A 227,672-nucleotide genomic window follows, 5' to 3' on the forward strand; every position below is an offset into this window, starting at 1 on the left:
GCCGTCCCCGGCGGCAACCCGGCCGTGCCAGATGCGGCGAGTCCCGTGCGCAGCCTGGCCCTGCTGTTCCAGCTCCCCAATGGCGAGCAATGGCGTACCGGCATGAACAGCTCGCCCATCGTCGTGTCCAACACGCCGCAGGGCTTCTTCGACAACGTGGTCGCATCGCGCCCCGACCCCGCCACCGGCAGGCCGGACCCGGCGCGCCTGAAGGCCTATTTCGACGCGCATCCGGAATCGGCGCCGTTCCGTGCCTGGCTCAAGGACTTCCGGGCGACGTCCTCGTTCGCCAGCACGCGCTTCTACAGCATCAATGCGTTCCGGCTCGTCGACGCCGCCGGCGGCATCCACCTGGCACGCTGGTCCGTGGTACCGGAAACGCCGGCCGCCCCGCTCGACAAGGCCCTGGCCACCGCGCCGAACGTGCTGCAGGACGACCTGGTGCAACGCCTGCAGCAGGGACCGCTGCGCTGGCACCTGGCCATCCAGCTGGCCCAGCCCGGCGACCCGGGCAACGACGCCACGCGCGCCTGGCCGGACGACCGCCGCGTGGTCGATGCCGGCGTGCTGACGCTGGAGCGCGCGATCGCGCAGGACGACGGCCCCTGCCGCGACGTCAACTTCGATCCGACGATCCTGCCGAAAGGCATCCAGGTATCGGACGACCCGCTGCTGGCCGCCCGCTCCGGCGCCTATTCGCGCTCGTACAACCTGCGCACGGGCGAACAGGCTGCCCGCATCACCCACGGAGGTGCCCAATGACCCCGCAACGCTTCTCGCTGGCCTCGCGCCTGCTGCACTGGACCATGGCGCCGCTGCTGCTGGCCATGCTCCTGATCGGCACCGGCATGGTCGCCACCGTGTCGCCCTGGCGCCTGTCGCTCTTGAACCTGCACAAGCCGCTGGGCCTGGCGCTGCTGGTGCTGGCCGTGCTGCGCCTGCTGCTGCGCCTGGCCGGCAAGACGCCGCCGCTGCCGTCCACGCTCCCGCTGCCGATGCGCCTGGCCGCCCATGCATCGCACTGGCTGCTGTACGGCTGCATGCTGGCGATGCCCCTGATCGGCTGGGCGATGCTGTCCGCCGGCGGCCTGCCCCTTCCCCTGCACCTGCCGCCGCTGCTGGCACCTGGCGTGGTGCGCTATGCACAGCTGCGCTCGCTCCACACGGTGCTGGGCGAGCTGTTCTACCTGACCGTGCTCGCGCACATCATGGCGGGGCTGCTGCATGCGTTGCTGCTCAGGGATGGGGTGTTCGGGGCGATTTCGCTGGGGCGCAAACATTAAACGCCGTCGTCCCTGCGAAGGCAGGGACCCAAGTTTTGCGAGGCACCGGCATCGCGAAAATTAGGCCCCTGCCTTCGCAGGGGCGACGGCTCAACATATGTCGGCGTAAAGATCGCGCCACTCGTGATTCATCACCTGGATCAGGTTGACCTTCCAGGCACGCTTCCAACCCTTAATCTGCTTTTCGCGGCGAATGGCTTCGTAAATATCGGTGTGCACTTCGTACCACACCAGCCGCGCGACATCGTATTGTTTCGTGAAGCCGGCAACGGCGCCTTTGCGGTGCTCCCATACACGCCTGACAAGATCTGCCGTAACGCCCACGTAAAGAGTGCCGTAAGGGGCGCTGGCCAACATGTAGACGTAGCTGGATTTTTCCATGGTCGTTTATCTGTGGACGATACATGGTTACCTTGAATCGCTGCCTCATCCGCGCAGCTGGTCAATGGTATTCATCGAACTATCAGGCTCAGCATGGGTCCCTGCCTTCGCAGGGAGTCGTTTCCGGCAATGCCGGGAACGACGGTAGTGGCTGCAGGGATGACGCGGTTTAGTTTGCCAGTGCATCCGTCGGCATGGTGTACAATCCCCCGTTGATTTTTTTCCACCTCGTTCCGACATGTCCACCCCCAACCCATCCGCCGTCAAGGCCTGGCTGCTCGATCTGCAAGCGCGCATCGTCGCGGCGCTGGAAGAGGTCGATGGCAAGCCGTTCCTGCGCGACAGCTGGGAGCGCGAAGAAGGCGGTGGGGGCGTCTCGCGCCTGATCGAGGGAGGCAATGTGTTCGAGCGCGGCGGCTGCAATTTCTCGCACGTGCAGGGCAAGAGCCTGCCGCCGTCGGCGATGGCCGCGCGGCCGGAGCTCGCGGGACGCGCCTGGGAAGCGATGGGCGTGTCGCTGGTGCTGCATCCGCGTAACCCGTATGCGCCCACCGTGCACATGAACGTGCGCTTCTTCGAAGCCACGGCCGAGGGCAAGGAACCCGTGTGGTGGTTCGGCGGCGGCATGGACCTGACGCCCTACTACGGCAACGTCGACGACGCCGTGCACTTCCACCGCACCTGCCGCGACGCGCTGGCGCCGTCCGGCGCCGACCTGCATCCGCGCTTCAAGAAGTGGTGCGACGAGTACTTCTACCTGAAGCACCGCAAGGAAGCGCGCGGCGTCGGCGGCATCTTCTTCGACGATTTCAACGAGCTCGGTTTCGACGCGTCGTACGCGCTGGTGCAGCGCGTCGGCAACGGTTTCCTCGATGCCTACCTGCCCATCGTCAAGGCGCGCAAGGACCAGCCCTACGGCGAACGCGAACGCGATTTCCAGGCCTACCGGCGCGGCCGCTACGTCGAGTTCAACCTCGTCTGGGACCGCGGCACGCTGTTCGGCCTGCAGTCGGGCGGACGGACCGAGGCGATCCTGATGTCGATGCCGCCGGTCGTTACCTGGCGCTACGACTGGCACCCGGAAGCCGGCAGCGCCGAGGAAGCGCTGTACCGCGACTTCCTCCCCCACCGGGATTGGCTGGCCCCGTGACCCGCTGTGTCGCCTTGCTGGGAGGCAGTTTCGACCCGGTGCACCACGGCCACGTCGCGCTGGCCGAACTGTTCGCACGCCTGCTGAACCCGGACGAGCTGCGCCTGCTCCCCGCCGGCCAGCCATGGCAGAAATCGAACGGCCTGCAGGCCGGCGATGCCGACCGGATCCGGATGCTGGAGCTGGCCTTCGCCGGCAGCAGCGCCCCCGTGACGATCGATACCCGCGAGATCACGCGCCAAAGTCCGACCTACACGGTCGACACGCTGCGCGAGCTGCGCGCAGAACTGGGCCCCGAGGCAGCGATCGTGTTCCTGATGGGCGCCGACCAGCTGCAGAAGCTCGATACCTGGCGCGACTGGGAAAGCCTGTTCGCGCTGGCCAGCTTCGGCGTCGCCGCCCGCCCCGGCTACCGGCTCGACGATGCGGCGCTGCCCTTGGCGGTGGCGCGCGAAGTGGCGGCGCGGCGCGTGGAACCCGGCGCGCTCTGCGCCAGCGCGGCCGGCAAGGTCTGCATCGCGCATACGCTGGCGGTCGACATCTCGGCCACGCAGGTGCGCGCGGCATTGAAACAAGGCGGGGAATCCGGGACCGATCCGGACGCGAGCGCACAGGCCCAGGTCGGCGCGCTGCTCTCCCCGCAAGTGCTAGACTATATTCAACAACATAATTTATACAAGAGCTAATGGATATCAAGAAACTGCAAACGCTCGTCGTCGACGCCCTCGAAGACGTCAAGGGCCAGGACATCGTCCTGTTCGACACGACCGGACTGACCAGCCTGTTCGACCGCATCGCGGTCGTCTCGGGTACGTCGAACCGCCAGACCAAGGCGCTGGCCGCCTCGGTGCGCGACAAGGTCAAGGCAGCAGGCGGCGACGTGGTCGGCCTGGAAGGCGAAGACACGGGCGAGTGGGTGCTGGTCGACCTGGGCGACATGATCGTCCACATCATGCAGCCGGCCATCCGCCAGTATTACCGCCTGGAAGAGATCTGGGGCGAGAAGCCCGTCAAGCTGGGCGCCGCCAAGCGCAAGTCGACGGCCGAAGGCATCGAGGCCGATGCGCCGAAGACCAAGTCGAAGCACCTGGCCGCCAACCAGGACCAGCCGGAAGCCAAGCCGGTGCGCGAGCGCAAGCCCGCCGCCAAGAAGGCTGCAGGCGCCACCGCCACCGCCGCCGCCAAGAAGCCGGCCGCCAAGATCCCGACCGGCGCCAAGGTGAAGGTCGCGCTGCCGAAGACGGCCGTGGCCTCGGCCGCCGCCGCCAAGGCCGCCAAGGCAGCCGCTCCGAAGCGCGCGAAAGCCGCGCCGGCCGAAGCCGCCGCCACACCGGTCAAGAAAGTCATCCGCCGCATCAAGAAGACCGAAGAGTAATCCTCGATGCAGTTGATGATCGTCGCGGTCGGCCACAAGATGCCGGCCTGGATCGAGACCGGCTTCGCGGAGTACGCCAAGCGCATGCCCCCCGAGCTGCGCATCGTGCTCAAGGAAGTCAAGCCGGTCGAGCGCTCCGGCAGCAAGACGGCGGCGACCGCGATGGCGCTCGAGCGCGAGCGCATCGAAGCCGTGCTGCCCAAGGGCGTGCGCATCGTCGCCCTGGACGAGCGCGGCAAGGACCTCACCAGCGTCGGCCTGTCCCAGCAGCTGGAAAGCTGGCAGCAGGACGGCCGCGATGTCGCCTTCCTGATCGGCGGCGCCGACGGCCTCGATCCCGAGCTGAAGGCGCGGGCCGACGGCCTGATCCGTATTTCCAGCATGACGCTGCCACACGGCATCGTGCGCGTGATGCTGGCGGAACAGCTGTATCGTGCCTGGTCGATCACCCAGAACCACCCCTATCACCGCGTTTGAACCTGCCCCGTCCATGCCTTCGCTGAAAACGCCCGACCAGAAGATCTATCTCGCCTCCAAGAGCCCGCGCCGGCGCGAACTGCTGCGCCAGGTCGGCATCGATTTCGAGCTGCTCAGCCTGCGCTCCGACCTGGGCCGCAGCCTGGACGTCAGCGAGGACGTGCTGCCCGGCGAAGCGCCGCTGCCCTACGTGGAACGGGTCGCGCTGGCCAAGGGCGCGGCGGCCTGGAACGTGCTGCACCAGCGGCGCATGCAGATCCGTCCGGTGCTGTCGGCGGACACCACCGTCACCATCGACGGCGAGATCCTCGGCAAGCCGGCCGACGTGCGCGAAGCCGTGGCCATGCTGGAGCGGCTCTCGGGCCGCACGCACCAGGTGCTGACGTCGATCGCCGTGCATGCGCACAACATGGTCGAGCAGGTCACGCAGGTATCGCACGTGCGCTTCGCCACGCTGTCGCCGCAGGCCATCCGCGCCTATTGCGCCACCGCGGAACCCTACGACAAGGCGGGCGCCTACGGCATCCAGGGCCTGGCCGCGCTGTTCATCGAGCACATCGACGGCAGCCATTCGGGCATCATGGGCTTGCCGGTGTTCGAGACGGCGCAATTGCTGCAGAAGGCGGGCGTCAATCCGTTGTAATGCACCCATGAAACCGTCGTCCCCGCGCAGGCGGGGATCCAATTTGTACGCGTTGCCGCAACGCTCACGCAATTGGGTCCCTGCCTGCGCAGGGACGACGAATCTGGCGCCAACGGCCCTCTCCCCCACCGTGTATGATGTCGTCCTGAACAATAACGCACGGCCCGCCCCCAATGACTGAAGACATCCTGATCAATATCACCCCCCAGGAAACGCGCGTCGCGCTGGTGGTGCAGGGTGCCGTGCAGGAATTGCATATCGAGCGCACGCTCACCCGGGGGTTGGCCGGCAATGTCTATCTCGGCAAGGTCGTGCGGGTGCTGCCGGGCATGCAGTCGGCGTTCATCGACATCGGCCTGGAACGCGCCGCCTTCCTCCACGTGGCCGACATCTGGGAAGCGCGGCCGCACGACGGCGCCAACGCGCCGCCGACCCCGATCGAGAAGCTGCTGTTCGACGGCCAGGTGCTGACCGTGCAGGTGATCAAGGACCCGATCGGCACCAAGGGCGCGCGCCTGTCGACCCAGATCTCCATCGCCGGGCGCATGCTGGTGTACCTGCCGCAAGATAAGCACATCGGCATCTCGCAGAAGATCGAGAAGGAATCCGAGCGCGAGGCCCTGCGCGCGCGCATGCAGGGCCTGCTGCCGCCGGACGAGAAAGGCGGCTACATCGTGCGCACCCAGGCCGAGGACGCGTCCGACGCCGACCTGGCCGCCGACGTCGACTACCTGCGCAAGACCTGGGGCGCGATCACCAAGGGCGCGCGCACCCTCCCGGCCACCAGCCTGCTGTACCAGGACCTGAGCCTGGCCCAGCGCGTGCTGCGCGACTTCGTGCACGACGAGACGGCGGCGATCCTGGTCGATTCGCGCGAGAACTACCTGAAGCTGGTCGAGTTCGCGCAGGTCTATACGCCGAGCGTGCTGTCGCGCCTGCAGCACTACACGGGAGAACGCCCGCTGTTCGACCTGTACGGCGTCGAGGAGGAAATCCTGCGCGCGCTGGGGCGCCGCGTCGACCTCAAGTCGGGCGGCTACCTGATCGTCGACCAGACCGAGGCGATGACCACGATCGACGTCAATACCGGCGGCTTCGTCGGCGGACGCAATTTCGCCGACACGATCTTCAAGACCAACCTGGAAGCCGCGCACGCCATCGCGCGCCAGCTGCGCCTGCGCAACCTGGGCGGCATCATCATCCTCGACTTCATCGACATGGAGAACAACGAGCACCGCAATGCCGTGCTGGCGGAGCTCAAGAAGACCCTGTCACGCGACCGCACCAAGGTGTCGGTGAGCGGCTTCTCGGCCCTGGGCCTGGTCGAGATGACGAGGAAGCGCACGCGCGAATCGCTGGCGCATATCCTGTGCGAGCCCTGCCCTGCCTGCGCTGGCCGCGGACAGGTGAAGACCTCGCGCACGATCTGCTACGAAATCCTGCGCGAGCTGCTGCGCGAAGCCAAGCAGTTCAACCCGCGCGAATTCCGCATCCTGGCGTCCCAGGAAGTGGTCGACATGTTCCTGGAAGAAGAGTCGCAGCACCTGGCCATGCTGGGTGATTTCATCGGCAAAAAGATCTCGCTGCAGGTGGAAAAAGGCTACCATCAGGAGCAGTACGATGTCATTTTGATGTGAAATTTTGTCGGTAAACTGTATGAGGCGCGACAAACACTTGCCAAGCAGTTCAATGCTTGTTGCAGCCAATGGACAAAGCGTCCGAAAATAGCGCTGGCGGACACGCCACTCCCCGGTTTAGACTACAATTCGTGACAATTTGCTGAATTAGAGAGTTGGCGGTAACGCGTTTCAAAGCGACCGTTGCGGGATGCGGCCAGCCGACCGGTAGGGAACCTTGATCAACCGTGGAGAGACGTCATTGTTTGGCGAACAACGGAATGTCGCGGTTCCCGTTTGGTGCTGCCGGCAGCTGATGCGCCGCGGCTCCCCTGAATGGACCACTGGCGGCGTCATCACACAGGCAGGCGACCCGTAAGAGACAATGAACGTACCTCTCATTCCTTCCGAACTGCTGCAGAAGTCGGACAAAATCCTGTTCATCGCCCACCTGGCGCTGGGCGACTACACGTACCTGCAGAATTGCTTCCAGGCGTTCGCGCAAGCGTATCCGCACCTGAAGCTGCACCTGTGGGTCGACGAAGTGCGCCGCACCGGCGACGCCTCGCAGTGGCCGCACCTGAAAAAGAACGTCCTGTACGACTGGCTGGCGGCCTGCGATTTCATCGACAAGGTCTACGACCGCAACTATTCGCCCGAGCTGTTCCAGGACTCCATCAAGGAAGCGCAGCAGGAACGCTACCCGATCGTCGTCTCGCTCGGCACGCTGCGCCCGCACTTCTACGCCAACCTGGCGCGCGAGATCAGCCCGGACGGCTTCGTCGTCGGCCTGAAGAAGCCGCTGGGCCTGCTCGACCTGCCGCACTGGTTCGCCTACCACAAGCTGGACGCCAGCCTGAACCCGGACGTGGCCGACCGCAACAGCGCACCGCACATCAGCGACGTGCATGCCGAATGGTTCCGCCAGCTGGCCAACGTCGACATCCCGCCGGCCGCGCGCATTCCCTTCGTGCATATTCCGCAGCAATTCGTCGACGGCGCCCGCGCCCGCCTGCACGACTGGGGTTTCGATCACCGCCAGGGCAAGCTCGTTTTCATCAACCCGTTCGCCAAGACCCGCAAGCGCTGCTGGCCCGTCGAGCGCGTCGCCGAACTGATCACGACCATGCGTGCCCAGCCGGAATGGCGCGACGCCTGCTTCATCGTCAACGCGGTGCCGCAGGAAGTCGAACGCGTCAAGACGATGCTGGCCGAGCGCAAGCTGGACCGCACCGAACTGTTCAGCGCCAACGAGAATTTCTTCCAGCTGCCCGCCATGTTGGCGCAGTGCGACCTGATCGTCTCCGTCGAGACGGCCGTGATGCACCTGGCCAATGCCGTGGGCGTGCCGGTCGTCGCACTGATGCGCCAGAAGACGCCGGAATGGGCGCCCGTCGACAAGGCCAACTCCACCGTCATCACGGCGGACCAGCGGCGCGACTGGGTCAAGGCGATTCCGGTGCAGGCCGTCATGCACGCGCTGGCGTAAGTTTAAAAAAATTGGGCCCCTGCCTGCGCAGGGGCGACGTTCGAGATGCGTCGCCCCTGCGAAGGCGTGATAGTGCCCCCGGCACTATCACGCCAATTTCGTCACCCCATCTCCAGCCTCCCTTCCCGCAGCTCCATCAGCTGCACCCCTTCCTGCCCCACCAGGTTCCGGTCGTGCGATGCGATGAGCACGCTGCCCCCGGCATCGATGAGCGCGGCGATCGACCCGAACAAGCACTTGCGCGCCACCTCGTCCAGGTCAGCCGTGGGCTCGTCCAGCAGCATCAGTTTCGGTTTCAGCACCTTGGCCCGCGCCAGCGCCACGCGCCGCTGCTCGCCGCGCGACAGCCGGGCCGGATCGATGCCGCGCAGGTGGGCGACGTTGGCCCAGGCCATGGCTTCCTCGACCTGGGCCGCGATCTCCGCCGGCGCCACGCCGCGTACCGACAGGCCGTAGCCGATGTTGTGGGCCACGCTGGTGGAAAACAGCACCGGATGCTGGTGCACGTAGACGATGCCGGTGCGCATGGCGCGCGGATACGGATGCGGAATCACGTCCAGGCCCTCGAAGCGCAGGCTGTCGATCTCGGCCCGTTCCAGGCCGCCCAGCACGCGCAGCAGCGTGCTCTTGCCGGCGCCGTTCATGCCGGTCAGCAGGTAGGCGCCGTGCGTGGCGATCTCGATCCGGTCGATGTCCAGCAGCAGGCGCTCGTCCGGATGCGCGCCAAGCCGCTTGCGCAGGCCGCGCACGCCCAGCAGCGCCTTGCGGCGCTCGTCGCCGGTGCGCACGTCCACGCTCGCCAGCATGCTCTGGATCGATATGCTCTGGATCATGCCGGCTGCCTCCTCAACACGCGCGGGGCGCCCTGCAGCCACGCCAGCACGCCCGTGAGCGGCAGCGCGAACGCCAGCAGCACGATGCCCAGCGCGATGGCCTGGCCGACGTCGCCGCGGCCCGCCTCCAGCGCCAGCGCCGTGCCCAGGCTGCGCGTGTGTCCCGCGATGTTCCCGCCCAGGACCAGCGCGCCGCCGATCTCCGCGATCGCCCTTCCGAAGCCCAGCAGGATGGCCGCCATCACCCCGAAGCGCGCCTCGTGAAGCACGCGCAGCATCACCTGGCTGCGCGTGCCGCCCAGCGCCAGTGCCGTCTCGGCATACAGCGGGTCGACGGCCTGCACGGCCGCCAGCGTGTAGGCGAACAGCACGGGAAACGTGACGACGAACACGCCCAGCACCATGCCCGGCTCGGCGAACAGCCAGCGCAGGTCGCCCAGCGGCCCGGCGGGCGCCAGCAGCAGGTAGAGCAGCAGGCCGACGAGCAGCGTCGGCACGGCCAGCATCGCCTGCGCCAGCCAGGCGATGGCGCGGCGCCAGCGGAAGGGGTGCAGCGCGGCCTGGTAGCCGAGCAGCAGCGCCGGCGGCGCCGCCAGCAGCAGGCCCGCCAGGCTCGTCGCCAGCGACACCCAGACCAGGTGCCACAGCGCCGCATCGCCCGTGAGCAGCAGGCCGAAGGCGCGCAGGGTGGCGTCGAGGGCGCCCATCACGCGGCGCGCGCGGCGTCCACGTGGCCATCCAGTTCATGGCCGAAGTGGGCGAGCACGGAATCGATGGCGCGGGCGGCGGCCGGGCTGGCGTCGCGCAGGCCGTGCGCCAGTGCTTCCAGGCGCGCGGCGCTGCCCGGCATGGGGCAGTCCAGCAGCGCCAAGGCTGCGTCGATGGCGTCATGGACCGCGCTGCCGGCCTGCGCGCGGCAATGCGCCAGCACGGCGCAGGCGGCGTCACAGGCGCGTTCGCCTTCGGCCAGCACGACCACGGTGCCGGGGTGGACGTCGACGTCATGGCGCCCCAGCGTGTCGGCATCGAGGGGGATGTCGGCCATGGCGGCAGGCAGGATCGCGCCCGCGGCGCCGCCCGGCAGGCAGGCGTACAGCGCGGCGCCCTCGCGCATGCCGCCGCAGTATTCGTCGACCAGCTCGCGCGCCGTGGTGCCGGCCGGTACCAGTTTCACACCGGGCACGCGCACGGCCCCGGATACGGCAAAGGAGCGCAGGCCGCGCTTGCCGTGCCGGCCCTGGCTCGTGAACCAGTCGGCGCCGCGCTCGAGGATGTCGCGCACCCAGTGCAGGCTTTCGGCGTCCTGTTCCAGCGTGATGGCGGCATCCGGCGGCGCCGCGCCGATCCGGATGTGTACGAAGCCGGCTTCCGGCAGGTCGGCGTGCAGGAAAGCCAGCTCTTCCCGCAGCATGGCATGCAGACCGGGCTCGCCGTCGGGCAGGCGCAGCTGCACGTGCTCGATGTCGGCGGCCCAGGCGGCGAGCAGCGCGCCTTCCAGCACCCGGTGCGGGTCCCTTCCCAGGTAGTGGCGGTCGCGCAAGGCCCAGGGTCCGCCGCCGTCGACGTCCACCAGCAGCGCGCGCGGGCCGGGCGCCGTGCGCACCTGGCGCCAGCGCCGGCCGGCGGGGATGGTGCCGCCGCCGGCATCGGGAATGCGCAGGCCGGCGGCCATCATCGTCACGATCGCGCTTTCCGGATGCAGCCGCCCGCCCAGGCAGGCCTGCAGCAGGCGGTAGCCGCCGGCGGCGCGGTAGGCCGCATGGTCCACGTAGCCGGAATCCGTTGCCTTGTCCTCGATCGCTCCCATGCCTGCCCCCTCGTCCGTTCTCGTCCGCCCCTGTCGCTGCCATGTCCGCGAGGGGTTCTTGTCGGCAGGATCATAAACCGCCGGGCCGATGGGGGGCGCATGACAGGGATGCCCGGCCCGGTTATCATCGCCGGCTCTCCGGCCCGGCCGGACCCCAGCAAGGAAGCGCATGAACCAGGAATTCGACGTGGCGCAGCTGCTGGCCGGCCTGCCGGCACGCATCGACGCCATCCCCCGCAACGCCGCCGCGCGTACGCCCGACGCCCCGGCGCTGGCCGAAGCCGGCCGCACCATCGGCTACCGCACGCTGGTCGACGCCATCGACCGCCATGCGGCGCTGCTGCGCGACCTTGGCGTGCGGCGCGGCGACCGGGTGCTGCTGGCCAGCGAGAACTGCGCCGCGCAGGTGGCGCTGGTCTTCGCGGCATCGACCGTGGGCGCCTGGATCGTCAACGTCAATCCGCGCCTGACCGCGCCCGAGCTGGACGGCATCGCGCTGCACAGCGGCGCGCGCGTGGCGCTGTACACGGCGGGCGTGTCGGCGGAGGCGGCGGCCCATGCGGCGCGCGCGGGAGCGCATGCCTGCCCCGGCTTCGACGGCCTGATGGCGGGGTCGCGCAACGAGGAGTGCACACCGGAAGCGGACGGTGACGAAGCGGTGGCGGCCCTCGTCTACACGACGGGCACCACGGGCCAGCCGAAGGGCGTGATGCTGAGCCACCGCAGCCTGCTGTACGTGGCCGCCGTTTCCAGCCGCCTGCGCGGCCTGGTGCCGCAGGACCGCGCCTGGGGCGTGCTGCCCATCTCGCACGTGTACGGCCTGACCTCGGTGATGCTGGGCACCCTGAGCGCGGGCGCCTGCCTGCAGCTGGCGCCGCGCTTCGCGCCGCAGGAGATGCTGGCCGCCATCCGTGACGAGGGCCTCACCATCGTGCAGGGCGTGCCGGCCATGTATGCGCGCCTGCTGGCGCTGCCCGAAGTCGCCGGCACGCGCCCGCCTTTACACCTGCCGTCGCGGCTGCGCTTCGCCTATGCCGGCGGCTCGCCGCTCGACCCGCAGCTCAAGGAACGCGTCGAGGCGCTGCTCGGCATGCCCCTGCACAACGGCTACGGCCTCACGGAAGCCGCGCCGACGGTCAGCCAGACCCGCCTGGACGCGCCCCGTGCCGACACGTCCGTCGGCCTGCCGATCCCCGGCGTCGAGGTGCGCCTGGTCGACGGCGCAGGCCGTGACCTGGCCGACGGCACGCCGGGCGAGCTATGGGTGCGCGGCCCCAACCTGATGCGCGGCTACTACCGCGAACCGCAGCTGACTGCCGCCGCGCTGCGTCCCGGCGGCTGGTTGAACACGGGCGACATGGCCACCCGCGCGGCGGACGGCGCGCTGTCCATCGTCGGGCGCAGCAAGGAATTGATCATCCGCTCCGGCTTCAACGTGTTCCCGCTGGAGGTCGAGACGGCGCTCAACAGCCACCCGGGCGTCACGCAGTCGGCGGTGGTGGGCCGGCCGTGCGCGGACGGCAACGAGGAAGTGGTGGCGTTCGTGCAGCCGGCACCGGGCGTGGCTCCGTCGTCCGAGGAACTGGCCGGGTGGGCAGCCGCGCGCCTGGCGCCGTACAAGCGGCCGGCGCGAATCGTGGCGCTGGCGGCGCTGCCGGCGGCGCCGAGCGGGAAGGTGCTCAAGCACGTGCTGGCGAAGATGGCGCTGGAATTGCCGTAACGGGTATGCAATGGTGGGCACGGGGTGCCCACCCTACGGCGACGGTGATTGATGCAAGTTACCGTCGCCCCTGCGCAGGCAGGGGCCTAATTTGACGTCGGTAGCGCCATGAGAAATTGGGCCCCTGCCTTCGCAGGGGCGACGGGGTTTTTCAGCTGCCGTTTTACGCTAACCCGCTGCATTTTTCCGCTACCTGCGCCGCTTCTTCCAGTTGTAATCCGGCCCCGTCACGTCCACCCCCGGATGCCCCACCACGTCCGGATGCTCCGAACACATCGTCACGAAGCGCACGCCCTCCCCTTCGCGCTGGCGGCGCCGCAAGTCCTCCATGAAGCGCATCGCATCGACCATCGCGTCGGTCCCGAAAGCCTGCGCATGCGGCGTGCTGCCGGCGGCATCGGCGATCGTCCAGTAAACCATGTACATCGTTTCTCCTTTCGCGCCCTGGCGCTCCTGCGGCAGCATGGGCGGGCGCCGCATGCCCTGTCAAGGAACGCATCCAAAGGCCAGTGTCATAGATAAATTGACTATGGACGTAGGACTACTCCGAAATCTCCCCTATATGTGGGCCACCCCACACAAGGAGGTGGATCGCTTGTCTAGGCTTAGGCCTTGGATCAAATACGCAGGAAACGCTCATGAACCTCAACAGTCATATTCAGCCAGCAACTTCTCCGCTCCAGCTCTGGGGCGGCCTCGAATGCACCGTCAACCGCGTACGCGACGAATACTTTTCCCAGATGGACCGCAACGGCCATGCAGAACGCCTGCAGGACCTGGAGCGCTTTGCCTCGCTCGGCATCAAGGCCATCCGCTACCCCGTGCTGTGGGAACGCACGGCGCCGGACGGCATCGAATCGGCCGACTGGTCGTGGTCCGACGAACGCCTGCCCGTGCTGCAGCAACTGGGCGTCTCGCCCATCGTCGGCCTGATCCACCACGGCAGCGGTCCGCGCCATACGAGCCTGATGGCGCCCGATTTCGCCGACAAGCTTGCCGAATACGCGGGCGCCGTGGCGCGCCGTTATCCGTGGGTCGAGTACTGGACCCCCGTCAACGAACCCTGCACGACCGCGCGCTTCTCCGGCCTGAACGGCGTCTGGTACCCGCACGGCAGCAGCGAGGCGGAATTCATCCGCGCGCTGATCAACCAGTGCCGCGCCGTGGTGCTGTCGATGCAGGCGATCCGCGCCGTCAACCCGGACGCCAAGCTGGTGCAGACCGACGACCTGTCGCGCACCTACGGCACGGCCGAGATGAGCGAGTTCGTCAACTTCTTCAACGAGCGCCGCTGGCTCGGCTGGGACCTGTTGTGCGGCAAGGTCGACGAAGGCCACGCGCTGTGGACCTACCTGCTCGAGAACGACGCGACGCCCGAAGAGCTGCTCTGGTTCAAGGACAATATGTGCCCGCCGGACGTCATCGGCGTCAACTACTACGCGACCAGCGAACGCTGGCTCGACCATCGCGCGGAACGCTATCCGGAAAGCCGCCGCACCGTGTACCGCGGCGTCCCGCACGCCGACATCGAATGCCCGCGCGTGCTGGCCACGCCGACGCCGGGCGTGGGCCCGCTGCTGCAGGAGACCTGGGACCGCTACGGCCTGCCGATCGCCATCACCGAGGCCCACATCGACGCCAAGCGCGAAGACCAGCTGCGCTGGCTCGTCGAGATGTGGAACGCGGCCAAGAAGGTGCAACAGGGCGGCGCCGACATCCGCGCCGTCACCGTGTGGGCGCTGCTCGGCTCCTACGACTGGAACTGCCTCGTCACCGAATGCCGCGGCTACTACGAGTCCGGCCCCTATGACGTGCGCGGTCCGCAGCCGCGCCCGACCGCCGTCGCCACGCTGATGCGCGAACTGGCCAGCGGCCGTCCCCTGTCGGCGCCCGTGCTGCAGGGCCAGGGCTGGTGGCGCCGGCCGGGCCGCTTCCTGGCCAAGCCGGTCGCCACCCGCACGGCGGTGGCCGACATCGCCGAACGCGGCGCCTTCCGCTCCACCTTCCCGCAGCCGATCCTCATCATCGGCGCCACCGGCACGCTGGGCCGCGCCTTCGCGCGCATCTGCGCCGAGCGCAACCTGGCCTGCCACGTGCTGACGCGCCAGGAGATGGACATTACCGACCCGGCCTCGGTCGAGGCGGCGATCGTGCGCTTCAAGCCCTGGGCGATCATCAACGCCGGCGGCTACGTGCGCGTCGACGATGCCGAGGAAGACGTCGAACGCTGCATGCGCGAGAACGCGCACGGCCCCACCGTGCTGGCGCTGGCCGCGATTCGCCACGCGCTGCGCTTCGCCACGTTCTCCAGCGACCTGGTGTTCGACGGCACCCTGGGCCGCCCCTACGTCGAGTCCGACCGGGTCGCGCCGCTGAACGTCTACGGCCGCAGCAAGGCCGACGCCGAACGGCGCGTGCTCGATTCCGACCCGCAGGCCCTCGTCATCCGCACCAGCGCCTTCTTCGGCCCGTGGGACGAGCACAACTTCGTCACGCAAGCCATCGATGCCCTGGCCAACGGCCGCGAGTTCGCCGCCGCCGGCGACATGATGGTCACGCCGACCTACGTGCCGGACCTCGTCAACACCACGCTGGACCTGCTGATCGACCGCGAATGCGGCATCTGGCACCTGAGCAACGGCGCAGCGATGAGCTGGGCCGACCTGGCACGCCGCGCCGCGGAGGCCGCCGGCGTCGATGCGGGCAAGCTGCGCGAGATCTCCGCCGCCGACATGGGGCTGCGCGCGCCGCGCCCGGCCGCAAGCGCCCTGAGCAGCGAGCGCGGCATGCTGCTGCCGGCGTTCGACGACGCGCTGGCGCGTTACCTGGTCGACCGCGAAGCCGTGCAGGCCAAGGTCGACAGCGGTACCGTGGGATTTGCGCAGAGCAAGGAAGCGTAAGCGGGCGGCCGGGGTGCGACGCCCCGGCCCTTGTTGTTTCTGAACATTACAGTTTATCCATGGTATTTACTGCAAGCATTTTGCTTTGATACACTGCGTTACATGACGTTACTTTGCGTCACTTAACGTGTATCGAGGTCCACATGCCTGTCGTCTTGCGCCGCCTGCCTGCCGATCTTGCGCCGGAGCGGCGCGCATGAAGCTGTACAGTCCCGAACGCGGCCTGGCCGAACGCCTGGTCGCCACCGCCCTCCCTTCCGTGACCCTCGCCTGCGCCGTGCCGCCGCACCTGGCCGGCATGCGCCGCTGGCGCGAACTGGGCAAGATCCGCCTGCGCGCCCTGCAGCAGCGGCGCGTGGCCCGCGGCTGGCTGACGCTGCTGAATTCGCACCCCGCGTTTTCGGACTACGTGCGCCAGTGTCCGCGCTTCCTGTACAAGGCCTTCCGGCCCTACTCCACCCACGCCATCACGCCGGAGCAGCGCCTGGAGGCGATCCGCGCCCATTACCTGTTCATGTTCCGCCGCGGCCTGGGCGAGACGGTGGCGCGCGCCAGCCGCGGCCCCGTCGTGCTGGCCGAGGCGGCCGGCAGGAGCGGCCTGTCCTACCAGGTCCAGCTGCGCACGATCGACCGCTTCGACCGCGAGGGCGAACTGGTGCTGCAGCTGGCCCAGGACGACAAGATCGTCTACACGGTGGCGTTCACGGTGGCCCCGCGCGACGGCCGCCCGGCGCTGTCCATCGGCTGCGTCCAGGGCGGCAAGACGGAAGATGCGCGCGAGGCGATCCGCCTGGCCACGCGCGAGCTGCACGGCATCCGCCCGAAACAGCTGATGGTGACGCTGGCGCGCCAGCTGGGCCACGAATACGGCTGCGAGCGCATGCTGCTGGTCTCGAACCGCAACCGCGTGATCTACAAGGCGATCCGGCACGGGCGCGTGCTGGCCGACTATGACCAGTTGTGGGAAGAACTGGGCGCCGTGGCGCGCGCGGACGGCGACTACGAACTGGATTGCGGGCCCCTGGAGGCGCCGGACCTGGAGGCGATTCCCTCGAAGAAGCGCTCGGAGGCGAGGAAACGGCATGCGCTGGTGAGCGCGCTGGCGGAGGGGGTGTGCGTGACGTTGAGGGCGCGGCAAATGCAGTAACGGGGTCGGCATTCACCACCTGCACATGAACGTCGCCCCTGCGAAGGCAGGGGCCTGATTTCTCCACGCGTTGCCGGCACGCGTGCAACATTGGGTCCCTGCCTTCGCAGGGACGACGATGCTTGCTGTTCCTTGCTCTTCTTCTCATGTGCGCCCCCCCCGGGCGCACATCGCTCATCCGCCCAGGATCGGCGCCAGCTCGCGCCACACCCGGTCGACACTCATCTTGTTCATGCAATCGTGGTGCCCCAGCGGGCACTCGCGCTTGCGGCATGGCGAGCATTCCAGGCGCAGCGACACGGTGCGCGACAGGTCGGACAGCGGCGGCGCGTAGTCCGGGTCGGTGGAGCCGTACAGGGCCACCACCGGGCGGTTCAGCGCCGAGGCGATGTGCAGCAGGCCCGAGTCGTTCGAGACCACGGCGCCGGCCTGGGCGATCAGGGCGATGGCGTCGTCCAGCGAGGTCTGGCCGGCCAGGTTGACGACGGCCGGCGCGGCCTGGCCGGCGCATTCCTGCACCTGGTCGCAGGTTTCGCGGTCGTTCGGGGAACCGAGCAGCGCGATCTGCACGCCCGGCACCTTGTGCGCGACGCGCTCGGCCAGCGCGCCGTAGTGGGCCGGCGGCCAGCGCTTGGCGATGCCGAACTCCGCGCCGGGCGCGAACACCACCAGCGGACGGTCGAGGTCCAGGCCCAGGCGCGCGCGCACGTCGTTCGATTCTTCCCCGCCCACGATCAGGATCGGCCGCACCGGGCGCGGCGACGGCAGCTCCGGCTCGCGCGCCAGCGCCGAGTAGAACGGCACCATCGAGCGGCGCGGGACGTCGTCGTGGTGCATCACGTTGACCATCCCGTAGCGCATCTCTCCCTTGTAGCCGACGCGGCGCGGGATCCTCGCGAGCCAGGGGATCAGCGCGTACTTGAGGGTATTCGGCAGCACGTAGGCGTCGCTGTAGTTGCGCTCCTTGAGCAGGCGCGCGTACTTGAAGCGCTCGCCCAGCTGCAGCGCGCGGTGGCGGAACGGCGTCACCAGGATGTCGTCCGCTTCCTGGATGCGGCGCCACACGGGCACCACCTGCGGCGGCGCCAGCACGTCGATGGGGCGCTCCGGATGCTGCTGCTTGAGCATGCGCAGCAGCGGCTGGGCCATGACGGCATCGCCGATCCAGTTCGGCGAGATGACGAGGGTGCGCGGCCCGTTCTTCATGTCGTTCCCGTTCATGACGCTTCCGCCATGTTGGTGAACTGCAGGCGATACAGGTTGGCGTACATGCCGCCCAGCGCCAGCAGCTCGTCGTGCGTGCCCTGCTCGACGATGCGGCCGTGTTCCATCACGACGATGCGGTCGGCGCGCTCGATCGTCGACAGGCGGTGCGCGATCACGAAGGTCGTGCGGCCGGCCATCAGGGTGTCGAGGGCGGCCTGCACGGCGCGTTCGGATTCGTTGTCGAGGGCCGACGTGGCTTCGTCCAGGATCAGGATCGGCGCATCCTTGTAGATCGCGCGCGCGATCGCCACGCGCTGGCGCTGGCCGCCCGACAGGCGCATGCCGTTCTCGCCGATCATCGTGTCGACGCCTTCCGGCAGGCGCTCGACCACGTCCGCCAGGTGGGCGGCGCGGATCGCGGCCATCAGGCGCGCTTCGTCCACGTGCTCCACGCCGTAGGCGATGTTGGCGCGCAGCGTGTCGTCGAACAGCACCACGTTCTGGCTCACCAGCGCCAGCTGCTCGCGCAGCGACGCCATCCGGATGTCCTGGTAGGGAATGCCGTCCAGCAGGATGCGGCCGGCGTCCGGTTCGTAGAAGCGCGTCACCAGGTTCACGAAGGTCGACTTGCCGCCGCCCGACATGCCGACCAGGGCGACCGTCTGGCCGGCGCGCACGTCGAGCGACACGCCGTCCAGCGCGTTGGCATGCGCGTTCGGGTAGCGGAACACGACGTTCTCGAAGCGCACGTTGCCCAGCGCGCGTCCCAGCGTGCGCGTGCCTGGATCGTGCTCGACGGGCGCGTCGATCATCTCGAACACGGTCTCGGCGGCGGCGATGCCGCGCTGCATGGGGCCGTTGACCTCGGCCAGCGCCTTCAGGGGCGTGAGCAGCATCAGCATCAGGGTGACGAAGTTGGTGAATTCGCCCACGGTCATGTCGGCCTGCAGCGCCAGCACGACGACGAGGGACAGCGCCAGCGAGGTGGCGATCTGGGTGACGGGCGTGGTGGCGGCGAAGGCCACCGTCATGCGCTGCGAAAAGCCGCGCAGCGCCTCGCTGCGCAGGTAGAAGCGGCGGCTTTCGTACTGCTCGCCCGAGAACACGCGGATCACCTGGTGGCCGCGCGCGGCCTCCTCGACCACTTGCGTCATCTCGGCCGTCACGCGCTGGTTCTCGCGGTTCAGGTGGCGCAGGCGCTTGCTGGTGGTGCGCACGATGACGGCCGTCAGCGGCACGACGACGATGGCGACCAGCGTCAGCTTCCAGTTCAGGTACAGCAGCGAGGCGAGCAGGCCGATGACGACGAGCACGTCGCGGACGAAGGAAATGAACACGGAATTGATCATGTCGACGACCTGGCGCACGTCGCCGACCACCGTATTGATCACCTTGCCGGTCGATTCTTCATGGAACCGCGCGACGGGCAGGCGCAGCAGGCGCGCGAAGGCCATCGCGCGCAAATCGTTCAGGACACGGCTGAGCACCCAGTTGTTGTAGTAGGCGGTGGCAAAGGTGCCGATGCCGCGCAGGACGAAGATGGACACCAGCACGCCCGGGATCCACCACAGCGAGAACTCGACCTTGTCGTTGAAGCCCTTGTCCATCAGCAATTCCAAGGCCTTGCCGAGCAGCGGCTGGGTGGCGGCCGTCAGCGCCATCGCCAGCAGCGACAGGAAGGCGCGCCCGCGATAGGGCTTGAGGATCGCCCACAGGCGCTTGATGATGATACGGTTATCCAATTTTATCTTTCGCATTCAGGCAGAAGCCCATCAGCATGAATACCATGAGCGCATAGAACAGGCTGCCTTTCATCGACCAGAAGATCACTTCGGTCAATCCGAATCCAATATAGCCAAGCACGACGAACGTCCCGGCCAGCGCCGCGGCGAACTGCGGCGCCTGCGCATCGCGGCCGAGGCGGCGCATGAAAAACGCCAATGGTGCCACCAGGATGCTGGCCCAGAGCACGAACCCGACCACGCCCCCCGTCGTCAGCGCTTGCAACCCGTCATTATGCAGGTGCGGCAGCTCCAGTACCAAGGGATCGAGGCGTCCTTGTTGTGCAAATTCGGCAAGACGTGTCCTTGCAGCATCGAAATCGCGTCCCAGCAGCGGTTTTTCCTCGATCAGCATCGCCGCGCCCTTCCACAGCTCGAGGCGGGTGCCGACGTTCGTCCACACGCTGCCGCCCTCGTACCAGGTCTCGGCGTCGCGCACGCCTTCGGCGAAACGCGCCTGCACACCCAGTGCCGGCACGAACCATGACGTACCTAACAGCAACACTCCGGCGGCCAGCAAGCCGCTCAGCGCGCGGCTGTCGATGGTGCGCACGCGCGGCGCCAGCACCAGGGCGACCAGCGCCAGCGACACCCAGCCGCCCCGGGTGCCCGTCAGGACCGAGGCCGCCAGCCCGGCCAGCACGCCAGCCCCGCACAGCAGCGTGTCGCGCCGCGAGGCGCGCAGGTCGATCGCGCCGGCCAGCGACAGCAAGCCCAGCAGGAGGGCCAGGTCGCCGAAGGTGATCGCATTGATCAAGCCACCCGGGCGATCGATGTGCAGCGCCAGGCGCTGCCAGCCGATGAAGGCCAGCGACGCCACCGCGCCCGCGCTCGCGCCCCACCAGAGGGCGCGCCGCGGCGCGTTCGACACCAGCACCGCAAGCAGCGCGGTGAGCGCCAGGAACATGCGGGCCGGCTTTTCCACCGATCCCATCGAGGCCCCGCGCACGAGCGCACAACCCAGCACGAACGTGAAATACAGCAGGAACGCCAGTACCACCCACCGTACTTGGGGCCAATGGCTGCGCAACGCATCCCGGCTGGGTTTGAACCAAATCAAAGCGCTGATCAGGAACAGAAAACTGACAAGACTGACGCCGAACAGCGTGACGAGGCTCAAAAAGGGTAAAAAGAAAGCCAGGGCGCCGATCCAGTTCCGGGCCGGCGCCCACGTATTCGTCGAATTACTGTTCATTGATGTTCTTGTGGGATACTCATGCCCCTGAATACAGCAGTGTACATCGGACCTTATGCGGCACGCACAGACAATCTCGGTCGTGATCACCACCTATAACCGGCCAGACGCGCTGGAGGCGGTGGTTCGGGCATGTTTCATGCAGAACGACAAGAATTTCGAAATCATTATCGCTGATGACGGCTCGACTGCCAACACGCGAGCCTGCATCGAGCGCCTGGCGCAAGGCAGCCCCGTACCTGTTCACCATGTCTGGCAGCCCGACCAGGGCTTTCGCGCCGCCATGGCGCGCAATCGGGGCACGCTGGCCGCCACCGGCGACTACATCGTCTTCCTGGACGGCGACTGCATCCCGCAGCGCGACTTCATCGCACGGCACCGGGCGCTGTCCGAACCGGGCTGCCTCGTGTCCGGCAGCCGCATCCTGCTGGACGAGGCGCTGACCCGGCGCGTGCTCGACGAGGGCGTCGACGTCGCCGTGGCCCCGCTGGCCACGCGCATCGGCTGGCGCCTGCGCGGTCACATGAACAAGGTGCTGCAGCTGGCCGTGCGCTGGCCGGACCTGGGCCGCACGACGAAGAAATTCAGCTGGCGCCGCATCAAGAGCTGCAACCTGGGCGTCTGGAAGAGCGACCTCGAGCGCGTCAACGGCTTCGACGAGAGTTTCACGGGATGGGGACACGAGGATTCCGACCTGGTCGTGCGCCTGTTCCACAGCGGCGTCCTGCGCAAGGATGGCGCATTCGCCACCGAGGTCTTCCACCTGTGGCACCGGGAAGCGCAGCGGGACCAGGAATCGAGCAACCGGCGCACGGTGCTGGAGCGGGCGGCGGCCAAGGTGACGCAGGCGACCGTGGGGTTGCGGGAACATGCGGACGAAGCCGCATGATTTGCACTGACCCGGCACCAAACCAACGTCATCCCTGCGAAGGCAGGGATCCAATGTTGCATGCGTTGCGGCTGCGCGTGAAAATTGGGCCCCTGCCTTCGCAGGGGCGACGGTAATTTTTTGGGGCGACGGTATTAGCGCCGCGTCCTAGTACTCGACCGCCACCTCTTTCGCCCCCAGCTGCAACTCCAGCGCATGCTTGAGTTCATCCGACGGCGCCACCCGCCAGTCGTCGCCCAGCTGCAGCGTGCACGGAATGCCCTGCGGCGTCACGCGCAGGCTCACCGGGAGGCCGTCGGTCTGGCGGTACGGTTGCAGGATCTCCGCCAGCTTGCTAGGTGAGGCCGTGCAGGCCAGGTCCATCTCCAGCTTGTGGCCGTACTGGATGCGGGCCGCGGCGATGTCGAAGGCCTTTTCGGCCGTGATGCGCAGGCCGCCGTTGAAGCGGTCTTCCGACACCTTGCCCACCACCAGCAGGAACTCGTCCTCGCGGAAGATGTTCTTGTTCTGCTCCATCAGCTCGTTGTAGATCGTGACCTCGACCACGCCCGACTTGTCGTCGAGCTGGACGATCAGGATCTTGCCGCGTTGCGTCAGCTGGGTGCGCACGCCGGTGATGACGCCGCACAGCATGCGCGGGTCGCGCGACGGCTCCAGGTCCGAGAGCTTGGTCTTGGCGAAGCGCCGCACCTCCTTGGCGTAGGAGTCGAACATGTGGCCGGACAGGTAGTAGCCCAGCGCGGTCTTTTCCTCGGACAGCTTCTGGCGGTCCGTCCACGGCGTGGCCTTCACGTACTCCGGCGGGGCCACCAGGTCGCTGTCGTCGCCGCCGAACAGGCTGACCTGGTTGGCGGATGCTGCGGCCTGGTCGGCCACTTCGATGGCGAACGAGACGGAGGCCAGCAGCACCGCGCGGTCCACACCGAAGCAATCCATGGCGCCGGCGCGGATCAGCGATTCGACGGTGCGGCGGTTGATCTGCTTGCGGTCGACGCGCTTGCAGAAGTCGAACAGGTCCTTGAACTTGCCGCCGCTTTCGCGCGCCGCGATGATCGCCTCGATCGCGCCCTGCCCCGCGCCCTTCACGCCGCCCAGGCCGTAGCGGATGTTCGACACCTGCTTGCCGGTGACGGAACGCGGCTGGCCTTCCGGCGTGAAGCGGAACTGCGATTCGTTCACGTCCGGCGGCAGGATCGTCAGCTTGCAGACGTCGATCGAATCCTCGACAAGGATCTTGATCTTCTCCGTGTCTTCCATGGCCAGCGACATGTTGGCTGCCATGAACGCGGCCGTGTGGTGGACCTTCAGGTAGGCCGTGTGGTACGACAGCAGCGCGTAGGCGGCCGCGTGCGACTTGTTGAAGCCGTAGCCCGCGAACTTCTCCATCAAGTCGAAGATCTCGTCGGCCTTCTCGGTCGACAGGCCGTCCTTGGCGGCGCCGGCGCGGAAGATCTCGCGGTGCTCGGCCATTTCCTCGGCCTTCTTCTTGCCCATCGCGCGGCGCAGCATGTCCGCGCCACCCAGCGAGTAGCCGCCAACGATCTGCGCCATCTGCATCACCTGCTCCTGGTAGACCATGATGCCGTAGGTCTCGGACAGGATCGACTCGGTGCGCGGGTCCGGGTAGTCGAACTTCTCGCCGTGCTTGCGCTTGCAGAAGTCCGGGATCAGGTCCATCGGGCCCGGACGGTACAGCGCCACCAGCGCGATGATGTCCTCGAAGCGGTCCGGCCGCGCATCCTTCAGCATGCCCTGCATGCCGCGCGATTCGAGCTGGAACACGGCGACGGTCTTCGCCTCGGTGAGCAGCTTGTACGACGGCCGGTCGGTCAGCGCCACCTTGGCCAGGTCGAATTCCGCATCCTGCGGATCGAGCGCGCGGATGTAGTTGACGGCGCGGTCCAGGATGGTCAGCGTGGTCAGGCCCAGGAAGTCGAACTTCACCAGGCCGGCCGCCTCCACGTCGTCCTTGTCGTACTGCGAGACCACGCCGGCATCGCCGCCCTGCGTGTACAGCGGGCAGAAGTCGGTCAGCTTGCCGGGGGCGATCAGCACGCCGCCGGCGTGCATGCCGATGTTGCGGGTGATGCCTTCGACCTGCTGCGCCAGGTCGAGCAGCTGCTTGACCTCTTCCTCGTTTTCCAGGCGCTCCTTGAGCAGCGGCTCCTCCTCGATCGCCTCCGCGATCGACACCGGCTTGCCCGGCTTGAACGGGATCAGCTTCGACACGCCGTCGCAGAAGGTATAGCCGAAGTCGAGCACGCGGCCCACGTCGCGGATGGCGCCCTTGGCCGCCATCGTACCGAAGGTGGCGATCTGCGAGACCGCGTCGCGGCCGTACAGGTCCTTCACGTGCTGGATGACGAGTTCGCGCTTTTCCTGGCAGAAGTCGATGTCGAAGTCGGGCATCGAGACGCGTTCCGGGTTCAGGAAGCGCTCGAACAGCAGGTTGTACTTCAGCGGATCCAGGTCCGTGATCTTGAGCGCGTACGCGACCAGCGAGCCCGCGCCGGAGCCGCGGCCCGGGCCGATCGGCACGCCGTTGTTCTTGCCCCACTGGATGAACTCCGCCACGATCAAGAAGTAGCCCGGGAACTTCATCTTGATGATGGTCTCGTTCTCGAACTGCAGGCGCGCCTCGTAGCGCGGCCGCTCCTTCTCGCGCTGCTCCGGGTCCGGATATAGCTGGACGAGGCGCTCTTCCAGGCCCTTCTTCGTTTCGGCGACGAGGAACTCGTCGATGGTCATGCCCGGGGTCGGGAAGTTCGGCAGCTGCGGCTTGCCCAGCGTGAGCGTGACGTTGCAGCGCTTGGCGATTTCCACGGAATTCGCCAGCGCGCCCGGCAAGTCCTTGAACAGCTCGGCCATCTCGGCCTGCGACTTGAAGCACATGCCCTCGTTGAAGCGGCGCACGCGCTTGGCGTTGGCCAGCATCTCGCCTTCCGCGATACACACGCGCGCCTCGTGGGCGATGAATTCGTCGCGGCTGATGAACTGGACCGGGTGCGTGGCGACTACCGGCAGCCCCAGGCGGCCCGCCAGCGCTACCGAATGGCGCACCTGCTGCTCCTGGTTCGGCTGGCCGGCGCGCTGGATCTCGACATAGAAATGGCCCGGGAAGATCTGCGCCCAGCGGCGCGCGCAGGCCTCGGCCTTGGCGATGTCGCCGTTGTCGATGGCCTGGCCGATGTCGCCGAACTGGGCGCCGGACAGCACGATAAGTCCGTTCGCCTGCGGCACCTCCGGCTCGAGCGTGGACACCGAGGTCGCCAGCGCCTCCAGCCACTCGACGCGGATCTCGGCCCGGCCCTTGTACTGGTTCGTCAGCCATGCCTTCGACAGCAGCTCGCACAGCTGCAGGTAGCCGGTGCGGTTCTTGCACAGGATGAGCAGGCGGAACGGCTTGTCGCGGTTGTCGTCGTTGGTGATCCAGGCATCGACCCCGACGATCGGCTTGACCCCCTTCCCGCGCGCCGCTTTATAAAAGCGGACCAGGGCGAACGCATTGGCCAGGTCGGTGACCGCCACGGCCGGCTGCTCGTCCTTGACGGCGGCCTTGACCAGGTCGTCGATGCGGACCAGGCCGTCGACGATCGAGTATTCGGTGTGGATGCGGAGGTGGGTAAACGTCGGGGAAGTCATCCGGCCATTTTACCGCGACCGGCGCGGAGACGGGTTTGCCGGTTTGCTTTTTGGAATGAACAGCGTGGCGGTTTCGCCAACAGTAAAGACTTGACTTGCGGCCGAAGCGCCGCCCCGGCGGCGCCTTCGTCGTCCCTGCAGCGCCTTCGTCGTCCCTGCGCAACCTTCGTCGTCCCTGCGCAGGCAGGGACGGCAAGTACGATCAGGCCTGCTTGCGGCGGCGCAGGAAGCCCATGCCGGCAGCAGCCAGGCCGAACAGCGACAGCGTCGCCGGCTCCGGCACTTCCGATACGGCCAGGCCAGTGACGGTGACGACCTGCTTGTTGTCTTCCAGGTTGGCGGTACGGATGCCCGCGCTGGCGAACGAGGCGATGCCGGTATCGCCGGTGATGTGCAGATCGGCGCCGTTCAGCGACACCATTTCGGCATCGGTCGGGTTCACCCACAGGTCGAAGGCATTGTAGTTCGTGCTGTCGCCCGTCTTGTACAGGTAGCCGAACAGGTGGTAGTCGGTGCCGATCTTGATGTCGGTACCGGCCACGTAGCGGCTGTCCTTGCCGTTGGTACCTTTCATGCGCAGGAAGATGTCGTTGGTGCAGCCGGCGGTATCGCCCCCGCAGTTGGCTTTCAGGCCGATGTTCGGGCCGTCGCTGTTACCGAAATAAACGGCCATGAAATCGTTGTTCTGCAGTTCCTTGGAGACCGAGAAGGTGAAGTCGACGAGCAGGCCGCCCGATTGCTTCGAGCCCAGCGGGAGCGTCACGGCGGTGTTGGAATTCGTCGACAACGTATAGGACGGCGCCCCGCTGGCAAGCAGGATGCCGGCATTGGCGCTACCGGCTGCAGCGAACAGGATCGTGGCGAAAAGTGCAGAAAGTTTGATCATTATCAATCCCTAGTTTAGATGTTGTGACCAACTTTCAGCAAAATATGTGCCAATACGATAATAAACTTATATTTCAACTACTTAAGTTGTTTTATTGAAAATCCCCGTTGCATACTGTAAATTTTTTCGACAAGGCATCATGTAATGCGGTACGGCGGGCGCCACAGCTCACGATGGCACCTCCCTGCCTTATAATAGCCGGCTGTCTTTCCGCCTTCCGAACCGATCACCATGACCACGCACGTCAACATTGCCGCCTACAAATTCATCACCCTCGACAACCTCGAAGAGATGCGCCCGCAATACCAGGCGCTGTGCAACGAGCTCGATCTCAAGGGCACCGTGCTGCTGACGCCGGAAGGCATCAATATGTTCGTCTCCGGTCCGCGCGAGCAGATCGACCAGTACCTGGCCTGGGTACGCAGCGACCCGCGCCTGGCCGACCTGGAGTGGAAGGAAAGCCTGTCGACCGAGCAGTCGCACCGCCGCATGCTGGTCCGCATCAAGAAGGAAATCATCACGATGCGCATGCCGTTGATCAAGCCGGAGCTGGGCCGCGCCCCGTCGGTGGCCCCCAAGACCCTGAAGCGCTGGCTCGACCAGGGCCACGACGACGATGGCGTCCCCGTCGTCATGATGGAAACCCGCAACGCGTTCGAAGTCGACGTCGGCACCTTCAACAACACGCTCGACTACCGCATCGACAAGTTCAGCGAATTCCCGGACGTCGTCGCCGCGCACAAGGACGAATTGCAGGGCAAGACCGTGGTGACCTTCTGCACCGGCGGTATCCGCTGCGAAAAGGCGGCCATCCACATGCAGAACATCGGCTACGACCGCGTCTACCAGCTCGACGGCGGCATCCTGAAGTACTTCGAGGAAGTCGGCGGCGACCACTATACGGGCGACTGCTTCGTGTTCGACTACCGTACCGCGCTGAACCCGAAACTGGAGCCGACCGAGACCGTGCAGTGCTTCGCCTGCCGCGCCGTGGTGACGCCGCGCCAGCAGCTGGCGCCGGAGTACGTGGTCGGCAAATCGTGTCCGCATTGCGCCGGTGACCAGGCCAAGGGGACCGAGGCCAGCGGAACCGAAGCCGAGGGTGCGGCGGCGCACTGAGCCACCTCTCGTACGGCACAAACAAAAAGCAAAAAGCACCGCAAGGGCCGTCGCCCCGCGGTGCTTTTTGTTTACCCATTCGTACCGATGCCGTGGTGCGGTGACGTCATCCGTGCTGGTGCAAGGCAAGGCTAGTGCACCGTGTCACGCGCCGTCGTGTGGACCGGCCTGTCGGTCCCGTACTTCCTCCGCATTTGCAGAAACGGCTCTTCGATGGTGCGATAGCTCAAGGTCGCCAGCAGCCAGGTCAGACCGTACGCGACGATTCCCATGATCGCCGCATCCACCCAGCCGTTGCCGACGGGGGAAACGCGGCCCACGTACTTGGCCAGCAGGTGCAGCAAGGCCATGTGCAGAAGATAGAAGGAAAAGCTGACCTTGCCGCCATGGCACAGCACGCGCTCGAGCACGGCTGGCAGGCGCGGTTCGAAAGAGACCCATGCGACGATGAAAGCGGCCCAGCCGGCGCTCTCGGCCATCGACCAGAAGATCCAGAAACCGGACTTCGGCGTGGCGCCGAACGGCGCGAAGCGATGCAGTGCCGCGGTGTCGCACACGACGACCGCGGCAGCGGCCAGCAGCAGCCAGGGCGCCCAGGCATGCAGCCGGGCGCGGTGCTGCCGGTACACCATGGCGGCCAGCATACCGATGAGGAACTGGTCGAAGCGGCCCACGAAGGTGGAAAAATACATCAGCGTGCTGTTGTCGTTGACCGTGTAGGCGCTGAGCTTGAAGAATCCCATCAGCACCAGCAGGCCGAGGAGGTAACGGGGACCTTGCTCCATCGCGAAGCGCGCCAGGAAGGGAAACACCAGGTAGAACAGGAATTCCAGCGAGATCGTCCACGCCGCGCCCGTGACCGGCGTACCCGACGTCGGCGCATGGCCGAGATTCGTCGCGGCGAGATACAGGATGTCCTGCGGCTGGAAATTGTCGCGCCCGATCGAGGTGGCGACGAGGAAGATGGTGAGAAACAGCGGAGCGATCCGCAAGATGCGGTTGCGCACGAAGTCGCGGTACACGATGCTTCCCTGGTGCAATGCGATTTGCATGAACAGGAAGCCGGATAGCGTGAAGAACAAGCCGACTCCGGTATGCCCTTCGGTGATGAGTCCCGCCCATGGCGTCGCCAGTGCGGGACCACCAAGGCCGCGGTATTCCAGCTGGAAGTGAAACAGGAACACGATGGTGGCAGCCAGCCAGCGCAGCTGGTCGATGCGCGGGTTGTACTGTAGATTAAGCGATTGCATAGGGCTACCGTGCTTGCGTTAAGACAAGCATTGTAGTCCGATCTGTTCGCATGCCGCGTCCCGATGGCCGAACTGGCAGGTCGCGGGAGCGGGCGTGCCGTCAACGGCAAGCCCGCTCCGCGGCCGGGACCGCGATTTCCTCAGCCGTGCACGGTCGGCAGATTGAAGTCGGCCACGCCGACGACCTGCGCGGTGTCGGAGGCCGACATATTGCCCATGATCTTGGCGATCTGCATGTCGATATTGCCCGGATCCATTCCTGCCGCCGCCGTCATGATGTCGTGCACGGAGGCGATGTAGTCGATCGCGATCTTGTTGGCGGCCGTGCCGGAGTAGGCCGCCTTTTCTGCAGGCGTATCCACGCGGTCCGTAAAGGCGCCTGCGACCGCCACTTTCGCCTGGTAGGCGAACTTGTCGGAATCCTGGGCGCCGCCGGCGATCTGGGTCACGACGTTGTCGATCGTGATCGCCTTCTGGTTGAGCAGATTGGCCCAGTACTGCACGCCTGCCGTTTCCGCCGCGCGGCCGAACAGGTGCTCGTACACGGCACTGACGACCGCGTTATTGTCCATGCCCGCGTAGGTGTCGCGATATTCCTGCGACGCCGCAAAGCTGGCCGAGATTTTCTGGTAGCCGCTCGGATCGGTCGCCAGGACGTTGGCCCAGTAATCCAGGCCGGCCACGTCCGCGGGTCGGCTGAAGTAAGCCACATACAATTTCTGCACTTCGTTATCGTAGTCAGTCGCCATGTTCGCCTCCTTAAAGTGAATGTAAAAAATATACCGCATTCACTTTTTTAGAGGCGCACTCAACCGTGCATCAGCGCTCTTAAGTTATTGAAAGAAAAGATTTTTTTCTGGAAATGCGCTGAAAGCAAGGATGTGTTAGACAGATAACCCGACGCCGGATGAAACGCTTGCGATAAATAAAAAAAACCCACTGCATGGGCAGTGGGTTGGCGTCGGAAAAAGCTTATCAACGGAAGAACGCCGAGATCTCGCGCACGCTGGACGCATCCAGCGTCCCCGCCGCGGCGCGCAGGCGCAGCAGGCCGATCAGGTAGGAGTAGCGGGCTTGCGCCAGGTCGCGCTGGCTCGTATACAGCTGCTGCTGGGCATTCAGCAAGTCCAGGTTGATGCGCACGCCGCCCTTGATGCTCTGTTCCGTCGCCTTCATCAGCAGCGTGCCCGATTCGACCGCCTTTTCCAGGGCGCCGATCTTGTTCACGCTCGACAGCACGATACTGTGCGCCTTGCGCAATTCGACCATCACCCGGCTGGTGCGCGCATCGAGGTCGGACTGCGCGCGCCCGTAGGCATCGGCTGCCTGGCGCGTCGTTGCGCTGATGGCGCCGCCCTGGTAGATCGGAACGTTCACCTGCACGCCGATGGCGCGGTTGGTCGAGCTCTGGGTATAGGTATTGATCGATTCCGCATCGCCCTTGCTGTAGGCGGCGATCAGGTCGACGCGCGGGTAATGGCCGGCATTCTGCTTGCTGATCTCCAGGCGCGCGCTTTCCACCGCAAGGCGGCCCGCAGCCAGTTCCTTGTTGTTCTCGCGGGCCGTCTTTTCCCAGTCCTCGAAGCTGCCCGGCGGCAGGGTCGTCGGACGGAAGCCGTCGGCCAGCGTGTCCAGGTTGCCGGGATCCATGCCGATGATGCCGGCCAGCGTCTCGCGCGCGGCGACGACGTTGTCCTGCGCCTCGGTCAGCTGGGCTTCGGCCAAGTCGAGCCGGGCCTGCGTTTCCAGCATGTCGGTCCGGGTGCCCTCACCCTTCTCGAACAGGCGCTGGTTCACGTGCATCATCTCGACATACATGTCGCGCGACACCTTCGACAACGCCACCTGGTCTTCCGCGAACAGCACGTCCATGTAGGCGCTGGCCAGGCGCACGGCGAGCTCGTCGCCGCTGGCCGCGTAGGCCGCTTCGCCCTGCTTGGCTTGGACCTTGCCCTGGCGGTAACGCGCGATGCCGTCCAGGTTCAGGATCGGCTGGCGTACCTGGATGGCCGACGAACGGCTGAGGTACTTCGGGTTGTCCAGCACATGACCCTTCGCTCCCGTGTAGGGGTTGACCGTCTGGAACGTATCGGTGTCAGCCACGTTACGCTGCAGCGAATAGCTGGCTCCGACGCTCGGCAGCAGGTAGGAACGGCCGATGATGCGGTTTTCCTGCGCCGACTCCTTATCGTAATAGCTCATGCGGTAGGTCGGGTCGTTCTTCAGCGCCGCCTCATAAGCCTGCTGCAGGCTGACCGCGCCCGCCTGGCCCGCGGCCATCAGGGCCGCCATGCCGGCGGCGAGCGCCAGCGTACCGCGGCGCAGCGCGCCGCGCTTGTTCGTCTTCGTCACGCTCACTCCTCCGACAACGACGACTTGGCGCGGTCGAAGACCGGCTTGAGCAGGTAGTTCATCAGCGTGCGCTCGCCCGTCTTCACGAACAGCTCAACGGGCATGCCGGGACGCACGTCCAGCTTGTGCTGGGCGAGCAGCTTCTGGCCTTCCGGCGTCACCCGCACGCGCACCTTGTAGTACGGCGCGCCGGTGCGTTCGTCGATGCTGCGGTCGGCCGCCACCTGCTCGACTTCGCCCGGGATGTGCGGCGTCTTGTTGGCGTTGAAGGCCGAGAAGATCAGTTCCGTCTTCAGGCCCGGATGCACGCGGTCGATCAGGTTGACGGCCAGGTTGCCCTCGACCACCAGCGGGTCGTCGGTCGGCACGATTTCCATCATCTTGAAGCCTGGCTGCACGACGCCGCCCTGGGTGAACACGGCGAGGGACGTCACGGTACCGGCCACCGGCGACTTGACCTCGACGTTGTCGACCTCGAACTTCTGGCCTTCCATGCGCGCGCCCATGGCTTCGGCCTCGCGCTCTGTATCGGACAGCTGCGTACGCACTTCCTTCTGGTAGTCCTGGACGCGCTGCGACTTGCGCAGGTTCAACTCCAGCACCTGGCGGCGCGCGCGGGCGATATTGCCGATGTCTTCTGATACGGCACCGCTCAGCTGGGCGTAGGTGCGCTCCAGGTCGAGCAGGCGGTTGCGGGCGACGTAGCCTTCCTTGGCCAGGTCGCGCATGCCGTCCAGCTGCTCCTTCAGGAAGCCCATCTGCGTCTTCTTGCTGTCGCGCGATTCTTCCAGGCCGCGGATCTGCTCCTTGAGGCCGGCGATGTTCTCGTCCACGCTGCCCAGTTCGTTCTGCAGCGACATCTGGCGCGAGGACAGCAGCTGGGTCTGCAGCGACATCATGTCCATGATGCGCGGATCGTTGCGGCGCTGTTCCAGGTCGGCCGGGAACTTGATGGTCTTGAGGCCGTCGCGCTCGGCGGTCAAGCGCGCCTGGGTGGCGCGCGCGGTCAGGTATTGCGCTTCGCTGGTCTCGTAGGCCGACTTGGCCAGAATGCCGTTCATGCGCACCAGCACCTGCCCTTCCTTGACCACGTCGCCATCCTTGACCAGGATCTCCTTCACGGTACCGCCGGTCATGTGCTGGATCGCCTTGCGGTTCGATTCCTTGGCCACGGTACCCGACAGCGGCACGCCCTTGTCCAGCGGTGCGAACAGGGCCCACAGCAGGAAGCCGCCGAACCCGATCAGCACGATCAGCCAGCCGATGCGGCTGAACGAGCGCGCGTCCGTATTCACTTCCAGCGGCGTCACATCGTGCGAGATGACTTGCGCCACATCGTTCTTCAACAATTTCATCTATTTACCTTCGTTGGTATCGTTCGTTGCTCAGGCCGTGGCCGGAGCGCCGCCCTGGGCGCCGGCCGCCGCGGCCTGCTGTGCCGCCTGCTGCGCGGCGACCTGCGCCTGCTGGGCGGCCTGGGCCTTCTGGGTTGCATCGTTGATCGCGGCCACCACGTCCTTGGTCGGGCCGAACGCCTGGACCGTGCCGTCGTTCATCAGCAGCAGCTTGGTCGTCACGCTGATGGCGCTGGGGCGGTGGGTGATCAGGACGATGGTCTTGCCGCGCTGGCGCAGGTCCATCACGGCCTGCACCAGGGCTTGCTCGCCGACTTCGTCCAGGTTCGAGTTCGGCTCGTCCAGCACGATCAGCGCCGGGTCGCCGTACATGGCGCGGGCCAGGCCCAGGCGCTGCTTCTGGCCGCCGGACAGGCCCGCGCCACCCTCGCCCAGCGGGGTGTCGTAGCCTTGCGGGAAGCGCAGGATCATGTCGTGCACGCCGGCGCGCTTGGCCGCCTGCACCACTTTTTCCGCGTCGATCTCGCCGAAGCGGGCGATGTTCTCGGAGATGGTGCCGCTGAACAGTTCGATGTCCTGCGGCAGGTAGCCCAGGTGCGGACCCAGCTCGGCCTTGTTCCAGGAGAAGATGTCGGCGCCGTCCAGGCGCACCTTGCCGCCCATGGCCGGCCACACGCCGACCAGCAGGCGCGCCAGGGTCGACTTGCCGGAACCGCTCGCGCCGATGATGCCCAGCACATCGCCCGGCTGGATCGCGAACGACACGCCCTTGACGATCGGGTTGCCGACACCCGGGGGCGCAGCGAGCACGTTTTCCACGCTCAGCTGGCCGCGCGGCGCCGGCAGCGGCATGCCCGCCGCACGCGCCGGATTCTTCTCCAGCAGCAGGCTCAGGCGGTCGAACGCGCTGCGCGTGCTGCTCCAGCTCTTCCATACGGCGATCAATTGTTGCACGGGGGCCAGCGTGCGGCCCAGCAGGATCGACGCGGCGATCATCATGCCGGCCGTGATCTTGTTGTCGAGCACCAGCAGCGCGCCCAGGCCCAGCACGCCGGACGACAGCGACATCTGGAAGAACTTGGTCACGCCAGTGATGGTGCCGGACTTCTGGCTCGCCTGGGCCTGCAGGCTCAGGAAGCGGCCGTGGGTCTTGAACCAGCGCGCCATCAGGTTGGGCAGCATGCCCATCGATTCGATCACTTCGGCATTGCGCAGGTTGTTGGTTGCCATCGTGCTCGACGTGATGGCCATGGTGTTGGCTTCCTTCAGCGGCGCATAGGTGACGCGCTCGTTGACGACGGCCAGGATGCCGAGAATAACCACGCCGCACAGCGCGAACAGGCCCAGCCACGGCTCGAAGAAGAAGATGACGATCAGGTAGATGGGAAACCACGGCGCGTCGAAGAAGGCGAACAGCGCATTGCCGGTCAGGAACTGGCGCAGCGTCGTCAGGTCGTTCAGCGCCTGGCCGGCGTTCGAGCCGCCCAGCTTGAGGTTCTGGTCGAAGGCGGCCGTGTACAGGCGGCGGTTGAGTTTCATGTCGAACTGCGCGCCGACACGCACCAGCACGAAGGAGCGGATCAGCTCCAGCGCGCCCGAGAACAGGTAAGCGCCCAGCATCATCACGGTCAGCATCAGCAGCGTGATCTCGTTGCGGCTCGACAGGACGCGGTCGTAAACCTGCAGCATGTACAGCGACGGCACCAGCGCCAGCAGGTTGACGATCGCGCTAAAGGCAGCGACGGTATAGAACGTCCCTTTGAAACTGAGGAGGATGCGGCCGATCTCGGTCTGGGGATTCAGAAATTTTTTCATGTGTCTCTGTAGAAGGTCAAAAGCAGCGACTAAATGTGTGACCGTAGAGAAATCGCTTGCGCGCACATTATCTATGAAAATGGCGAAAATTTGTGATGTACATCACAAATTTTTGAAGTGAGGATGAGCAAGGGTCGCGTTCTTGCGACAACGTGCAGGACTGATAATGAAAAACCCCGCCTCCTTGCGGAGGCGGGGTTGTCAGTCAGTAGACCTGAGAATCAGGCCTGGAACTGATATTAGGCAGTTGCGGTGCCCGAAGTGATGATGCCGCTAGCGTCCATCTTGATGGTCGAAGCATCGACACCGGTCAGGGTGATGGTGACGATTTCGCCGGTGCCGCCAACAACGCTCGAGCTGTAAGCGTGGTTTTCGACTTGCAGGATGGTGTTGCCGTTGCTGCTGCTGACGAACACTTCCAGCGCTGCGTTGTTACCGGTCACGCCGGTCGCGCCGATGGCACCCTTGACCAGGGTATAACCCGAACCCACGAACACCGAGTCGGTACCTTGCAGGCCGAATGCACCGATCGATGCAGTTGCCTGGCTGGGGTTGACGACATAGATGTCCGAAGCGGCGGTAGCGAAGTTGGACGTGTGAGTCGCGTCCAGATTCGTCACCACGTAGCCCTTGTCGGTCAGGACCTTGGTGTAAGCAGCAGCAGTTGCCTGCAGGCCAGCCAGGGTGTCAGCGTTGGCGCTTGCAGATTGCAGGGCAGCGACGTCTTTTGCCAGGGTCGAGATTGCCTTGGTAGCGTTGTCCACGGCGGCGGTATCAGCGGTCAGCTTCGCGGTCAGCGGGTTGTAGGTAGCACCCGATGCAGCTTTCTCTGCATTGACGAGAGCCGTCAGATCCTTGAACGCGGTCTGGTCAGTAGCTGCGCCGGTCACAGCCAGTGCAGTGTTGATCTGAGCCACGGTCGGGGTCGTGCCAGCAGCGATCTTGGTGCTGTCGGTCAGCGTGGTGTTGATGACGGTAACGATCTTGCTGATCAGGTCAGCTTCGGTAAACGAGCCGTTGTAAGCCTTGGTGGTTGCACCGGTGACGGCGATCTTCACATCGGTGGTCGTACCGTTGTTGGTGACGGTTGCCGGGGCCAGGTCCAGCAGGTTCACTGCCAGCTGCGCGTCGGTGACGTTGTTACCGGCTTTGACAACTGCAGCCTGTGCGTTGACTTCGGCGTTGTACGAAGCGATCAGTTCGGTCAGGCCGGTGAAATCCGACGCCTTCAGCGCCGAGTTCACGGTCGCGGTGCCGTCAGTGCCGATGGTTGCCAGGGTAACCGTGGTGGTCGTACCGTTGACGGTCTGGTCGAACTGCAGCATAGCCGGTTTCGCCGGGGTGACCGGGGTGGTGGTGTTGTCAGCCGGGACAGCGGCGACGAACTTCACCGTGGTACCCGAATTGCTGATACCGAACGAAACTTCCTTAGCGCTGATGTCAGCACGGGTGGTGACTTCAGCAGCGACAGCGGCTTTCTGAACATTCAGGGTAGCAGCCAGGGTCGATGCAGCGTCGCCCAGGCCAGTGACCTTGGCGATGGCAGCGTTGTCAGCGGTCACGGTAGCTTGTGCCGAATTCAGAGCAGCCGAGTTGATTGCTTGTTGTGCGCTCACCAGAGCGTCACGCACGCTTTGCGTGGTGGTGTCAGCGGTGAACAGGGCGCCCGAGGTGCCGGCTGCACCGCCAGCCAGGTCGCCAGCGACCTTGGTCAGCGCAGTAGCCTTGGCAGCGGTGATGTCCGCAGCGACCGTGGTGGTAGCCGGGTTGCTGTCGACGTCCACACCCTGCACGAAGGTGGTAATAGCCTTGTTGGCGGTGTTCAGCTGGGCCAGGGCACCAGCGACGGAGAAGGCGGTACCAGCGCTGACGGCCGAAGCGACGGTGGTGTTCAGTGCGGTCGGGCCGGTCGCAGCCTGCAGCGACAGGTTGTCGGTCACGCCAGCCAGGAAGGCCTTGGCGATCTTGTTGGCGGCGTCGCCGGTGTAGCCAGCTTTTTCTGCGTCGGTGTCGACAGCAGCGGTGAAGGCGGTAGCAGCGGTCACCTTGTTGTTGTACGCGGTCAGGTCGGTGCCTTGTGCGCCACCAGCGATGTTGGTCACGACTGCGTCGATGGTCGTGGTCTTGGCATCCAGCAGGTCAGCCCAGTATTTCAGGCCGGCTGCGTCCGGAGCGTGGCCGAACAGGTTCTGGTACACGGCGGTGACGATCTGGGTGTTCGTCATGTTGGCGTAAGCAGCCTTGTATTCGGCCGAAGCAGCGAAGGAAGCCGAAACTGCAGCGGTGCTGCCTTTTGCGCCTTCGACGACGGTTTCCCAGTAAGCCAGACCTGCCGGGTCAGCAGGACGGTTGAAGTACGCCACGTACAGTTTCTGGATGTCGTTGTAGTAAGTCGTTGCCATTATTGCTCCAATGTAGATCGATCGATCAGTGAGTTATATCAAACTGCAGATTGACAATGTGTCCTGCCGTCCAACGTTCCGCATCATGACAGAGGTCCAATCATGAAAGATGTGACCACGATCACAATTACAGAAGATTCTTGTCTGACATTTGTAAATTCCAGACAAACAAATCGGCAGACATTATCGAAGAGTATTACTGAACACGCAAGAAGCATGTTTCAGAGCAGCAATGACTGCTAAAAGAATTCTTTCAATACTATCCAATAGTCACAATAAGCTTAGCAACTTATTGTAAGCGTTATCAGAAAAATAATGTATCGATAAGATTTCAAAATAATCTTTCAATACCATCCAGGACATACACAAAGAAAAACCCCGGACTCGCCGGGGCTTTCGTTGTCAACGAGTCTGCCTACCTGGCATTTTGTTGCCAATAGGTAACTCCATTAGCACTGCGTTTGTCATCCAGGCGTGTATCGAATATATACGCAGCCGACCCACCATTCTGTTTGCTCAACAGCCCCTGCAGGTTCATCACTCCCGTCTGCCCATTGGGCAAATCACCGTTAAGCTGACCATCCAACCCGACAGTACCGGTGCCGCTCAACTTGAACGACTCGGTACCGCTGGTGAGATTGATGCCAGTGGCAAAACTCTTGTTGCCGAAGTCTACTGTCAACGTGCCGTTACTCAATGTCGCCGGCGTCTCGATGCGGAATGAAGGCGAGTAATCGGTATAAATGAACGCTTCGCCGCCCTTGAGCTGGAAGCCGATGTTGCCATTGTTTGGCGCGACAAAGCTGTCTGTGCCCAAGGTGCGGAACAGCGCGTAGTTGCCGTTAATGACCAGCAGTTGATTGTTCTCCTTGGTCTGGCTCAGGTTTAAATCCGGCGGCAAACCAGCCACGACCTGCCAGCGCCCCCAGACGATACCGCGATCCGGCAGAACCAGACTGGCGTCAAGCGGTGGCACGGGTATAGGCGTGACAACCGGTGGTATCACCGGGGGTGTCACCGGCGGCACCACTGGAGGCTCCGGCTTTACTGGCGGCGGCAAAGGCTTGTCGACCACCTTGACCAGGTCAACCGTCTTCTGCGCATCCAGGTTCGGCTGCGTCGTCGTTCCAGTGCTCGCACTCGCGCCCCCCGCATGCGCCAGCGGCTCATCCGCCCGCGGCGGCGACACCTGATCCGGCGACAGCGGACTTCCCTGCAGCAACTGCGGCACCGTCTGGCCCCGCTGCACCTGTAACAGCAGGCCGCGCTGGGCCGCGCTCAGCTCGCGGCTGGCGTCGCCCTCGCACGGTCCGGCGCCGCCCGGCACGCAGGCGCCGCCGAAGCCACTCATCACGATCGCGCCGGACAGCACGGCCACGCGCGACGTTTCGTTGTCGGTAAAGACCGTGAAGTCGGTCCCGCGCACACCAATTGCCGCCACGGGCGTGTTGAAACGGAAGTTCTGGCGCGCCTTTTTCACCGCATCGCCGGACTTGCTGCGCGCCACGCCGCTCAGGAGCTCGAACTTGACGTGCGTGTTGGCCGGCTTCTGCACATCCACCTGGTAGGCGGCGATGCGCGCCTGGGTGTTCGGACGCAGGATGAACAGGCCATTATCGACCGTCTTAATATAGAGGAAGCCGTCGGCGCCCGTGCTCAGCATCTGCCCTTCCTGCACAGGTGCGCCATCGACCGCGGGCTGGTCCGCCACGCTGGCCTTGCCGGCCACAAATATGATCTTGCCGGCTTCCGCCGACTGGGCCGCCTGGGCCGCGCACGCGAGTGCGATGAAGACAAGTGAACGCCACATGGTTTTTTCCTTTTCGCCGAATCTACCGCAACAGGCGAAAGCGATTCTGTGATAACCGTCACATTGTAAACGCAGCCCGGCTCGCTTGCGCACAGCAAAAAACCACAGTCATATCAATAATATAATGTCCGAGAGCAACACTACGGTTATACTTTCATCGCATTCGAGAACGAACATCCCATCCAGACAGGCGTGGCCATCCCTTCCCCCCTTCCCTCCGCCACGCCGGCCTCCCCCCGCACCTGGCAGTCCTTCCCGCGCTGGCTGATCGCGCTGGCTGCGGTCGCCCTGACCTTCTGGGCGCAGTGGGGGCCGCTGCCCGCGAATTCCTTCCTGCCCGGAGAATGGATCCGCGACGCCTTCCTGCGCCTGCGGGTCGATACGCGGGAAGAGCCGCGCGTGCTGGTGGTCGATATCGACGAAGCCAGCCTGGCCCGCATCGGCCCCTGGCCCTGGCCGCGCGAGCGGCTCGCCGACCTGGTGGAGATGCTGCTGACGCGCTACGAGGCGCGCGGCGTGGCGCTCGATATCCTGCTGCCGGAAAGCCATCAGGGCGGCGGCGATACGCGCCTGGCGTTGCTGGCGCGCCACGGTCCCGTCGTGCCGGCCCAGGCTTTCGACTTCAACCGCACGCGCGAACTGCCCGTACGCGTGGGCGCCCTGGGCGGCGCGGATCCCCGCGCGGCGGGTGGCGTGCCGGCCACCGGCTTCATCGGCAACTACCCCGCGCTGGCGGCGGCCCCGCACGTCGGCGCGATCGGTTTCATTCCCGATGCCGACGGCGCGCTGCGCCGCGTCCCCCTGCTGACCGAGTTCGAGGGCCGCCAGTATCCGGCCCTGGCACTGGCCCTGCTCGACTGCTGCTCCGGGCGGCCCGCGCCGCGCCCGGACGGCAACACCATCCGGGTCGGCTTCGACCGGGACTGGGCCGCCTACACGGTGGTCGGCGCCGCCGACATCCTCGACGGCGGCATCGATCCGGCCAGCGCCGCCGGCCGCCTGGTGGTGGTGGGCTCGTCGTCGCTGGGCATGGCCGACCGCGTGGCGACGCCGCTCGGCGCCAACCGGCCCGGGCTCGGCGTGCAGGCGAACATGCTGACCACCCTGCTGGACCGCCAGGCCGGCATGGCGCCGGCGCCGTGGCCGGGACGCCTGATCGCCTGCGCGTACGCCCTGCTGGCGACTCTCGGCGCCACCCTCGCCTTTCCGCGCCTGGCGGCAGCCGCCAGCGTCGGGCTGCTGGCCGCCAGCTCGATGCTGTGGCTGGCCATCGCCTTCGTCGCCAGCCGCCACGATCCGGATTTTTCCCCTGCCGGCCCACTGGCGAGCAACCTGTTCCTGCTGGCGGTCGCCATTCCCTACCAGTGGCAGCTGGCCCAGCGCCGTTCGCGCCACCTGCTCTCGACGTTGCGCCAATATGTTGCGCCGTCGGTGGTCGAGGAACTGCTGAGAAGCAGAACGGACGATCCCCTCAAGCCGCGCCAGCTCGACGTCACGACGCTGATCGCCGACATGGAAGGCTACACGAGCCAGGTGGAAGCGTTGCCCGTCGCCGACGCGGCGCGGCTGACGCGCGACTTCCTGGCTTGCCTGACGGGACCGGTGATCGAGACCCGCGGCACGCTCGACAAGTACACGGGCGACGGCCTGGTTGCGTTCTGGGGCGCGCCGCTGCCGATCGCCGAGCATGCGGACCTGGCGCTGGACGCCGCGCGCGAGATCGTGCGCCGCGTGGAGGCCCTGAGCGCGCGCCACCAGGCCGCCGGCCATGCGCCGCTGCGGGTGCGGATCGGCATCGAGAGCGGCGCCGCGATGGCCGGCGATTTCGGCACGTCCTTCCGCAGCATCTATACTGCGGTCGGCGACAGCGTGAATACCGCCTCGCGCCTGGAACAGGTGGCGCGCGATTTTCCCCATGACGTCATCATCGGCGCCGGCACCGTCGACCGCGCCCGGCGCCACCGCTTCCTGCTGCTGGGCGAGCGCCGGCTGCGCGGCAAGGAAAAGCCAACCATTCTCTATACCCTCGAATCCAGCATGAAGCAGGAAGGCAGTACGCATCCCGATCCACAACCGGCAGGCGCCGCCCGATGACATACGGCCTGATGACGCACCTCCCGATGATGCGCCGCCTGTTCCCGGCCACGCTGGCGCTGCTGGCCGCTCTCGCCGCGCCAGCCTGCGCGCAAGCCCAGGCTGGCGCGCCGGAAGCGCTGGAAGCCGCCCAGCAGGCGCTGTACCAGGACGCCCTGCTGGCGCTGTCCGAAGGCCGCCGCACGGACGCGTCGCGCGCGCTGCAGCGCCTGATCGAGCAGGAGCCGCGCCATGCCGGCGCCTGGCTGGACCTGGCGCTGATCCAGTGCAGCCTGGGCAACGCGGACGAAGCGGAGCGCCTGTTCGCGACGATCGAGACCCGCTTCGAGCCTTCGCGCGGCATCCTGGAGCTGATCTCGCAGACGCGCGAGGAAGGCTGCCGTCCGTGGACGCCGAGCAGCTCGCTGGCGCTGACGTTCGGCCGCGGCATCGACCACAACGTCAACCAGGGCGCCAGCACCTCCACGCTCAAGCTGGGCGACGGCTCGCTGGAACTGCCGCTGCTGGACGACTTCCTGCCCAAGCGCGACGACTACACGGTGGCCGGCGTGGAATACCTGCGCGACCTGACGCCCAACGGCACCATCGGCTTCGCCCAGCTGCAGTCGCGCCGCAACGATGCGCTGCGCAACTACGATACGGATTCGCTGTTCGGCGGCATCGAGTCGCCATGGCGCTTCGGCAAGTGGGTGCTGCGCTCGACGCTGGTGGCCGGTACCGTCACGCTGGGCGGGCATTCCTACCAGCGCCAGGCCCAGGGCCAGTTGCGCGTGACGCCGCCCTTGTCGCTGCCGAGCAACACCGTGTTCAACCTCATGGCCGGCCATACGTGGACGAATTACCGGCGCCTGGCGAACTTCGATGCCCGCACCATGGAATTGCGGCCCGAGTTGTCGTACCGGCGCAGCAGCGTGTACGCGAGCGCCAGCCTGGGCCTGCTGAACGACCATGGCGACGCCCAGCGCCCGGGTGGCAACCGCCATGGGCAGCTGCTGAATCTGCTGGTGCGCGCCGCGCTGCCGGGCGGCCTGACGGGCGAAGCGGGCTACACGCGCCAGACCTGGCGCAGCGCCCGTCCGTACGCGCCGGAACTGCTGATTCCGCAGACCCGCGACCAGGCGACGCAGGTGCTGCGGGGCACGCTGACGTATCCGATCAACAAGAACCACAGCCTGGTATTCGACGCGCGGGCGGTACGAAACCGGGAAAACATCGAGATCTTTCAGTACAATAACCGCCAGTTCCAGTTGAGCTGGCGTTGGCAACCCTGATCGATATAGATGTCCACATGACCGCTCTCAGCAAGGTCTCCCATTCCGAACCCGTGCAGGTGCCGCAGGAAGTGCAGATCCAGGTGCACCTGCGCAAGATTCCCCTGCTGGCCGATTTGTCTCCCGAGGAAATCGCGCAGATCCGGCCGGAACTGCGTTTCCGCCATTTCAACAAGCGCGACGTCGTCCTGCACAAGGGCGGCAACGGCGACGCCCTGCTGTTCCTGCTTTCCGGCCAGCTGCAGGTGGTCGACATCACGGAGGATGGGCGCGCGATCGGCCTGCGCATGCTGGAGCCGGGCGACTTCTTCGGCGAGATCGCGCTGATCAACGACTCGACCCGTTCCGCCTCGGTGGTCGCCATCAGCGACGTGCTGGTCGCCTTCCTGCCGGCGGCCACCGCGCTGCACCTGTTCTCGCACTCGCCCAGCGTGGCGCGCCAGATGCTCAAGCACCTGGCGCAGAAGATCCAGCGCGATTCGGAATTCCGTGCCGTCCTCAGCATCAACAACACGGCGCGCCGTATCTACACTTACCTGTCGCTGCTGCAAAAGAAGGCGGAGGACGGCAGCGCCCAGGCCGTCGTGGAAAACCTGCCGACCCACCAGGACATTGCCAACATGATCAATACCAGCCGCGAGACCGTCACCCGCGCGCTGCTGACGCTGGTGCAGCAAGGTATCGTGCAGAAGGAAGCGAACCGGCTCGTCATCCTCGATCCGGGTGCGTTGCAGAGGCTGGTGCAGGGCGTCTGATTCGACCGTGAAACCGTCGCCCCTGCGCAGGCAGGGGCTCAATGTCGCTGCGCCGCGGCGCACGCAAACCTGGATCCCGGCCTGCGCCGGGACGACGGTTCTCCTGCGCCGGGACGACGGTTCTTCTGCGCCGGGACGACGGTTCTCCTGCGCCGGGACGACGTGCCCGCCGCGACATGTGCGCCAAACCTCGTTACAAAGTACCAATTGTGTGGCAATACCGTAGAGTATAATTTTGCGCTCGAACGGTCTTGCCACTTTATGAAGAAACACCTCACGCACTCCTCCGTGCCCTCCGCATCATGATCGCGCCGCAGATGCTGCGCGGCCTATGGCTCTACCGCGGCTTCGTGCTGGGCAGCGTCAAACGCGAATTCCAGGCGAAATACATGAACGCGATGCTGGGCGCCCTGTGGTCCCTGCTGTCGCCGCTGGCCATGATCGTGGTCTATACCGTGATCTTCTCCGAAGTCATGCACAGCAAGCTGCCGGGCGCCGGCGCCGACGCGCGCTTCGCGTATTCGATCTACCTGTGCGCCGGCATCCTCACCTGGGGCCTGTTCGCCGAGATCGTCGCGCGCGGCCAGGCCATGTTCCTGGAGCAGGCCAACCTGATCAAGAAGATCAGTTTCCCGCGCATCTGCCTGCCCCTGATCGTGGTGCTGAACGCCCTCGTCAACTTCGGCATCATCTTCGGCCTGTTCACGGTGTTCCTCGTCGCCTCGGGCACGTTCCCCGGTCCGGTGTTCCTCGCCATCCTTCCCGTGCTGGCGATCCAGCTGCTGCTGGCGATCGGCATCGGCATGATCGCCGGGGTGCTGAACGTCTTCTTCCGCGACGTCGGCCAGTTCGTGACGATCGCCATGCAGTTCTGGTTCTGGCTGACGCCGGTCGTCTATCCGATCACGATCCTGCCGCCAGAAGTACGCGACCTGCTGCGCTGGAATCCGATGGCGCGCCTGGTCGAGGCCTACCAGCAGGTGCTCGTGAAAGGCGTTCCTCCCGACTGGGTGGCGCTGCTGCCCGTGCTGCTGCTGGCGCTGCTGCTGTGCGCGCTCGGCCTGCGCCTGTTCCGCCGCCGCGCCGGCGAGATGGTGGACGAACTCTGATGGGCCGCATCGTCGTTTCCAACCTCGGCAAGGCCTACCGCCAGTATCCGACCCGCTGGTCGCGCCTGGCGGAATGGATCCTGCCCGGCAACCGCCCCCGCCACAAGCTCAAATGGGTCCTGCGCGACATCGGCTTCTCGGTCGAGCCGGGCGAAGCCGTGGGCCTGATCGGCATCAACGGCGCCGGCAAGAGCACCCTGCTCAAGCTGATCACCGGCACCACCCAGCCGACCACCGGCGGCGTCCACATGGAAGGCCGCGTGGCCGCGCTGCTGGAGCTGGGCATGGGCTTCCACCCCGACTTCACGGGACGCCAGAACGTGTTCATGGCAGGCCAGCTGCTCGGCATGTCGGTCGACGAGATCCAGCAGCTGATGCCGGAGATCGAAGCCTTCGCCGAGATCGGCGACTACATGGACCAGCCGGTGCGCGTGTATTCGAGCGGCATGCAGATGCGGGTCGCCTTCAGCATCGCCACCGCGCGCCGTCCGGACATCCTGATCGTCGACGAAGCCCTGTCGGTGGGCGACGCCTATTTCCAGCACAAGAGCTTCGACCGCATCCGCAGCTTCCGCCGCCACGGCACGACGCTGCTGCTGGTCTCGCACGACAAGCAGGCCATCCAGACGCTGTGCGACCGCGCCCTGCTGCTCGACGGCGGCCGCCTGGCCAAGGAAGGCCCGCCCGAAGAGATCATGGACTACTACAACGCCATGATCGCCGAGCGCGAGAACGAGACCGTGCGCCTGAACGCGACGCCGGAGGGCAAGGTGCAGACCGTGTCCGGCACCGGCGAGGCGACCGTCGCCGACATCGCCCTGCTCGACCAGGACGGCCAGCGCGTCGAAGTGGTGGACGTCGGCAGCGAGGTGACCCTCGAAGTGAAGGTGGCGGCCAAGGCGCGCATCCCGCGCATGGTGCTGGGCTACATGATCAAGGACCGCCTCGGCCAGCCCATGTACGGCACCAACACGCACCTGAAGGAGCTGCCGCTGGACGACGTCGAAGCCGGCGAGGAGATCACCTACCGCTTCCGCTTCCCGATGAACCTCGGCGCCGGCACCTATTCCGTCGCCACGGCCATCGTCAGCACCGAGACCCACCTCGTCAACAACTACGAATGGCGCGACCTGGCGCTGGTGTTCACGGTGATGAACATGCGCCGGCCGCATTTCGAGGGTTCGGCCTGGCTCGACCCCGTCATCGACATCCATCGCCCATGAAATTCATTTCCTACGCCCAGAACAACGAAGACGTGCTGCTGTGGCGCGCGCTCGGCGACATCGCGCACGGCTTCTACATCGACGTCGGCGCCAACGACCCGGTCGAGCACTCGGTCACCAAGGCCTTCTACGACGCGGGCTGGCACGGCATCAACATCGAACCGCTGCCGGTGCACGTCGCCGCCTTCGTCGAGCAGCGTCCGCGCGACATCAACCTGGGCATCGCCGCCGGCAGCCAGGACGGCGAACTGACCCTGTACGACGTGCCCGCAGTGCGCGGCTGGGCGTCGCCGGAACGCGGCGTGGCCGAAGCGCACCGCGCCGACGGCTACGAAGTCGCCGAGCTCAAGGTGCCGGTCCGCACCCTTGCGACGGTGTGCGCGGAACACGTGGCCGGCGACATCCACTTCCTGAAGATCGACGTCGAAGGCTTCGAAGGCGAGGTGCTGCGCGGGATGGACTTCGCGCGCTGGCGCCCGTGGGTGCTCGTGATCGAGGCGACCGTCCCCGGCAGCCGCGAGACCAACCACGACACCTGGGAACACCTGGTCACCGGCCAGCGCTACCGCTTTGCCTGGTTCGACGGCCTGAACCGCTACTACGTGGCCGAGGAACGGCCCGAGCTGCTGGCGCGCTTCGGCATCCAGCCGAACGTGTTCGACGACTACATTCCCCACCACCTGGACAGCGCGTGGCGCCAGATCGAGGCGCTGCGCGAGAACGTGTCCCGCCTGGACGCCGTGGAGAAATACGCCGCCGCGCTGGAACGGAGTGCGGCGGAGATGGAGCGCAGCGCGGCCGAGATGGAGCGCAGCGCGCTGGCGCACCAGGCCCTGCACCGGCAGGCGGCGCAGGAAGCCGCCGTGCTGGCGCAGCAGTGCGAGCAGCTGCGCCTGGAAAACCAGAGCGTCACCGCGCAGCTGCATGCGAGCGCCGCCTGGGGCAAGGACATGGAACAGCGCCTGCTCGCCGTGCTGTCCAGCAGCTCGTGGCGCATCACCGCGCCGCTGCGCTTCATCATGCGCCGCGGCCCCGACAGCATGGCCGGCCTCGCGCGCCGCAAGGCCAGGGGCGCCGCGCGCCGCGGCCTTCGCTGGCTGACCTCGCGCGAATGGCTGCGCCGCACGCTGCTGCCGCTGATCATGCGTTCGCCCCGCCTGCAGGCCTGGACCGCCCGCACCCTCGCCGCCGCCAAGCAGGCCACCGCCGCCCACGGCATTCCGGCCAGCGCCGTGCCGCACGCACTACGCGAACTGCCGCAGTCCGCGCGCGACGCGCTCGATCAGCTGCGCCACGCCTACGCACCGCACAAAGAATGACCATGCGCCTGATTATCGACTTCCACGCGCCGCAAGCGGCGCCTTCTCACGACACGGCCACACTGCTCGGCCTGGCAAAGGCCCTGCTGCGCGCGCCCGGCGACCACGATGTCCACGTGGCCCTCAGCGGCCGCCATCCTGCCGACGTCGAGGTGCTGCGCGTCGCGCTGGACGGCCTGCTGCCGCCCGGCCGCTTCCACGTCTACGCCCAGCCAGGCGCCGGCGACGCCTTCCGCCGCCATGCCGCCGCCACGCTGCGCACCGGTTTCCTGGCCGCGCTGGCGCCGGACGCGATCCTCGGCACGTGGCAGGCCGGCGGCGACGCCCCGCCATCGGTAACGGGCGCCGCGATCATCCGCGCCGCCTCGCTGCAGGCAGCTGGCGGCGACGCCGTGACACTGTGGAGCGCGCTCGAGACATTGCGCGCGGCGGCTCCCGGTGCAACGCCCGCGCCGGCCACGAAGCCGTCGCTGGCCATGGTGTCGCCGTTGCCGCCGGAACACTCGGGCATCGCCGACTACAGCGCCGAACTGCTGCTCGAGCTGGAGCGCCACTACGACATCGACCTGGTGCTGACGCCGGGCGCGGCGCCGGAAGCATCGCTGCAGCGCTTCCCCCAGCGCGACGTCGACCACTTCATGCGCCATGGCGCGTCCTACGACCGGGTCCTGTACCACTTCGGCAATTCGAACGCGCACAAGCACATGTTCGCCATGTTGCGCCGCCATCCCGGCACCGTGGTGCTGCACGACTTCTTCCTCAGCGGCGTGCTGGACAACATGGAGCGCGACGGCGACGTGCCCGAGGCCTTCCTGCAGGCGCTGTACGCGTCGCACGGCTATACCGGCCTGCGCGACCACCGCGAACACGGCCGCAATGCCACGATCTGGCAGTACCCGTGCAACAAGGACGTGCTGGACCGCGCCGCCGGCGTCATCGTCCACAGCGATTTTTCGCGCCGCCTGGCGGAGCAGTGGTATGGCGCCGGCAGCGCCGACGGCTGGCGCACCATTCCCCTGCTGCGCGGCCAGATGGCGCCGGATGCCGATGCGGGCGCGGCCCGCGCCGCCGCCCGGGCGCGCCTGGGCATCGGGCCCGACGAATACATCGTCAGCAGCTTCGGCATGCTGGGCGCGACCAAGCTCAATCACCGCCTGCTCGATGCCTTCCTGGCTTCGCCGCTGGCCGCGGATCCGCGCTGCCGCCTGGTATTCGTCGGCGCCAACGACGCCGGTCCCTACGGCATCGAGCTGCAACGCAAGATCGCCTCCAGCGCGGCCGTCTCCCGCATCCGCATCACCGGCTTCGTCGATGCCGCCGCCTACCAGGACTGGCTGGCGGCCAGCGACTGCGCCGTGCAGCTGCGCGCCCAGACGCGCGGCGAGACCTCGGCCTCCGTGCTCGATTGCCTGATGCACGGCCTGCCCGCCATCGTGAACGCCCATGGCGCCGCCGCCGACCTGCCGCCGGACACGCTGTGGATGCTGGACGACGTCTTCGACGACGACGCCCTCGCCGCGGCCCTCGCGGCGCTGCACGCCGACCCGGCCCGCCGCGCCGCGCTTGCGGAGGCGGGCCGCGCCCACGTCGCGCGCCACCATGCGCCGGCGGCCGTCGGCGCGCTCTACGTCGAGGCGATCGAATCCTTCGCCCGCGCCAGCGCGCCGGCGCTGCGGCGCCGGCTGGTGGCGGACCTGAGCGCGTCCGGCACGCCGCGCCCGCCCGACGACGCCGCGCTGATCGAGACCGCCGCCATGATGGCCGCCAATACCCTGCCGATGGCGCCGCGCCAGCTGCTGGTCGACATCTCGGCACTGGTCCAGGCCGACTACAAGACCGGCATCCAGCGCGTGGTGCGCAGCATCGTGCAGGCGCTGATCAAGGAACCGCCGCCCGGCTACCGGATCGAACCGGTGTACAGCGAAGGCGGCAACCGCAGCTACCGCTATGCGCGCCGCTTCACGTGCGCCATGCTGGACGTGCCGCCGCTCGCGCTCGAGGATGCGCCGATCGAGGCACGCGCCGACGACGTGTTCCTGGGCCTGGACCTGGCCACCAACATGACCACGCAGAACCAGCCGCAACTGCAGGCCATGCGCGCCAGGGGTGTCAGGATCTGGTTCACGGTGTACGACCTGCTGCCGCTGCTGCGCCCCGACTGCTTCCCGTTCGGCGCGCAAAAATACTACGGCGACTTCATCGACACCATCGCCCTCGTGGCCGACGGCATCGTGACGATCTCGCGCGCCGTGGCCGACGAACTCGAGGACTGGCTGGCACAGCGTCCCAGCCGCCGCCTGGCGCCCCTCAAGCTGGCCCACTTCCACCTGGGCGCCGACATCGACGCCAGCGTGCCAAGCCGCGGCCTGCCGGACAATGCCGCGCAGGCGCTGCAGGCGCTGCAGGTGGCCCCGTCCCTGCTGATGGTCGGCACGCTCGAACCGCGCAAGGGCCAGGCCCAGGCGCTGGCCGCCTGCGAGCTGCTGTGGGCGAAGGGCGTGGCGCTCAATCTCGTCATCGTCGGCAAGAACGGCTGGCTGGTCGACGCGCTGGCGGACCGCCTGCAGTCGCATCCCCAGCGCGAACGGCAGCTGTTCTGGTTCAACGGCGTATCCGACGAGATGCTGCTGCAGCTGTACGAACACAGCTCGGCGCTGCTGGCCGCGTCCGAAGGCGAGGGCTTCGGCCTGCCGCTGATCGAGGCAGCACAGAAAGGCTTGCCGATCATCGCGCGCGGCATTCCCGTCTTCCGCGAAGTGGCCGGCGACCACGCCTTCTATTTCGACGCCGCCAACCCGGAACAACTGGCTGCCGCCATCGAAGACTGGCTGGCATTGCACGCGGCCGGCAAGGCGCCGCTATCCGCCGGCATGCCGTGGCTGACCTGGCAGCAGAGCGCGCAACAGCTGATGGATGCCGTCGTCCGCGACCGCCACCACGCCAGCATGACGGCCGACGGGATGACGCCGCAATTGCTGGTGGACGTATCCGCGCTGGTCCGCGAAGACCTCAAGACGGGCATCCAGCGCGTGGTGCGGGCCCAGCTGCTTGCGCTGCTGCACCTGCAGAACCGGCACTTGCAGGTGCTGCCGGTCTACCTGAGCGACGACGGCGGCCGCTGGCACTACCGCTATGCGCGCCGCTACCTTCACGATCTCGTCGGCACTGTCGGCGACGGCGTGCAGGACGATGAAGTCCATGTCGCCGATGGCGACGTGTTCTACAGCCCGGACGTGTTCCCCCGCGCCGTGGCCGAAGCCGCACGGACGGGCGTGTACGCGCGCTGGCGCGCCGCCGGCGTGCGCATCTGCTTCATGGTGCACGACATCCTGCCCGTGCTCCAGCCGGCGTTCTTCCCGCCCGGCGCGGAACGCGAATTCGCCGACTGGCTGCGCGCGGTCGGCGGCGCAGCCGACTGTCTCGTGTGCATCAGCGCTGCCGTGGCCGACGAGACCCGTGCCTGGCTGGGCGCCGAAAACGTCGGCAGGCTGCCGGAGTTCGCTGTGCTGCATCACGGGGCCGACATCAACGCCTCCGATCCCAGCACCGGCCTGCCGCCGGATGCCGACACGGTCCTGGCCGGCATGTCCGCCGCGCCGACCTTTACCATGGTCGGCACCATCGAGCCGCGCAAAGGCCATGCCCAGGCCCTCGATGCCTTCGAGGCACTCTGGGCGCAAGGCATCGACGCGCGGCTGGCGATCGTCGGGAGCGAGGGCTGGAAAGGCTTGCCCGACAGCAAGCGCCGCACCATTCCCGCGTTGATGGCGCGCCTGCGCAAGCATCCGGAACTGGGCCGCCGCCTGTTCGTGCTGCACGGTGCCAGCGATGAGTACCTGGATCGGATCTACGCGGCCAGCGCCTGCCTGCTGGTCGCCAGCGAGGGGGAAGGTTTCGGCCTGCCCCTGATCGAGGCCGCGCGCCACGGCGTGCCGCTGCTGGCGCGCGACTTGCCCGTGTTCCGCGAAGTCGCGGGCGACCATGCCAGCTACTTCGCCGGCGCCGATGGCGCGGCCCTGGCCGCCGCCGTCCAGGCGTGGCTGCGCGCGAACGCGGAAGGCCGGGCACCGGCCTCCACCGGCATCTCCGCGCGCACCTGGTCCGACAATGCGCGCGAATTGATGACCATCCTGTTCCCGTCCCGGTAACGCCACGGCGGCCCCATCGGGCCGTCTGGGTGCGTCCGCTAACAGTCGCCGGCCCGCGCCTGCCATACAATCGTCCGTATACACGTACGCCGGCACAGAATGGCGGCAACGGCCGGCATGCCCGTGCATGCGCCGACCGACCCGAAAGGAATGCGCGATGGTCATGGGCAGAGAAAAGGACGACGAAAACAAGGAAGACATGCAGGTCGAAGGCGGCGGCCAGAGCATGGGCGTACCGGCCGAGGGCGAGGTCGAGGGCAATGCCGCCAGTCCGATGGGCAACCCCGGCATCCGCCACTGGCAGGCCAGCTACATCGCGCGCGACGGGCTGAACGACCGCGGCAGCATCTTCTTCGCCGCCGTCGAGATGACGCGCATGCCGATGCTCGTCACCGATCCGCGCCAGCCGGACGACCCCATCGTGTTCGCCAACGGTGCCTTCCTCGACCTGACCGGCTACCGCATGGAAGACATCATGGGCGCAACTGCCGCTTCCTGCAGGGCCCCCAGACCGACCGCGCCACCGTCGCCGAGGTGCGCCAGGCGCTCAAGGAACAGCGCGCCGTCGCCGTCGACCTGCTGAACTACAAGGCCGACGGCACCCCGTTCTGGAATGCGCTCTATATCGGCCCCATCTTCGACCAGGACGGCCAGCTGCTGTACTACTTCGCCTCGCAGATGGACATCACCGAGCGCCGCCAGACCCAGGAGTCCTACCTGCAGGCGCAGAAGATGGAAGCCATCGGCCAGCTCACGGCCGGCATGGCGCACGACTTCAACAACCTGCTGCAAGTCATCAACGGCAACCTCGAGGTGGCCACGCTCAGCCTCGACGATCCGGATGCCGCCCGCGTCGCCATCGACCGGGCCCAGCGCGCCGCCATGCGTGCCGGCAAGCTCACCCAGCAGCTGCTGACCTTCGCGCGCAAGCAGCGCCTGGAGCCGAAGCACGTCAACATCAACAACCTGGTCGTCGAATTCTCCGAGATGCTGGTGCGCACGCTGGGCGAGCGCATCGACCTGCGCCTGGACCTGCGCCCCGGCCTGCCCGTCTCCAACCTCGACGCCACGCACCTCGAGATGGCGCTGCTGAACGTGCTGATCAACGCGCGCGACGCCATGCCCGACGGCGGCGAAGTGACGGTGGCGACGGCGATCGTGCGCGGCGAGGACCGGCTCAAGAAGCACGGCCTGCCGCACGGCACCTATATCGACCTGTGCATCATCGACGAGGGCAAGGGCATGACGCCCGAGGTGCTGCGCCGCGCCACCGAACCCTTCTTCACCACCAAGGGACCGGGCACGGGCCTGGGCCTGGCGATGGTGCACGGTTTCGTCCAGCAGTCGCAGGGACGCCTGGAAATCGACAGCACGCCGGGCAAGGGCACGACGGTGCGCATGCTCTTCCCCGCGGCCGACAGCGGCATCGGCCTGGGCTCGACGCAGCAGCCGGGCAACGACGCGCACGCCGGCGAACAGGACCTGGCCGGCGCCAAGCCCTGCGTGCTCGTGGTCGAGGACAACGACGACGTGCGCGAACTGGCCGAGAGCGTGCTGGCGATGTCCGGCTACGGCGTGCTGTCGGCCGCCAGCGGCGAACAGGCCCTGCACCTGCTCGAAGGCGGCGCCCGCATCGACCTGCTGTTCACCGACGTGATCATGCCCGGCGGGATGACGGGCCTGGAACTAGCCGACCAGGTCCGCACCACGCACCCGCGCCTGCCGGTGCTGGTGACGACGGGCTATATGGACGAGCTGCCGGGACGGGGGCGCGACCTGAACATCCTGGCCAAGCCGTACAAGCACGAGGACTTGCTGGCCAGGGTGGAGGCGGCGTTGGGAAGGGAAAAATAAGCTTCCGGCGGAACTGCCGCACCGCGAAACAACGTCATCCCTGCGAAGGCAGGGATCCAATGGTGCATGCGTTGACACGGCGCTGGCAGACCTTGGGTCCCTGCCTGCGCAGGGACGACGTCGGTTCAGCGCCTGCCGGCACTGCCGCGCCATCAAGCAACGTCATCCCTGCGAAGGCAGGGATCCAATGGTGCATGCGGTGCGACGGCGCCGGCAGCACTTGGGTTCCTGCCTGCGCAGGGACGACGTCGGTCAAGCGCCTCCCGGCACTGCCGCACCATCAAACAACGTCATCCCTGCGAAGGCAGGGATCCAATATTGCATGCGCTGCGACGGCGCTGGCAAAACTTGGGTCCCTGCCTTCGCAGGGACGACGTCGGTCAAGCGCCTGCCGGCCCTGCCGCGCCATCAAACAACGTCATCCCTGCGAAGGCAGGGATCCAATGGTGCATGCGTTGCGACGGCTCTGGCAGCACCTGGGTCCCTGCCTTCGCAGGGACGACGTCGGTCAAGCGCCTGCCGGCACTGCCGCGCCATCAAACAACGTCATCCCTGCGAAGTCAGGGATCCAATGGTGCATGCGCTGCGACGAAGCCCGCAGGACTTGGGTCCCTGCCTGCGCAGGGACGACGTCGGTTGGGCGCTTCTCAGCACTGCCGCGCCATCAAACAACGTCATCCCTGCGAAGGCAGGGATCCAATATTGCATGCGTTGCGACGAAGCCCGCAGGACTTGGGTCCTGCCTGTGCAGGGACGACGTCGGTGAATAAAAAAAGGCCTGTCATCGACAGGCCTTTTCATTTACTGCTTCGGCAACCCGCCCAGCAGCGCCGCCAGCTTGGGCTTGGGCTTGCTCGGCGCGGCCGGCGCGGATTCGTCGCGGCGCGGGGCGCTGGACGGCTCGTAGGGTTTCAGGAACCACGGATCGACCTTCTCGCGGCGCGGCAGCGGGCCGCTGCTGCGCGGGCGTTCGCTCCGCTCACCGCGTTCACTGCGTTCGCCGCGCTGCGTGCCATCGCTTTCGCGGCGGCCGTTGCGCGCGCCCGAGCGGTCGCCGTAGCGTTCCTCGCGGGCGGGGCGGCCCGGCACGAAGCCCGTCAGTTCACCGCGCGTGATGGTCTGCTTGATCAGCTTCTCGATGTCGGCCAGCAGGCGCTCGTCCTTGTCCGAGTAGACCGACAGCGCGTCGCCGGTGGCGCCGGCGCGGCCCGTGCGGCCGATGCGGTGCACGTAGTCCTCGGCGTTGTACGGCAGGTCGTAGTTGATCACGCACGGCAGGTCGGTGATGTCCAGGCCACGCGCGGCGACGTCGGTCGCGACCAGCACGTCGATGGTACCGTTCTTGAAGGCGTCGAGCGCGGCGATGCGCTCCTGCTGGGTCTTGTCGCCGTGGATGGCCAGCGCCTTGATGCCGGCCTGCTCCAGGGTGCGCGACAGGCGCGAGGCGCCGATCTTGGTGTTCGAGAACACCAGCACCTGCTTCAGGTCGCGCGAACGGATCAGGTGCTGGACCACTTCCGGCTTCTGCGACTCTTCCACCTTGTACAGCACCTGGGTGATCGAGGTATTGGTGGCGTTGCTGCGCGCGACTTCGATGGTCAGCGGATCGGTCAGGAAGCTCGATGCCAGCTTCTTGATCTCGGGCGAGAAGGTGGCCGAGAACATCAGGTTCTGGCGCTTCTTCGGCAGCAGGTTGATGATGCGCTGCAGGTCGGGCAGGAAGCCCATGTCGAGCATGCGGTCGGCTTCGTCCATGACCAGCATCTGCACCTGGCCCAGGCTGATGTTCTTCTGTTCGACGTGGTCGAGCAGGCGGCCCGGCGTGGCGATGACGATCTCGACGCCGCGGCGCAGGATCTCGGTCTGCGGCTTCATGTCCATGCCGCCGAAGACGACGGTGGAGCGCAGCGGGGTGTGCTGGGCGTAGGCCTTGACGTTGTCGGCGACCTGGATCGCCAGTTCGCGCGTCGGCGTCAGTACCAGGGCGCGCACCGGATGGCGCGCGGGCGACATGCTGCTGTTGGCATGGGCCAGCAGCAGCTGGATGATCGGCAGCGAGAAGCTCGCGGTCTTGCCGGTGCCGGTCTGGGCGGCACCCATGACGTCGCGGCCCTGCAGGACGATGGGGATCGCCTTGGCCTGGATCGGGGTCGGGTGGACATAGCCCTGGTCCGACAGCGCGCGCTGGATCTCAGGCGCCAGGCCGAAATCGGCAAAGCGCACGGTCGGCGCGCCGCCGTTTTCATTAGTGGTCGGTGTTTCAGACATGTTTTCTTTCGGGCGTTTTGTTCGGCGTTACTTTTGGCGACATGCGCTGTGTTCAAGCTTCGTCGAGCTCTACGCCGGGCAGCGGCCGGGCATGGCCAACGCGAAAAAACCGGGGGACGGGACGCGCCTGGGGCGCCTGGCTCGCGGCGGTTATCTGGACCGCACGGACGTAGAGATACGACAATCGCGCTCAAGGTTACCTCAAAACCACCCCTCTGTGTATGAAAACCCGAATTTTATGCCCGTTTTGCTGCCGCTTTGGCAATCCATACACCCTTCTCCCTTTACATGCTTTTACCCGGCTTTACACATCCGCCTCCTCCTGCCGCGCCGGCGTCGGCCGATAATTGATGCAATCAATCAACATCAAAGGACGCGGGATGGTTGCCAGCATCAGCAGCAATGACAGCGGCATGTCGAACTGGGCCGATTCGGTCTTTTCGAAGCTCGACACGAAGAAGCAGGGATATATCGAGAAATCGGACCTGGCGAGCGCGCTGAGCGCAGTGAGTAACGGCAGCGACGGCGGCGATGGCCAGTCGGTCGACATCGACAGCGCCTTCGGCGCGCTCGACGGTGACGACGACGGCAAGGTCACCAAAAGCGAGCTGACGGAAGCGATGACCAGGCTGTCCGACCAGCTCAACGCGCAGTTCGACGCATCGCGCGTGGCGGGCGGCATGCCGCCGCCGAGCGGCCCGCCGCCCGAAGGCGACGGCGCGGAAGGCGGCATGGCCGCGACCAGCGCCACGGCGGGCGGGATGGGCGCCATGTCCGGTGCAGCACGCGGCGCCGGCGGCCCGCCCCCGGGCGGCGGTGCGCAGGGCGCGACCGAAGAGACGAGCGGCACCAGCAGTACCTACGTGGCGGCGGCCGATACGGACGGCGACGGCACCGTCAGCGAAGAGGAACAGGCGGCGTACGACAAGAAGGTGGCCAGCGGAGAAGCAGGCACGGGCGCTGACGACGGCGGCAAGGACGCTACCGGCAAGCCGGACGGCCCGGCGCAGCGCGACCCGATCCGCGAGCTGGCGCATGCGATGGATCTGTTGAAAGCGTATGCGGACAGCGGCACATCGACGGGGTCGACGGGGTCGACGGGGTCGACGGCATCGTCGAGCGTCAGCGTGGAAGCGTAAGGCTTACCAACCGTCGCCCCTGCGAAGGCAGGGGCCCAATGGTTATTGGCATTCCGGCTGCGCCAGGAAATTGGGTCCCTGCCTGCGCAGGGACGACGGTCGTACCGGCGTATCGCGTCAGGAAGTAATCAACCCGTGCTCATCGAGCACGTCGTGCAGCAGTTCCAGCCGGATCATCGGGTTATCCAGCATCAGCATCTGCTGCTTCTGCGCATTCGGCAGCGGCAGCAATTCGCACCAGCGGTTCGACACCCAGCCGCAATCGTCCAGGCGGAACGGCGGCTGCACGGGCCAGCGGCTTTCCGGCACGTCGTGCAGCGAGGCCAGCACGCGGTCGAGCGCATCGGCCGCGCCCTTCAGGTCGGACGGGATGCGCACCGCGTGGTCGTCTTCCAGCATGGTCGCCTCGGCCATCCACAGGCCGTCGGCGCGCCGTTCGCTGTCCATGACCCTGAAGCGCGAGCCACCGCGGCAGACCACCTGCAGGAGGCCCGGCGCCGACGCCGTCGTGTCCGTGACGGTGGCCAGCGTGCCGGTGCCGGCGAATTGTTCGACGCCCTCGGGCGTGCGCACTTCCTGGCCCTGGGTCAGCAGCACCACGCCGAACGGCTCGTGCTCGGCGAGGCAGCGGCCGATCATATCGAGGTAGCGCACCTCGAAGATCTGCAGCGGCAGCACGCCGTCCGGAAACAGCACCGTACTGAGCGGAAACAGGGGAATGGAAATCGTCGCCATGGACCCATGATGACAGATTCGAAGCGCGCCGCGGTGCACGATTGCCGTGACTCAAACAGCCGTTCAGGCCTCCGGACCGTGCACCGGCAACTCGCGCACGGCCTCCTTCAGGGCGTGCAGGCGCCAGCGCAGGCGCTGCCAGCCCGGGTCGGGATGGGGCAGCACGCGCACGGTCACCGTATTGTCGGGCGCGGCGTCGCAGGCGAAGGCATAGTCGCCGGCCTCGCCGAACGGCAGCCGCACCTCGCGTCCCGGCAGCACCAGCACCTGGCCGAACACGTGCGCCGACAGGTCGCGGTTGCGCAGCAGCAGCACGTCACGGACGCCCAGCGTCAGGCGGATCTCGGCCGGCAACTGGGGCGGCCGGTCCGGCGCGATCGCCCTGCCCTTCAATATCGCGGCCCCGCGCGGAAAATCGACGGCACGCTCGCGGCTCGGATAGCGCAGCGGCCACAGCGCGGCCCACAGCAGCAGCGCCAGCAGGACGGCCGCGAGCGTCCAGCGCACGCGGCGCAGCAGGCTCACGCGGCCTCCGCGCGGCGGGCGCACAGGCAGGGGCAGAGGCGGGTTTCGGTTCGGTCGGACACGGTCGCGGGCTGGTTCGGGGGCAGGTTCGGGGGATAGCGCGGAAGAGTCTGGTATTGTAGCGAACGCGCCTGCTTTTCGTACCTATCGGCTGCCGTGCGCCCATCGGTTGCGCAGGTGCGTATGCTCTGCGCGACGGCGCCCCCTTTTACTTTGACGATACCGGATCCAACGGACGTTCCGGTCGCGACCAGCCCATGCCCCGTTTCCCCGATCCTTCGTCCCAGTCTCCGCGAAACCGCTGGCGCAACTCGGCCTCGTTGCCGCTGTTGCTGGCGGCGCTCGTGTTCCTGGCCGCGCTGGTGGTAACGCGCTGGGTCATCGGCAATGCCGAGCAGAATGCCCGCGAGGAACAGCAGGCCACGTTCAACTACCGGGTGCGCGACCTGTCGGCCGCCATCCGGCAGCGCATGGCCATCTACGAGGAAGTGCTGTACGCCACGCGCGGCTACCTGCGCGGCTCGCTCGACCTGACCCGCGCCGAATTCGCCGAGTACTACGCATCGCTGCGCCTGAACCAGCGCTTTCCCGGCATGGAGGCGCTGGGCGTCGCCACCATCGTGCCGCCCGGCGCGCTCGACGCCCACGTCGCCCGCGTGCGCGCCGAAGGCTATCCGGACTACACGCTCAAGCCGCCCGGCCGGCGCGACTTCGTCACCGCCATCACCCACATCCAGCCGTTCGAGAGCCGCAACCTGCGTGCCTTCGGCTACGACATGTTCAGCGAGCCGGTGCGGCGCGCGGCGATGGAAGCGGCGCGCGACAGCGGCTTTGCCGCCGCCACCGGCAAGGTGACGCTGGTCCAGGAAGGGCCGGGACAGGCGCCGCAATCGGGCTTCCTGATGTACGTGCCCGTGTACCGGGCCGGCCAGCGGCACGACACCATCCTCGAACGCCGCGCCGCCATCGTCGGCTGGGCCTATGCGCCGTTCCGCATGCAGGACCTGATGCGCGGCGTGGGCGGCGAGCACGCGGCCGACCTCGAGGTCGAGATCTTCGACGGCCTGGCGGCGAAGGAGCCCGCCCTGCTGTACCGCTCGCCGGGTGCGCACGTGCCGGGACGCGACGCGCTGTATGCGAGCCAGACCACCATCGACACCGCCGGCCGCCCATGGACGCTGCGCGTGCGCTCCGCTCCCGCCTACGAGGAGGCGCTCGACCGCAGCGAGGCGAGGCTGATGGCCGCCACCGGCATCGGGCTGGGCCTGATGCTGGCGCTGGTCGTGTGGCTGCTGGCCACCGAACGGCGCCGCGCGCTGCAGCTGGCCGGGCGCATGACGCTCGAGCTGCGCGAATCGCACGACCGCGTCGATGCCGAGCGCCAGCGCATCCGCCTGATCCTCCAGGACGCCTACGACGCCTTCGTCGGCATCGGCCCGGACGGCCGCATCACCGACTGGAACGTCCAGGCCTGCCGCCTGTTCGGCTGGACCGAGGACGAGGCGCTCGGACGCGACGCCTTCGAACTGCTGGCCGTGCCGCACGAGCGCGAGGAACGGCGCGCCTGCCTCGCGCATTTCGCCCGCAGCGGCGAATGCGCGATGCTGTCCGGCCCCAGCGAGATCGACATGCTGACGGTGCACGGCCAGGCGATCCCCGTCGAGATCGCGATCACGCCGCTGCCCACCCCGGGCGGCTACGGCATCACCGCCTTCGTGCGCGACATCCGCCCGCGCCGCGAGGCCGTCGAGCGCGAACGCCAGCGCAAGCTGCGCCTGGACGAGGCGCGCACGGCGCTGCAGCGCTCGCAGAAGCTGGAAGCGGTGGGCAAGCTGACCGGCGGCGTGGCGCACGACTTCAACAACATCCTGCACATCATCAGCGCCAATACCCAGCTGATGCTGCGCGGCGAGGAAGACCACCGCAAGCGCCTGCTCGGCATCATGGACGCCGTCGAACGGGGCAAGAAGCTGGCCGCCCAGCTGCTCGCCTTCGCCCGCCGCCAGCCGCTGCACCCGAGCGTCGTCAACCTGGCCCAGCTCATCGAACGCATGGACAGCCTGCTGCACCGCGCCGCCGGCGACCACGTGCAGATCCGCTTCGACATGCCGCCCGACCTGTGGAACACGCTGGTCGATCCGAACCAGCTCGAGAACGTGCTGCTGAACCTTGTGATCAATGCGCGCGACGCGATGGACGGCGAAGGCCGCGTCGCGATCGCGCTCGCCAACCTGGAGATCGGCCCGGACAGCCCGCAGGCCGAGACCGGCATCCGCCCCGGCGCCTACGTAACCGTCTCGGTGGCCGATACGGGCAACGGCATGCCGGCCGAAGTGATGGAGCGCGCCTTCGAACCCTTCTTCACCACCAAGCCCGAGGGCAAGGGCACGGGCCTGGGGCTGTCGATGGCGCACGGCTTCGTCAAGCAGAGCGGCGGCCATATCCGCCTGGCCAGCGAGCCGGGGCGCGGCACCGTCGTGACGATCTACCTGCCGCGCGCGCTGCAGGATGCGCCCGATCCCGCGTTCACGCCGGTCCCGCACTAAGAACCGATTGCAGCAGGCGCGTGCCCTAGCGTGCGCCGAGTCCTGCGGCCGTTGGGCGATGATGGGCCTCGATTCACCAAGGAGGGCCCGATTTGGCAAGCACCGAACATCTTCCCCGCCATGCCGACGCGCGCACTGCCCTGCCGCGCGCCCGCGGCTTCGACAACACCCTCGCCCTGCTGGCGGAAGGCTACTGCTTCATGAAGCGGCGCCACGCCGCGCTGCAGAGCGACGCCTTCTCCACCCGCCTGATGCTGCGCCGCGCGCTGTGCGTGCGCGGCGAGGATGCGGCGCGCATGTTCTACCAGCCCGGCCGCTTCACGCGCCGCGGCGCGCTGCCGCCCACGGTACTGACCCTGCTGCAGGACTACGGCAGCGTGGCCGTGCAGGACGGCGACATGCACCACAGGCGCAAGGCCATGCTGATGGGATTGTTCGGTCCCCTGGAGCGCCAGCGCCTGGTGGCGCTGGCCGAGGCGCAATGGCAGGAACGCTTCGCGCGATGGCAGCGCCAGCCGCGCGTGGTGGTGTTCGAGGAAGCCCAGCACGTGCTGTGCCGCGCGGCGTGCGAATGGATCGGCCTGCCGCCGCTGGACGATGCCGAGAGCGCGAAGCGGACGCGGGAACTCGCGGCGATGATCGACGCGGCCGGATCGGCTGGCCCGCGCAACTGGCGCGCGCAGCTGATGCGCAATCGCACCGAGCACTGGGCCCGGGCGCTGGTCGACGCCGTGCGCGCCGGCCGCGTGCAGCCGCCCCCACAGAGTCCGCTGTGCGTGATCGCCGGCCACCGCGATGCCGACGGCATGCTGCTGAACCGGCGCCACGCGGCCGTCGAACTGATCAACCTGTTGCGTCCCACGGTGGCGGTGGCGCGCTTCATCGCCTTTGCCGTGCTGGCGCTGCACGAGCATCCGGAAAGCCGCGCGCGCATCGCCGCCGGCGACGATGGCCACGCGGTGATGTTCACCCAGGAAGTCAGGCGCTACTACCCGTTCTTCCCCGCCGTCGCCGGCCGCGCGCTGCACGACTTCGAATGGCGCCAGATGCGCGTCGAAAAGGGAACCTGGGTGCTGCTGGACCTGTACGGCACCAACCACGATCCGGCGCTGTGGGGCGATCCGGAAAACTTCCGTCCGGGGCGCTTCGAGCGCCACGAGGAAAGCGGCTTCGCGCTGATCCCGCAGGGCGGCGGCGACCCGTATGCCGGCCACCGCTGCCCGGGAGAGTCGTCCACGATCGACCTGGTGACGTCGGCCCTGAAACTGTTCGCCGGCGCCATCGCCTACGAAGTGCCGCCGCAGGACTTGTCGGTGAGCCTGCGCAGGATGCCGACGCTGCCGGCGAGCGGGATGGTGATCGAGCGGGTGCGGGTGCGGCCGCAGGACATTGCGTAACGCAGCGACACACACGTACGCCCTACAAACGCGTCGCCCCTGCGCAGGCAGGGGCCCAATCTCGTTCGCTGCACGCAAACTTGGGCCCCTGCCTGCGCAGGGGCAACGACGCTTCCGGATGGTGGCTCGATCAGCGCACCAGGTGGCCGTTCTGCACCCGTACACGATCGCCGTTGCGGTAACGCGACTGCCCATGCTCGGTGAAGGTGCGGTAGCCGCCGCGCGCCATCTTCACGCGCACGTCCGTATAGATTTCGGCCTTCACGTTGCGCTCGATGCGGTTGCCGCCGTATGCGCCGGCGGCTGCGCCGGCAGCGGTGGCCAGGGTACGGCCGTTGCCGCTGCCGATCTGGTGGCCCAGCAGGCCGCCGACGACGGCGCCGCCCACGGCACCGATGCCGCTGCCGCGTTCCGCTTCGCGCTTGTAGGTGTTGGTCGAGACCACGGTGCCGCAGTTCTGGCACTGAGCATGCCCTTGCGGTGCTGCCTGGCTGGCGAGCGGCACGGCGCCGGACATCGCGATGGCGGCAAACAAGGTGGCACGGGCGGCGAGGCGGGTAGTGATGTTATTCATGACGTTTTCCCCTGAAGTCGTTGTGATTGGCTTGTCCACAGATTACGGCCCGCACGATTGCCTGCCAAGAGGGAAAAGGTATCAGATGCAAGCGCTTGTAACACGCCCTGCCTTGTCATCAGGGGCCGACGGCGTCGCGCCCGGCCGCGACCGTACTGGCCCGCGCGGCGTCCTGTTGCTGACAGGACCGGAACACGCGCTGCTGGGCGAACACCAGCGCCATGTAGGCGATCAGTTCGAGCCCTTCTTCCCAGTCCTGCGCATGGTGCGGGTTCGCGTGGATGCCGCAGACGGCGTGGCCTTCGGCACAGGCGGAGAGGTACGACGCGACGACCGCGAGCACCAGCGGCACGACCGCGTAGTGGCTGTTGCGCGCGAGACCGACCAGGAAGCGGCCCAGGTGATGGCGCCAGAGGGTCGACACGGACCACGCCAGCAGCGCGCAGATGACGGGCGCCACGGCCGGCTTGTACCACATCGGCTCCAGCGGCAGGCCGGCACGGACGGCGTCGGCCTGCGTGATCACGGCACCCCAGCTCAACTCGCGTGCGGCGAGGATGAGCCAGACGGGTACCGTGCTCGCGCCCAGCGCACCCAGCGGCGTGCCGCGGTGGCGCCACCAGGCAAGGAAGGCGGCCAGGGCGCCGCACAGCAGCACGGCGACCTGGGCATTTTCGATGACGCCGTTTTCCAGGCCCCAGGCCTCGGGCATGGCCAGGGCCAGGGGGTAGGAAACGAGGATGAATGCCAGCAACAGGGCATCGGCTGCGGAAAAACGCAGGGCGAGACGGGGGGAAATACGTATCGCAACACGTGAGGGCACGCGTGCTGATTGAGCGAGGCGGGACATATGTTTTTCTTGGAAAGTTGAGAAATACCGCCGGTCACGGATGCATGCGGAATAACTGACCGGTCGATCATTTATATTTCGCACTATATCAACTGCGTGCAGGTGCACGATTCAACGTGGCAAAAAGCACACATTTCATGCGTGTCATGTCATTAAAAATGCGAACACGCGATTTGTAATGAGAATCATTCTCATATAGAATCATCCTGGCCGCCATCCGGCATGCCCTTGTCTTACCACCGGAGGACCACCCATGCAGGCTACCGCCGACGACTTCGACCGACTGCTCCGCGACCACTGCACGCTGCTGCGGGAATACGCCCGCGTCCAGGCCCGCTGCACGGCGCTGCTGCAAGCGCAGGCAGGCCAGATCGCGGCGCTCGATGCCGAGGTCGTGCGGCTGCGCGCCGCGGTCGTAGCGCGCGACAGCCAATTGGCCTGGGAACGGGAAGACCGCGCGGCGCTGGAACGCGAGATGCCCGGCCTGGAAAAGCGCGCGGCGCTGGCGCGGCGGGTGCGGGCGCTGCAGGCGCGTATTGAGGAATTACTGCGCGAGGATTTACTGCGCCGGCGCGCGCGCAGACACGCCCCTGTTCCGGTACGGGATGCCGAACGCCTGGAGGAGCGCCTCAGCGGCGCCGACCTGGTGATCTGCCAGACCGGGTGCCTGAGCCATGGCGACTACTGGCGCGTGCAGGACCACTGCAAGCGCACGGGCACGGCCTGCGTGCTGGTGGAGCGGCCGGACGCGCTACGCATCGTGCGCATCCATCGCGCGCCCGGTGACGAAGGCCGGGCGCGCATCGCGGCGCTGGCCCCCGAACGCGTCGAATGATCAGTCGTCGACGGCGACGTCCACGATGAGGCGGGGATCGAGCGCCCGGATGCGCGGCTCGACGTAATAGCCGCCTGCCTCCACATAGGTCAGGCAGGCGCGCTGGCACACGCCGCATTGCTGGACCGTGCAGCGGTTGTACGGAAAATGGCGCAGCGCGATCGGCGCGTCGGGCGACCAGTAGCTGGTGCCGTCCGGGTGGTATTCGGCATAGGTCGGCTCGGCATACGGGTCGTGCACCAGGGTGCCGGCCGGACGCAGCTGCGCCTGCGGAAAGTCGGCGGGGACGCGGGTCCACTCGCGGAAGCTGTCGATGCGGCAGGCGCAGGGGCGCGCGACGGCGCTGGACGTCCGTGCCAGGGCCATGATGTCGTCGCTGCTGAGGAGGTGGTCGTGCGCCATGCGGTTTCCTTGGATGTGTCCATGAATATGTCCGAAATGCAAGCTTAGCAAATCCCGGAAGCGGGTGTTATCTTTGTCGAGGTCCGATCACCCCTCGAGGAGAACGTCATGGCAGCGAAGAAGATCCTGTTCCTGACCGGCGATTTCGCCGAAGACTACGAAACGATGGTGCCGTTCCAGGCGCTGCAGGCGGTAGGGCACACGGTGCACGCCGTCTGCCCCGGCAAGGGCAAGGGCGACAAGGTCAAGACTGCCATCCACGACTTCGAGGGCGACCAGACCTACACGGAAAAACCGGGCCACCTGTTCTCCCTGAACGCCGACTTCGCGGAGAGCCGCGCCGGCGACTACGACGCCCTCATGATCGCCGGCGGCCGCGCCCCCGAATACCTGCGCCTGGACCCGCGCGTGATCGACCTGGTGCGCGAGTTCGTGCGCCTCGACAAGCCGGTCGCGGCGGTGTGCCACGGCGCCCAGCTGCTGGCGGCGGCCGACGTCATCCGCGGTAAGCGCGTGTCGGCCTACCCCGCCTGCGCGCCCGAGGTGCGCATGGCCGGCGGCGAGTATGCCGACATCCCCGTCGACCAGGCCGTCACGGACGGCAAGCTGGTGACGGCGCCGGCGTGGCCCGCGCATCCGCAGTGGCTGGCGCAGTTCCTGAAGGTGCTGGGGACGGAGATCGTGCTGTAGGTGAGGTCGGCCCGCGCTGGCCCGATGCGGACATCTGGTGGGCACGGGGTGCCCACCCCACGTGACGCTCAGCGCGCCAGGTTCTCGTCGAGGAAGGTGTCGACGCGCTTCCAGAAATCGAGGCGGGTTTCCTCGTTGCGCCAGCCATGCCCTTCGTCCGGATAGACGACGTACTCGACCTTGCGGTTCGTGCGGCTGACGGCGTTGCGGAAGGCCGCCGCATGCACGATGGGCACGCGCACGTCCTGGCCGCCGTGGGCCATGAGCAGCGGCTGCGCGATGCGTCCCGCCTGCGCCAGCGGCGACACTTCGGCGAACGCCTCCGGGTTGCGCTCGGGGTCGCCGATCAGCGTGCGCATGTCGAAGCGGCGCGCGTCTTCCGACGCGTCGCTTTCGACGGCCGAGAACATCAGGCCGATGTCCGTCACGCCCGCCCACTCGACGCCCACGCGGAACAGTTCCGGATTGCGCACCAGGCCCATCAGCGTCGCATAGCCGCCGTAGCTGGCGCCCATGATGCCGATGCGCTTGGGATCGGCCCAGCCCTTCTTGATGGCCCAGGATGCCGTATCGGCCAGGTCGTCCTGCATGGTGCGGCCCCATTGCTGCCAGCCGGCGCGGAACAACGGGAAGCCGAAGCCCGTGCTGCCGCGCGACTCCGGCTGCAGCACGACGTAGCCGCGCGACGCCAGGAACTGCGCCTCGCCATTCCACTCCCAGGAACCGCCGCGCACGTAGGGCCCGCCGTGCACCAGCACGATGGCGGGCCGCGGCCCGTCCGCCTTCGCGGCCGGCATCGTCACGTACACGGGAATCTGCAGGCCATCGCGCGCATCGATGCGGAAGAAGTCGCGCTTGCCCATGCGCTTCGGATCGATGGCGGGATTGCTGCTGCCGAGCCCGACGAGCTTGTTGTCCGCCGGGGTGTACACGAAATAGGTCGGCGGCATGCGGTCGGACCGGGCGAGGACGACCACGGCTTGCGGAGCGCGGCAATCGATGCCGCAATCGATGCGGTTGACCGAGCCCGGCAACAGGGCATTGACCTTGTCCTGGATGCCCTTCATGGTGGGATCGAGCCACGCCGTCGAGCTGGCATCCGCCGTGAAATGCACGCCGAGGATCTTGTTGGCGCGGTAGTCCTGCTTCAGGTCGCCGTCGAAATCGAAGCCGTCGATGTCGACGAACGGCTCCTTCGCCAGCTCCCGCTTGCCCAGGTCGTAGGCGAACAGCGCGCTGCGCCCCTTGTAGCCGGCGCGCACGTACAGGGTGTTGCGGCCGTCGAACGCCAGCGGCTCGAACTGGTCGTCCTTGAAGCAGTCGCGGTTGCTGATGTCGGTCCAGGGCGCATCCGGGCCGGCGCGGTAATACGCGATGCAGCGCCCCTTGTTGTGCACCATCGCGACGCGCGCCTGGTCGGCCGCATCGAACACCCAGTCCGTCACGTTGTCCGGCTGCGGTCCGACCACCAGGTCCGTGAGTACCTGGGTGCGCGTATTGAGGCGGAACGGATGCAGCGATTGCGGGCGCCGGTCGATGTTGTTCCAGGTGAAGCGCGCGACGATGATGTCGTCCGAACCGTCGTGCGTCACGTCCAGGAAGACGTGGTCCGCCGTCAGCTTGCGGTCCTTGATGTTGCTGCCGAGGCTCTGCTGCTGATGGCGCCAGCTGCCCGCAATCAGGTGGACCATGTTGTTGCCGTCGCGGTCGACCGCGAACTGGTCGTAGTTCCCCTCGAAATCGAGCTTGGGGTTCTTCAGCGTGAACGTCAGGCGCTTGTCGTTGACCCAGGCTAGGCTGGCCAGGCGCGCCGTATCGAAGCTGGCGGCCGTCGTGACCTTCGTCAGGTCCGCCGTGTCGCGCACGGCCAGCAGCTGCGTGCCATCCTCCGCACGGTTCAGGATGGCGACGTAGCGGCCGCTGGGCGAAATCTTGACGAAGCTGACGTCGGGGTTGCGGAAGAATGCTTCCACCGGGGGATTGGCGGCGCCGGCTTCGTGTGCGGCGACGAGGAATGCGGCAGCAACGAAGAGACGCCGGAGCGACGAGCGCGAGAAGATCATGGCTGTTCGGGTATCGAGGTGACAATTTTTACATACTTGCTTTGTATAAATCTTTTGTCAACACACTCACCTTCGTTGTTGCATATTTGCACATGCTTCACCCACGGCCCCTGCCCTTCGCATCGGCCCTTTTGCGCCCACGCCGGACGGCGTTGACGATATTTAGCAGGACGACGGTCAAGCCCACCCACTTCTGGAGATGCTCGGGCAGATACGGGGCAAGGCCCGGCAGGTAGGTCGCCAGTGCCTGGGCGATGTCGCCAGTGAATGACAACAGCGCCAGCAGCATGGCGTTGCACCACACCCCGACCGAGCGCAGTACCGTAGCAGGCCGGCGTCCGCGCGCCGCCGCCCGTTCCCGGCGCCGCGCGCGCCACTCCTTCATCGGCGCCGAGTGGTACCACTGGAATCCCATCCACAGGATCGACACGACGGCCGCCAGTGGTGGCAACAGGTGGACCAGGCCACCCATCAACGCCGCGCCGGCCGCCACGACGGTCAAGCCATCGATGACGGGTTTGAATGCGTGCGCCAGGAGCACGCGGACATCGTGATCGGCAAATCCCATGATTCCTCCAGTGATAGCGATGAATACACGTCGCGTGTATGCGACGGTGCATGAAAGCGTGGTCCCGTCCAGGTTCTTGTCGTATTTTTGCGAGTAAAAACGCACGCCTCTTAGACAATATTAAACATCATGTTTATAATCGGCGTCAACAATTTGTGTAACACACCTTGTGTAGTTCAATGGACAATCGCGACATGCACGTACAAATGAAACGCCTCTACGAGGCCGCCGAAGCACTGGCCGGTCTGAAGACGCAGGCGGAGATCGCCCGCGCCTTGAACCAGTCGCAGCAAACGGTGAACAACTGGGAAGCCCGCGGCATCTCGAAGGCGGGCCTGCTGAAGGCGCAGAGCGCCATCGGCTGCTCCGCCACGTGGCTGGAAACGGGCGAGCCGCCGATGGCGCTGGCGCTGCGCCTGGCCAGCGAAGACGGCGAGACCATCGCGCCGGCCGTCGACAATCCCTTCATCGAGGACGCCCGCGGCATCCGCGTGGGCGACGAGCCGGACACCATCCCGATCCGCCGCGTCACGCTCAAGCTGCACGCCGGCGTGACGGGCTTCGAGACGGAACCGGACCTGGAAGACGGCGGCGTGCTGCACCTGCCGCGCGCCATCGTCGACGCCCATAACCTGGTGCCGCACCAGCTGCTGGCGATCCGCGTGCGCGGCCAGAGCATGGAACCGATGATGTTCGAGGACGACGTCGTCGTCGTGAACACGGCCGACAAGAAGCCCGTCAGCCGCGAGATCTATGCCGTCAACTTCAATGGCGAGGCGCTGGTGAAGCAGCTGATCAAGCGCGGCAACGACTGGTGCCTGCATTCGATCAATCCGGACTTCGGACCGGTCAACGTGCGCAGCGGCCAGTGCAGCATCGTCGGCAAGGTCGTGTACCAGCCGGGAAGGATGCTGACCGGCAGGCTTTGATGGTGCATCGTGTGCGGCACTGAACGGAGTGCCGCGGCCGGACGCTCTACCCTTCCTGCATCCGATCGCTGGAGGGCCCATGGACAAGCAACCGTTCGACATCGACATCGCACTCGAACGCATCGAGGAAGCGGTACGGCCATGGCCCAAGGCGGCCTTGTTCCAGCTGTTCGAAGAGGGTTACACCTCGACCTTCGAACAGCTCCTCGCCTGCATCATCTCCATCCGCACCTATGACGAAGTGACCTTGCCCGTGTCGCGCAAGCTGTTCGCGCGGGCGCGGACGCCGTCGTCCGTTGCGGCGCTGTCCTGGGAAGAACTGGATGGCTTGATCGGTCCGAGCACGTTTCATGAGCGCAAGGCGCACCAGATGCTGGCGATCGCGCGGCAGGTTACGCAATCGTATGGCGAGACGCTGCCGGGGGACCGCGACGTGCTGCTGTCGTTTGCCGGCGTCGGACCGAAGTGCGCGAACCTCGTGCTGGGCGTGGCGTGCGGAACGCCCGTCATCAGCGTGGACATCCACGTGCATCGGGTGACGGGACGGTGGGGGTATGTCGAGGCGTCGACGCCGGAGAAGGCGCTGGTGGCGCTGGAGGACAAGCTGCCGCGGGAGCACTGGATCGACATCAATCGCTTGCTGGTGCCATTCGGGAAGCACATCTGCACGGGGAGCAAGCCGAAGTGTTCGACGTGTCCGGTGCTGGCGATGTGCGCGCAGGTGGGGGTGACGGAGCATCGGTAGGCCATGGCCGAACCGGTGTTCAAGCGAAGTCAGCCGCCATTCGACGTGCACTGGAGGCGATGTACTAGTTGCGTTGAGACCGTCTAGTAGCATAGAGCGCGAATTCCAGCAACATCCAGAGAACCAAGCTAATGCCGATGTTCACAAAGAGCCAATTTGTCTCGATGCGCCCCTGAAACTGCTTCTTCCGTTCTTCAACATCTATCGTGATCGGCTTGAGGGGGAAACCTAATCGAAGCCGATGCCAGCGCTCTTTGAAGTAGACGTCATAGCTGCGAAGGTTCATGCCGAACATGACGTCTTCCTTTATCGTTATGAAGGTCTCGGATCTCACCGCCAAACCATTCCGTCCTACGGAAGTCCAGGAAGGGCGATAACTTTCAAACATGGTCTCGTAAGCTGGAACAAGATTCAACACCAAGAACAGCAGCATCCCCCGGTAAATTGGCGTTGAAAATATTCGCATTCTGTTTCTCACTTTACGTTTGTGCGTGCGCTTCTGGTCGAACTCGGCTATTCGACGGCGTAGCACGTTCCTGAGCTGGAGAAGTCATGGATAGTCACGCGCGGCAGCAACCGCCCTGAGCAGCCATTGCTCGCCATGCACCAGCGCCCTTACGGCAGGATGACGTCGATCTCGACCAGCGCGCTGCCTTTCGCCGCATAGCCGAGCTTGGAGGCGGCCGCGTACGACAGATCGATGATCCTGTTCGAGTGGAACGGGCCGCGGTCGTTCACGCGGACGATGAGCGTTCTACCGTTCTCGAGGTTGGTCACCCTGACATAACACGGGATCGGAAGGATCGGATGCGCGGCCGTGAGCTTCAGCACATCATAGGGTTCGCCGCTTGACGTCGGCAATCCCTGGTAACGGGTGCCGTACCAGCTTGCGACGCCACGCGCGTGATACGGCGCTAATGCCGTCATCGGCCGGTAGCTGGTTCCCATGGCAACATACGGCTTCAGGGTACCGGAAACAAACCGCTCTGCCCTGGGTACGGGCTCCGGGACGGCATCGATCTGCGCCTGCGTGACGCCTTTCGGTGGCCCGTCGTTGAGGTAATAGCCGCCACCGCCTTTCCTCGGCTTGACTGCCGGTGTCGAGCAGGCTGCCAGGGACAGCGTCAATGCGGCCACCAGCGCCGGTCTCGAACAGATAGATACCATACTTCTCATCGTTGCTTTCCACACGTTGTTCATCGCGCGCGGCGCTCAGCCGGCACATACTGCAAGGCGCAAGGCCGAGTCCGTGGATGATACATGTGGAACGGCAGAACGAAAAATCGTTCTGCAGCGCAACGTGGGGAAACCGCGGGCGAAAGTGACTTTTGACACGTCCGTAGAAAAGCATCAGGGACTCGAGCGAATTCGCTGAAGTCCCTGACTTTGCCATGGAGTTTTGGTAGGCCTCCCCGGAGTCGAACCGGGCACCAACGGATTATGAGTCCGCTGCTCTAACCAGGCATGAGCTAGAGGCCCGAAACTGGTACGTACTTCTTCAACGGGGATGGACACCAACCGCTCGCCACCCGGACCAGCCCATGTCAGTAAGACACGGTTGATCCAAGGTGGCGAGAGGATATTGTGTTAGCGCTGGTCCGTCAAGCTTCTTGGCTGCGCGACGGCTCAGCCGCCGCTGCCCTCGAGGAAGCTCTTCAGCTTGTCGGAACGCGACGGGTGGCGCAGCTTGCGCAGGGCCTTCGCTTCGATCTGGCGGATGCGCTCGCGGGTCACGTCGAACTGCTTGCCGACTTCTTCCAGCGTGTGGTCGGTCGACATCTCGATGCCGAAGCGCATGCGCAGGACTTTCGCTTCGCGCGGGGTCAGCGAATCCAGCACGTCCTTCACGACACCGCGCATCGAGGCGTGCAGCGCGGCGTCCGACGGCGCCAGCGTGTTGTTGTCCTCGATGAAGTCGCCCAGATGGGAGTCGTCGTCGTCACCGATCGGCGTTTCCATCGAGATCGGCTCTTTCGCGATCTTCATAATTTTCCGGATCTTGTCTTCCGGCATTTCCATCTTGATCGCGAGCGTTGCCGGATCCGGCTCGGCACCCGTTTCCTGCAGGATCTGGCGCGAGATCCGGTTCATCTTGTTGATCGTTTCGATCATGTGCACCGGAATACGGATCGTGCGCGCCTGGTCCGCGATCGAGCGGGTAATGGCCTGGCGGATCCACCACGTGGCGTACGTGGAGAACTTGTAGCCACGACGGTACTCGAACTTGTCCACCGCCTTCATCAGGCCGATATTGCCTTCCTGGATCAGGTCGAGGAATTGCAGGCCGCGGTTCGTGTACTTCTTCGCGATCGAGATCACCAGTCGCAAGTTTGCTTCCGTCATTTCGCGCTTGGCCTTGCGCGCCTTCATTTCACCGGCCGCCATCTGGCGGTTGATGTTGCGCAAGTCCGGCAGCGGCAGGACGACGCGCGCTTGCAGGTCGATCAGGCGTTGCTGCAGTTCCTTGATCGTCGGGATGTTGCGGCCGAGGATCGCGCTGTAGGCGTGGCCGGCGTTCACTTCGCCGTCGACCCAGTCGAGGTTCGTCTCGTTGCCCGGGAAGACCTTGATGAAGTGGGCGCGCGGCATGCCGCAGCGGTTCACGGCCACGTCCAGGATCTGCTTCTCGATGTGGCGCACTTCGTCGACCTGGCCGCGCAGCGTGTCGCACAGCTTTTCGACGACTTTCGCCGTAAAGCGGATGCCCAGCAGTTCGTTCGAGATGGCTTCCTGGGCCTTGATATAGCCTTCAGAGTTGTAGCCCTGCTTTTCGTAGGCCTTGCGCATCTTGTCGAACTGCTGTTCGATCGTGCGGAATTTATCGAGGGCCGTGTTCTTCAGCTGTTCGAGCTGTTCGGCGGAATAGCCGGCCGCACCGGAACCGGCGCTGGCTTCTTCTTCCTCTTCCTCTTCTTCCTCTTGCTCGTCGTCGTCCTCGTCGTCATCGCCGTCCGAGGCGCTCGTCGGGGCCACGGCGCTCGGCGAGGTCGCTTCGTCCTCGTCCGGGTCCACCATGCCGTCGACGATCTCGTCGATCTTGATCTCGTCCTTCTCGATGCGGTTGGAGGCGTCGATGATCTCGGCGATCGTCACCGGGCAGGCGGAGATCGCCTGGATCATGTCGCGCAGGCCGTCTTCGATGCGCTTGGCGATCTCGATCTCGCCTTCGCGGGTCAGCAGTTCGACCGAGCCCATTTCGCGCATGTACATGCGCACGGGGTCGGTGGTACGGCCGAAATCGGAGTCGACGGTCGACAGCGCCGCTTCGGCGGCCGCTTCGGCTTCGTCGTCGCTGGTGACGGTGGCGACACTATCGGACAGCAGCAGGGTCTCGGCATCGGGCGCATGCTCGTAGACGGCAATGCCCATGTCGTTGAAGGTGCCGATGATGCCTTCGATCGCTTCCGGATCGACGATATTGTCCGGCAGGTGGTCGTTGATCTCGGAATAGGTCAGGAAGCCGCGCTCCTTGCCCGACTTGATCAGGGCCTTGAGCTTCTGGCGGCGGATCTCGAGCTCTTCCTCGCTCGCTTCCGTGTCCGAGGAGAACGCATCCTTGAGCAGCGCCTTTTCCTTGGCCTTGCGGTCCTTGGCCTTGGCCTTGTCGACCGCCTTCAGCTCGGCGCGCTCGACCGCGTTCAGGGCGGCGACTTCGTCGTTCTCGGGCGTGAATTCCTTGGGCTTGCGGCCACGGCGGCCCGGTACCTTGACGGCCGGCAGCACGTAGCCCGACGTGTCGATGGCGGCGAGGGCTTCCGCATCGGTCGTCTGGTTCACTGGCGCGACACCCGCGACGCGGGCTTCCGCCTTGTCTTGTGAATTGTCCGCCTTGGCGGACATCCTGGTGGATTTGGTAGCCACTTTGGTTTCGGGTTTCTTGGTTGGCACAGGCGCTTTCGAAGTCACAACGACCACTTTATTATGGTTAAAAGATAAAGTTTTGTTACCTTACATCACGCTACAGGCACAAATCTGATGCCCCGCTAACTCACACACCCCGCCCGGTCTGAGACGAAAAATCGTTTCAAAGCTTGCAATAGTTAGCGTTTTATTATAGCACGCGCCCCTTGACTTTCCAGTTACAAACGCCTCGGTGGCGCCTTGGTCCCATCAGGAGAATTTCGCAGCGGGCTGGCTCGCCTCCTCCCTGTCCAGGAAGGCCTGCTGAGCAGTGATCTCGCGATAGCGAGCACTTACCTGATCTGAGGGCAAACCTGAGGAAATCAACTGATTGAGCTCCTGTTTCAAGAGATCGCGCTTGACTTGCCTCACAGCACTGACAAGCCAGACGCGGTCCGCGTCGCTATCTGATTCTGGCTCGGAAGCAATTTCCGAGATCAGGCGGTCGTAGTCGCCGCTCACTTCCTTCAATTGCTGGGACAACGCCGCGAACGTACCGTTCGGCCCCAAGGCCTGGGCCATGCCCACCAGCTGGCGCAGGCGCTCGGCCTGCTCCTCGCCGAAGAAGTCGAAGGCGCGCAATGCGGCGTCGTCCAGGTCCAGGGCCAGGGCGGGATGGGCGACGAGGATGCGCGACATCTGCAACTCCAGCCCCACCGGTTCCGGACGGCCCTGGCGCGGCGGCGCCTTGCGGGCCACGGCAACAGGCTTGGACAATTCGAACAACGCTTCGATCTCCGCCGGGGTTGACTGGGTCAGGTTGGCCAGCCCGCGCACGATCTGCAGGCGCAGCGCGGATGGCGCCATCGCCTGCAGCAGCGGCTTGGCATCAAATTGAACATGGGCCCGACCTTCGGGTGTATCAAGATCATGTTCGGTCGATACTTCACGCAGCAGGAATTGCGACAGCGGCATCGCCTCGTTGATTTCCTGCGCGAATGCTTCGGCGCCGAATTCGCGCACATAGCTGTCCGGATCGTGTTCTTGCGGCAAGAACAGGAACTTGATGACCTTGTCGTCGGACACTTGCGGCAGGCACGCTTCCAGCGCGCGGCGGGCGGCGCGGCGGCCGGCCTTGTCGCCGTCGAAGCTGAAGATCACGTTGTCGGTCTGGCGCAGCAGTTTCTGCACGTGGGTGCTGGTGCAGGCCGTGCCGAGCGTCGCCACGGCCTGCGGGAAACCGAGCTGGGCCAGCGCGACGACGTCCATATAGCCTTCCGTCACCAGCACGTAGCCGGCATCGCGGATCGCCTGGCGCGCCTCGAACAGGCCGTACAGTTCCAGTCCCTTCTGGAACAGCGGCGTTTCCGGCGAGTTCAGGTATTTCGGCTCGCCGCCATCCATGACGCGGCCGCCAAAGCCGATCACCTGCCCTTTCGTATTACGGATTGGGAACATGACGCGCTCGCGGAAGCGGTCGTAGCGTTTCTTGTTGTTGCCGTCCTCGTCGACCTTGTCGATGACGAGGCCGGATTCGACCAGCGCCAGCGCATCGTAGTCGCGGAACACGGACCGCAGGTTGTCCCAGCCGCCCGGCGCGTAGCCGAGGCCGAACCGTGCGGCCACCTCGCCCGTCAGGCCGCGGCCCTTCAGGTAGGCGATGGCGGCCGGCGCCTGGCGCAGCTGGGCGCGGTAGAAGTCGCAGGCCTGATTCAGCGCATCCGTCATGGCCAGCGACTGGGCCTGCTGGGCGGCGCGCTGGGCCGGCGGGATCTTGTCGTCCTGGTCGGGCACGATCATGCCGACGCTTTGCGACAAGTCCTTGACGGCATCCACGAATCCCATGCCCGAGTACTCGATCAGGAAACCGATCGCCGTGCCGTGGGCGCCGCAGCCGAAGCAGTGATAGAACTGCTTGGTCGGGCTGACGGTGAAGCTGGGGGATTTTTCGTTGTGGAAGGGGCACAGCCCCATGTAGTTGGCGCCGCCCTTTTTGAGCTGCACGTAGCGGCCGACCACATCGACGATGTCGACGCGGTTGAGCAGATCGGTAATGAAGGATTGCGGAATCACTCGAGAATCACAGTGTTTGTCTAAGGTCAGACTATACCGCAGGGCTTGCCACAGATTGATTTGCAGCAGGCAACAAGGCGTTGCCGCCCGGGCGTATCGGCGACGCATGCGCTTGTGGCGTGAATGCCGCAAGCGCACGCATCGAACAACATCAAGCGCCGGACAGCGCCTTCTTGACCTGGGCCGATACGGCCGTCATGTCGGCACGACCAGCCAGCTTCGGCTTCAGGATGCCCATCACCTTGCCCATGTCCTGCGGACCGGCGGCACCCGATGCGGCGACGGCGGCGGCGACTTCGGCCGCGACTTCCTCGTCCGACAGGCCGGCCGGCATATACGCCGACAGCACGGCCAGTTCCTTCTTTTCGATGTCGGCCAGGTCCTGGCGGCCGCCAGCTTCGAACTGGGTGATCGAATCCTTGCGCTGCTTGATCATCTTCTCGACGACGGCGGTCACCTGGGCATCGTCCAGCTCGATGCGCTCGTCCACTTCCCGGCGCTTGATCTCGGCCAGGATGAGGCGGATGGTGGCCAGGCGCTCGCTTTCCTTGGCGCGCATGGCATTCTTCATATCGTCGGTAATTTGATCTTTCAGGCTCATGGACTCTCCGTTCGATGGGATGGGCAAAAGGCAAAACCCGCTGCGGCACAACCGGAGCGGGCTTCGTCACATTCAGGCCTGATACGCCGGGACTGGCATTCACCGTCACCGGATCAGGCTACTGAACCAAATTAGTACAGCTTCTTCGGCAGTTGCTGGCTGCGGATGCGCTTGTAGTGGCGCTTCACGGCGGCGGCCAGCTTGCGCTTGCGCTCTGCGGTCGGCTTTTCGTAGAACTCGCGAGCGCGCAGTTCGGTCAGCAGGCCGGTTTTTTCGATAGTGCGCTTGAAGCGACGCATAGCGACTTCGAACGGCTCGTTTTCTTTAAGGCGGATAGTGGTCATGTAAAAATGAAACCGTTGGATTTAGGGAAGAACGAAATTCTAACAGCTTTTCAAGAGCTGTGCGAGATTTTTGTCAATGTGCTGCAATCACAACAATGGCTTACCAGGGCCATACCACGCCCTTATTCGATCGCATTACCTGCGGCAAAACCCGACGCCCAGGCCCACTGGAAGTTGTAGCCGCCCAGCCAGCCCGTGACGTCGACGGTCTCGCCGATGAAGTACAAGCCGGGCACCTTGTTCGCCATCATGCTCTGCTGCGACAGCTCCTTCGTATCGACGCCGCCCAGCGTCACCTCGGCCTTCTTATAGCCTTCGGATCCCGTTGGCACGATGGCCCAGCGGTTGATCGCATCGCCCAGCTTGCGCAATTTTGCGTCGGCCATGTCCGGCAGGCGCGCATCCGGCGCCAGGCCATTTGCCGTCAGCAAGCCCTCGGCGAGGCGCGCGGGCAGCCATTGCGACAGGATATTGCCGAGCTGCTTTTTCACCGTCGTCTTGGACGAGATCAATTCCTCCGCCACGTCCACCTCTGGCAACAGGTTCAGCACGATGGGCGTGCCCGGCTGCCAGTAGCTGGAAATCTGCAGGATCGCCGGGCCGGACAGGCCGCGGTGCGTGAACAACAGGTCTTCGCGGAAATAGCCGCGCTTGGCGTTGCGGCCCTTGCCCGAACTTGTTTCGACGTCCACTTCCAGCGCGATGCCGGCCAGCGGCACGAACGGTTGCCAGCTGGGGCCGTCGAAGGTCAGCGGCACCAGGCCGGGACGGGTCTCGATGAGGTTCAGGCCGAACTGCTTCGCGATGCGGTAGCCGAGGTCGGTGGCGCCGATCTTCGGGATCGACAGGCCGCCCGTCGCCACCACGACGTTCGTCGCAAGAATGAGTTCGCCGTCCGTCTCGATGCGGAAGCCGGCGTCGCCCTTCTCCACCCCCGCCACCTTGCACGGCATGCGCCAGTGGACGCCGCCGGCGTCGCATTCGTCCTTCAGCATGCGGATGATCTGCTCGGCCGAATCGTCGCAGAACAGCTGGCCGCGGTGTTTTTCGTGGTACGCGATGCGGTGTTTCTTGACCAGCGCGAGGAAATCCTGGGCCGTGTAGCGCGACAGCGCGCTGCGGCAGAAGTGCGGATTCTCGGACAGGTAATTCTGCGGGCCGGCGTTGATGTTCGTGAAATTGCAGCGGCCGCCGCCGGAGATGCGGATCTTCTCGGCCAGCTTGGCGGCGTGGTCGACGAGGACGACGCGCTTGCCCCGCTGGGCGGCGACAAAGGCGCACATCATGCCGGCCGCACCGGCGCCGATCACCGCCACATCGTATTGTTTTGCCATTCCGCCCCGCCCTTGCCGTGCACAAAAGGCGCTATTGTAAATGGCGGGGGTGGTCGAGGCCAGCGATGGCGGCGGATCATGGTGGGCACGTGGTGCCTACGCCGGCCGCGCCCACCATCCGCATCAACCGGCCCGCAACGCCAGCGCGACCTGCATGCACCGCGCCGCCTGGGCCGCGATGGGCGCCGGCACGGGCTGCTCGCCGCGCAAGGCGCGGGCGATCCAGTCGGCCGTGGCCGCCGCGTCGCGCCCTTCCGGCGCCGGCGCCAGCTCGTCGGCCGGGGCGTCGCGCTCGACCAGCACGGTCTGGGTGCCGGCATGGAACCAGTCGATCTGCTGGGCGCGGTTGGCATTCGCCACCGTCTCCCCTTCCGTGCCGCGCATCAGCAAGGCGTCGCCGCGCTCGGCGGGGGCCACGCCCCCGAAATAGGCGGTGAGCATGGTCAGGTATTCCGGATGGGTGTACGAGACCAGGCGCAGCGCCGGGCCCGCGAACGGCTGCAACATCTTGACGAGCGTGTGCGTGGAATTGCGCACGCCCAGGATGCGGCGCAGCGACAGCTGGTGCGCGAGCTGGGGCGCCAGCAGTTCGATCGGCATGAAGCAGGGACGGCGGGCGGCGAAGGCGTCGAGCATGTCGGCCGTCGAGCCGGTGGGGCCGATACCCATCTCGGCCAGGATCTCGCAGGTGGTGACGCGGCCGGGATCCTGGACGACGCCATGCACCAGGACGGGCACGCCTTCGCGCGCCAGCAGCATGGCCAGCAGCGGCGTCAGGTTGGCCAGCTTGCGCGAGCCGTTGTAGCTGGGGATCAGCACCGGCGCGAATTCCCCGGGCGGCAGCGGCAGCGGCGGGAACGACGTCTCGGCGGCGTCCATGAAGCCGGCGATCTCGTCCACGGACTCGCCCTTGATGCGCATCGCCAGCAGGATGCCGCCCAGTTCGAGGTCGGAGACGCGCCCGTCGAGCATGGCCTTGTACAGGTCGCGGGCGTCCTCGCGCGTCATGCTGCGCGCGCCCTTCACGCCGCGGCCGATCTCCTTGATGAAGCGGGCCGCGGGGAATGGCGCTTGGTTCGGTACGTGGTTCGGTGCTTGAGTAGGGTCCATGTATCGAAGCATACCACCGCCACGGGACGTCCGAGAATGCGACATTTTGGCCCATCCGGCTGCAATCGTGCGCGTTTCGCGCTAGACTGGCCGATCCCTCTGAATAAGTTGTCATACCATGTTGATCACGCCCGATATCGAAAACACCAACGTCACCTCGTTCGCGACCATGCCGTCGCCGGTCGAGTTGCACCAGAAGCTGCCGTTGACCGACAAGGCCTTCACCACGGTCATGAAGGGCCGCGAAACCTTGCGCAATATCCTCGACCGCAAGGACAAGCGCCTGTTCGTGGTCGTCGGCCCCTGCTCCATCCACGACCCGGTCGCGGGCCTCGACTATGCGCGCCGCCTGAAGGCGCTGCAGGCCGAAGTGGCCGACACGATGGTCCTGGTGATGCGCGTGTATTTCGAAAAGCCGCGCACCACCACCGGCTGGAAGGGCTATATCAACGACCCGTTCATGGACGATTCCTTCCGCGTCGACGTCGGCATGGAGCGCGCGCGCCAGTTCCTGCTGGACGTATGCGAACTGGGCCTGCCGACCGCCACCGAGGCGCTCGATCCCATTTCCCCCCAATACCTCGGCGACCTGATCGCCTGGACCGCCATCGGCGCCCGCACCACGGAATCGCAGACGCACCGCGAGATGTCCTCCGGCCTGTCGACGCCGGTCGGGTTCAAGAACGGCACCGACGGCGACGTCTCCATCGCCATCAATGCCGTGCTGTCCTCGTCCAGCCCGCACTCCTTCCTGGGCATCAACGAGCAGGGCAAGGTCGCCATCGTGCGCACCCGCGGCAACGCCTACGGCCACGTGGTGCTGCGCGGCGGTGGCGGCCGTCCGAACTACGATTCGGTGTCGGTGACGATCGCCGAGCAGGCCTTGAAGAAGGCCGGGCTGCCCGCCAACCTGGTGGTCGACTGCTCGCACGCCAACAGCTACAAGAAGCCGGAACTGCAGCCGCTGGTGATGTCGGACGTGATCCAGCAGATCCGCCACGGCAACGGCTCGCTGGTGGGCGTGATGATCGAATCGAACATCGTCGGCGGCAACCAGCCGATTCCCAGCGACCTGTCGCAGCTGCAGTATGGCTGCTCGGTGACGGATGGGTGCATCGGGTGGGAGGATACGGAGACGATGCTGCGCAGTGCGCATCAGGAATTGCTGCAGCGGGCATAATCACCACCACCGCGTCGTCCCTGCGCAGGCAGGGACCCAATTTGCACGCGCTGCCGAGGTGCGTACAGAACTTGGGTCCCTGCCTGCGCAGGGACGACGTTATTTAGGGCCACGTCTCGAGCGCTTGCGCGACGTCGACCACGACTTCATCCCACCCCGCGCCCGGCCGCTGCCGGAACAAGCGCATCCCTGGATACCACGGCGTATCCGCCCTCCCCGCCAGCCAGCGCCAGTCCGGCAGGTAGTCCGGCAGCAGCACCCAGCACGGCGTCCCCATCGCCCCGGCCAGGTGCGCGACGGACGTGTCGACCGTGATCACCAGGTCCAGTCCCGCCACCAGCGCGGCCGTATCCGCGAAGTCCCGGATCGCCGGCGCCAGGTCGACCGGCGCGAAGCCCTCCACGCTCTCGCCTTCCCCGGCGCCCTTCTGCAGGCTGAACCAGCGCACATCCTTGACGGCCGCGAGCGGCGCCAGCACGGACAAGGAAGGCAGCGAGCGCGCCGCATCGTTCTCGTGGCGCGGATTGCCCTTCCACGCCAGCCCGACTTTCAGCGCGCCCGGCACAGCCGCAAGCAGGGGCGCAAGCTGCGCGACACGGGCGGCGTCCGGGACGAGATAGGGCACCGCCGCCGGCACGCTGTCGACGCGGGTGCCGAACAGCAGCGGCAGGCTGAGTGGCGCCACCCAGCAATCCCAGTCGCCGGCAGCCAGAGGCCGGTCCAGGGCAATGGATTCGTCCGCGCCGCGCAAGCCGCCGAACAGGGCGACGAGCTCCGGCTGGCACAGCACGCCCACGCGCGCGGCGCCGGCCTCCTTCAGCAGCGCGGCATAGCGCCCGAACTGGATCATGTCGCCATGGCCGCCCTCGACGCCGACCAGGATGCGCCGTCCCGCCAGCGGCCCGCCCTGCCAGCGCGGCATGCCGAAGTGGCGCTGCAGCACGTCGATCCACGGGCGCGCCTCCAGGCGCCGCCAGCCCTCCTCCCAGCGGCCCTGGCGCAGCAGCAGGTAGGCGAGGTTGAAGGGGGCCTTGCGGTGATCGGGGTCGCGCGCCAGCGCAAGGCGGTAATGGTCCTCGGCCTCGCGTTCGCGGCCCGCGCACGCCAGCGTCATGCCGAGGTTCGAATGCAGGGCGGGCGCATCGTGGCCGTGCGCGATGGCGGCCGCGTAGACGTCCAGCGCGGCATCGAGGCGGCGCAGCGCCGTGAGCAGCGTACCCAGGTTCAGGCTGTTCTGCAGCTCGTGCGGGTCGAGCGCGATGGCGCGGCGGTAGGCGTCCTCGGCCTCCCGCTTGCGGCCGGCGGCGTCGAGCGCGTAGCCGAGGTTGGCCCAGGCGGCGGCAAAGCCGGGGTCGAGGTCGAGGGCGGCGCGCAGCAGCGTGGCGGCGCCGTCCACATCGCGTTCGTCGATCAGGGCGCGGGCCCGCAGGAACAGGGATTCGGTGGATGGCATGGCCAGGCGATTCTAGCCGAACAGGCTGCAACGGCCGCCGGCCTGCTTTACAATGCTGGATTGCGCGCGCCATGCGTACGCTTTTCCATTGTCTTCTTCACATTCTTCCAGCATCCCATGATTGTCCTCGGCGTCGAATCCTCCTGCGATGAAACCGGCCTTGCTCTGTACGACACGCAGCAGGGCCTGCTGTCCCACGCGCTGCACTCGCAGGTCGCGATGCACGAGGAGTACGGCGGCGTGGTGCCGGAACTGGCCTCGCGCGACCACATCCGCCGCGCGCTGCCGCTGCTGGAACAGGTGCTGGCCAAGGCCGACCTGCCGATGGAGCGCATCGACGCCATCGCCTACACCCAGGGCCCGGGCCTGGCCGGCGCGCTGCTGGTCGGCTCCTCGGTCGCCAACAGCCTGGCGCTGGCGCTGGACAAGCCGGTGCTGGGCGTGCACCACCTGGAAGGGCACCTGCTGTCGCCGCTGCTGGCCAGCGAGCGCCCGGAATTCCCCTTCATCGCCCTGCTCGTCTCGGGCGGGCACACGCAGCTGATGCGCGTCGACGGCGTGGGCCGCTACACGCTGCTGGGCGAGACGCTCGACGACGCCGCCGGCGAGGCCTTCGACAAGTCGGCCAAGCTGCTGGGCCTCGGCTATCCAGGCGGCCCGGCGATCTCGCGCCTGGCGGAATTCGGCGATCCGGACGCCTACAAGCTGCCGCGCCCGATGCTGCATTCGAAGGACTTCAATTTCAGTTTCTCGGGCCTGAAGACGGCGGTGCTGACCGTGGCGAAGAACCACGAGGCGGGCATCGCCAACATCTGCGAGCAGGACAAGGCGAACATCGCGCGCGGCTTCGTCGACGCCATCGTCGACGTGCTGACGGCGAAATGCGTGTCGGCCCTGAAGCACACGGGCCTGAAGCGCCTCGTGATCGCGGGCGGCGTGGGCGCCAACAAGCAGCTGCGCGCATCGCTGAACGCGGCGGCCGCGAAGAAGAAATTCAAGGTCTATTATCCGGAGCTGGAATTCTGCACCGACAACGGCGCGATGATCGCCTTCGCCGGCGCGCTGCGCCTCGAACGCAATCCGGACCTGGCGCAGCGCGACTACGGCTTCAACGTGCGGCCGCGCTGGCCGCTGGACGAGATCGAGCCGGCGTAATCGGCGTAAACGGCGTAATCGGTATACATGGCGGGCACGCGGTGCCCACCATGTATACCGCCTGTCACATCGTTGTCACGGCAACAAGATAAAGTGCGCCCCGTTTTCCTCATCGATCACGGGACCATCTTGAAACGCAACCACGTACTGCTCGCGGCCCTGGCCGCCGCCGGCCTGGCCGGCTGTGGCGAACCCTCCACCCCGGAAGGCGCCATCGCCGAAGGCACCACCGTCACCCTCGCCCTGCTGGAAACCACGGACATCCACTCGAACGTCCTGGGTTACAACTATTACTCGCTCGCCGACGACGCGACGCTGGGCCTGGACCGTGCCTCCACGCTGGTGCAGGGCGCGCGCGTCGAGAACCCCAACAACGTGCTGCTCGACGACGGCGACGTCATCCAGGGCACGCTGCTGGGCGACCTGCAGGCCGTGACCAGCCCCGTCAAGTGCGCGGACACGCTGGCCGTGCACAAGGCGATGAACGTGATGAAGTACGACGCCGGCGGCCTGGGCAACCACGAATTCAACTACGGCCTGCCGTTCCTGAGCCAAGTCACGAACACCGACTTCGGCATTCCCGGCGTCTCCAAGCCGGCGGGCAGTTGCGGCGCGCCGGCGTTCCCGCTGGTGCTGGCCAACGTCACGGCGGTCGCCACCGGCAAGACCTTGTACGAGCCGTACAAGATCCTCACGCGCGACTTCACCGGCACGGGCCCCGACGGCAAGCCGGTCGCCGTCAAGATCGACATCGGCGTGATGAGCTTCGTGCCGCCCCAGATACTGGACTGGGACCAGAAGAACCTGGCCGGCAAGGTCGCCGTCGGCGGCGCCGTCGAAGCGGCCAAACAGTACGTGCCGGAGATGCGCAGCAAGGGCGCGGACCTGGTGGTGGCCCTGTCGCACGGCGGCCTGGATACCAGCGCCTACAGCCCGAAGATGGAAAACCAGAGCTACCACCTGAGCACCACGGGCATCGATGCCCTGTTGATCGGCCACTCGCACCTGATCTTCCCGAAGGGGAAAGAGGCTGGCGCGGCCGCGCTGGATCCGTCGTTCGCGAACCTGCCCGCCTCCGCCAAGGTCGACGGCATCAACGGCTTCGTCAACGGCGTGCCGACGGTGATGGCGCAGAGCTGGGGACGGCGCCTGGGCATCGTCAAGATGACCCTCGCCTATACCAACGGCCAGTGGGTGGTCCAGAAGGACAAGACCACGGTCGAATCGCGCGGCTACAAGTACAAGGACGGCACCACCAGCGTGGCCGCCGACCCGGCCATCGCCGCCGCCGTGCAGGCCGAGCACCAGGCCACCATCGCCTATGCCAAGCAGCCGCTGGGCGTGTCGACCGACTTCGAGATGTCCTCGTACTTCTCGCTGGTCGGCGACGTGACGGCGATCCAGCTCGTCAACCAGGCGCAGCTCGACTACGTGAAGGCCATGATCGCGAGCAGCACCGACGCGACGCTGGCGAGCTACAGGAACATCCCCGTGATCTCGTGCAGCGCGCCGTTCAAGGCCGGCCGCAACGGCCCCTCGGACTTCACCGACGTGGCGCCCGGCGCGAGCAGCGCCAATCCGGTTGGCCTGCAGGTGCGCAACCCGGGCGACATCTACCTGTACAGCAACAACAACCTGCAGGCGGTGAAGATCAAGGGATCCGACCTGAAGGCCTGGCTCGAGACGGCCGCCGGCCAGTACGCCCAGATCGATCCGGCCCGGACCGCCGAGCAGGACCTGGTCCCGTCCTACGGCACGATCTACAACTACGACGTGTTCTACGCCGAGAACAACGCGCTGCAGTACCAGATCGACGTGACCAAGCCGGTCGGCAGCCGCATCGTCAACCTCAGCTACCAGGGCAAGCCGGTGGCGGCGGGTGACGACTTCATCGTCGCGACCAACGACTACCGCGCGGGCGGCGGCGGCAACTTCCCGGGCATCGACGGCAGCAAGACCATCATCAAGTCGCCGGACGCGAACCAGGCCGTGGTCAGCAATTACCTGCAGAAGATCGGCGCCACGAGCGGCAAGGTCTCGCTTGCCGCCAACGGCAGCGCGCGCAGCTGGAGCTTCGTGAAGACGGCCACCGCCGGTCCCGTGGTGCTGCGCTCTGCGCCGGGCCACCTGGCCCTGGCGAAGGCCAACGGCATCGCCGTGGTCACGGCCGAGGGAGGCCTGGACGCCAGCGGCTTCGCCAAGTACGCGGTCGACCTGTCCAAGTGAGGCCGCGCCATGCCTCGGTGAGCGCGCTGCTGGCCGCGCTGTTGGCCGCGCTACTGGCCGGCTGCGCTCGCGGCCCCGCCCCGGCCGAGATCGAGACCGTGTCGATGGCGGCACTGCAGCGCGGCGACGACGGGGCCGAGCGGCGCCTGTCCGCCTGGGCCAGGGAAGGCCTGCCGGTCGCCGAGCGCGAACTGGCTCTGCTGTACCGCAAGCGGGGCCAGCAGGACAGCGCGCGCGACCTGTTCGAACGGGCCGCGCGCCAAGGTGATACGGAAGCGGCCTGGGAACTTGGCGAACTGGCGCGTGAGCGCGCGCCCGGCGTGGCCGCCGCCTGGTACCGCCAGGCAGCCGAGCGGGGCCATGCGCGCGCCGCGCTGGCCCTCGCGCTGCTGCTCAAGAACGGCAACGGGGTTCGGCAGGACAAGGCGGCCGCAGCCCACTGGCTGGAAGTGGCTGCTACGGCAGGCAACGCGCATGCGATGTTTCTGTTGTCAAATGCCTATGCCGCCGGCGACGGCGTGAAGGTCGACGGAGCCCGCGCGCGCGCCTTGCTCGAGCGCGCCGCCGACCACGAATACCCGGCCGCGCTGCAGCAGCTGGCGCTGGTCATGCAGGCCGGCGATACCTGGACCGCCCGCGACCCGCACGAGGCCCAGCAGCTGTTGAAGGAAGCCGAGGAGCACCGCCGCAGCAACGCGCGGCGTTTCTGATCGCGCCCGCGGGTCCCGTTTGCCGCACCCGGAAGCGGTAGGCGGGCCCGATCCTGTTGAACTTGTTAGCTTGACATCGATCCTACCGTGTGACCGTTGTTGCCGAATAGATGGCAAACTCTGGCGGTTTTAGTTCTACGGAGGTGATACATGCGCGTGGTTAGCTGGAATATTCACTGGGGCTGTGGCAGGGACGGGCGCATCCGGATCCACGCGATCATCGATGTACTGCGCAAGCTGAATCCCGACGTCATCTGCCTGCAGGAAGTCGCCGCGAATCATCCGGAGCTGGAGGGCAGTGCCAGCGCCAGCCAGTTCAAGCAGCTGGCCGGCGCCTTCGGCGGCTATCACATGATCGACCAGGCCCCGAGCGAAATCTACCGCAACAACCTGCCCCGCCAGTTCGGCAATATCCTGCTGTCCAAGTACCGCATTACCCAGGCCCAGCGCCACATGCTGCCCTGGCCCGTCGATACCGAGAGCCCGGCCGGCATGCCGCGCGGGATGATCGAAACGGTGCTGGAAGCGCCGGGCGGCAAGATCCGCGTGCTGACCACGCACCTCGAATACTATTCGCCGCTGCAGCGGCGCGCCCAGGTGCGCCGCATCCGCGAACTGCACCAGGAGGCCTGCGCCCGCGCCGCCATCTACCAGCCGGAGCCGGCCCTCGATCCGCCGTTCCAGCTGGGCTTCCGTCCGGGCAGCGCGATCTACTGCGGCGACTTCAATTTCGCGCCGGACTCCGAGGACTACCAGGCATTGCTGGCGCCGCCGGAAGGAGGCGCCTCGCAGCTGCTCGACGCCTGGCGCCTGCGCCACGGCGACATGGCGCGCGCGCCGACGGCCGGCCTGCACGGCTTCAAGTGGCCGGACAAGCCGGATTGCTACGATTATTTCTTCGTCACGGACGACCTGGCGCCGCGCGTCACGGACATGAGCGTGCAGTCGGAGACGTCGGCCTCGGACCACCAGCCGATCGTGCTCGACCTGGCATAGCCGGCGACAGACACGTCGCCCCTGCCCAGACAGGGGCCCGATTTCCGGCGTTACGCTGCCGGTTCCTCGTCCTGTTCCAGCACTTCCTCCTGCTGGGCGATCTGGCGCAGCGCCTGCTCGAACACCTCGGGCGGCTGGCCGCCGGAGATCAGGTGGCGCTGGTTGATGACGATGGCCGGTACCGAACGGATGCCGGCGCGCTGCCAGTAGTATTCGAGCTGGCGCACCTCGTCCGCATACGCTGTCGACTCCAGCACCTGGCGCGCCGCTTCCACGTCCAGGCCGGCCTCGCCGGCGACGCGCAGCAGCACCTCGTGCGACGCGGGGCTTTCGCCCTTCGTGAAATAGGCTTCGAACAGCTTTTCCTTCAGGGTGCGCTGGTGGCCCTGCCCTTCGGCCCAGTGCAGCAGGCGGTGCGCATCGAAGGTGTTGTAGATGCGGCCGCGCTTGGCCATGTCGAAGGTGAAGCCGACCGCCTCGCCGCGCTGGCGGATCATCTCACGCGACTGCTCCTGCTGGGCCGCCGTGGAACCGTATTTCTCGGTGATGTGCTCGAAGATGTCCTGGCCTTCGGGCGCCATGCCGGGATTGAGCTCGAAGGGCTGGAAATGCATGTCGACCGTGATCTCGTCACGCACGTTCTCCAGCGCCTTGTCGAGCGACTTGAGGCCGATCGCGCACCACGGGCACGACACGTCCGACACGAAATCGATTCTCATCTGCTTGTTCACGATTCACCGCCTTCCTGTTCTGTTCTTCGATTGATGCCACTACCCGATGTTGCGGCAGACGGGCATATGGTGACACATCGAGCAGAAGCCGGCAGCGCGCCAGGCAAATTCGGCAAATCGGCTTGTCGACTACAAATTCGGGGTCAGAGCACGATTTCGCCGCAATTCGGGGTCAGAGCACTTTTTGAGTCAATAGTTAATGAGCAAAGCCTGCAGGGGCGACGCGTCGTCCGCCAGGGAATTCCCGATCCAATCCTGCTTTGCTTAATCCGAAGCTATTGATCCGAAATGTGCTCTGACCCCGAATTAGCGAAGAAATGTGCTCTGACCCCGAATTTGGGTCAGTTCTTTTTGGCCGCGTCCTTGGCCTTGCTGCCGATGCGCGATTCCTTGCCGGCGATGAGGTTGCCGATGTTGCTGGCGTGGCGGTACAGCAGCAGCAGGCTCATGACGACGACGGCGAACAGGATCGCGTCCACGCCGAACAGGAGGCCGTAGTAGAACGGCGCGAACACGGCGGCGACCAGCGCGGCCAGCGAGGAATAGCGGAAGGCGTAGGCGACGATGAGCCAGGTGGCCAGCGTCGCCAGGCCGAGCCAGGGGTTCAGGCCCAGCAGCACGCCCAGCGCCGTGGCCACGCCCTTGCCGCCGACAAAGCGGAAGAAGATCGGCCACAGGTGGCCCAGGAACACGGCGATCGCCACCAGCGCGATGCCGGTATCGCCCAGGTCGAAGCGCTGGTCGTAGTGCACGGCCAGCCACACGGCCAGCCAGCCCTTGGCGCAGTCGCCGATCAGCGTCGCGATCGCCGCCTTCTTGCTGCCCGAGCGCAGGACGTTGGTCGCGCCCGGGTTCTTCGAGCCGTAGGTGCGCGGGTCGGACAGGCCGAAGGCGCGGCTGGCCACGACGGCGAAGGAAATCGAGCCGATCAGGTAGGCAGCGATCGTGAAGATGATGGTGTACATGGGCCTCTTTCTAATATTCCATACGCGCAACGGCGCGCGAGGAATATACACCAGCCCCCGCGCTGGCGATAGTCGCCAGTTGTTTTTCAATCAACGATTGCGCACTGGACGGGGCGGGCCTGCAACACGTCGACCAGCACCTTCGGATCGATGCCGACGAGGAAACCGCGGCGGCCGCCATTGATGAGGATCCGGTCCAGCGCGAGGATGCTTTCCTCGACGTAGATCGGCATCGCCTTGCGGGTGCCGAAAGGCGAAGTGCCGCCGATCAGGTAGCCGGAATGGCGCTGCGCGACGTCGGGCTTGCACGGCTCGACCGACTTGCAGGGGATGGCGCGGGCCAGGTTCTTGGTCGATACCTTGCGGTCGCCATGCATCAGCACGATGAGCGGGCGGGCCGCCTCGTCCTGCATCACGAGCGTCTTGACGACGGCGTGCTCGTCGACACCGAGTTCGCGCGACGAGACCGCGGTGCCGCCGTGTTCTTCGTAGTCGTAGGGATGCTCCGAAAATGCGACGCCGTGCTTGCGCAGGAACTGTGTCGCCGGGGTTTCGGAGATATGCTCTTTCTTGGCCATCGTGTTACGCTGAATGCAAACGGAGGAGTTGCTTATTATGCAGCAAGAGATTCGCTTTGCCACCTTCAACGTGTGCAACCTCGCCCCGCCGGGGGTCAAGGTCTACGATAACCTGGACCCCAGCACCCCCGAGGAATACGAAGCGAAGATCGCCTGGATCGCGCACCAGGTCGACATGCTGGGTGCCGACGTGATCGGCTTCCAGGAAGTGTTTTCCCAGGCCGCGCTGGCCGAGGCGCTGTCGCGCACGCGGCGCTTCCGCGATGCCGCCCACGTCGGCTTCGACCCCGATCCCGGCGCCGACAAGCTCACGCCCAGCGTGGCCCTCGTCTCGCGCCTGCCGCTGGCCGACGCGCCCCGTCCCCTGCCCTATTTCCCGTCCGGGATCGCCATGCCGCCCGGGAACCGCGACCCCGAGCGTTTCACGCGCGCGCCCCTGCACGCGGCGATCCAGCTGGCGCCCGGCCTCGTCGCCGACGTGCTGGTCGTGCACCTCAAGTCGCGCCGCCCGGACTACCGTGCGGCCGACACGGGCGACGATCCGCAGCTGTACGCGCTGGCCTCCCTGCGCTCGCTGATCCGGCGCGGCACGGAGGCGGCCGCCCTGCGCGTGCTGATCACGGAGCTGGGCCGCGCCCACCACCGCCCGCGCATCGTGCTGGGCGACTTCAACGACGTCGCCGATGCCGTCACCACCGGCATCGTGCTGGGCATCGGCGCCCCCAGCGGGGACCGCCTGTACGACGCCGTCCAGCTGCAGCGCCGCCAGGACCGCCTGCGCCACGTGGGCTTCTCCAACGTCCACGACGGCCACCACACGACCATCGACCACATCATGGTGTCCGGGGAATTCAATCCGGCGCTGCCGGGGGCGCTGGGCGAGGTGGCGGAGGTGGTGTACCTGAACGACCACCTGGAGCTGGGCTTGCCGGAGGCGTCGGACCACGGGCAGGTGCTGGCCAGGTTGCGGCTGTTCGAGCAGGCCGGGACGCCTCCCGGGGACGGCTGAGTCACTCGCCTGTCATTTCAAGCCCATATCGTACGAACCGTCGCCCCTGCGAAGGCAGGGGCCTAATTATATGTGAGCGACTACGCGAGTGAAATTGGGTCCCTGCCTTCGCAGGGACGACGTGGTGGCTGATCATCACCCGTCCCGGCCTTTTTGCAGTTCATCGCGCCGTTTGCACCGCCCGTCGCATTCCGATGGCCGCCTGTCTTGACGTTTCTTATCATGCCGTCATGCGCCTGGAGCTCCACTCTGCCCTGCAGAACGGAGCACGCGCGCTTCCTTCGGCAGCACCGCAGTACCGCCCGCAGCCCAACCCGATTTACGAAGAACAACGCCATGAAGATCGAGTCCCTGCCCGTCTCGCCCGATGCCATCCCGACCGCCACGCGCCGCCGCCCCGCGCGCATGGTCGCGCTGGCCCTGCTCGCGCTGGCCCTCGCGGGCGCGGGCGGCTATGCCTACCTGCACCACGACGCGCCGCCGGCCGCGCCCACCGCCGCCGCCCAGAAGGACGCCGCGAAGGCGCCCGTGTTCGAGCTGGCCCCGCGCGACGTCGCGCTGGTCGCAGCGCGTCCGCTGGCCGTGACGCTGCCGCTGTCCGGGTCCCTGACGCCGCTGGCCCAGGCCACGGTGAAATCGAAGGTCTCGGGCGTGGTGCTGGCCACCACCGTGCAGGAAGGCATGCAGGTGAACACGGGCGACGTGATCGCGCGCCTGGACGATGCCGAGGCCCGTGCCCGCGTCGCCCAGCAGGAGGCGCAGCTGGCCGATGCCGACGCGCGCCTGGCGCTGGCGAAGAAGAACCAGGCCAACAGCGCGGCCCTGCTCAAGCAGAACTACATCGCCCAGCATGCCTACGACACCAGCGCCAACGCCGTCGACCTGGCCCAAGCGGCCGTGGACGCGGCGCGCGCCCAGCTGCAACTGGCCCGCATCGCCCTGGCCGACACCGTGATCCGCGCGCCGCTGGCGGGCATGGTCAGCAAGCGCCACGCCCAGGCCGGCGAAAAGCTGTCGCCCGACAGCCCCGTGTTTTCCATCGTCGACCTGAAGCACCTGACGCTGGACGCTCAGGTACCCGCCTCGGATATCCCGCGCGTCAAGGTCGGCCAGGAAGTGACGTTCCGCGTCGACGGCTTCGGCGAGCGCGCATTCGCGGGCAAGGTCGTGCGCATCAACCCCGCCACGGAGCCGGGCTCGCGCGCCATGCTCGTCTACATCGGCGTCGACAACGGGGACGGCCTGCTGCGCGCCGGCATGTTCGCCAAGGGCAGCGTAGTCACGCAGAAGACCGAGGCACGCCCCCTGCTGCCGCTCGCCGCCGTGCGCCAGGACGGGGGCCGCGACGTCGTCTACCGCGTCGACAACGGCAAGGTCGTGGCGCAGCCCGTCACGCTGGGCCTGCGCAACGCCGACGAAGGCCTGGTCGAGGCGCTCGACGGCATCGACGCCGGCGCCGCCGTGCTGGCGCTGCCGCTGGACGGCGTCAAGCCGGGCAGCCTGGTCAGGATGCCCGCCGCGGCCACCGCCGCCAACGAAGCGCCCGCGCAAAAGAAGGGCTGACCCATGTTCATGACCCGCGTCAGCATCAAGCACCCCGTGTTCGCGACCATGGTGATGGTCGGCCTGATGGTGCTGGGCCTGTTCTCCTACCGCGGCCTGGGCGTGGAGAGCATGCCGAACATCGAGATCCCGGCCGTCTTCATCGAGACCCAGTATCCGGGCGCCTCGCCCGAGCAGGTCGAGAACGACGTCACCCGCCCCCTCGAGGAAGCGGCGAACACCGTCGGCGGCATCAAGACCATCCGCAGCAGTTCCTGGGAGGGCCGCTCGGGCGTGGGCATCGAATTCCAGCTCACCACCGACATGGACCGCGCCGTGCAGGACCTGCGTGACCGCATCAGCACCGTGCGCGGCGGCTTTCCGCGCGAGGTCAAGGAGCCGCTCGTGCTGCGCGAGGAAGGCGAGAACCGGCAACCCGTGATCCTGCTGTCGCTGACCTCGCACGAACGCAGCCTGCGCGACCTGTCCATGCTGACCGACCAGGTGATCGTCAAGCGCCTGCAGTCCGTCGCCGGCGTCGGCCAGATCCGCGTCAACGGCCGCCAGAACCGGCAGGTGCTGGTCGACATCCGCCCGGACCAGCTGCGCAGCCTGAACGTCGGCATCGACGAGGTCATGAACGCGATCACGGCGACCAATGCCAACCTGCCGGCCGGCCGCATCAGCCGCGGCGAGCGCGAGAACCTCGTGCGCATCGAAGGCAAGATGAAGCAGGCGGCCGACTTCAACCGCATCATCGTCGCCAACCGCGCCAACGGTCCCGTCTACCTGCACCAGGTGGCGCAGGTCTCGGACGGCGCCGCCGAGGAGGACTCGATCTCGCGCGTCAACGGCGAGCGCGCCATCTCGCTGGAGATCGCCAAGATCCAGGACGCCAACACGGTGGAGGTGGGCAACGGCGTCAAGGCCGCCATCGAGGCGATGAAGGCCACGCTGCCGAAGGACGTGCGCTTCACCATCCTAGACGATAAGGCGAAGAACGTGCAGGGCCAGCTCGACAACGTCAAGCGCACCATCGTCGAAGGCGCCGTGCTGACCATGGTGATCGTGTTCCTGTTCCTGCACTCGTGGCGCAGTACCGTCATCACGGGCCTGACGCTGCCGATCTCCGTGCTGGCCAGCTTCATCGCCATGAAGTACTTCGGCTTCACGCTGAACTTCCTGACCTTGATGGCGCTGTCGCTGTGCATCGGCCTCCTGATCGACGACGCCATCGTCGTGCGCGAGAACATCGTGCGCCACCTGGGCATGGGCAAGAGCCACGTGCGCGCCGCGGAAGACGGCACCAACGAGATCGGCCTGGCCGTCATGGCCACCACCTTCGCCATCGTTGCCGTGTTCGTGCCGATCGCCTTCATGCAGGGCATCATCGGCCGCTTCTTCCTGCAGTTCGGGATCACGGTCGCCGTGGCCGTGATGGTGTCGCTGTTCGTCAGCTTCACGCTGGACCCCATGCTGTCCTCGGTCTGGCCGGACCCGGCCAAGGACCGCTTCAAGTATGCGCCGTGGCTGGGCCGCTTCATGGCCTGGCTGGACCGCGGCATCGACCGCGTGCACGTCTGGTACGCCAGCGGGCTGTCGTTCGCCCTCGCCTGGCGCAAGTCGACGCTGCTGGCGGCCGTGCTGCTGTTCGCCGGCAGCCTGCTGCTGGTGCCGAAGATCGGCGGCGAATTCGTGCCCCAGGTCGACGACGGCTTCATCCACCTGCGCTTCAAGACCCCCGTCGGCTCCAGCCTCGACTACTCGGACGCGAAGCTGCGCCAGATCGAGGCGGCGCTGGCCGAGTTCAAGGAAATCGAGAGCGTCTCGACCATCGTCGGCGCCTGGGAAGGCCGCAACTACTCGGAAGTGAATTTGAAGCTGACCGACGTGCACAAGACGCACCGACGCTCGCAGCAGGACATGGAAAAGGTGATCCGCGACCGCCTGCAATCGATTCCCGGCGTGACGCTCACCGTGGGCAACCGCCCCATCTTCATCGCCATCCTCGGCAACGACGACGAAAAGCTGGACGCCGTCGCCCACCGCCTGATGGACAAGATGCGCGCGATCCGCGGCGTGGCGGACATCGAGTACAGCCAGGAAGGCGCGAATCCGGCCACGATCGTCAGGATCAACCACGAGATGGCCAGCGACCTGGGCCTGTCGGTGCAGCAGATCGGCACGGCGCTGCGTCCCTTCGTCGCCGGCGACCAGACCAACCGCTGGCTGGCGCCGGACGGCCAGAACTACGAGGTCAACGTGCAGCTGCCGAAGTCGGGCCGCGAAAGGGTCGCCGACCTGGCCGACCTGTCCGTGGCGTCGAGCCGGCGCGACGCGGCCGGCAACCCGGTCATGGTGCCGCTGCGCCAGGTCGTCGACTTCGTGCCGTCGACCAGCCCGCAGGTGCTCAAGCGCCAGGCGCTGCAGCGGCGCGTCGCCATCTATGCGGGGCTGGAAGGCCGTCCGCTGGGCGACGTCATGACGGAGGTGAACAAGGCGATGAAGTCGATCGAGCTGCCGGACGGCATCCGCTTCGACGTCGGCGGCGACGCCCAGCAGATGGACGAGACCATGTCCGGCTTCATGGTCGCGCTGGCCATCGCCGTCGTCTTCATCTACCTGGTGCTGGCCTCGCAGTTCGGCAGCTTCCTGCAGCCGATCGCGATCATGGTGTCGCTGCCCCTGTCGATGATCGGCGTGCTGGTGGCCCTGTTGATCACCAAGACGACGCTGAACATCTTCTCCGTGATCGGCATCGTCATGCTGATGGGATTGGTGACGAAGAACGCGATCCTGCTGGTGGACTTCGCCAACCAGCGCCAGCGCGAAGGCAGGCCGCAGTTCGACGCGCTGATGGAAGCGGGCCAGGTGCGCCTGCGCCCGATCCTGATGACGACGCTGGCGATGATCTTCGGCATGCTGCCGATGGCGATCGGCATGGGCGAAGGCGGAGAAACGCAGGCGCCGATGGGGCGCGCCGTGATCGGCGGGGTGATCACGTCGACGCTGCTGACGCTGGTAGTGGTGCCGGTGGCCTACACTTACCTGGACAGTTTCGGCAAACGGGCGGCGCGCTGGTTCAAGCGCGGGCATGAGGAGGAAGTGGTCGATGCCGCGCCGCTGAAGGAACAAACGACGTAGCTACCGTCGCCCCTGCGCAGGCAGGGGCCCAATTGTTCGACTCGGACGCGAACTTGGGCCCCTGCCTGCGCAGGGCGACGGGGAGACGGCTCAAGCCGGATCCTGCTCCCGCTCCGCATCCTCGCCGGAATCCTCGGCAGCCGCTTCTTCCCCGCCCTCCGGCCTGCCCTGCTTGGCCTCCGCCTTGCGCTTGGCCTTTTCCTCCGCCTTGCGCTTCTTTTCCAACTCCCGCTGCCGCTTCTCGTACTGGAAATTCGTCTTGGCCATGCTTACCTCGCGTGTCTCGTTGGGAAAAATCCTACTGGGCCATTATGGACCAGGTCGGGCCGCAGGGTTTGATCGTCAGCCACGCGGATGGTGGTTGGCGTGCAGGTGCTTCAGGCGTTCGCGGGCGACGTGGGTATAGATCTGGGTCGTGGAAATGTCGGAATGTCCCAACAGCAATTGCACCACGCGCAGGTCAGCACCGTGGTTCAGCAGGTGGGTGGCGAAGGCGTGCCGCAGCGTGTGCGGCGACAGCGGCGCCGTGATGCCGGCCCGCGCCGCATGCTTCTTGATCACGACCCAGAACATCTGGCGTGTCATCGGGCCGCCGCGGCCCGTCACGAACAAGGCGTCGTCGACCTGGCCATTGAGAATCACGCCGCGCGCCTCCTTCATGTAGCGCTCCAGCCAGTGGCGCGCCTGCTCGCCGAACGGCACCAGGCGGGTCTTGCTGCCCTTGCCCGTGATGCGCAGCACGCCGTCGTTCAGGCTCAGTTCCACCAGCTTCAGGGCGACCAGTTCCGACACCCGCAGTCCGCTGGCGTACATCAGTTCCAGCATGGTGCGCTCGCGCAGGCCGAGCGGCGTCGACACGTCCGGCGCGGCCAGCAGCGCCTCGACCTGGGATTCGCTCAGCGTATGGACGAAGCGCAGCGGTTGCTTGGCCGAGGCCATCTTCAGGCACGGGTCGGCGTCGACGTGCTTGTCGCGCAGGGCCAGCTGGTAGAAACGCTTCAGCACGGACAGGCGACGGTTGGCCGTGCTGGGTTTCGATTCCGGATGGCGGTCGGCGAAATAGGCGGCGATGTCGTGCGGCTCGACGTGGTACAGGCTGGCGCGCTCGGGGCGCTTGACCTCGAGCCAGCGCGCGAACAGGCGCAAGTCGCGCCGGTACGCATCCAGCGAATTCTTCGCCAGCCCGTGTTCCAGCCAGAGCGCGTCGCAGAACGCGTCGATCAGGGGAAAATCGACTGTTGCTGCCATGGCATGTCGGTAGCGAGCGCACCTTCGTGGCGCAGCAGCCAGCGCTTGACGCCCAGGTGGAAGCCGTTCTCGTCGTCGTGGTTGGCGAAGCCGCCCAGGCCGCCGGCGGCCGTCACGCGGTGGCAGGGAATCACCAGCGGGAACCAGTTGGCGCCGCAGGCCTGGCCGATGGCGCGCGGATGCGACTCGAGCAGCTTGGCCAGCTGGCCGTAGGTGCGCACGCTGCCGCGCGGGATCGACGCGATCATGTCCCATACGCGGCGCTGGAACGCGCTGCCCAGCTCCACCAGCGCCAGGTCGAAGCGGAAGTCCGCATCGGCGAAGTAGCGCGCCAGCTGGACGGCGGTGCGTTCGGCCGCGGCGTCGACGGGCGCCTTTTCGGCATAGTGGGACGGCAGGTAGACCAGCTCGCGCAGCCGCTCTCCCTCGGTACGGATGCCCATCGCGCCGAACGGCGCCGCGACGATCGCGCTGAAGATCTCGCTGCCTTGTTGTGTGCTCATCGATGCAGTGTAAAACCCGGCGCGCATGGCCGCAAGTCCCGGCGCCCGGCGGCGGCAGGTAAAAAAAAAGCGCACCGGGTTGGGTGCGCTTTCAATTTGGTCACATTCCCGGTCGCTCGGTCATGCCGGCGGCATCTTTAGAACGTGTGTCTCCTCCAAACTTTTTTCCGGTAATTCGATTACCGCTCTTCTGTACCTCTCCCCAAATTCGTATCCGGTTCGTCTACATGCACCATCGTGGTGCTGAAGATGCTCCATCATAACGCATCCGCATAAGCACAGCGTAGTTTTTTATATACATTCACGAAATATATCTCAGCTATACATGCGCCTGAATAGGTATAAAGACGCCTGAATCTCGTGATTTATTAACTACGGGAAATACCAATGCGGACTGCGGCAACAAATTTATTCTTTGCGGAAATTTTGAAGCAATCCCGTTCCGGGATCGTCACACGCCGCGGTAGCCGGCAGGGATGGCTACCTTACCGGGCCGCTATCGTTTCTGTAATGATGTTAATCAAACGTAAGACATGATGTCGCGCGACTGCGCCGTCATGGCGTCAGCGTACCTGCGACGTGGCGCGGTTGATCGACTCGATCAGGTCGCGCCCGATGCGGTCGGCCATCTGCTGCTGCACGGGCAGCAGGGCACGCCGCCACTCGGCCTGCTGCTGGGGCGTGAGCGTATAGATGGTGGTATGGCCCGTCTTGCGGATGGCGGCCAGGGCGGCGTCGTTGTCGCGCTGGGCGATCTGCTTCTCGAAGCCGGTCGCCTCGCGCATCGCCTGCTCGAGCTGGCCGCGCACGTCGGACGGCAAGCCGTCCCAGAACTTCTTGTTGACGATGACGGCATAGCCCAGGTAGCCGTGGTTCGAGACGGTCAGGTATTTCTGCACCTCGTGCATGCGCTGCGTGTACATGTTCGAGGGCGGATTCTCCGTGCCGTCCACCAGGCCGCTCTGCAGGGCCGGATAGGCGTCCGAGAACGCCAGCGGCATCGGATAGGCGCCCAGCGCGCGCATCTGCGCGTCGAGCACCTTGGAGCCCTGGATGCGCATGCGCAGCCCGCGGAAGTCGGCCGGCGCATGCAGGGGACGGTTGGCCGACATGACCTTGAAGCCGTTGTCCCAGTAGGCCAGGCCGACGATGCCCTTCGGCTCCAGCTTCTTCAGCAGGCCCTTGCCGATGGGCCCTTCCGTGACGGCGTACAGCGCGGCCTTGGTCGGGAAGATGTACGGCAGGTCGAACGCCTCGAATTCCTTCACGCCCAGGGGGCCGAACTTGGCCAGCGAGGGTGCCAGCATCTGCACGGCGCCCAGCTGCAGCGCTTCCAGCTCCTCTTTGTCCTTGTACAGCTGGCTGTTCGGGTAGACTTCGACCCTGACCCGCCCGCGCGTCAGCTGTTCCGCCCTTTCCTTGAACCGTTCGGCGGCCTGGCCCTTGGGCGTGCCGGTGGCGACCACGTGGCTGAACTTGATGATGATGGGTTCCTGGGCCGCCGCGGCCGTCGCCGCGCTTCCCCAACCCAGGGCGAACGCCAGTACGCAGGCCGTGGCGTGGTTGCTCATATGTCGTCTCGTCTTGATTCGGTGTATGTTGTAGCGGGAAGTCTGCGGAGCTTCCCTGCTGCTCGCCATTGTGGATAACCACAGTCATCAGCTCTCCGTACGGTAACACGTCAGCCCATCAATACAGCGCATGAAGAACGCATTCTCGATTCCCCGTCCCGTCCCCGAAGGCCCCTGGCGCTGGCTGGTGCCCGTGCTGCTGGTGCTGCTGTTCCTGCTCGTGCTGATGTGGCTTCCCTGGCAGGCGCGCCAGATGGAAAGCAACGAGCGCCAGGAACAGCTGATCGCGGACACCCTGTGGGTCGAGCAGACATTGCGCTTCGAACTGGCGCGCAGCGAGGAAGCGCTGGCCACGCTGGGCAACGACCTGGCCGTCAGCAATCCGCCGCACGACGCGCTGCAGGCGCGCCTGGCGCAAATGCTCAGGACGGGCCACGAAGTGCTGCGCGTCGTCTGGTTCGACGCCGACGGCAAGGTGCGCGCGGCGCGCGGCATGGAATTGCCGGCCGCGGGCCTGACGGAATCCTCGCGCGAGGCGGGCGCCATGTCGCGCACCATGCGCACGGGCCGCTACAGCGACCCCTACGGCGCCACCGGCCTGATGCACGGCCTGGTCGACTTCCACCTGCCCCTGTACCACGGCCGCACCTATGTCGGCAGCCTGGTCGCCACCTACAACCTGCAGGTGCTGCTCGACGAGAACGTGCCCTGGTGGTTCGCCCAGGACAATGCCCTGTCCCTGCTCGACCGCGACGACCACGTGGTGGCGCGCCGCGCCGCCGGCGGTCCCGGGCGTGGCGTCTACACGCACAAGCGCGCGCTCGACCTGCCCGGCGCCTCGATCGTGCTGGCCACCGACAGCGTCAAGGGCGCGCCGCGGCTGCTGCCGAATCTGCTGGTCGGCTCGGTGATCGTGCTGGCCCTTGGCCTGGTGCTGTCGCTGGCCACGCTGTGGCGCCACATCGCGCGCACGGTGGCCGCCGAGAACGCGCTGCGCCAGCAGATGGCCTTCCGCACGGCGATGGAAAACTCGCTGCTGACGGGCCTGCGCGCACGCGACCTCGAGGGCCGCGTCACCTACGTCAACCCCGCGTTCTGCCGCATGGTCGGCCTGCCCGCCGAGGAATTGATCGGCAAGCGCCCGCCCATGCCCTACTGGGCGCCGGAAGCGATGGCCGACTACGAATACCGCTTGCGGAAGGTGCTCGAGGGCGACGCCGTGCCCCAGTTCGAGACCGTGTTCCAGCGCCCCGACGGCGAGCGCGTGCCGGTGCTGGTGTTCGAGGCGCCGCTGGTCGACAGCCACGGGCGCCACACGGGCTGGATGAGTTCCATGCTCGACATCACGGACCGCAAGCACGCCGAGGAACTGGCGCGCCAGCAGCAGGAAAAGCTGGAAGCGAGCGCGCGCCTGGCCACCATGGGCGAGATCTCGTCGATGCTGGCGCACGAACTGAACCAGCCGCTGGCCGCCATCTCCAGCTACACGGCCGGCGCCCTGAACGTGCTGGCGCGCGCCGACGAAGGCACCGGGGCGCCGCTCGACACGGGCATGCTGCGCCGCGCACTGGAACAGGCGAACACCCAGGCGCGGCGCGCCGGCCAGATCATCCGCAGCGTGCACGAATTCGTGAAGAAGCGCGAACCGCGCCGCGAGCGCGTGTCGATCCCGCAGGTGGTCGACGGCATCCGCGCCCTCGTCGAACTGCAGGCGCGGCAGAGCTACGTGACGCTGCAGTTCGCGGTGCCTTCCAGCCTGCCGCCCGTGCTGGCCGACCGCCTGCTGCTGGAACAGGTGCTGCTGAACCTCACGCGCAACGGCATCGAGGCCATGCAGGGCAGCGATCCGGAGCACCGCCTGCTGCGCATCTCGGCGGCGTCCGCCGACGGGCACGTGTCCGTGTCCGTCAGCGACCATGGCCACGGCATCGCGCCCGAAGTGGCCGAGCGCCTGTTCTCGCCGTTCTTCTCGACCAAGGCCGAGGGCATGGGCATGGGACTGTCGATCTGCCGCACGGCGATCGAATTCCATGGCGGTACGCTGACCCATGCCGACAATCCCGGCGGCGGCACCGTCTTCACCTTCACGCTGCAACAGGCCCAGGCCGAACACGCGGCGCTGGGCTAAAATACGGCCGGAAAAACCAAGGAGCCTCCGTTTATGCTGCACATCGTCGACGACGAAGACGTCATCCGCGACGCCCTCGCATGGCTTGCCCAATCGCGCGGCGTGCCGGCGCGCGGCCACGCGGGCGGCCAGGCCTTCCTCGACGCCATCGCGGCCCAGGAACAGGCGGCGGATGCCGGCGCGCCGGGTGGAGCACCGGGTGGGGCCCATGAAGGCGACTGCGTCCTGCTCGACGTCCGCATGCCCGGCATGAACGGCATCGCCGTGTTCGACCAGCTGGTCGCGCGCGGCCTGCTGGCGCGCCTGCCCGTGATCTTCCTGACCGGCCACGGCGACGTGCCGATGGCCGTCGACTCCCTCAAGCGCGGCGCCTTCGACTTCTTCGAGAAACCGTTCAACGACAACCAGCTGATGGACCGCGTCGAGGAAGCCCTCGCCGCCTCGCGCCAGGCCGCCGCCTCGGGCGCCGTGCGTGCGCGCCTGGCCACGCTGTCGGCGCGCGAGCGCGAAGTGCTCGACCTGATCCTGGCCGGCAACATGAACAAGGTCGTGGCGGACAAGCTGGGCATCAGCATGCGCACGGTCGAAGTGCACCGCGCCCACATCTTCGACAAGATGCAGGTCAAGACGGCCGTCGAGCTGGCAGGCCTGCTGAAATAAGCCCCCGTCCTGGCGGGCGCGACGGATGCATGCGTGCCCTGCCTTTTCGACGTTCGACGGTAGAATCGTCCCCATCCGCCGATGGCCGAACGGCCGCATCAAAATTTCTTTAGGGAAGCCAGATGAGCGAAAAGACGATTGCAGACAAGATGTTCCTGAGGACCGCGAAATCGATGCTGATCTTGAACGGGAGCGTCCATCCCGGCATGGTGTCCCAGATGCCCGCCCAGATCGTGAAGAACGAACAGGACAGGAACGACGTGGTGCTGATGTTCGCGCTGAACCGCAAGGAACTCGAACAATACTTCCCGACGGCCAAGGAACGCATGGGCGACAAGGGCTCGCTGTGGGTGGCCTACCTGAAGCAGACGGCCTCCAAGGCCACCGACATCAACCGCGATTCGATCCGCGCCTATGCGGAGGAAAACGGGATCACGACGGTCGCCATGATTTCCGTCGATGGGGACTGGTCGGCCCTGCGCATGAAGCGCATCGAGGTTTAACCTCCATGGCGCGCCAGCGCCCACATCACATGCTCGCGCACCAGCGCCGACGGATGATCGGCGCGGGCGCGCAGCGCGGCCACGATGGCGGCATCCCCGGGCGCGCGCTCGGCCGCATTGCCCAGGCCGACGGCCAGGTTGCGCAGCCAGCGCTCGTGGCCGATGCGGCGGATCGGGCTGCCTTCCATGCGCCGGTTGAATTCCTCTTCTTCCCAGCCGAACAATGCCACCAGGCTGGCCGCCCCCAGGCCATTGCGTTCGTCGAAGTCCGGCAGCCGTCCCCGCTGGGCGAACTTGTTCCACGGGCACGCCAGCTGGCAATCGTCGCAGCCGTAGATGCGGTTGCCCAGCAGCGGCCGGAATTCTTCCGGAATGCTGCCCTTCAGTTCGATCGTCAGGTAGGAAATGCAGCGCCGCGCATCCAGCCGGCCCGGCCCCAGGATCGCGCCCGTCGGGCAGGCTCCGATGCAGGCGCTGCACTGGCCGCAGTGGGCGCCCGTCGGCGCGTCCACCGGCAGCGGCAGGTCGACGAGGATCTCGCCGATGAAGAAGGTCGATCCCGCCTCCCGGCTGAGCAGCAGCGTGTGCTTGCCGCGCCAGCCCAGTCCCGCCTTTTCCGCCAGCGGCAATTCCATGACGGGGGCCGAATCCGTGAAGACCCGGTAGCCATAGTCGCCGACGGCGCCGCGCACGCGCTCGGCCAGTTGCTGCAGGCGGTTCCTGAGCACCTTGTGGTAGTCGCGGCCGCGCGCGTAGACGGAGACGACGGCCGCCTGCGGATCGTCCTGGCGCAGGCGTTCGCGCGCGCGCCAGTCGTCCGGCGTGGCCTGCGGCAGGTAATCCATGCGCGCGCTGATCACGCGCACCGTGCCCGGGACCAGTTCGGCCGGCCGGGCGCGCTTCATGCCGTGGCTTGCCATATAATCCATCTCGCCATGGTGGCCGGCGTCCAGCCAGGCCTGCAAGCCTTCCTCGTGGCGCGTGAGGTCGACGTCGGCGATGCGCACGTCGGCGAAGCCCAGCTCCCGGCCCCAGTCCTTGATGGAACGGGCCAGCGTGGCGAGATCGGCGGGGGACGCGAAAGCGGATGTGGAAGCGGGCGCGGACATGGCAGGAAACAAAGATCGCATCGGCGACAGCGGTGCGCAACACGACATTTTATTCGAAGCAGTCCTTCCCATGCAGCCTATCCGTGCCTTTCTTCCCGACGAATCCGCCACCCAGGCCCTGGGCGCCGCCCTCGCCAGGGCGCTGGCGCCGGGCCTCGTCATCTACCTGCACGGCGACCTGGGCGCCGGCAAGACGGCACTGACGCGCGCCCTGCTGCAGGCGGCCGGCCACCGGGGCGCCGTGAAAAGCCCGACCTATACGCTGTCCGAGCCCTACCGCGTCACGCTGGACGGCCGCCCGCTCGACGTGATCCACTACGACCTGTACCGCATGTCCAGCCCCGAGGAATTCCTCGACGCGGGCTTCCGCGAGGACTTCGACGGCCGCAACGTCTGCATCGTCGAATGGCCGAAAAAGGGCGAGCCGGTGTTGCCGCCACCCGACGTCCGGATATTGCTGGAAGTCAGCGGTCTCGGGCGTGAGGTAGAATTGCAGGCGTTGTCCGAATTAGGCCTGCTATGCCTCGAACGCCTGCACTTCCCCCCGATTCCCTGATTCCCGGTTCGCCCAAGCGCCGTACGGCGCTGAAAGCCGGCGGCACGCTGCTGCTGTCCGTGGTTGCGCCCGCATTGCTCCCGTCCTCGGCCAGCGCCGCCCAGATCATGGCCGTGCGCGTCTGGCCCGCCGACGAGTACACCCGCGTCACGCTGGAAAACGACGGCGACCTGAAGGCCAGCCACTTCATGGTGCCCGACCCGCCGCGCCTCGTCGTCGACATCGAGGGCCTGGCGCTGAACGAGACGCTGAAGAGCCTCGTTGCCAAGGTGGAATCGAACGACCCGTACATCAAGCAGGTGCGCGTGGGCCAGAACCGGCCCAACGTCGTGCGCCTCGTGTTCGACCTGAAGGAAGAGGTCAAGCCGCAGGTGTTCAACCTGGCGCCGGTGGCCGGCTACCGCCACCGCCTGATCTTCGACCTGTATCCGACCCGCCCCGTCGATTCGCTGGCGGCGATGATCGCCAAGGAAAACTGGAGCGCCACGCCCGCGCCGGCCGCCCCCGCCACGCCGGCGCCGCCGGTCCAGCCGGGCGAACCGACGGTGGGCCAGGCCGGTCCGGACGCCATCGCCAAGCTGGAAGCGGACGCCGCGCGCGCCGGCCCGACGCCGGCCGCCCCGCAGCCGACCACGCCCCAGCCGCCGGCGGCGAGCAAGCCCGCGCCCGGCCCCAAGGTCGCGCGCATGGTCACCATCGCCCTCGACCCCGGCCATGGCGGCGAGGATCCGGGCGCGACCGGCGCCACCGGCACGCACGAGAAGGACATCGTGCTGGAGATCGCCAAGCGCCTGAAGGCCAAGCTGGAAGCGCTGCCCAACACGCGCGTGATGCTCACGCGCGACGCCGACTTCTTCGTCCCCCTGGGCAAGCGCGTGGAAAAGGCGCGCAACGTGCAGGCCGACCTGTTCGTGTCGATCCACGCGGACGCCTTCGTGCAGCCGACGGCGCGCGGCTCCTCGGTGTTCGTGCTGTCGGAAAAAGGCGCGAGCTCGACCGCGGCGCGCTGGCTGGCGGACGACCAGAACAAGGCCGACCTGATCGGCGGCGTCAATCTGGGCAGCCACGACAAGCAGCTGGCCAGCGTGCTGTTCGACCTGTCGACGACGGCCCAGATCAACGACAGCATGAAGCTGGGCAAGGCCGTGCTGTCCGAGATCGGCGGCATCAACCGCCTGCACAAGGGCGCCGTCGAACAGGCCGGCTTCGCCGTGCTGAAGGCGCCGGACATCCCCTCGATCCTGGTCGAGACGGCGTTCATCTCGAACCCCGAGGAAGAAGCCAAGCTGAAGGACAGCGGCTACAAGGACCAGCTCGCCGATGCGATCACCAAGGGCATCAAGCGCTACTTCGCGTACAATCCGCCGCTGGCGAAGAGCCGCATGACTTGATGCAAGTCCGGTAGCTCCCCCATGCGCGCAGAACGAACGGCGCGTGCGGCGCTCTATCCGGCATCCTGATGAGGAGTCTTTCGTGAGCGCAACGACCATCCAATTCGGGCAACTGCCCGCCCTGCAACTGCGCGCGCCAGACGGCGCCGAAGCCACCATTACCCTGTACGGCGCCCACCTGGTGTCGTGGAAGCCGGCCGCCAGCAGCGGCGCGCCGGGGCAGGAACGCCTGTTCCTGAGCACCCTGTCGGCGCTGGACGGCCAGCGCGCCATCCGCGGCGGCGTCCCCGTGATCTTCCCCCAGTTCGCCGAACGGGGCGACGGCCCGCGCCACGGCTTCGCCCGCACCAGCACCTGGCGCGTAGTCGATAGCGGCGAGCAGGACGGCGCCGCCTTCGCCGTGCTCGCCCTGGGTCCGGCCGACCTGGCGCCGCAGATGGCGGCCGCCTGGCCCCATCCGTTCGAGCTGCAGCTGCGCGTGTCCATCCAAAAATGCGACCTGGCGCTGACGCTCGACGTGCGCAACACGGGCACGCAGCCCTTCCCCTTCGCCGCCGCGCTGCATACCTACCACCTGGTGGAAGACGTCGAGGCCGTGCGCATCGACGGCGTGCAGGGCGAGACGCTGGCCATCACGGACAAGCTGGACCAGGTGTTCGAACACATCCCCGGCCCGATCGCCTTCGACAACGGCGTCGACCAGCTGGTGCTGGAGCAGCAGGGCTTCACCGACGCCGTCGTGTGGAACCCGGGCGCCGCCGACACGGCCGCGCTGGCCGACATGGAGGACGAGGAATACCGCCGCTTCGTGTGCATCGAGCCGGCGCTGCTGGGACCGCAGGTGCTGGAGCCGGGCGGCGCCTGGCGCGGCGAGTACCGGATCCGGCCCGCGGTGGCTTGATCCGATGAAGGACACCTTCCAATAGCACGTCGTCCCTGCGCAGGCAGGGACCCAATGTTGCAAGCGTTTCGATAGCGCAGGCAGAACTTGGGTCCCCGCCTGCGCGGGGACGACGACGAATCAGTTCGACTCTTTGATCAAGCGCCCCGACGTCGGCTGCACGGGCCGCGCATTCAGGGGATACAGGCGCGCGAACAGCGCCATCTGGGCCGGCGATGCCTGGCGCGGCTGCTTGAACACGATCCACAGCACGTTTTCCGTGCACGGCGGCTCGGTCAGCGAGCCCATGTAGGTGAAGTAACCGCGCTGCTCCGGCAAGGCGTCGAGCGGATTGAGCACGACGGCCGGCGACACCACCATATTCTTTTCCAGCGGCAGGTTGTCCCACACGGTCTGGATCAGGCCATGCTGCTGGCCGCGCTCGAGCAGCACGGCGACGACCGCGATCTTGCCGTCGTAGTTCTTGTGCACCATGTGCATGACCATTTCCGTGCCCTTGCCGTTGATGCGCTCTTCCGACGGGCGGTGGAAGTGGAATTCCTGCAATTCGTAGGTCTGGTTGCCCACGGTGATGAAGTTGCCGCCGCCGACCGTCACCGAAATCGTGTGGCCGTTGTTGATCTCGTTGAACGAGGACGGGTGGTAATCGAAAGCGATCTGTTCCAGGTTGACCTTGAGGCCGTCGCGCAGGTCGATCGGCGACTGGCGGCTGCCGCGGCTGCAGGCGGCCCAGTTGTCGTTGATCTTCGACCAGTTGGCCGGGCCGAGCTCGCCCTCGTACGACCACTCGGTGCCGCGCTTGGGCGCATTGGCGGCGGCCACTGCGGCCGCGGCCGCCGCTGCTGCGGCGCGCTCCTCGCTCTTGCGGCGCGTGTCCGCGGCCTTCCTGGCACGGTCGGCCGCGGAAGCGCGCGCCACCTGGCGCTCGCGCAGCTCGGCCAGGCGCTTGGCGATCTTTTCCGACAGCGCGACTTCGGCCTCTTCCTCGCTCTGCGCGCTCGCGGCAGCAGCAGGTCCGGGGGCGGCAGCAGCAGTGGCAGCGGCGGCGGCAGGCGGCACGCCCAGCTTTTTCGGCGGCACGATATTCACCGCCGATGCGGGCTTCGCCAGGCTGGCGGACGGCGACTCGGGCTTCTTTGCCGCGGACGGCATCGATGCGGAAGCCGGCCGGGATACGGAAGCGGCCAGCTTGGCGGCGGCGTCCGTGGCGCTGGTCTCGTTCGTGCGCGCGTTCGCAGCGGTATGCGCGATGAGGCAGCAGCAAGCGAACAGGGCAATGAGGTTACGCATGGGAATCAGGTTAGTGTGAACTGTCCTCCCATTAACGGCGTGACCGGCAGTAAACTTGAGCCTGGGAACTAAAAATCGATGCTCTTAAGCAACAGGCAATAAATGAAAACGCGCCGGCAAGCGGCGCGTTCGATGAGGCGGCGATGGAGATGCCGTCAGCGGCTCAGCACGCGGCGGCCGAACTTGTACAGGCCGCCCAGCGCCAGCGGCACGACGGCAGCGCCGACGCCGACCAGCACGATCGTGGTCAGGTGGTCGCGCACGACGGGGATATTGCCGAAGAAGTAGCCGCCCGTGACGAGGCTCGCCACCCACAGCACGGCGCCCGTCACGTTGTACATCTGGAAGCGCGCATGGGTCATCTCCGAGATGCCGGCCACGAACGGCGCGAAGGTACGCACCACCGGCACGAAGCGCGCCAGGATGATGGTCTTGCCGCCGTGCTTCTCGAAGAACTCGTGGGTACGCTGCAGCGCATCCTTGTTCAGCCAGCGGTAGTCGTGGGTGAACACGCGGTGGCCGATCGCCCCGCCGATGTAGTAATTCAGGGTATTGCCCGTGACCGCCGCGATGATCAGGAGGGCCGTCAGCAAGGGATAGCTCATCTCCCCCGTCGCGCAGAAGGCGCCGGCGATGAACAGCAGGGTGTCGCCCGGGAAGAAGAACAGCACCACGAGGCCGGTCTCGCAGAACACGATCGCAAACAGCACGATATAGACGTAGACCCCGTACTGGGCGAGCAGAGCGCCCAAGGTTTTATCGACATGCAGGATCATGTCGAAAAATTGCATCAGATCCATAATTATCCTAAACGGTAGCGCAGCATGATACCACCGGTCCGCACCGGATATGGCAAAACGCGCAACGACAATGGCAGAGAATTTAAGGAGGCAGCCACTATCCGGATCGGCTATTTTCCGGATTACAATCTTCGCCACATTAACCACGATGGGTTCGCCATGGGGCGGGCCGGGGAGAACAGATGACGCCGTACCGAACGATCCACCGCATCCTGCTGCTGGGCGCCTGCGCGCTGCTGGCATCCTCGGCCGCCGCGGCCGCCACTGCGGGCAAGGAATTGCCGCCGAAGCCGAGCGTGGCCGACATCGTCAAGGCGTCCAAGCCGGCCGACTGGCGTCCACTCGACCCCGACAACACGCTGTACATGGAGATGCCCTGGGGCCGCGTGGTGATCGAGATGTCGCCCGTGTTTGCACCCAATCACGTGAAGAACATCAAGGCGCTGGTACGCAATCACTATTTCGACGGCCTGGCCATCGTGCGGGTGCAGGACAATTGGGTGGTGCAATGGGCCGATCCGAACGACGAGAACGACAAGGCCCGCCCCGTGAAAGGCGCGCAAAAGACCCTGAAAGCGGAATTTACCGTACCGCTGGCCAGCGACAAGCACTTCGTGCGCCTGCCCGACGTCGACGGCTATGCTCCCCAGGTCGGCCATTCCGACGGCTTTCCCGTCGGGCGCGACCCGAAGACGGGCGAGACCTGGATCGCGCACTGCTATGGCAGCGTGGCCGTGGCGCGCGACAACGATGCCGACAGCGGCGGCGGCACCGCCCTGTACGCCGTCATCGGCCCGGCGCGCCACCTGGACCGCAACCTGACCGTGGTCGGCCGCGTAATCTCCGGCATGCCCGAACTGGCGGCACTGCCGCGCGGCACGGCAGCAATGGGCTTCTATGACAAGCCGGAGCAGCAGGTGCCGATCAAGTCCGTGAAGGTCGCCGCCGACGTGCCCGCCTCCGAGCGCAGCAGGTTCGAAGTCATGCGCACCGAGACGGCGACCTTCCAGGCCGTGGTCGACGCCCAACGCCACCGCGGCGGCCCGTTCACCAAGTTCTCGGCCGGCCACATCGACCTGTGCGCCGTCCCGCTCCCCGTGCGCGAACAACCCTGAAATTCGGGGTCAGAGCACTTTTTCGCTGAAATTCGGGGTCAGAGCACTTTTTCAGGAAAGATCGCTGAAGCACGTTTTGACAACCGCTCCGGGCAAGCGGCCACGTTCGCACGACGATAAGGTCTCGAAACGCCCATGAGCATAATGTGCTCTGACCCCGAATTTTGTCGAAAATGTGCTCTGACCCCGAATTTGCAAAAATCAAACGGTGGCGTTGAGCCTGTGGAGCGTCAAGCTATAATGGCTTGATGAACGCCCCGGTCTCCACCCATCGCCCCATCCAGCAGCTTCCCGATCAGCTCATCTCGCAAATCGCCGCCGGCGAGGTCGTCGAGCGGCCTTCCGCGGTCGTCAAGGAGCTGCTCGAGAACGCCCTCGACGCGGGCGCGACCCAGGTCACGGTCCGCCTCGAGGAAGGCGGCGTCAAGCGCATCGCCATCACCGACAACGGCAAGGGCATCCCGCCCGAGGAATTGCCGCTGGCCCTCGCCCGCCACGCGACCTCGAAGATCGCGTCGCTGACGGAACTCGAAAACGTGAGCACGCTGGGCTTTCGCGGCGAGGCGCTGGCCTCGATCGCCTCCGTCGCCGCCGTGAAGATCACCTCGCGCACGCGCGACGCGGCCCACGCCTGGGAGATCGTCGGCTCGCACGAGGGTACCGTGACGCCCTCGTCCGGCCCGCACGGCACCACGATCGACGTGCAGGACCTGTACTTCAATACGCCCGCGCGGCGCAAGTTCCTGAAGTCGGAACAGACCGAATACGGCCACTGCGCCGAAGTCGTGCGGCGCATCGCGCTGGCGCGGCCGGACGTGTCGTTCAGCCTGACGCACAACGGCCGCACGATCGACCACTGGAACGTCAGCGAAGCGGCCAAGCGCAGCGCCCAGATTCTCGGCAACGACTTCGGCGAGGCGCGCCTGCACCTGGACGAAGCGACCGGCCCGCTGCGCCTGCACGGCTACGTCGGCCTGCCGACGGCGTCCAAGGCGCGCGCCGACAGCCAGTACTTCTACGTGAACGGCCGCTTCGTGCGCGACAAGCTGCTCGTGCACGCCGTCAAGGCGGCCTATGAAGACGTGCTGCATGGCGACCGCTTCCCGTCCTACGTGCTGGCGCTGGAGCTCGACCCGGCCATGGTCGACGTCAACGTGCACCCGTCCAAGATCGAAGTGCGCTTCCGCGACAGCCGCGCCGTGCACCAGTTCGTGTTCCACGCCGTGCAGCGCGCGCTGGCGCAGACCTCGGCCACGGCGCACGGCAACGCGCCGGCGCCCGTGAGCGCGGCCGAGATAGCGCCGTCGAGCACCTCGCTGGACCGCTTCGGCGGCCTGGGTGGCCTGGGCGGCACGAGTGGCTTCGGCGGCGGTGGCGGCGGTGGCGGTAGCGCTGGAGGCGCCAGCCCGTCCTGGCGCCGCCCGCACGAACAGACCTCGTTCGGCGCGCAACTGTCGCCGACGTTCTCGCCGTCGCCCTTCCCGCCCGGCAGCCGCTGGGATGCGCCGACCGGCGCCGGCGTCCCGCAGCGCACGGAGAGCTACGGCGCCCTGTTCGCCGATGCCAAGGGCGGCGATGGTACGGCGCCATCCCGTTCGGTGCAGGACATCGCCCTGACACCGGCCGTCGCGCCGGCCTCGGACGACGACTTCCCGCTCGGCTTCGCGCTGGCCCAGCTGCACGGCATCTATATCCTGGCGCAGAACCGCAAGGGCCTGGTGCTGGTCGACATGCACGCGGCCCACGAGCGCATCCTGTACGAGAACCTGAAGAATGCGCTCGACGCCCAGGCCGAGGGCGAGCAGATGCAGGTGCAGCAGATGCTGATCCCGGTGACTTTCTATGCCGACGCGATCGAGGTCGGCACCGCCCAGGAAGAACAGGAAACGCTGAAGGCGCTGGGCTTCGACATCGCCGCCGTCTCGCCGACCACGCTGGCGGTGCGCGCCGTGCCGACCCTGCTGAAGAACGCCGACGCCCAGACGCTGGCGCGCGACGTGCTGCGCGACGTGCGCGAATTCGGCGGCTCGCGCGTGCTGATCGAGCGCCGCAACGAACTGCTCGGCACCCTCGCCTGCCACACGGCCGTGCGCGCCAACCGCATCCTGACGACGCCCGAGATGAACGCCCTGCTGCGCCAGATGGAAGCGACGGAACGGGCCGACCAGTGCAACCACGGCCGCCCCACCTGGGTGCAGCTGGAAATCGCCGCCCTCGACAAACTGTTCCTGCGCGGCCAGTAAGACACACGATGACGATGCACGACAAACCGCTGGCCGTGGCCATCATGGGCCCCACCGCGTCCGGCAAGACGGCCGCCGCCCTGGCGATCGCTAGGGAGATCCCGGCCGAGATCATCTCCGTCGATTCCGCCCTCGTGTACCGCGAGATGGACATCGGCACCGCGAAACCCACCGCCGAGGAACTCGCCAGCGTGCCGCACCACCTGATCGACATCATCGATCCGCTGGAGAGCTATTCCGTCGCCCAGTTCCGCGAGGACGCCATCCGCCTCGTCGGCGAGATCGCCGCGCGCGGCCGGCTGCCGCTGCTGGTGGGCGGCACGATGATGTACTTCAAGGGCCTCGTCGACGGCCTGGACGACCTGCCGACCGCCGATGCCGCCGTCCGCGCCCGCATCGATGCCGACGCGGCCCGCCTGGGCTGGCCCGCCCTGCACGAACGCTTGCGCGCGCTGGACCCCGTGACGGCCGAGCGGCTGGCGCCGAACGACGCCCAGCGCATCAACCGGGCGCTGGAAATCATCGAGCTGTCGGGCAAGCCGATGTCGGAACTGCTGGCCCGGCGCGCGCCGCCGGAGCTGCCGTTCGAGCTGGTCTCGTTCGCGCTGGAACCGTCCGACCGCGCCGTGCTGCACCGGCGCATCGCGCTGCGCTTCGACCAGATGCTGGGTACGTCCGACGACACGGGCATCGTGGCCGAGACGGCCCGTCTGCGCGCACGCGGCGACCTGTCGCCGAACCTGCCGTCGATGCGCTGCGTCGGCTACCGCCAGTCGTGGGAATACCTGGACGGCACGATCGACCGCGCCGGCTTGCGCGAGACAGGCATCGTCGCCACGCGCCAGCTCGCCAAGCGCCAGCTGACCTGGCTGCGTTCGATGCCGGACCGCATCGCGCTCGACTGCCTGGACCCCGATCCGGCCCGCGCCATGCTCGACCACCTGGCGACGTTGCGCGCCCGACACGGGTAGACAGAAACATCCAGACGGGGTAGCCTTGACACTTTCGGGGGCCGACGGCATAATGCACCCCGCTTTGGTGATATAGCTCAGCTGGTTAGAGCACAGCACTCATAATGCTGGGGTCGGTGGTTCAAGTCCACCTATCACCACCAGGATTTCTAAAAAATGGCCTGGCTTTTCAGAGCTGGCCATTTTTTTTTATAAGTTGTCTGCAGATTAGCGGTGATATAGCTCAGCTGGTTAGAGCACAGCACTCATAATGCTGGGGTCGGTGGTTCAAGTCCACCTATCACCACCAACAGCGTGAAACGGCTCGCTTCGCAAGAAGCGGGCCGTTTTCATTTCAGCCCCGCCCCACCTTCTGCAAATCCTTCGGCAACTGGTACACCGGACAATAACGGTACGTCGCCCGCTCGCCCTTGATGACCTGCGTGAACGTCAGCGCATCCTGCACGACGATCTGCTGGCGCTGCGTGAAACGCGGCGCGGGACCGGCGCCGGCATCGATGCAGCTCTGGTCGACCGTGTAGGTCTTGCCGCGGCGCGCGCGCACGGTGGCCTTGCAGGCGCGGGTGTGGGCCGTGCTGATTCCCTTGCCGTCGTACTGCCGGATGGCCGCATTCGGCGGCGCGCCGCAGTCGGTGTTCCGTTCGACGAAGATGCCTGGCTTGAGCTTGTAGACGCCGCCCGGCTTGGGAGACGTGTCGACGCTGGCGTGGGCGGATGCCGCAGCGAGGACGGCGATGATGGCGATGCGAAGTTTACTCAAGATCATGACCTCATGCTTATCATATGACCCGAGTCTAGCCGATGCCGTGCCGCCGCCGCGTCCGGCTCGTTCAGGCGGGACCGACGTCCGCATCCTCTCCCAGCGCGAATTCACCGCGCTCGAAGGCGGCCAGCACGGCTTGCGCCTGGTCCAGGTAGTCGCGCGGCGCCAGGATGCGCACGCCGCCCAGCGCCGGCGCCAGCAGCAGGTCGGTCTGCATCAGGTGGGCGTCGGCCAGCACGGCCGGGATGCCGGAAGCGACCAGGCAGCCCTGCACCAGGCTGGCCTCCATGGGAATGAGGTAGCGCGCCACCTCGAACAGGTCGCGGCCAGGGATGGCTTCCAGTTCCGGTGCGCCGGCCAGTGTCGCATCGCATGCCCTCATCACGTCCTCCTCGATCGTCAAGACTTCATCTTACCCCGGCCATCTGCAGCCAGGCCGGTACCGTCGACAATAAATACAGCACCACGCCGATCATGCCGCCGACGATGGTGCCGTTGATGCGGATGTACTGCAGGTCCTTGCCGATATTGAGCTCCACCTGGTGCGACAGCGCCGCGCTGTCCCAGTGCTTGACGGTGTCGGCGATGTGGCGCGTCAGGAAGCCGGCGAATTCGGGCGCCACCCCGCGCGCCGCCAGTTCCAGGCTCTCGTTCAGCGAGGCGCGCAGCTGCGGGTCGTCGGCCAGCATGCGGCCGACCCAGGCGCCCGTGGCGACGAGGCGGCGGTGCAGCGTCGACTCTTCCTTGTCCAGGTCGGCCTTGATCCAGGCCTTCAGGTCGCCCCACAGTGCGCCGATATAGCCGTTCAGCGTCTCGTCGCCGACCAGGTAGCGCTTGATCTCTTCCCCTTTTTGCGCAAAGGCCGGGTCGGCCTGCAGGCGCGCGATGAAGTCCTCGATGAAGGCGTCGAAGCGCTGGCGCAGCGGGTGCCCGGGGTCCTCGTCGACGCGCTTGAGGATGCCGGCGGCCAGGCGCACCGTGATGTCGGCGCCCTTGCGGCCGATCAGCTCGGACGGCAGCATCTTTTCCATGAACGCGTATTCCTCGCGCAGCCAGTCGACGATGCCCTGGGCGATGACGGCCTGCGTGTCCTCGTTGTCCAGCAGGCGGGCCAGCTGGCGGATGCCTTCGTCGAGAATTTCCTGGTGGCGCCGCTCGCGCGTCAGGCTCTCGAGGATGGCGCCGGCCGTCTTCGACAGGTCGACGCCCTCGATCATGCCGTGCACGGCGCGGCGCACGAATTGCTGCACGGGGGCGTCCTCGATGAAGTCCAGCGCCCAGCTGCCCATGCGCACGAGATAGCGGCCCAGGCGCTCCGTGTTGGCGGGTGCCACCAGCCAGTCGGCCACCTTCTGCGCCGGGTCGTGGCGCCGGATCAGACCCACGATGGATTCCGTGTCGAGGAATTTTTCTTCGACGAAGGCGGCCAGGTTGTCGGCGATGCGCTCCTTGTTGGCGGGGATGATCTCCGTGTGGCGCGACACGAAGGGGATCGGGATGCGCTTGAACAGCGCCGTCACGGCGAACCAGTCGGCCAGGGCGCCCACCATCGCCGCTTCCGCGAAGGCCTTCAGCAGGCCGCTCCACCACGACACGGTGAGCACGAGCGCGACCGCGAACAGCGCCGTCGCCGCCACGAAGAATCCGAGCGCGAGGCGCTTGGCCCCGCGCAGTTCCCTTTCCTTGTCCCCCATCGCCTCCACGCAGCACTCCATTGGCAACTCATCAGGCTCCATCCTAGCCCAGCGGCCGCAAGGGAGGCGCACCGGCTTGCAGCAACTACAACAAACTGCTGCAACAAGCGTCCATCCGCATGCATTTGATAGCGATTTCACGGCAATTTTCGTTTTTTTGGCGCATTTCGGCCCATCTACCGGAATCGTCCCTTATACTGGGAAAGTTTATTGACAAGGAGACCACCGCGGATGGAACACAACATCAGTTTGATCACCACGATCGCCGCTGCCCTCGGGCTCGGGCTGATCCTCGGCATGATCGCCGTGAAGCTGCGCCTGCCGGCGCTGGTCGGCTATCTTGCCGCCGGCGTCATCATTGGCCCGGCCACGCCGGGCTTCGTGGCCGACGTGCAGCTGGCGTCCCAGCTGGCCGAGATCGGCGTGATGCTATTGATGTTCGGCGTGGGCCTGCACTTCTCGCTCGACGACCTGATGGAAGTGAAAGGCATCGCCCTGCCCGGCGCAGTCCTGCAGATCGCCGTCGCGACCCTGCTCGGCATGGGCCTGGCCCACTGGTGGGGCTGGAGCATGGGCGCGGGCCTCGTGTTCGGCCTGGCGCTGTCGGTGGCGAGCACGGTGGTGCTGCTGCGGGCGCTGGAAGACCGCGGCGAGCTCGATTCCTTCAACGGCCGCATCGCGGTCGGCTGGCTGGTGGTCGAAGACCTCGTCACCGTGCTGGTGCTGGTGCTGCTGCCGGCGCTGGCCGGCGTCCTGGGCGGCAAGGGCGAGGGCGGCGGCGGTTCGCTGTGGATGGCGCTCGGCACCACGCTGCTGCAGGTCGGCGCCTTCGTGGCGCTGATGCTGGTCGTCGGCCGCAAGGTGTTCCCGTGGTTCCTGTGGCGCGTCGCCAAGACCGGTTCGCGCGAGCTGTTCACGCTGGCCGTGATCGCGGCCGCCGTCGGCATCGCCTACGGTTCGTCGCACCTGTTCGGGGTGTCGTTCGCGCTGGGCGCCTTCTTCGCCGGCATGGTGCTGCGCGAGTCGGAACTGAGCCACCGCGCCGCCGAGGAGACGCTGCCGCTGCGCGACGCGTTCTCCGTGCTGTTCTTCGTCTCCGTGGGCATGCTGTTCGACCCGCGCGTGCTGGTCGAGAGCCCGCTGCAGGTGCTGGGCGTGCTGGCGATCATCCTGTTCGGCAAGTCGCTGGCCGCCTTCGCCCTCGTGCTGGCGCTGCGCTATCCGCTGAACACGGCGATCACCGTCTCGGCCAGCCTGGCCCAGATCGGCGAGTTCTCCTTCATCCTGGCAGCGCTGGGCATGTCGCTGGGCCTGCTGCCGGAAACGGGCCAGAACCTGATCCTCGCCGGCGCTATCATCTCGATCGCCGTCAACCCGCTGATGTTCAAGGCGGCCGGCCCGCTGCAGGACTGGCTGCGCCAGCGCTCGCCGCTGGCGCGCCAGCTGGAGCGCTCGACCGACCCGCTGGCCGAGCTGCCGATGTCGGTCGAACACGACCGCCTGACGGGCCAGGTGGTGCTGGTCGGCTACGGCCGCGTGGGGCGGCGCATTGCCGACGAGCTCACCCGCCAGGGCGTGCACTTCGTCGTGGCAGAACAGAACCGCGACATCGTGGAAGAGCTGCGCAAGCGCGACCAGCCAGCCGTCGCCGGCAACGCGGGCGAGCCGGCGGTGCTGATCCAGGCCCACATCGCGCGCGCCTCCATGCTCGTCATCGCCACCCCGGACACCTTCCACGTGCGCGCGATGGTGGAGACGGCAAAGGCGCTGAACCCGGCGATCCGCTGCGTGGTACGTACCCACAACGAGGAAGAGGCGCGCCTGCTGCGCGAAGACACCGGGGGCACCGTGTTCATCGGCGAGCATGAACTGGCCAAGAGCATGACCCGGCACGTGCTGGAAACGCTGGACAACGTCCCCGCGCCGGCGCACTGAGCCGGCCGCATCATCCCCTGCCGTCCGCATCGCCGCGGACGGCGTCCCTCCGCCTCGTCCCTCCGCAACGAGCCAGCGCGTCAATCGTACGCGCTTTCTTTTGTACAAATGTTAATCTCCGGCATCGTATCGCGCACCGCATCGCAGTGCGCGGCGTCATCCGCCATCCAGAGAATATCGATCCATGCATCCGCTTGTCGGCAAGCGCATCTCCATGCTGCGCATTATCCTGATCCTCAGCGTCGTGTTCCTGCATCTGGGCGCGCCACTGGTGCAGGAACTCGATCGCGCTGACGTACTGCAGCTGCTCCAGTTCTTCTTCCAGGACCAGCTCGGACGCATCGCCATGCCCACGCTGAGCATGATTTCCGGCTACCTGCTGTTTGCCGCCAGCCTGGACCGGACGCCGCTGACGCTGTACCGCAAGAAGGCCAGGACCCTGCTCGTGCCCTTCCTCGTCTTTAACGTCGCGTATTTCGCACTGCAGTACGCGATCGAATACGCGACCGGGTGGGCGCCGCTGTACAGCATCACGAACAAGACCGCCCCGCAACTGCTGAATCTGGCGTTCGGCTACGCCGACAACCCGCTCAACTTCGCCCTGCACTTCCTGCGCGACCTGTTCGTCCTGATCCTGCTGGCGCCGCTGTTCGGCATCCTGATCCGGCGCCTGCCCACCATCGGCCTGATGCTCGTCTTCACGGTCTTCATGAGCGACCTCGACGGCCATCTGGTCAACCGCAACACGATGGCCGTGCTGTTCTACGTCGGCGGCATGGCGGCCGTGTGGCGCTGGGACCTGCTGAAATTCGACCGCTTCGCCCCTTACTGCCTCGCGGGCCTGGTCGCCGTATGCGCGGCCATGATCCACTCGCACACCGAAAGCTATGTCTATGTCTACCTGGTGTCGCCATTCCTGGTCTGGCCGGCGGCAGCGCTGCTCGCCGGGACGCGGATCGGCGACTGGGCGCTGAGGCACAGCAAATACAGCTTCTTCCTGTTCCTGGCGCACGTTCCGCTGATCCGCGTTGCGCAACTACTGCATGGCAAGATGGCCTGGCTGCCGCAATGGGCCTACCTGGCGCTCGGGCTCGTCCTCATCCCGCTGTTCCTGTTCCGCATCTACGACGCCGCCAACCACCTCATGCCGGGCACGTTCGCCTTCCTGACCGGCGGCAGGAACAAGAAGGACGGCGCATCCGCCGCGCCGCAGCGGCTGCCGGTCGCCGACCCGCTGTCCGACGACGAGCCGACGCTGGCCGCATGAATAAAAAAACGGCGGACATCGCTGTCCGCCGTCGCAACCCGGGCTCGACGCAACCGGGAACCATCAACCAATCGTTCGACCTTAAGCTACCGCCTCCTCGGCGCACAGCGTGAGGTTCACGGCGCGCGGCGCATCCAGGCCGGCACGCAGCGCTTCCTCGTGTTCGGCCAGCAGCGCGAACACGGCATCCTTCGACAGCACGTACTGGTCCAGCAGCGTGTCCTTCAGGGCCACGATCACGGCTTCGTAGTCGCGGATCGCGTCCAGGGTGTAGCTGTACAGCTCGTCCGACTTTTCCTCGACCTGGCGCAGCGTGTGCTCGCCGCTGGCATCGTTCTGCAGCTGGCTGTAGTCGATCTTGGCGCGCGAGTACATCGACAGGCGGCCCACCATCAGGTTGAGCATCTTGGTGATCTTCTCGATGTCGTTCTGGCTGCCCACCGAGATGCCGCGCGCGCCGTAGAACAGCTCCTCCGCCGCCACGCCGCCGTACAGGCCGATCACGTCGCGCTCCAGCTCTTCCAGCGTGCGCAGCGACATGTCGTCACCCGACTGCAGCACGTAGCCCAGCGCGCCGATCTTCGACACGGCTTCCGTGCTGATCTTGAGCAGGTGCGATTTTTCCTTCACCTGCGCGAGGCTCAGGCCCTGGCGCAGGAACGGGTCGATCTGCATGAAGAAGTGGCCCAGCTCGTGCACGGCGATGCGCTCGCGCTGCTTGTGCTTCTCGGCCGTGGTGGCGCGGTCGGTCAGGCCGATGGTGGCGCGCTCGTAGGCACGGAACAGCAGATCGGTATTGATGATCGTCTTTTCCTGGATCGACAGCATCGAGGCGCGCTCGACCACCGTTTCCAGCAGTGCCGGGCTGAGGTTCTGGGTGATCTCGGCGACCTGGTCCAGGTCGAGGTCGCTCCAGTCGACGAGGCCATCCTTCTTGCGTGCCAGGAAGCTGCGCAGCAATTCGCGGCGTTCGGCCTTGTTCGGCAGGCGGAAGTTGATCTTCACCGAGAAGCGGCGCAGCATCGCTTCGTCCATCTCGGTCGAGGCATCGTCGAAGTTCGAGGCGACGACCCAGATCACGCCCTGGCCCTTGTCGCTCTTCACGCCGTCCAGCAGACCCAGCAGGGTGTTGGCGGTGTCGTCTTCCCATTTCTTTTCGCTGCGGCCGCGCGGCATGAACAGGCTCTGCGCCTCATCCAGGAAGATGATGCAGCGGCCCTTGCTCGATGCCTTGCGGTACAGCGCGTTCAGCGCCTTCGAACCGCCACCGACGTAGCCGGATTCCAGCGCCGAGCCGGACGCCTGGATCAGGGGGATGTCGAGGCGCTTGGCCAGGTAGCCGACCAGCTTGGTCTTGCCGGTACCGGCGGGGCCCGTCAGCATCACGTTGAACGGCTTGTCGATATTGTGTTCCTGGTAGAGCTCGCGGTTGCGGATCATGTCTTCCAGGTGCAGCACTTCCTGCTTGATGTCTTCCATGCCGATCAGGTCGTCCAGGCTGCCCTTGAGCTTGTCCGGCGAGATCATCTGGGCGCCCGCGCCCATGCCCGGGATGCCGAACTTGATCGCGTACAGGATCACCAGCAGCACGGTGATGTCGAGCGCGTGGCGCTTGAGGAAGTCGACGGCGTCGGTGCCGAAGTTCTCGCCCTCTTCCTCCAGCACGGCCTTGTGGCTGGCCAGGTAGTCGTCCTTGGCGATCGAGTACGGAATCGCGTTCTTGAGCAGCACTTCGCGCTCGAGCGACAGGTGGGAGGTGCTCGGCACCTTCACCACGTGCAGCTGCGGCGCGTCCTTGAACTTGTAGACGTAGCGCGGCGAATCCGACAGCGGCTTGGCGATCAACAGGTAGTCCAGGCGCTCCTTGTTGGCGGCCAGCTCCGTGATCTCGGCGATGTTCTGCGAATGGACGACCGGGGCCGTGTCCTGGGGCACGTTGGCCTTGTAGATGAACCAGCCGGTCAGCATGCCCAGCACGATGGCGGTCAAGATCCGAACGTAAACATTCTTGAAGGCAATTTGAAGTTGGGCAAATTTCGGCATATCGATACTCTGCAAAAAACGAAGGGTGTGATGCTCGTGGTCTTGCTTTGCCTTCCAGAGTGCCGGCTGGACCAGAAAGGCGGACGGTGCGGAACCGCTTGGGTATTCAAACGTGTACGTTTGATATTGTTTTGATGCCCTAAGGCAATAGGAATATGGAGACTATACCCGCAAAGAAAAGGAAGGTGTATACCGTGTGGCGAAAAAAACGTGCGGTGCAACATCCATGGTCAAGCTGCCAATGAAAACCCTTGCACTTCTAGTATTTCCGATAAGCGAGCAGCAAGAAACGATGCAAATTGTGCTTACTCATCAATCACTTGATGAAAAATTGATTAGTTTTGTTTTATTTCAAAAACATAAAAATTTCCAACGGATTATTAAGCTGTAACAACACGTAACGGACGCGATGCGGCGCGCATCTTTGCTATCCTGAATATCGGCCGACGCATTTGTAATCGATCTTCTAAGCAATTAGTTTCTTTGTTTTATCGGAATTTGATTGCAATGCATTATTCACGTGCCGAAGCCACGTCACCAGGTTCCGCCAGCTTTGTCGAAGGAATGACCGTGAAACGATATGCACTTGCTTTAACGCTCAGCTTGTTGTTCGGCGGCGCCGCCCAGGCTGCCGCCATCGACCTCGACACGACCCATGCGGGCGTTCGCGCCTACCGTGTGGCCGACCTGTCGACGGTGCACCGCACCGAGGTGGTAGCACCACCGCCATCCTCGATGTCCGAACTTCCCGAACCGGAAGTGTTTGCCATGATGCTCGTCGGCCTGATCCTGATCGGGTACCGGGCCAGCCGCGTCAGCAGCGAGAAGTTCAAATAAGGATGTGAGCAGCACCCAGCTTCCGCCGACGCACGCTTTCGCATGACGCGCAGGCAGGCCGCAAGGCCGGGTCGATGGAACGGAGAAACGACGGCGCCCCTGGCGCCGTCGTCATTTCAGGACGGGCAGCAGGCAGGATGGACGTTCAGGCGGCGGCTTCGTTGCACAGCGCGTGCAGCTTGCCGAGCGTGGCCCAGTTGCGCGAGGTGGTGGCGTCGCCCAGCTCCTTGCCCAGCGTGGCCGCGGCGGCGCTGTCGAGGATGCCGTCCGGGCACCACACGTAGATCGCCCGTTCGCCCAGCGCCACCGCGCCGGGATGCCAGTCGCGCCGGCACAGCGCCTCGATCGCCGCGTGCGCATGGTGGTGCCCCAGGATGAAGATGAGGAGGCGCGCATCGTCGCTGGCCACCTCCAGCAGCGGATTGGCGGCCACGATCGCGGCCAGCTCCTCGCTGTCCAGTACCAGGGTGCGCGCCGCCACGCCCAGCTTGAGCACGAGCGCTTCCTCGATCTCCGCCGCGACCGCTTCCTGCGGCTTCGCGGGGCCGCTGAAGACCACGTTGCCGCTGTTGAGTACGCTGCGCACCTCGGTATAGCCGAGATCGCCGATCAGCTTGCGCAAGTCGGCCATGGCCACGCGTTTCGCGCGCCCTACGTTGACGCCCCTCAATAGGGCAATGTAGCGTTTGCTGGTCATGTGGCATGGTACCGTGCCCGCACGCCGGATGGCGCACCGGGCTGCGGTGTCGTTCTTAGTGAATGAGGCCTTCCTCGCGCATTGCCTGCCGCACGGCCGGACGCTCGGCCACGCGCTGCATATAGGCCCGCAGAGGCGGCCACGGGGACAGGTCGAACTGCACGCGGCCGGCCCAGTTCAGCACCGTGAACAGGTAGGCGTCGGCCACGGAAAACTGCGTGCCGAGCAGGTAGTCGCGCCCGTCCAGCTGGCCGGCCACCCATTCCAGGCGCTGACGCAGCGCGGCGCGCGCGGCATCCTTCGCTTCCGGCGCCGCGGTCGGGCGGAACAGCGGGCTGAAGCTCTTGTGCAGTTCGGCCGAGATGAAGTTCAGCCATTCGATCAGGCGGTAGCGTTCGAGCGTGCCGTTGGCCGGGGCCAGCTGGCGGTCCGGGACCAGGTCGGCGATGAACTGGACGATGGCCGGGCCCTCGGTCAGCACGGTACCGTCCTTCAGCTCCAGCGCCGGCACATAGCCCTTCGGGTTGACCGCCAGGAAATCGGCGCCGCCGGCGGTGCGCTTGCTGCCCAGGTCGACGCGTTCCAGCGTGTAGTCGAGGCCGGCTTCGGCGAGGGCGATGTGGGAGGCAAGGGGGCAGGCGCCGGGGGAGAAATACAGTTTCATGTCGTTCCTAGGAAATTGTAGCTTGCTGTGCCGACGGCAAAGCCAGGCGAGCATACAATACAACCATCCGGCAGCGCACAGCCCTGCCAATCGATCATAGCCGAATGGTATGATCCGCCAGATTACAAAAAGGAAAGATATCGCATGACTGTTTCCGCGTCGTCCACCGATCCGTCCACCGATCCGGCCGCCGTGCAGGCACGGCTCGATCAGCTGTTCCGCCACATCGACCCCGACGCGCCCGCCGACCGCGCCAGCGCCGTCCTGCGCCGCTACGTCGAGAACTATCGCCTGCAGCGCGACGCCCAAGGCCAGGCCGATGGCAAGACGGAGACGCCGTGATGAAGCGCATCACCATGGATGAACTGGCGGGCGGTGTACAGGACCTGCCCTCGCTGCCGGCCGTCGTCATGGAACTGCTGGCCAGCATCGAGCAGGAAGACGTCGACATTTCCGTGCTGGCAAAAAAGGTCTCGTACGACCAGGCCTTGACGGCGAATACGCTGCGCCTGGCCAATTCCGCGGCCTATGGACTGCAGGTGAAGGTGACCACGATCCAGCAGGGGATCACCTATCTCGGCTTCCAGCGGATGCGCAACCTGATCACGGTGGCCGCCGTCGGCGGCAGCTTCCCGAGCGGGCGCTGCCCCGGCTTCGACGACAAGGCGTTCTGGCGCCACTCGATCGCCACCGCCGCCTGCGCGCGGGCGCTGGCGCGGCGGATGCGCTTCAACCAGGACATCGCCTTCACGGCCGGCCTGCTGCACGACATCGGCCGCCTGGTGCTGGTGACGGGCCACCCGGAAGCCTATGGCGACGTGCTGGCCTGGCGCGCGGCCCATCCGGCGGAGTGGCGCGAGGCGGAAAGCGCCGTGCTGGGCGTGGACCACGTCGACGCGGGCCTGGCGCTGGCCGCGCATTGGAATTTCTCAGGCACCATGTGCCAAGCGATCGGGTTCCACCATGCGCCGGACACCCCGGGCGCCGGCTTCCTGGCCACGATCGTGCACGTGGCCGATGCGATCGTCCACGCCCTCGACCTGTCGGGCGAGCAGGATGACGTGGTGCCGCGCCTGTCGAACGTGGCCTGGGATGCGATGGGATTGAATGAAGAAGCCTATCTGCACCTGTTCCGGGAAACCGAAACGCAGCTAGGCGAGATGTCGGCCATCCTCATGGTCTGAGGCTGGCCCAGGTGACGGCGACGGAGACGGTCCGCAAGGACGCTCCGCCGCCGGGTCGCGCCGAAGGCATGACAGGACCGGCTGTCATGCCCGCGGCATCAGTGCGCATAGTTGCCGGATTTGCTGCTTGCGTCGTCGCCCTGGGCACCCTGCTGGGCTTGCGGCTGAGCTGCCTGTTGCGCGGCCTGCTGGGCTGCCTGCTGCGCTGCCTTCTCTTCGGGTTTCGGACGGCCTTGCGCATCGGACAGGCGGTACTTGGTACGGCGGTCGCCCATCAGGTCGCGCAGGTCGCGGATGCTCATGCCGGTCACTTCGTGCATGCGGATCAGCAGCGAAGCGCCGACCGGCAGGCGGTGGTGACGGATCTTGCTGATCACCGGAGGAGCGACTTCCAGCATACGCGACAGCGCAGCGTCGTTCTTCAGCTGCATCTTGCCGAGCAGGATGTCCAGCAGGTGGTTCGGGTTGTAGCTTTCCTGTGATGACAGAGCATGGTGTGCCATGATTTCCTCGTGAGTGGTTAAAATAGTTCTTTTACGAACTGTGTTAATGACTAACTTTCGTCAACATAAGTTCCCGGTACCGTTACCGAACGTTCAAGCACACTGCCCTGCCTGAACCAGCCGGCACGCACACCGGACCGCGTGCGCTCCCTTGTCGGAAACCTCACCGGACGCCGTCCGCCGAAGCTTCCACTTCCCTAGCACACTTGTTTTTCGAACAAATTATCAAACTCGTATGTCCCGTCCAACCACGACCCGGACACAGAATTCATTAGCCGAAATCAAGCTATCGCTGGGAAAGCTTGTCACATAGTCATTTCAGCACATGGTGACAGATTGTGGCGCACGCAAGAGTTTTTTTGCGCTAAGTTTGCAATTGCCAGTCAGCAGGAACTAGTTGATTTACTTAAGGAAATTAAAGTTGAATCCTCCTGACAAGGTTAAACATAACATCTGGAAATGATTTTACAAGAAGACACAATGTAACTAATCGTATCAAAAGTATAGTTTTTATCATTATCATTTCCACAAGGAATGAAAACCGGTGCCGCGCGCCTTGCTGGGGGGGTGTTTCCGATTTACGGTAAACTGGCCATCCCTTATCGAGGCAATAGCACCAGCACAGCCACCAGAAGCTTTTCCATGCAGAAAAAAGTATTCATCAAGACCTTCGGCTGCCAGATGAACGAGTACGACTCGGACAAGATGGCGGACGTGCTCGGCGCCGCCGAAGGACTCGTACGCACCGATACCCCGGACGATGCCGACGTCATCCTCTTCAATACCTGCTCGGTGCGTGAAAAGGCGCAGGAAAAGGTGTTCTCGGACCTGGGCCGCCTGAAGGAACTCAAGCGCAACAAGCCGGGCCTGGTGATCGGCGTGGGTGGCTGCGTGGCGTCGCAGGAAGGCGAGGCCATCGTCAAGCGCGCGCCCCACGTGGACGTCGTGTTCGGCCCGCAGACGCTGCACCGCCTGCCGCAGATGATCGAGATGCGCCGTCATACGGGCGCGGCCCAAGTCGACATCAGCTTCCCGGAAATCGAGAAGTTCGACCACTTGCCGCCGGCCAAGGTCGAGGGCCCGGTCGCCTACGTGTCGATCATGGAAGGCTGCAGCAAGTACTGCAGCTACTGCGTGGTGCCGTACACCCGCGGCGAGGAAGTGTCGCGCCGCTTCGAGGACGTGCTGACCGAGGTCGCCGGCCTGGCCGCCCAGGGCGTCAAGGAAATCATGCTGCTGGGGCAGAACGTGAACGCCTACCGCGGCGCCATGGAGAGCGGGGAGATTGCCGACTTTGCCCTGCTGCTCGAATACGTGGCCGAGATTCCCGGCATCGAGCGCCTGCGCTTCGTCACCAGCCACCCGAAGGAATTCACCCAGCGCCTGATCGACGCGTACGCGAAGATCCCGCAACTGGTCAACCACCTGTACCTGCCCGTCCAGCATGGCTCCGACCGCATCCTGCAGGCCATGAAGCGCGGCTACACGGGCCTGGAATACAAGTCGATCATCCGCCGCATCAAGGCGGTGCGCCCGGACATCACGATCTCGTCCGATTTCATCGTCGGCTTCCCGGGCGAGACGGACGCCGATTTCGAGGCGATGATGAAGCTGGTGGAAGACGTCGGCTTCGACAACAGCTTCAGTTTCATCTTCAGCAAGCGCCCCGGCACGCCGGCCGCCAACCTGCACGACGACACCCCGCACGAGGTCAAGCTGGCGCGCCTGCAGCGCCTGCAGGCCCTGATCGATGCCAACACGCGCAAGACCAGCGCCGCCATGGTCGGCACCGTGCAGCGCGTGCTGGTCGAAGGGCCGTCCAAGCGCGGCGGCGGCGAACTGCAGGGCCGGAGCGAGAACAACCGCGTCGTCAACTTCTTCCCGGGCGACCTCGGCGAGGCACTGGTCGGCCAGCTGGTCGACGTGCGCATCACCGAGAGCCTGGATTACTCCCTGCGCGGCGACCTGGTCGCCAGCATTGATACGATTGCCAAAGCCAGTTGAAAACCCAAACGCCCACCCAGCCTTCGTACTTCATTCCCGAGCCGCTCGACAATACGCGGCTTGCCCACCTGTGCGGTCCGCTTGATGAAAACCTGCGCCAGATCTCGGCCGCGCTGGACGTGACCATCTTCCGCCGCGGCGAGAAATTCATCGTCAGCGGCGGCAATGCCGAGCGCGCGGTCGAACTGCTGGAACGCTTCTACGGCGTGGCCGACAAGGTCGTGCCGCTCGAGGAAGTGCAGCTCGCGCTGGTCGAGCAGCGCTCCGGCATCAAGCCCAAGGCGGCCGAGCCGGCGCAGTCCGCCAAGGAGCCGGGCGAAACGCTCACCGAGGAGGAAGAGCGCGCCGAAGCGGGCGTCGAAGACGACCCCGCCGACCTGGTCAGCCCGGTACTGAAGACGCGCCGCACCGACCTGCGCGGCCGCACCGCGCACCAGATCCGCTACCTGAAGGCCGTGCTGGAACACGACATCAGCTTCGGCATCGGTCCGGCCGGCACCGGCAAGACCTACCTGGCCGTGGCCTGCGCCGTCGACGCGCTGGAACGCGACGCCGTCAAGCGCATCATCCTGACCCGTCCGGCCGTCGAAGCGGGCGAGCGCCTGGGCTTCCTGCCGGGCGACTTCTCGCAGAAGGTCGATCCCTACCTGCGCCCGCTGTACGACGCGCTGCACGACCTGCTCGGCTTCGAGCGCACCCAGAAGCTGTTCGAGAAGGGCGTGATCGAGATCGCCCCGCTGGCCTTCATGCGCGGGCGCACGCTCAACCACGCCTTCGTGATCCTGGACGAAGCCCAGAACACGACGGTCGAGCAGATGAAGATGTTCCTGACCCGGATCGGCTTCGGCAGCAAGGCCGTCGTCACCGGCGACGTCACCCAGGTCGACCTGCACAAGACGCAGAGGAGCGGCCTGGTCGATGCGATGCACGTGCTGAAGGACGTGCGCGGCATCGCCTTCACCCAGTTCTCCAGCGCCGACGTGGTGCGCCACCCCATGGTGGCGCGCATCGTCGACGCCTACGAGAAATCGGCCGCGATCCAGGAGATCGGCGACCTGTCCAAACCCGCGAGCACACGCCATGCAAGAAAAAAACCATCAGCTTGAGCTGGACGTCCAGTACGCCGACACCCGCCTCGAGGCGGAGATCACGCCGGACATGATCGAGCGCTGGGTGCGCGCCGCCCTGCTCGGCCCGGCCGAGCTGGCGATCCGCTTCGTCGACGCGGCCGAGGGCCAGAGCCTGAACCGCGACTACCGCGGCAAGGACTACGCCACCAACGTCCTAACCTTCGCCTACAACGAAGGCGCGCAGATCGACGACGACGAGCCGACCCAGGCCGACATCGTCCTGTGCACCGACGTGCTGCAGCGCGAGGCCGAGGAACAGAAGAAGACGGTCGAGGAACACACGGCGCACCTGGTGGTGCACGGCGTGCTGCACGCCCAGGGCTTCGACCACGAGACGGACGAGGAAGCGGAAGAGATGGAGCAGCTCGAGCGCGACATCATGGAGGCGCTCGAGTATCCGGATCCGTACGCGGATAACGAATAAGACGGTGACGCGCACGGGAAATCGGGGTGATAGTGCTGGGGGCACTATCACGCCTGCGCAGGGACGACGTTGTTTTAGGCCGTCGCCCCTGCGCAGGCAGGGGTCCAATTTGCTTTACGCCTTCTTGAGCTGCTCCCCGATCGGCAGCTTGCGAATGCGCGTCCCCGTCGCCGCGAACACCGCGTTGGCCAGCGCCGGCGCGATCCCCGCCGTTCCCGGCTCGCCGATGCCGCCCGGCTCGTCGCCGCTCTTCACCAGGTGTACCTCGATGGTGGGCGACTCGTTCATGCGCATCACGCGGTAATCGCCGAAGTTGGTCTGCTGCACCCGCCCCTTGTCCAGCGTGATCTGGTCCCACAGCGCGGCGCCGGCGCCGAACACGATGCCGCCCTCCATCTGCGCGACGATGGTGTCCGGATTGATGTTCTGGCCGCAGTCGACGGCGCACACGACGCGGTGCAGCTGCACGTCGCCGTCCGGGCCCACCGACACTTCCGCCACCTGCGCCATGTAGCTGCCGAACGCGAACTGGGTCGACACCCCGCGCCCGACCTTGCGTCCGGCGATGGGCTTCAGGGGCTTGCCCCAGCCGGCCTTCTCGGCCGCCACGTTCAGCACCGCCAGCGTGCGCGGCGACTTCTGCAGCAGCGCGCGGCGGAACGCCACCGGGTCCGACTTGCCCGCATACGCCAGCTCGTCGATGAAGCTCTCCACCACGAACACGTTGTGGGTCGGTCCCACGCCGCGCCAGAAGGCGGTGGCCAGGCCCGCCGGTTCGTGGCGCACGTATTCCACGCGCACGGCGGGAATCGTGTACTGCAGGTCCGCGGCCGCTTCCACCGCGTCCGGATCGACGCCGTTCTTGACCAGCGGCGGGGCGAAGCGCGCCATGATCGAGGAACCCGTCACGCGGTGGAACCAGGCCGACGGCATGCCCTTCTCGTCCAGCTTGGCCGACATGCGGTCCACGTAGTAGGGACGGTACATGTCGTGCTGGATGTCTTCCTCGCGCGTCCACACGATCTTCAGCGGGCCCTTGTGCAGCTTGGCGAAGGCCACCGCCTGGATCACGTTGTCGACCTCGAGCCGGCGTCCGAAGCCGCCGCCGAGATAGAAGTTGTGGACCTTGACCTTCTCGACGGGCAGGCCGGTCAGCTTGGCCGCCGCGCCTTGGGCCAGCGCCGGCACCTGGGTGCCGACCCACAGGTCGCAGCCGTCCTGGCGCAGATCGACCGTGCAGTTCATCGGTTCCATCGTCGCGTGGGCCAGGAACGGCACCTCGTAGATGGCGTCGATGCGGCGTCCGCCGGCGGCATCGAGCACCTTGAGGGCGTCGCCCTCGTTCTTCGCCACCGCACCCGTGCCCTGCGAGACCTTCATCATGTCGGCCACGATGGATTGCGTGCTGACGGCGGCGTTGGCGCCGTCGTCGAAACGCGGCGCGGCCGCCGCCAGGCCCTGCTTGGCGGACCAGAAGTTGTCGGCCACGACGGCCACCGCGCCCTCGATGCGCAGCACCTGGCGCACGCCCTTCACGGCGAGCGCCTTCTGCTCGTCCACGGCCGTGACCTTGCCGCCCATGACGGGTGAGGCGGCCACCGCCGCGATCCCCATATTGGGCAGGCGCGCATCGATGCCGAACAGCGCCGAGCCGTTCACCTTGGCGGGGCTGTCCAGGCGCTTGAGCGACTTGCCGATCAGCGTGAAGTCGGCCGCGTCCTTCAGCTTGACGGTGGCCGGGAAGGTCAGCTTGGAGGCGGCGTCGACGACTTCGCCGAAGTGCATGGTGCGGTTCGAGCCGTCGTGGCGGATCGTGCCGGCCACCACCTTCAATTCGCCCACCGGCACCTTCCACTGGTCGGCCGCGGCCTGCACGAGCACCGTGCGCACCTTGGCGCCGGCCTCGCGCAGCGGCTTCCACGCCGCCCGTACGGACGTCGAGCCGCCCGTCACCTGGCCGCCCAGCATGGGGTCCGCATACAGGGTGTTGTCGGCCGGCGCCTGTTCCAGCTTGACCTTGGTGAGGTCGGCGCCCAGTTCCTCGGCCAGCAGCATCGGCATCGACGTGAACGTGCCCTGCCCCATCTCCACCTTGTGGATGATCAGCGTGACGATGCCTTCGCGGTCGATGCGGATGAAGGCATCGTGGGCCAGGCCCGGAGGCTGGTTCGACACGGCCGTCGCGGCCTGGCCGACCGCCTGTTCCGACGGCGGTTCCTTGCGGTCGCTCTCCGGCTTCTTGCTGCAGCCGAACAGCGAAAAGCCGAACAGCAGCGCGCCGCCACCTAGCGCGCCGCCTTTCAGCAACTGGCGCCGGCCCTGCGACTTCGGCGCCTGCGCGTCCTGGGTGTCCTTGGGTTCCTGGGTCATCTGGTCCATGTTCCGTCTCCTCAGGCAGCCGCGATCTTGATCGCTTTACGAATACGATTGTAGGTGCCGCAGCGGCAGATATTGCCCGACATGGCGCCGTCGATGTCGGCATCGGTCGGCTTCGGGGTCGCGTGCAGCAGCGCGGTGGCGGACATGATCTGGCCCGACTGGCAGTAGCCGCACTGCACCACGTCGAGCTGGCGCCAGGCATCCTGCACCTTGGCGCCGACCGGGTCGTTGCCGATCGCCTCGATGGTGGTGATCTTCTTGCCGGCGGCGGCCGACACGGGCGTCACGCAGGAGCGGATCGCCTGGCCGTCCAGGTGCACGGTGCAGGCGCCGCACAGGGCGACGCCGCAGCCGAACTTGGTGCCTGTGAGTCCCATCACGTCGCGCAGCGCCCACAGCAGGGGCATGTCGTCAGGGACATCGAGGTTGGTGGTCGTACCATTCACGTTCAGCGCAGGCATGGGAACTCCTTTCCATATTGAATGCCCAATATAGACAAAAAAATGTGTGAAGTGGCGCACACAATGCATCTTCCCTGTCAAAAGTGCGGCATGACACGCGGGCTGCATAAAAAACAGGCATGACGGCTTTTGGTGTATCCTATGGCCCATCGCAACAACGGCTTCATGCCAACTATGCCTGAGCACCCTGCTGACGTCCGAACGGACGCCAAAACCCACCGGTCGCTGTTCGAACGGCTGACCGCGCTGATCTCTCCTGAGCCGGAAAACCGCGCCGAGCTGCTCGAAGTGCTGCACGACGCCCACGAACGCAACCTCATCGACGCCGATGCCCTCTCCATGATCGAGGGCGTGTTCCAGGTCTCCGACCTGTCGGTGCGCGACATCATGGTTCCCCGTTCGCAGATGGACGTGATCGACATCTCCAAGCCGATCGAGGAGTGGCTGCCGATCATGCTGGAAACGGCCCACTCGCGTTTCCCCGCCATCGAGGGCGAGCGCGACAAGGTGGTCGGCATCCTGCTGGCCAAGGACCTGCTGCGCTACTACGCCGAGGAATCCTTCGACGTGCGCAAGATGCTGCGCCCGGCGATCTTCATCCCCGAATCGAAGCGCCTGAACGTGCTGCTGCGCGACTTCCGCGCGAACCACAACCACATGGCCATCGTCGTCGACGAATACAGCGGCGTGGCCGGCCTCATCACCATCGAGGACGTGCTGGAACAGATCGTCGGCGACATCGAGGACGAATACGATTTCGACGAGGAAGAGGACAACATCCTGTCGATCAAGGAAGGCCAGCACGGCCCGCGCTGGCGCGTGAAGGCCCTGACCGAGATCGAGCAGTTCAACGAGGAACTCGGCGTCGATCTGTCCGACGACGAAGCCGACACCATCGGCGGCCTGGTGGCCAACCACCTGGGACGCATGCCGCACAAGGGCGAGGTATTCGACCTGGAAGGCCTGCGCTTCGAGGTGCTGCGCGCCGACGCGCGCCAGATCCACGTGCTGCTGGTCGAGAAGCTGCCCGACGTCGACGAGGAACAGGACTGACCCGCAGCACCGCCCCGCCATGCGCCCCTTCCCGGGGCGTTTTCATTGGAACGCCACGATAGACACGATACGGAATACCGCTTGATCCTCCGCCGCTCCGCCTCAAGCCGCGCTCCCGCCCAGGCCCCCGACCCGGCCCTGCGCGGCACCCGCCCCAGCCTCCTCGCCCTGCTCGCCGCCGCGCTGGCCGGCGCCTCCAGCCTGCTGTCGTTCGAACCGTTCGGCTGGTGGCCCGTGCAGTTCCTGGCGCTGGCCTGGCTGTTCTACCAGGTCGGCATGGGCAGCTCGGTGCGCCGCGCGGCCCTGCTGGGCTGGGCGTTCGGCTTCGGCTGGTCGGTGGCGGGCATGCACTGGCTGTCGATCGCGCTGACGCGCTACGGCCACCTGCCGGCCGTGCTGTCGGCCATCGCCATCTGCCTGCTGGGCCTGTACATGGGCCTGTTCGGCGCCTTCGCCGCGGCGGCGTCGACCTGGCTGCGCAAGCGCTGGGCACTGCCGGTGCCGGCCTTCCTGCTGCTGGTGTTCCCGACCTTCTGGGGCGTGTCCGAATGGCTGCGCGGCTGGGTGTTCACGGGCTTTCCCTGGGCCGCCGCCGGCTATGCGCACAATACGGCGCCGCTGGGGGGCTTCGCGCCCATCGTCGGCGTGTACGGCATCGGCGTGCTGGCGGCCGTGTGCGCGGCCTGCCTGGTGATGCTGACCCAGCGCCAGCGTATGCACGCGCTGGCGCTGTTCGGCGTGCTGCTGGTGGCCGGCTCGCTGCTGCGCCAGGTGGCATGGACGCATGCCGTCGGCAAGCCGATCACCGTGCGCCTGCTGCAGGGCGACATCCCGCAGGACGAGAAATTCGACGCCAACCACCTGGCCGGCATCCTGGTGCGCTACCGCGACATGATGACGGCCACCCCGGCCGACCTGACGGCGGCGCCGGAGACGGCGATCCCGGTCTTCCCGCAGCAGCTCCCGCCCGGCTACCTGGACATCTTCAAGGACTACGCGGCGCGCACCGGCACGTCCTTCCTGTACGGGATCCCGCTGGCCGACAGCCAGACCGCCTATGCCAACAGCGTGGCCGGCGTGGGCCCGCAGGGACAGGGCTACCGCTTCGACAAGCACCACCTGGTGCCGTTCGGCGAATTCATCCCGACGGGCTTCCGCTGGTTCACGAACCTGATGCAGATCCCGCTGGGCGACTTCACGCGCGGTCCGGCCGTGCAGGCGCCGTTCCCCGTCAAGGACCAGCTGGTGCTGCCCAACGTCTGCTACGAGGACGTGTTCGGCGAGGAGATCGCGAAGAACCTGCGCGAGGCGCCGCGCCCGGCGACGCTGCTGCTCAACCTGTCGAACCTGGCCTGGTACGGCGAATCGACGGCAATCCCGCAGCACCTGCAGATCTCGCGCATGCGCTCGCTGGAGACGGGACGCCCGATGCTGCGCGCCACCAATAACGGCGCCACCGCCATCATCGACGGTCGCGGCAACGTCGTGCAGCAGATCCCGTTCTACGGCCAGGGCGTGCTGGCGGCCAGCGTGCAGGGCATGGGCGGCGCCACGCCGTACATCCGCTTCGGCAACCTGCTGTTCCTGGGCCTGGGCGCGCTGATGCTGGCCGGCGCCTGGTTCGCCGGCCGCCGGCGCCGCGGCGAGAGCGGCAGCGGCAGCGGCGCCGATAAAACCGCCTGAACCCTTCCCTTCGGCGCTGTTCATGAGTAAAGTCTGCCGAAGAAAACTCGTCCAAGGGCCGGGCGCTGCGAGATTCGTTTCGAGGTACCCGGCAAAAACCGCTAAAATTGGTGTTTTAGCAAACTCACCGTGTTCGCGCGCCGCGCGCGCAGCCACCAGCTCCAAGCCGATAAGATGCTTACTTTCCAACAAATCATCCTGACCCTGCAGACCTATTGGGACAAGCAGGGATGCGCCCTGCTCCAGCCCTACGACATGGAAGTCGGCGCGGGTACCTTCCACACCGGCACCTTCCTGCGCGCGATCGGCCCGGAGCCCTGGCGCGCCGCCTACGTGCAGCCGTCGCGCCGCCCCAAGGACGGCCGCTACGGCGAGAACCCGAACCGCCTGCAGCACTATTACCAGTACCAGGTGGTCCTGAAGCCGGCGCCGGAAAACATCCTCGACCTCTACCTCGGCTCCCTGGAGGCGCTGGGCCTGGACCTGAAGAAGAACGACGTGCGCTTCGTCGAGGACGATTGGGAAAGCCCGACGCTGGGTGCCTGGGGCCTCGGTTGGGAAGTCTGGCTGAACGGCATGGAAGTCACCCAGTTCACCTACTTCCAGCAGGTCGGCGGCCTCGATTGCAAGCCCGTGCTGGGCGAGATCACCTACGGCATCGAACGCCTGGCGATGTACCTGCAGGGCGTGGAAAACGTCTACGACCTGGTGTGGACGGAGTGGGAAGAGAATGGGGTGAAGAAGTCCCTCAGCTACGGTGACGTGTTCCACCAGAACGAGGTCGAGCAGTCGACCTACAACTTCGAGCACTCGAACACGGACCTGCTGTTCCAGGCCTTCAACAACCACGAGAGCGAAGCCAAGCGCCTGATCGAGCTGGCCCTGACGCTGCCGGCCTACGAGCAGATCATGAAGGCCTCGCACAGCTTCAACCTGCTCGATGCGCGCGGCGCCATCTCCGTCACCGAGCGCGCCGCCTACATCGGCCGCGTGCGCACGCTGTCGCGCCTGGTCGCCCAGGCCTATTACGATTCGCGCGAGAAGCTCGGCTTCCCGATGCTGCCCGCATCGGAACAAGCTTCCGCACAAGCCGCCTGAGTCCAGAACAGAATAGAACAACCATGAATCAGACCTTACCCGCCCAGACCCTGCTGATCGAGCTGCAGACCGAAGAGCTGCCGCCGAAAGCCCTCGTGAAACTGGGCGCCGCCTTTGCCAATGGCATCGCCAACGGCCTGAAGGCGCGCGACTTCCTCGACGCCGACAGCAGCGTCACCACCCACGCGACCCCGCGCCGCCTGGCCGTGTCGATCACCAAGGTGCGCGCCACCTCGCCGGACAAATCGATCCGCGAGAAAGTGCTGCCGGTGACCGTCGCCCTGGACAAGGACGGCAACCCGACGGCGCCGCTGGCCAAGAAGCTGGCCGCGCTGGGCTTCCCGGACCTGCAGGTGGCGGACCTCGAACGCGCCCAGGACGGCAAGGCCGAGAGCTTCTTCTACACCTACACCGCCCCGGGTTCGCAGCTGGCCGACGGCCTGCAGCCGGTGCTGGAAGAAGCGGTCGCCAAGCTGCCGATCCCCAAGGTGATGAGCTACCAGCGCCCGGACGGCGCCACCGTGCAGTTCGTGCGCCCCGTGCATTCGCTGCTGGCGCTGCACGGCGACGCCATCGTGCCGCTGACGCTGCTGGGCCTGTCCTCCGGCCGCAGCACGCTGGGCCACCGCTTCCTGTCGAACGGCCAACGCTTCGACATTCCTCACGCGGACGACTATGCCGCGCTGCTGAAGGAGACGGGCAAGGTCGTCGCCAACGCCGAGGAGCGCAAGGAATCGATCCGTACCCAGTTGCTGGCCAAGGCCGGCGCGGACCAGGTGCTGATGCCGGAATCGCTGCTGGACGAAGTGGCGGCCCTGGTCGAATGGCCGGTGGTGTACGAGTGCCGGTTCGAGGAGACTTTCCTCTCCGTGCCGCAGGAATGCCTGATCCTGACCATGCAGACCAACCAGAAATACTTCGCCCTGACGGATGCCGCCGGCAAGCTGCGCTCGCGCTTCCTGATCGTCTCGAACCTGCAGACCGACGATCCGTCCGCCATCGTCGGCGGCAACGAGCGCGTCGTGCGCCCGCGCCTGTCGGACGCCAAGTTCTTCTTCGAGCAGGACAAGAAGAAGTCGCTGGAATCGCGCGTCCCGCAGCTGGCCAACGTGGTCTACCACAACAAGCTGGGCACCCAGCTGGAACGTACCCAGCGCGTGATGCGCCTGGCCGGCGCCATCGCCCGGCGCCTCGGCTACGACGTGCTGCTGGCCGAACGCGGCGCCCAGCTGGCCAAGGCCGACCTGCTGACCGACATGGTCGGCGAATTCCCGGAGCTGCAGGGCATCATGGGCACCTATTACGCCCGCAACGACGGCGAGCACGAGGAAGTGGCGCTGGCCGCCTCGGAACACTACCAGCCGCGCTTCTCGGGCGACGCGCTGCCGTCGACCAGCACGGGCCTGGCCGTGGCGCTGGCGGACAAACTGGAAACCCTGGTCGGCATCTGGTCGATCGGCCTGCAGCCGACCGGCGAGAAGGATCCGTTCGCGCTGCGCCGCCACGCGCTGGGCGTGATGCGCATGCTGGTGGAAAAGCGCCTGCCGCTGGGCATCGACGAATTGCTGGCCGACGCCGCCGCTTCCTTCGACACCGTGGCCACCTTCAAGGATCCGGGCGCGGAAGTGAAGGCCTTCATGCTGGACCGCGTGCGCGGCCTGCTGCGCGACCGCGGCTTCTCGCCGAACGAGGTGGAAGCCGTGCTGGCCCAGGACCCGGACCGCGTCGACGACGTGGTGCAGCGCCTGGAAGCCGTGCAGGCCTTCGCCGCGCTGCCGGAATCCAGCTCGCTGGCCGCCGCCAACAAGCGCATCTCGAACATCCTCAAGAAGAACGAGGAAGCCTTGGCGCAAGCGGGATCGGTCGATGCCGCCCTGCTGCAGGACGAGGCCGAGAAGAAGCTGTACGCGAGCGTGCAGCGCGTGCAGCCCGAGGTCGATGCCGCCTTCGCGCGCGGCGACTTCACCGGCACCCTGAAGACGCTGGCCCAGCTGCGCGACGACGTCGATGCCTTCTTCAACGACGTGATGGTGATGGCCGAGGACCTCGCGCTGCGCAACAACCGCCTGGCCCTGCTGGCCATCCTGCACCGCATGATGAACCGCGTGGCCGACATCTCCAAGCTGGCGGCGTGAGGCAGGCGCGATGAAGCTGATCATCCTCGACCGCGACGGCGTCATCAACCACGACTCGCCGGATTTCATCAAGTCGCCCGCCGAGTGGATCCCGATCCCGGGGTCGCTCGAGGCGATCGCGCGCCTGAACCAGGCGGGCTACCGCGTGGTCATCGCGTCGAACCAGTCGGGCATCGCGCGCGAACTGTTCGACATGACCACGCTGAACGCCATCCACCAGAAGATGCACGGCGCCGCCCAGCTGGTGGGCGCCGACATCGACGCGATCTTCTTCTGCCCGCACGCGGCCATCGACAACTGCGATTGCAGGAAGCCCAAGGCCGGGATGTTCGAGGAGATCAGCAAGCGCTTCAAGCTCAGCCTGAAGGGCGTACCGACCGTGGGCGACTCGCTGCGCGACCTGCAGGCCGGCTTCATCAGCGGCTGCCTGCCCTACCTGGTCCTGACCGGCAAGGGCCAGAAGACCTTCGAGACCGGCGGCCTGCCGCCCGGCACCCAGGTCTTCCCCGACCTCGCCGCGATGGTCGACGCCTTCCTGAAAACCGCCCCGCGCCCCGCCCCGGCCACCGCATGACCGCTACCACCCATCCCGCCGTACCGGAGAATTCGTCCTTGCAAACCGCCACACTGTTCCTGCGCTCCCTGCTGTTTACCGTCGTCATGGCGATTGCCACCGTCGTCTGGGCCTGCGTCTGCTTCCTGGCGGCGCCCTTCCCGTACAACACGCGCTTCTGGGTGACGTCGCGCTGGAACGTGTTCGTCATCTGGTGCGCGCGCGTCATCTGCGGCATCCGCTACGAGGTGCGCGGCTACGACAACCTGCCGCCGCAGCCGGCGATCCTGCTGTCCAAGCACCAGTCGGCCTGGGAAACCATCTTCATGCTGCCCAACATGCGCCGGCCGCTGGTGTACGTCTTCAAGAAGGAAATCCTGTACATTCCCTTCTTCGGCTGGGGCATGGCCCTGCTGCGCATGATCCCGATCGACCGCAGCAAGGGCAAGCGCGCCTTCGCCCACGTGGTCAGGATCGGCAAGAGCCGCCTCGCGGACGGCCAGTCGATCATCATGTTCCCCGAGGGGACGCGCATTCCTGTTGGCGAAAAAGGACAGTACAAGAGCGGCGGCTCGCGCCTGGCGATCGAAACGGGTGCCAGCGTCGTGCCGATCGCGCATAATTCGGGAGAATGCTGGCCGAAGAATTCCTTCATCAAACGCCCGGGCCTGATCACCGTCTCGATCGGCAAGCCCATCTCGCCGGAACACCATACCGCCGACACCCTGATGCAAGAGGTCGAAAATTGGATAGAATCGGAAATGCGCGTCATTTCGCCCCACGCCTACAAAGGTACTTGAACGAATTGGGCGCGCTCGCCAAAGCCTCTCCGACGCCGCCCACCATGACCTCCCCCAAGACCGACGCGAAACAGCTGGAGCTGTTCGCCCAGTTCGCGGCGCTCGCGCCGTCCGCCGACGCCGCCCCGCAAGCCACCGCGCCCGCGGCCAGCCCCGTCGCGAAGCCGACGCCGCCGGCGCCCCTGTTCAAGGCGCCGCCCGTTCCCACCCGCACCCTGCCCGTCCCGCCGGTAGGCCCGAACGATCCGCCGCTGCGCACGATCCAGCTCGGGTCGCACACGGTGCACTACGTGCTGCGCCGCTCCTCGCGCCGCTCCTACGGCTTCATGATCGACGACGACGGCCTGCGCGTGACGGTCCCGAACCGCGCCGTGCTGGCCGATATCGACAGCGCCATCCGCGCCAAGCAGCGCTGGATCCTGACCAAGCTGTTCGAGCGCAGCGAGCGCCACGTGCAGCGCGAAGGCCGCGCTCCTGTCGAATGGGTCGACGGCGCCAGGCTGCCCTACCTGGGCCAGGACATCGTGCTGCGCCTCGCGCCGGCCGAGCGCAGCCGCTGCGCCTACGACGCGGACAGCCGCACGCTGGAACTGGGCGTGACGCCGGGCCTGACGGAATGGCAGATCCGCGAACGCGTCAAGCGCTGGTTCCAGGACGAGGCACGGCGCCTGTTCGGCGAGCGCCTCGACCTGTATGCGCCGCAAGTGGGCGTGCAGTACAACAGCTATGCGATTTCCTCGGCCGGCACGCGCTGGGGCTCGTGCACGGTGGCCGGCAACATCCGCCTGAACTGGAAGCTGGTGCACTACCCGCTGGCGCTCTTGGACTACGTGGTGGTGCACGAACTGGCGCACCTGCGCGAGATGAACCACAGCCCGCGCTTCTGGGCCGTGGTGGAATCGGTGTTCCCGGACTACGACGGGGCCAGGACGGCCCTGCGCAAGCGGTCGGTGGAGATGCCGGTGCTGTTCCCGGACGAATAGATGGCGGAATAATGGTGGGCACATGGTGCCCACCCTACGGTGACAGGATGTAGGGTGGGCATCACATGCCCACCATTCACGACGCCCGGAATTGCAATTCGCCCGCCGCGCGCGCATCCGCGATGCCGCGCATCGCGCTGACCTCGTCCTTGCTCAGGCAACGGAACGGAATCGGCAGCGTGCCGCGCTTCAGGACCATCATGAAGCCCTTCGAATAGGTGCGGATGCGCTGCACGTCGTCCCAGTCGATCAGGCTCACGCCCGTGTCGCTGGTGCGCACGATGCCGTGCTGGTCGATCTGGAATTCGTAGGTGCGGCGCCCGCGCCGCAGCAGCACGAAGTGCATGGCCGCCGACAGCGTGCTTTTCAGGCGCAGGTACAGGCCCATGGGCCAGCGGATGCGGCGCCGGCGGATCAGGTAGCCCCCGTGTTCCCACATGAAGCCCATGTATTCGCCGAGCGTATAGCGCACCCAGAAATGCAGGTTGTACAAGGCGGCGGGAGGATGCACGACGGGAATCGAGGCGGCCGGCATGGCGTCGGCACCGAGATCGATCGTATCGGGCTGGTCCATGAGGGCCATCCCGCCATCCACGTTGCCGCCCGCTCGCGTGCGATTAGACCACAACATGCGCATCCCCTTTCGTTTCTTAAGCTAAAGAGAATGGTAACAAAACCTAGTCGATAATCCGTTGCAAGAGTTCAACAGTGCGCACGGTCGCGCCACGGTGGCTGGCGGCGAAAGCGAGTGCCCGCTCTCCCATCGCGGCGCGCGCGTCCGCGTCCTCCAGCAGGCGCGCCGCCTCCCGCAGCAAGGCCGGCGCATCGGGCACGCGCAGCGCGCCGCCGGCGGCAATCGCTTCCTCGGTCGCCTGCAGGAAGTTGAACGTGTGTTCGCCCACCAGCACCGGCTTGCCGACGGCGGCCGCCTCGATCAGGTTCTGGCCGCCCAGCGGCATCAGGCTGCCGCCGATGAAGGCGCAGTCGCAGGCCGCGTAGTAGGCGAACATCTCGCCCATCGAATCGCCCAGCAGCACGTCGGCCGTCACGGCGTCCGCGCCTTCCTCCGTCAGCGCGGAACGGCGCGCCAGGGTCAGGCCGCGCTCCTCCACCATGCGCGCGACCTCGTCGAAGCGCTGCGGATGGCGCGGCACCAGCAGCAGCAGCATGCCGGCGGGACGGTCCGGCAGCGCCGTGAAGGCGTTCAGGATCAGCGCTTCCTCGCCCTCGCGCGTGGAGGCGCACAGGAACACGGGACGGCGCCCGAAGCACGCGCGCAGCATGGCGCCCGTGCGCAGCGCCGCCTCGGGCGGCACCACGTCGAACTTGATGCTGCCCGTGACCGTCACGTTCGGCGCGCCCAGCGAGGCGATGCGCCGGGCATCGGCCTCGGTCTGGGCCGCCACCAGCGGGATCGCGCGCGCCGCGTCCATCATGATGCCGCCGAAGCGCTGGCCGCGCCGCAGCGAGCGCTCGGACAGGCGCGCGTTCACCAGCGCCACCGGCACCCCGTGGCGCGCGCAGCCGCGGATCAGGTTCGGCCACACTTCCGTCTCCATCAGGATGCAGGCGCGCGGCGCGAAATGGCGCAGGAAGCGCCCGACCATGAAGCCGGTGTCGTAGGGCAGGTAGGATTGCACGATGCGTTCGCCGTGCTTGGCGAACAGGGCCTTGCCGGTGGCGCGGCCCGTCGGCGTCATGTGGGTCAGCAGGATGCGGTGGCCCGGGTACGCGGCCAGCAGCGCGTCGACCAGCGGTTCGGCCGCGCGGGTCTCGCCCACCGACACGGCGTGCAGCATGATAAAGGGACCGCCGGCAGGCACGCGGCCATGGAAGCCGAGGCGTTCGCCGACGTGCATGCGGTAGCCCGGTTCGGCCCGCCCGCGCCACCACAGGCGGCCCAGCACGAGCGGCAGCGCCAGCCACCACAGCAGGGAATACAGCAGACGCATCACGTGGTCTCCAGCAGGCGCCGTGCGGCGGCCAGCACGGTAGCGGCATCCGGCGCGGCGCCCGTATCGCCCAGGTTGACGATGCGCGGCGACCAGTTGCCCTCGGTCTTCCAGCGCGGCGAATCGACGTAGATCTCGACCGTCGGCGTCAGGAAGGCGGCGGCGATGTGGGTCAGGCCCGTGTCGACGCCGACTGCGAGCGCCGCGTGGCGCGCCAGTTCCACGGCATCCATCATCGACAGCCTGGGCAGCACGGTCGCATTCGGCAGCGCGGCGGCCAGGAAGCTGGCATCTTCCTTCTCGCGCGGCGAGCCCCAGGGCAGCAGCACGGGCAGCGGCGCCAGCGCCCGGCCGAGGGCGATCCAGTCGGACGGCGGCCATTTCTTGGCGTCACGCGCGGTCCCGTGGAAGAACACGACGTAGGGGCCCGCCGGCATCCAGGGCTTGCGCCCGGACGCGCCTGGCGCCGGCAGGCCGAAGTCCGGCGCCGTGTCGACCGTGTAGCCCAGCGCCGCGGCCACGACCTGGCGCCCGCGCGCCACCGCATGGGTGCGCGGCGCGACGGGGATGCTGCGGCTATGGAAGACGCGCGAAATGCCCTCGTAGCCCGAATCCTCGGTGCCGTTGGCCAGGCCGATCTTCTGGCCGCCCGGCTTGACGCGCGCGCAGGCCATCACGATGCCGGTCTTGATCAGGCCCTGGGTATCGAACACGTAGTCGTACTGCTCGGCGCGCAGGTCGCGGAAAAAGCCGCGCAGCTCGGCGCGCACCGCCGCCTTGCCCAGCCCCTTCCTCCAGCGGCGCAGCGCGATCGGGATCACCTTGCGCACGTGGGGATTGAGCTTCACGAGGCTGACATAAGCCTCTTCCACCACCCAGTCGACCTGGGCCTGCGGGTGGTGGCGCAGGATGTCTGCCACGATCGGCAGGTTGTGCAGCACGTCGCCCAAGGACGACAGCCGCACCAGCAGGATCTTCAACGGCGGACCTCAGAACGGCAGTTCGGCATCCGGCTTGGCGGCGAGGATCACGCGGGCGAATTCAGCCTGGATGCGCGCGAGGGCTTCCGGGTTCTCGCCTTCGAAGCGCAGCACCACGACGGGGGTCGTGTTCGAGCCGCGCGCCAGGCCGAAGCCGTCCGGGTACTCGACGCGCAGGCCGTCGATGTCGTTGACGCGATCGGAGCCCGGGAAGCTCGCTTCGCGGCGCAGCTTGTCGATCAGCGCGAAGTTCTCGCCTTCCTGCAGGTGCAGGTGCAGTTCCGGGGTGCTCGAAGCGATCGGCAGGGAATTCAGCAGCGCCGACGGGTCCGCGACCTTGGTCAGGATCTCGAGCAGGCGCGCGCCCGTGTACAGGCCGTCGTCGAAGCCGAACCAGCGGTCCTTCCAGAAGATGTGGCCGCTCATCTCGCCGCCCAGCGGGGCGCCCGTTTCCTTCAGCTTGGCCTTGACCAGCGAATGGCCCGTCTTCCACATCAGCGGACGGCCGCCGTGCTGCTCGATCCAGGGGCCGAGGTGGCGCGTGCACTTGACGTCGTACAGGATCTCGGCGCCCGGGTTGCGCGACAGGACGTCGCTTGAGAACAGCATCATCTGGCGGTCCGGGAAGATGATCTGGCCATCCTTGGTGACCACGCCCAGGCGGTCGCCGTCGCCGTCGAACGCCAGGCCGATCTCGGCATCGCTCGTGCGCACGGCCTCGATCAGGTCCTGCAGGTTTTCCGGGTGGGCCGGATCCGGGTGGTGGTTCGGGAAGTGGCCGTCGACCTCGCAGAACAGTTCGATGACCTCGCAGCCCATCGCGCGGAACAGGTCGCCCGCGAAGGCGCCGGCCACGCCGTTGCCCGCGTCGACGGCGATCTTGATCGGACGGGCGATCTTGACGTCGGCGGCGATGCGCTCGATGTAGGCGTCCTTGATGTCGTGGGTCGAATACTTGCCCGCGGTGGCTGCCGGCTGGAAGTCGCCGCGCTCGATCGCCGCGTGCAGGCCCAGGATCGCGTCGCCGTAGATCGCCTCGCCCGCCAGGACCATCTTGAAGCCGTTGTAGTCCGGCGGGTTGTGGCTGCCGGTGACCATGATGCCCGAACGCGCATCCAGCACATTGGTGGCGAAGTACACCATCGGGGTCGCGACCATGCCCAGGTCGATCACGTCCACGCCCGCTTCCTGCAGGCCGGCGGCCAGGGCCTCGGCCAGGCCCGGACCGGACAGGCGGCCGTCGCGGCCGATGACGACGGTGCGCTCGCCCTTGGCCAGCGCGGCGGCGCCGAAGGCCTGGCCGATCTGGCGCGCGATGCCGGCGTCGAGCGTCTTGTCGATCACACCGCGGATGTCATAAGCCTTGAAAATCGTTTTCGAGAGAGGGACCATGGATATTTACCTTGATGGCTGCACGGACGGCGCGCATGCGGCGTCGCGGGCGTGATGGAAAGGATGATAAAAAGGCTATTGTAGCGGCAAGCCGGAACAATGGGTATTTCACGCGTGCATCAGTGCATCTGCATGAGACGTCCATTGGACGGAAATCGAAACAGGGGAAAGAGTCGGGAACGGCGAATGCATTCCACGAAATTGCGCAAACAAATGGCGCAGACAAGACGGAGAACCTTGGACGCCGCACATCGCGTCAATGCAGCGGGGCGTCCAGGCCGTCCGCCGGAAGCAGCGCGTGCTTCCGGCGGAATCGGCTGGAATCGAATCAGACGCGCAGCTGGTCGATCGATTTACCGCCTTCGACCCATTCCTTGACCCATTTCGGCTGGCGGCCGCGGCCGGTCCACTGCTGCGATGCATCGTCCGGGTGGCGATAACGGACGGCGACCGAACCGGTGCCGCCTGCCGTTGCCTTGGCACCGCGGCCGGAAGCGATCAGGTCTTTCAGCGGAACGCCGACGCTTTGCGCAATGGCCAGGATCTGCTCGCGTGCCTTTTGCACTTCCTGATGCTCACGCTTCTTCATTTCCTGCTTGATCTGCTCCTGCAGGTTACGCAAATCGCCCAAGGACATATTCGACAGATCCATCTCGATTCCTTATAAGTAGTTTAAAAACGGATTTTATCCAAATCTCACCAATTGTCGCAATATACACCATCCAGGATTTTTTGTTAGTCTTTCTTGTGCCAAATGAGCCAGCGTGGCGACTTGAATCGAACAATACGCGCGTAAAGCCACACGTAACTGATAACGAACAACAAACAGAAGAATATCAGGACTTCCGTATTCCGCCAGAACACGGTTGCAGGAATAACTGCGGTAAGCGAAAACAGCCACAAGTAAGGCGACGTGCGCGCATTCCGTTTCATCAGCGCGCGCGCTTCCTTGCGTCCCACCGTCCATTGCGCAATGCGCCGGAAAATCAGGCTGTGCAGGTGAATTCCGTCGGGCATGGTCGGCGATTTTCCGCGCACGAACATTCGACGGTAAACGGAAAATATGGTTTCGAATGCGGGATAAATCAGCAGCAATGCCGCATACCAGGTCGAGACCTGGGGATTGCGCATCACCAGCAGCAGGGCCAGTTCTCCCAGCATGAACCCGACGAAATAGGCGCCGCCGTCGCCGAGGAAAATCAGGCCGGCGGGATAATTCCAGATCAGGAAACCGGCGGTCGCGCCCGCCACCGTCAGCGCCGACACCAGCACGAACATATCGCCCACCTGCCACCCGACATAGGCCAGCGACAGCAGCATGAAGATCGTGACCACGCTGGCCAGGCCGTTGAAGCCGTCGATGATATTCACCGCATTCGCGATACCGGCCACCGCCAGCACGGTCAGCGGCAATACCAGCCAGAGCGAATCGAGGTGCCAGCTGACGAACGGCATGTCCAGGCGCGCGATTTTTGCATCCAGTACCAGATAACCCAGCACGGCTGCCGCCATCGTCAGTACCAGGCGCCGCGATGGCCTGACGGTGCCCGTATAGTCCTCCACAATACCGCCGCCAAAGGCAATCGACGAGCATGCGAGCAGCGCCGCCAGCCAATAACCAAGGCTGGGCTCGCGTAATACCGATATGCAGGCGGTCAATGTCACGGCCAGGAAAATCGGTAATCCGCCGATGCGCGCAACTGCGTGCTGATGCACCTTTTGGACGCCGCCGAAATTATTGTCGAGGGCGGGTCCATGTAATTTCGCATGCTTGATGACCAGCAGGGTCAGCAATGCAGACGCCACGAAGCTCACGAGGAAAGAAAACATTTATTATTCTTTGAATGCAATAGCCGTGTGGCTGGATGGGCTATGCCGGTGAATAGGCAAAGCACTTTTCAATTCGATTGGCGCGCAGCTCGGCCGTTGTACCGGCGCATTGTACTAGATGGCGTGCCGGGCCCGAAGCCGGGCCGTTTACCTGGCTCACACCGATCGGATTGACAAACCGGGAATTGTCCGCTTGGCGCGCGTGAACAGCGAGACAATTTACATTTAGAAATGAACATCAGGCCGGCGAATCCTTCGCCGCAGCCGGCGCGGTATCATTCCCCGAAAGGCGCATTCGCGCGCAATGGAAAATAGACGATGAAAACCTATGTGATTGGCGACCTGCAAGGCTGCGCCCACGAAGCGGGCCTGCTGCTCGACCGTATCGATGCCGACGCCGGGGGCGACGCCCGCATCCTGTTCGTCGGCGACCTGATCAACCGTGGTCCCGAATCGCTGGCCGCGCTGCGGCGCATGAAGACACTGTCCGAAACGAGCGGCGGTCGCGTCGACGCCCTGCTCGGCAACCACGACCTGCACCTGCTGGCGGTGGCCGCCGGCGTCCAGAAGGCGAGCCGCTCGGACACGCTGGACGAGATCCTGGCCGCGCCCGACCGCGCCGACTTGATCGAATGGCTGCGCCGGCGGCCGCTGGCCATGTTCGTGGATGCCCACCTTCTCGTGCATGCGGGTGTGGCCCCCCAATGGGACGCGGCACGGACGATGGCGCTCGCCGCCGAGGTCGAGGCGGAACTGCGCAGCGAGCGCTGGGTCGGCTTCCTGGGCCAGATGTACGGCAACGAGCCGGACCGCTGGGACGATGCCTTGACGGGTATCGCGCGCCTGCGCTGCATCGTCAACGCCCTCACCCGCGTGCGCCTGTGCTGGCCGGACGGCAGGATGGACTTCGCGCACAAGGAAAGCGACAAGGGGCCGGAAGGCAGCGGGCTGGCGCCCTGGTTCGACCTGCCGGACCGGAAGACGAACGACGTGACCGTCGTGTTCGGGCACTGGTCGGCGCTGGGCCTGGTGCTGCGGCCCAACCTGGTGGGACTGGACAGCGGCTGCGTGTGGGGCGGCAAGCTGACGGCCGTATGCCTGGACGACCGCTCGCTGCTGCAGGTGGATTGCCCGGAGTACCGGGAGCACGGCGGGAAGAAATAAACGACACTAACAAAACCGTCGCCCCTGCGAAGGCAGGGGCCTGATTTTTGCAGGCGCTGACGCTCCGCCACGACATTGGGCCCCTGCCTTCGCAGGGGCGACGGCTTATTGCAGCGGTGTCTCCACCTGCCCCAGCGCCACCCGGATCGCCTCCTGCGCCTGCTGCGCCAGCTCCCTCCGATGCGTCCCCGGCCCCGCCGGGATCGGCGCCAGGCTCGCCAGGCGTGCGGTCACGGGCTCGCCGCCCAGGATGCGCAGGATGCTCTGCACGAACGTGGTGTCGCCCGTATAGTCGACGTCAGCGTGCCAGCCGCCGCGCGCGTCGAGGTAGGCCAGCGCATACGGCTGCACGGGCACCCCGGCGTCGATCGCCGCCTCGAACAGGTTGGCGTGGAACGGCAGCAGCTGGCCCTGGGCCGCCACCGTCCCCTCGGGAAAAAAGGCGACGCGCTGGCGCTGGCCGAGGGCATCCACGATGCCCTTGAAGATGTGGCGCAGCTCGCGCCGGTTGCCGCGCGCGATGAACACCGTGCCCGCCTGCGCCACCAGCCAGCCGACCACGGGCCAGGCGCGGATCTCGGCCTTGGCCACGAAGCGGCTGGGCAGCATCGCATTGATGACGAAGATGTCGAGCCAGGAGATGTGGTTCGAGACGATCAGCGCGTGTTCCAGCGCAGGCGCCCCCGGTGCGCGCTCGACGCGCACCCGGCAGATGCCGAGCAGGCGCGCCGACCAGCGCCGCACGAGGCGCTCGCGCAGGGCGGCGCCGGCCCAGGGAAAGACCAGCGCGCAGGTGGCGAGGCCCTGGACCAGGTGGACGATGACGCGCGCCAGGCGCCACGCGAGCTTGATGTTCACGAGACGGTTCCGTCGAAGGCGCCGCCAGCGCGGCGCCGTCCGGGATCAGCGTTCGAACGCGACGTGGCCGGACACGATGGTCGCCTTGACCTGCCCCGCCAGCTCGTAGCCGAGGAAGGGCGTGTGCTTGCCCTGGCTGGCCAGGTTCGACGCCTGCACGGTCCAGCGCGCGGCCGGGTCGAACAGCACCACGTCCGCCTGCGCGCCCGGCGCCAGCGTGCCGGCGGCCAGGCCGGCCGTGCGCGCCGCATCGATCGTGATGCGCGACAGGGCCCGCGCCAGCGCATCCTTGCCGCCGTGCTGCTCGTCGGCGAACTTGAGCATCAGCGCCAGCAGCAGCTCCAGGCCGGTGGCGCCGGGCGAGGCCTCGGCGAACGGCAGCAGCTTCTCGTCGTCGTCGACGGGGGTGTGGTCCGAGCAGACGGCATCGACGGTGCCGTCGAGGACGGCGGCGCGGATCGCCTCGCGGTCGCGCTGGCTGCGCAGCGGCGGGCTCAGACGCGCGTTCGGGTCGAAGAAGCCGATGTCGGCATCGGTCATGTGCAGGTGGTGCACGCCGACGTCGCAGGTGACCGGCAGGCCTTCCTTCTTGGCGGCGCGGATCAGGTCCAGCGCGGCGGCCGACGAGATGCGGCACAGGTGCACGCGCGCGCCGGATGCGCGCATCAGTTCGAAGATCGTGTGCAGGGCGATGGTCTCGGACATCACCGGCACGCCCGACAGGCCCAGGCGCGAGGCCAGCGGGCCGCTGGCCGCCACGCCGCCGCGGCCGATGTAAGGATCCTGCGGACGCAGCCAGACCGTGTAGCCGAAGGTTTTCGCGTACTGCATGGCGCGCAGCAGCACCGTGGTGTCCTCGATCGGTTCCTCGGCGTGCGAGAAGCCGATGCAGCCCGCCTCGGTCAGCTCGGCCATCTCGGTCAGCGCCTTGCCCTTCAGGCCCGTGGTCAGCGCGCCCAGCGGATGCACGTTGGCCTGGTTCAGCAGGCGCGCGCGGTGCTTGAGCATCTCGACCAGGCCCGGCTCGTCCAGCACGGGGTCCGTGTCGGGCGGGCACACCAGCGTGGTCACGCCGCCCTGCACGGCCGCCTGCATCTCGGATTCCAGCGTGGCCTTGTATTCGTAGCCCGGCTCGCGCAGGCGCGCCGACAGGTCCACCAGGCCCGGCGCCACCACCAGGCCGCTCGCGTCGATGGTGCGCGCGGCGTCAAAGCCGGCCGGCGCGCTGCCCACGGCGGCCACCTTGCCGTCGGCGATGAAGAGGTCTTGCACGGCGTCGATGCCGTTGGCCGGGTCGATCACGCGGCCGTTCTTGATATGCAGATTCATGTTATGCGTGGGTCCCTGCCAGAATGCTCATTACCGCCATGCGGACTGCGATGCCGAAGGTCACCTGCGGCAGGATCACGGCCTGCTTGCCGTCCGCGACCTTGGAGTCGATCTCGACGCCGCGGTTGATCGGGCCCGGGTGCATCACGATGGCATCCGGCTTGGCCAGCGCCAGGCGTTCCGGCGTCAGGCCGTAGCTCTTGAAGTATTCGCCGGCCGAGGGCAGCAGCGCGCCCGTCATGCGCTCGTTCTGCAGGCGCAGCATGATGATCACGTCGACGTCCTTCAGGCCCTCTTCCATGTCCGTGAACACGCGCACGCCCATCTGCTCCAGGCCCCCCGGCAGCAGCGTGTGCGGGCCGATCGCGCGCACTTCCGGCACGCCCAGCGTGGTCAGCGCGTGGATGTCCGAACGCGCCACGCGGCTGTGCAGGATGTCGCCCACGATGGCCACGCGCAGGTTGGTGAAATCCTTCTTGTAGTGGCGGATCGTGTACATGTCGAGCAGGCCCTGGGTCGGGTGCGCGTGGCGGCCGTCGCCCGCGTTCACCACGTGCACGTGGTTCTGCTGCGTGTCGTTCAGGTGCTTGGCGATCAGGTAGGGCGCCCCCGACTGCGAGTGGCGCACGACGAACATGTCGGCGTGCATGGCCGACAGGTTGTCGATCGTGTCCAGCAGCGATTCGCCCTTGGTCGTCGAGGAGGCCGCGATGTTCAGGTTGATCACGTCGGCCGACAGGCGCTTGGAGGCGATCTCGAAGGTCGTGCGGGTGCGCGTCGAGTTCTCGAAGAACAGGTTGAACACGCTCTTGCCGCGCATGAGCGGCACCTTCTTGACTTCGCGGTCGGAGATGCCGACGAAGCTCGACGCCGTGTCGAGGATGTGGTTGATGATGGACTTGGGCAGCCCCTCGATGGTGATGAGGTGCTGCAGCTCGCCGTTTTTGTTCAGTTGCGGGTTATGCATTGTCGTCTTCGATCGTGAGCGAGAGTTGGCCGCCGGCGCGGCTCAGGGACAGCGACTGGCCGGGCGCCAGCGCGGCGCGCGCGCCGACGAAATCGGCGGCCACCGGCAGTTCGCGTCCGCCGCGGTCGGCCAGGGCCGCCAGCATGATGCGCTGCGGGCGGCCGAAGTCGAACAGCACGTTGATCGCCGCGCGCACCGTGCGGCCCGTGTACAGCACGTCGTCGACCAGCAGGATGGTCGCGCCGTCGACGTTGAATTCGATGCGGGTCGGCTTCACGTCCGGGTGCAGGCCCTTCTTCGCATAGTCGTCGCGGTAGAACGAGACGTCGATGAAGCCCAGGCGTTGCGGCAGGCCGAGGTCGGCGGCGAGCCGCTCGGCCAGCCAGGCACCGCCCGAGTGGATGCCTACGATGGCGGCATCGTTCACGCCGGACAGGCCGGCGCGCACCTGCTCGAGCAGGTCGCGGTACAGCGCCTCGGCGTCGAAGGCGTCGTTGTCAGGAGTTGGCATGGTCGTCAAAGTATTGTTGCAAAATGATGGCGGCGGCCTTGGCGTCGATGATCTCGCCGCGCTTGGCCGGGATGACGGCCGACGAATAGCGTTCGTCGACTAGCTCGACGGGCAGGTTGAAGCGGCCGTGCAATTGGTTGGCGAAGCGGCGCGCGCGCAGCGTCATGTCGTGCTCGGCGCCGTCCGGATGGCGCGGCTCGCCGACGACGAGGCGCGCGGGACGCCATTGTTCGATCAGTTCGCCGATCACGGAAAAACGCGTCGCGTTATCGACGGCCTTGATGACGGACAGGGGCTGCGCCTGTCCTGTCAGGGTATTTCCCATGGCGATGCCGATGCGCTTGATGCCGAAGTCGAAGCCTAGAACGATATCAACCATCAGCGATCGTCTCGGGCAGAAAAAGTCCCCTGCATCAAGCGTGCCCCGCCTCGGAAGCGAGCATGAGGGGATCGATGCCCAGCAGCTTGATGGCGGCGTTGTAGCGTTCCTCGATCGGCAGGTCGAACAGCACGTGGGCGTCGGCGCCCACCGTCAGCCAGCCGTTGCGGGCGATCTCTTCCTCGAGCTGGCCCGGGCTCCAGCCGGCGTAGCCGATCGACACCAGCATGCGCTGGGGACCGGTGCCGCTGGCGACGGCTTCGAGCACGTCGATCGAGGTGGTGAAGGAAACGTCGTCGGTGACGCTCAGCGACGAGGAATAGCGCCCGCCCGGCGAATGCAGCACGAAGCCGCGGTCGTCCTGGACGGGGCCACCGAACATGATCGGCTCGTTCACGACGCTGGCGCGCAGGCCCTCGGCCACCTTCAGGTCGATGCGGTCGAACAGCACGTCCATGGTCATGTCGGTGGGCTTGTTGATGACGACGCCGAGCACGCCCTTGTCGTTGTGTTCGCAGATATAGACCACGGTGCCGCCGAAGATCGGATCGTTCATCGATGGCATGGCGATCAGGAAATGGTTGGCCAGGTTCAGCTGCGGCTGAACGGCGCTGGCCTGGCCCAGGGTGGACAGTCCTTCCTGCGGCATCCCGGGCATGGGTAGAGGCTTGCCGACCTTGCTTTTTTTCATGCTCATACTCTCTGTTGGCTCACTCTCTTCATTACCGCGGTATCAACTTGAAAAGCTTGGGCTTTTCGCTAGTTTACACCCATTTGCTCACGCGGCCATGGAAGCGGCGTTGTTGATCGATCGCAAAACGTGGATCGGCGGCAAATCAGAGGAATGGTAGACAGTAAAATGCGTCCTGCTTTTGACTCCGCACACAGAAGATGACTTTGAGAAACTCTTTGGTCTGGTTCCGGCGCGATCTGCGGACGGACGACCATGCAGCGCTGCACCACGCCCTGCTCTCCTCGCACAGGGTGTATTGCGTCTTCGTCTTCGATACCGACATCCTGGACGGACTGGCGGAGGACGACCGGCGCGTGCAGTTCATCCATGCCAGCCTGGTGGAACTCGACGCACGGCTGCGTTCAATGGGAGGTTACCTCATCGTGCGTCATGGGCGCGCCGCGGACGACATCCCCCGGCTGGCCGCCGAGCTCGACGCCGAGTCCGTGTTCGCCAACCACGACTACGAACCGCAGGCGATCCGGCGCGACCGCGCCGTGCTCGATGCGCTGCGCCGTGCCGGGCGCAGCCTGCAGACGTTCAAGGACCAGGTCGTGTTCGAGCGCGACGAGGTATTGACGAAGACGGGCGGCCCGTTCTCCGTGTTCACGCCCTACAAGAATGCCTGGCTCAAGCGCCTGGCGGCCGAGCCGCAGGCGGTCGATGCCTGGGAGACGGCCGAGCATGCCGGCGCCCTGGCCCCGGCGCCGGACGGCCACGCGCTGCCCGCGCTGGAAGAGCTTGGCTTTCGCGCGCCGCCATGCCCGCTACCCACGCCGGGCATGACGGGCGCCGGGCAGCTGCTCGATGCCTTCCTGGAACGCATGGCGCGCTACGACCACGACCGCGACTATCCGGCGCTGGACGCCACCTCGCGCCTGTCGCTGCACCTGCGTTTCGGCACGCTGAGCGTGCGCCGCCTGGTGCGCCTGCTGCGCGCGCGCATCGACGCCGGAGACGGCGGACTGGGCACCCCCGTCTGGCTGTCGGAACTGATCTGGCGCGAGTTCTACATGATGATCCTGGCGCGCCATCCGCGCGTGGTGACGGACAACTTCAAGCCGGCATTCGACGCGCTGGCCTGGGACGAAGGACAAGACGCGGACGCCCTGTTCGCGGCCTGGTGCGAAGGCCGCACCGGCTACCCGCTGGTGGACGCCGCCATGCTGCAGCTGAACCGCACGGGCTTCATGCACAACCGCCTGCGCATGGTGACGGCCAGCTTCCTCACCAAGGACCTGGGCATCGACTGGCGCCGCGGCGAAGCGTATTTCGCGCGCCGGCTGGACGACTACGAGCTGTCCTCGAACAACGGCGGCTGGCAGTGGGCGGCGTCCACAGGCTGCGATGCGCAGCCGTGGTTCCGCATCTTCAACCCCGTGACGCAATCGAAGCGCTTCGATCCGGACGGGACGTTCATCCGCGCATGGCTGCCGGCGCTGGGAAAGCTGGACAAGGCAGCGATCCATGCGCCGTGGCTGGCGAAGGACGCGGCGCTGGACAAGGCGGGGGTCGTGCTGGGGCGGGATTATCCCTTGCCGGTGGTCGACCACGAGCAGGCGCGAGCGAAAACGCTGGCGCGGTTCAAGAGGTTGAAGGCAGACTAGCCCGTCGTCCCTGCGCAGGCAGGGACCCAATTTTGCATGCGTTTCGACAGCGCGAGCAGAAACTGGGTCCCTGCCTTCGCAGGGACGACGGGTTCAGGCCAACAGCCGCGCAATCTCCGCCAGCAGCGCATCCTCCTGGAACGGCTTGCCGAAATACGCATCCACGCCCAGGTCGCGCGCATAGTTGCGGTGCTTGTCCGCCGTGCGCGACGTGACCATGACGATCGGCAGCGCCCGGGTAGCCTCGTTGCCGCGCACGTTGCGCGTCAGGTCGAATCCGTCCATGCGCGGCATTTCGATATCGACCAGCATCAGGTCCGGCTGCGTCTCCTGCATCTGTTCCAGCGCGTCGACGCCGTCCTTGGCCAGCAGCACGCGATAGCCTTCGCGCTCGAGCAGGCGCTGCGACACCTTGCGCACGGTGAGCGAATCGTCGACGACCATGATCGTGGCCACGCGCGCCGGCACGAGCGGCTGCGCCGGGGCGGGCGCGTCGCCGCCGGGAAGGCGCACGTCCGGCCCGGCCAGCAGCACCGGATCGAGGATCAGCACGATCTCGCCCGAACCGAGCACGGTGGCGCCGGCAATGCCGGGCATGCGCGCCAGTTGCGGGCCGATGTTCTTGACGACGACCTCGCGGTTGCCCTGCACCTCGTCGACCTGCAGCGCGATGCGTACGGCGCCGTTCCGGAGCACCAGCACGGGATAGGAGCGCTGGGCGCCCAATTGCGCGCCGCTGCCGCCCGGCTCGCGCAGCAGCGCCGGCAGGTAATGCAGGGGCAGCGGCTCGCCCTGCACGGCCAGCGTGCCCTGCGCGCGCGCCGCTTCCAGGTCCGCCTCGCGCACCTGCAGCACCTGCTCGACGAGCGTCGCCGGCAGCGCATGGGTGCGCGCTCCGGCCGCCACCAGCACCACCTGGGTGACGGCCAGCGTCAACGGCAGGTGGATGGTGAAGGCGGCGCCCCGGCCCGCTTCGCTGGCCACCTCCACGCGCCCGCCCAGCGCGCGCGCTTCGGAGCGCACGACGTCCATGCCCACGCCGCGGCCGGCCAGCTCCGTCAGGGTGTCTGCCGTCGACAGGCCCGGCTCGAACACCAGCTCGGCCGCATCCACATCGGTGATCTCCTCGTCCGCCGACGCCAGGCCCGCCGCGCGCGCCCGTTCGCGGATACGCTCCAGGTCCAGGCCCGCGCCGTCGTCGGCGAAGCGCAGCGCGACCTCGTTGCCCTGCTGGCTGACCTGCACCAGCAATTCGCCCGTCTCCGGCTTGCCGGCGGCGGCGCGCGCCGCGCGGTCCTCGATGCCGTGGACGATGGCGTTGCGCAGCAGGTGCTCGAACGGCGCGGCCATGCGTTCCAGCACGCTGCGGTCGATTTCCACGGCGCCGCCGCGGATGTCGAGGTTGACGCGCTTGTCGGTTTCCTTGGCCGTCTGGCGCGCCACGCGGAACAGGCGTTCCGACAGGCTGGCGAAGGGCACCATGCGCACCCGCATCAGGTCGCGCTGCAGGTCGCGCGTCAGGCGCGCCTGCGCGGCAAGGTCGGTGCCGGCGGCATCCACGGCGCGTGTCATGCCGTCCTGGAACGAGGCCACGTCGTCGACGCTTTCGGCCAGCATGCGCGTCAGTTCCTGCAATCGCGTAAAGCGGTCGAACTCGAGGGGATCGAATTCGCGCTCGCCGGCGATCGACAGGCGCGATGCAATTTGCGACTCGGCCTGCATCTCGATCTCGCGCAGCTGGCGGCGCAGCCGCGCCACGTTGTCCGAGAAATCGGACAACGCGCCCTTGATCGAGCCGACCTGGGTCTCCAGCTTGGAGCGCGTGATCGACACTTCGCCGGCCTGGTTGACGAGGCGGTCGAGGATGTCGGCGCGCACCCGCACCAGCGGCGCGGGTGCGGGCTGCGCACGTTCGGCCGGGGCGGCGGGAACGGCATCCGCGGCGGGGACGGCCGCACCGTCCGGCACGGCCTCGGCGGCGGCAGGCTGCTGCAGCTGCTCGAACAGCAGCTGCGCCTGGTCGTAGTTGGCCAGCAGTTCGTCGAAGGCCGCCTGGTTCGTGGTCCCGGCGTGCAGCATGTTCTCGACCTGGGTTTCCAGCGCATGCACGTGCTGGCCCAGGCGCATCGCGCCGGCCATGCGCGCGCTGCCCTTGACGGTGTGCAGGGCACGCAGCAGGCCGTGGGCCACGCCGGCATCGTGCGGATCCTGCTGCCACTGGCGCAGGTCCTGGCCGATCTGCGGCAGCAGGTCGGCCCCCTCTTCCATGAACACGGGCAGCAGGTCTGGATCGAGCTCGTCGACGAACACGGGCTCCGTGGCCAGCGCGGGCGCTTCCTCGTCCTCGTCCGCTTGCGCTTCTTCTTCCGCTTCTTCCGCTTCCCGCTCCGGCACGTCGAGCTGCAGTGCGGACACGTCGTCCGCCGCCTGCGCGGGCGCGGGTTCGTCGACAACGGCCGGCGGCTCGGGCGCGGGCTCAGATTCCGGTGTCAGTGCCGGTGCCGGCGCGAACAGCGCATCGAAGTCGATCTCGTCTTCCACCGGGGCCGTCGCGTCGGCCTCGTGGGCCGGCTGCGGTTCCGGCTGCGCCTGTTCCAGCGCCGGTGCGGGCGTGGCGAACGGGTCGTCGAAATAGGTATCGAACAAGTCGTCGACCTCGGCCACGGCCGGGTCGGGCGGGCGCGCCTCCACGGCGCGCGGCGCGAGTTCGGTGGCGGCCGGCAGCGGCAGCGCGCCGGCCAGCGGCGGCTCGGCCAGGATGCTCTCGTAGGTGGCGGCGAACAGCGCGTCGAGACGCGCGGCCAGTTCCGGTTCCGCGCCGCCCATGACGGCGTCGGCGCGCCGGCTGCCCAGCTCGTCGCGCAGCGCTTCCAGGCGCGCCAGCAGTTCCGGCTGGGCCGGCGCCGGTTCGCCCAGCGCGAACACCTGGCGCATGATGCGGATGCGATCGAGCGCTTCGTCCAGCAGGTCGAACTGCGCGGCGTCCAGCGGCGGCAAGGCCACCTGCAGCACTTCTTCCAGCGCATTGGCCAGCGCGCGCAGCGCGTTGAAGCCGACCGTGGCCGAGGTGCCGCCCAGCGTATGGGCCGCCTTCAGGGCGGGCGCCGACACGGCGCGCTCCGGCTCCCGGCGCCAGCCGGCGAAGTCCTCGCCCAGCAAGCGCACCAGCTCCGCGCTTTCGCCCAGGTAGATCTCGTACAGCGGCAGCGGGATGGCGAGCTCGCCGATCTGCTTGACGGCGTCTGCCTGCGCCTCGGGCGCGCTTTCCGCCCCTGCTTCCGCTCCTCCTTGCGCTCCTCCTTCCGCTCCTGCTTCCGCTCCTGATTCCGGCGCGGCTTCCGGCTCGTCCGCCTCCGCGGCCTGGTCCGCGGCGTCCGCATCGGGCGCGAACTTCCCGCCGTCCAGCACGCGCGCGGCGGCTGCCGCCAGCGCCGCGCCGTCGCGCGCCGTGCCGCCCTGCGTCGCCAGCTCCTCGACCCAGGCCGACAGCTCGGCGTGGGCCGCATCCAGCAGGGCCAGCAGGTCCGGCGTGGCGGCGCGCTCCTCGGCCAGCCACATGTTCATCGTCTTTTCGACGGCGGCGGCCGCGAGGGCGAACTGTTCCAGGCCCACCATGCGCCCGCTGCCCTTGAGCGTGTGGAAGGAACGGCGCAGCCGCGCGAGCCCGTCCTGGTCGGCCGGGGCGGCATGCGCGCCCGGCAAGGCCGTGCCCACCGCATCCAGCACCTCGCGCGCCTCGCCGATGAAGATCTCCAGCAGCTCCGCCTCGACGGCGCCGTCGTCCTGCGGCACGCCGGCGGCGGGGACCGGCTCGGGCTCGGGCTCCGACTCTTGCTCCGGCGCGGGCTGCGGCTGGGCCGCGGCGTCCGGTTCCTCCGGCGGCAGCGCCACCGGCAGGGCATCCTGCAGCGCCTCGAACGGCAGCTCGCGGAACAGGCGCTCCTCGGGGTCGAAGCGGAAGCGGCGGCGCGCGTTGTCGACGTTCTGGGCCAGCGCGTCGACGAAGAAGCCGAGCGCGCCGATATTGCGCGCCAGGTTGTCCAGCGTGGCGGCGCGTGCCTCGGCTGCGACGGATGGATCAGCGGCAAGATCGGCGGCAGCGAGACCGCGCAGCGCGCCGCGCACGTGCTCGACGGCGGCCGTGGCCTCGTGCTGGTCGAGGATCGCCAACGCGCCCTGCAGCTGGTGCAGCAGTGGGTCGGCACGGTCCAGGGCCTCGGTGTGCCGGGGGTGCTCGTGGTAGTCCTCGACGAGCTTCTCGACCTGGCGCAGCGCCGTGCGGATCTCGCCCGCCAGCACGGCCACCGTCTGGCCCTGCTGCAGCTCGCGCGCCAGTTCGCCCTGCCACTCGGGCGCCTCGGGCGGCGTCTCGCCCTGCGCCAGCGCGAGCAGGCGCTGGCCGACGGCCTCGGCATGCTGGCCGAAATCGTCCGGCAGCTGGCGCACCTGGTCCAGGCCGTGCTCGACGAACAGCATGGCCTGCGCCATCTCCATGCCGAAACGGTCGCTGGCACTGCCCGCCACCGACTTGCCGGCCGCCTCGCCCAGCTCGCGCAGCAGCTGCGCCAGCGCCGGCGCGCCCAGTTTCTCGCTGGCGCCGGCCAGCTTGGCCAGCGCGGCGTCGAAGTCGCCTTCCGGCACGTCGCCGCCCTCGCTGGCGATGCGGTCCCAGCCCTCCTTGGTTTCCTGCAGCGCTTCCTTGGCATCCTTCAGCGCGCCCGGGTCGATGCGTCCGTAGCGGCGTTCCAGGTAATCCGGCGGCACCTGGCCGTCCAGGCGCCAGGCGGCGCGCAGCAGGAGCGCATCCGGGGTCGGCTCGGCCGCCTGCGCCACCAGGAACAGGGCGTCGCGCAGCAGTGTCTCGGACAAGCCCTCCTGGCCCTGCGCCAGGCGGCGCAGCTGCAGGTTGACCTGGCCGAACAGCTGCTTCAGGTGCAGGTCGTTGTCCACCTGGCCCTGAGCCGCGAGGCCGGCCACGGCCTGCAGCGCCAGCCAGAACGCGTGCAGCTGCGGATCGCGCTGCGCCGCCGCGACGGGGGCCAGCGCATCGCGCATCGCTTCGGCGTGGGGGCGGCGCGCCGCATCGTCGGCGGCGCGCATGAACGGCAGCAGCGCCTTCTCGAAGCGCGCGCGGCAGGCGGCATAGTCGGGCGCTTCGGCATCCTGCGCCGGCGGCAGGTGTTCCGGCGCCAGCTCCAGGTCCAGCAGCGCGCCCGGATGCGCGCGCTCGGCGCCCAGCAGCTCCTGCAGGCTGCGGTAATACGGGAACAGCCGCAGCGGCTGCGGGGAGCTACCGTCCAGCAGTTCGTCCAGGTAGTCGACCAGCGCCCGGTAGGCTTCGTCCACGACCGCGATGGCCTCGTCGGCGAGCGCCAGCGTGCCGTCCTTGAAGCGGTCGATCGCGTTTTCCGCGCCTTGCGTCAGCAGTCCCACGCCCTTGACGTCCACCATTTGCAGGGCGCCGTGGGCCTGGTGCAGGTGCGACTTGGCGTGCAGCAGCAGGGTCGGGCGCGCATCGGGCGTGCGCGCGGCGGCGTCGCGCAGGGCATCGGCGGAGCGCGCGAGGGCATCGCGGATTTCCCCGATCACCCAGGACAGGGGACCGGCGTCGAAGTGCGGCGCGTACGCCGGCGAAAACTGGGTCATTGAATGCCTTAAAGAGTCCTCAAGCAGCAGACACGCGGAAGCGGGACACCGAGTCCTTCAGCTCCTGCGCCAGCGCGGCGAGCTGGCGGATCGACTGGGCGGTGTGCTGCGTGCCGCCCTGGGTCTGCTCGGTGATCGCCAGGATGTGCTGCATATTATGCGCCACGCCGTTGGCCGCCGTCGCCTGCTGGCCTGCCGCCGTCGCCATGCCCTGGATCAGTTCGGCTAGGCGGTTCGACACGCCCGAGATGTCGGCCAGCGCGGCGCCGGCCGCGTCGGACAGGCGCGCGCCCTCGACCACGCCCTGGGTCGATTTTTCCATCGCCGCCACGGCGTCGTGGGTGTCGGTCTGGATGGTGCGCACCAGCGCGCCGATCTGCTTGGCCGCTTCGGCCGAGCGTTCCGCCAGGCGCTGCACCTCTTCCGCCACCACGGAGAAGCCGCGCCCCGCCTCGCCGGCCGATGCCGCCTGGATCGCCGCGTTCAGCGCCAGCACGTTGGTCTGCTCCGTGATGTCCGAGATCAGCTCCGTGATCTCGCCGATCTCCTGCGAGGATTCGCCCAGGCGCTTGATGCGCTTGGAGGTTTCCTGGATCTGCTCGCGGATCTCGCCCATGCCCTTGATGGCGTTCTGCACGGCGGTGGCGCCCTGCTCGGCCGCCGCCACCGACTGGCGCGCCACCTCGGCCGATTCCTTCGCGGAGCTCGACACCTCGGTGATCTCGCCGGCCATGCGCAGCACGGTGGCCGAGACGTCCTGAATCTCGCGCGACTGCTGGCCGGCCGCGACCAGCAGTTCGCTGGAGACGTCCTGGGCCTGGCTTGAGGCGCCGCCCACCTGCTCGGCCGTGTCGATCACGCGCACCACCAGACCGCGCAATTCCTCGACCGTGTAGTTGACCGAGTCGGCGATGGCGCCCGTGATGTCCTCGGACACGGTGGCGGCCACGGTCAGGTCGCCGTCCGCCACTTCCTGCAGTTCGTTCATCAGGCGCAGGATCGCGGCCTGGTTCTGGTCGTTGGTGGCCTTGGCTTCTTCTTCCTTGGCCTGGGCCAGCAGGCGCATCGCTTCCGCTTCCTGGCGGCGCGCGTCGGCGCCGCGGGTGCGGTTGCGCGAATCCTGCAGCATCACGCGCGAGATGCAGCCGGCCGTCGCCAGCGCGAACACGGCGGAGGCGACCAGCAGCCAGAACCAGGGGCCGGCGCCCTCGCCGGCGCGCAGCGCGGACTGCAGGCGGCCCAGCTGGGCGCGCAGGTCTTCATTGTCGTGGAAGATCGCCTGCTCGGCGGCCTTGGCGGCCGTCAGGTCGGACAGGTGGCCGAGGAAGCCGGCGATCAGTCCCTGGCACACGTCGAACTTCGCCTGCACCTCGCCCAGCTTGATGCGCAGGTCCGGCTCGCGCACGGCGGCCAGGCCCAGCTGGGTGCTGCCGGCCAGCAGGCCGTCCACGGTGGCACGGAAGGTGGTGGTGTCGCGGCCCATCTGGAACGCGGTCTCGGGGGTGATGCCGCCCGAGGTCAGGAATTCGTTGGCGCTGCGCGACAGGCGCTGGGTCAGCATCATCATGCGGCCGAGGGCGGCCAGTTCCCGCGGGCTGCCGCCGCGCGCGCTGCGCTCGGTCAGGATGCTCTCGGTCAGCGCCAGCATCTCCGGCGCCAGGATGTCGAGCTGCTTGAGGTTCTTGTCGAAGCCGACCAGCTCGCGCTTCATCTTGAGGATGCTGATCGCGGAGGCGTCCGAGGCCGCCCACTTCTTGCGCACGGCCGCCAGCTGGTCCGCCAGGTCGCCGTTCGCGGCCGGGATGTCCTGGCCGTTGTAGATGCCGCCGCGCGCCAGCAGGTCGAGGTCGCGCCCCAGTTCGCGGCGGCTGTCCTCGAGCTGGGCGAACGCGGCCGGCACGCCCTGCATGGCGTTCGGCGCCGCCTTGCCGACGCGCTGCGAGTGCATCAGCGCCTCGCTGGCGATCTGGGTCTGGCTGGCGGCGACGGCGCCGCTGCCGGCGTTCTTCCACAGCGACAGGATGGTGAGCAGGATGCCGACGGCGCAGGCCAGCATCAGGATGCGCAGCTGGCGCGGCAGCGACAGGTGGCCGATCAGGGGCAGGCGCAGGTCGTCGTCCGCCGGCGCGGCGTCGGCTGCCGTGCCGGACGCGGACGGGTTTCCGGCATCGCCGCGGCGGCGCCGGCGCAGCAGGCTGCCCAGGCGCAGCGCGGCGGCGCTGGCCGATCCTACCCGCGCGCCCGCGGCGGCAGGCGCGGCCGCCGGGCCGGAAGCGGCTGCGGTGGCGCCTCCCAGGTTGAACTGGGTGTCCGGGGACGCCAGCACGGTCGCGCCATCGGCGTCGTCGGCGCGCCGGCCCTTGTCCTTGGCGAGAAAATTCAGCGGCAGTTTGGATGCGAATCCCATTCCAGCTCCAGTTCAGACTTGATTGTGATTGTCCGGCTCACGCGCCGGAGTGCGGGGTGCCGTGCGGGTCTTGCAGGCCGATCTGCAGGAAGCGCTCCTCGCGCACCAGGCCGGCCAGCGACAGGGGAATCCACTCCCGGCCGTCGGCATCGCGCAGGCTGCCGCCTTCCGGCGTCATGGCGGCGGGCGTCATGTCGGCGGCCTGGCGCAGGCCGACGACGCGGTCCACCAGCAGCGCGCAGGGAAAGCCCAGGCCCGCGGCAAAGGTCACCAGGCGCGCACTGCCGGCCGGCGGCGCGCCGTCCTGTCCTTGTTCCGTTCCCTGTTCCAGATAGCGCGCCAGGTCGACCACGCCGACCAGGCTGCCGCGCACATTGGCCAGGCCCAGGTACCAGGCCTGCGTCAACGGCACCGGGGCGATCGCGGGCAGCGGCACGATTTCTCCCGCCTCGAGCAGGTCGAGCAGGTAGCGCCTGGCACCGATCTCGATGCCCAGCTGGTGCGCGTGCGCGCCGCTGCTGGTGCGCGCGGCGAGCATGCGTTCGAGCAGCTGTTCCTGGTACTGGCGCAGGCGCGTGCGGCGCGCGGCATGGGCGCCGGCGGCGCTGCCGCCCGTGCCCGCGAGGTCGTCGGTGGCCGCCATCTCAGGCGCCGAGGGTGGCGATGCGCGCCAGCAGCTGGCCTTCGTCGACCGGCTTGACGAAATAATCCTTGGCGCCCTGGCGCATGCCCCAGATGCGGTCGGTTTCCTGGTTCTTGCTGCTGCAGATGATCACGGGCACGGCCGCCAGTTCGGGATCGCGGGCGATCGCGCGGGTCACCTGGAAGCCGTTCGCGCCAGGCATCACGACGTCCATCAGGATCAGCTGGGGGCGCTCGGCGCGGATCTTCGCCAGCGCATCCTCGCCGTTGTCGGCGGTGGTCACGGAAAAGCCGTTGCGCACGAGGATGTCGGTCAGGTAGTAGCGTTCGGTCGGGGAATCGTCGACGATCAGGATTTTTTGTATGGTCATGGCGGGCTGCGCTTGTGGATCGGGCGTGCTGGTTGGCGTCTTTACGGGCGTGCTCGTTCGTCGGCCGGGGCGTGCTCGCGCACGACGGCCAGCAGGCTGTCCTTGGAAAACGGCTTGGTGAGATAGGCGCTGGAACCGACCATCGCGCCGCGCGCGCGGTCGAACAGGCCGTCCTTGGATGACAGCATCACGACCGGGGTCGCGTGGAATCTGGCGCTCTTCTTGATCAGCGCACAGGTCTGGTAACCGTCCAGGCGCGGCATCAGGATGTCGCAAAACACCAGCGCCGGATGGTGGTCGTTGATCTTGGCCAGGGCATCGAAGCCGTCTTCGGCAAGCACCACCTGGTAGCCGGCCTGGCTCAGGAAGATCTCGGCGGATCGACGGATGGTATTGCTGTCGTCGATCACCATGATCGTCAGGCCTGTCGCTTGCATCGTCATATTCGTTTCACTTCAGCATGAAAACGCACGATAGCATAGGCAACCGTCGCTGTGCGCGATGCGTTGCTATGGAGCAACCAGACAGGCCGGAAAGGGTTGACGGGGTGTCAAGACCCTTATTGGACAGGCAAGAATCAGATGGCGGTCATCTCGAAATCGTCCTTGCGCGCGCCGCATTCCGGGCACGTCCAGTTCATCGGCACGTCGGCCCAGCGGGTGCCGGGGGCGATGCCGTCGTCGGGCGCGCCGGCGGCCTCGTCGTAGACCCATCCGCAGATCAGGCACATCCAGGTCTGGTAAGGCTGCGTATCATTGCTCACGTTGTGGTTCCTTATGGTGTGATGGAACCGCGAAGGGCCGTAGCGAGCGGCGGCAATGGTGGCCGAGAAGCACAGCTGTACGAGGAGTACAGTGAGCATCGCAGGCCGCCAGTGCAACGCGCAGTAGGCCATTCGTGGTTCACTCTAGTAGAATGCGATTCGAAAGTCTGGATCTTAATCTACGCGCTGTGCAAAACCAACCGTCTCCACTCATTCTCACGTTCGGCCCCGCCGATCCGGTCGGCGCCCTGGGTGTCCATGCGGACCTGAACGTCTTCGCCATGCACGCCTGCCACGGCCTGTCCGTGGTGACCGGCCTCCTGGTGGCGGATTCCGCGCGCGTCGACGATGTCCAGCCGGTCGACCACAGCCTGGTCGTGCACCAGGCCCGCATGCTGCTCGAGGACATGCCGATCGCCGCCATCAAGGTCGGCACGCTGGCCACGCTGGAGCAGGTGGCGGCGGTCGCCGAAATCGTGTCCGACTATGCCGACGTGCCCCTCGTACTGGATCCGTTCACGAGCAGCCTGCCCGACTGGGGCGTGCGCGACGACGACCTGCTGACCCTCCTGCACCAGCTGCTGGTGCCGCAAGCCAGCGTGCTGATGCTGTCGCAGCCGGAACTGGCGCGCTTCGCCGACTGCTGGCGCGACCCCACTAGCGAGGCGCCGCTGCAGGACGACGTCGACGAACTGACGGCGCTCGGCTGCGGCCATGTGCTCGTCACCGGCATCGGCGGCGGCGACGGCGTGCGCGCCAACAACCTGTACGACCGCGACGGCCTGGCCGCCAGCCTGTCCTGGGGCCAGCATTTCCCCGGCCCCTTCGTCGGCGCCGGCAATACGCTGTCGGCCGCGCTGGCCGCCGGCATGGCGCGCGGCGCGACGGCCGCCGACGCCCTCGCCGCGGCCCAGGACTACACCAGCGGCGCCCTGCAGCATGCCTGCCGCTTCGGCATGGGCCGCCTGATTCCCAATAAACTTTATCGCGCCCCCGGCGGCGCCTGCTGATAGCCACCCATGAACGATTCCACTTCGAAAAACGACATCCTGTTCGCCCGCGCCCAGAAGACCACGCCGGGCGGCGTGAACTCGCCGGTCCGCGCCTTCCGTTCGGTCGGCGGCACGCCGCGCTTCATCACCCGCGCCGAAGGTCCCTACTTCTGGGACGCGGACGGCAAGCGCTATATCGACTACATCGGTTCCTGGGGCCCGGCCATCGTCGGCCATGCGCATCCGCAGGTGATCAAGGCCGTGCAGGACGCGGCCGCGCGCGGCCTGTCGTTCGGCGCCCCGACCGAGGGCGAGATCGAGATCGCCGAGGAGCTGTGCCGCCTGGTGCCGTCGATCGAGCAGGTGCGCCTGGTCTCGTCCGGCACCGAGGCGACCATGAGCGCGCTGCGCCTGGCGCGCGGCGCCACGGGCCGCGACAAGATCGTCAAGTTCGAGGGCTGCTACCACGGCCACGCCGATTCGCTGCTCGTGAAGGCCGGCTCGGGCCTGCTGACCTTCGGCAACCCGACCTCGGCCGGCGTGCCGGAAGACTTCGTCAAACACACGCTGGTACTGGACTACAACAACATCCCGCAGCTGGAAGACGCGTTCCAGTCGATGGGCGACACCATCGCCTGCGTGATCGTGGAAGCCGTGGCCGGCAACATGAACCTGATCCGCGCCAACCCGGACTTCCTGCGCCGCATGCGCGAACTGTGCACCGAATACGGCGCCGTGCTGATCTTCGACGAAGTCATGTCGGGCTTCCGCGTGGGCCTCGGCGGAGCCCAGGCCCTGTACGGCATCACCCCGGACCTGACGGCGCTGGGCAAGGTCATCGGCGGCGGCATGCCGGTAGCGGCCTTCGGCGGCCGCGCCGACCTGATGGAAAAGATGGCGCCGGTGGGCCCGGTCTACCAGGCCGGCACCCTGTCCGGCAACCCGGTCGCCGTGGCGGCCGGCATGACCACGCTGAAGCTGGTGCAGGAGCCGGGCTTCTACGAGAAACTGTCGGCCCAGACGCTCAAGCTGGTCGACGGCCTGACGGCGGCGGCCAGGGAAGCGGGCATCGACTTCTGCGCCGACGCCGTGGGCGGCATGTTCGGCATGTACTTCTCGGCCACCGTGCCGTCCAGCTACGGCCAGATGATGGCGGGCGACAAGAACCGCTTCAACAGCTTCTTCCACGGCATGCTGGACGAAGGCGTGTATTTCGCGCCGGCCATGTTCGAGGCTGGCTTCGTGTCGGCGGCGCATGACGATGCCGTCATCGCCGAGACGGTGGAGGCGGCGCGCCGGGTGTTTGCGCGCCTGGCATAAGTAATAGCCCAAAAACGTCGTCCCTGCGAAGGCAGGGACCCAATTACTGCTGGCGCTATCGCAGCGCGTGCAAATTGGGTCCCTGCCTTCGCAGGGACGACGTGGTTTTATATTGCCTATACCTGCTGCACCGCCGCGTGCCGCTGCGCGACCGCCACCCTGCGCGAGGCCCGCTTGCGCCACCAGATGATCACGCCGGTCACGCTCAGCATGGCGACGACGAGACCCATCGCCGAGATCAGGATCCGGCCCGGCAGGCCCAGGATGCGGCCCGAATGCAGGGGGAACTGGGCCTGCACGAAGATGTCGGCGGCCGTGCCCTTCCACGGCTGGCGCTCGCCCAGCAGGCGGCCATCGGTGCCGTCGTAGTACAGCAGCGCGGGACCGACCCCGCCCGTGCCGTGGTCGTCGCCCGGCTTGTACAGGCTCACCATATAGATGCCGAATTCCTGCGAATAATAGATGGCGCCGACCGGTTCGCTCCAGCCGCGGCGCTGCGCTTCCTGGCCGGCGCGCGCGATCACGTCGGCGAAGGGCTGGCGCGGCACGACGTAGTGCTGCTTGTCGGCCATCGGACGGGTGTCGAACGGGGTCGGCGTCACCTGCGACACCTTGCGCATCACCGGGTAGAAGACTTCGTTGTACAGGTTTAGCGAGAACGCCGTGAACGCGAGGATGAACAGCAGCATCCACGTCCACAGGCTGAAGGCGCGGTGCAGGTCGAAATTCAGCTTGCTGCTGCCGCCCTTCCAGCGCACCTTCCACGCCGGTTTCCAGCGCTGCCACCACGTCTTGCCGGTGGCCGGCGCGCGCGCTTCCAGCGCGTTCTTCTTGCGGCGCACGGGCAGCGTTAGGTAGAAACCGACGAAGCTGTCGACCATCCAGATCATCGCGATGCCGCCCATCAGCCACAGGCCCCAGCGGTCGATGCCCCACATCGCCGGGATGTGCAGCGTGTAGTGCAGGCGGTACAGGAAGGAGACGAAGGTTTCCTGGGTGATGGGCCACACGGCGCCCCACTCGCGCTTGCCCAGCTCGACGCCGCTGACGGGGTCGACGAAGACCTGGTTGAAGCCCGGCTTGGTCAAGTCCTGGGTGACGGGGTCGAAGCGCGGCGACACGCCCAGCGCCAGCGATTCGCCCGGCTCCACGCTCAGCGGCACGTAGGACACGCGGATCTCCGGATAGCGCGCCTCGACCTGGCGCGCCAGCTCCAGCGGCGACTGCGGCTTGCCGGCTGTGTGCGCTTCCATCAGGTGGGGATTGAGCACGTCGTCCAGCTCGTGGTCCCAGGAGATGATGGCGCCGGTGATGCCGCTGACGAACAGGAAGGCTGCCGTCAGCAGGCCGAGGTAACGGTGGATCGGGGTCCAGAAAGCGCGCATGTCGACCTGTGTTCAGAATCGGGTGGAAATGCAAATAATAACAATTCTCATTTACATGTCAACAGCTGGCGGGCATATTTGCGCATCTGTGCGCGGCGAGATCGGGGGAATTGTGGAGTAAACGCATCACCGGCCGCGCGGGGCCGGCGACGAAATGCTTATTTGAGCCAGCCGCGGTGGCGGAAGTACAGGAAGGGCGCGATGGCGCTGATGACCATCAGCGACAGCGACCAGCCGTAGCCGAATTTCCAGTGGAGTTCGGGCAGGAATTCGAAGTTCATGCCGTAGATGCTGGCGATGAGGGTCGGCGGCAGGAAGGCGACCGAGGCCACCGAAAAGATCTTGATGATCTTGTTCTGGTTGATGTTGATGAAGCCGACGGTGGCGTCCATCAGGAAGTTCACCTTGTCGAACAGGAAGGACGTGTGGTTGTCCAGCGATTCGATGTCGCGCAGGATCTGGCGCGCCTCGTCGAACTGTTCCGAGTTCAGCAGGCGGCCGCGCATCAGGAAACTGACGGCACGGCGCGTATCCATCATGTTGCGGCGGATGCGGCCGTTCAAGTCTTCCTCGTGGGCGATCGCATTCAGCGCGGCGGCCGCGTCCTGGTCGGTGAATTCCTTCTGCAGCACGCGCTGGCTCACCGCTTCCAGGCTCTCGTAGATGCCTTCGAGCGCGTCGGCCGAGTATTCGGCGTCGGTCGCGTACAGGTCGAGCAGCACGTCCATGTAGTCCTCGATCGAGCCGGGACGCGAGCGCGCGCGCAGGCGCACGAGGCGGAATACGGGCAGGTCGTCGACGTGGACGGAGAACAGCACCTTCTTCGACAGGATGAAGGCGACGGTGACGATCCGCGACGGCCCGTCCTCTTCCTCGCGCAGGAAGTCCGTGCGCAGGTGCAGGTCGCCGTTCTCGCCCTCGTAGTAGCGCGCGGATGCCTCGATGTCCGAGACCTCGTCCTCGCCCGGCAGGACGACGTCGTACTTGGCCTTGACCCAGGCGCGTTCTTCGTCGGTGGGATCGTTCAGGTCGACCCAGACTGCCTCTACGTTCTCCAGATCGGCGCGCGAAGCGATCGGTACCTGGTTCAGTCGGCCATTTTGTAGGACAAATACGTTGATCATGCGCTCTTTCTGGGCCGGATTCGGAAACAGCGCAAGTGTACTAGCAAGGACCGGACGCGGCCACCCCAAAACGACATTTCGCAGGGCGGCACGCGGGCTGGCCGACGTTTATTCGCCAAACCCGCCCCGGGGCGGCGGGATCAGGTGGCGGAAGGTGGGCTCGATGTGCTTCGCGTGCAGGAAGCGGACGATGTCTTCCAGCGTGGCGTCCTTGAGCAGCAGGCCGTCCGGGATGGCGCCGGGCTGCGTGGCGGCGGGGGCCGTGGGCGGGGCGGGTGGCGCTGCGAGGGCAGTCACCGGCGCGGTCACCGGAGCAGCGCCATGGGTCGCGCGCAGCGCCGCCAGCGCCGCCTGGAACCGTGCCGGCGCGATGCGCTCCAGGCCGTCGACGAAGCCCAGCTGGCCGGCCGCGGGCGGCGGCATGTCCAGGCCCGATTCGTCGGCGAAGGAGGCGCCCATGCCCGGGTGGATGAAGGCGGACCAGGTGCCGGTGGCGGCATCCAGGTGCGGCGGCAGGTCGACCGGCATGCCGACGTCGTCGGCCGCCAGCAGCATGTCCGGATGGGCGCGCCCCAGCAGCCGCACGAACGTGCGCGCCTCCTCGACGGGCACGGCCTCCTCCAGCGACAGCCACAGGACGTAGCCGCCGCGCGCGGCGACGCTCACGGCCGGCGCCGGGAAGCCGTAGTCCGCCTGCAGCGCGTTGGCGATCGCGCACAGATCGTCCCAATGCCGCGCCTCCCCGCCCGCCGCCTTGCGGAACGGGATGGCGATGCCGCGCACCGCGTCGCCGTGCAGGGGCTGATACAGCCTGGTCAATTCCGCATCCAATCTGTCCATCTATTTCCTCACTTCGGGGTCAGGTCCCGATTTTTCGCATATTCGGGGTCAGAGCACTTTTTGTGGAAATGGCCTGTTCGAACTCTTTCGGCGCTTACGCAACGGTTTCGTGCTCAAGCCGGAGAGCCGGCGGCGAAATGCAGCGCAGACACCGGAATCCACTATGTGCTCTGACCCCGAATTTTACAAATAATGTGCTCTGACCCCGAATTCAGGGGCGGATTCAGGGCAGTTCGGCGGCGTTCATGCGGCGCTGGATGATCGCCGTGCGGCGCGCCAGGTAGTTGGTGTCGCGGTGGCGGTCGTAGTAGCGCGGGTTCGGCAGCATCACGGCCAGGCGCGCGGCCTGGGACGGGGTCAGGTTGGCGGCCGCCGTGCGGTAGTAGTGGCGCGCGGCCGCCTCGGCGCCGAACACGCCGCGGCCGAATTCCACCACGTTCAGGTAGATCTCGAGGATGCGCTGCTTGCTCATCACCGCTTCCAGCATGTAGGCGATGACCAGTTCCTGGCCCTTGCGCAGGTAGTTGCGCGAGCCGGACAGGAACAGGTTCTTGGCCAGCTGCTGGGTGATGGTCGAGCCGCCGCCGACGACCTTGTGGCGCTTGTTGTTGCGCTCGTACGCGCGCTCCAACGCATCCCAGTCGACGCCGTCGTGGGCGAGGAAGTTGCCGTCCTCGGAGGCGATCACGGCGCGCTTCAGGTGGTTCGAGATGCGGTTGTAGGGCACCCAGGCGTGTTCCAGCTTCGCGTCCGGATTCTGTTCGCGCAGCGCGGACAACTGCTGGCGCATCATGCTGGTCGACGAGGGATCGAACTGCGTCCACCAACAAACCATCAGGAAGAAGTACAGCTGCACCAGCAGCACGGCCAGTATCGGGCCGAGGACGAGCCATTTCAGCCAGCGCCGCCCGCCGGCCTTCGCCTTCGGTCTGGACTTGGGTTTCGCGGTGGCCGCAGCCTTGAGCGCATCGAGCATAGGTCGTTATAAGGTGGAGCGCATCCGTTCGAGGACGGCCATGGTTTCCGGCCGCACGCCGCGCCAGCCGGCGAAGGCTTCCGCAGCCTGCTCGACCAGCATGCCCAGGCCGTCGCGGGCCGCCGCGCCATGGCAGGCGGCGAATGCCATGAACGGGCTCGGCGCTTTTCCGTACATCATATCCAATGCCAGCGTGCCTTGGCAAAAAGCGGCGGCCGGCACCGGCGGCATGGCGGCCGCCAGGCTCGCCGACGTGGCGTTCACGACCACGTCGAACGGGCCTTCGATGTCTTCAAAGCCGCACGCCGTCACCTGCCCCGGCGCCGCATGGCCCGCGAAATGGGCGACCAGCGCATCGGCCGTGGCGGGCGTGCGGTTGGCGATGACGATGGCGGCCGGCCCCTGCTCCAGGAACGGCAGGATGACGCCGCGCGCGGCCCCGCCCGCCCCCAGCAGCAGCACGCGCTTGCCCGCCAGCGGCACGCCGGCATTGCGCACGATGTCCGCGACCAGGCCCGGGCCGTCCGTGTTGTCGCCGACGATCTCGCCGCGTTCGAAGCGCAACGTGTTCACGGCGCCGGCCAGGCGCGCGCGCTGCTCCAGCCGGGTGGCGATGGCCGCCGCTTCCAGCTTGAACGGCACGGTGACGTTGGCGCCCCTGTAGCCCGCCGCCACGAGTTCGCGCACGGTCTGCGCGAAGCCGTCCAGCGGCGCCAGGCGGCGTTCATAAGCGATGTCCTGCCCCGTCTGCGCCGCGAAGGCGGCGTGGATCTCGGGCGATTTGCTGTGGGCGATCGGGTTCCCGATCACGCAGTATTTGTCTGTCATGGTCAATTCGTTACCGTCGTCCCCGCGCAGGCGGGGATCCAATATCGCAAGCGCGTCGACTGCGCCGGCCAACTTGGGTCCCCGCCTACGCGGGGACGACGTGGTTTGGCGCGGGGACGACGTGGATTATCGCTGGAACGACGTGGTGGATGCTTCCTACCCACGCAATTCCGCCTGCAGCGTTTCCTCGCGCGTGAACCGGAAGCGGGTGATCACGATCCACAAATCGTCCTTGTCCGACGAGCGCATATTCGCCGGAAACTTGCCGAACGGCGCCGCGCGGCGCACGATCGCGAGCGCGGCGCGGTCCAGCGCCGGGTTGCCGGAGCTGCGCTCGATGCGCGGGCCGCCCTCCTTCTCGTAGATGCTGCCGTCCTGGAAGATCGGGATGTACACGACCAGTTCCCCATACAGCTTCTTGCCGTTCTGCTGGGGGAAGTTCAGCGTGCCCGTCTCCTCGACGCGCTTTTGCATCGCCTTGTAGTACATGGCGTAGCCGACTTCGCGCGTGCTGGGGCTGATGAAGGTCTTGCGCGGGCGCTTGTTCTCGTCGTTGATGCGCTGGGTGATCTCGGCCGTCATGCGCGCGATGGCCTTGGCGGAATCGACGTCGTCGGCGCCCGTGCGGCGCGGGTCCGGCCTGGCCTGCTCGGCGCTGGGCGCCGTGTTGAAGTCCGAGGTGCGGGTGCGCGTCAGCATGTTCTTCTGCTGCTTTTCCAACTCGGCGATGCGGCGCTGCAGCGCCTTGATGCTGTCGCCGTCTTCGACCTTGCGCAGGTCCGGCAGCGGCGACTGGGCCCGTCCCGCGTCGGCCTTGCCGCCGCCGTCGAGGTTGGCCTGGGCCAGCGCCTCCGCCTTCAGGGGCGCGCGCTGGTGCTTGGCGTTGACGAGGATGACTTCCAGTCCGGGGTCGGCCGGCTGCAGCCGGAACGTGTCCGGCGCGGCGAAGCGGACCGCCAGCAGGCAGGCATGCGCCAGCACCGAACAGGCGATGGCGATCATCAGGGGACGGTTGTGGCGAAGGCTGTTCACGCGCTGCGGGGTGGGACGGTTGGTATAACTCCCCATTCTACCGTGCGCTACGCGCCGTGTGCGAGGCGCGCGGGAAAGTATCGGTCTTGCATGCAACATGGGATTGCCGCAGTTTCAAGACCGACGCAGTTTCAAGATCGATTAACGGATTATCAACAGTACGTGGACGGCCCCCGCAAGGTGCCGGCACGCACATCGGATCCCCGCCTGCGCGGGGACGACATCCGACGCGTCAGGCCGCCGTCTGCGGATCGGCCGGCGCCGCCGGCACGTCCGTCTGCGTCTCCGGATCGACCACGGTGACGCTGCCCTCCGCTTCCGCGCTTTCCGTCGCCGCCGCTTCGCCCGTGTCCGTGCCCTCTTCCTCTTCTTCCAGGTCGAGTTCCGCCCCTTCCGGCGCCACGGCGGCCACTTCGAGCAGGCGCGCTTCGAGCGCCAGGTCGACCTCGTCCCAGCGCACGATGTCCAGGCGCACCTGGGCGCCGCGCGCCACCTGGGGCATGCCCGGCAGGCGGATCACCAGCGGGATCTCGACCAGGCGCAGCACCTCGTCCTTCAGCACCACGGCATCGACCTGCTTGGCGTGTTCCTGGCCCAGCCAGCGCAGGCACCAGTAGCGTTCCATGTTCTGCTGGAAGTCGTTATAGGCCGAGTAGGCGGCGTCGAAGGCGGAGACGATCGAGAACAGCGTCGCGTCGCGGTGCTTGAACGGCGCGACCAGCGGCGCCGTGACGCCGTTGCTGGCGCAGGCCAGGATCTGCCACTGGTTGACGAGGTCCGTGTAGCGGCGCAGCGGCGACGTGCTCCAGGCGTACTGGTCGACGCCCAGGCCCTGGTGCGGCGCCGCGTGGGTGACCATGCGCACCTGCATCTTGGCGGCCCAGCCGCCGGCGCCCGGTCCCTGGGAACGGTAGATGCCCGGCACGCCGCAGTCGTGCAGCAGCTTGCCCCAGGTGCTGTTGGCGAAGATCATCAGCTCGGCCACGATCTTGTCCAGCGGCGCGCCGCGCTTGCGGCGCACGATGGTGACGACGTCGTCCTCGACATAGAAATTGAAGTCGACACGGTTCGCCTGCTCGGGCTTCAGGCCGAAGGCTTCGCGCTTCTGCATGCGGCCCGCTTCCAGCGTCAGGGCCCACTTCCACAGCAGGCCCAGCTCGGCCTTGTGCGGATACTCGCCTTCTCCGCTGGCCAGCGTGTCCTCGTTGACGAGCTCGTCCAGGTCGTTGTGGCGCAGGTTGTTCTTGATCGGCACGCGCTCGGCGCGGGTCTCGGTCGAGATGACGGACCAGTCGTCGCGGTTCAGCACGGCGTACAGCGACAGCGCCGGGCAATCGTTGCCCTCGGCCAGCGTGAACGCATTGACGACCTCGTCCGGCAGCATCGTGATCTTGTCGCCCGGCATGTAGACGGTCGACATGCGCGCGCGCGCGATCTTGTCGATGGCGTCGTCCGGACGGATGCCCAGGCCCGGCGCCGCGATGTGGATGCCCACGCGCACGGTGCCGTCGTCCAGTTCCTCGACGGAGAACGCATCGTCGATTTCGGTGGTGGTCACGTCGTCGATCGAGAACGCGGCCACCTTGGCCAGCGGCAGGTCGCCTGGCGCCGCCGGGACCGTCACGGGCGGGAAGCCGGCGCCGCGCGGGAAGTGCTCGAACAGGAAGCGCGACATGTGCAGGTCCTTGGCGGACGCGACGCCGCCCGTGGACAGCATCAGCCGTTGCGGCGTGGTCTGCAGTTCGCTGGCGGCCGTGTCCAGCGCCTTGAATTCGATGCTGTTCTTGTCCGGCTTGAACAGCAGCTGCTGCACCAGCGGCTGCATCGACGCGGGCAGCCGGCCCGCCTTCAATTCCTCGACATACGAGGCCTGGACGATGGCTTGCTGCTTCTTCTTTTCGATGCCGGCCAGCGCCGCGCGCAGCGACTGTTCCGGCGCCGCCTTGTAGCGCCCGCGTCCTTTTTTATAGAAATAGATGGGGGCGCCGTGCAGGGCCAGCACGAGGCCGGCCGCTTCCGCCGGCAGCGGGGCGTGGCCGAAGTATTCGGCGCCCAGTTCCGTGAAGCCGAACTCGTCCTCGCCCGCGACTTCCCACAGGAATTCGAGATCCACGTCCGCGGCAATCGCCTTGGCCTGGTCCAGCAGCGCGGCCGGATCCGGCTTGTCGAACTGCAGCATCACATCCTTGGACTTGACCTTGGTACGCTTCCCGCTCGGCATTTCGACCTGGTAAGCCTCTCCCGCTTGCGACAGCACGGTGCCGACCTTGAAATCGCCGGACTCTTCGAAAAATACGTTCATCTTATTTGGACTTGGTTGATGTACAGGCCAGCTTCAGCACCGCGGGCAAGAATACCTCGGTGACCAGCAGCAGGCCTTGACGGCGGCGATAGACGCAGCGCCGGGCAAAATAATCGGCATCCGCGGCGAACGACACATCGTTCGCCAGCAAGGCGGCGCGCATGCGCGTGCGCAGCGGATGGCCCGGACGGATCCTGGCGAAGGCGAGCTGGCCACGCTCCACCAGCGGATCGTAGAACAGCGTGGTGCCGAGCGAACGCTCGCCCAGCGTGGAAAACAGCGGCCAGTCGCTGGCCGTGGCGGAAAGCGGCACCACCGTGTGGCCGTACACGACGGGACGGCCGTCGCAGCGCAGCAGCACGTCGCGCTCCCACACGCGCAGCGGGCGCGGCAACCCGATGGCCGCCGTCTCGTCGGCCAGGCAGACGTTGCCGGCCTGGCGCAGCTTCTGCACGCGGAAGTGGTTGCTGCTCGCCACCAGGCGCGCCGTCAGCGAACCTTCCGTCGTCAGCCAGTCGCGCATCGGCGCCGGCGCATGCACGCCGTCCGGATGCGCGAACCAGCGGGCCCGGCGCAGCGAGGCCGGCCTCACCTTCCCCGTTCCGATCCGGCGGCGCCTCGTTCGGGTTGCTCGTTGGTGTCGATGCCGCAGAATGCCAGTACCTCGTCGACATAGCGCTCGAATTCCGAGATCGCATGGTCGCTGCCGTCGATGACGTGCTGGTGCGCGCCCGCATAGTGCGCGACCATGTCACGGTAATCGAGCACCTCGTCGCCCGTCGCGGCCAACAGGAAATAGCGCTGAGGATCGGTGATGCGGTCGATTTTCAACGCCGCCAGCTCCCCGATGTATTCCTGCTTGAACTCGAACGGCTCGTCCGAATGCCAAGCCGTCGTCGTGCCCACGTGCTGTTCCAGCCGCGACAGCGGATCGACGGCCGGGTTCAGCAGCGCGGCGCGGCAACCGAAGCGTTCGGCCAGCCAGGTCGCGTAGAAGCCGCCCAGCGAGGAACCGATGATCGCCAGCCTGTCACGGTGGCGTTCGACGAGGCCCAGCACGAGCTCCATGGCCGCCTGCGGCGACGCCGGCAGTTGCGGACAGGTCAGGTCGTGGGCGCGGCCGGCGCGCTCCATGCGCTGCTGCACGACGCGCGCCTTGCAGGAACGCGGCGACGAGCGGAAGCCGTGCAGGTACAGAATGTGCCCGTTCCCAACGGGCACGTGCTGAATAGGCGGCGTCGCGCTCATGCCTTCGCAGCCAGCGCATCCAGCAGCTTCTGGTGCACGCCGCCGAAGCCGCCATTGCTCATCACGAGGATGTGGTCGCCCGGCTGGGCGGCCTGGACGACGGCCTGCACCAGGTAGTCGAGCTGGTCGAAGCTGTGGGCGATGGTGCCCAGCGGCTTCAGCGCGTCGCCCAGCGACCAGCCCAGCGCCTGCTGGCTGCCGAAGCCGAACACGAGGTCGGCATCCTTCAGGCTGCCCGGCAGCGCATCCTTCATCGCGCCCAGCTTCATCGTGTTCGAGCGCGGCTCGAGCACGGCCAGAATCCTGCCCGTCGTGCCGATCTTCTGGCGCAATCCGCCCACAGTCGTCGCGATGGCCGTCGGATGGTGGGCGAAGTCGTCGTAGACGGTGACGCCACCCACGGTGCCGCGCACTTCCATGCGCCGCTTGACGCTCTGGAAGCGTGCCAGCGATTCGATCGCCTGGGCGGGCGGCACGCCCACGTGGCGGGCGGCGGCGATGGCGGCCAGCGCATTGCTGCGGTTGTGCTTGCCGGTCAGGTCCCAGTGCACGGTACCCTGCTGCTCTCCCTTGAACAGGACGTCGAAGCTGGCGCCACCCGGATGCTCGACGAGGCTCCAGTCGGTGCCGTCGGAGGCGCCGAAGGTTTCCTTGTCGCTCCAGCAGCCGCGCTTGAGCACGCGGCCCAGCGAGGCTTCGTCGCCGTTCACGACGAGGCGGCCCACGCCCGGCACGGTGCGCACCAGGTGGTGGAATTGGGTTTCGATGGCACCGATATCGGGGAAGATGTCGGCGTGATCGTATTCCAGGTTGTTCAGGACGGCGGTCTTGGCATGGTAGTGCACGAACTTCGAGCGCTTGTCGAAGAAGGCCGTGTCGTACTCGTCCGCCTCGATGACGAAGAAGTCGCTGTCCTTGTCGCCCTGCAGCCTGGCCGACACGCCGAAGTTCATCGGCACGCCGCCGATCAGGAAGCCGGGCGCGTAGCCGGCGTCTTCCAGGATCCAGGCAAGCATCGACGTGGTCGTCGTCTTGCCGTGCGTACCGGCCACGGCCAATACCCATTTGTCGCGCAGAATATGATCGCCGATCCATTGCGGACCCGATACATAACGCAGGCCGCGGTTCAGGATTTCCTCGACCAGCGGATTACCGCGCGTCATCACATTGCCGATCACGTACAAATCGGGATTCAGGCTCACCTGTTCCGGACCGTAGCCCTGGATCAGCTCGATACCCTGGGCTTCGAGCTGGGTGCTCATCGGGGGATAGACGTTGGCGTCGCAACCGGTGACACGGTGGCCGGCCTCCTTCGCCAGGACAGCGAGTCCGCCCATGAAGGTGCCGCAGATGCCGAGGATATGGATGTGCATTGTTCGGGAATCGCTCAGTAAGTAGCGCTGTAAAGCAAATGAATACGCGATTCTACCCGACGCGATGCCATTTTCCGTTCAAGAGTATGATCTCGGACATGATGCCTAATCCAAATGATGACCTCCAGACTTTGCGCTCGCGCATAGCCGCAACGGCGGCCCGCATGATTGCCCAGGATGGCGCCGACTATCACACGGCCAAGGCCAAGGCGGCGCGCCAGGTGCTCGGCGTCGACCGGCCCTCCCCGAATTACCTGCCCGACAATATCCAGGTCGAGGACGAGGTGCGCCGCTACCAGGCGCTGTTCGACAATCCGGCCCGCACCGCGCGCCTGCAGCGCCTGCGCCGGGCCGCGATCGACGTCATGGAGGAACTGGCCGAGTTCCGGCCCTACCTGACGGGCGCGGTATTGAATGGCACGGCCGGCGAGCATGACGACATCCATTTGCAGCTGTTCGCGGACAGCGCCAAGGAAGTCGAGATCTGGCTGCTCAACCGCAACGTCGACCTCGACATCGCGGAAGTCCCGCACTTCAAGGGCGGGCGCCACGATCCCGTGGAGGTGGTGAGTTTTACGTGGAAGAAGGAAACCGTGCACGCCGAGCTGTACGAGATGAACGACTTGCGCGGCGCCCTGAAGCCGCGTGCCGACGGACGCGCCCAGCGGGTCGATGCGGCCGGCTTGCGCACCCTGATGAACAACGAAGAAAAACAGGCTTGAACCCATGAACAAGAAAAAACTGGCGGGCTACGCCATCCTCGCTGCTGCCTTCACCGTGCTGGGCGCCATCGCCGGCGTCAGGCAGGAAGCGAAGGGACCGCTGACGACCACCTACGCGCCGACCGACGGCCGCGCCCACACGGCGGCGGCGAACCTGTATGCGCAATCGCTGAACGACCTGTCGGGCAAGCCGCAGGCACTGTCCCAATGGAAGGGCAAGCCGCTGCTGGTGAACTTCTGGGCCTCGTGGTGCGCGCCCTGCGTGTCCGAGATGCCGGAACTGTCCGAGCTGGCCGCCAAGGATGGCGGCAAGCGCTTCAACGTGATCGGCATCGGCATCGATTCGCCGACGAACCTCGCCGAATTCGCCAAGAAGATCAAGATTTCCTATCCGCTGTATGTGGGCGGCATGGGCGCCACTGACCTGGCGCGCGGCCTGGGCAATGCCAACGGCGGCCTGCCTTATACGGTGCTGATCGGCGCAGATGGGCAGGTGAAGAAGACTTACCTGGGCAAGTTGAAATTCGATCAACTGCGCGCCGACCTGGCCAAGCTGTGAGCTTGACAAACGGTCGTTCACTTCCCTTTACACTGCTTTTTATCGCTTGCCAACCCGTAATGTTGGCGGCAAAATGCCTGTCTTTCGGGCAAAACAGACGGTTACAACATGGCGAACAAGCTCCTGCTGCTCAACGGCCCCAACCTGAATTTGCTGGGGACGCGCGAGCCTGCAGTGTACGGCTCGACGACGCTGGCCGACATCGAGCAGGCGGCCCAGGCCCAGGCCGCCGCCGCAGGCGCCAGCCTCGCCTGCTTCCAGAGTAACCATGAAGGCGCCTTGATCGACCGTATCCATGCAGCAAAGACGGAGGGCGTGGACGCGATCGTGATCAACCCGGGTGGCCTGGCCCATACGAGCGTGTCGCTGCGCGATGCGTTCTCGAGCGTGGACATTCCGTTCGTGGAAGTGCACATCTCTAATATACACAAGCGTGAGGAGTTCCGGCACCATTCGTTTTTGTCCGAGAAAGCGCAAGGCGTGATCTGCGGACTGGGAGCTGATGGATATCGCTTTGCCATCGACTTTGCGCTGAAACAGCGTTAATCTACGTCAACTTCACGCATCCTTGCGGATTGTGCATCACCTCACGCCGCATACTCACAAACAAATAATTCCAAGGGGTTTCACATGGATCTAAGAAAACTCAAGACATTGATCGACCTCGTCGCCGAATCGGACATCGCTGAACTCGAAGTCACCGAAGGCGAAAGCAAGGTACGTATCGTCAAGTCCTCGGCAATCCCGCAAAACCAGGTGATGATGGTGCCGCAGCAAGGCGTGCAGCAATTCTCGGCACCGGCCGTGAGCGCCGCCCCGGCGCCGGCCGCAGCCGCCGCCCCGGCCGCCCCGGCCGAACCGACCGGCCACGTCGTCAAATCGCCGATGGTCGGCACCTTCTACCGTTCGTCCGCCCCGGGCGCGCCGGCCTTCATCGAAGTCGGCTCGACCGTCAAGGAAGGCGACACCCTGTGCATCATCGAAGCGATGAAGCTCCTGAACGAAATCGATGCCGACATCTCCGGCACCGTCACCAAGATCCTGGTGGAAAACGGCCAGCCTGTCGAATTCGGCCAGCCGCTGTTCGTGATCGGTTAATTCACTCCTCGCTACGGACAGAAGTCCGGAGACTTCCGGATGGATGTCTCCGGACTTCTGTCCTTCGGCACCACCGATCCATGTCGTTCCCCGGCCGACCCGGCCGGGCACTCACAGAAACACCGAACTTACCATGTTTGAAAAAATCCTCATCGCCAACCGTGGTGAAATCGCGTTGCGTATCCAGCGCGCCTGCCGCGAAATGGGCATCAAGACGGTCGTCGTGCACTCCGAAGCCGACAAGGACGCCAAGTACGTGAAGCTGGCCGACGAATCCGTCTGCATCGGCCCGGCGCAATCGGCGCAAAGCTACCTGAGCATGCCGGCGATCATCAGCGCCGCCGAAGTGACCGATGCCGAAGCGATCCACCCGGGCTACGGCTTCCTGTCGGAAAACGCCGACTTCGCCGAGCGCGTCGAGAAATCGGGATTCGTGTTCATCGGCCCGCGTCCGGACTCGATCCGCATGATGGGCGACAAGGTCTCGGCCAAGCAGGCCATGATCCGTGCCGGCGTGCCCTGCGTGCCGGGTTCGGACGGCGCCCTGTCCGACGATCCGAAGGAAATCATCCAGACCGCCCGCAAGGTCGGCTACCCGGTCATCATCAAGGCGGCCGGCGGCGGCGGCGGGCGTGGCATGCGCGTGGTGCACACCGAGGCCGCGCTGCTCAACGCCGTGGCCATGACCAAGACGGAAGCCGGCACCGCGTTCGGCAATCCGGAAGTCTATATGGAGAAGTACCTGGAGAATCCGCGCCACGTGGAAATCCAGGTGCTGGCCGACGAGCACAAGCAGGCCGTCTGGCTGGGCGAGCGCGACTGCTCGATGCAGCGCCGCCACCAGAAGGTGATCGAGGAAGCGCCGGCGCCGGGCATCCCGCGCAAGCTGATCGAGAAGATCGGCGACCGCTGCGCCGAAGCCTGCCGCAAGATCGGCTACCGCGGCGCCGGCACCTTCGAATTCCTGTACGAGAACGGCGAGTTCTACTTCATCGAGATGAACACCCGCGTGCAGGTCGAGCACCCGGTCACCGAAATGATCACCGGCATCGACATCGTGCAGGAACAGATCCGCATCGCCTGCGGCGAGAAGCTGCGCTTCCGCCAGCGCGACATCATGCTGTCGGGCCACGCGATCGAGTGCCGCATCAATGCCGAGGATCCGTTCAAGTTCACCCCGTCGCCGGGCCGCATCACCGGCTGGCATCCGCCGGGCGGCCCCGGCATCCGCGTCGATTCGCACGCCTACGCCGGCTATTACGTGCCGCCGCACTACGATTCGATGGTCGGCAAGGTCATCGCCTACGGCGCCACCCGCGAGCAGGCGATCCGCCGCATGCAGATCGCGTTGTCGGAAATGGTGGTCGAGGGTATCCTCACCAATATCCCGCTGCACCGCGAACTGATGGTCGACGCCCGCTTCATCGAAGGCGGCACCAACATCCACTACCTGGAGCAGAAGCTGGCCCACAAGCCGGACCTGCCGAAGGATGGCGCGCTGGGCGCCAAATCCGACACCAAGGCAGACGCAAAGGCAGATCAATGAGCTGGACCGAAGTCATCATCGAGATCGCACGCGAGCACGCCGAAGGGCTGTCGGACGCCCTGATGGAAGCGGGCGCGCTGTCGGTCTCGGTGGAAGACGCGGACGAAGGCACGGCCGACGAGAAGCCCCTGTTCGGCGAGCCGGGCATGGTGCCCGAGCAGGCCGCCTGGGACCATAGCCGCGTCGTCGCGCTGACCGACGAAGGCGACGACCAGGCCGCCATCGTGGCCCAGGCCGCCGCCATCGCCGGCCTCGCGCAGGCCCCGAAGTTCTCCACCCGCGCCGTCGCGGACGCCGACTGGGTGCGCCTGACGCAATCGCAGTTCGAGCCCATCCACATCGGCAAAAACATCTGGGTCGTGCCGAGCTGGCACGAGGCACCGGATCCGGACGCGCTGATCCTCGAAGTCGATCCGGGCCTGGCCTTCGGCACCGGCAGCCACCCGACCACGCGCCTGTGCATGGAGTGGCTGGAAGCCCATCCGAAGCCGGGCAAGACCGTGCTGGACTACGGCTGCGGCTCCGGCATCCTGGCCATGGTCGCCAAGAAGCTGGACGCGGGCAGCGTCGTCGGCGTGGACATCGACGAGCAGGCCATCGAATCGGCGAAGCTGAATGCCGAACGCAACGCCTGCGAGATCGACTTCTACGTGCCGGACGACTTCGTCGCCTCGGCGCACGGCGGCGTGCAGTTCGACACCGTGGTGGCCAACATCCTGTCCAGCCCCCTGAAGCTGATGGCGCCGATGCTGTCGGGCCGCGTGGCCGAAGGCGGCTCCCTGATCCTGTCGGGCGTGCTGGCGCGCCAGGCCGAGGAAGTGGCGGCCGCCTACGCGCCGTTCATCAAGCTAGGCGTCTGGGCCGAGCACGACGGCTGGGTTGCCCTGCACGGCCAGCGCGGCGCCGCCAGCGCGCCGCCGGCACGCGACGGTAGCAACGGCGGCAAATAAGGCATGGCGCTCGCCACCCGGTGCCCCCATTGCCACACCACGTTCCGGGTCGCCTCGGACCAGCTCAAGCTCCGCGGCGGCATCGTCCGCTGCGGCGCCTGCCAGCGCATCTTCGACGGCAGCGCCCACCTGGTCGACCTGCAGCCGCCGGCCCCCGCGCCGGCGCCTGCCGCTCCTCCTCCCGCTGAAGAAGCGGTCCATGCGGCCGACCTCGGCCACCCCTTCGATTTGCCCGGCATCCTGCCGGAGCCGGCACCGTCGCTGCCGCCTTCCCGGCACGAGCACGAGCCGGATAGCCACCCCGTAAGCTCCCAGCCGATGCAGGCCGCGGCCGCGCCGTTCGCGCCCGGCCGCCCGCAGGTATGGCGTACCGCATCCCGCAGCACGCCCGAAGACGGCGGCGCCGACAAGGATCGCGAAGACGCGGCGCACGCCGGCGACGTCCGGCCCGATGCCGCCGCCGCCGCGGTCGCCGAAGCGCCGCCGCCGATCGCCTCGCTGGCGCCGGAACAGACGCCTGCCGCCGATGCGGACGCCGGCGCGCCGACGTATGCGCCCGCCGACCGGATCGAGCCGCAGCTGGAACCGCTGTACGAGCCGCTGCAGGACGTGGTGGCGCAGCCTGCATCCGTCCTGGATGCAGTCGTGGAGCCGGCCATGGAGCCGGAAGCTGCGCCGGCGCCCGAGCAAGAGCAAGAGCCTGAACAAGAGCAGCGGCAGGCCGCGCCGGAACCGGTGCCGGACTCCATGCCGGTGCACGGCTACGCGCCGCCGAACCGCATCGAACCGAGCTTCGGGATGCCGGTGGACGAGGAACTCGTGGCGCAGGCGCTGCCCGACGACGAGCACGCGCTGGAGCCGGAGCTGCTGGAAGCGCAGCCGGAGCCGGAGCCCGCACCGGCGCCCGCGCCGCCACCACTCCCCGACATCCCGCCGGCCGCCCTGCCGCTGCGCGCCTCGGCCGTCGACGACACCGCCGCCGTCGCCACGCCGGCGCCGCCGCGCTCGGCCCGCGCCAAGGCCACGGAAGCGCGTACGCGCCGCTCCCGGCTGACGCCCACGAAGATCGAGCCGCCGCGCCTGCGCGTGCCGCACGACGACGTGGACGAGCCGGAATTCGTCAAGCGCAGCCGGCGCCTGGAACGTTCCGGCCGGACGCGCCGCGTCCTGCTGGGCGCCGGCAGCGCCGTGCTGCTGCTCGCGCTGCTGGCCCAGGGCGTGACGACCTGGCGCAACGTGCTGGCCGCGCGCAGCCCCGCGCTCAAGCCCGTGCTGGAAGGCGCCTGCGCGCTGCTGGGCTGCCGCGTCGCGCTGCCGGCCCAGGTCGACAATCTCGCCATCGAGACGGGGGAACTGGCCACGCTGGGGCCGGGCACCTATTCTCTGCATACCCTGCTGCGCAACCAGGGCAACCTGGTGCAGGCCTGGCCCAGCATCGAGCTGGAGCTGACCGACGACGACAACAAGCCCGTGCTGCGCCGCGTGTTCACGCCGGCCGAATACCTGCCGCGCGGCACGGCGCCGGATGCGGGCTTCGCCGCGCGTTCGGAGCAGCCGGTGCGCCTGCACTTCGCCCTGCGCGACGTGACGCCCTCCGATTACCACCTCTTCGTTTTCTATCCCTGAGGCTTCAACCATGAACAAGACTTCGCTGATCTGCGGCTCGATCGCCTTCGACAAGATCATGCAATACCACGGCCGCTTCGGCGAAACCCTGCTGGCCGACCAGCTGCACCGCGTGAACGTATCGTTCCTGGTGCCGACCCTGCGCACCGAATACGGCGGCTGCGCCGTCAACATCGCGTACAACCTCAAGATGCTGGGCGGCGACCCGCTGATCATGGGCACCATCGGCCAGGACGGCGGCGACTACCTCGATCGCATGGAAAAGCAGGGCCTGGCCACGAATGCCATCCGCACCATCGACAGCGCCTACACGGCCCAGTGCTTCGTCACGGCCGACCTGGACAACAACCAGATCAACGCCTTCCACCCGGGCGCGATGCAGCATTCGCACGAGAACAGCCTGGGCGACTACCTGCCGCTGCGCGTCGCGATCATCTCCCCGGACGGCCGCGACGGCATGATCAAGCACGCGCGCGACTGCGCCGAGCGCGGCGTGCCCTTCATCTTCGACCCGGGCCAGCAGCTGCCGATGTTCAACGGCGAAGAACTGCTGACCTTCATCGAGCAAGCCACCTACCTGGCCTGCAACGACTACGAATTCGAGATGGTGATGGACCGCACCGGCCTGTCGTTGCAGGACATCGCGGCGCGCCTGGACGCGCTGATCGTCACGCGCGGCGAGCACGGCTCGGACATCTACGCCAAGGGCGAGCACCACAAGATCCCGGCGGTGCAGGCCGAGCAGGTCGTCGACCCGACCGGCTGCGGCGACGCCTACCGCGCCGGCCTGTTGTACGGCATCGCGAACGACCTGGACTGGCCGACCACGGGCCGCCTGGCCAGCGTCATCGGCGCCATCAAGATCGCCCACCAGGGCGCGCAGAACCACGTCTTCACGGCGCAGGAGATCGCGCAGCGCTTCGAGGCGGCGTTCGGCTACAAGTACTAACGGGACAATGAAAAAGGCCCGCATGCAAGGTGCGGGCCTTCCGTGACGATTCCGCTCTTCAGTGGAATGCGAACAGCTGGCGCAGCACATACTGCGCGATCTGCAACAGGATGAAGGCCACCAGCACCGTGATGTCGAGGCCGCCCAGCGGCGGGATCACGCGGCGCAGGGGACGCAGCAGCGGCTCGTTGAGGGCGCGGACGAACGGCGCCAGCGGCGCATGCGGATTGATCCAGCTGAAGATCACCTCGACGATCAGCAGGCCCATGAAGCCGTACAGGATCCAGTTCAGGAAGCGGAAGATCGCGAACAGCACGACGCCCTGCCCGCTCGCACCGCCCAGCAGCAGGACCGAGCTGGCCACCAGCACCACCAGGAAAGCACCGATCAGGCTGGCCCAGTCGTAACCGCCCATGCCCGGCACGATGCGGCGCAGCGGGCGCACCAGCCAGTCGGACAAGGTAAAGGTGAATTGCGCGATCGATGCGGGCGGGCGCACGCGGATCACCTGCATCCAGAAGCGCAGCAGCAAGACGCCGCCCAGCACACTGGCCACGGTATCGACGATCAACTGAAGAATGGGCAGCACAAGGACTCCTTAAAAAAAAACCGCCGTGCGGCGCCTCGAAACAGGCCCCACACAGCGGTATTTTGCCTCACCCTGAAGAAACGTGAGGCAAAAAACGCAGCGAAATACGGCTTACGGACGGCTGCTGGTCGGGAACGGCCATGCGGCCGGCGCGATCACGGACTTGGCGGCCGGTGCAGCGGCCGGCTGGGCGGCGCTGTCCTTGCCGTCGGCCTTGCTGTCGGCCTTGGCGTCGGCCTTGGTGTCCGACTTGGCGTCCGACTTCACTTCCGGCTTGGTGTCGGCTTTCGCTTCGGCCCTCGGCGCGGCGGCTTTCTTGGCGGCCGGCTTGGCGGCGGTCTTGGCAGCCGGGGTCGCCTTGGCGGCTACGGTCTTGGTCGCAGCGGTCTTGGTCGCGGCGGTCTTGGTGGCCGGAGCCTTGGCAGCGGCGGTCTTGGTGGCGGTCGACTTGGCGGCGGTCGACTTCGCAGCGGTCTTGGCCGGCGCCTTGGCGGCGGTCTTGGTCGCTGCAGTCTTGGTCGCGGTCGACTTGGCGGCGGTCTTGGCCGGAGCCTTGGCAGCGGTCTTGGTTGCGGTGGTCTTCTTCGCTGCGGCCGACTTGGCGGCGGTCGACTTGGTAGCGGTCGACTTGGTCGCGGCTTTCTTCGCTACCGGCTTGGCGGCCGACTTGCTGGCGGTCGACTTGGTGGTCGACTTGGCGGCGGTCGATTTCTTGGCTGCCGGCTTGGCGGTCGATTTGCTGGCGGTCGACTTGGCGGTCGACTTGGCGGCGGTCGACTTCTTGGCTGCCGGCTTGGCGGTCGACTTGCTTGCGGTCGACTTGGTGGTCGACTTGGCGGCGGTCTTGGTCGCGGTGGTCTTCTTCGCTGCGGTCGACTTGGCGGCGGTCGACTTGGTCGCGGCTTTCTTCGCTACCGGCTTGGTGGTCGACTTGGCGGCGGTCGACTTCTTGGCTGCCGGCTTGGCGGCGGTCTTGGTCGCGGTGGTCTTCTTCGCTGCGGTCGATTTTGCTGCGGTCGACTTGGTGGCGGTGGTCTTCTTCGCTACCGGCTTGGCGGCCGATTTGCTGGCGGTCGACTTGGTGGCGGTCGACTTGCTTGCGGTCGATTTGGCGGCGGTCTTGGTAGCGGCCGATTTGGTCGTGGCGGCTTTCTTCGCTACCGGCTTGGCGGCGGTTTTGGTCGCGGTCGACTTGGCGGCGGTCTTGGTGGCGGCGGCTTTCTTTGCTGCCGGCTTGGCTGCAGGTTTTGCTGCCGGTTTTGCCGCGGCCTTGGCGGCCGGCTTGGCGGCTACCGCTTTTTTCGCGACGGTTTTTTCAGCGGCTGCTTTTGCTGCCGGTTTGGCGGCTGCTTTTGCGGCCGGCTTTGCTGCTGGTTTCTTTGCGGCTGTTGCCATTTTAAATTCTCCTTCTCTGCGATGAGAAAATACGCTACAAGGTTTGAACCCGTCCAACCCGGTCTGCTTGGTCGGGCGAATTATTCATCGGCGCAAACGCGGTGTTTGCGTCAATGAATCCGGCACCAGCTGAACTGCTGCAACTCCTCAAGTCTGCAGCACTTCAGCCATCGTCGTCGCCGACGACCGAACGACTGGAGTTCGGTGGTTCGCTGCACTGTCCACATCGCTGCATCGGTGAGATGCGAAAAGAAAAAGCCGCCATGCCCGAGATTTATTCAGGCAATGCGGCTTGTTCTTTTCGCGAAGCTCACATGCATACTCAATGAATCAGCGCCCCATTTTTGATCGGATTTGCTTCCCGTTCGGACCGTGAATCCAGCCTGAAAAAATTGCGGAATTCGCACTCTTCACGTTTTGACAAATTCAATCACGTAAAGTACACGAAAACCTTGTCAGTGCGCAACCCGCACACGGTATTTTTCGTGCCCTTTTCGCGAGGGATAACCAACGGCTTCTCGATTTCGTACGATCGCCGCGATCGCGTTTGATTCTTTATGCGTTCGGCTCGGTCTCCAGAAACAAGCGCGCACATCGATGCGCATTTCAAACTACGTCCATTTCGCGTCCGCTAAACATCCTTTTATGGGCGCGGTGTTTATCTGCAATTCTTCGAATACGGCCTTTATTTAAAGGCTTCCTGCGTTTTCCGATCCCGCCGCGCGAATCCGCAGCAAGTCCATTTTCGCGAGCCAGGCCAGACCGCGCAGCAACGCCGGGCGGTCGCAGGGACCGAGCGCGTCGAGCAATTCGTCGACCTGCATCGGGCGCGATCCGATCGAACCGAAGATCTGCCCGAATTCTTCCAGCGTCGGCAAGGACGCAACAGTGAAGCGGTTCAATGCGAGCTCGCGGTACTCGCGCACCAGTGCCAGCGATGCGTCGCCCGCCAGTTCAACCAGCGACAACGGCGTGATCTGCATGCTCGGATACGTCGCGAACAAGGCGAAGGGATCGAGCCGGTCCGGCACCGGCGCGGGCAGCGGCGGCGCCAGCACGGCATCGGCGCGGCGGCGCTCATCGAGCTCGCTCCACAGCATGCGGTAGCGCGCGAGCACGACGCCCCAGTCGAATTCCTGCTGCGCGCGCAGGCGCGCATTCGCGCCGAGTTCGCGGCGCAGCGCCGCATCCGCGGTCAGGCGCGCGTAGGCCTGCGCCAGCAGCGCGCCGTCGAGCGCCACCGCCTGGCTGGTATGACCGCAATACATGTCGTAGCTGTCCACGCCATCGTCGTAACGCTGCGCGAGATCAAGTCCGGCGCCTGCGCCGGGCATCAAGGTGGGAATGCGATAGCCGTCCACGCCGTCGCGCACCGTGTCGCGGTAGCCGTTCCAGTCGCTGACCACGCACGGCAGGCCGGCCGCCATCGCCTCGACGGGCGCTTGGCCAAAGGTCTCCTGCACGCTGTCGGCGAGCGCGGTAAACACGTCGGCGGCGGCCCAGGCGTCGCGTTGCAGCTCGGGCACGCGGCCGTCCAGCACCGTCAGGCGCACCGACGGGCACAGCGCCGCGGCGCCCTCGCGGAAGGCCTTCTCGATCCCTTCGTTGGCGAACCAGCCGCACAGGAGCAGGTGCACCTGGCGCCGGTCCGTGGCGGCTTGCGCGAGGGCAGCCCGTTCGAGCGCCGCGAACATCTGCTGCGGATGGGCCTTGGCGTGGAAGGACAGGCGGCCGAGGGACAGGAAGGCGACGTCGTCGAGGCCGATGCCCAGGCGCCGGCGCACGTCCGCGCGGCGCGCTTCGTCCGGCGCGAAGTCGCGGCAATGCACGCCGAGCGGGATCAGTGGCAGCTGCGGCAGCTCGAAGCGCTGGGCGCCGAGGCGCGCGCGCAGGTAGTCGGCCTGGCGTTCGATCACCTCGCGCACGCTGTCGCGCACGACGCGCGACGTGCACACCAGCGCGTCCCAGCTGCGCAGCGGCGCCACTAGCAGGCCCGCGATCGCCGTCATCACGGCGTGGCTGGCGGTGGCATGCGTGACGCCGCACAGGCTGTAGCTGCGCTCGCCCACGCCGAGGCGGCGCCAGGCCAGGCGATCAAGCGCCGGTGCCGGCTGGTACAGCGTGCCGAACGGCGCGATGTCCTGCGGCCGGCCCTGGGCGATGTGCACGACCTCGGCGCGGCAGCCGTGGCTGCGCAGCATGCGCTCGCATTCCTGCGCATGGGCGCTGCCGGCGGCGAAACAGCCAACCGCGCGCACGTCCGCGGCCTCGGCGATCGCGCGCACCAGGCCGGCGCCCGCGCTGTGGCGTCCCGTCGGGCGCGGACCGTCGACCGCGTAAGCATCGGCGACGAAGTGCAGCGCGAAGCGCTCGGCCATCGGCCAGCTCATACGGACGCCTTCGGGGCCGGCAGCTGCTGGTGGATGAAGAGGACTCGGGTCATGGCGGGCATCGGTCGGGTCTCGGCGAATCGGCAGCGCATCGTTGGATGATCGGGCCGATCATCGCGCCGATCCGCGATCGTGTTCGAATTGAGCGCATGATAGCCTCACTATCACGCGCGTGGCGCGAGGCACGCGAGAAATCGTGCGAACGCTTGCGCGACGTCGCGGTCGCGGCGTGCCACGCGCCCCATGCGCCGCGTCGTTTCGCCCGTGGATTCAGGCTGTCTCGATCGCGATCGCCGACCATTGCACGTCGACGATCGGCGTGCGCGTCTCGCGGTCGCGGCGGTAGCTGTGGAAGGCAAAGCTGCCGTCGGCGCGTGCGTGGCACATCGTGCACTCGGTCCGGCCTGCCACCGCGTGCACGCCGATGGCGCGCAGCTGGTGCAGGACGATGGCCGGCAGGTCCAGATGGCGCAGGCCGTCGGCCAGGCGCGGCGCGACCAGTTGCGGATCGAGCCCCCAGCGCGCGACGAAACCCTCGATCACCTCCTGCCCCACCTCGTAGCAGCAGGGATGCGCGGCCGGCCCGATCGCGGCCACCCAGTCGCCGGGATCGCCGCCGCGTGCGCGCACCAGGTCGGCGAAGGCAGCCACGATGCCGGCATGGGCACCGCGCCAGCCGGCGTGCAGCGCCGCCACTTCGCGCCCGTCGCGGCGGGCCAGCAGGACGGGCACGCAATCGGCGGTGGCGATCGCCAGCAGCAGGCCGGGCCGGTCGGTGAGCATGCCATCGGCTTCGCCGCAATCCTCGCCCGCCCGCGTCACGACGGCGATGCGGGTACCGTGGCGCTCGTGCTGGATGGGGCGGCGCGGCCAGTATTCCGGCCACAGCGCGGCCATGTCGTCGTGGCGCGTGCCGAAGCCGTGCACGACGGCGGGAAGCTGGAGGAGCGGACTGGCGAGCATGGCGAGGGACGTTCGGAGGATGCGAGCGAGGATAGCATGCGACTCGTGTCCGGAACGTTACAGGGTGTCCCAGTATGGCGGGCTGCCGAAGGCATCCTTCAGCCACGCGGCCAGCGCGCGCAGCTTGGCGGACGGATGCTGCCCGTCGGCGTGCGCTATATATAAGTGTTCCTGCTCGGCCTCGACGCCGACGTCGATCGCGTGCAGCGTGCCGGCGGCCAGCGCGGCGCCCGCGATGAAGCGCGGCAGCAGCGCGATCCCCAGGCCGGCGATGGCGGCATCGCGCATCATGTCGCCGTTGTTGAGCACGAGGCCGGGCTGGCCGCGCACGATGCGCATGCCGTCCGCCTGCGCGAAGCGCCAGTCGGCCACGCCGCGGTGCAGGTAGTAGATGCCGCGGTGGCCGTCCAGCTCCTCCAGCGAGCGCGGGGTGCCGTGACGCGCCAGGTAGGCGGGCGCGGCCACCAGCACGCGCCGGCTCGCGCCGATCCGCCACGCCACCAGGTAGCGGTCGGCGATCGGGCCGTGGCGGATGACGGCATCGAAACCGTCGGCGCCGGCATCGACGCGGCGGTCGTCCAGGTCCAGCGTCAGGAGGATCCCGGGATGGCGCGCCAGGAAGGGATACAGGGCCGGGTCCAGGTGCATGCGTCCGAAGGTCACGGGCGCGGAGATGCGCAGCGGACCGCGCAGCTCCCCGCGCCGCTCGGCCAGGTCGGCGGCGGCATCCTGCACCTCGCGCACGATGCGCACGGCACGCTCGAGGAAGGCGAGGCCGTCCTCGGTCAGCGCCAGCCGGCGGGTGGAGCGCTGCAGCAGGCTGGTACCCAGCGCCCGCTCCAGTTCGACCAGGCGTTCGCTGACGACGGAGCGGGACACGCGCAAGCGCCGCGCCACCTCGCTGAGGGAACCGCTTTCGGCCACCGCGACGAAGGTGGCAATGCCTTCGAGCTTCACCATTGTTCGGCTTTTCCGAAATCCTGTTGCGGCATCCGCCGACTACTGCCCGGATTCATACTAAACCATACTGGACCCGATCCCAAGGGCAGCGATGGCCAGGTGGCCCTCCCCCGCCGGGCAAGGAGTCCATCATGCACAAGTTCCTCTCCGCGGCCGCGCTTGTCGTCGCCATGATCGTCGCCATCGTCGGCGCCATGGCGGCGCCGTCCGCCGCCGCCGTCGAGCCCTTCCCGCCATCGTTCCAGGCCCGCACCATCCAGTCCGGCGACGCCACGCTGCACGTGATGGTCGGCGGCCAGGGCCCGGCCGTCGTGCTGCTGCACGGCTTCGGCGACACGGGAGCGATGTGGTCGCCGCTGGCGGCGCGGCTGGCGGCCAGGCACACGGTGGTCGTGCCCGACCTGCGCGGCATGGGCCTGTCCTCGCACCCCGCCGGCGGCTACGACAAGTGGACGCAGGCCGGCGACATCCGCGCCGTGCTGGACAAGCTGGGCATCGACCGGGCCGCCGTCGTCGGCCACGACATCGGCACGATGGTGGCGTTCGCCTACGCGGCGCGCTACCCGGACAAGACCGAGCGCCTGGTGGTGATGGATGCGCCCGTGCCGGGCGTGCCGCCGTGGGATCAATTGGTGCGCAACCCGCTGCTGTGGCATTTCTCGTTCGGCGGCCCGGACGCCGAGCGCCTCGTCGCCGGCCGCGAGCGCATCTACCTGGACCGTTTCTGGAACGAGTTCGCGGGCGACCCGAAGAAGATCGACGAAGCCACCCGTGTGTATTACGCGAAGCTGTACGCCCGGCCCGGCGCCATGCACTCGGCATTCGCCCAGTTCCTCGCGTTTCCCAAGGATGCCGAAGTGAACGCCAAAGCCATCTCCCGCAAGCTGCCGATGCCCGTGCTGGCGATCGGCGGGGCGAAGTCGTTCGGGGCGAACGAGGCGGTGGTGATGCGCAATGCGGCCACCAACGTCACCGAGGTGGTGATCCCAGACGCGGGGCACTGGCTGATGGAAGAGGCGCCGGAAGCGACCATGAAGGCGATCCAGGGGTTCCTGGATTAGTTTCTGACGAGCGTAAACGCCGTCGCCCCTGCGCAGGCAGGGGCCCAATCTTGCAAGCGTTTCGTTGACGCGGGCAAAAATTGGGCCCCTGCCTGCGCAGGGGCGACGGGTCAATCGGGGATCAGTCCCAGCTCAGCGCGCCGCCGGTCTGGTACTCGGTGACGCGGGTCTCGAAGAAGTTGCGTTCCTTCTTCAGGTCGATCATCTCGCTCATCCACGGGAACGGGTTCTCTTCGTTCGGGAACAGCGCGTCCAGGCCGATCTGGACGGCGCGGCGGTTGGCGATGAAGCGCAGGTAGCCCTTGAACATGGCCGCGTTCAGGCCCAGCACGCCGCGCGGCATGGTGTCTTCGGCGTAGCGGTATTCGAGCTCGACGGCCTGCAGGAACAGGTTCTTGATGTCTTCGCGGAATTCCGCGGTCCACAGCTGCGGGTTTTCCATCTTGATCGTGTTGATCAGGTCGATGCCGAAGTTGCAGTGCATCGATTCGTCGCGCAGGATGTACTGGTACTGCTCGGCGGCACCCGTCATCTTGTTCTGGCGGCCCAGCGCCAGGATCTGGGTGAAGCCGACGTAGAAGAACAGGCCTTCCATCAGGCAGGCGAACACGATGATCGACTTCAGCAGCTTCTGGTCGTTTTCCAGCGTGCCGGTCTTGAATTCCGGATCGTTGATGACGTCGATGAACGGGATCAGGAACTGGTCCTTGTCGCGGATCGACGGGATCTCGTTGTAGGCGTTGAAGATTTCCTTCTCGTCCAGGCCCAGCGATTCCACGATGTACTGGTAGGCGTGGGTGTGGATCGCTTCCTCGAACGCCTGGCGCAGCAGGTACTGGCGGCATTCCGGCGCCGTGATGTGGCGGTAGGTGCCCAGCACGATATTGTTGGCGGCCAGCGAGTCGGCGGTCACGAAGAAGCCCAGGTTGCGCTTGACGATGCGGCGCTCGTCCTCGGTCAGGCCGTTCGGGTTTTTCCACAGCTCGATGTCGCGCTGCATGTTCACTTCCTGCGGCATCCAGTGGTTGGCGCAGCCGGCCAGGTACTTGTCCCAGGCCCATTTGTACTTGAACGGGACCAGCTGGTTGACGTCGGTCTGGCCGTTGATGATGCGCTTGTCGTCCGCGTTCACGCGCTTGGCGACGTCGGCGGCGGAGGCTTCGGCAGGGTTGGCTGCGGGCGCCGGCGCGGCGGCCGGTTCATCGTCCCAGGAGAGAGCCATGATGTGTTCCTTCTTGATGTTGATTCGGCAGGTTGCCCCCGCCCAGGCGGGGGTCCGGATTACGTGTTCTTACTGGCAGGCTTCGCACTCGTCGAAACCGGCGTCGCCGGGACGCAGGTAGCAGGCGGCGCCTTCCGCGATCTCCGCGGCCGGTGCTGCCGGGGCCGGGGCCGCGGCCGACATCGCGGCGCTGGCGGCAGCCGCCGCGGCGGCGCCGGCGGCCAGGCCGCCGTCGACCGGCACGGCGTTCAGGGCGCCGGTACGGGTGGTCGACTTCTCCATGTGCGTCGCCGCGATGGTGCGCAGGTAGTAGGTCGTCTTCAGGCCACGCAGCCAGGCCAGTTTATAGGTCTCGTCCAGCTTCTTGCCCGAGGCGCCGGCCATGTAGATGTTCAGCGACTGGGCCTGGTCGATCCACTTCTGGCGGCGCGAGGCGGCTTCCACCAGCCACTTCGGCTCGACTTCGAAGGCCGTCGCGTAGATGTCACGCAGGTCCTGCGGCACGCGGTCGATGCGCGACAGCGAGCCGTCGAAGTATTTCAGGTCGTTGATCATGACCTCGTCCCACAGGCCGCGCGCCTTCAGATCGCGCACCAGGTACGAGTTGATCTCGGTAAATTCACCCGACAGGTTCGACTTCACGTACAGGTTCTGGAAGGTCGGTTCGATGCAGGCCGACACGCCGATGATGTTCGAGATGGTCGCGGTCGGGGCGATCGCCACGCAGTTCGAGTTGCGCATGCCGAACTGCTTGATGCGGTTGCGCACGATCGACCAGTCCATCGTTTCCGACAGGTCCTGCTCCAGATAGCCGCCGCGTTCCTCGGCCAGCAGCTTGATCGAGTCCTGCGGCAGGATGCCGCGGTCCCACAGCGAACCTTCGTACGAGCCGTAGCGGCCGCGTTCCTCGGCCAGCTCGGTCGAGGCCAGGTAGGCGTAGTAGCAGACGGCTTCCATCGAGCGGTCGGCGAATTCCACGGCCTTGTCCGACGCGAACGGCACGCGCATCATGTGCAGGCAGTCCTGGAAGCCCATGATGCCCAGGCCGACCGGGCGGTGGCGCAGGTTCGAGTTCTTGGCCTTGTCGACGGCGTAGTAGTTGATGTCGATGACGTTGTCGAGCATGCGCATCGCGGTGCGGATGGTCTTCTGCAGCTTGACGATGTCCAGGCCGTCGCCCTTCATGTGGGCCGGCATGTTGACCGAACCCAGGTTGCAGACGGCGATCTCTTCGTCGTTCGTGTTCAGCGTGATCTCGGTGCACAGGTTCGACGAGTGCACGACGCCCACGTGCTGCTGCGGCGAGCGGATGTTGCACGGATCCTTGAAGGTGATCCACGGGTGGCCCGTCTCGAACAGCATCGACAGCATCTTGCGCCACAGGTCCAGCGCCGGGATCTTCTTGTACACGGTCATTTCGCCGCGTGCCGCGCGGGCTTCGTAGCCCAGGTAGGCTTCCTCGAAGGCGCGGCCGACCTTGTCGTGCAGGTCCGGCACTTCGGACGGCGAGAACAGGCTCCAGTCGCCCTTTTCCATCACGCGCTTCATGAACAGGTCGGGAATCCAGTTCGCCGTGTTCATGTCGTGGGTGCGGCGGCGGTCGTCGCCGGTATTTTTACGCAGGTCGAGGAATTCCTCGATGTCCAGGTGCCAGGTTTCCAGGTAGGCGCAGACGGCGCCCTTGCGCTTGCCGCCCTGGTTCACGGCGACGGCGGTGTCGTTGGCGACCTTCAGGAACGGCACGACGCCCTGCGACTTGCCGTTGGTGCCCTTGATGCGCGAGCCCAGCGCGCGCACCGGGGTCCAGTCGTTACCCAGGCCGCCGGCGAATTTCGACAGCAGCGCGTTTTCCTTGATGGCGTCGTAGATGCCTTCCAAGTCGTCGGCGACGGTTGTCAGGTAGCAGGACGACAGCTGCGAGCGGCGGGTACCCGAGTTGAACAGGGTCGGGGTCGAGCTCATGAAGTCGAAGCTCGACAGCAGGTTGTAGAACTCGATCGCGCGCGCTTCGCGGTTTTCCTCGCGCAGGGCCAGGCCCATCGCGACGCGCATGTAGAACGCCTGCGGCATTTCGATGCGGGTGTCGCGGATGTGCAGGAAGTAACGGTCGTACAGGGTCTGCAGGCCGATGTAGCCGAACTGCAGGTCGCGGTCGGCGACGATCGCCTTGGCCAGCTTCTGCAGGTCGAACTTGCCCAGCTCCTCGTCGAGCAGCTCGGCGTCGATGCCCTTGGCGATGTACTGCGGGAAGTAGGTGATGTATTCTGCGGCGGCGCCGGCTTGCGGGGTTTCCTTGCCGAAGACTTCCTTGCGGATCGTGTGCAGCAGGATGCGCGCAGTGACCTGGCTGTAGGCCGGGTCCTTTTCCATCAGCGCGCGCGCGGCCAGGATCGCGGATTTATGCAGTTCCTCGACCGGCACGCCGTCGTACAGGTTCTTGACGGTTTCGGCCAGGATGGCGTCGGCATCGACGTGCTTTTCCAGGCCCACGCAGGCGGCGTTGATCAGCGCGGCGACTTCGTTCATGTCCAGCGGACGGCGCACGCCGCCGTCGACGACGTTGAACTGCGGCGCGGCGACCTGGGTGCCGCCGGCCGCTTCCTTGGCGGCGCGGCGCTCGTCCATGCGCTTGGCGCGGTACAGCACGTATTCGCGCGCGACGTCATGCTCGCCCGAGCGCATCAGGGACAGTTCCACCTGGTCCTGCACATCCTCGATGTGGAAGGTGCCGCCATTCGGCTGGCGGCGCACCAGCGCCGACACCACGTTGCTGGTCAGCGCAGCCACCAGTTCGCGGATGCGCGCCGATTCGCGGGCGCCTTCGCCGTTCACCGCCAGGAAGGCCTTGGTCACGGCGACCTCGATCTTGGTCGGTGCGAACGGCACGACGGCGCCGTTACGGCGGATGATGCGGTAGTCGCCGTTCGCGACCAGCGCGTTCGCCGATCCCGGTGCCGCGTTCGAATTGATGGAAATGTCCGAAGATGTTTGCATTGAGCCTCCAGGATGGCGTTCGTCGGCCACCGACGTGTGCGGGACCGCGGTACGGCCCCATCGAGAGTTACAAAAGGATGCTGCCAACTGGTCAAAATTGGCAGCCTATTAACTTTGCGCGAAAAATAAAGAGGGGAGCCATGTTCCGGAAACCACTGCCATGGGGCCCCTCTGTTACTGCTTGCTTGCTATTTCTTGATTACTGATTTACTGCCGAGTTCTTGTGGCAGACCACTACATCTAGTGGTGGACTGCGTTATGAACCTAATTGTAGTCGATATTCGGCAGGATCAAAGGGCCTCGGCCGATGATTTTTTTTATGCGCTCGGCTTGACTTTTGTTAAAGCGAGCACAGCCCAGCCATCGCCTGATAGTGAGTACTAACATGGCGTTTCGGGGGCGCGACGCTGGTGCATCCCTGTCACCGGCGCGTCATAAAAATTGCGTAAAAGAAAGTATTTATGGGACAGGAAATCACGGTTCCGGCGCGTGGATGCCCAGCTTCTGCATCTGGTAGCGCAGCTGGCGCACGCTGATGCCGAGCAGGCCGGCGGCCTGGGTGCGGTTGAATTGCGTCTGCGTCAGCGCGCGCAGGATGATGTCGCGCTCGACCTGGCTCAGGTAGTCGGGCAGGTTGCTGGGCAGCGCGCCGTCGTCCGCCGGCGGCGCGGCGGCCGGGGCTTCCGCGGGCGCGGGCACGGGCACCGACGGTGCCGGCACGGGCGCCGGCGCGAAAGCGGGCGGGCTGCCCTCCCCCACGCGCGCGCCCTTGAGCAGCAAATCGCCGGCCTGGATCACGCCGCCGTCGGCAAACGCGAGCGCGCGTTCCAGGATGTTTTCCAGCTCGCGCACGTTGCCGGGGAAGGAATAGGCGCGCAGCAGGTCCAGCACGCCCGAGCCCAGGCGCGCATTGCCCGCTCCGGCCAGGCGCGCCAGAACCGCGTCGACCAGCAGCGGCAGGTCGTCGAGGCGCTCGCGCAGCGGCGGCAGCGTCAGCTCGATCACGTTCAGGCGGTAGAACAGGTCCTGGCGGAACTGGCCCGTTTCGACGCAGCGGGCCAGGTCCTTGTGGGTGGCGCTGACGATGCGCACGTCGACGGGCTCCTCGGCGGTGGCGCCGATCTTGCGCACGCGCCGCTCCTGGATCGCGCGCAGCAGCTTGACCTGCATCGCCAGCGGCAGGTCGGCGACCTCGTCGAGCATCAGCGTGCCGCCGTCCGCGGCCTGGAAGAAGCCATCGCGCTCGTCGGACGCGCCCGTGAACGCGCCCTTGCGGTAGCCGAAGAATTCGGCCTCCATCAACGCCTCGGGAATCGCGCCGCAGTTCACGGCGACGAAGGGCCCGGCGGCGCGCGCGCTGCGGGCGTGGATCTCGCGCGCGGCCAGCTCCTTGCCGCTGCCGGATTCGCCGTTGATGGCGATCGGCGCCTGCGAACGGGCCAGCCGCTCGATCTGGGTGCGCAGCGCCTGCATCGCCGGCGACGTGCCGACCAGGCGCGAGTCTCTCTCCTGCGGGACCGGCGCGGCCGCCGGCACCGCCGCCGCGGCCGAAGCCGAAGCAGAAGCCGAAGCGCCGCCCAGGTCGGACAGCTTGAGCGCCGAGCGCACCATCGTGCGCAGGTCGTCCAGCACCACCGGTTTCGAGACGTAGTCGAAGGCGCCCGCCTTCAGGGCCACCACCGCGTTCTCGGCGCTGCCGTAGGCGGTGATGACGGCGATCGGGGTGTCGCGGTGGCTGGCGGCGACTTCGCGCACCAGTTCCAGTCCGAGGCCGTCGGGCAGGCGCATGTCGGTCAGCACCAGCGCGTAGCGCGTGCGGCCCAGGAACTGGCGCGCTTCGCGCACGGTGGCGGCGCTGTCCACGTCCAGGCCCATCTTGAGCAGGGTGATCTCGAGCAGCTCGCGCAGGTCGGCTTCGTCGTCGACCACGAGGATGCGGGGGGAACTCATGCGGTTGCTGGCCTTCTTCGTCTGTCTCTGTCTATATAGTAGCGCTCGCGCGCTCAGCCCGATGCGCCGAACGTGATCACGAACCGGCCGCTGGTGCCGCCGTCGTCGTCGGCGCGCACCTCGTAGTCGAGCATCGCGCCGTTGTTCAGGCACAGCTCGCGCGCCAGGTACAGGCCGAGGCCCGTGCCCTTGCTCGAGGTGGTGTAGAACGGCTCGAACAGGTGGGCGCGCACTTCCGGCGTGATCGCGCGGCCGTCGTCCTGCACGTGCAGCTCGACCCGCGCCGTCGCGTCGAGCACGGGAAACACGCGGATGCTGGCCGGCTTGCCGCTGGCGTAGCGCACCGCATTGCCGAGCAGGTTCACCAGCACTTCGCGCAGGTGCAGGCCGTCGAAGCGCACGGCCAGGGCGCCGGCGTCGCCGATGGCTACTATATCACTGCGCATGCCCTGGGTTTCCGTGAATTCCGCCTGCAGCTCGGCCAGGAACGGCGCCAGCGCCACCGGCTCGCCGTTCGGCTGCACCTTGCGCGACAGCTTCAGGATGTCCTCGACCATGCGGTTCACGCGGACCACGTTGTCGTTCACGATGCGCAGCAGGCGCTGCTCGGCCGGACCGTGCAAATCCTCGGCCAGCAGCGACGTCGCGTGGCCGATCGCCGACAGGGGATTCCTCACCTCGTGCGCGATGCTGGCCGTCAGGCGGCCCATCGAGGCCAGCTTCAGTTGCTGCGCCTGGTTCTCGATGGCGCTCACGTCCTGCATGAAGATCACGCTGCGCTCGGCCTCGCCGCGCGGCGTCGCCACCCGCGCGAAGCGCAGCTTCACGTGGGCCGGCTGGTCGAGCCGGCCGCGCGCGGCCCCCTCTTCCTCGTGCCAGCGCTTGATCGTCACGTAGTCGGCCGGCCCTTCGTGTGCTTCGTGGGCCGCCCCGGCGCCGGCGATCCAGGCGGCGAAGCTGTGCGCCACCGGCTCGAACGCTGGCACGTCGGCCAGGCGGAAGGCGGTTCCCGCATCGGCGCCTCCCTCCCCCCCGGCGTCGTCGGCCAGCCGCGCTTCCAGGCCGAGCATGCGGCGCGCCGCCGGATTGGCGCCGAACACCTGGCCGTCGCGGTCCAGCACCAGGATGCCGTCGCCCACGTCCTCGACGACGATGCGGTACACGGCCTGCTGGATGCGCAGGTCGGTGCCGCGCCGCGCCGCCAGTTCCTCCTGCGAGATGAGGCGTTCCGCCAGGCGGTTCACCACCAGCACCAGCGCGAAGAAAGCGGCGCCCGTGAGGCCCGCCTGCATCAGCGGCGGATCCTCGAAGCGCGCGACGATCTGCCACATGGTCTCGGCCAGCACGAACAGCGTGGCCAGCGCGGCCGAGAACAGCGCCAGCAGCAGCGGCGCCAGCATGGCGGCGCCGGCCAGCGGGAACAGGTACAGCAGCGCCAGGCCGCTGCGCACGCCGCCGCCGGCCAGGTACAGCAGCGAGATCGCGGCGAGGTCCGTCATGACCTGGCCGACCAGCTGCAGCAGGAAGCGCCGGCGCCAGCGGTAGCAGACGGCGGCGAACCCCAGCGCCAGCGCCACGTAGGCGATGCAGATCTCGGTATAGGTCGCGGTCGACAGCTGGCCGCGGCGCGCATCGATGCTCAGGTACAGCAGCAGCACCAGCGCGATCACGATGCGGCTGACCGTGAAGGTCTGCAGCGAGCGCCAGAAGGTCGAGCGCGACTCGGCGGTCAGGGAAGGCCAGGACGCCATGCAGCGCGGGAGCGGATCAGCCGGGGTTACGCGTGCGACTCAGCGCGGCTCAGCGCGGCGCCGGCTGGTGCGCGTGCGCCGTGCTGCAGAAGTCGCGTCCGCCCACCCGCACCGCTTCCGACGCCGGGAAATAGATGCCGCACTGGGCGCAGCAGGCCATCGGTTCGGAGCGGTCCTCGACGCGCTGCCAGGTGCCCGCGCCGCCGGCGCTGCCGGCACCGGCGGGCTGCGCCGGTCCCCTGCCCTGGGGCGCCTGGCCCTGGGCGCGCGCCATCGCGGCACGCAGTTTGCTGCGCACGGCCATCACCACGAGGATGACGAGCGCAATCCAGAAAAGCAGTCGCGTCATACGAACCCCCGGTGCAGAACGACTTCAAACACGAAACGGCTGCCGACATAGGCCAGCGCCAGCGTAGCGAATCCCGCCAGCGTGAAGCGCAGCGCGGTCTTGCCGCGCCAGCCGCGCCAGCGGCGTCCGGCCAGCAGCGCGGCGAACAACAGCCACGACAGCAGCGCGAACACATTCTTGTGGTCCCAGCGCAAGGCCTTGCCGAACAGCTGCTCGGAAAACACGAGGCCGGACAGCACGGTCAGGCTGAGCAGGACGAAGCCGATCCAGATCATGCGGAACAACAGCTTTTCCATGGTCAGCAGCGCCGGCAGCTGGTCGATCGCGGCGCCCAGCCAGCCTTTCCTGGCGCTTTTCGTATGCAGGCGCGCCTCCTGCAGCGCCATCAGCACGGCGTGGAAGGCGGCGATGGTCAGCGTGCTGTAGGCCATGACGGCCACGGCGACGTGCCAGGCGAATGCCGGCGACTGCGCCTGCACGGGCATCAGGTTCCCGGGGAACAGGGACGGCAGGATCGCCGCGACGGCCGCGAACGGCATCACCATGCGGCGCATGCCGTCCAGCGCGAAATTGCGGTTCTCGATCCAGTAGGCGGCCACCGAGATCCACAGCGCCGCCGACAGCATGAAGGCGAAGCCGACGCGCAGCGTGCCGTTGGCGAGCATGTCCGGCCACAGGGCGGCGCCATGCAGCGCCCAGGCCGCGGCCGTCGTGCCGGAAATGAGCGCGCCCCGCTTCGACGGCAGCAGGGCGCATACCGCGTACAGGATGGCCGCGGCAATGAAAAAGGTGGTTTGCATACCGGCGAGTCTACACCATCCCGGTCTACCGAGGTTGGCTTACCAAAAGGTAAAGACCGGGTAAAGGCTGGCACCAGACGGGGGACGTCAGTCGACCGCGGCGGCACGCATCTCGGCACGGTGGTGGCGTTGCTGCTCTTCCATGACGAGCATGCCCAGCTCTCGCTTGAGGGCGTTGAATTCGGGCGCGGCCGGGTCGCGCAGGCGCGGCAGTTCGACGAGCAGGTCGCGCTTGATCGTGCCGGGCCGGTAGGTCATCACGACGATGCGGTCGGCCAGGTAGATCGCTTCCTCGATGCTGTGGGTGACGAACACGATCGTCTTGTCGAGCTCCGCCCAGATGCGCAGCAATTCGTCCTGCAGGTTGCGCCGCGTGAGCGCGTCGAGGGCGCCGAACGGTTCGTCCATCAGCAGGATCGGCGAATCGAGCGCCAGCACCCGCGCGATCGCCACGCGCTGGCGCATGCCGCCGGACAGGTCCTTCGGGTAGCGCGCGGCGAAGTCCGACAGCGACAGCATCTCGAGCAGCGCGGCCACGCGCGCGGCGATCTCGGGCCGGCGCTGGCCCTTGATCTGCAGGCCGAAGCCGATGTTCTGCGCCACCGTCATCCAGGGGAACAGCGCGTATTCCTGGAATACCATGCCGCGCTGCGGCCCCGGCCCCATGACGGGCATGCCGTCGGAGACGATGGTGCCGGAGGTCGGCGGGGCGAAGCCGGCGATGGCATTGAGCAGCGTCGACTTGCCGCAGCCGGATGGCCCCAGCAGGCAGACGAACTGGCCGTGCGGGATGACGAGGCTGACGTCCTGCAGCACCGGCGTGCTGCGGCGGTCGCCGGCGAAGGCCTTGGTGACGCGGTCGATGACGATGGATGCGTGCATTCAGTGCTCCAGGCCGCGGTGCCAGCGCAGCAGATGGTTGTTCAGGCGGTTCATGGCGGCGTCGATCCCCAGCCCCAGCAGGCCGATGGTCGCCATGCCGGCGATGATCTTGTCGGACCAGAAGTACTCGCGCGCCTCGAGGATGCGGAAACCGAGGCCGTTGTTCACGGCGATCATCTCGGACACGATGACGACGATGAAGGCGGTGCCGATGCCGATCCGCATGCCGGTCAGGATGTAGGGCACGGCGGCGGGCAGGATCACGCGCAGGAACATGGTCGGGCCATCGGCGCCGAGGTTGCGCGCGGCGCGCAGGTAGATGCCGTCGACCTGGCGCACGCCGGCCACGGTATTCATCAAGACGGGAAAGAAGGCGCCCAGCGCGATCAGGAACACGGCCGGCGCATTGCCCAGGCCGAACCACAGGATCGCCAGCGGGATGTAGGCGATCGGCGGGATCGGCCGCAGCAGCTGCACGAGGGGGTTCATCCAGGCGTAGACGACGCGGCTCGTGCCCATCGCCAGGCCCAGCGGCAGCGCCAGCGCGGCGCCGACGGCGAAGCCGACGCCCACCCGATACAGGCTGCCGAGCGCGTCGTGCAGCAGTTCCCCGGACAGCAGCCAGGCCAGCCATCCGCCCGCGCCACTCTTCGCGAAGGCGGCATAGTCCTGCAGCGGAAGCAGGTAGTCGAGCCACTTGTGCCAGACCTGCAGCGGCGCCGGCAGCACGTTGCGGTCGACCCATCCCAGCGCCGCCACGGACTGCCAGGCCAGCAGCGCCGCCAGCGGCACCACCAGGCCCACCGCGATCTCCCTTGCCTTGTACTTGCTCATGCTCTCTCCTAGCGGATGTTCAGGCCGGCCTTGGCCGCGTCCAGCAGGTCGGTCCTGACCCAGTCCTTCGCCAGCGGCGGCCGGACCATGCGGCCGACGCCCGTCCTGGCCATGACGTCCGTGGTGACCTGGATGTGCTGGGGCGTGATGTCGTAGCTGTACGGCGAGTTCTCGATGGCGTCGCGGAAGTCCTCGGCGCTGATCTGGCCCTTGAACACGGTGTGGCGCACGTAGTGCTCGGCCAGCTGGCGGTCGCCGATGAAGGCGCTGGTGGCCTGCACGAAGCAGCGCATGAATTTCTCCGCGACGGGACGGCGGTTCTTGTAGAAGCTTTCCGTCATCACCAGCGTGCGTACCGGTTCGCCGATCGGGGTGTCGTAGGGCTTGACGACCTCGACGCCGAAGCCTTTATTGATCGCCTGCGACGATTGCGGTTCCGACTGCATCATGGCGTCCACGTGCCCGCCCATCAGCGCCTGGTTCAGGTCCGGATACGCCAGGTAGACGACCTGCACGTCCTTGCCCGGCCCCGGCGCCCACGACAGGTTGGCCTTCTGCAGTTCCGCCATCAGGAGCACTTCCTGGATCGAGCCGCGCGTCACCCCGACCTTCTTGCCTTTCAGGTCGCGCACGCCGCGGATGGCCTGATCCTGCCGCCGCACCAGGCGCGCGCCGCCGCGCGCGAAGCCGGCCACCACCACCACCGGCACGCCGGCGGCCCGGCCCGCGATGGCGGCTTCGGAGGCAGTGCCGCCGACGTCGAGCTCGCCGGCGATGATCGCCTGCATGACGTCCAGGCCCTTGGCAAACACCCGCTCTTCGACGCGGATCCCGCAGCGCGGCGCAATCTCCTTGATGTACGAGACGGCGCCGAAGTGGGCCAGCTTGAGGTTGCCCAGGCGCACCACCTCCTCGCCGGCGTCGGCGCTGTCGCCGACCATCAGGGCGATGGCAAAGAGGATCTTGCCGAACGGGTTTGCTGTCATTGCGCGTGTCTCCAAACGTTTGCCTGCGGCTCATACTGCAAGGCAACATTTTTGCCGAAGCGCTCCAGATCGTATTTACCCCAGATCAAATAGCGTGATTGATACACACGCTTGCAACGGACCTGCTATGGCTCTTGTCCCATAAAAACACGCCCCGAGATAAGGTAAAATGCGCGTTTGCCGCGCTTTCTCATATATAGGTAGAACATGCTGGATAACCTGACCCAACGCCTTGCCAAGGTCGTCAAGACGATGCGCGGCGAGGCCCGCCTGACCGAGGCCAATACCGCCGACATGCTGCGCGAAGTGCGCCTGGCCCTGCTGGAGGCCGACGTGGCCCTGCCGGCCGTGCGCGAATTCATCGCCAAGGTGAAGGAAAAAGCGCTGGGCGAGGAAGTCATCGGTTCGCTCTCCCCCGGCCAGGCCCTGGTCGGCGTGGTGCAGAAGGAACTGGCGGCGCTGATGGGCGCCGACCTCGGCCCGGAAGCCAGCCAGCTCTCGTTCGCCCAGCAACCGCCCGCGATCATCCTGATGGCGGGCCTGCAGGGCGTGGGCAAGACCACCACCACCGGCAAGCTGGCCAAGTACCTGAAGGAACAGAAGAAAAAAGTCCTGACCGTGTCGGCCGACGTGTACCGCCCCGCCGCGATCGCGCAGCTGGAATCCGTCACCAAGCAGGTCGGCGCCGACTTCTTCCCGTCCACCGCCAACGACAAGCCGGTCGACATCGCCCTGGCCGCGCTGGACTGGGCCAAGAAGCACTACCACGACGTCCTGATCATCGACACCGCCGGCCGCCTGGCCATCGACGAGGCGATGATGCAGGAAATCGCCGCCGTGCACGCGGCCGTCAAACCGATCGAGACCCTGTTCGTCGTCGATGCCATGGTCGGCCAGGATGCGATCAACACGGCCAAGGCCTTCAACGACGCGCTGCCGCTGACGGGCGTGATCCTGACCAAGCTCGATGGCGATTCGCGCGGCGGCGCCGCGCTGTCCGTGCGCCACGTGACGGGCAAGCCGATCAAGTTCGCCGGCGTCTCCGAAAAGCTGGACGGCCTGGAAGCCTTCGATCCGGCCCGCATGGCCAACCGCGTGCTGGGCATGGGCGACATCCTGGCGCTGGTCGAGGAAGCGCGCAAGGGCGTGGACATGCAGGCCGCGGCCGACATGGCCAACAAGATCAAATCGGGCGGCAAGTTCGACATGAACGACTTCAAGGCCCAGCTCACGCAGATGAAGAAGATGGGCGGCATGGCCGGCCTCCTCGACAAGCTGCCGGCCCAGTTCCAGCAGGCCGCCGCCGGCGCCAACATGGACCAGGCCGAGAAGCAGGTGCGCCGCATGTGCGGCATCATCGATTCGATGACGCCGCAGGAACGCGCCAAGCCGGAACTGATCAAGGCCAACCGCAAGCGCCGCATCGCGGCCGGCGCCGGTGTGCAGGTGCAGGAAGTGAACCGCATGCTGAACCAGTACGAGCAGATGAACACCATGATGAAGAAGCTCAAGGGCGGCGGCCTGATGAAGATGATGCGCGGGATGAAGGGCATGATGCCGGGCATGCGCTGATCCGCCGCCCTTCCCGCACGCCGCGCGAGCCCCGCTCCCGCGGCTTTTTTTTGCTTTTTTTCCCATCCCCCGCCCGCGCAAAAGGCTTGTTTTCCGGCGTTAGGAGGCCCGGCTAACACAATCGGCGGATTCGGGGCATATCAGAGTGAAAAAGTTTCGAAAAAGACTTGCACGAACACTAAATCCCTACCAATATTAGCTGTGCGATTCATAGCGCAATTTTCCATGTGTTCCGTTTAGGAGGCTCGAATATGGCAACAGCCAAAAAAACCACCGCAGCGCCGGCAAAAAAGGCCGCCGCAGCCAAGCCGGCCGCCGCGGCGAAGCCGGCAGCTAAAAAGGCAGCAGCTCCTGCCAAAGCAGCAGCACCGAAAGCAGCACCCGCAGCGAAGAAGCCGGCCGCAGCCCGCAAGCCCAACGCCGCCTTCATGAAAGAGATGACCCCGTCGGCAACGCTGGCCGAAGTCGTCGGCGCAAAACCGCTGCCGCGCACCGAAGTGACCAAGAAAGTCTGGGAATACATCAAGAAGCAGAACCTGCAGGATGCCGCCAACAAGCGCATGATCAATGCCGACGACAAGCTGAAAGCCGTCTTCGGTGGCAAGGCCCAGGTGTCGATGTTCGAGATGACCAAGCTGATCTCCGATCACCTCAAATAATAAGCAAGAAAGACCGGCTGCCCCGCTGGCCAAATACGACAAAGCCCCGCCAAGACGGGGCTTTTGTTTTATTGCGGCTCCGGCCGGCATGGTGGGCATGTGATGCCTACGCCGGCCGCGCCCACCATGGCATCGCGATGACGTCACCGCGAAGCGACAGCGCTATTGGCCCCATCCTGTAACTTGAACTCCCAGTTCTTCCACGCCGCCAGCACGGCGTTCGGATACTGCGGCTTGCCGCGGCTGCCGTTGTAGCGGCCCAGCGCCAGGTACAGGTTGCCGCCCTCCATGTCGATGTACATGCGCAGGATCGAGCAGCCGTAGCGCAAATTCGTCTGCATGTCGAACAGCGCGCGGCGGTTGGAGTCGCCGATCACGCCGGTCCAGAACGGCATCACCTGCATGTAGCCGCGCGCGCCGGCCATCGATACGGCGTACTTGCGGTAGGCCGACTCGACCTGGATCAGGCCCAGCACGAGGCCCGGATCGAGGCCGGCGCGGGTCGCCTCGTACCACGCGGCCTCGAGGAACTCGGTACGCGTCTGCTCGTCCGGCAGGCGGCGCTGGAGGCGTGCGGACATCGTGTCGAACCACTGCCGGTAGCGGGCCCGCGCCGCGTCGTCGCGGAATGCGGGTTTCGGCGGCCGGCCGTCGCGGATCGCGTGCTCCAGCGCCAGGCGGACCGAATCGGCCAGCGCCTCTTCCTTCTGGTTGCCGGCATGGGCCGCGCCGCTGCCCAACAGCGCAGCGGCGAGCAACGGGCCGGCAAGCCAGGCGCCCGCCTGGCCGATCGAACGCTTGCGCATCACTTGCCCAGTTTGCCCTTGACGAAGGAAACCATGTCGGCGGCGGGAACGGCCGTGGCCTCCGCATCGCGGCGGCCCTGGTATTCCAAGTTGCCTTCCTTGAGGCCACGCTCGCCGATCACGACGCGGTGCGGCACGCCCACCAGTTCCCAGTCGGCGAACATGGCGCCCGGACGCAGGCCGCGGTCGTCGACGATGACGTCCACGCCCGCCGCCTGCAGTTCCGCGTACAGGCGGTCGGTCTCGGTCTTGACCAGTTCGCTGCGGTCGTAGCCCATCGGGCACAGCACCAGCTCGAACGGCGCGATCGCGTCCGGCCAGACGATGCCCTTGTCGTCGAAGTTCTGCTCGATGGCGGCGCCCAGGATGCGGGTCACGCCGATGCCGTAGCAGCCCATCTGCATCGGCGCCGGCTGGCCCTTCTCGTCCAGGTAGACGGCGTTCATCGCTTCCGAGTACGCGGTACCGAGCTGGAATACGTGGCCCACTTCGATGCCGCGCTCGATCGCCAGCACGCCCTTGCCGTCCGGCGAAGCATCGCCTTCGACCACGTTGCGCAGGTCGGCGACGAGCGGTTCGGCCACGTCGCGGCCCCAGTTGGCGCCCGTGAAGTGGTATTCGGCCTCGTTGGCGCCGCACACGAAATCGGCCATGTTGGCGACGGTGCGGTCGGCCACGATGGTGACCGGCTGCTTGGTGCCGATCGGGCCCAGGTAGCCCGGCACGCTGCCGTAGGCTTCCAGGATCTCGGCTTCGCTGGCGAAACGGAAGTCCTTCAGGCCCGGGACCTTCGAGACCTTGACTTCGTTCAGCTCGTGGTCGCCGCGCAGCAGCAGCAGCCAGTTCTCCTTGGTGACCTTGCCATCGTTGTCTTTTTCCACGGTCAGCGCGATCGACTTGACGGTCTTGTCCAGGCCGATGCCCAGCAGCTTGGCCACGGCCTCGCACTTGGTGGTGGCCGGGGTCGAGACCTTCGTCAGTTGCTGCGTGGCCGCGCCGCGCTGCGTCGACAGCGGCAGCGCTTCCGCCGCTTCCATATTGGCCGCGTAGTCCGAGGTCGGGCAGTACACGATGGCGTCCTCGCCGGTGCTGGCGATCACGTGGAATTCGTGCGAGCCGGTGCCGCCGATGGCGCCGTTGTCGGCGGCCACCGCGCGGAATTTCAGGCCGAAGCGGTTGAAGATGCTGACGTAGGCATCGAACATCGTCTTGTACGACACCTGCATGCTCTCGACGTCGCGGTCGAACGAGTAGGCATCCTTCATCGTGAATTCGCGGCCGCGCATCAGGCCGAAGCGCGGACGGCGCTCGTCGCGGAACTTGGTCTGGATGTGGTAGAAGTTCACCGGCAGCTGGCGGTAGGACTTGATCTCGCTGCGCACGACGTCGGTGACGACTTCTTCCGAGGTCGGCTGCAGCGCGAAGTCGCGGCCGTGGCGGTCCTTGAGGCGCAGCAGTTCGGGCCCCATCTTGTCCCAGCGGCCCGTTTCCTGCCACAGTTCGGCCGGCTGCACCATCGGCATCAGCAGCTCGATCGCGCCCGCCTTGTTCATTTCTTCGCGGATGATGCCTTCGACCTTACGGATGACGCGCAGGCCCAGCGGCATATACGTATAGATGCCGGAACCGAGGCGCTTGATCATCCCGGCGCGCATCATCAGCTTGTGGCTGACGATCTCGGCGTCGGAAGGAGCTTCTTTGAGCGTTGAAATAAAAAATCGCGAGGCACGCATATCGATGAATTCTTTTTAAAAAGAGAGGGTTATAATCGACCTAATTTTAAAGGATTAGCCGGCCGATGCATCCAATCTTTATACAAATGGGTCCGAAACAAGTGGTGCACGTCGTTGTTCCCGTACGATCAGACGGCTGAAGCGCCCTAGTTTGCTTGGATACGTAGGTAAAAAATTAAGGGCAAGACCGGCAGAAAGTTTCGAGGTGAATCATGCTCGATCGTGAAGGGTTCCGCCCCAACGTCGGCATCATCCTGCTGAACGCCAACAACGAAGTTTGGTGGGGCAAGCGGGTGCGCGAGCACTCATGGCAATTTCCGCAAGGGGGTATCAAGTACGGCGAGACGCCGGAGCAGGCGATGTACCGCGAGCTGGAGGAAGAAATCGGCCTGCGCCAGGAGCACGTCAAGATCGTGGGGCGCACCCGCGACTGGCTGCGCTACGAAGTGCCGGACCACTTCATCAAGCGCGAGGTGCGCGGCCACTACCGCGGCCAGAAGCAGATCTGGTTCCTGCTGCGCATGGTGGCACGCGACAACGACGTCAACCTGCGCCTGACCGACCACCCCGAGTTCGACGCCTGGCGCTGGCACGACTACTGGGTGCCGCTGGACGTGGTCATCGAGTTCAAGCGCGAAGTGTACCAGCGCGCGCTGCAGGAGCTGTCGCGCTTCCTGACCTGGCCCGCCAACGGCCAGGACCGCCGCCACGGCTCGCGCTACCTGCGCCAGCCGCACGAACGGCGTGGCCAGGGCGGCAATGGCGGCAACGGCAACAATGGCAGGACGGCCGCGAATGCCAGCAGCAAGGCGGTGGTGGCGGCCAGCAAGGCCATCGCGGACGCGGCCGGCAGCTCCAAGCTCGTCGTCGCGCGCCAGGGTATCGACAAGCAGTAGCGCGAAAGCGACACTGCCGAAAGGCAAGGCCACTGCGGCAGCGGTGGCGCTTGCCTTTTTCATTTTCAAAATGTCAACATTACGTTACATTGCATTGTGACATTTGATGAGTTTCTCGCGCCGGGCGACCAGTAGAATCGCCCGCATGACCCCTACCTTCACACGCCTGTTCGCCTGCCTGCCCGCCGCGCTGGCGCTGCTGTCCCCCGTTGCCCATGGCGCCGATGCGCCGCGCTGCACCTACTATGAAATCGCCACGCTGCCGATCCGCTACGCCGGCCCGGGCCTGACGCCGGCCGTCGACGGCAGCATCGACGGGATGCCGGCCACGCTGCTGGTCGACACGGGCGCCTTCGACACCATTCTCACCATGACGGGCGTCGTCAAGCGCGACCTGCCCTTGCACATGACGGGACGCTACGTGAACGGCATCAGCGGGTTTTCGCGGCTGTACGTCACGCGGGTCAAGGAATTCGGTGTCGGACCGACGCGCACCACGCGCCGGCTCGACCTGCCCGTCGTGTACGAGACGGCGTTCACGCCGGCCTTCGACGCGATCCTCGGCTCGCCCTTCCTGCTGCAGCGCGACCTGGAATTCGACCTGGGCGCCAAGAAGATCCGCTTCTTCCAGCCGGAGAACTGCAAGGACGTGCCCCTGCAGATCTGGCAGGAACAGGCCGTGTCCGTGCCGTTCGAGCGCAGCCGGGACAGCAGCCCGAACCCGCACTTCACCGCCATCGTCAACGGCAAGGAAGTCGATGCGATGATCGACACGGGCGCCCACCGCAGCTTCCTGCAGCGCCGCGCCGCGAAAAACGTCGGCATCGACGTGACGGCGCCGGGCGTAACGCGCATGGGCGACTCCGGCGGCATCGGCGCGGACCGGGCGCCGCACTGGATCGCGCCCGTCAAGAGCATCCAGATCGGCGACGAGACCATCAAGGACGCCGAGATCGGCGTCATCGAATCGCAGGGCAGCGACGGCGCCGACCTGTACCTGGGCCAGGACTTCCTGCGCAGCCACCGCGTACTGTTCGCCATGAGCCAGCGCAAGCTGTATTTCACCTATACGGGCGGCGACGTGTTCACGCGCGGCACCGGCCTGGAACCGTGGATGCGCACCGAAGCCGACGGCGGCAATGCCGACGCCCAGTACGTGCTGTCGACGATGTACGGCAACGGCCGCGGCGGCGTGGCGCGCGACCCGCTGGTGGCGCAGGTCTGGCTCGACATGGCCGTCAAGTCCGGCCAGCCGCACGCCAACCTGATCGCGGGGCGGCGCGCGCTGCTGGCCGGTCACGCGGACCAGGCGATTCCCTTGCTGCGCAAGGCGCTCGACCAGTTGCCGGCGGAACGCTTCGGCGCCCTGTGGCTGTACACGGCGCGCATGAAGAACGGCGAGGCGGAACTGGCGCGCAGCGAGCTCGCGGCCAGCATGGACAAGCAGCACGACGAGGCCTGGCCGGAACCCGTGGGCCGTTTCTACCTCGGCAAGATCGACGCCGCGCGCCTGCTCGACGAGGCGGGCCGCGACAAGGACAACGCCGCGCGCCGCCGCTGCCAGGCCGAAGGCTATGTGGCCGAGTGGTACCGGGCGCAGGGCGATACGGCCAGGGCCGACGCGCTGGCCGCAGAGGCGCGCGCCCGCTGCGCGCCGCCGGCGCGGACCCTCGCGGCACAGAACACGCCGCAGGCCGCCCCGCCAGCCGCGAAGACGCCGACGGACGACGCCACGCCATGAAGCTGATCGCGACACGCGGCGCCCGTACCGACAAGGCCGACCAGCTGCGCTGCCTGCGCCGCGACGGCAGCGCCACCGCGACCCCGATGCCGCGCCAGGACATCCTGCCGCACGACCTGGTCCACTACGTGGTCGAATCGACGCTCGGCTGGCGCGCCGCCTTCTACGGCATGGTGGCCGGCGGCGCCGACATCGGCTGGGCGATGGAACGCAGCCACGACGCAGGGTCCGGCGACGTGGCCGACCAGGCCATCCATGCCGAAGCGGTGGTCGAGAGCCTGCAGGCGCAGCTGTGGAGCGGCGCCTTCGACGCGGCCATGTTCGCCGATGGCGTGCGCGCGGCCTGCGCCGCACGCGGACGCGCCGCGCCGCCACTGCCGGACGGCGCCGGCCAGGCGCTGTTCGCCGCCGTGCTGGCGCTGGATGCGCGCTGGCAGCAGGTGCCGTGGCACGGCACGCTGGAGCTCGAGTTGGCAGGCTGGTAACGGAGCGTCCGACGACGGGATCGGCAGCAGGCACGCCGCCGGCGCGCTACAATGACGCCCTTCCCTCGCGTACGAATGCTCCCGCCATGTTCACCCCATCTTCCCACGACGTCCGCCAATTCTTCTGCGAAGCCCTGCGCAAGCGCCGCGCCGGCGAGATCCTGACCCCGATGGATGCGCTCGCGGCCGACTGGATCGACGAGCATCCCGAATACCATGACGAACTGACCGATGCCGAGGAGGCGGTGGCGCGCGACTATTCCGTCGAAGGCGGCAAGCCGAATCCCTTCCTGCACCTGTCGATGCACCTGTCGATCACGGAGCAGGTGTCGATCGACCAGCCGCGCGGCATCCGCGCCGCCGTCGAGGCGCTGTCGGCCCGCATCGGCGCGCACGAGGCGCACCACCAGGTGATGGAATGCCTGGGCGAGATGATCTGGTCGGCCCAGCGCCACGGCACCCAGCCGGACACGGACGCCTACGTCGAGTGCGTCCGCAAGAAGGTGAAGTAAGAAGCGCAGCGCATCCGGCTCAGCGCCGGATCACCAGCGGGCCGGGAAGGCTGTGCAGGTAGGCCGCGATGTCGGCCATGTCCTTGTCCGACAGCGGCTGGGCCATGCCGGCCATGATGGCGTTGTTGCGGCCGTTGATCGCCTTGCCGCCGCGTTTGTAGGTCAGCAGCGCATGGGCCAGGTAGTCGGCGTGCTGGCCGGCCAGCTTCGGATAGCTGGGGTCGATCGGGGTCTTGTAGTCGGCGCCGTGGCAGGACGCGCAGTTGTATTTCTTGGCCAGCGCAGCGCCGTTGGTGACGTCGCCGGAAGCGGCCAGGGCATCCAGGGACAGCGCGAACGCGGCCAGGGATGGGGCCAGATTCAGGATCAATCGTTTCATGGTCTCCTCCGCGTCTTCTTATTTGGTGCTGGCGACCGTCTGCTGCGCGTAGTACGCGGCGATGTCGGCGATGTCCTGGTCCGACAGGCTGGCGGCGATGCCCTGCATGGACGGGTGCCGGCGGTCGCCCTTTTTATAGGCATTGAGCGCGGCTTCGATGTACTTGGCGGACTGACCGCCGATCATGGGAACCTGGTAGACCTCGGGGAACGTGGCCTTGTAGCCGGGGATGCCATGGCAGCCGATGCACTGCTCGATCTTGTTCGGCGCCGCCTTCGGGTTGGCGACGATGTCAGCCGCTCCCGCCGGCGCCGTAGCGGCACTGGCCAGCACGAGTACTGCTAAAAATATTTTCATGGTTGGCAATCGTGAGGTTGTTCGAATACCGCGAAACACAAAAAACTTAGCATTTGTACTACGACTGGCCGATTCTATCCGAGAAATATAGCCCAGTCTACAAAGCGTGGCCCCTGCTTCCGGTTGGCGTTCTGGCATATACTCGATGGCATTTCATACCGGACAACGCGCCCATGAATGCCCCACGACGCTTCGAAGGCAGCGACAACTATGTCGCCACCGATGACCTGAAACTGGCGGTCAACGCCGCCCTCACGTTGGCCCGCCCCCTGCTCATCAAGGGCGAGCCCGGTACCGGCAAGACCATGCTGGCCGAAGAGGTCGCCGCCGCGCTCGACATGCCGCTGCTGCAGTGGCACGTCAAGTCGACCACCAAGGCCCAGCAGGGCCTGTACGAATACGACGCCGTGTCGCGCCTGCGCGATTCGCAGCTCGGCGACGAACGCGTGCGGGACATCCACAACTACATCGTCAAGGGCGTGCTGTGGCAGGCGTTCACGGCACCGGAACCCGTCGTCCTGCTGATCGACGAGATCGACAAGGCCGACATCGAATTCCCGAACGACCTGCTGCGCGAACTCGATCGCATGGAGTTCTACGTCTACGAGACGCGCGAGCTGGTCGTGGCGAAGCACCGCCCGCTGGTCATCATCACGTCCAACAACGAGAAGGATTTGCCGGACGCCTTCCTGCGCCGCTGCTTCTTCCACTACATCCAGTTCCCGGACAAGGAGACGATGGCCGACATCGTGCGCGTCCACTTCCCGCACCTCAAGCAGGAGCTGCTGGCCAGCGCCCTGCAGAGTTTCTACGAGCTGCGCGACGTGCCCGGCCTGAAGAAGAAGCCGTCGACCTCGGAATTCCTCGACTGGCTGAAACTCCTGCTGGCCGAGGACATTCCGCCGGAAGCGCTGCGCAGCCAGGATGCCAAGGTCATCGTGCCGCCGCTGCACGGCGCCCTGCTCAAGAACGAGCAGGACGTCGGCCTGTTCGAGCGCCTGGTGGCGATGGCGAGGCACAACCGATGATCCGGGTCGAGCCGGTCACGCTGGAGTTCAACGGCATCCGCCTGGAACCGCTGGCGCCGCACCACGCGGACGGCCTGCGCGCCGCCGCCTGCGACGGCCAGCTGTGGAAGCTGCGCGTGACCTCGGTGCCCGAGCCGGACGACGTCGAGGCCTATATCGGCCGCGCGCTCGAGATGCCGGACCGCCTGGCCTTCGCCGTCGTCGACGTGTCCACGGACGCCGTGATCGGCACCACCAGCTACCACGACATCCTGCCGCAGGTGGACCGCGTCGAGGTCGGCTGGACCTGGTACGCCAAGAGCCGCCAGCGCAGCCACGTCAACACGAGCTGCAAGCTGCTGCTGTTGTCGCACGCATTCGACACGCTGGGCTGCCTCGTGGTCGGCCTGCGCACCGACGTCTTCAACCACGCGTCGCAGGCGGCGATCGAGCGGCTGGGCGCGAAGAAGGACGGCATCATCCGCCACCACGCGCTGCGCCGCGACGGCACGGTGCGCGACACCGTCCTGTACAGCATCCTGCGCGGCGAGTGGCCGGCGACCAAGTCGCAGCTGCACTACCGGCTCAGCCTTCACGGCCACGACTGACATGTTGATCGACTTCTTCTTCGCCCTGCGCAACGCGAAAGTGCCCGTCACCATCCGCGAATTCCTGCTGCTCCTCGAAGCGCTGGAAAAGCAGGTGATCGCGCCGTCGCTCGACGCGTTCTACTACCTCGCGCGCCTGACGCTGGTGAAGGACGAAGCCCATTTCGACAAGTTCGACCGCGCCTTCGGCGCCTACTTCAAGGGCATCGAGGCCGTGTTCGACGACAAGGCGGGAATTCCGCTGGACTGGCTGGTCAAGCGCCTGGAGCGCGAGCTGACGCCGGAACAGAAGGCGGCCCTGCAGAAGTTCGGCTACGACAAGCTGATGGACCGCCTGCGCCAGCTGCTGGAAGAACAGAAGGAGCGCCACGAGGGCGGCAGCAAATGGATCGGCACGGGCGGTACCTCGCCGTTCGGCCACGGCGGCACCAACCCGGAGGGCATCCGCATCGGCGGTGAAGGGGGCAAGCGCTCGGCCGTGAAGGTGTGGGACCAGCGCAGCTACCGCGACTACGACGGCGACCGCGAGCTGGGCATCCGCAACGTCAAGGTCGCGCTGCGCCGCCTGCGCCGCTTCGCCCGCCACGGCGCCGCCGACGAACTGGCGCTGGACGACACGATCCGCTCCACCGCCAACAATGCCGGCTGGCTCGACATCCGCATGCAGCCGGAACGCAGGAACCGCATCAAGGTGCTGATGCTGCTGGACGTGGGCGGCAGCATGGACGACCACGTCGAGCGCACCGAGGAACTGTTCTCGGCGGCGAAGAGCGAGTTCAAGCACATGGACTTCTTCTACTTCCACAACTGCGTCTACGACTACCTGTGGAAGAACAACCGCCGCCGCCACGCCGAGCGCTTCCCGACCTGGGACGTGCTGCGCACCTACCCGCCCGACACGCGCCTGATCTTCGTCGGCGACGCCACCATGAGTCCCTACGAGATCGTGGCCCCGCACGGCTCGGTCGAGTACGACAACGACGAGCCGGGCGGCGAATGGCTAGCGCGCTTCTGCGCGGCCTTCCCGAAATGCGCCTGGCTCAATCCGGAGCCGGAACACCTGTGGCAGTACCGCCAGTCGATCGCCATCGTGCGCCAGATCGTGGGCGAGCGCATGTTCCCGCTGACGATGGATGGGCTCGAGCGGGCGATGCGCTTGCTGAGCAAATAAAACCCCGTCGTCCCTGCGCAGGCAGAGACCCAATTTTGCCGGCGCTATCGAAACGCATGCAGAACTTGGGTCCCTGCCTTCGCAGGGACGACGCTCATGTTTGCAGGATCATTGCTTACGCGCGGCGATCACCCCGCGCACGACCAGCAGCCCCACCACGTCGATCCACAGGTGCACCAGCACCGCCGCCAGCAAGCCCACGTACTCGAACACGAAGCCCAGCAGCACGCTGCAGCCGAAGATGCCGGCCACCTGCGACAGCGTGGCGCCGTCCAGCTTGCGGAAGCGGTAGACGGGGATGTGGGTGACGAGGAACAGCAGCGACACGATCCACACGCCCAGCCAGGGCTGCAGCGCCGCGCGGAACAGCATTTCCTCGCCGACGGCGGCGGCGATGCTGATCCACAGGGGATTCAGCCCGCGCAGGTCCAGGCGCGCATAGCTCTCGACGGTACGCGCCGTGGAGGCCGACTTCGCCGTCACGCGGTACAGCAGGTAGGAAGCGATGGCGGCGACCAGCGCCAGGCCCTGCCCCACGAGGATCTGCCACATGAGCGGCATCTTGCCGGCGAAGGCGGCGCGCGGATCGGCCTGCATCATGATGATCGGGGCGGCCACCAGGCACAATCCGAGGCAGGTCAGCAGCTGCGCGCCCAGGCGGATCTGCGGATGGGCGGCGGCGCCGGCGGGAGGGGTCGATGCGGGAGTGGTCATGAAGAGGTCGGTGCGGTGCCGATGACGGCTGGATTTCTGAATTGAAACTGCGAAAGGAATGTAGCACGCTGGACCATAAAACGGCAGCACTTCCTCTCTTCCTACACGCAATCGTGCGGTAAATATCCTCTTGTAAGATCGATACGACCGCACCGCAGAGTGCCCCCGGTTTTGATTGGAGACTCCATGACGGAATACCTGGCCATCCTGACCAGTCTTGCCTGGCCCGTGTCGATCACGGTGGCCTGGCTGGTCGGCGAATTCGGACAACGCTGGACCGGCCTGCCGCGCATCAGCTTCTATGGCCTGGTAGGCTTCCTGCTGGCCGCGCCCCAGCTCGGCGTGCTGCCGCGGCCCGATGCGGGCGCCGCCCTGCTGCTGGCCGACGTCGCCTTCGGCCTCGTCCTGTTCGAGCTCGGCTACCGCATCAACCTGCGCTGGCTGCGCACCAACCCGTGGATCGGCGTGGCCGGGCTCACCGAATCGCTGCTGACCTTCGTCGCCGTGCTGCTCGTCGCGCGCGCGTTCGGCGCCTCCGAGATCAATGCGCTGATGCTGGCCTCGCTGTCGATGGCGACCTCGCCCGCCACGCTGGTACGCGTGATCAACGAGCAGCGCAGTTCGGGCCAGGTGACGGAGCGGGCGCTACACCTGTGCGCGCTCAATTGCGTGCTGGCCGTGTTCGCCTTCAACGCCAGCGTCGGCCTGTGGATCTTCCGCACCTTCGAGGACGTCGGCGACGCGCTGTGGAACAGCCTCGTCGTGCTGGTCGTGTCCGCGTTCACGGGCGCCGTGTTCGGCCTGGTCGTGCCGGCCCTGCTGCGCGGGCTCGGCAAGATGGCCCAGGATGCCACGGTCGCGTTCGCGTTGGCCGTCATCCTGCTCGTCTCGATCACCTTCACGCTGGGCCTGTCGCCGGTAGTGGCGGCGCTCGCCTTCGGCCTGATGGCGCGCCACCGCCGCGTGGCCTTCAGCCAGACGCAGCGCAACTTCGGCGCGCTGGGCGAATTGCTGACCGTCGTGCTGTTCGTGTTCGTCGCCTCCACGCTGGACTGGCAAAAGGTCTGGGCCGGCGGCGCGCTGGCCGTCGCGCTGGTCGTCGTGCGCCTGGCGACCAAGACGCTGGGCGTGATGGCGTTCGCCCACCTGTCCGGCATCTCGTGGCGCAAGGGCGCGCTGACGGGCGTGTCGCTGGTGCCCTTGTCCGTGTTCGTGATCCTCCTGATCGAGCATGCGCGCCTGGCGGGCGTGCAGGTGGTCGAGGAATTGCGCGCCGTGGCCGCCGTCACCATGCTGCTCGAGGTGTTCGGTCCCATCCTCCTGCAGCGCGCGCTCGTGTGGGCGCGCGAAGCACCCGCCAATCCGGAGCAGGAACATGCCGCTTGACGCCTTCAGCACCTCGCAGCCGCTGACCTTCGGGGTCGAGCTGGAACTGCAACTGGTCAGCCTGTCGGACTTCGACCTGACGCCGGCCAGCGTCGACCTGCTGCACCTGCTGCGGCGCAAGCCCTTCCCCGGCAACGTCACGCCCGAGATCACGGAGAGCATGATCGAGATTAATTCGAGCGTGCACACGGCTTACCGGCCCCTGCTGGCCGAGCTGCTCGACATCCGCGACACCCTGGTGGCCGCCAGCGACGTGCTCAACATCGGCATCGCTGGCGGCGGCACGCACCCGTTCCAGCACTGGTCCGAGCAGCGCATCTCGTCCAAGCAGCGCTACCAGGAACTGTCTTCGCTGTACGGCTACCTGGCCAAGCAGTTCACCGTGTTCGGCCAGCACGTGCACATCGGCTGCGCCAATGGCGACGACGCGCTGTACCTGCTGCACGCGCTGTCGCGCTACATCCCCCACTTCATCGCGTTGTCGGCCTCGTCGCCGTTCGTGCAGGGCCACGACAGCGGCTTCGATTCGGCGCGCCTGAATTCCGTGTTCGCCTTCCCGATGAGCGGGCGGGCGCCGTTCACGCTGCGCTGGGACGAGTTCGCGAACGTATACTTCGCCAAGATGGAGCGCACCAACATCATCCACAGCATGAAGGATTTCTACTGGGACCTGCGGCCCAAGCCGGAATTCGGCACCATCGAATTGCGCGTGTGCGACACGCCGCTGACGGTGGAACGGGCTGCCGCACTGGCCGCCTACCTGCAGGCGCTGTGCCGCCACCTGCTCGAGCGCAAGGACGACGCGGCCGAGGCGCCCGTCGAGGACGACTACCTCGTCTACAACTACAACCGCTTCCAGGCCAGCCGCTTCGGCCTGGACGGCGTCGTGACCCACCCCAAGACCTACGCGGCGATCCCGCTGCGCGACGACATCCTGGCCACGCTGGACCTGATGGAACCGCACTCCCAGGCGCTGGGCAGCGTCGAGGCGCTGCTGCACCTGGCGTCGGCGGCGTCGGACGGCAACGACGCGGCGTTCCTGCGCGGCCAGTACGAGCGCCAGGGCAGCAGCGAAGGCATGGTCGATGCGGCGATCCGGCGCTTCCGCGGCGAACGGCGCAAGGCCTGAATACTCAGGTCGCCAGCGCCGCGCCTTCCTTGCGCGGCACCGGCCGCAGGATGCGCGCCAGCAGCGGACGCCGGGCGACGGGCGCCGGCATGCCGCTGTCGACCAGGGCCGCCCAGGTGGCGCCGAGCTGCTCGCAGGTGGCGCGCAGCACGGGGTCGGCGTCGGGCAGGCGTGCCAGCGCATTCAGGTGGCGCTCGATGACGGACGCCAGCTTCACGCAAGGACCGTCGCCACGGGCGCGTCCGCCGGCGCTGTTGACTGTGTAGTGGGACATCAGGTGCAGCAGCGATGCCACCATCAGCATGTGCTGCGAGCCGCCCGCCGCGGGCGCGCGTAGTTGTTCGTCGAGGAAATCGTCGTCCATGGCACCTCCAAGTTCGTCTCGTGAGAATGATTCTCATTTAGATTATGAGACGGGTCGAACCGGAAGGCAAGCGGAATTCGGCAGTGTTTTACCAGGACTCGTCGTTCCCGCGCAGGCGCGAACCCATGCTGACTTTTCGAAGCTGGACCATCCATCGTGGCGCAGCACTGTCGACAGACGGGTTCCTGAAGCTCGGCATGGGTCTCCGCCTGCGCGGGGACGACGGATGCAAGCCTTACCGTTTGAACCTACAGCCGCGTCTCGCGCGCCGCCCGCAAGAATTCGTCGAGGATCGGCGTGCAGTCGAGCAGGTCGCCACCCGTGGCGCGGTGGAATTCGGGATGCCATTGCAGGCCCATCACGAACGGCGCGCGCTGGTAGCGGATCGCCTCGACGACGCCGTCCGGCTCCGACATGGCTTCGACCTGGATGTCACGGCCGAGTTCCTTGACCGCCTGGTGGTGGATCGAATTCACGACGGCGCGGGGCGATTGCGGGAACATCTTGCCCAGCGTCGAGCCTTGCGGGAACACGATCGCATGGCGGTGCGCATCGTAGATGTCGTGCACGTGCGGTTGCGAATCCGGCAGGTTGGTGGCGACGTCCTGGTACAGCGTGCCGCCGAAGGCGACGTTGATCAACTGGCAGCCGCGGCAGATGCCCAGCACGGGCTTGCCCGCCTCGACGAATTCGTGCAGCAGCTCGAGCTCGTAGACGTCGCGCGCGCGGTCGCCGCTCCATTCGGGACGGGTCGGCGTTTCCGAATACGTCATCGGGGAGACGTCGGCGCCGCCCTGCAGCACGAGGCCGTCGAGGTGGCGCGCATAGTGGCGCATCGTGATATTGCTCGGGTGCAGCAGGCCGTTCGTGTTCACCGTCGGCACCATGAAGACGAGCACGTCGCGCGACATCACCCATTGCGCGATCGACTCTTCCAGGTATTGCAGGTTCTTGCTGCGCAGGCCGGTCGAGCCGGCTTCCGGATGAAAGATGCGGGCCGAGACGCCGATGCGCAGCGTGCGCCGCATGAAGTCGCGGTGGAAGCGGTCGGTCAGCGCGCGCCAGCGCGAGCGCAGCACGCGGCCGGCCAGGTTCAGCGGGGTATCGCCGCTGCGCAGGTAGCGCGAGCCATTGCCGCCGGCGCGGCGGTCGGGTATGCGCGGCGAACCGGACGGGCCCTCGAACGGAGGGCCCCCTTCGGTATCGGCGGGTTCGCGCTTATCATTGTCCTCTGTCATGATACGAATATATCCTTGGCATCGTTCGCGCACGATTCGGATTTGTAAAAAATGTCGTTTTGGCACGATCAGCGGGCGGCACCTGTCGCTTTCCAGCTTGCGGGAGGCTGGCCCGCCCTCATATGCTAGATGATGTAAAGATGTTGAGCCTTAGCAATCTTCGCATCATTTCCCTTGCAATGTTGGGCCCAGCGAGCAAAAATACTGTATTTCCATACAGTTGTTCGCGCCCGACTGCCACGTCGAGACTGCCTTGGCGCCGCCTCGCGCGGTATTTGCAGTCGCTTATTTGCCGCGCGACAAGATAGAATGCGCAGGCATTCGGATCGAATTACCTACAACACCAGCATGGCCACCAAGAAAAACGCAACCGACTACAGCGAATCATCCATCCGCGTCCTGAAAGGATTGGAACCCGTCAAGCAGCGTCCGGGCATGTACACCCGCACCGAGAATCCGCTGCACATCATCCAGGAAGTGATCGACAACGCCTCGGACGAGGCGCTGGGCGGCCATTGCAAGAACATCGCGGTGACGATGAACGGCGACGGCTCGATCACGGTCGAGGACGATGGCCGCGGCATCCCGGTGGGCATCCACCCGGAAGAAGGCGTGTCCACGGTCGAGATCGTGTTCACCCGCCTGCACGCCGGCGGCAAGTTCGACAAGGGGTCGGGCGGCGCCTATGCCTTCTCGGGCGGCCTGCACGGCGTCGGCGTGTCGGTGACCAACGCGCTCTCGAAGCGCCTGGAGATCACCGTCTGGCGCAAGGACGAACAGGGCAACGGCGTCCACAACCTGGTCTTCGCCGACGGCGACGTGATCGAACCGCTGACCTCCGCACCGGCGGAACGCGGTGGCAAGAAGAACGGCACCCGCGTCACCGCCTGGCCGGACGGCAAGTACTTCGATTCCCCGAACATCCCCATGGCCGAGCTGCAGCGCCTGCTGCGCTCGAAGGCCGTGCTGCTGCCGGGCGTCACCGTCACGCTGACCAACGGCAAGACCGGCGACGTCCAGACCTGGCGCTACGACGAAGGCCTGCGCGGCTACCTGACCGAGGCGCTGGCGCAGACGAGTAATAACGGCCAGACCCTGATCCCGCTGTTCGAAGGCGCGCAGTACGCGGCGGCCGGCGACGAGGGCTTTGCCGAAGGCGAAGGCGCGGCCTGGGTCGTGGCCTGGACGGAAGAAGGCGCCGTCGTGCGCGAATCCTACGTCAACCTGATCCCGACCCCGAGCGGCGGTACCCACGAATCGGGCCTGCGCGACGGCCTGTTCGGCGCCGTCAAGAACTTCGTCGAGATGCACTCGCTGCTGCCGAAGGGCGTCAAGCTGCTGCCGGAAGACGTGTTCGCGCGCGTCTCGTTCGTGCTGTCGGCCAAGGTGCTGGACCCGCAGTTCCAGGGTCAGACCAAGGAGCGCCTGAACTCGCGCGACGCCGTGAAACTGGTCTCGACCTTCACCAAGCCGCCGCTCGAACTGTGGCTGAACCAGCACGTCGACTACGGCCGCAAGCTGGCCGAGCTCGTCATCAAGCAGGCGCAATCCCGCCTGCGCTCGCTGCAGAAGGTCGAGAAGAAGAAATCCTCGGGCGTGGCCGTGCTGCCGGGCAAACTGACCGATTGCGAATCGTCGGACATCACCCGCAACGAGCTGTTCCTGGTGGAGGGCGATTCGGCGGGCGGTTCCGCCAAGATGGGCCGCGACAAGGAATTCCAGGCCATCCTGCCCCTGCGCGGCAAGGTGCTGAACACCTGGGAAACCGACCGCGACCGCCTGTTCGCCAACAACGAGATCCACGACATCGCCGTGGCGATCGGCGTCGACCCGCACGGCCAGGACGACAACCCGGACCTGAGCAACCTGCGCTACGGCAAGATCTGCATCCTGTCCGATGCGGACGTGGACGGCTCGCACATCCAGGTCCTGCTGCTCACCCTGTTCTTCAAGCACTTCCCTGCCCTGTTCAGGAACGGCCATATCTGCGTGGCGCGTCCGCCGCTGTACCGCGTCGACGTGCCGGCACGCGGCAAGAAGCCGATCCAGAAGCTGTACGCACTGGACGACGGCGAACTGATCGCCATCGAGGACAAGCTCAAGAAGGAAGGCCTGAAGGAAGGCAGCTGGAGCATCTCGCGCTTCAAGGGCCTGGGCGAGATGAATGCCGAGCAGCTGTGGGAAACCACGATGAACCCGGACACCCGCCGCCTGCTGCCGGTCGCGTTCGGCGACTACGGCCTGGCCGAATCGTCGGCGCGCTTCAATATGCTGATGGGCAAGGGCGAAGCGGCGGCACGCCGTGCGTGGCTGGAAGAGCACGGGAACGAGACGGAAGCGGATATTTGAGGGAAATTGGGCCCCTGCCTGCGCAGGGGCGACGGTTTCAAGGCCAACACCATAAACACGTCGGCCCTGCGAAGGCAGGGCCCCAAGTTTGCGTGAGCAGCCCAGCAACGAACAACATACTATGACCCAAGCAAGCCTTTTCGAACAACAAAATCCTCCCTCGGGTGGCGGCGACGGCGACGGCGGCGACATGCTGACCCTGTCCACCTTCGCCGAGCGCGCCTACCTGGACTACGCCGTCTCGGTCGTGAAGGGCCGCGCGCTGCCGGACGTCTCGGACGGCCAGAAGCCGGTGCAGCGCCGCATCCTGTACTCGATGAACGAACTGGGCCTGGGCCCGACGGCGAAGCCGCGCAAGTCCGCGACCGTGGTCGGCGACGTGCTCGGTAAGTTGCACCCGCACGGCGACCAGTCGGTGTACGACGCGCTGGTGCGCATGGCCCAGGACTTCTCGCTGCGCTATCCGCTGATCGACGGCCAGGGCAACTTCGGCTCGCGCGACGGCGACGGCGCGGCGGCGATGCGTTACACGGAAGCGCGCCTGACGCCCGTATCGCGCCTGCTGCTCGACGAGATCGACATGGGCACCGTCGACTTCCAGCCGAACTACGACGGCTCCAGCGAGGAGCCGCGCATGCTGCCGGCGCGCCTGCCGATGCTGCTGCTGAACGGCGCCTCCGGCATCGCGGTCGGCATGGCCACCGAGATCCCGTCGCACAACCTGCGCGAAGTGGCCCAGGCGGCCGTCGCGATGATCCGCAATCCGAAGATCACGCATGCCGAGCTGATGACCCTGATCACGGGTCCGGACTATCCGGGCGGTGCCCAGATCATCACCCCGGCCTCGAACATCGCCGACATCTACGAATCGGGCCGTGGCTCGCTGAAGGTGCGCGCGCGCTGGACCATCGAGGAACTGGCGCGCGGCCAGTGGCAGCTGGTCGTGACCGAGCTGCCGCCGGGTACCTCGTCGCAACGCGTGCAGGAAGAGATCGAGGAGATCACCAATCCGAAGATCAAGGTCGGCAAGAAGGCCCTGCTGCCCGAGCAGCTGTCGCTGAAGCAGAACTTCCTGCTGGCGCTGGACACGATGCGCGACGAATCCGGCCGCGAAGCGCCCGTGCGCCTCGTGTTCGAGCCGAAGTCGAAGAACCAGGACAAGACGGAATTCGCGCTGATGCTGCTGGCGCACACCTCGCTCGAGACCTCGGCGCCGATCAACCTGGTGATGATCGGCGGCGACGGTCGCCCGCGCCAGAAGGGCCTGTCCGAGATCCTGCAGGAATGGATCGACTTCCGCTTCGTCACCGTGCGCCGCCGGACCGAATTCAGGCTGGGCAAGGTCAACGACCGCATCCACATCCTGGAAGGCCGCGAGACCGTCCTGCTGAACATCGACGAAGTCATCGCCATCATCCGCAATTCGGACGATCCGAAGGCGGCGCTGATCGAGCGCTTCCGCCTGTCCGAGCGCCAGGCCGAGGACATCCTGGAAATCCGCCTGCGCCAGCTGGCGCGCCTGGAAGCGATCAAGATCCAGCAGGAGCTGGCCGAGCTGCGCAATGAAAAGGAAAAGCTCGAGGACATCCTGAACAACCCGAACTCGATGAAGCGCCTGATCGTGCGCGAGATCGAGGCGGACGCCAAGCAGTACGGCGACGAGCGCCGCACGCTGATCGAGGAAGCGCAGAAGGCCGTGGCCGAGCAGAAGGTCATCGACGAGCCGGTCACCGTCATCGTCTCGGAAAAGGGCTGGGTGCGCGCGCGTACCGGCATCGGCCACGATCCGGCCCAGTTCACCTTCAAGGCCGGCGACTCGCTGGGCCATGTCTTCGAGTGCCGCACCGTCGACACGCTGCTGTGCATCGGCGACAACGGCAAGGCCTATTCGGTCCCCGTCAACGCCCTGCCCGGCGCGCGCGGCGACGGCGTGCCCATCACGACGCTGGTCGACCTGTCGGGCGGCGGGACGACGCCGTCCGCCCGTATCCTGTACTACTACGCCGGTCCGGCCGATACGCGCCTGCTGCTCGCGACGAGCGCCGGCTTCGGCTTCATCGCCAAGGCGGGCGACATGGCCACGCGCCTGAAGGGCGGCAAGTCCTTCATCACGCTGGACGACGGCGCCGTGCCGCTGGCCCCGCGCGTCGTGTCGGACACGGCCGGCGCAGTCGCCTGCCTGTCCGAGAAGGGCCGCGTGCTGGTATTCGGCATCGACGAAATGAAGGTGCTGACCAACGGCGGCCGCGGCGTCACGCTGATGGAGCTGGAGCCGAAGGAAACGCTGCTGGCGGCCCAGCCGATCAGCCCGAAGGGCGTGAACGTGATCGGCACCTGGGCCGGCGACAAGCCGCGCACCGTGGAACTGTTCGCGTCGGGCCTGGAGCCGCACTTCGGCAAGCGCGCCAAGAAGGGCAAGCCGCTGTCGGCCAAGCTGAAGGCGAAGGACCTGGCGATGCGCCAGACGGACGCGGGCTAAGCCGTCGTCCCTGCGCAGGCAGGGACCCAGTCTTGTCGACAGTACGGCAGCGCATGCAAGATTGCGCCCCTGCCTTCGCAGGGGCGACGGCTCCAAACAAAAACGGACCCATGACGGGTCCGTTTTTGTTTTGGGCGGACGGGTCGCCCCGTCCCGCACGCTGCCGATTACTTGGCGGCGTCCTTGTGTGCTTCAGCCATGGCTTCGGCGCGCTTCTCGTTGCCCTTGGCGTGTGCCTTGGCCTTGTCGGCGTTGGCGTCGACGATCTTCTTCTGGGCCTTCTCGTCGGCCTTGATCATGGTCTTCTGGGCGTCGTAGTTGGCGTCGGCGATCTTTTCCTCGGCCTTGGCGGATGCCTTGGCGCGGTCTTCCGGATCGGCCTTGGCGACTTTTTCCTGTGCCTTGGCGATCTTCTTGTCAGCTTTCGCCTGGGCGTCGGCTTTCTTCTCCGATGCCTTGGCCGAAGCCTTGTTGATCTTTTCGTTCTGCTTCGACATTTCCTTGGCTTCTTTCTGGTCGGCCTTGGCGATGTCCTGGTCGGCATCGGCGTTGCCGGTGGTCGACGAAGCGGTGGTGCCGTTCATGCCGCTGGCGCCGGTGGCGACGGTCGGTTGGGTCTGTGCGTAGACCGAGGTAGCGAACAGGCCGGCGATCAGGGTAGCGAGCAGTTTGTTCATGGTGATTCTCCTTTTGTTTGTATGGTGGGGTGGCGCCTCGGCGCCTGTGTTTTGTTGTTTGCGCACTGTCAGATTAGGCTTGTTGCCGTATGTACTCTGTTCGGCACCTCACTTAGCTAACGCGACAGTTGTTAAAGTTGTGACAAAAGTTTTCAGCGGTTTTCGCCGGCGCTACCTGACGCGCGGGCGTCCAGTTTGCGGTTCGTTTTCTCTTTCACTTCGGCATTCTTTTCCTGCTTGGCCTCGACCGAACCCTCGGTCTTCAGGCGGCTGCCGGCCGGTTCGTGGACCTTGGCCGAGTTCGACTTGATGATTTCCTTCTCGGCCTTGGTACCGGCCTTGCCGCGGCCGCCCGTCGCCGGCGCGTCCGCCGCCTTCGAATTCGGCGCGGTGGTGTTGGTGGCGTTGGCGTTCACGTTGTCGGACTTGCCGTCGGCGACACCGATCACGGCGGTGCTCTTGCCGACGACCTTGCCGTTGGCATCGACACCGGCCGCCTTCAGGCCCGTTTCCGCATGGGCGGAACCGGTATTCGCGGTGCCGTCCTTGTTCAGGCCGGTGCCGGACACGCCGGCGGCGGTGGTGTTGTGGCCCGAGACGGCCTGGCCGATCGGCGCCGAGGTGGCGCTGCGCTTGTCGTTGTCCTTGGTCTGGGCGTAGACGTTGGCGGCCAGCAGGCCGCACATCAGGGTAGCGAGGAGTTTGTTCATGGTGTTCCCTTTCCGGTCCAATGTGTCTTGTGGGTATGGAAAGAGAATAAGACCGGCGCCCGCCAGCCTCTGTACGACAGCGCACCATGGTGCGCCGCCACACGGGGGAGTTTGTTACCGGGTGTTTCGGGGCGGACCGGCGTAGAGGTCGATGATTTCCGTGATGCCGTCGGCGCAGACGGGGCAGAAGCGTTCGCTGCGGTCGAACATGATGCACTGCATCGCCGGCCGGTAGTAGCCGCTGGCTTCGTAGTTCGCGCCTTCGAAGGCGCCGATGGCCTGGCGGTACTGCGCTTTGGCGAACAGTGCGTTCACGTGCGCCAGGTCTTCCCTGAACAGGGCGTTCATCTCGGCTTCCGGCCGGTTCTGCGCGCGCAGCGCGGCGCGCCGCTTCTGGTAGTCGCGCGAATACGCTTCGTAGTCCTGCTTGGGCCAGGGCGTCGGCAGCGGCGTGCCCGCATGCACGTGGCGTTTCCACTTGACCCTGGCCGGGTCGCGCAGCGCCGTCACGTTCGGTTCCCACGGCTCCAGGCGCGCCCCGCTGGCCTGGTAGGCGACGGGCGAAGTGTAGTACTCGTCGGCCAGGCCGGCGAAGTGATGGCCGAACTCGTGGACGAACAGGTAGTTCGCCCACTCGTTGCTGGCCGCGGCCGTGCTGAACTGGCCGAAGATCCCGCCGCCGCCGTAGGTGTCGTTGTTGACGAGGATCTCGATGAATTCGTAGGGCGCGTACTGGGCGATGTCGCGCAGCGCGCGATTGTCGAGCGTGAGCACGTAGCGCTCGCTGCCGAAGATGTCGTAGCGCGTGCCGAGCGCGGACGCGTGGTGCACGCCCGTCGACGGCCGCGAGATGCCCGATTCCTGGGTCGGCACGGCCAGCGCCCAGACATTGAAATCGTCCGCCCGTTCCCTGAACGGCGACACGGTGAACAGGTGGTCGGCCAGGCGCCGCACGTCGGCCTCGAACTTCTTCATGTCGGCCTGCGTGTAGCCGTCGCCCAGCACCAGCAGGTCGACCTTGTCCGGCGAGGGGCCGCTGACCTTGATGGGAATCGGCCTGGCCGGCGCCGGCGGCTGCCTGCGCACGACGTCCGGGGCGGCCGCATCGACGTCGATGCTCCAGGCGACGGAGAACGCGTTGCGCTCGTCGCGCCTGAGGATGCGCACGCGCACGGGACGGTCGAATTGCGGGAAGCGCACGGATTCGTGGAAGCCGCGGCTGATCCGGTTCGCCTCCTCCGTCGACTTCCACTCCGCGAACACGGTGGAGAAATCGCGCGAATACAGCAGGTCGCCCGTCTTCGCGTCGGCGACCTCGACGCGGTTGTTGCCGCGGTTGGTGTCGTCAAAGACGCGCGCCATGTCGCCCGGCCAGGGCAGCGGCTCGATCAGCACGCGCTCGACGGCGTACTGCTCGGACAGCGCATTCCCGCTGTGCATGTAGTCGAGGCGGACGGTGGCGGGCTGGGGCGCCGCCCAGGCCTGGCAGGCGGCGGCCAGCAGGCTCAGGGCGGACAGCAGGCGGGACGGCATGGACATGGCACTCCTTGCGGATGAGGTAGCCGGTATTGTAATCCGGGAGGCACGTACAAAATGCGTTGACTTGCCATCCTGGCAATCGCTACGATGAGGCCATCATCCTGCGAGGAATCCCCATGCTGCGCCAGCCGATCCCGTATTGCGCCCTGCTCTCCGCCCTGATGGCCTCCGCTGCCGTCCAGGCTGCGGCATCGGCTACCGCATCGGCTACCGCATCGGCCGCCACGCTGCCCGACACCGTCTGCACGGCGGCCAACAAACCCATCGACGAACAGGGTTACGTGACCATCGGGGGCATCCCGCAATGGGTCAGGATCAAGGGCGCGAGCTGCGCCAATCCCGTGCTGCTGCTCGTGCACGGCGGTCCCGGCAATCCGCTGACGCCGTATGCCGACACCGTCTACCGGGCGTGGGAACGGGACTTCACGCTGGTGCAGTGGGACCAGCGCGGCGCCGGCAAGACCTTCGAGCGCACGCCCATGACGGACGACCAGCCCTTGACGATCGAGCGCCTGCGCGACGACGGCAACGAGATGGCGCGCTATGCGGCACGGCGGTTCGGCAAGCGCAAGGTGATCCTGTTCGGCGGCTCGTGGTCGTCCGCGCTGGGCACCTACATGGCCAAGGCCAGCCCGGCATCGTTCTGCGCCTTCGTCAGCACGGCGCAGCTGGTGCGCGGCTTCGAGGGACGCGACAGCTACGACGCCGCCCTGTCGCAGGCGCGTGCGGCCGGCGACGCGGATGCCGTCGCCAGGCTGGACAAGATCGGCCCGCCGCCCTGGACCGACCCGCGCAGCCCCGGCATCCTGCGCCGCGTGCTGCGCAAGTACGAGGCGATGAGTACCGTTCCGGCGCCCAAGGCCTGGTGGCGGCCGGCACCGGGCTACGACACGCCGGACTACGAAGCCGCCTACACGGCCGGCGAGGATTATTCCTGGCTGCAGTTCGTCGGCCTGCACGGCGACGGCATCGGCGCGAAGATCGATTTGTACAAGCTGGGGCCGACCTTCGACATCCCCGTCTACATGATCCAGGGCGCGCAGGACCTGGTGACGATGCCGGAGGCGAGCAAGGCGTATTACGACAGCATCCGCGCGCCGAAGAAGGACTTCGTGCTGGTCGACGGGGCCGGGCACGATCCGAATCCGCCGTTGCTGGCGGCGCAGTACCGGGTGCTCAGGGAGAAGGTGGGCGATTGCCGCTGATGCCGCCCGGGGCCGCGTCGTCGGTCACCAGGTCGAACCCTTCGTCGCGCCAGCCCGTCACGCCGCCGACCATCAGCTTGACGGGGCGCCCCAGCCGGGCCAGGCGCAAGGCGGCGCGGTGCGCGCCGTTGCAGTGAGGTCCCGCGCAGTAGACGACGAACAAGGTATCCATCGGATAGTCGCGCAGCGTCGCCGCGACGATCTTCGCGTGCGGCATGCAGACGGCCTCCGGCAGGTGGCCCTGCGCATACAGTGCGGGACTGCGCGCGTCGAACAGCACGAAATCGCGCCGGCCCGTCGATACGGCGTCGTGCACATCCCAGCAGTCGGTTTCATAGGCGAAGGCGCTGCCGAAACGCGCGGCGGCGTCGGCGCTGGGTGCTGCGGGAGTCTCGGATACGGGTGATGCCATGGTGTCCTCCTGTCGAAAGACCCCAGTGTGGCAGCGGCGCCGCCGGCCCGGCAGTGCCTTGCGCGACAGAAATTGCTAACATCCTGCCATGACCCATCACGTCGCCATCCTGGCCTATGACGGCCTGTGCACGTTCGAATTCGGCTGCGCCGTCGAATTGTTCGCCCTCGAGCGCCCTGAACTGGGCGTGGATTGGTACAGCCACGCCGTCTGCGCGGCCGAACCGGGACCGTTGCGGGCGCTGGGCGGGTTCACGGTCCATGCCCCCTACTGCCTTGCGGCGCTTGCCGCCGCCGACACGGTCGTGATTCCAGGATGGCGCGACGTCGCCGCCGCGCCGCCGCCGGCGCTGGTGGAGGCGCTGCAGGCGGCCTATGCGCGTGGCGCCCGCCTCTGCACGATCTGTTCGGGCGCCTTCGTGCTGGCTCACGCCGGCCTGCTCGACGGCCGCCGGGCGACGACGCACTGGCGCTATCTGGACCAGCTACGCGGCGCCTTCCCCGCGGTGACGATCGATCCGCAGGCACTGTACGTGGCCGACGGGCCCATCGTGACCTCGGCCGGCTCGGCCGCCGGCCTGGACATGCTGCTCCATCTGGTGCGCAGCGATTTCGGTGCCGAGGTCGCCAACCGGGTGGCGCAGCGCCTCGTGATCCCGACGCACCGCGACGGCGACCAGGCCCAGCTGGTCGCCCGCCCGTTGCCGGCCGAGGATGGAAACGCCATCGCCCGCCTGATGGACGCGGTACGCGAAAACATCCGCTTGGGGCACACGGTGGCATCGATGGCGCGGCAGGCGCGCATGGGCACGCGCACCTTCCAGCGCCGGTTCAAGGATGCGACGGGACTGCCGCCGCTCGCCTGGCTCACGCGCGAACGCGTGGCGCTGGCCCGGCAACTGCTGGAAACGCGGCAGGCGCTGGACATCGACGCGATCGCCGATTTGGCGGGACTGGGTTCGCAAGCATCCCTGCGCCGCCACTTCCGCCAGCAGGGCCTGCTGCCGCCGGCGCGCTACCGCAGGCGCGCGCCGACGTAGGCAGGTGCCCGCGGCCTACTTGTACTGGTACAGCGGCCGCCGTATCAGGATCGGCCGGATGTCGAGCCGCACGTTGTAGATCGAGTAGGACTCCCCGGAGCCGGACTGGTAGCCCACGCTGTCGTCCGTGCGGGTGAAGCGGAACT

Annotated in this window: 198 protein-coding genes and 3 tRNA genes (2 of these 201 running past the window's edge); 93 read left to right on the forward strand and 108 right to left on the reverse strand. The window is 66.7% G+C overall.

The genetic code is table 11. From position 1 onward, the window contains the following. Positions 1-762, forward strand: partial view of a catalase family peroxidase gene (locus ACI1V7_RS20140; protein ID WP_404533568.1) — the 3' portion only. Its footprint begins 354 nt before the window's first position; only the last 762 of its 1,116 coding nucleotides appear in the window; the start codon falls outside the window, past its left edge; the stop codon is at positions 760-762. Continuing rightward, the gene (locus ACI1V7_RS20145) at positions 759-1,283 is read left to right on the forward strand and encodes a cytochrome b (RefSeq protein ID WP_404533569.1); all 525 of its coding nucleotides are present in this window, start codon (positions 759-761) and stop codon (positions 1,281-1,283) included. Before ACI1V7_RS20140 ends, ACI1V7_RS20145 begins: the two co-directional genes overlap by 4 nt. Before the next feature lie 90 nt (positions 1,284-1,373). On the opposite strand, the gene ACI1V7_RS20150 is transcribed toward ACI1V7_RS20145, so the two are convergent. Then, positions 1,374-1,664, reverse strand: a complete 291-nt coding sequence (locus ACI1V7_RS20150; RefSeq protein ID WP_404533570.1) for a GIY-YIG nuclease family protein — start codon at positions 1,662-1,664, stop codon at positions 1,374-1,376. Between the two features lie 238 nt (positions 1,665-1,902). Here ACI1V7_RS20150 and hemF point away from each other — a divergent pair, with 238 nt between their 5' ends. The 7 genes from hemF to ACI1V7_RS20185 all read left to right on the forward strand — a co-directional run bounded on the left by hemF (position 1,903) and on the right by ACI1V7_RS20185 (position 8,414). Further along, a complete protein-coding gene (hemF, locus tag ACI1V7_RS20155; RefSeq protein ID WP_404533572.1) occupies positions 1,903-2,814 on the forward strand; it encodes an oxygen-dependent coproporphyrinogen oxidase in 912 nt (303 codons plus the stop codon). Beyond that, a complete protein-coding gene (locus tag ACI1V7_RS20160; RefSeq protein ID WP_404533574.1) occupies positions 2,811-3,500 on the forward strand; it encodes a nicotinate-nucleotide adenylyltransferase in 690 nt (229 codons plus the stop codon). Before hemF ends, ACI1V7_RS20160 begins: the two co-directional genes overlap by 4 nt. Further along, positions 3,500-4,189, forward strand: a complete 690-nt coding sequence (rsfS, locus tag ACI1V7_RS20165) for a ribosome silencing factor (protein WP_404533575.1) — start codon at positions 3,500-3,502, stop codon at positions 4,187-4,189. The genes ACI1V7_RS20160 and rsfS overlap by 1 nt, the downstream gene beginning before the upstream one ends. 6 nt (positions 4,190-4,195) lie before the next feature. Then, positions 4,196-4,666: a 23S rRNA (pseudouridine(1915)-N(3))-methyltransferase RlmH gene (gene rlmH / locus ACI1V7_RS20170; RefSeq protein ID WP_404533576.1), complete on the forward strand. Its 471-nt coding sequence runs from the start codon at positions 4,196-4,198 to the stop codon at positions 4,664-4,666. Positions 4,667-4,688: 22 nt separating this feature from the next. Further along, positions 4,689-5,309 carry a Maf family protein gene (locus ACI1V7_RS20175; protein WP_404534156.1) on the forward strand — a complete coding sequence of 207 codons (621 nt, stop codon included), beginning with the start codon at positions 4,689-4,691 and terminating at the stop codon, positions 5,307-5,309. 173 nt (positions 5,310-5,482) lie between these two features. Further along, positions 5,483-6,946 (forward strand): ribonuclease G, encoded by a 1,464-nt coding sequence (gene rng, locus ACI1V7_RS20180; protein ID WP_404533577.1) that lies wholly within the window; start codon positions 5,483-5,485, stop codon positions 6,944-6,946. 364 nt (positions 6,947-7,310) lie between these two features. Further along, a complete protein-coding gene (locus tag ACI1V7_RS20185) occupies positions 7,311-8,414 on the forward strand; it encodes a glycosyltransferase family 9 protein (protein WP_404533578.1) in 1,104 nt (367 codons plus the stop codon). 101 nt (positions 8,415-8,515) lie between these two features. Here the strand turns inward: ACI1V7_RS20185 and ACI1V7_RS20190 are convergent, their stop codons facing one another. From ACI1V7_RS20190 to ACI1V7_RS20200, 3 genes are read right to left on the reverse strand one after another with little or no spacing between them, the layout of a single operon-like run. Beyond that, positions 8,516-9,247: an ATP-binding cassette domain-containing protein gene (locus ACI1V7_RS20190; protein WP_404533579.1), complete on the reverse strand. Its 732-nt coding sequence runs from the start codon at positions 9,245-9,247 to the stop codon at positions 8,516-8,518. Further along, on the reverse strand, positions 9,244-9,954 hold the full coding sequence (locus tag ACI1V7_RS20195; protein ID WP_404533581.1) for an ABC transporter permease: 711 nt from the start codon (positions 9,952-9,954) through the stop codon (positions 9,244-9,246). The genes ACI1V7_RS20190 and ACI1V7_RS20195 overlap by 4 nt, the downstream gene beginning before the upstream one ends. Beyond that, on the reverse strand, positions 9,954-11,054 hold the full coding sequence (locus ACI1V7_RS20200) for a hypothetical protein (protein WP_404533582.1): 1,101 nt from the start codon (positions 11,052-11,054) through the stop codon (positions 9,954-9,956). Before ACI1V7_RS20200 ends, ACI1V7_RS20195 begins: the two co-directional genes overlap by 1 nt. A 169-nt stretch (positions 11,055-11,223) precedes the next feature. Between ACI1V7_RS20200 and ACI1V7_RS20205 the strand changes: the two genes are divergently transcribed. Next, a complete protein-coding gene (locus tag ACI1V7_RS20205; RefSeq protein ID WP_404533584.1) occupies positions 11,224-12,774 on the forward strand; it encodes a class I adenylate-forming enzyme family protein in 1,551 nt (516 codons plus the stop codon). A 189-nt stretch (positions 12,775-12,963) separates the two neighbouring features. Here ACI1V7_RS20205 and ACI1V7_RS20210 read toward each other — a convergent pair whose 3' ends face one another. Continuing rightward, a complete protein-coding gene (locus ACI1V7_RS20210) occupies positions 12,964-13,254 on the reverse strand; it encodes a hypothetical protein (RefSeq protein WP_404533586.1) in 291 nt (96 codons plus the stop codon). A gap of 158 nt (positions 13,255-13,412) precedes the next feature. On the opposite strand from ACI1V7_RS20210, the gene ACI1V7_RS20215 reads away from it, so the two are divergent. Both ACI1V7_RS20215 and ACI1V7_RS20220 read left to right on the forward strand, forming a co-directional pair. Beyond that, the gene (locus tag ACI1V7_RS20215) at positions 13,413-15,674 is read left to right on the forward strand and encodes a family 1 glycosylhydrolase (protein WP_404533588.1); all 2,262 of its coding nucleotides are present in this window, start codon (positions 13,413-13,415) and stop codon (positions 15,672-15,674) included. A 196-nt stretch (positions 15,675-15,870) separates the two neighbouring features. Next, positions 15,871-16,821: a DUF535 family protein gene (locus ACI1V7_RS20220; RefSeq protein WP_404533590.1), complete on the forward strand. Its 951-nt coding sequence runs from the start codon at positions 15,871-15,873 to the stop codon at positions 16,819-16,821. 174 nt (positions 16,822-16,995) lie between these two features. On the opposite strand, the gene waaF is transcribed toward ACI1V7_RS20220, so the two are convergent. Genes waaF through ACI1V7_RS20235 form a run of 3 tightly spaced genes read right to left on the reverse strand, consistent with a single transcriptional unit; the run spans position 16,996 to position 21,003 of the window. Further along, on the reverse strand, positions 16,996-18,042 hold the full coding sequence (gene waaF, locus ACI1V7_RS20225; protein ID WP_404533592.1) for a lipopolysaccharide heptosyltransferase II: 1,047 nt from the start codon (positions 18,040-18,042) through the stop codon (positions 16,996-16,998). Next, positions 18,039-19,769: a lipid A export permease/ATP-binding protein MsbA gene (gene msbA, locus ACI1V7_RS20230; RefSeq protein WP_404533594.1), complete on the reverse strand. Its 1,731-nt coding sequence runs from the start codon at positions 19,767-19,769 to the stop codon at positions 18,039-18,041. The genes waaF and msbA overlap by 4 nt, the downstream gene beginning before the upstream one ends. Beyond that, complete coding sequence (locus ACI1V7_RS20235) at positions 19,762-21,003, reverse strand: O-antigen ligase family protein (RefSeq protein ID WP_404533595.1); 1,242 nt, start codon at positions 21,001-21,003, stop codon at positions 19,762-19,764. Before ACI1V7_RS20235 ends, msbA begins: the two co-directional genes overlap by 8 nt. A 55-nt stretch (positions 21,004-21,058) precedes the next feature. Between ACI1V7_RS20235 and ACI1V7_RS20240 the strand changes: the two genes are divergently transcribed. Beyond that, positions 21,059-21,892 (forward strand): glycosyltransferase family 2 protein, encoded by an 834-nt coding sequence (locus ACI1V7_RS20240; protein WP_404533597.1) that lies wholly within the window; start codon positions 21,059-21,061, stop codon positions 21,890-21,892. A gap of 147 nt (positions 21,893-22,039) precedes the next feature. Here the strand turns inward: ACI1V7_RS20240 and dnaE are convergent, their stop codons facing one another. Further along, positions 22,040-25,534: a DNA polymerase III subunit alpha gene (gene dnaE / locus ACI1V7_RS20245; protein ID WP_404533599.1), complete on the reverse strand. Its 3,495-nt coding sequence runs from the start codon at positions 25,532-25,534 to the stop codon at positions 22,040-22,042. A 202-nt stretch (positions 25,535-25,736) separates the two neighbouring features. Beyond that, on the reverse strand, positions 25,737-26,420 hold the full coding sequence (locus ACI1V7_RS20250; protein WP_404533600.1) for a PEP-CTERM sorting domain-containing protein: 684 nt from the start codon (positions 26,418-26,420) through the stop codon (positions 25,737-25,739). A gap of 231 nt (positions 26,421-26,651) precedes the next feature. Here ACI1V7_RS20250 and ACI1V7_RS20255 point away from each other — a divergent pair, with 231 nt between their 5' ends. Beyond that, a complete protein-coding gene (locus tag ACI1V7_RS20255; RefSeq protein WP_404533602.1) occupies positions 26,652-27,539 on the forward strand; it encodes a sulfurtransferase in 888 nt (295 codons plus the stop codon). 131 nt (positions 27,540-27,670) lie between these two features. On the opposite strand, the gene ACI1V7_RS20260 is transcribed toward ACI1V7_RS20255, so the two are convergent. From ACI1V7_RS20260 to ACI1V7_RS20290, 7 genes are all read right to left on the reverse strand, one after another. Beyond that, on the reverse strand, positions 27,671-28,789 hold the full coding sequence (locus ACI1V7_RS20260; RefSeq protein ID WP_404533603.1) for an acyltransferase family protein: 1,119 nt from the start codon (positions 28,787-28,789) through the stop codon (positions 27,671-27,673). A gap of 140 nt (positions 28,790-28,929) precedes the next feature. Next, complete coding sequence (locus ACI1V7_RS20265; RefSeq protein ID WP_404533604.1) at positions 28,930-29,538, reverse strand: DUF4214 domain-containing protein; 609 nt, start codon at positions 29,536-29,538, stop codon at positions 28,930-28,932. Between the two features lie 226 nt (positions 29,539-29,764). After that, the gene (locus ACI1V7_RS20270) at positions 29,765-31,141 is read right to left on the reverse strand and encodes a TolC family outer membrane protein (protein WP_404533605.1); all 1,377 of its coding nucleotides are present in this window, start codon (positions 31,139-31,141) and stop codon (positions 29,765-29,767) included. 2 nt (positions 31,142-31,143) lie between these two features. Beyond that, entirely contained in the window at positions 31,144-32,496 is a 1,353-nt protein-coding gene (locus ACI1V7_RS20275) for an HlyD family type I secretion periplasmic adaptor subunit (protein ID WP_404533606.1), read from the reverse strand. Between the two features lie 30 nt (positions 32,497-32,526). Then, on the reverse strand, positions 32,527-34,311 hold the full coding sequence (locus ACI1V7_RS20280; RefSeq protein ID WP_404533608.1) for a type I secretion system permease/ATPase: 1,785 nt from the start codon (positions 34,309-34,311) through the stop codon (positions 32,527-32,529). Between the two features lie 239 nt (positions 34,312-34,550). After that, complete coding sequence (locus ACI1V7_RS20285) at positions 34,551-36,713, reverse strand: DUF4214 domain-containing protein (protein ID WP_404533610.1); 2,163 nt, start codon at positions 36,711-36,713, stop codon at positions 34,551-34,553. A gap of 415 nt (positions 36,714-37,128) precedes the next feature. Continuing rightward, a complete protein-coding gene (locus ACI1V7_RS20290) occupies positions 37,129-38,523 on the reverse strand; it encodes a FecR family protein (RefSeq protein WP_404533611.1) in 1,395 nt (464 codons plus the stop codon). Positions 38,524-38,715: 192 nt separating this feature from the next. Here ACI1V7_RS20290 and ACI1V7_RS20295 point away from each other — a divergent pair, with 192 nt between their 5' ends. The 9 genes from ACI1V7_RS20295 to ACI1V7_RS20335 all read left to right on the forward strand — a co-directional run bounded on the left by ACI1V7_RS20295 (position 38,716) and on the right by ACI1V7_RS20335 (position 52,296). Then, positions 38,716-40,617: a CHASE2 domain-containing protein gene (locus ACI1V7_RS20295; RefSeq protein WP_404533612.1), complete on the forward strand. Its 1,902-nt coding sequence runs from the start codon at positions 38,716-38,718 to the stop codon at positions 40,615-40,617. Beyond that, positions 40,614-41,888, forward strand: coding sequence for a tetratricopeptide repeat protein (locus ACI1V7_RS20300; protein ID WP_404533614.1), 1,275 nt, complete (start codon positions 40,614-40,616; stop codon positions 41,886-41,888). The genes ACI1V7_RS20295 and ACI1V7_RS20300 overlap by 4 nt, the downstream gene beginning before the upstream one ends. Positions 41,889-41,905: 17 nt before the next feature. Further along, on the forward strand, positions 41,906-42,643 hold the full coding sequence (locus ACI1V7_RS20305; RefSeq protein ID WP_404533617.1) for a Crp/Fnr family transcriptional regulator: 738 nt from the start codon (positions 41,906-41,908) through the stop codon (positions 42,641-42,643). A 302-nt stretch (positions 42,644-42,945) separates the two neighbouring features. Next, complete coding sequence (locus ACI1V7_RS20310) at positions 42,946-43,752, forward strand: ABC transporter permease (RefSeq protein WP_404533619.1); 807 nt, start codon at positions 42,946-42,948, stop codon at positions 43,750-43,752. Beyond that, a complete protein-coding gene (locus ACI1V7_RS20315; RefSeq protein WP_404533621.1) occupies positions 43,752-44,975 on the forward strand; it encodes an ABC transporter ATP-binding protein in 1,224 nt (407 codons plus the stop codon). Before ACI1V7_RS20310 ends, ACI1V7_RS20315 begins: the two co-directional genes overlap by 1 nt. Beyond that, a complete protein-coding gene (locus ACI1V7_RS20320) occupies positions 44,972-46,294 on the forward strand; it encodes an FkbM family methyltransferase (protein WP_404533623.1) in 1,323 nt (440 codons plus the stop codon). Before ACI1V7_RS20315 ends, ACI1V7_RS20320 begins: the two co-directional genes overlap by 4 nt. A gap of 2 nt (positions 46,295-46,296) precedes the next feature. Next, positions 46,297-50,442: a glycosyltransferase gene (locus ACI1V7_RS20325; protein ID WP_404533624.1), complete on the forward strand. Its 4,146-nt coding sequence runs from the start codon at positions 46,297-46,299 to the stop codon at positions 50,440-50,442. 163 nt (positions 50,443-50,605) lie between these two features. Further along, the gene (locus ACI1V7_RS20330; RefSeq protein WP_404533626.1) at positions 50,606-51,025 is read left to right on the forward strand and encodes a PAS domain-containing protein; all 420 of its coding nucleotides are present in this window, start codon (positions 50,606-50,608) and stop codon (positions 51,023-51,025) included. Beyond that, positions 50,977-52,296 carry an ATP-binding protein gene (locus tag ACI1V7_RS20335; RefSeq protein WP_404533627.1) on the forward strand — a complete coding sequence of 440 codons (1,320 nt, stop codon included), beginning with the start codon at positions 50,977-50,979 and terminating at the stop codon, positions 52,294-52,296. The genes ACI1V7_RS20330 and ACI1V7_RS20335 overlap by 49 nt, the downstream gene beginning before the upstream one ends. An 801-nt stretch (positions 52,297-53,097) precedes the next feature. Here ACI1V7_RS20335 and ACI1V7_RS20340 read toward each other — a convergent pair. Next, the gene (locus ACI1V7_RS20340) at positions 53,098-54,564 is read right to left on the reverse strand and encodes a DEAD/DEAH box helicase (RefSeq protein ID WP_404533628.1); all 1,467 of its coding nucleotides are present in this window, start codon (positions 54,562-54,564) and stop codon (positions 53,098-53,100) included. Between the two features lie 380 nt (positions 54,565-54,944). Here ACI1V7_RS20340 and ACI1V7_RS20345 point away from each other — a divergent pair, with 380 nt between their 5' ends. Then, positions 54,945-55,703, forward strand: coding sequence for an EF-hand domain-containing protein (locus tag ACI1V7_RS20345; protein WP_404533631.1), 759 nt, complete (start codon positions 54,945-54,947; stop codon positions 55,701-55,703). A 117-nt stretch (positions 55,704-55,820) separates the two neighbouring features. Here ACI1V7_RS20345 and ACI1V7_RS20350 read toward each other — a convergent pair whose 3' ends face one another. After that, positions 55,821-56,438 (reverse strand): LON peptidase substrate-binding domain-containing protein, encoded by a 618-nt coding sequence (locus tag ACI1V7_RS20350; RefSeq protein WP_404533632.1) that lies wholly within the window; start codon positions 56,436-56,438, stop codon positions 55,821-55,823. Positions 56,439-56,501: 63 nt separating this feature from the next. Continuing rightward, positions 56,502-56,963, reverse strand: coding sequence for a hypothetical protein (locus ACI1V7_RS20355; protein ID WP_404533634.1), 462 nt, complete (start codon positions 56,961-56,963; stop codon positions 56,502-56,504). A 257-nt stretch (positions 56,964-57,220) separates the two neighbouring features. Between ACI1V7_RS20355 and ACI1V7_RS20360 the strand changes: the two genes are divergently transcribed. Both ACI1V7_RS20360 and ACI1V7_RS20365 read left to right on the forward strand, forming a co-directional pair. After that, entirely contained in the window at positions 57,221-59,509 is a 2,289-nt protein-coding gene (locus tag ACI1V7_RS20360; RefSeq protein WP_404533636.1) for a CHASE domain-containing protein, read from the forward strand. A 92-nt stretch (positions 59,510-59,601) separates the two neighbouring features. After that, a complete protein-coding gene (locus ACI1V7_RS20365) occupies positions 59,602-60,906 on the forward strand; it encodes a cytochrome P450 (RefSeq protein ID WP_404533638.1) in 1,305 nt (434 codons plus the stop codon). 130 nt (positions 60,907-61,036) lie between these two features. On the opposite strand, the gene ACI1V7_RS20370 is transcribed toward ACI1V7_RS20365, so the two are convergent. Together ACI1V7_RS20370 and ACI1V7_RS20375 are read right to left on the reverse strand one after the other, a co-directional pair. Then, positions 61,037-61,480: a glycine zipper 2TM domain-containing protein gene (locus tag ACI1V7_RS20370; RefSeq protein ID WP_404533640.1), complete on the reverse strand. Its 444-nt coding sequence runs from the start codon at positions 61,478-61,480 to the stop codon at positions 61,037-61,039. 118 nt (positions 61,481-61,598) lie between these two features. After that, a complete protein-coding gene (locus ACI1V7_RS20375) occupies positions 61,599-62,234 on the reverse strand; it encodes a hypothetical protein (protein ID WP_404533642.1) in 636 nt (211 codons plus the stop codon). 349 nt (positions 62,235-62,583) lie between these two features. Between ACI1V7_RS20375 and ACI1V7_RS20380 the strand changes: the two genes are divergently transcribed. Next, on the forward strand, positions 62,584-63,165 hold the full coding sequence (locus tag ACI1V7_RS20380) for a DUF2325 domain-containing protein (RefSeq protein WP_404533644.1): 582 nt from the start codon (positions 62,584-62,586) through the stop codon (positions 63,163-63,165). Here the strand turns inward: ACI1V7_RS20380 and ACI1V7_RS20385 are convergent, their stop codons facing one another. After that, positions 63,166-63,567, reverse strand: a complete 402-nt coding sequence (locus ACI1V7_RS20385; RefSeq protein ID WP_404533645.1) for a hypothetical protein — start codon at positions 63,565-63,567, stop codon at positions 63,166-63,168. 108 nt (positions 63,568-63,675) lie between these two features. Between ACI1V7_RS20385 and ACI1V7_RS20390 the strand changes: the two genes are divergently transcribed. Then, positions 63,676-64,257, forward strand: a complete 582-nt coding sequence (locus ACI1V7_RS20390; RefSeq protein WP_404533647.1) for a DJ-1/PfpI family protein — start codon at positions 63,676-63,678, stop codon at positions 64,255-64,257. A 68-nt stretch (positions 64,258-64,325) separates the two neighbouring features. Here the strand turns inward: ACI1V7_RS20390 and ACI1V7_RS20395 are convergent, their stop codons facing one another. Then, a complete protein-coding gene (locus tag ACI1V7_RS20395) occupies positions 64,326-66,320 on the reverse strand; it encodes an alpha/beta hydrolase family protein (RefSeq protein ID WP_404533649.1) in 1,995 nt (664 codons plus the stop codon). A 97-nt stretch (positions 66,321-66,417) separates the two neighbouring features. After that, positions 66,418-66,888: a hypothetical protein gene (locus ACI1V7_RS20400; RefSeq protein ID WP_404533650.1), complete on the reverse strand. Its 471-nt coding sequence runs from the start codon at positions 66,886-66,888 to the stop codon at positions 66,418-66,420. A 206-nt stretch (positions 66,889-67,094) separates the two neighbouring features. On the opposite strand from ACI1V7_RS20400, the gene ACI1V7_RS20405 reads away from it, so the two are divergent. Together ACI1V7_RS20405 and ACI1V7_RS20410 are read left to right on the forward strand one after the other, a co-directional pair. Further along, the gene (locus tag ACI1V7_RS20405) at positions 67,095-67,817 is read left to right on the forward strand and encodes a LexA family transcriptional regulator (RefSeq protein ID WP_404533652.1); all 723 of its coding nucleotides are present in this window, start codon (positions 67,095-67,097) and stop codon (positions 67,815-67,817) included. Between the two features lie 79 nt (positions 67,818-67,896). Next, the gene (locus ACI1V7_RS20410) at positions 67,897-68,562 is read left to right on the forward strand and encodes an endonuclease III domain-containing protein (protein ID WP_404533654.1); all 666 of its coding nucleotides are present in this window, start codon (positions 67,897-67,899) and stop codon (positions 68,560-68,562) included. 64 nt (positions 68,563-68,626) lie between these two features. On the opposite strand, the gene ACI1V7_RS20415 is transcribed toward ACI1V7_RS20410, so the two are convergent. The 9 genes from ACI1V7_RS20415 to ybiB form a co-directional block, all read right to left on the reverse strand. Beyond that, the gene (locus tag ACI1V7_RS20415) at positions 68,627-68,857 is read right to left on the reverse strand and encodes a hypothetical protein (RefSeq protein WP_404533655.1); all 231 of its coding nucleotides are present in this window, start codon (positions 68,855-68,857) and stop codon (positions 68,627-68,629) included. Positions 68,858-69,177: 320 nt separating this feature from the next. Beyond that, entirely contained in the window at positions 69,178-69,699 is a 522-nt protein-coding gene (locus ACI1V7_RS20420; RefSeq protein ID WP_404533656.1) for a septal ring lytic transglycosylase RlpA family protein, read from the reverse strand. Positions 69,700-69,962: 263 nt separating this feature from the next. Next, positions 69,963-70,041 (reverse strand) — tRNA-Ile (locus ACI1V7_RS20425). 147 nt (positions 70,042-70,188) lie between these two features. Then, positions 70,189-72,402: an RNA polymerase sigma factor RpoD gene (gene rpoD / locus ACI1V7_RS20430; protein ID WP_404534158.1), complete on the reverse strand. Its 2,214-nt coding sequence runs from the start codon at positions 72,400-72,402 to the stop codon at positions 70,189-70,191. A 270-nt stretch (positions 72,403-72,672) separates the two neighbouring features. Further along, positions 72,673-74,475, reverse strand: coding sequence for a DNA primase (gene dnaG, locus ACI1V7_RS20435; RefSeq protein WP_404533658.1), 1,803 nt, complete (start codon positions 74,473-74,475; stop codon positions 72,673-72,675). Positions 74,476-74,626: 151 nt separating this feature from the next. Beyond that, positions 74,627-75,076 (reverse strand): GatB/YqeY domain-containing protein, encoded by a 450-nt coding sequence (locus ACI1V7_RS20440; RefSeq protein WP_404533659.1) that lies wholly within the window; start codon positions 75,074-75,076, stop codon positions 74,627-74,629. 131 nt (positions 75,077-75,207) lie between these two features. After that, on the reverse strand, positions 75,208-75,420 hold the full coding sequence (rpsU, locus tag ACI1V7_RS20445; protein ID WP_005665410.1) for a 30S ribosomal protein S21: 213 nt from the start codon (positions 75,418-75,420) through the stop codon (positions 75,208-75,210). 122 nt (positions 75,421-75,542) lie between these two features. Next, positions 75,543-76,754: a BaiN/RdsA family NAD(P)/FAD-dependent oxidoreductase gene (locus ACI1V7_RS20450; protein ID WP_404533661.1), complete on the reverse strand. Its 1,212-nt coding sequence runs from the start codon at positions 76,752-76,754 to the stop codon at positions 75,543-75,545. 123 nt (positions 76,755-76,877) lie between these two features. Next, on the reverse strand, positions 76,878-77,864 hold the full coding sequence (ybiB, locus tag ACI1V7_RS20455) for a DNA-binding protein YbiB (RefSeq protein WP_404533662.1): 987 nt from the start codon (positions 77,862-77,864) through the stop codon (positions 76,878-76,880). Positions 77,865-77,985: 121 nt separating this feature from the next. Here ybiB and ACI1V7_RS20460 point away from each other — a divergent pair, with 121 nt between their 5' ends. Then, positions 77,986-79,044 (forward strand): 3-deoxy-7-phosphoheptulonate synthase, encoded by a 1,059-nt coding sequence (locus ACI1V7_RS20460; RefSeq protein WP_425593028.1) that lies wholly within the window; start codon positions 77,986-77,988, stop codon positions 79,042-79,044. Between the two features lie 103 nt (positions 79,045-79,147). On the opposite strand, the gene ACI1V7_RS20465 is transcribed toward ACI1V7_RS20460, so the two are convergent. Beyond that, positions 79,148-80,497, reverse strand: a complete 1,350-nt coding sequence (locus ACI1V7_RS20465) for a tetratricopeptide repeat protein (protein ID WP_404533665.1) — start codon at positions 80,495-80,497, stop codon at positions 79,148-79,150. A 117-nt stretch (positions 80,498-80,614) separates the two neighbouring features. On the opposite strand from ACI1V7_RS20465, the gene tsaD reads away from it, so the two are divergent. The 4 genes from tsaD to ACI1V7_RS20485 all read left to right on the forward strand — a co-directional run bounded on the left by tsaD (position 80,615) and on the right by ACI1V7_RS20485 (position 85,584). Then, positions 80,615-81,652 (forward strand): tRNA (adenosine(37)-N6)-threonylcarbamoyltransferase complex transferase subunit TsaD, encoded by a 1,038-nt coding sequence (gene tsaD / locus ACI1V7_RS20470; RefSeq protein ID WP_404533667.1) that lies wholly within the window; start codon positions 80,615-80,617, stop codon positions 81,650-81,652. A 129-nt stretch (positions 81,653-81,781) separates the two neighbouring features. Continuing rightward, on the forward strand, positions 81,782-83,878 hold the full coding sequence (locus tag ACI1V7_RS20475) for a bifunctional 2',3'-cyclic-nucleotide 2'-phosphodiesterase/3'-nucleotidase (RefSeq protein WP_404533669.1): 2,097 nt from the start codon (positions 81,782-81,784) through the stop codon (positions 83,876-83,878). Further along, positions 83,875-84,588 carry a tetratricopeptide repeat protein gene (locus tag ACI1V7_RS20480; RefSeq protein ID WP_404533671.1) on the forward strand — a complete coding sequence of 238 codons (714 nt, stop codon included), beginning with the start codon at positions 83,875-83,877 and terminating at the stop codon, positions 84,586-84,588. The genes ACI1V7_RS20475 and ACI1V7_RS20480 overlap by 4 nt, the downstream gene beginning before the upstream one ends. A 150-nt stretch (positions 84,589-84,738) precedes the next feature. Beyond that, positions 84,739-85,584 carry an endonuclease/exonuclease/phosphatase family protein gene (locus ACI1V7_RS20485; protein WP_404533673.1) on the forward strand — a complete coding sequence of 282 codons (846 nt, stop codon included), beginning with the start codon at positions 84,739-84,741 and terminating at the stop codon, positions 85,582-85,584. Between the two features lie 50 nt (positions 85,585-85,634). On the opposite strand, the gene ACI1V7_RS20490 is transcribed toward ACI1V7_RS20485, so the two are convergent. From ACI1V7_RS20490 to ybaK, 3 genes are all read right to left on the reverse strand, one after another. Next, the gene (locus ACI1V7_RS20490) at positions 85,635-86,303 is read right to left on the reverse strand and encodes a DsbA family oxidoreductase (RefSeq protein WP_404533674.1); all 669 of its coding nucleotides are present in this window, start codon (positions 86,301-86,303) and stop codon (positions 85,635-85,637) included. A gap of 353 nt (positions 86,304-86,656) precedes the next feature. Then, entirely contained in the window at positions 86,657-87,280 is a 624-nt protein-coding gene (gene plsY, locus ACI1V7_RS20495; protein WP_404533676.1) for a glycerol-3-phosphate 1-O-acyltransferase PlsY, read from the reverse strand. A gap of 86 nt (positions 87,281-87,366) precedes the next feature. Next, complete coding sequence (gene ybaK / locus ACI1V7_RS20500) at positions 87,367-87,858, reverse strand: Cys-tRNA(Pro) deacylase (RefSeq protein ID WP_404533677.1); 492 nt, start codon at positions 87,856-87,858, stop codon at positions 87,367-87,369. A gap of 37 nt (positions 87,859-87,895) precedes the next feature. On the opposite strand from ybaK, the gene ACI1V7_RS20505 reads away from it, so the two are divergent. From ACI1V7_RS20505 to ACI1V7_RS20515, 3 genes are all read left to right on the forward strand, one after another. Continuing rightward, the gene (locus ACI1V7_RS20505) at positions 87,896-88,867 is read left to right on the forward strand and encodes an endonuclease/exonuclease/phosphatase family protein (RefSeq protein ID WP_404533679.1); all 972 of its coding nucleotides are present in this window, start codon (positions 87,896-87,898) and stop codon (positions 88,865-88,867) included. Positions 88,868-89,203: 336 nt separating this feature from the next. Then, a complete protein-coding gene (locus tag ACI1V7_RS20510; RefSeq protein ID WP_404533681.1) occupies positions 89,204-90,430 on the forward strand; it encodes an efflux RND transporter periplasmic adaptor subunit in 1,227 nt (408 codons plus the stop codon). Between the two features lie 3 nt (positions 90,431-90,433). Next, entirely contained in the window at positions 90,434-93,553 is a 3,120-nt protein-coding gene (locus ACI1V7_RS20515) for an efflux RND transporter permease subunit (protein WP_404533683.1), read from the forward strand. A gap of 90 nt (positions 93,554-93,643) precedes the next feature. On the opposite strand, the gene ACI1V7_RS20520 is transcribed toward ACI1V7_RS20515, so the two are convergent. The 4 genes from ACI1V7_RS20520 to ACI1V7_RS20535 all read right to left on the reverse strand — a co-directional run bounded on the left by ACI1V7_RS20520 (position 93,644) and on the right by ACI1V7_RS20535 (position 96,875). Beyond that, positions 93,644-93,820, reverse strand: a complete 177-nt coding sequence (locus ACI1V7_RS20520) for a hypothetical protein (RefSeq protein ID WP_404533685.1) — start codon at positions 93,818-93,820, stop codon at positions 93,644-93,646. Positions 93,821-93,895: 75 nt separating this feature from the next. Further along, positions 93,896-94,801 (reverse strand): site-specific tyrosine recombinase XerD, encoded by a 906-nt coding sequence (gene xerD, locus ACI1V7_RS20525; protein ID WP_404533687.1) that lies wholly within the window; start codon positions 94,799-94,801, stop codon positions 93,896-93,898. After that, positions 94,774-95,304 carry a methylated-DNA--[protein]-cysteine S-methyltransferase gene (locus tag ACI1V7_RS20530; RefSeq protein ID WP_404533688.1) on the reverse strand — a complete coding sequence of 177 codons (531 nt, stop codon included), beginning with the start codon at positions 95,302-95,304 and terminating at the stop codon, positions 94,774-94,776. The genes xerD and ACI1V7_RS20530 overlap by 28 nt, the downstream gene beginning before the upstream one ends. Before the next feature lie 563 nt (positions 95,305-95,867). Beyond that, the gene (locus tag ACI1V7_RS20535; protein WP_404533689.1) at positions 95,868-96,875 is read right to left on the reverse strand and encodes a TRAP transporter substrate-binding protein; all 1,008 of its coding nucleotides are present in this window, start codon (positions 96,873-96,875) and stop codon (positions 95,868-95,870) included. Positions 96,876-97,005: 130 nt separating this feature from the next. Between ACI1V7_RS20535 and ACI1V7_RS20540 the strand changes: the two genes are divergently transcribed. The 3 genes from ACI1V7_RS20540 (at position 97,006) to ACI1V7_RS20550 (ending at position 100,166) form a co-directional block, all read left to right on the forward strand. Next, complete coding sequence (locus tag ACI1V7_RS20540) at positions 97,006-99,003, forward strand: sensor histidine kinase (protein WP_404533691.1); 1,998 nt, start codon at positions 97,006-97,008, stop codon at positions 99,001-99,003. Between the two features lie 33 nt (positions 99,004-99,036). Further along, entirely contained in the window at positions 99,037-99,663 is a 627-nt protein-coding gene (locus ACI1V7_RS20545; protein WP_404533693.1) for a response regulator transcription factor, read from the forward strand. Positions 99,664-99,836: 173 nt separating this feature from the next. Further along, positions 99,837-100,166: a DUF3052 family protein gene (locus ACI1V7_RS20550; RefSeq protein WP_404533695.1), complete on the forward strand. Its 330-nt coding sequence runs from the start codon at positions 99,837-99,839 to the stop codon at positions 100,164-100,166. On the opposite strand, the gene queG is transcribed toward ACI1V7_RS20550, so the two are convergent. Continuing rightward, entirely contained in the window at positions 100,163-101,275 is a 1,113-nt protein-coding gene (gene queG / locus ACI1V7_RS20555) for a tRNA epoxyqueuosine(34) reductase QueG (protein ID WP_404533697.1), read from the reverse strand. The genes ACI1V7_RS20550 and queG overlap by 4 nt on opposite strands. Positions 101,276-101,345: 70 nt before the next feature. Between queG and tsaE the strand changes: the two genes are divergently transcribed. The 3 genes from tsaE to ACI1V7_RS20570 all read left to right on the forward strand — a co-directional run bounded on the left by tsaE (position 101,346) and on the right by ACI1V7_RS20570 (position 104,123). After that, the gene (tsaE, locus tag ACI1V7_RS20560) at positions 101,346-101,831 is read left to right on the forward strand and encodes a tRNA (adenosine(37)-N6)-threonylcarbamoyltransferase complex ATPase subunit type 1 TsaE (RefSeq protein WP_404533698.1); all 486 of its coding nucleotides are present in this window, start codon (positions 101,346-101,348) and stop codon (positions 101,829-101,831) included. Beyond that, on the forward strand, positions 101,795-103,222 hold the full coding sequence (locus tag ACI1V7_RS20565; protein ID WP_404533700.1) for an N-acetylmuramoyl-L-alanine amidase: 1,428 nt from the start codon (positions 101,795-101,797) through the stop codon (positions 103,220-103,222). Before tsaE ends, ACI1V7_RS20565 begins: the two co-directional genes overlap by 37 nt. Positions 103,223-103,304: 82 nt before the next feature. Beyond that, on the forward strand, positions 103,305-104,123 hold the full coding sequence (locus tag ACI1V7_RS20570; protein WP_404533702.1) for a D-hexose-6-phosphate mutarotase: 819 nt from the start codon (positions 103,305-103,307) through the stop codon (positions 104,121-104,123). 120 nt (positions 104,124-104,243) lie between these two features. Here the strand turns inward: ACI1V7_RS20570 and ACI1V7_RS20575 are convergent, their stop codons facing one another. Continuing rightward, positions 104,244-105,413, reverse strand: a complete 1,170-nt coding sequence (locus tag ACI1V7_RS20575; protein WP_404533704.1) for a carbonic anhydrase — start codon at positions 105,411-105,413, stop codon at positions 104,244-104,246. Between the two features lie 155 nt (positions 105,414-105,568). Next, positions 105,569-106,213, reverse strand: coding sequence for a VTT domain-containing protein (locus ACI1V7_RS20580; protein ID WP_404533707.1), 645 nt, complete (start codon positions 106,211-106,213; stop codon positions 105,569-105,571). A gap of 182 nt (positions 106,214-106,395) precedes the next feature. Here ACI1V7_RS20580 and ACI1V7_RS20585 point away from each other — a divergent pair, with 182 nt between their 5' ends. From ACI1V7_RS20585 to ACI1V7_RS20605, 5 genes are all read left to right on the forward strand, one after another. Then, a complete protein-coding gene (locus ACI1V7_RS20585) occupies positions 106,396-107,328 on the forward strand; it encodes a peptidylprolyl isomerase (protein ID WP_404533709.1) in 933 nt (310 codons plus the stop codon). A gap of 248 nt (positions 107,329-107,576) precedes the next feature. Continuing rightward, positions 107,577-109,571 carry a DNA mismatch repair endonuclease MutL gene (gene mutL, locus ACI1V7_RS20590; protein ID WP_404533710.1) on the forward strand — a complete coding sequence of 665 codons (1,995 nt, stop codon included), beginning with the start codon at positions 107,577-107,579 and terminating at the stop codon, positions 109,569-109,571. A gap of 14 nt (positions 109,572-109,585) precedes the next feature. Next, positions 109,586-110,542 (forward strand): tRNA (adenosine(37)-N6)-dimethylallyltransferase MiaA, encoded by a 957-nt coding sequence (miaA, locus tag ACI1V7_RS20595; RefSeq protein WP_404534159.1) that lies wholly within the window; start codon positions 109,586-109,588, stop codon positions 110,540-110,542. A gap of 66 nt (positions 110,543-110,608) precedes the next feature. Continuing rightward, a tRNA-Met gene (locus tag ACI1V7_RS20600) sits at positions 110,609-110,685 on the forward strand. Positions 110,686-110,754: 69 nt separating this feature from the next. Beyond that, positions 110,755-110,831, forward strand: a tRNA-Met gene (locus ACI1V7_RS20605). A 45-nt stretch (positions 110,832-110,876) separates the two neighbouring features. Here ACI1V7_RS20605 and ACI1V7_RS20610 read toward each other — a convergent pair. The 3 genes from ACI1V7_RS20610 to ACI1V7_RS20620 form a co-directional block, all read right to left on the reverse strand. Beyond that, positions 110,877-111,302 carry a hypothetical protein gene (locus ACI1V7_RS20610; RefSeq protein ID WP_404533711.1) on the reverse strand — a complete coding sequence of 142 codons (426 nt, stop codon included), beginning with the start codon at positions 111,300-111,302 and terminating at the stop codon, positions 110,877-110,879. A 70-nt stretch (positions 111,303-111,372) separates the two neighbouring features. Next, positions 111,373-111,687, reverse strand: coding sequence for a putative signal transducing protein (locus ACI1V7_RS20615; RefSeq protein WP_404533712.1), 315 nt, complete (start codon positions 111,685-111,687; stop codon positions 111,373-111,375). A gap of 25 nt (positions 111,688-111,712) precedes the next feature. Further along, entirely contained in the window at positions 111,713-113,020 is a 1,308-nt protein-coding gene (locus tag ACI1V7_RS20620; protein WP_404533714.1) for a DUF445 domain-containing protein, read from the reverse strand. Between the two features lie 210 nt (positions 113,021-113,230). On the opposite strand from ACI1V7_RS20620, the gene ACI1V7_RS20625 reads away from it, so the two are divergent. Both ACI1V7_RS20625 and ACI1V7_RS20630 read left to right on the forward strand, forming a co-directional pair. Beyond that, on the forward strand, positions 113,231-114,934 hold the full coding sequence (locus ACI1V7_RS20625) for a cation:proton antiporter domain-containing protein (protein ID WP_404533716.1): 1,704 nt from the start codon (positions 113,231-113,233) through the stop codon (positions 114,932-114,934). 184 nt (positions 114,935-115,118) lie between these two features. Then, entirely contained in the window at positions 115,119-116,201 is a 1,083-nt protein-coding gene (locus ACI1V7_RS20630) for an acyltransferase family protein (protein WP_404533717.1), read from the forward strand. Between the two features lie 81 nt (positions 116,202-116,282). On the opposite strand, the gene ACI1V7_RS20635 is transcribed toward ACI1V7_RS20630, so the two are convergent. Next, on the reverse strand, positions 116,283-118,244 hold the full coding sequence (locus ACI1V7_RS20635; RefSeq protein ID WP_404533719.1) for an AAA family ATPase: 1,962 nt from the start codon (positions 118,242-118,244) through the stop codon (positions 116,283-116,285). A gap of 564 nt (positions 118,245-118,808) precedes the next feature. Between ACI1V7_RS20635 and ACI1V7_RS20640 the strand changes: the two genes are divergently transcribed. Then, the gene (locus ACI1V7_RS20640) at positions 118,809-119,081 is read left to right on the forward strand and encodes a hypothetical protein (RefSeq protein ID WP_314547407.1); all 273 of its coding nucleotides are present in this window, start codon (positions 118,809-118,811) and stop codon (positions 119,079-119,081) included. A 145-nt stretch (positions 119,082-119,226) separates the two neighbouring features. Here ACI1V7_RS20640 and ACI1V7_RS20645 read toward each other — a convergent pair whose 3' ends face one another. Both ACI1V7_RS20645 and gstA read right to left on the reverse strand, forming a co-directional pair. Continuing rightward, positions 119,227-119,712 (reverse strand): DUF1697 domain-containing protein, encoded by a 486-nt coding sequence (locus tag ACI1V7_RS20645; RefSeq protein ID WP_404533720.1) that lies wholly within the window; start codon positions 119,710-119,712, stop codon positions 119,227-119,229. Positions 119,713-119,833: 121 nt separating this feature from the next. Further along, positions 119,834-120,442: a glutathione transferase GstA gene (gene gstA / locus ACI1V7_RS20650; RefSeq protein ID WP_404533721.1), complete on the reverse strand. Its 609-nt coding sequence runs from the start codon at positions 120,440-120,442 to the stop codon at positions 119,834-119,836. Positions 120,443-120,586: 144 nt separating this feature from the next. Between gstA and ACI1V7_RS20655 the strand changes: the two genes are divergently transcribed. Continuing rightward, positions 120,587-120,784, forward strand: coding sequence for a hypothetical protein (locus ACI1V7_RS20655; RefSeq protein WP_404533722.1), 198 nt, complete (start codon positions 120,587-120,589; stop codon positions 120,782-120,784). Next, complete coding sequence (locus tag ACI1V7_RS20660) at positions 120,784-121,626, forward strand: HDOD domain-containing protein (RefSeq protein WP_404533723.1); 843 nt, start codon at positions 120,784-120,786, stop codon at positions 121,624-121,626. Before ACI1V7_RS20655 ends, ACI1V7_RS20660 begins: the two co-directional genes overlap by 1 nt. A 98-nt stretch (positions 121,627-121,724) precedes the next feature. On the opposite strand, the gene ACI1V7_RS20665 is transcribed toward ACI1V7_RS20660, so the two are convergent. After that, positions 121,725-122,129 carry a hypothetical protein gene (locus ACI1V7_RS20665; protein ID WP_404533724.1) on the reverse strand — a complete coding sequence of 135 codons (405 nt, stop codon included), beginning with the start codon at positions 122,127-122,129 and terminating at the stop codon, positions 121,725-121,727. Positions 122,130-122,771: 642 nt separating this feature from the next. Between ACI1V7_RS20665 and miaB the strand changes: the two genes are divergently transcribed. Genes miaB through ybeY form a run of 3 tightly spaced genes read left to right on the forward strand, consistent with a single transcriptional unit; the run spans position 122,772 to position 125,687 of the window. Continuing rightward, positions 122,772-124,133, forward strand: a complete 1,362-nt coding sequence (gene miaB, locus ACI1V7_RS20670) for a tRNA (N6-isopentenyl adenosine(37)-C2)-methylthiotransferase MiaB (RefSeq protein WP_404533725.1) — start codon at positions 122,772-122,774, stop codon at positions 124,131-124,133. Further along, complete coding sequence (locus ACI1V7_RS20675; protein ID WP_404533726.1) at positions 124,130-125,239, forward strand: PhoH family protein; 1,110 nt, start codon at positions 124,130-124,132, stop codon at positions 125,237-125,239. Before miaB ends, ACI1V7_RS20675 begins: the two co-directional genes overlap by 4 nt. Beyond that, positions 125,214-125,687 carry an rRNA maturation RNase YbeY gene (ybeY, locus tag ACI1V7_RS20680; protein ID WP_404533727.1) on the forward strand — a complete coding sequence of 158 codons (474 nt, stop codon included), beginning with the start codon at positions 125,214-125,216 and terminating at the stop codon, positions 125,685-125,687. The genes ACI1V7_RS20675 and ybeY overlap by 26 nt, the downstream gene beginning before the upstream one ends. A gap of 114 nt (positions 125,688-125,801) precedes the next feature. On the opposite strand, the gene ACI1V7_RS20685 is transcribed toward ybeY, so the two are convergent. Beyond that, positions 125,802-128,066: a xanthine dehydrogenase family protein molybdopterin-binding subunit gene (locus ACI1V7_RS20685; protein WP_404533728.1), complete on the reverse strand. Its 2,265-nt coding sequence runs from the start codon at positions 128,064-128,066 to the stop codon at positions 125,802-125,804. 11 nt (positions 128,067-128,077) lie between these two features. Beyond that, positions 128,078-128,527 carry a (2Fe-2S)-binding protein gene (locus ACI1V7_RS20690; protein ID WP_404533729.1) on the reverse strand — a complete coding sequence of 150 codons (450 nt, stop codon included), beginning with the start codon at positions 128,525-128,527 and terminating at the stop codon, positions 128,078-128,080. Between the two features lie 174 nt (positions 128,528-128,701). Between ACI1V7_RS20690 and ACI1V7_RS20695 the strand changes: the two genes are divergently transcribed. From ACI1V7_RS20695 to ACI1V7_RS20725, 7 genes are all read left to right on the forward strand, one after another. After that, the gene (locus ACI1V7_RS20695; protein ID WP_404534160.1) at positions 128,702-129,580 is read left to right on the forward strand and encodes a CorC family transporter; all 879 of its coding nucleotides are present in this window, start codon (positions 128,702-128,704) and stop codon (positions 129,578-129,580) included. Positions 129,581-129,661: 81 nt separating this feature from the next. After that, complete coding sequence (gene lnt, locus ACI1V7_RS20700) at positions 129,662-131,263, forward strand: apolipoprotein N-acyltransferase (protein WP_404533730.1); 1,602 nt, start codon at positions 129,662-129,664, stop codon at positions 131,261-131,263. 174 nt (positions 131,264-131,437) lie between these two features. Beyond that, on the forward strand, positions 131,438-132,361 hold the full coding sequence (glyQ, locus tag ACI1V7_RS20705; protein ID WP_404533731.1) for a glycine--tRNA ligase subunit alpha: 924 nt from the start codon (positions 131,438-131,440) through the stop codon (positions 132,359-132,361). A 23-nt stretch (positions 132,362-132,384) separates the two neighbouring features. Further along, positions 132,385-134,496 (forward strand): glycine--tRNA ligase subunit beta, encoded by a 2,112-nt coding sequence (gene glyS, locus ACI1V7_RS20710; RefSeq protein WP_404533732.1) that lies wholly within the window; start codon positions 132,385-132,387, stop codon positions 134,494-134,496. Positions 134,497-134,506: 10 nt separating this feature from the next. Then, a complete protein-coding gene (gmhB, locus tag ACI1V7_RS20715; RefSeq protein WP_404533733.1) occupies positions 134,507-135,070 on the forward strand; it encodes a D-glycero-beta-D-manno-heptose 1,7-bisphosphate 7-phosphatase in 564 nt (187 codons plus the stop codon). Between the two features lie 86 nt (positions 135,071-135,156). Then, positions 135,157-135,849: a lysophospholipid acyltransferase family protein gene (locus ACI1V7_RS20720; protein ID WP_404534162.1), complete on the forward strand. Its 693-nt coding sequence runs from the start codon at positions 135,157-135,159 to the stop codon at positions 135,847-135,849. A 44-nt stretch (positions 135,850-135,893) separates the two neighbouring features. Further along, positions 135,894-136,832: a M48 family metallopeptidase gene (locus tag ACI1V7_RS20725; RefSeq protein ID WP_404533734.1), complete on the forward strand. Its 939-nt coding sequence runs from the start codon at positions 135,894-135,896 to the stop codon at positions 136,830-136,832. Positions 136,833-136,908: 76 nt separating this feature from the next. On the opposite strand, the gene ACI1V7_RS20730 is transcribed toward ACI1V7_RS20725, so the two are convergent. The 6 genes from ACI1V7_RS20730 to ACI1V7_RS20755 form a co-directional block, all read right to left on the reverse strand. Then, positions 136,909-137,463 (reverse strand): YcxB family protein, encoded by a 555-nt coding sequence (locus ACI1V7_RS20730; protein WP_404533735.1) that lies wholly within the window; start codon positions 137,461-137,463, stop codon positions 136,909-136,911. 46 nt (positions 137,464-137,509) lie between these two features. Further along, complete coding sequence (waaA, locus tag ACI1V7_RS20735; RefSeq protein WP_404534163.1) at positions 137,510-138,784, reverse strand: lipid IV(A) 3-deoxy-D-manno-octulosonic acid transferase; 1,275 nt, start codon at positions 138,782-138,784, stop codon at positions 137,510-137,512. After that, positions 138,784-139,764, reverse strand: a complete 981-nt coding sequence (waaC, locus tag ACI1V7_RS20740) for a lipopolysaccharide heptosyltransferase I (protein WP_404533736.1) — start codon at positions 139,762-139,764, stop codon at positions 138,784-138,786. Before waaC ends, waaA begins: the two co-directional genes overlap by 1 nt. A 9-nt stretch (positions 139,765-139,773) precedes the next feature. Continuing rightward, positions 139,774-141,156: a phosphomannomutase/phosphoglucomutase gene (locus ACI1V7_RS20745; protein WP_404533737.1), complete on the reverse strand. Its 1,383-nt coding sequence runs from the start codon at positions 141,154-141,156 to the stop codon at positions 139,774-139,776. Positions 141,157-141,484: 328 nt separating this feature from the next. Then, positions 141,485-141,808 carry an H-NS histone family protein gene (locus ACI1V7_RS20750; RefSeq protein WP_404533738.1) on the reverse strand — a complete coding sequence of 108 codons (324 nt, stop codon included), beginning with the start codon at positions 141,806-141,808 and terminating at the stop codon, positions 141,485-141,487. A gap of 83 nt (positions 141,809-141,891) precedes the next feature. Next, the gene (locus ACI1V7_RS20755) at positions 141,892-142,986 is read right to left on the reverse strand and encodes a glycosyltransferase family 4 protein (protein WP_404533739.1); all 1,095 of its coding nucleotides are present in this window, start codon (positions 142,984-142,986) and stop codon (positions 141,892-141,894) included. A gap of 318 nt (positions 142,987-143,304) precedes the next feature. On the opposite strand from ACI1V7_RS20755, the gene ACI1V7_RS20760 reads away from it, so the two are divergent. Beyond that, a complete protein-coding gene (locus ACI1V7_RS20760) occupies positions 143,305-144,150 on the forward strand; it encodes a symmetrical bis(5'-nucleosyl)-tetraphosphatase (RefSeq protein WP_404533740.1) in 846 nt (281 codons plus the stop codon). 105 nt (positions 144,151-144,255) lie between these two features. Here the strand turns inward: ACI1V7_RS20760 and ACI1V7_RS20765 are convergent, their stop codons facing one another. From ACI1V7_RS20765 to ACI1V7_RS20790, 6 genes are read right to left on the reverse strand one after another with little or no spacing between them, the layout of a single operon-like run. After that, positions 144,256-145,008 (reverse strand): lysophospholipid acyltransferase family protein, encoded by a 753-nt coding sequence (locus tag ACI1V7_RS20765; protein ID WP_404533741.1) that lies wholly within the window; start codon positions 145,006-145,008, stop codon positions 144,256-144,258. Positions 145,009-145,053: 45 nt separating this feature from the next. Beyond that, positions 145,054-146,337, reverse strand: a complete 1,284-nt coding sequence (locus tag ACI1V7_RS20770; protein ID WP_404533742.1) for a dihydroorotase — start codon at positions 146,335-146,337, stop codon at positions 145,054-145,056. A gap of 1 nt (position 146,338) precedes the next feature. Beyond that, positions 146,339-147,304: an aspartate carbamoyltransferase catalytic subunit gene (locus ACI1V7_RS20775; protein ID WP_404533743.1), complete on the reverse strand. Its 966-nt coding sequence runs from the start codon at positions 147,302-147,304 to the stop codon at positions 146,339-146,341. Then, a complete protein-coding gene (gene pyrR, locus ACI1V7_RS20780; protein ID WP_404533745.1) occupies positions 147,297-147,815 on the reverse strand; it encodes a bifunctional pyr operon transcriptional regulator/uracil phosphoribosyltransferase PyrR in 519 nt (172 codons plus the stop codon). The genes ACI1V7_RS20775 and pyrR overlap by 8 nt, the downstream gene beginning before the upstream one ends. After that, positions 147,802-148,194 carry a Holliday junction resolvase RuvX gene (gene ruvX, locus ACI1V7_RS20785; RefSeq protein ID WP_404533747.1) on the reverse strand — a complete coding sequence of 131 codons (393 nt, stop codon included), beginning with the start codon at positions 148,192-148,194 and terminating at the stop codon, positions 147,802-147,804. The genes pyrR and ruvX overlap by 14 nt, the downstream gene beginning before the upstream one ends. Before the next feature lie 34 nt (positions 148,195-148,228). Further along, entirely contained in the window at positions 148,229-148,885 is a 657-nt protein-coding gene (locus tag ACI1V7_RS20790; RefSeq protein WP_404534165.1) for a YqgE/AlgH family protein, read from the reverse strand. A gap of 200 nt (positions 148,886-149,085) precedes the next feature. Here ACI1V7_RS20790 and ACI1V7_RS20795 point away from each other — a divergent pair, with 200 nt between their 5' ends. Continuing rightward, complete coding sequence (locus ACI1V7_RS20795) at positions 149,086-150,534, forward strand: cryptochrome/photolyase family protein (RefSeq protein WP_404533749.1); 1,449 nt, start codon at positions 149,086-149,088, stop codon at positions 150,532-150,534. 93 nt (positions 150,535-150,627) lie between these two features. On the opposite strand, the gene ACI1V7_RS20800 is transcribed toward ACI1V7_RS20795, so the two are convergent. The 6 genes from ACI1V7_RS20800 to ACI1V7_RS20825 form a co-directional block, all read right to left on the reverse strand. Next, positions 150,628-156,180: a hybrid sensor histidine kinase/response regulator gene (locus ACI1V7_RS20800; protein ID WP_404533751.1), complete on the reverse strand. Its 5,553-nt coding sequence runs from the start codon at positions 156,178-156,180 to the stop codon at positions 150,628-150,630. A gap of 19 nt (positions 156,181-156,199) precedes the next feature. Next, on the reverse strand, positions 156,200-158,587 hold the full coding sequence (locus tag ACI1V7_RS20805; protein WP_404533753.1) for a methyl-accepting chemotaxis protein: 2,388 nt from the start codon (positions 158,585-158,587) through the stop codon (positions 156,200-156,202). Between the two features lie 37 nt (positions 158,588-158,624). Beyond that, complete coding sequence (locus ACI1V7_RS20810; protein ID WP_404533755.1) at positions 158,625-159,230, reverse strand: chemotaxis protein CheW; 606 nt, start codon at positions 159,228-159,230, stop codon at positions 158,625-158,627. Between the two features lies 1 nt (position 159,231). After that, positions 159,232-159,600 (reverse strand): response regulator, encoded by a 369-nt coding sequence (locus ACI1V7_RS20815; protein WP_404533757.1) that lies wholly within the window; start codon positions 159,598-159,600, stop codon positions 159,232-159,234. Between the two features lie 41 nt (positions 159,601-159,641). Continuing rightward, positions 159,642-160,037: a response regulator gene (locus ACI1V7_RS20820; protein WP_404533759.1), complete on the reverse strand. Its 396-nt coding sequence runs from the start codon at positions 160,035-160,037 to the stop codon at positions 159,642-159,644. Between the two features lie 140 nt (positions 160,038-160,177). Further along, positions 160,178-160,330 (reverse strand): rubredoxin, encoded by a 153-nt coding sequence (locus ACI1V7_RS20825; RefSeq protein WP_029755924.1) that lies wholly within the window; start codon positions 160,328-160,330, stop codon positions 160,178-160,180. Positions 160,331-160,551: 221 nt separating this feature from the next. Between ACI1V7_RS20825 and thiD the strand changes: the two genes are divergently transcribed. Together thiD and hemL are read left to right on the forward strand one after the other, a co-directional pair. Next, the gene (gene thiD / locus ACI1V7_RS20830; protein WP_404533761.1) at positions 160,552-161,373 is read left to right on the forward strand and encodes a bifunctional hydroxymethylpyrimidine kinase/phosphomethylpyrimidine kinase; all 822 of its coding nucleotides are present in this window, start codon (positions 160,552-160,554) and stop codon (positions 161,371-161,373) included. 9 nt (positions 161,374-161,382) lie between these two features. After that, positions 161,383-162,675, forward strand: coding sequence for a glutamate-1-semialdehyde 2,1-aminomutase (gene hemL, locus ACI1V7_RS20835; protein WP_404533763.1), 1,293 nt, complete (start codon positions 161,383-161,385; stop codon positions 162,673-162,675). A gap of 116 nt (positions 162,676-162,791) precedes the next feature. Here hemL and ACI1V7_RS20840 read toward each other — a convergent pair whose 3' ends face one another. The 10 genes from ACI1V7_RS20840 to mpl form a co-directional block, all read right to left on the reverse strand. Continuing rightward, on the reverse strand, positions 162,792-164,060 hold the full coding sequence (locus tag ACI1V7_RS20840; RefSeq protein ID WP_404533764.1) for a PepSY-associated TM helix domain-containing protein: 1,269 nt from the start codon (positions 164,058-164,060) through the stop codon (positions 162,792-162,794). Between the two features lie 158 nt (positions 164,061-164,218). After that, positions 164,219-165,184 carry a magnesium/cobalt transporter CorA gene (corA, locus tag ACI1V7_RS20845; RefSeq protein ID WP_404533766.1) on the reverse strand — a complete coding sequence of 322 codons (966 nt, stop codon included), beginning with the start codon at positions 165,182-165,184 and terminating at the stop codon, positions 164,219-164,221. Positions 165,185-165,292: 108 nt separating this feature from the next. Beyond that, entirely contained in the window at positions 165,293-166,024 is a 732-nt protein-coding gene (locus ACI1V7_RS20850; RefSeq protein WP_404533767.1) for a hypothetical protein, read from the reverse strand. A gap of 223 nt (positions 166,025-166,247) precedes the next feature. Further along, positions 166,248-167,000, reverse strand: a complete 753-nt coding sequence (mtgA, locus tag ACI1V7_RS20855; protein ID WP_404533768.1) for a monofunctional biosynthetic peptidoglycan transglycosylase — start codon at positions 166,998-167,000, stop codon at positions 166,248-166,250. A gap of 6 nt (positions 167,001-167,006) precedes the next feature. Next, on the reverse strand, positions 167,007-167,828 hold the full coding sequence (aroE, locus tag ACI1V7_RS20860) for a shikimate dehydrogenase (protein WP_404533769.1): 822 nt from the start codon (positions 167,826-167,828) through the stop codon (positions 167,007-167,009). Between the two features lie 156 nt (positions 167,829-167,984). Further along, complete coding sequence (locus tag ACI1V7_RS20865) at positions 167,985-168,830, reverse strand: TonB family protein (protein ID WP_404534167.1); 846 nt, start codon at positions 168,828-168,830, stop codon at positions 167,985-167,987. 262 nt (positions 168,831-169,092) lie between these two features. Beyond that, positions 169,093-171,162 carry a ribonuclease catalytic domain-containing protein gene (locus ACI1V7_RS20870; RefSeq protein WP_404533770.1) on the reverse strand — a complete coding sequence of 690 codons (2,070 nt, stop codon included), beginning with the start codon at positions 171,160-171,162 and terminating at the stop codon, positions 169,093-169,095. 1 nt (position 171,163) lies between these two features. Beyond that, positions 171,164-171,754 (reverse strand): chorismate--pyruvate lyase family protein, encoded by a 591-nt coding sequence (locus ACI1V7_RS20875; RefSeq protein WP_404533771.1) that lies wholly within the window; start codon positions 171,752-171,754, stop codon positions 171,164-171,166. Further along, positions 171,751-172,410 carry a YqiA/YcfP family alpha/beta fold hydrolase gene (locus tag ACI1V7_RS20880; protein ID WP_404533772.1) on the reverse strand — a complete coding sequence of 220 codons (660 nt, stop codon included), beginning with the start codon at positions 172,408-172,410 and terminating at the stop codon, positions 171,751-171,753. The genes ACI1V7_RS20875 and ACI1V7_RS20880 overlap by 4 nt, the downstream gene beginning before the upstream one ends. Beyond that, complete coding sequence (gene mpl, locus ACI1V7_RS20885) at positions 172,407-173,783, reverse strand: UDP-N-acetylmuramate:L-alanyl-gamma-D-glutamyl-meso-diaminopimelate ligase (protein ID WP_404533773.1); 1,377 nt, start codon at positions 173,781-173,783, stop codon at positions 172,407-172,409. The genes ACI1V7_RS20880 and mpl overlap by 4 nt, the downstream gene beginning before the upstream one ends. A gap of 98 nt (positions 173,784-173,881) precedes the next feature. Between mpl and ACI1V7_RS20890 the strand changes: the two genes are divergently transcribed. The 8 genes from ACI1V7_RS20890 to ACI1V7_RS20925 all read left to right on the forward strand — a co-directional run bounded on the left by ACI1V7_RS20890 (position 173,882) and on the right by ACI1V7_RS20925 (position 181,233). Beyond that, positions 173,882-174,505, forward strand: coding sequence for a hypothetical protein (locus tag ACI1V7_RS20890; protein ID WP_404533774.1), 624 nt, complete (start codon positions 173,882-173,884; stop codon positions 174,503-174,505). Between the two features lie 4 nt (positions 174,506-174,509). Beyond that, entirely contained in the window at positions 174,510-175,064 is a 555-nt protein-coding gene (locus tag ACI1V7_RS20895) for a TlpA family protein disulfide reductase (RefSeq protein ID WP_404533775.1), read from the forward strand. A gap of 108 nt (positions 175,065-175,172) precedes the next feature. Next, positions 175,173-175,610 carry a type II 3-dehydroquinate dehydratase gene (gene aroQ / locus ACI1V7_RS20900; protein ID WP_404533776.1) on the forward strand — a complete coding sequence of 146 codons (438 nt, stop codon included), beginning with the start codon at positions 175,173-175,175 and terminating at the stop codon, positions 175,608-175,610. An 84-nt stretch (positions 175,611-175,694) separates the two neighbouring features. Beyond that, positions 175,695-176,162: an acetyl-CoA carboxylase biotin carboxyl carrier protein gene (gene accB / locus ACI1V7_RS20905; RefSeq protein WP_404533777.1), complete on the forward strand. Its 468-nt coding sequence runs from the start codon at positions 175,695-175,697 to the stop codon at positions 176,160-176,162. A 133-nt stretch (positions 176,163-176,295) separates the two neighbouring features. After that, entirely contained in the window at positions 176,296-177,708 is a 1,413-nt protein-coding gene (gene accC / locus ACI1V7_RS20910; RefSeq protein ID WP_404533778.1) for an acetyl-CoA carboxylase biotin carboxylase subunit, read from the forward strand. After that, complete coding sequence (gene prmA / locus ACI1V7_RS20915) at positions 177,705-178,658, forward strand: 50S ribosomal protein L11 methyltransferase (RefSeq protein WP_404533779.1); 954 nt, start codon at positions 177,705-177,707, stop codon at positions 178,656-178,658. The genes accC and prmA overlap by 4 nt, the downstream gene beginning before the upstream one ends. 3 nt (positions 178,659-178,661) lie before the next feature. Continuing rightward, on the forward strand, positions 178,662-180,284 hold the full coding sequence (locus ACI1V7_RS20920) for a DUF3426 domain-containing protein (protein ID WP_404533780.1): 1,623 nt from the start codon (positions 178,662-178,664) through the stop codon (positions 180,282-180,284). 10 nt (positions 180,285-180,294) lie between these two features. Further along, positions 180,295-181,233, forward strand: coding sequence for a carbohydrate kinase family protein (locus ACI1V7_RS20925; protein WP_404533781.1), 939 nt, complete (start codon positions 180,295-180,297; stop codon positions 181,231-181,233). 58 nt (positions 181,234-181,291) lie between these two features. On the opposite strand, the gene ACI1V7_RS20930 is transcribed toward ACI1V7_RS20925, so the two are convergent. Together ACI1V7_RS20930 and ACI1V7_RS20935 are read right to left on the reverse strand one after the other, a co-directional pair. Further along, positions 181,292-181,822, reverse strand: coding sequence for a YggT family protein (locus tag ACI1V7_RS20930; protein WP_404533782.1), 531 nt, complete (start codon positions 181,820-181,822; stop codon positions 181,292-181,294). 111 nt (positions 181,823-181,933) lie between these two features. Beyond that, complete coding sequence (locus ACI1V7_RS20935) at positions 181,934-183,217, reverse strand: transcriptional regulator (RefSeq protein WP_404533783.1); 1,284 nt, start codon at positions 183,215-183,217, stop codon at positions 181,934-181,936. A 113-nt stretch (positions 183,218-183,330) separates the two neighbouring features. On the opposite strand from ACI1V7_RS20935, the gene ACI1V7_RS20940 reads away from it, so the two are divergent. After that, entirely contained in the window at positions 183,331-183,546 is a 216-nt protein-coding gene (locus ACI1V7_RS20940) for a hypothetical protein (protein ID WP_404533784.1), read from the forward strand. A 360-nt stretch (positions 183,547-183,906) separates the two neighbouring features. Here ACI1V7_RS20940 and ACI1V7_RS20945 read toward each other — a convergent pair whose 3' ends face one another. The 3 genes from ACI1V7_RS20945 to ACI1V7_RS20955 form a co-directional block, all read right to left on the reverse strand. After that, complete coding sequence (locus ACI1V7_RS20945) at positions 183,907-185,607, reverse strand: glycosyltransferase family 4 protein (RefSeq protein WP_404533785.1); 1,701 nt, start codon at positions 185,605-185,607, stop codon at positions 183,907-183,909. A 270-nt stretch (positions 185,608-185,877) separates the two neighbouring features. Continuing rightward, on the reverse strand, positions 185,878-186,570 hold the full coding sequence (locus ACI1V7_RS20950; protein WP_404533786.1) for a purine nucleoside phosphorylase YfiH/LACC1 family protein: 693 nt from the start codon (positions 186,568-186,570) through the stop codon (positions 185,878-185,880). Between the two features lie 57 nt (positions 186,571-186,627). After that, positions 186,628-187,530: a LysR family transcriptional regulator gene (locus ACI1V7_RS20955; protein WP_404533787.1), complete on the reverse strand. Its 903-nt coding sequence runs from the start codon at positions 187,528-187,530 to the stop codon at positions 186,628-186,630. A 131-nt stretch (positions 187,531-187,661) separates the two neighbouring features. Between ACI1V7_RS20955 and ACI1V7_RS20960 the strand changes: the two genes are divergently transcribed. Continuing rightward, positions 187,662-188,591: an alpha/beta fold hydrolase gene (locus ACI1V7_RS20960; protein ID WP_404533788.1), complete on the forward strand. Its 930-nt coding sequence runs from the start codon at positions 187,662-187,664 to the stop codon at positions 188,589-188,591. A gap of 121 nt (positions 188,592-188,712) precedes the next feature. Here the strand turns inward: ACI1V7_RS20960 and ACI1V7_RS20965 are convergent, their stop codons facing one another. The 9 genes from ACI1V7_RS20965 to ACI1V7_RS21005 all read right to left on the reverse strand — a co-directional run bounded on the left by ACI1V7_RS20965 (position 188,713) and on the right by ACI1V7_RS21005 (position 200,314). After that, on the reverse strand, positions 188,713-189,813 hold the full coding sequence (locus ACI1V7_RS20965; RefSeq protein ID WP_404533789.1) for a ribonucleotide-diphosphate reductase subunit beta: 1,101 nt from the start codon (positions 189,811-189,813) through the stop codon (positions 188,713-188,715). 69 nt (positions 189,814-189,882) lie between these two features. Further along, positions 189,883-192,807, reverse strand: coding sequence for a ribonucleoside-diphosphate reductase subunit alpha (locus ACI1V7_RS20970; protein WP_404533790.1), 2,925 nt, complete (start codon positions 192,805-192,807; stop codon positions 189,883-189,885). A 474-nt stretch (positions 192,808-193,281) separates the two neighbouring features. Then, positions 193,282-194,757, reverse strand: coding sequence for a sigma-54-dependent transcriptional regulator (locus ACI1V7_RS20975; protein ID WP_404533791.1), 1,476 nt, complete (start codon positions 194,755-194,757; stop codon positions 193,282-193,284). A gap of 53 nt (positions 194,758-194,810) precedes the next feature. After that, positions 194,811-196,508 carry a sensor histidine kinase gene (locus ACI1V7_RS20980; RefSeq protein ID WP_404533792.1) on the reverse strand — a complete coding sequence of 566 codons (1,698 nt, stop codon included), beginning with the start codon at positions 196,506-196,508 and terminating at the stop codon, positions 194,811-194,813. A gap of 49 nt (positions 196,509-196,557) precedes the next feature. Next, entirely contained in the window at positions 196,558-196,857 is a 300-nt protein-coding gene (locus ACI1V7_RS20985) for a PP0621 family protein (RefSeq protein ID WP_404533793.1), read from the reverse strand. Continuing rightward, on the reverse strand, positions 196,854-197,657 hold the full coding sequence (locus tag ACI1V7_RS20990; RefSeq protein ID WP_404533794.1) for a cytochrome C assembly family protein: 804 nt from the start codon (positions 197,655-197,657) through the stop codon (positions 196,854-196,856). Before ACI1V7_RS20990 ends, ACI1V7_RS20985 begins: the two co-directional genes overlap by 4 nt. Positions 197,658-197,744: 87 nt before the next feature. Beyond that, positions 197,745-198,539, reverse strand: coding sequence for an ABC transporter ATP-binding protein (locus tag ACI1V7_RS20995; RefSeq protein WP_404533795.1), 795 nt, complete (start codon positions 198,537-198,539; stop codon positions 197,745-197,747). Continuing rightward, entirely contained in the window at positions 198,540-199,373 is an 834-nt protein-coding gene (locus tag ACI1V7_RS21000; protein WP_404533796.1) for an ABC transporter permease, read from the reverse strand. 8 nt (positions 199,374-199,381) lie between these two features. Continuing rightward, positions 199,382-200,314 (reverse strand): ABC transporter substrate-binding protein, encoded by a 933-nt coding sequence (locus ACI1V7_RS21005; protein ID WP_404534169.1) that lies wholly within the window; start codon positions 200,312-200,314, stop codon positions 199,382-199,384. Between the two features lie 252 nt (positions 200,315-200,566). Here ACI1V7_RS21005 and ffh point away from each other — a divergent pair, with 252 nt between their 5' ends. After that, positions 200,567-201,931, forward strand: coding sequence for a signal recognition particle protein (ffh, locus tag ACI1V7_RS21010; RefSeq protein WP_404533797.1), 1,365 nt, complete (start codon positions 200,567-200,569; stop codon positions 201,929-201,931). Between the two features lie 251 nt (positions 201,932-202,182). Then, positions 202,183-202,590: an SWIB/MDM2 domain-containing protein gene (locus ACI1V7_RS21015; RefSeq protein ID WP_290414324.1), complete on the forward strand. Its 408-nt coding sequence runs from the start codon at positions 202,183-202,185 to the stop codon at positions 202,588-202,590. A 143-nt stretch (positions 202,591-202,733) separates the two neighbouring features. Here the strand turns inward: ACI1V7_RS21015 and ACI1V7_RS21020 are convergent, their stop codons facing one another. Continuing rightward, positions 202,734-203,396, reverse strand: coding sequence for a lytic transglycosylase domain-containing protein (locus ACI1V7_RS21020; protein WP_404533798.1), 663 nt, complete (start codon positions 203,394-203,396; stop codon positions 202,734-202,736). Next, positions 203,396-205,129 (reverse strand): proline--tRNA ligase, encoded by a 1,734-nt coding sequence (locus ACI1V7_RS21025; protein WP_404533799.1) that lies wholly within the window; start codon positions 205,127-205,129, stop codon positions 203,396-203,398. Before ACI1V7_RS21025 ends, ACI1V7_RS21020 begins: the two co-directional genes overlap by 1 nt. 212 nt (positions 205,130-205,341) lie before the next feature. Here ACI1V7_RS21025 and ACI1V7_RS21030 point away from each other — a divergent pair, with 212 nt between their 5' ends. The 4 genes from ACI1V7_RS21030 to ACI1V7_RS21045 all read left to right on the forward strand — a co-directional run bounded on the left by ACI1V7_RS21030 (position 205,342) and on the right by ACI1V7_RS21045 (position 208,763). Continuing rightward, positions 205,342-206,025 (forward strand): RNA pyrophosphohydrolase, encoded by a 684-nt coding sequence (locus ACI1V7_RS21030; protein ID WP_404533800.1) that lies wholly within the window; start codon positions 205,342-205,344, stop codon positions 206,023-206,025. Positions 206,026-206,170: 145 nt separating this feature from the next. Continuing rightward, on the forward strand, positions 206,171-207,766 hold the full coding sequence (locus tag ACI1V7_RS21035; protein ID WP_404533801.1) for an aspartyl protease family protein: 1,596 nt from the start codon (positions 206,171-206,173) through the stop codon (positions 207,764-207,766). After that, positions 207,763-208,251 (forward strand): hypothetical protein, encoded by a 489-nt coding sequence (locus ACI1V7_RS21040; RefSeq protein ID WP_404533802.1) that lies wholly within the window; start codon positions 207,763-207,765, stop codon positions 208,249-208,251. Before ACI1V7_RS21035 ends, ACI1V7_RS21040 begins: the two co-directional genes overlap by 4 nt. A gap of 86 nt (positions 208,252-208,337) precedes the next feature. Beyond that, complete coding sequence (locus tag ACI1V7_RS21045; RefSeq protein WP_404533803.1) at positions 208,338-208,763, forward strand: DUF1841 family protein; 426 nt, start codon at positions 208,338-208,340, stop codon at positions 208,761-208,763. A gap of 19 nt (positions 208,764-208,782) precedes the next feature. On the opposite strand, the gene ACI1V7_RS21050 is transcribed toward ACI1V7_RS21045, so the two are convergent. After that, positions 208,783-209,142: a c-type cytochrome gene (locus tag ACI1V7_RS21050; RefSeq protein WP_404533804.1), complete on the reverse strand. Its 360-nt coding sequence runs from the start codon at positions 209,140-209,142 to the stop codon at positions 208,783-208,785. 18 nt (positions 209,143-209,160) lie between these two features. Beyond that, entirely contained in the window at positions 209,161-209,499 is a 339-nt protein-coding gene (locus ACI1V7_RS21055) for a c-type cytochrome (RefSeq protein WP_404533805.1), read from the reverse strand. 173 nt (positions 209,500-209,672) lie between these two features. Here ACI1V7_RS21055 and ACI1V7_RS21060 point away from each other — a divergent pair, with 173 nt between their 5' ends. From ACI1V7_RS21060 to ACI1V7_RS21070, 3 genes are read left to right on the forward strand one after another with little or no spacing between them, the layout of a single operon-like run. Further along, positions 209,673-210,527, forward strand: coding sequence for an AAA family ATPase (locus ACI1V7_RS21060; protein WP_404533806.1), 855 nt, complete (start codon positions 209,673-209,675; stop codon positions 210,525-210,527). Next, on the forward strand, positions 210,524-211,114 hold the full coding sequence (locus ACI1V7_RS21065; RefSeq protein WP_404533807.1) for a GNAT family N-acetyltransferase: 591 nt from the start codon (positions 210,524-210,526) through the stop codon (positions 211,112-211,114). Before ACI1V7_RS21060 ends, ACI1V7_RS21065 begins: the two co-directional genes overlap by 4 nt. A gap of 1 nt (position 211,115) precedes the next feature. After that, positions 211,116-212,285: a vWA domain-containing protein gene (locus ACI1V7_RS21070; protein WP_404533808.1), complete on the forward strand. Its 1,170-nt coding sequence runs from the start codon at positions 211,116-211,118 to the stop codon at positions 212,283-212,285. A 108-nt stretch (positions 212,286-212,393) separates the two neighbouring features. On the opposite strand, the gene ACI1V7_RS21075 is transcribed toward ACI1V7_RS21070, so the two are convergent. Next, a complete protein-coding gene (locus ACI1V7_RS21075; protein ID WP_404533809.1) occupies positions 212,394-212,999 on the reverse strand; it encodes a CPBP family glutamic-type intramembrane protease in 606 nt (201 codons plus the stop codon). A gap of 186 nt (positions 213,000-213,185) precedes the next feature. On the opposite strand from ACI1V7_RS21075, the gene ACI1V7_RS21080 reads away from it, so the two are divergent. Together ACI1V7_RS21080 and ACI1V7_RS21085 are read left to right on the forward strand one after the other, a co-directional pair. Further along, positions 213,186-214,385, forward strand: a complete 1,200-nt coding sequence (locus ACI1V7_RS21080; protein ID WP_404533810.1) for a cation:proton antiporter — start codon at positions 213,186-213,188, stop codon at positions 214,383-214,385. Next, on the forward strand, positions 214,375-215,514 hold the full coding sequence (locus ACI1V7_RS21085) for a YbdK family carboxylate-amine ligase (RefSeq protein ID WP_404533811.1): 1,140 nt from the start codon (positions 214,375-214,377) through the stop codon (positions 215,512-215,514). The genes ACI1V7_RS21080 and ACI1V7_RS21085 overlap by 11 nt, the downstream gene beginning before the upstream one ends. Positions 215,515-215,518: 4 nt before the next feature. Here ACI1V7_RS21085 and ACI1V7_RS21090 read toward each other — a convergent pair whose 3' ends face one another. Next, entirely contained in the window at positions 215,519-215,878 is a 360-nt protein-coding gene (locus ACI1V7_RS21090) for a hypothetical protein (RefSeq protein WP_404533812.1), read from the reverse strand. A 248-nt stretch (positions 215,879-216,126) separates the two neighbouring features. After that, positions 216,127-217,116: a gamma-glutamyl-gamma-aminobutyrate hydrolase family protein gene (locus ACI1V7_RS21095; RefSeq protein ID WP_404533813.1), complete on the reverse strand. Its 990-nt coding sequence runs from the start codon at positions 217,114-217,116 to the stop codon at positions 216,127-216,129. A 348-nt stretch (positions 217,117-217,464) separates the two neighbouring features. On the opposite strand from ACI1V7_RS21095, the gene ACI1V7_RS21100 reads away from it, so the two are divergent. Both ACI1V7_RS21100 and parC read left to right on the forward strand, forming a co-directional pair. Then, positions 217,465-219,465: a DNA topoisomerase IV subunit B gene (locus ACI1V7_RS21100; protein WP_404533814.1), complete on the forward strand. Its 2,001-nt coding sequence runs from the start codon at positions 217,465-217,467 to the stop codon at positions 219,463-219,465. 121 nt (positions 219,466-219,586) lie between these two features. Further along, on the forward strand, positions 219,587-221,944 hold the full coding sequence (gene parC, locus ACI1V7_RS21105; RefSeq protein ID WP_404533815.1) for a DNA topoisomerase IV subunit A: 2,358 nt from the start codon (positions 219,587-219,589) through the stop codon (positions 221,942-221,944). A 167-nt stretch (positions 221,945-222,111) separates the two neighbouring features. Here the strand turns inward: parC and ACI1V7_RS21110 are convergent, their stop codons facing one another. From ACI1V7_RS21110 to ACI1V7_RS21120, 3 genes are all read right to left on the reverse strand, one after another. Further along, positions 222,112-222,621 (reverse strand): SPFH domain-containing protein, encoded by a 510-nt coding sequence (locus tag ACI1V7_RS21110; protein ID WP_404533816.1) that lies wholly within the window; start codon positions 222,619-222,621, stop codon positions 222,112-222,114. Positions 222,622-222,773: 152 nt separating this feature from the next. Beyond that, on the reverse strand, positions 222,774-223,331 hold the full coding sequence (locus ACI1V7_RS21115) for a hypothetical protein (protein WP_404533817.1): 558 nt from the start codon (positions 223,329-223,331) through the stop codon (positions 222,774-222,776). 114 nt (positions 223,332-223,445) lie between these two features. After that, positions 223,446-224,870, reverse strand: coding sequence for an IgA Peptidase M64 (locus ACI1V7_RS21120; protein WP_404533818.1), 1,425 nt, complete (start codon positions 224,868-224,870; stop codon positions 223,446-223,448). Between the two features lie 116 nt (positions 224,871-224,986). Here ACI1V7_RS21120 and ACI1V7_RS21125 point away from each other — a divergent pair, with 116 nt between their 5' ends. Continuing rightward, a complete protein-coding gene (locus tag ACI1V7_RS21125; protein WP_404533819.1) occupies positions 224,987-226,075 on the forward strand; it encodes an alpha/beta fold hydrolase in 1,089 nt (362 codons plus the stop codon). Here the strand turns inward: ACI1V7_RS21125 and ACI1V7_RS21130 are convergent. Beyond that, positions 226,047-226,487, reverse strand: coding sequence for a rhodanese-like domain-containing protein (locus tag ACI1V7_RS21130; protein WP_404533820.1), 441 nt, complete (start codon positions 226,485-226,487; stop codon positions 226,047-226,049). The genes ACI1V7_RS21125 and ACI1V7_RS21130 overlap by 29 nt on opposite strands. Positions 226,488-226,575: 88 nt before the next feature. Between ACI1V7_RS21130 and ftrA the strand changes: the two genes are divergently transcribed. Beyond that, positions 226,576-227,526 carry a transcriptional regulator FtrA gene (gene ftrA, locus ACI1V7_RS21135; RefSeq protein WP_404533821.1) on the forward strand — a complete coding sequence of 317 codons (951 nt, stop codon included), beginning with the start codon at positions 226,576-226,578 and terminating at the stop codon, positions 227,524-227,526. A gap of 15 nt (positions 227,527-227,541) precedes the next feature. Here ftrA and ACI1V7_RS21140 read toward each other — a convergent pair whose 3' ends face one another. Next, positions 227,542-227,672, reverse strand: partial view of a cyanophycinase gene (locus ACI1V7_RS21140; protein ID WP_404533822.1) — the 3' portion only. It continues 1,075 nt past the right edge of the window; 131 of the gene's 1,206 nt are visible here — the last part of the coding sequence; the start codon falls outside the window, past its right edge — the gene reads right to left on this strand; it ends in the stop codon at positions 227,542-227,544.

This window comes from Massilia paldalensis (assembly GCF_044901715.1).
GTDB classification, from domain to species: Bacteria; Pseudomonadota; Gammaproteobacteria; order Burkholderiales; family Burkholderiaceae_D; genus Telluria; species Telluria paldalensis.

What these genes read in the sequence shown, in the direction of transcription:
- ACI1V7_RS21115 (WP_404533817.1), bottom strand. Translation starts at nt 223,331, where the DNA reads ATGAACAAACTCCTCGCTACCCTGATGTGCGGCCTGCTGGCCGCCAAC.
- plsY (WP_404533676.1), bottom strand. Translation starts at nt 87,280, where the DNA reads ATGTACACCATCATCTTCACGATCGCTGCCTACCTGATCGGCTCGATT.
- ACI1V7_RS20240 (WP_404533597.1), top strand. Translation starts at nt 21,059, where the DNA reads ATGCGGCACGCACAGACAATCTCGGTCGTGATCACCACCTATAACCGG.
- ACI1V7_RS20450 (WP_404533661.1), bottom strand. Translation starts at nt 76,754, where the DNA reads ATGGCAAAACAATACGATGTGGCGGTGATCGGCGCCGGTGCGGCCGGC.
- ACI1V7_RS20530 (WP_404533688.1), bottom strand. Translation starts at nt 95,304, where the DNA reads ATGAGCACACAACAAGGCAGCGAGATCTTCAGCGCGATCGTCGCGGCG.
- ACI1V7_RS20550 (WP_404533695.1), top strand. Translation starts at nt 99,837, where the DNA reads ATGCTGATCTTGAACGGGAGCGTCCATCCCGGCATGGTGTCCCAGATG.
- ACI1V7_RS21045 (WP_404533803.1), top strand. Translation starts at nt 208,338, where the DNA reads ATGTTCACCCCATCTTCCCACGACGTCCGCCAATTCTTCTGCGAAGCC.
- rpsU (WP_005665410.1), bottom strand. Translation starts at nt 75,420, where the DNA reads ATGACCACTATCCGCCTTAAAGAAAACGAGCCGTTCGAAGTCGCTATG.
- ACI1V7_RS20575 (WP_404533704.1), bottom strand. Translation starts at nt 105,413, where the DNA reads ATGCGTAACCTCATTGCCCTGTTCGCTTGCTGCTGCCTCATCGCGCAT.
- ACI1V7_RS20275 (WP_404533606.1), bottom strand. Translation starts at nt 32,496, where the DNA reads ATGAAATTGTTGAAGAACGATGTGGCGCAAGTCATCTCGCACGATGTG.
- ACI1V7_RS21110 (WP_404533816.1), bottom strand. Translation starts at nt 222,621, where the DNA reads ATGAACAAACTGCTCGCTACCCTGATCGCCGGCCTGTTCGCTACCTCG.
- ACI1V7_RS20660 (WP_404533723.1), top strand. Translation starts at nt 120,784, where the DNA reads ATGAAGCGCATCACCATGGATGAACTGGCGGGCGGTGTACAGGACCTG.
- ACI1V7_RS20290 (WP_404533611.1), bottom strand. Translation starts at nt 38,523, where the DNA reads ATGTGGCGTTCACTTGTCTTCATCGCACTCGCGTGCGCGGCCCAGGCG.
- ACI1V7_RS20645 (WP_404533720.1), bottom strand. Translation starts at nt 119,712, where the DNA reads ATGGCCGACTTGCGCAAGCTGATCGGCGATCTCGGCTATACCGAGGTG.
- rsfS (WP_404533575.1), top strand. Translation starts at nt 3,500, where the DNA reads ATGGATATCAAGAAACTGCAAACGCTCGTCGTCGACGCCCTCGAAGAC.
- ACI1V7_RS20840 (WP_404533764.1), bottom strand. Translation starts at nt 164,060, where the DNA reads ATGCGCGCTTTCTGGACCCCGATCCACCGTTACCTCGGCCTGCTGACG.
- ACI1V7_RS20585 (WP_404533709.1), top strand. Translation starts at nt 106,396, where the DNA reads ATGACGCCGTACCGAACGATCCACCGCATCCTGCTGCTGGGCGCCTGC.
- ACI1V7_RS20410 (WP_404533654.1), top strand. Translation starts at nt 67,897, where the DNA reads ATGGACAAGCAACCGTTCGACATCGACATCGCACTCGAACGCATCGAG.
- ACI1V7_RS20360 (WP_404533636.1), top strand. Translation starts at nt 57,221, where the DNA reads ATGCCCCGTTTCCCCGATCCTTCGTCCCAGTCTCCGCGAAACCGCTGG.
- mtgA (WP_404533768.1), bottom strand. Translation starts at nt 167,000, where the DNA reads ATGCTCGATGCGCTCAAGGCTGCGGCCACCGCGAAACCCAAGTCCAGA.
- corA (WP_404533766.1), bottom strand. Translation starts at nt 165,184, where the DNA reads ATGATCAACGTATTTGTCCTACAAAATGGCCGACTGAACCAGGTACCG.
- ACI1V7_RS21095 (WP_404533813.1), bottom strand. Translation starts at nt 217,116, where the DNA reads ATGACAGAGGACAATGATAAGCGCGAACCCGCCGATACCGAAGGGGGC.
- prmA (WP_404533779.1), top strand. Translation starts at nt 177,705, where the DNA reads ATGAGCTGGACCGAAGTCATCATCGAGATCGCACGCGAGCACGCCGAA.
- mpl (WP_404533773.1), bottom strand. Translation starts at nt 173,783, where the DNA reads ATGCACATCCATATCCTCGGCATCTGCGGCACCTTCATGGGCGGACTC.
- ACI1V7_RS20380 (WP_404533644.1), top strand. Translation starts at nt 62,584, where the DNA reads ATGCAGGCTACCGCCGACGACTTCGACCGACTGCTCCGCGACCACTGC.
- ACI1V7_RS20305 (WP_404533617.1), top strand. Translation starts at nt 41,906, where the DNA reads ATGACCGCTCTCAGCAAGGTCTCCCATTCCGAACCCGTGCAGGTGCCG.
- ACI1V7_RS20535 (WP_404533689.1), bottom strand. Translation starts at nt 96,875, where the DNA reads ATGAGCAACCACGCCACGGCCTGCGTACTGGCGTTCGCCCTGGGTTGG.
- ACI1V7_RS20465 (WP_404533665.1), bottom strand. Translation starts at nt 80,497, where the DNA reads ATGCCATCCACCGAATCCCTGTTCCTGCGGGCCCGCGCCCTGATCGAC.
- ACI1V7_RS20190 (WP_404533579.1), bottom strand. Translation starts at nt 9,247, where the DNA reads ATGATCCAGAGCATATCGATCCAGAGCATGCTGGCGAGCGTGGACGTG.
- ACI1V7_RS20485 (WP_404533673.1), top strand. Translation starts at nt 84,739, where the DNA reads ATGCGCGTGGTTAGCTGGAATATTCACTGGGGCTGTGGCAGGGACGGG.
- ACI1V7_RS20415 (WP_404533655.1), bottom strand. Translation starts at nt 68,857, where the DNA reads ATGTTCGGCATGAACCTTCGCAGCTATGACGTCTACTTCAAAGAGCGC.
- ACI1V7_RS21085 (WP_404533811.1), top strand. Translation starts at nt 214,375, where the DNA reads ATGCCGCTTGACGCCTTCAGCACCTCGCAGCCGCTGACCTTCGGGGTC.
- waaF (WP_404533592.1), bottom strand. Translation starts at nt 18,042, where the DNA reads ATGAACGGGAACGACATGAAGAACGGGCCGCGCACCCTCGTCATCTCG.
- pyrR (WP_404533745.1), bottom strand. Translation starts at nt 147,815, where the DNA reads ATGCCAACTCCTGACAACGACGCCTTCGACGCCGAGGCGCTGTACCGC.
- ACI1V7_RS21050 (WP_404533804.1), bottom strand. Translation starts at nt 209,142, where the DNA reads ATGAAACGATTGATCCTGAATCTGGCCCCATCCCTGGCCGCGTTCGCG.
- ybaK (WP_404533677.1), bottom strand. Translation starts at nt 87,858, where the DNA reads ATGGCCAAGAAAGAGCATATCTCCGAAACCCCGGCGACACAGTTCCTG.
- ACI1V7_RS20440 (WP_404533659.1), bottom strand. Translation starts at nt 75,076, where the DNA reads ATGAGCCTGAAAGATCAAATTACCGACGATATGAAGAATGCCATGCGC.
- ACI1V7_RS20205 (WP_404533584.1), top strand. Translation starts at nt 11,224, where the DNA reads ATGAACCAGGAATTCGACGTGGCGCAGCTGCTGGCCGGCCTGCCGGCA.
- ACI1V7_RS20870 (WP_404533770.1), bottom strand. Translation starts at nt 171,162, where the DNA reads ATGAACGTATTTTTCGAAGAGTCCGGCGATTTCAAGGTCGGCACCGTG.
- ACI1V7_RS20235 (WP_404533595.1), bottom strand. Translation starts at nt 21,003, where the DNA reads ATGAACAGTAATTCGACGAATACGTGGGCGCCGGCCCGGAACTGGATC.
- accB (WP_404533777.1), top strand. Translation starts at nt 175,695, where the DNA reads ATGGATCTAAGAAAACTCAAGACATTGATCGACCTCGTCGCCGAATCG.
- ACI1V7_RS20760 (WP_404533740.1), top strand. Translation starts at nt 143,305, where the DNA reads ATGAAAACCTATGTGATTGGCGACCTGCAAGGCTGCGCCCACGAAGCG.
- glyQ (WP_404533731.1), top strand. Translation starts at nt 131,438, where the DNA reads ATGCTTACTTTCCAACAAATCATCCTGACCCTGCAGACCTATTGGGAC.
- ACI1V7_RS20950 (WP_404533786.1), bottom strand. Translation starts at nt 186,570, where the DNA reads ATGCTCGCCAGTCCGCTCCTCCAGCTTCCCGCCGTCGTGCACGGCTTC.
- ACI1V7_RS21020 (WP_404533798.1), bottom strand. Translation starts at nt 203,396, where the DNA reads ATGCGCAAGCGTTCGATCGGCCAGGCGGGCGCCTGGCTTGCCGGCCCG.
- ACI1V7_RS20220 (WP_404533590.1), top strand. Translation starts at nt 15,871, where the DNA reads ATGAAGCTGTACAGTCCCGAACGCGGCCTGGCCGAACGCCTGGTCGCC.
- ACI1V7_RS20720 (WP_404534162.1), top strand. Translation starts at nt 135,157, where the DNA reads ATGGCGATTGCCACCGTCGTCTGGGCCTGCGTCTGCTTCCTGGCGGCG.
- gmhB (WP_404533733.1), top strand. Translation starts at nt 134,507, where the DNA reads ATGAAGCTGATCATCCTCGACCGCGACGGCGTCATCAACCACGACTCG.
- aroQ (WP_404533776.1), top strand. Translation starts at nt 175,173, where the DNA reads ATGGCGAACAAGCTCCTGCTGCTCAACGGCCCCAACCTGAATTTGCTG.
- ACI1V7_RS20200 (WP_404533582.1), bottom strand. Translation starts at nt 11,054, where the DNA reads ATGGGAGCGATCGAGGACAAGGCAACGGATTCCGGCTACGTGGACCAT.
- ACI1V7_RS21125 (WP_404533819.1), top strand. Translation starts at nt 224,987, where the DNA reads ATGCTGCGCCAGCCGATCCCGTATTGCGCCCTGCTCTCCGCCCTGATG.
- ACI1V7_RS20825 (WP_029755924.1), bottom strand. Translation starts at nt 160,330, where the DNA reads ATGTGCCTGATCTGCGGATGGGTCTACGACGAGGCCGCCGGCGCGCCC.
- accC (WP_404533778.1), top strand. Translation starts at nt 176,296, where the DNA reads ATGTTTGAAAAAATCCTCATCGCCAACCGTGGTGAAATCGCGTTGCGT.
- ACI1V7_RS20350 (WP_404533632.1), bottom strand. Translation starts at nt 56,438, where the DNA reads ATGGCGACGATTTCCATTCCCCTGTTTCCGCTCAGTACGGTGCTGTTT.
- ACI1V7_RS20865 (WP_404534167.1), bottom strand. Translation starts at nt 168,830, where the DNA reads ATGATCGCCATCGCCTGTTCGGTGCTGGCGCATGCCTGCCTGCTGGCG.
- ACI1V7_RS21025 (WP_404533799.1), bottom strand. Translation starts at nt 205,129, where the DNA reads ATGCGTGCCTCGCGATTTTTTATTTCAACGCTCAAAGAAGCTCCTTCC.
- ACI1V7_RS20635 (WP_404533719.1), bottom strand. Translation starts at nt 118,244, where the DNA reads ATGCCGAAATTTGCCCAACTTCAAATTGCCTTCAAGAATGTTTACGTT.
- xerD (WP_404533687.1), bottom strand. Translation starts at nt 94,801, where the DNA reads ATGGCAGCAACAGTCGATTTTCCCCTGATCGACGCGTTCTGCGACGCG.
- ACI1V7_RS20995 (WP_404533795.1), bottom strand. Translation starts at nt 198,539, where the DNA reads ATGCACGCATCCATCGTCATCGACCGCGTCACCAAGGCCTTCGCCGGC.
- ACI1V7_RS20615 (WP_404533712.1), bottom strand. Translation starts at nt 111,687, where the DNA reads ATGAGGGCATGCGATGCGACACTGGCCGGCGCACCGGAACTGGAAGCC.
- ACI1V7_RS20810 (WP_404533755.1), bottom strand. Translation starts at nt 159,230, where the DNA reads ATGGCGGCCACCGACGACCTCGCGGGCACGGGCGGCAGCGCCGCCGGC.
- ACI1V7_RS20300 (WP_404533614.1), top strand. Translation starts at nt 40,614, where the DNA reads ATGACATACGGCCTGATGACGCACCTCCCGATGATGCGCCGCCTGTTC.
- ACI1V7_RS20770 (WP_404533742.1), bottom strand. Translation starts at nt 146,337, where the DNA reads ATGAATCTGCATATCAAGAACGGCCGCGTGATCGACCCGGCCAACGGC.
- ACI1V7_RS20580 (WP_404533707.1), bottom strand. Translation starts at nt 106,213, where the DNA reads ATGGATCTGATGCAATTTTTCGACATGATCCTGCATGTCGATAAAACC.
- ACI1V7_RS21060 (WP_404533806.1), top strand. Translation starts at nt 209,673, where the DNA reads ATGAATGCCCCACGACGCTTCGAAGGCAGCGACAACTATGTCGCCACC.
- ACI1V7_RS20260 (WP_404533603.1), bottom strand. Translation starts at nt 28,789, where the DNA reads ATGCAATCGCTTAATCTACAGTACAACCCGCGCATCGACCAGCTGCGC.
- ACI1V7_RS20520 (WP_404533685.1), bottom strand. Translation starts at nt 93,820, where the DNA reads ATGGCCAAGACGAATTTCCAGTACGAGAAGCGGCAGCGGGAGTTGGAA.
- ACI1V7_RS20975 (WP_404533791.1), bottom strand. Translation starts at nt 194,757, where the DNA reads ATGAGTTCCCCCCGCATCCTCGTGGTCGACGACGAAGCCGACCTGCGC.
- ACI1V7_RS20320 (WP_404533623.1), top strand. Translation starts at nt 44,972, where the DNA reads ATGAAATTCATTTCCTACGCCCAGAACAACGAAGACGTGCTGCTGTGG.
- ACI1V7_RS20250 (WP_404533600.1), bottom strand. Translation starts at nt 26,420, where the DNA reads ATGATCAAACTTTCTGCACTTTTCGCCACGATCCTGTTCGCTGCAGCC.
- gstA (WP_404533721.1), bottom strand. Translation starts at nt 120,442, where the DNA reads ATGAAACTGTATTTCTCCCCCGGCGCCTGCCCCCTTGCCTCCCACATC.
- ACI1V7_RS20920 (WP_404533780.1), top strand. Translation starts at nt 178,662, where the DNA reads ATGGCGCTCGCCACCCGGTGCCCCCATTGCCACACCACGTTCCGGGTC.
- ACI1V7_RS21030 (WP_404533800.1), top strand. Translation starts at nt 205,342, where the DNA reads ATGCTCGATCGTGAAGGGTTCCGCCCCAACGTCGGCATCATCCTGCTG.
- hemL (WP_404533763.1), top strand. Translation starts at nt 161,383, where the DNA reads ATGAACGATTCCACTTCGAAAAACGACATCCTGTTCGCCCGCGCCCAG.
- queG (WP_404533697.1), bottom strand. Translation starts at nt 101,275, where the DNA reads ATGTCCGCGCCCGCTTCCACATCCGCTTTCGCGTCCCCCGCCGATCTC.
- ACI1V7_RS21000 (WP_404533796.1), bottom strand. Translation starts at nt 199,373, where the DNA reads ATGAGCAAGTACAAGGCAAGGGAGATCGCGGTGGGCCTGGTGGTGCCG.
- ACI1V7_RS21130 (WP_404533820.1), bottom strand. Translation starts at nt 226,487, where the DNA reads ATGGCATCACCCGTATCCGAGACTCCCGCAGCACCCAGCGCCGACGCC.
- ybiB (WP_404533662.1), bottom strand. Translation starts at nt 77,864, where the DNA reads ATGGACCCTACTCAAGCACCGAACCACGTACCGAACCAAGCGCCATTC.
- mutL (WP_404533710.1), top strand. Translation starts at nt 107,577, where the DNA reads ATGAACGCCCCGGTCTCCACCCATCGCCCCATCCAGCAGCTTCCCGAT.
- ACI1V7_RS20685 (WP_404533728.1), bottom strand. Translation starts at nt 128,066, where the DNA reads ATGGACCAGATGACCCAGGAACCCAAGGACACCCAGGACGCGCAGGCG.
- tsaE (WP_404533698.1), top strand. Translation starts at nt 101,346, where the DNA reads ATGCAGCCTATCCGTGCCTTTCTTCCCGACGAATCCGCCACCCAGGCC.
- ACI1V7_RS20505 (WP_404533679.1), top strand. Translation starts at nt 87,896, where the DNA reads ATGCAGCAAGAGATTCGCTTTGCCACCTTCAACGTGTGCAACCTCGCC.
- ACI1V7_RS20795 (WP_404533749.1), top strand. Translation starts at nt 149,086, where the DNA reads ATGACTTTGAGAAACTCTTTGGTCTGGTTCCGGCGCGATCTGCGGACG.
- ACI1V7_RS21120 (WP_404533818.1), bottom strand. Translation starts at nt 224,870, where the DNA reads ATGTCCATGCCGTCCCGCCTGCTGTCCGCCCTGAGCCTGCTGGCCGCC.
- ACI1V7_RS20545 (WP_404533693.1), top strand. Translation starts at nt 99,037, where the DNA reads ATGCTGCACATCGTCGACGACGAAGACGTCATCCGCGACGCCCTCGCA.
- ACI1V7_RS20925 (WP_404533781.1), top strand. Translation starts at nt 180,295, where the DNA reads ATGAACAAGACTTCGCTGATCTGCGGCTCGATCGCCTTCGACAAGATC.
- ACI1V7_RS20345 (WP_404533631.1), top strand. Translation starts at nt 54,945, where the DNA reads ATGGTTGCCAGCATCAGCAGCAATGACAGCGGCATGTCGAACTGGGCC.
- ACI1V7_RS20970 (WP_404533790.1), bottom strand. Translation starts at nt 192,807, where the DNA reads ATGCAAACATCTTCGGACATTTCCATCAATTCGAACGCGGCACCGGGA.
- ACI1V7_RS21075 (WP_404533809.1), bottom strand. Translation starts at nt 212,999, where the DNA reads ATGACCACTCCCGCATCGACCCCTCCCGCCGGCGCCGCCGCCCATCCG.
- ACI1V7_RS20280 (WP_404533608.1), bottom strand. Translation starts at nt 34,311, where the DNA reads ATGAAAAAATTTCTGAATCCCCAGACCGAGATCGGCCGCATCCTCCTC.
- ACI1V7_RS20725 (WP_404533734.1), top strand. Translation starts at nt 135,894, where the DNA reads ATGACCTCCCCCAAGACCGACGCGAAACAGCTGGAGCTGTTCGCCCAG.
- glyS (WP_404533732.1), top strand. Translation starts at nt 132,385, where the DNA reads ATGAATCAGACCTTACCCGCCCAGACCCTGCTGATCGAGCTGCAGACC.
- ACI1V7_RS20665 (WP_404533724.1), bottom strand. Translation starts at nt 122,129, where the DNA reads ATGGCACACCATGCTCTGTCATCACAGGAAAGCTACAACCCGAACCAC.
- miaB (WP_404533725.1), top strand. Translation starts at nt 122,772, where the DNA reads ATGCAGAAAAAAGTATTCATCAAGACCTTCGGCTGCCAGATGAACGAG.
- ACI1V7_RS21065 (WP_404533807.1), top strand. Translation starts at nt 210,524, where the DNA reads ATGATCCGGGTCGAGCCGGTCACGCTGGAGTTCAACGGCATCCGCCTG.
- ACI1V7_RS20315 (WP_404533621.1), top strand. Translation starts at nt 43,752, where the DNA reads ATGGGCCGCATCGTCGTTTCCAACCTCGGCAAGGCCTACCGCCAGTAT.
- ACI1V7_RS20510 (WP_404533681.1), top strand. Translation starts at nt 89,204, where the DNA reads ATGAAGATCGAGTCCCTGCCCGTCTCGCCCGATGCCATCCCGACCGCC.
- miaA (WP_404534159.1), top strand. Translation starts at nt 109,586, where the DNA reads ATGCACGACAAACCGCTGGCCGTGGCCATCATGGGCCCCACCGCGTCC.
- aroE (WP_404533769.1), bottom strand. Translation starts at nt 167,828, where the DNA reads ATGACAGACAAATACTGCGTGATCGGGAACCCGATCGCCCACAGCAAA.
- ACI1V7_RS20640 (WP_314547407.1), top strand. Translation starts at nt 118,809, where the DNA reads ATGACCGTGAAACGATATGCACTTGCTTTAACGCTCAGCTTGTTGTTC.
- ACI1V7_RS20750 (WP_404533738.1), bottom strand. Translation starts at nt 141,808, where the DNA reads ATGGATCTGTCGAATATGTCCTTGGGCGATTTGCGTAACCTGCAGGAG.
- ACI1V7_RS21070 (WP_404533808.1), top strand. Translation starts at nt 211,116, where the DNA reads ATGTTGATCGACTTCTTCTTCGCCCTGCGCAACGCGAAAGTGCCCGTC.
- ffh (WP_404533797.1), top strand. Translation starts at nt 200,567, where the DNA reads ATGCTGGATAACCTGACCCAACGCCTTGCCAAGGTCGTCAAGACGATG.
- ACI1V7_RS20310 (WP_404533619.1), top strand. Translation starts at nt 42,946, where the DNA reads ATGATCGCGCCGCAGATGCTGCGCGGCCTATGGCTCTACCGCGGCTTC.
- ACI1V7_RS20210 (WP_404533586.1), bottom strand. Translation starts at nt 13,254, where the DNA reads ATGCGGCGCCCGCCCATGCTGCCGCAGGAGCGCCAGGGCGCGAAAGGA.
- ACI1V7_RS20820 (WP_404533759.1), bottom strand. Translation starts at nt 160,037, where the DNA reads ATGCAAGCGACAGGCCTGACGATCATGGTGATCGACGACAGCAATACC.
- ACI1V7_RS20400 (WP_404533650.1), bottom strand. Translation starts at nt 66,888, where the DNA reads ATGGGATTTGCCGATCACGATGTCCGCGTGCTCCTGGCGCACGCATTC.
- ACI1V7_RS20285 (WP_404533610.1), bottom strand. Translation starts at nt 36,713, where the DNA reads ATGGCAACGACTTACTACAACGACATCCAGAAACTGTACGTGGCGTAC.
- ACI1V7_RS20730 (WP_404533735.1), bottom strand. Translation starts at nt 137,463, where the DNA reads ATGTTGTGGTCTAATCGCACGCGAGCGGGCGGCAACGTGGATGGCGGG.
- rpoD (WP_404534158.1), bottom strand. Translation starts at nt 72,402, where the DNA reads ATGTCCGCCAAGGCGGACAATTCACAAGACAAGGCGGAAGCCCGCGTC.
- ACI1V7_RS20185 (WP_404533578.1), top strand. Translation starts at nt 7,311, where the DNA reads ATGAACGTACCTCTCATTCCTTCCGAACTGCTGCAGAAGTCGGACAAA.
- ACI1V7_RS20745 (WP_404533737.1), bottom strand. Translation starts at nt 141,156, where the DNA reads ATGGTCCCTCTCTCGAAAACGATTTTCAAGGCTTATGACATCCGCGGT.
- ACI1V7_RS21040 (WP_404533802.1), top strand. Translation starts at nt 207,763, where the DNA reads ATGAAGCTGATCGCGACACGCGGCGCCCGTACCGACAAGGCCGACCAG.
- ACI1V7_RS20390 (WP_404533647.1), top strand. Translation starts at nt 63,676, where the DNA reads ATGGCAGCGAAGAAGATCCTGTTCCTGACCGGCGATTTCGCCGAAGAC.
- ACI1V7_RS20940 (WP_404533784.1), top strand. Translation starts at nt 183,331, where the DNA reads ATGAATCCGGCACCAGCTGAACTGCTGCAACTCCTCAAGTCTGCAGCA.
- ACI1V7_RS21100 (WP_404533814.1), top strand. Translation starts at nt 217,465, where the DNA reads ATGGCCACCAAGAAAAACGCAACCGACTACAGCGAATCATCCATCCGC.
- dnaE (WP_404533599.1), bottom strand. Translation starts at nt 25,534, where the DNA reads ATGACTTCCCCGACGTTTACCCACCTCCGCATCCACACCGAATACTCG.
- ACI1V7_RS20195 (WP_404533581.1), bottom strand. Translation starts at nt 9,954, where the DNA reads ATGGGCGCCCTCGACGCCACCCTGCGCGCCTTCGGCCTGCTGCTCACG.
- ACI1V7_RS21090 (WP_404533812.1), bottom strand. Translation starts at nt 215,878, where the DNA reads ATGGACGACGATTTCCTCGACGAACAACTACGCGCGCCCGCGGCGGGC.
- ACI1V7_RS20815 (WP_404533757.1), bottom strand. Translation starts at nt 159,600, where the DNA reads ATGACCATACAAAAAATCCTGATCGTCGACGATTCCCCGACCGAACGC.
- ACI1V7_RS20490 (WP_404533674.1), bottom strand. Translation starts at nt 86,303, where the DNA reads ATGAGAATCGATTTCGTGTCGGACGTGTCGTGCCCGTGGTGCGCGATC.
- ACI1V7_RS20385 (WP_404533645.1), bottom strand. Translation starts at nt 63,567, where the DNA reads ATGGCGCACGACCACCTCCTCAGCAGCGACGACATCATGGCCCTGGCA.
- ACI1V7_RS20330 (WP_404533626.1), top strand. Translation starts at nt 50,606, where the DNA reads ATGGGCAGAGAAAAGGACGACGAAAACAAGGAAGACATGCAGGTCGAA.
- ACI1V7_RS20150 (WP_404533570.1), bottom strand. Translation starts at nt 1,664, where the DNA reads ATGGAAAAATCCAGCTACGTCTACATGTTGGCCAGCGCCCCTTACGGC.
- ACI1V7_RS21080 (WP_404533810.1), top strand. Translation starts at nt 213,186, where the DNA reads ATGACGGAATACCTGGCCATCCTGACCAGTCTTGCCTGGCCCGTGTCG.
- ACI1V7_RS20895 (WP_404533775.1), top strand. Translation starts at nt 174,510, where the DNA reads ATGAACAAGAAAAAACTGGCGGGCTACGCCATCCTCGCTGCTGCCTTC.
- ACI1V7_RS20405 (WP_404533652.1), top strand. Translation starts at nt 67,095, where the DNA reads ATGAAACGCCTCTACGAGGCCGCCGAAGCACTGGCCGGTCTGAAGACG.
- ACI1V7_RS20255 (WP_404533602.1), top strand. Translation starts at nt 26,652, where the DNA reads ATGACCACGCACGTCAACATTGCCGCCTACAAATTCATCACCCTCGAC.
- ruvX (WP_404533747.1), bottom strand. Translation starts at nt 148,194, where the DNA reads ATGGTTGATATCGTTCTAGGCTTCGACTTCGGCATCAAGCGCATCGGC.
- ACI1V7_RS20985 (WP_404533793.1), bottom strand. Translation starts at nt 196,857, where the DNA reads ATGACGCGACTGCTTTTCTGGATTGCGCTCGTCATCCTCGTGGTGATG.
- ACI1V7_RS20980 (WP_404533792.1), bottom strand. Translation starts at nt 196,508, where the DNA reads ATGGCGTCCTGGCCTTCCCTGACCGCCGAGTCGCGCTCGACCTTCTGG.
- ACI1V7_RS20695 (WP_404534160.1), top strand. Translation starts at nt 128,702, where the DNA reads ATGCCTGAGCACCCTGCTGACGTCCGAACGGACGCCAAAACCCACCGG.
- ACI1V7_RS20755 (WP_404533739.1), bottom strand. Translation starts at nt 142,986, where the DNA reads ATGTTTTCTTTCCTCGTGAGCTTCGTGGCGTCTGCATTGCTGACCCTG.
- ACI1V7_RS20935 (WP_404533783.1), bottom strand. Translation starts at nt 183,217, where the DNA reads ATGGCAACAGCCGCAAAGAAACCAGCAGCAAAGCCGGCCGCAAAAGCA.
- ACI1V7_RS20790 (WP_404534165.1), bottom strand. Translation starts at nt 148,885, where the DNA reads ATGAAAAAAAGCAAGGTCGGCAAGCCTCTACCCATGCCCGGGATGCCG.
- ACI1V7_RS21035 (WP_404533801.1), top strand. Translation starts at nt 206,171, where the DNA reads ATGACCCCTACCTTCACACGCCTGTTCGCCTGCCTGCCCGCCGCGCTG.
- ftrA (WP_404533821.1), top strand. Translation starts at nt 226,576, where the DNA reads ATGACCCATCACGTCGCCATCCTGGCCTATGACGGCCTGTGCACGTTC.
- ACI1V7_RS21005 (WP_404534169.1), bottom strand. Translation starts at nt 200,314, where the DNA reads ATGGTCGGCGACAGCGCCGACGCCGGCGAGGAGGTGGTGCGCCTGGGC.
- ACI1V7_RS20655 (WP_404533722.1), top strand. Translation starts at nt 120,587, where the DNA reads ATGACTGTTTCCGCGTCGTCCACCGATCCGTCCACCGATCCGGCCGCC.
- ACI1V7_RS20265 (WP_404533604.1), bottom strand. Translation starts at nt 29,538, where the DNA reads ATGGCGACTGACTACGATAACGAAGTGCAGAAATTGTATGTGGCTTAC.
- tsaD (WP_404533667.1), top strand. Translation starts at nt 80,615, where the DNA reads ATGATTGTCCTCGGCGTCGAATCCTCCTGCGATGAAACCGGCCTTGCT.
- ACI1V7_RS20955 (WP_404533787.1), bottom strand. Translation starts at nt 187,530, where the DNA reads ATGGTGAAGCTCGAAGGCATTGCCACCTTCGTCGCGGTGGCCGAAAGC.
- ACI1V7_RS20625 (WP_404533716.1), top strand. Translation starts at nt 113,231, where the DNA reads ATGGAACACAACATCAGTTTGATCACCACGATCGCCGCTGCCCTCGGG.
- ACI1V7_RS20990 (WP_404533794.1), bottom strand. Translation starts at nt 197,657, where the DNA reads ATGCAAACCACCTTTTTCATTGCCGCGGCCATCCTGTACGCGGTATGC.
- ACI1V7_RS20850 (WP_404533767.1), bottom strand. Translation starts at nt 166,024, where the DNA reads ATGGACAGATTGGATGCGGAATTGACCAGGCTGTATCAGCCCCTGCAC.
- ACI1V7_RS20325 (WP_404533624.1), top strand. Translation starts at nt 46,297, where the DNA reads ATGCGCCTGATTATCGACTTCCACGCGCCGCAAGCGGCGCCTTCTCAC.
- ACI1V7_RS20690 (WP_404533729.1), bottom strand. Translation starts at nt 128,527, where the DNA reads ATGCCTGCGCTGAACGTGAATGGTACGACCACCAACCTCGATGTCCCT.
- ACI1V7_RS20775 (WP_404533743.1), bottom strand. Translation starts at nt 147,304, where the DNA reads ATGCATAACCCGCAACTGAACAAAAACGGCGAGCTGCAGCACCTCATC.
- ACI1V7_RS20370 (WP_404533640.1), bottom strand. Translation starts at nt 61,480, where the DNA reads ATGAATAACATCACTACCCGCCTCGCCGCCCGTGCCACCTTGTTTGCC.
- rng (WP_404533577.1), top strand. Translation starts at nt 5,483, where the DNA reads ATGACTGAAGACATCCTGATCAATATCACCCCCCAGGAAACGCGCGTC.
- ACI1V7_RS20215 (WP_404533588.1), top strand. Translation starts at nt 13,413, where the DNA reads ATGAACCTCAACAGTCATATTCAGCCAGCAACTTCTCCGCTCCAGCTC.
- ybeY (WP_404533727.1), top strand. Translation starts at nt 125,214, where the DNA reads ATGCAAGAAAAAAACCATCAGCTTGAGCTGGACGTCCAGTACGCCGAC.
- ACI1V7_RS20540 (WP_404533691.1), top strand. Translation starts at nt 97,006, where the DNA reads ATGAAGAACGCATTCTCGATTCCCCGTCCCGTCCCCGAAGGCCCCTGG.
- parC (WP_404533815.1), top strand. Translation starts at nt 219,587, where the DNA reads ATGACCCAAGCAAGCCTTTTCGAACAACAAAATCCTCCCTCGGGTGGC.
- waaA (WP_404534163.1), bottom strand. Translation starts at nt 138,784, where the DNA reads ATGCGTCTGCTGTATTCCCTGCTGTGGTGGCTGGCGCTGCCGCTCGTG.
- hemF (WP_404533572.1), top strand. Translation starts at nt 1,903, where the DNA reads ATGTCCACCCCCAACCCATCCGCCGTCAAGGCCTGGCTGCTCGATCTG.
- ACI1V7_RS20515 (WP_404533683.1), top strand. Translation starts at nt 90,434, where the DNA reads ATGTTCATGACCCGCGTCAGCATCAAGCACCCCGTGTTCGCGACCATG.
- ACI1V7_RS20945 (WP_404533785.1), bottom strand. Translation starts at nt 185,607, where the DNA reads ATGAGCTGGCCGATGGCCGAGCGCTTCGCGCTGCACTTCGTCGCCGAT.
- ACI1V7_RS20620 (WP_404533714.1), bottom strand. Translation starts at nt 113,020, where the DNA reads ATGGAGTGCTGCGTGGAGGCGATGGGGGACAAGGAAAGGGAACTGCGC.
- ACI1V7_RS20960 (WP_404533788.1), top strand. Translation starts at nt 187,662, where the DNA reads ATGCACAAGTTCCTCTCCGCGGCCGCGCTTGTCGTCGCCATGATCGTC.
- ACI1V7_RS20145 (WP_404533569.1), top strand. Translation starts at nt 759, where the DNA reads ATGACCCCGCAACGCTTCTCGCTGGCCTCGCGCCTGCTGCACTGGACC.
- rlmH (WP_404533576.1), top strand. Translation starts at nt 4,196, where the DNA reads ATGCAGTTGATGATCGTCGCGGTCGGCCACAAGATGCCGGCCTGGATC.
- ACI1V7_RS20630 (WP_404533717.1), top strand. Translation starts at nt 115,119, where the DNA reads ATGCATCCGCTTGTCGGCAAGCGCATCTCCATGCTGCGCATTATCCTG.
- ACI1V7_RS20880 (WP_404533772.1), bottom strand. Translation starts at nt 172,410, where the DNA reads ATGAGCGCGACGCCGCCTATTCAGCACGTGCCCGTTGGGAACGGGCAC.
- ACI1V7_RS21015 (WP_290414324.1), top strand. Translation starts at nt 202,183, where the DNA reads ATGGCAACAGCCAAAAAAACCACCGCAGCGCCGGCAAAAAAGGCCGCC.
- ACI1V7_RS20565 (WP_404533700.1), top strand. Translation starts at nt 101,795, where the DNA reads ATGCCTCGAACGCCTGCACTTCCCCCCGATTCCCTGATTCCCGGTTCG.
- ACI1V7_RS20890 (WP_404533774.1), top strand. Translation starts at nt 173,882, where the DNA reads ATGATGCCTAATCCAAATGATGACCTCCAGACTTTGCGCTCGCGCATA.
- ACI1V7_RS20805 (WP_404533753.1), bottom strand. Translation starts at nt 158,587, where the DNA reads ATGGGATTCGCATCCAAACTGCCGCTGAATTTTCTCGCCAAGGACAAG.
- ACI1V7_RS20340 (WP_404533628.1), bottom strand. Translation starts at nt 54,564, where the DNA reads ATGTCTGAAACACCGACCACTAATGAAAACGGCGGCGCGCCGACCGTG.
- ACI1V7_RS20800 (WP_404533751.1), bottom strand. Translation starts at nt 156,180, where the DNA reads ATGACCCAGTTTTCGCCGGCGTACGCGCCGCACTTCGACGCCGGTCCC.
- ACI1V7_RS20395 (WP_404533649.1), bottom strand. Translation starts at nt 66,320, where the DNA reads ATGATCTTCTCGCGCTCGTCGCTCCGGCGTCTCTTCGTTGCTGCCGCA.
- ACI1V7_RS20965 (WP_404533789.1), bottom strand. Translation starts at nt 189,813, where the DNA reads ATGGCTCTCTCCTGGGACGATGAACCGGCCGCCGCGCCGGCGCCCGCA.
- ACI1V7_RS21055 (WP_404533805.1), bottom strand. Translation starts at nt 209,499, where the DNA reads ATGAAAATATTTTTAGCAGTACTCGTGCTGGCCAGTGCCGCTACGGCG.